The 225,910-nt window shown below is 62.0% G+C and carries 210 protein-coding genes, 4 tRNA genes and 1 other RNA gene (1 of these 215 cut by a window edge); 122 read left to right on the forward strand and 93 right to left on the reverse strand.

Annotated features, from left to right (window positions below; all coding sequences use genetic code 11):
* A partial coding sequence (locus V3C85_RS08345) for an IS3 family transposase (protein WP_331794632.1) occupies window positions 1-202 on the forward strand: 202 nt, incomplete at its 5' end.
* Between the two features lie 706 nt (window positions 203-908).
* Here V3C85_RS08345 and V3C85_RS08350 read toward each other — a convergent pair.
* Together V3C85_RS08350 and V3C85_RS08355 are read right to left on the reverse strand one after the other, a co-directional pair.
* The gene (locus V3C85_RS08350) at window positions 909-1,172 is read right to left on the reverse strand and encodes a DUF6552 family protein (protein WP_331794633.1); all 264 of its coding nucleotides are present in this window, start codon (window positions 1,170-1,172) and stop codon (window positions 909-911) included.
* Window positions 1,162-1,866, reverse strand: coding sequence for an SDR family oxidoreductase (locus V3C85_RS08355; RefSeq protein ID WP_331794634.1), 705 nt, complete (start codon window positions 1,864-1,866; stop codon window positions 1,162-1,164). The genes V3C85_RS08350 and V3C85_RS08355 overlap by 11 nt, the downstream gene beginning before the upstream one ends.
* Before the next feature lie 98 nt (window positions 1,867-1,964).
* On the opposite strand from V3C85_RS08355, the gene V3C85_RS08360 reads away from it, so the two are divergent.
* Window positions 1,965-2,837 carry a LysR substrate-binding domain-containing protein gene (locus tag V3C85_RS08360; RefSeq protein ID WP_331794635.1) on the forward strand — a complete coding sequence of 291 codons (873 nt, stop codon included), beginning with the start codon at window positions 1,965-1,967 and terminating at the stop codon, window positions 2,835-2,837.
* 237 nt (window positions 2,838-3,074) lie between these two features.
* On the opposite strand, the gene V3C85_RS08365 is transcribed toward V3C85_RS08360, so the two are convergent.
* Entirely contained in the window at window positions 3,075-5,510 is a 2,436-nt protein-coding gene (locus V3C85_RS08365; protein WP_331794636.1) for a GcvT family protein, read from the reverse strand.
* A gap of 49 nt (window positions 5,511-5,559) precedes the next feature.
* Here V3C85_RS08365 and V3C85_RS08370 point away from each other — a divergent pair, with 49 nt between their 5' ends.
* The gene (locus tag V3C85_RS08370; RefSeq protein ID WP_331794637.1) at window positions 5,560-6,537 is read left to right on the forward strand and encodes a LysR family transcriptional regulator; all 978 of its coding nucleotides are present in this window, start codon (window positions 5,560-5,562) and stop codon (window positions 6,535-6,537) included.
* Between the two features lie 7 nt (window positions 6,538-6,544).
* Here the strand turns inward: V3C85_RS08370 and V3C85_RS08375 are convergent, their stop codons facing one another.
* From V3C85_RS08375 to V3C85_RS08395, 5 genes are all read right to left on the reverse strand, one after another.
* Window positions 6,545-7,708, reverse strand: a complete 1,164-nt coding sequence (locus tag V3C85_RS08375) for an OpgC family protein (protein ID WP_331794638.1) — start codon at window positions 7,706-7,708, stop codon at window positions 6,545-6,547.
* Window positions 7,701-9,458, reverse strand: coding sequence for a glucans biosynthesis glucosyltransferase MdoH (mdoH, locus tag V3C85_RS08380; RefSeq protein WP_331794639.1), 1,758 nt, complete (start codon window positions 9,456-9,458; stop codon window positions 7,701-7,703). The genes V3C85_RS08375 and mdoH overlap by 8 nt, the downstream gene beginning before the upstream one ends.
* Window positions 9,459-9,482: 24 nt before the next feature.
* Window positions 9,483-9,680 carry a hypothetical protein gene (locus V3C85_RS08385; RefSeq protein ID WP_331794640.1) on the reverse strand — a complete coding sequence of 66 codons (198 nt, stop codon included), beginning with the start codon at window positions 9,678-9,680 and terminating at the stop codon, window positions 9,483-9,485.
* Window positions 9,677-11,305 carry a glucan biosynthesis protein gene (locus V3C85_RS08390; RefSeq protein WP_331794641.1) on the reverse strand — a complete coding sequence of 543 codons (1,629 nt, stop codon included), beginning with the start codon at window positions 11,303-11,305 and terminating at the stop codon, window positions 9,677-9,679. Before V3C85_RS08390 ends, V3C85_RS08385 begins: the two co-directional genes overlap by 4 nt.
* Window positions 11,306-11,675: 370 nt before the next feature.
* Window positions 11,676-11,750 (reverse strand) — tRNA-Thr (locus V3C85_RS08395).
* Window positions 11,751-11,868: 118 nt separating this feature from the next.
* On the opposite strand from V3C85_RS08395, the gene V3C85_RS08400 reads away from it, so the two are divergent.
* Genes V3C85_RS08400 through V3C85_RS08410 form a run of 3 tightly spaced genes read left to right on the forward strand, consistent with a single transcriptional unit; the run spans window position 11,869 to window position 13,817 of the window.
* The gene (locus tag V3C85_RS08400; protein WP_445942010.1) at window positions 11,869-12,063 is read left to right on the forward strand and encodes a hypothetical protein; all 195 of its coding nucleotides are present in this window, start codon (window positions 11,869-11,871) and stop codon (window positions 12,061-12,063) included.
* Between the two features lie 9 nt (window positions 12,064-12,072).
* On the forward strand, window positions 12,073-13,344 hold the full coding sequence (murA, locus tag V3C85_RS08405) for a UDP-N-acetylglucosamine 1-carboxyvinyltransferase (protein WP_331794643.1): 1,272 nt from the start codon (window positions 12,073-12,075) through the stop codon (window positions 13,342-13,344).
* Window positions 13,344-13,817 (forward strand): DUF2948 family protein, encoded by a 474-nt coding sequence (locus V3C85_RS08410; RefSeq protein WP_331794644.1) that lies wholly within the window; start codon window positions 13,344-13,346, stop codon window positions 13,815-13,817. Before murA ends, V3C85_RS08410 begins: the two co-directional genes overlap by 1 nt.
* 27 nt (window positions 13,818-13,844) lie before the next feature.
* On the opposite strand, the gene V3C85_RS08415 is transcribed toward V3C85_RS08410, so the two are convergent.
* Window positions 13,845-14,264 (reverse strand): hypothetical protein, encoded by a 420-nt coding sequence (locus tag V3C85_RS08415; RefSeq protein WP_331794645.1) that lies wholly within the window; start codon window positions 14,262-14,264, stop codon window positions 13,845-13,847.
* Window positions 14,265-14,274: 10 nt separating this feature from the next.
* A complete protein-coding gene (locus V3C85_RS08420; protein WP_331794646.1) occupies window positions 14,275-15,477 on the reverse strand; it encodes a pyridoxal phosphate-dependent aminotransferase in 1,203 nt (400 codons plus the stop codon).
* Between the two features lie 89 nt (window positions 15,478-15,566).
* On the opposite strand from V3C85_RS08420, the gene V3C85_RS08425 reads away from it, so the two are divergent.
* The 3 genes from V3C85_RS08425 (at window position 15,567) to V3C85_RS08435 (ending at window position 16,818) form a co-directional block, all read left to right on the forward strand.
* Entirely contained in the window at window positions 15,567-15,959 is a 393-nt protein-coding gene (locus tag V3C85_RS08425) for a helix-turn-helix domain-containing protein (protein WP_331794647.1), read from the forward strand.
* Complete coding sequence (locus tag V3C85_RS08430; protein ID WP_331795260.1) at window positions 15,959-16,231, forward strand: FAD assembly factor SdhE; 273 nt, start codon at window positions 15,959-15,961, stop codon at window positions 16,229-16,231. The genes V3C85_RS08425 and V3C85_RS08430 overlap by 1 nt, the downstream gene beginning before the upstream one ends.
* An 80-nt stretch (window positions 16,232-16,311) precedes the next feature.
* Window positions 16,312-16,818 carry a MarR family winged helix-turn-helix transcriptional regulator gene (locus V3C85_RS08435; RefSeq protein WP_331794648.1) on the forward strand — a complete coding sequence of 169 codons (507 nt, stop codon included), beginning with the start codon at window positions 16,312-16,314 and terminating at the stop codon, window positions 16,816-16,818.
* Here the strand turns inward: V3C85_RS08435 and V3C85_RS08440 are convergent.
* The 3 genes from V3C85_RS08440 to V3C85_RS08450 form a co-directional block, all read right to left on the reverse strand.
* Window positions 16,812-18,884, reverse strand: a complete 2,073-nt coding sequence (locus V3C85_RS08440; protein WP_445941998.1) for a capsular polysaccharide biosynthesis protein — start codon at window positions 18,882-18,884, stop codon at window positions 16,812-16,814. The two genes, V3C85_RS08435 and V3C85_RS08440, sit on opposite strands and share 7 nt — an antisense overlap.
* A 7-nt stretch (window positions 18,885-18,891) precedes the next feature.
* Complete coding sequence (locus V3C85_RS08445; RefSeq protein WP_331794650.1) at window positions 18,892-20,031, reverse strand: polysaccharide biosynthesis/export family protein; 1,140 nt, start codon at window positions 20,029-20,031, stop codon at window positions 18,892-18,894.
* 89 nt (window positions 20,032-20,120) lie between these two features.
* The gene (locus V3C85_RS08450) at window positions 20,121-21,410 is read right to left on the reverse strand and encodes a capsule biosynthesis protein (RefSeq protein ID WP_331794651.1); all 1,290 of its coding nucleotides are present in this window, start codon (window positions 21,408-21,410) and stop codon (window positions 20,121-20,123) included.
* A gap of 156 nt (window positions 21,411-21,566) precedes the next feature.
* Here V3C85_RS08450 and V3C85_RS08455 point away from each other — a divergent pair, with 156 nt between their 5' ends.
* From V3C85_RS08455 to V3C85_RS08490, 8 genes are all read left to right on the forward strand, one after another.
* Window positions 21,567-22,163: a riboflavin synthase gene (locus V3C85_RS08455; protein WP_331794652.1), complete on the forward strand. Its 597-nt coding sequence runs from the start codon at window positions 21,567-21,569 to the stop codon at window positions 22,161-22,163.
* Between the two features lie 155 nt (window positions 22,164-22,318).
* Window positions 22,319-23,422 carry a 3,4-dihydroxy-2-butanone-4-phosphate synthase gene (gene ribB, locus V3C85_RS08460; RefSeq protein WP_331794653.1) on the forward strand — a complete coding sequence of 368 codons (1,104 nt, stop codon included), beginning with the start codon at window positions 22,319-22,321 and terminating at the stop codon, window positions 23,420-23,422.
* A 3-nt stretch (window positions 23,423-23,425) separates the two neighbouring features.
* The gene (locus V3C85_RS08465; RefSeq protein ID WP_331794654.1) at window positions 23,426-23,926 is read left to right on the forward strand and encodes a 6,7-dimethyl-8-ribityllumazine synthase; all 501 of its coding nucleotides are present in this window, start codon (window positions 23,426-23,428) and stop codon (window positions 23,924-23,926) included.
* Window positions 23,923-24,414 (forward strand): transcription antitermination factor NusB, encoded by a 492-nt coding sequence (nusB, locus tag V3C85_RS08470; protein WP_331794655.1) that lies wholly within the window; start codon window positions 23,923-23,925, stop codon window positions 24,412-24,414. The genes V3C85_RS08465 and nusB overlap by 4 nt, the downstream gene beginning before the upstream one ends.
* Before the next feature lie 102 nt (window positions 24,415-24,516).
* Window positions 24,517-24,846 carry a hypothetical protein gene (locus V3C85_RS08475; RefSeq protein WP_331794656.1) on the forward strand — a complete coding sequence of 110 codons (330 nt, stop codon included), beginning with the start codon at window positions 24,517-24,519 and terminating at the stop codon, window positions 24,844-24,846.
* Window positions 24,847-24,906: 60 nt separating this feature from the next.
* Window positions 24,907-25,830: a LysR family transcriptional regulator gene (locus tag V3C85_RS08480; protein ID WP_331794657.1), complete on the forward strand. Its 924-nt coding sequence runs from the start codon at window positions 24,907-24,909 to the stop codon at window positions 25,828-25,830.
* A gap of 109 nt (window positions 25,831-25,939) precedes the next feature.
* Window positions 25,940-26,770, forward strand: coding sequence for a DUF481 domain-containing protein (locus V3C85_RS08485; protein WP_331794658.1), 831 nt, complete (start codon window positions 25,940-25,942; stop codon window positions 26,768-26,770).
* Between the two features lie 401 nt (window positions 26,771-27,171).
* Complete coding sequence (locus tag V3C85_RS08490) at window positions 27,172-27,651, forward strand: MmcB family DNA repair protein (RefSeq protein WP_331794659.1); 480 nt, start codon at window positions 27,172-27,174, stop codon at window positions 27,649-27,651.
* On the opposite strand, the gene V3C85_RS08495 is transcribed toward V3C85_RS08490, so the two are convergent.
* The gene (locus V3C85_RS08495) at window positions 27,635-27,847 is read right to left on the reverse strand and encodes a DUF6324 family protein (RefSeq protein ID WP_331794660.1); all 213 of its coding nucleotides are present in this window, start codon (window positions 27,845-27,847) and stop codon (window positions 27,635-27,637) included. The two genes, V3C85_RS08490 and V3C85_RS08495, sit on opposite strands and share 17 nt — an antisense overlap.
* Window positions 27,848-28,041: 194 nt before the next feature.
* Here V3C85_RS08495 and V3C85_RS08500 point away from each other — a divergent pair.
* The 4 genes from V3C85_RS08500 (at window position 28,042) to V3C85_RS08515 (ending at window position 32,257) form a co-directional block, all read left to right on the forward strand.
* Window positions 28,042-28,118, forward strand: a tRNA-His gene (locus tag V3C85_RS08500).
* A 145-nt stretch (window positions 28,119-28,263) separates the two neighbouring features.
* Window positions 28,264-29,001 (forward strand): SDR family oxidoreductase, encoded by a 738-nt coding sequence (locus V3C85_RS08505; RefSeq protein ID WP_331794661.1) that lies wholly within the window; start codon window positions 28,264-28,266, stop codon window positions 28,999-29,001.
* 10 nt (window positions 29,002-29,011) lie between these two features.
* Window positions 29,012-29,854: a fumarylacetoacetate hydrolase family protein gene (locus V3C85_RS08510; protein WP_331794662.1), complete on the forward strand. Its 843-nt coding sequence runs from the start codon at window positions 29,012-29,014 to the stop codon at window positions 29,852-29,854.
* Window positions 29,855-29,923: 69 nt separating this feature from the next.
* Window positions 29,924-32,257, forward strand: coding sequence for a Tex family protein (locus V3C85_RS08515; RefSeq protein ID WP_331794663.1), 2,334 nt, complete (start codon window positions 29,924-29,926; stop codon window positions 32,255-32,257).
* A 21-nt stretch (window positions 32,258-32,278) separates the two neighbouring features.
* Here V3C85_RS08515 and V3C85_RS08520 read toward each other — a convergent pair whose 3' ends face one another.
* Both V3C85_RS08520 and V3C85_RS08525 read right to left on the reverse strand, forming a co-directional pair.
* On the reverse strand, window positions 32,279-32,707 hold the full coding sequence (locus V3C85_RS08520; protein WP_331795261.1) for a DUF1178 family protein: 429 nt from the start codon (window positions 32,705-32,707) through the stop codon (window positions 32,279-32,281).
* A gap of 97 nt (window positions 32,708-32,804) precedes the next feature.
* Entirely contained in the window at window positions 32,805-33,284 is a 480-nt protein-coding gene (locus V3C85_RS08525; RefSeq protein WP_331794664.1) for an NUDIX hydrolase, read from the reverse strand.
* 199 nt (window positions 33,285-33,483) lie between these two features.
* On the opposite strand from V3C85_RS08525, the gene V3C85_RS08530 reads away from it, so the two are divergent.
* On the forward strand, window positions 33,484-34,017 hold the full coding sequence (locus V3C85_RS08530; RefSeq protein WP_331794665.1) for a glutathione peroxidase: 534 nt from the start codon (window positions 33,484-33,486) through the stop codon (window positions 34,015-34,017).
* Window positions 33,951-35,135, forward strand: coding sequence for an acetoin utilization protein AcuC (locus tag V3C85_RS08535; protein ID WP_331794666.1), 1,185 nt, complete (start codon window positions 33,951-33,953; stop codon window positions 35,133-35,135). The genes V3C85_RS08530 and V3C85_RS08535 overlap by 67 nt, the downstream gene beginning before the upstream one ends.
* A 13-nt stretch (window positions 35,136-35,148) precedes the next feature.
* On the opposite strand, the gene V3C85_RS08540 is transcribed toward V3C85_RS08535, so the two are convergent.
* Window positions 35,149-35,451: a DUF6476 family protein gene (locus V3C85_RS08540; RefSeq protein ID WP_331794667.1), complete on the reverse strand. Its 303-nt coding sequence runs from the start codon at window positions 35,449-35,451 to the stop codon at window positions 35,149-35,151.
* Between V3C85_RS08540 and V3C85_RS08545 the strand changes: the two genes are divergently transcribed.
* The 7 genes from V3C85_RS08545 (at window position 35,450) to V3C85_RS08575 (ending at window position 41,331) form a co-directional block, all read left to right on the forward strand.
* The gene (locus tag V3C85_RS08545) at window positions 35,450-36,508 is read left to right on the forward strand and encodes an RluA family pseudouridine synthase (RefSeq protein WP_331794668.1); all 1,059 of its coding nucleotides are present in this window, start codon (window positions 35,450-35,452) and stop codon (window positions 36,506-36,508) included. The genes V3C85_RS08540 and V3C85_RS08545 overlap by 2 nt on opposite strands.
* 191 nt (window positions 36,509-36,699) lie before the next feature.
* The gene (rpoH, locus tag V3C85_RS08550; protein WP_331794669.1) at window positions 36,700-37,593 is read left to right on the forward strand and encodes an RNA polymerase sigma factor RpoH; all 894 of its coding nucleotides are present in this window, start codon (window positions 36,700-36,702) and stop codon (window positions 37,591-37,593) included.
* 65 nt (window positions 37,594-37,658) lie between these two features.
* A complete protein-coding gene (locus V3C85_RS08555; protein WP_331794670.1) occupies window positions 37,659-38,459 on the forward strand; it encodes a phosphatidylserine decarboxylase in 801 nt (266 codons plus the stop codon).
* Window positions 38,456-39,214, forward strand: a complete 759-nt coding sequence (gene pssA / locus V3C85_RS08560) for a CDP-diacylglycerol--serine O-phosphatidyltransferase (RefSeq protein ID WP_331794671.1) — start codon at window positions 38,456-38,458, stop codon at window positions 39,212-39,214. Before V3C85_RS08555 ends, pssA begins: the two co-directional genes overlap by 4 nt.
* Complete coding sequence (locus V3C85_RS08565; RefSeq protein ID WP_331794672.1) at window positions 39,215-39,838, forward strand: class I SAM-dependent methyltransferase; 624 nt, start codon at window positions 39,215-39,217, stop codon at window positions 39,836-39,838. It begins immediately after the preceding gene.
* A 48-nt stretch (window positions 39,839-39,886) separates the two neighbouring features.
* The gene (locus V3C85_RS08570) at window positions 39,887-40,276 is read left to right on the forward strand and encodes a hypothetical protein (protein WP_331794673.1); all 390 of its coding nucleotides are present in this window, start codon (window positions 39,887-39,889) and stop codon (window positions 40,274-40,276) included.
* 62 nt (window positions 40,277-40,338) lie between these two features.
* Window positions 40,339-41,331 (forward strand): Gfo/Idh/MocA family protein, encoded by a 993-nt coding sequence (locus V3C85_RS08575; protein WP_331794674.1) that lies wholly within the window; start codon window positions 40,339-40,341, stop codon window positions 41,329-41,331.
* A gap of 60 nt (window positions 41,332-41,391) precedes the next feature.
* On the opposite strand, the gene V3C85_RS08580 is transcribed toward V3C85_RS08575, so the two are convergent.
* The 3 genes from V3C85_RS08580 to V3C85_RS08590 form a co-directional block, all read right to left on the reverse strand.
* Window positions 41,392-43,224 (reverse strand): M3 family oligoendopeptidase, encoded by a 1,833-nt coding sequence (locus V3C85_RS08580; protein ID WP_331794675.1) that lies wholly within the window; start codon window positions 43,222-43,224, stop codon window positions 41,392-41,394.
* A gap of 128 nt (window positions 43,225-43,352) precedes the next feature.
* Entirely contained in the window at window positions 43,353-44,936 is a 1,584-nt protein-coding gene (locus tag V3C85_RS08585) for an ATP-dependent DNA ligase (protein WP_331794676.1), read from the reverse strand.
* A complete protein-coding gene (locus V3C85_RS08590) occupies window positions 44,933-45,961 on the reverse strand; it encodes a ligase-associated DNA damage response exonuclease (protein ID WP_331794677.1) in 1,029 nt (342 codons plus the stop codon). The genes V3C85_RS08585 and V3C85_RS08590 overlap by 4 nt, the downstream gene beginning before the upstream one ends.
* 162 nt (window positions 45,962-46,123) lie before the next feature.
* On the opposite strand from V3C85_RS08590, the gene V3C85_RS08595 reads away from it, so the two are divergent.
* The 5 genes from V3C85_RS08595 (at window position 46,124) to V3C85_RS08615 (ending at window position 50,787) form a co-directional block, all read left to right on the forward strand.
* Window positions 46,124-47,536, forward strand: a complete 1,413-nt coding sequence (locus V3C85_RS08595; RefSeq protein WP_331794678.1) for a circularly permuted type 2 ATP-grasp protein — start codon at window positions 46,124-46,126, stop codon at window positions 47,534-47,536.
* A 7-nt stretch (window positions 47,537-47,543) separates the two neighbouring features.
* The gene (locus tag V3C85_RS08600; RefSeq protein ID WP_331794679.1) at window positions 47,544-48,494 is read left to right on the forward strand and encodes an alpha-E domain-containing protein; all 951 of its coding nucleotides are present in this window, start codon (window positions 47,544-47,546) and stop codon (window positions 48,492-48,494) included.
* The gene (locus V3C85_RS08605; RefSeq protein ID WP_331794680.1) at window positions 48,494-49,300 is read left to right on the forward strand and encodes a transglutaminase family protein; all 807 of its coding nucleotides are present in this window, start codon (window positions 48,494-48,496) and stop codon (window positions 49,298-49,300) included. The genes V3C85_RS08600 and V3C85_RS08605 overlap by 1 nt, the downstream gene beginning before the upstream one ends.
* Window positions 49,301-49,401: 101 nt before the next feature.
* Window positions 49,402-49,968 (forward strand): hypothetical protein, encoded by a 567-nt coding sequence (locus V3C85_RS08610; RefSeq protein WP_331794681.1) that lies wholly within the window; start codon window positions 49,402-49,404, stop codon window positions 49,966-49,968.
* Window positions 49,969-50,064: 96 nt separating this feature from the next.
* Window positions 50,065-50,787: a proteasome-type protease gene (locus tag V3C85_RS08615; RefSeq protein ID WP_331794682.1), complete on the forward strand. Its 723-nt coding sequence runs from the start codon at window positions 50,065-50,067 to the stop codon at window positions 50,785-50,787.
* A 3-nt stretch (window positions 50,788-50,790) separates the two neighbouring features.
* Here V3C85_RS08615 and V3C85_RS08620 read toward each other — a convergent pair whose 3' ends face one another.
* Both V3C85_RS08620 and V3C85_RS08625 read right to left on the reverse strand, forming a co-directional pair.
* Window positions 50,791-51,738: an alpha/beta hydrolase gene (locus V3C85_RS08620; RefSeq protein WP_331794683.1), complete on the reverse strand. Its 948-nt coding sequence runs from the start codon at window positions 51,736-51,738 to the stop codon at window positions 50,791-50,793.
* The gene (locus V3C85_RS08625; protein WP_331794684.1) at window positions 51,735-52,022 is read right to left on the reverse strand and encodes an SCP2 sterol-binding domain-containing protein; all 288 of its coding nucleotides are present in this window, start codon (window positions 52,020-52,022) and stop codon (window positions 51,735-51,737) included. The genes V3C85_RS08620 and V3C85_RS08625 overlap by 4 nt, the downstream gene beginning before the upstream one ends.
* Before the next feature lie 74 nt (window positions 52,023-52,096).
* Between V3C85_RS08625 and V3C85_RS08630 the strand changes: the two genes are divergently transcribed.
* From V3C85_RS08630 to V3C85_RS08650, 5 genes are all read left to right on the forward strand, one after another.
* A complete protein-coding gene (locus V3C85_RS08630) occupies window positions 52,097-52,657 on the forward strand; it encodes a tetratricopeptide repeat protein (RefSeq protein WP_331794685.1) in 561 nt (186 codons plus the stop codon).
* A 12-nt stretch (window positions 52,658-52,669) separates the two neighbouring features.
* On the forward strand, window positions 52,670-55,516 hold the full coding sequence (locus V3C85_RS08635; RefSeq protein ID WP_331794686.1) for a helicase-related protein: 2,847 nt from the start codon (window positions 52,670-52,672) through the stop codon (window positions 55,514-55,516).
* Window positions 55,517-55,519: 3 nt separating this feature from the next.
* Window positions 55,520-55,849: an RNA-binding S4 domain-containing protein gene (locus V3C85_RS08640; protein WP_331794687.1), complete on the forward strand. Its 330-nt coding sequence runs from the start codon at window positions 55,520-55,522 to the stop codon at window positions 55,847-55,849.
* A gap of 51 nt (window positions 55,850-55,900) precedes the next feature.
* A complete protein-coding gene (fdxA, locus tag V3C85_RS08645; protein ID WP_331794688.1) occupies window positions 55,901-56,239 on the forward strand; it encodes a ferredoxin FdxA in 339 nt (112 codons plus the stop codon).
* Window positions 56,240-56,531: 292 nt separating this feature from the next.
* Window positions 56,532-57,041, forward strand: a complete 510-nt coding sequence (locus V3C85_RS08650) for a CarD family transcriptional regulator (RefSeq protein ID WP_331794689.1) — start codon at window positions 56,532-56,534, stop codon at window positions 57,039-57,041.
* 48 nt (window positions 57,042-57,089) lie between these two features.
* On the opposite strand, the gene cobS is transcribed toward V3C85_RS08650, so the two are convergent.
* Window positions 57,090-57,842, reverse strand: a complete 753-nt coding sequence (gene cobS, locus V3C85_RS08655; protein ID WP_331794690.1) for an adenosylcobinamide-GDP ribazoletransferase — start codon at window positions 57,840-57,842, stop codon at window positions 57,090-57,092.
* A gap of 80 nt (window positions 57,843-57,922) precedes the next feature.
* Here cobS and cobT point away from each other — a divergent pair, with 80 nt between their 5' ends.
* Window positions 57,923-58,939, forward strand: a complete 1,017-nt coding sequence (cobT, locus tag V3C85_RS08660) for a nicotinate-nucleotide--dimethylbenzimidazole phosphoribosyltransferase (protein ID WP_331794691.1) — start codon at window positions 57,923-57,925, stop codon at window positions 58,937-58,939.
* Between the two features lie 6 nt (window positions 58,940-58,945).
* Here cobT and V3C85_RS08665 read toward each other — a convergent pair whose 3' ends face one another.
* Window positions 58,946-62,008: a translation initiation factor 2 gene (locus V3C85_RS08665; protein WP_331794692.1), complete on the reverse strand. Its 3,063-nt coding sequence runs from the start codon at window positions 62,006-62,008 to the stop codon at window positions 58,946-58,948.
* 172 nt (window positions 62,009-62,180) lie between these two features.
* Here V3C85_RS08665 and V3C85_RS08670 point away from each other — a divergent pair, with 172 nt between their 5' ends.
* Window positions 62,181-62,873, forward strand: coding sequence for an SIMPL domain-containing protein (locus tag V3C85_RS08670; protein ID WP_331794693.1), 693 nt, complete (start codon window positions 62,181-62,183; stop codon window positions 62,871-62,873).
* 41 nt (window positions 62,874-62,914) lie between these two features.
* Here V3C85_RS08670 and V3C85_RS08675 read toward each other — a convergent pair whose 3' ends face one another.
* A complete protein-coding gene (locus V3C85_RS08675) occupies window positions 62,915-64,207 on the reverse strand; it encodes an O-acetylhomoserine aminocarboxypropyltransferase/cysteine synthase family protein (RefSeq protein WP_331794694.1) in 1,293 nt (430 codons plus the stop codon).
* Between the two features lie 90 nt (window positions 64,208-64,297).
* Here V3C85_RS08675 and V3C85_RS08680 point away from each other — a divergent pair, with 90 nt between their 5' ends.
* A complete protein-coding gene (locus V3C85_RS08680) occupies window positions 64,298-64,711 on the forward strand; it encodes a VOC family protein (RefSeq protein ID WP_331794695.1) in 414 nt (137 codons plus the stop codon).
* On the opposite strand, the gene V3C85_RS08685 is transcribed toward V3C85_RS08680, so the two are convergent.
* The 12 genes from V3C85_RS08685 to V3C85_RS08740 form a co-directional block, all read right to left on the reverse strand.
* Window positions 64,708-65,910 (reverse strand): DegT/DnrJ/EryC1/StrS family aminotransferase, encoded by a 1,203-nt coding sequence (locus tag V3C85_RS08685; RefSeq protein ID WP_331794696.1) that lies wholly within the window; start codon window positions 65,908-65,910, stop codon window positions 64,708-64,710. The genes V3C85_RS08680 and V3C85_RS08685 overlap by 4 nt on opposite strands.
* Window positions 65,911-66,000: 90 nt before the next feature.
* A complete protein-coding gene (locus V3C85_RS08690; RefSeq protein WP_331794697.1) occupies window positions 66,001-67,302 on the reverse strand; it encodes an NAD(P)/FAD-dependent oxidoreductase in 1,302 nt (433 codons plus the stop codon).
* Window positions 67,299-68,654: a glutamine synthetase family protein gene (locus V3C85_RS08695; RefSeq protein ID WP_331794698.1), complete on the reverse strand. Its 1,356-nt coding sequence runs from the start codon at window positions 68,652-68,654 to the stop codon at window positions 67,299-67,301. The genes V3C85_RS08690 and V3C85_RS08695 overlap by 4 nt, the downstream gene beginning before the upstream one ends.
* A 30-nt stretch (window positions 68,655-68,684) precedes the next feature.
* Window positions 68,685-69,365 carry a type 1 glutamine amidotransferase gene (locus V3C85_RS08700; RefSeq protein WP_331794699.1) on the reverse strand — a complete coding sequence of 227 codons (681 nt, stop codon included), beginning with the start codon at window positions 69,363-69,365 and terminating at the stop codon, window positions 68,685-68,687.
* 81 nt (window positions 69,366-69,446) lie between these two features.
* Window positions 69,447-70,784 carry a glutamine synthetase family protein gene (locus V3C85_RS08705; RefSeq protein WP_331794700.1) on the reverse strand — a complete coding sequence of 446 codons (1,338 nt, stop codon included), beginning with the start codon at window positions 70,782-70,784 and terminating at the stop codon, window positions 69,447-69,449.
* 126 nt (window positions 70,785-70,910) lie between these two features.
* Window positions 70,911-71,738, reverse strand: coding sequence for an ABC transporter permease subunit (locus V3C85_RS08710; protein ID WP_331794701.1), 828 nt, complete (start codon window positions 71,736-71,738; stop codon window positions 70,911-70,913).
* On the reverse strand, window positions 71,735-72,616 hold the full coding sequence (locus V3C85_RS08715) for an ABC transporter permease (protein WP_331794702.1): 882 nt from the start codon (window positions 72,614-72,616) through the stop codon (window positions 71,735-71,737). The genes V3C85_RS08710 and V3C85_RS08715 overlap by 4 nt, the downstream gene beginning before the upstream one ends.
* A 43-nt stretch (window positions 72,617-72,659) precedes the next feature.
* Window positions 72,660-73,385, reverse strand: coding sequence for a transporter substrate-binding domain-containing protein (locus V3C85_RS08720; protein WP_331794703.1), 726 nt, complete (start codon window positions 73,383-73,385; stop codon window positions 72,660-72,662).
* 35 nt (window positions 73,386-73,420) lie between these two features.
* Window positions 73,421-74,206: an ABC transporter ATP-binding protein gene (locus tag V3C85_RS08725; RefSeq protein ID WP_331794704.1), complete on the reverse strand. Its 786-nt coding sequence runs from the start codon at window positions 74,204-74,206 to the stop codon at window positions 73,421-73,423.
* A gap of 115 nt (window positions 74,207-74,321) precedes the next feature.
* A complete protein-coding gene (locus V3C85_RS08730) occupies window positions 74,322-75,092 on the reverse strand; it encodes a phosphate/phosphite/phosphonate ABC transporter substrate-binding protein (RefSeq protein ID WP_331794705.1) in 771 nt (256 codons plus the stop codon).
* Window positions 75,089-75,526 carry a tellurite resistance TerB family protein gene (locus tag V3C85_RS08735; RefSeq protein WP_331794706.1) on the reverse strand — a complete coding sequence of 146 codons (438 nt, stop codon included), beginning with the start codon at window positions 75,524-75,526 and terminating at the stop codon, window positions 75,089-75,091. The genes V3C85_RS08730 and V3C85_RS08735 overlap by 4 nt, the downstream gene beginning before the upstream one ends.
* Before the next feature lie 81 nt (window positions 75,527-75,607).
* Entirely contained in the window at window positions 75,608-76,195 is a 588-nt protein-coding gene (locus tag V3C85_RS08740) for a transglycosylase SLT domain-containing protein (RefSeq protein ID WP_331794707.1), read from the reverse strand.
* A 186-nt stretch (window positions 76,196-76,381) separates the two neighbouring features.
* Here V3C85_RS08740 and gatB point away from each other — a divergent pair, with 186 nt between their 5' ends.
* Together gatB and V3C85_RS08750 are read left to right on the forward strand one after the other, a co-directional pair.
* A complete protein-coding gene (gatB, locus tag V3C85_RS08745; RefSeq protein ID WP_331794708.1) occupies window positions 76,382-77,893 on the forward strand; it encodes an Asp-tRNA(Asn)/Glu-tRNA(Gln) amidotransferase subunit GatB in 1,512 nt (503 codons plus the stop codon).
* A 234-nt stretch (window positions 77,894-78,127) separates the two neighbouring features.
* Window positions 78,128-78,499, forward strand: a complete 372-nt coding sequence (locus V3C85_RS08750) for a DUF4177 domain-containing protein (RefSeq protein WP_331794709.1) — start codon at window positions 78,128-78,130, stop codon at window positions 78,497-78,499.
* Here the strand turns inward: V3C85_RS08750 and V3C85_RS08755 are convergent, their stop codons facing one another.
* The 3 genes from V3C85_RS08755 to V3C85_RS08765 all read right to left on the reverse strand — a co-directional run bounded on the left by V3C85_RS08755 (window position 78,500) and on the right by V3C85_RS08765 (window position 83,450).
* Window positions 78,500-79,600, reverse strand: coding sequence for a pyridoxal phosphate-dependent aminotransferase (locus V3C85_RS08755; RefSeq protein ID WP_331794710.1), 1,101 nt, complete (start codon window positions 79,598-79,600; stop codon window positions 78,500-78,502).
* 208 nt (window positions 79,601-79,808) lie between these two features.
* Window positions 79,809-82,949 carry a valine--tRNA ligase gene (locus V3C85_RS08760; RefSeq protein ID WP_331794711.1) on the reverse strand — a complete coding sequence of 1,047 codons (3,141 nt, stop codon included), beginning with the start codon at window positions 82,947-82,949 and terminating at the stop codon, window positions 79,809-79,811.
* Window positions 82,950-83,018: 69 nt separating this feature from the next.
* Window positions 83,019-83,450 (reverse strand): Lrp/AsnC family transcriptional regulator, encoded by a 432-nt coding sequence (locus tag V3C85_RS08765; protein WP_331794712.1) that lies wholly within the window; start codon window positions 83,448-83,450, stop codon window positions 83,019-83,021.
* Between the two features lie 216 nt (window positions 83,451-83,666).
* Here V3C85_RS08765 and V3C85_RS08770 point away from each other — a divergent pair, with 216 nt between their 5' ends.
* The 4 genes from V3C85_RS08770 (at window position 83,667) to aguB (ending at window position 89,198) form a co-directional block, all read left to right on the forward strand.
* A complete protein-coding gene (locus tag V3C85_RS08770; RefSeq protein ID WP_331794713.1) occupies window positions 83,667-84,812 on the forward strand; it encodes a type III PLP-dependent enzyme in 1,146 nt (381 codons plus the stop codon).
* Window positions 84,813-84,913: 101 nt separating this feature from the next.
* Window positions 84,914-87,220, forward strand: a complete 2,307-nt coding sequence (locus tag V3C85_RS08775; RefSeq protein WP_331794714.1) for a xanthine dehydrogenase family protein molybdopterin-binding subunit — start codon at window positions 84,914-84,916, stop codon at window positions 87,218-87,220.
* Window positions 87,221-87,251: 31 nt separating this feature from the next.
* Window positions 87,252-88,298, forward strand: coding sequence for a DUF2235 domain-containing protein (locus tag V3C85_RS08780; RefSeq protein ID WP_445941999.1), 1,047 nt, complete (start codon window positions 87,252-87,254; stop codon window positions 88,296-88,298).
* Between the two features lie 24 nt (window positions 88,299-88,322).
* Window positions 88,323-89,198: an N-carbamoylputrescine amidase gene (gene aguB / locus V3C85_RS08785; protein WP_331794715.1), complete on the forward strand. Its 876-nt coding sequence runs from the start codon at window positions 88,323-88,325 to the stop codon at window positions 89,196-89,198.
* 68 nt (window positions 89,199-89,266) lie between these two features.
* On the opposite strand, the gene V3C85_RS08790 is transcribed toward aguB, so the two are convergent.
* Window positions 89,267-90,562 carry a citrate synthase gene (locus V3C85_RS08790; protein WP_331794716.1) on the reverse strand — a complete coding sequence of 432 codons (1,296 nt, stop codon included), beginning with the start codon at window positions 90,560-90,562 and terminating at the stop codon, window positions 89,267-89,269.
* A 99-nt stretch (window positions 90,563-90,661) separates the two neighbouring features.
* Window positions 90,662-92,062 carry a glutamate--tRNA ligase gene (gltX, locus tag V3C85_RS08795; RefSeq protein WP_445942000.1) on the reverse strand — a complete coding sequence of 467 codons (1,401 nt, stop codon included), beginning with the start codon at window positions 92,060-92,062 and terminating at the stop codon, window positions 90,662-90,664.
* Between the two features lie 77 nt (window positions 92,063-92,139).
* Here gltX and V3C85_RS08800 point away from each other — a divergent pair, with 77 nt between their 5' ends.
* Complete coding sequence (locus V3C85_RS08800; RefSeq protein ID WP_331794718.1) at window positions 92,140-94,257, forward strand: ComEC/Rec2 family competence protein; 2,118 nt, start codon at window positions 92,140-92,142, stop codon at window positions 94,255-94,257.
* Here the strand turns inward: V3C85_RS08800 and lexA are convergent.
* The 7 genes from lexA to V3C85_RS08835 form a co-directional block, all read right to left on the reverse strand.
* On the reverse strand, window positions 94,251-94,964 hold the full coding sequence (gene lexA / locus V3C85_RS08805; protein ID WP_331794719.1) for a transcriptional repressor LexA: 714 nt from the start codon (window positions 94,962-94,964) through the stop codon (window positions 94,251-94,253). The two genes, V3C85_RS08800 and lexA, sit on opposite strands and share 7 nt — an antisense overlap.
* Before the next feature lie 80 nt (window positions 94,965-95,044).
* Window positions 95,045-96,229 (reverse strand): molybdopterin molybdotransferase MoeA, encoded by a 1,185-nt coding sequence (locus V3C85_RS08810; RefSeq protein WP_331794720.1) that lies wholly within the window; start codon window positions 96,227-96,229, stop codon window positions 95,045-95,047.
* A complete protein-coding gene (moaC, locus tag V3C85_RS08815) occupies window positions 96,226-96,717 on the reverse strand; it encodes a cyclic pyranopterin monophosphate synthase MoaC (RefSeq protein ID WP_331794721.1) in 492 nt (163 codons plus the stop codon). Before moaC ends, V3C85_RS08810 begins: the two co-directional genes overlap by 4 nt.
* Window positions 96,718-96,731: 14 nt before the next feature.
* Entirely contained in the window at window positions 96,732-97,544 is an 813-nt protein-coding gene (trpC, locus tag V3C85_RS08820; RefSeq protein WP_331794722.1) for an indole-3-glycerol phosphate synthase TrpC, read from the reverse strand.
* A gap of 146 nt (window positions 97,545-97,690) precedes the next feature.
* Window positions 97,691-98,338, reverse strand: a complete 648-nt coding sequence (locus tag V3C85_RS08825) for a uracil-DNA glycosylase (RefSeq protein WP_331794723.1) — start codon at window positions 98,336-98,338, stop codon at window positions 97,691-97,693.
* Window positions 98,339-98,344: 6 nt separating this feature from the next.
* Window positions 98,345-99,358: an anthranilate phosphoribosyltransferase gene (gene trpD / locus V3C85_RS08830; protein WP_331794724.1), complete on the reverse strand. Its 1,014-nt coding sequence runs from the start codon at window positions 99,356-99,358 to the stop codon at window positions 98,345-98,347.
* A complete protein-coding gene (locus V3C85_RS08835) occupies window positions 99,355-99,942 on the reverse strand; it encodes an anthranilate synthase component II (protein WP_331794725.1) in 588 nt (195 codons plus the stop codon). The genes trpD and V3C85_RS08835 overlap by 4 nt, the downstream gene beginning before the upstream one ends.
* A gap of 120 nt (window positions 99,943-100,062) precedes the next feature.
* Here V3C85_RS08835 and V3C85_RS08840 point away from each other — a divergent pair, with 120 nt between their 5' ends.
* On the forward strand, window positions 100,063-101,583 hold the full coding sequence (locus V3C85_RS08840) for a divergent polysaccharide deacetylase family protein (protein WP_331794726.1): 1,521 nt from the start codon (window positions 100,063-100,065) through the stop codon (window positions 101,581-101,583).
* Window positions 101,584-101,627: 44 nt separating this feature from the next.
* Here the strand turns inward: V3C85_RS08840 and V3C85_RS08845 are convergent, their stop codons facing one another.
* Both V3C85_RS08845 and tldD read right to left on the reverse strand, forming a co-directional pair.
* Window positions 101,628-102,038 carry a hypothetical protein gene (locus V3C85_RS08845; RefSeq protein ID WP_331794727.1) on the reverse strand — a complete coding sequence of 137 codons (411 nt, stop codon included), beginning with the start codon at window positions 102,036-102,038 and terminating at the stop codon, window positions 101,628-101,630.
* The gene (gene tldD / locus V3C85_RS08850) at window positions 102,035-103,456 is read right to left on the reverse strand and encodes a metalloprotease TldD (RefSeq protein ID WP_331794728.1); all 1,422 of its coding nucleotides are present in this window, start codon (window positions 103,454-103,456) and stop codon (window positions 102,035-102,037) included. Before tldD ends, V3C85_RS08845 begins: the two co-directional genes overlap by 4 nt.
* A gap of 182 nt (window positions 103,457-103,638) precedes the next feature.
* On the opposite strand from tldD, the gene coxB reads away from it, so the two are divergent.
* From coxB to V3C85_RS08905, 11 genes are all read left to right on the forward strand, one after another.
* Window positions 103,639-104,580 carry a cytochrome c oxidase subunit II gene (gene coxB, locus V3C85_RS08855; protein WP_331794729.1) on the forward strand — a complete coding sequence of 314 codons (942 nt, stop codon included), beginning with the start codon at window positions 103,639-103,641 and terminating at the stop codon, window positions 104,578-104,580.
* 68 nt (window positions 104,581-104,648) lie between these two features.
* Window positions 104,649-105,581, forward strand: a complete 933-nt coding sequence (gene cyoE / locus V3C85_RS08860) for a heme o synthase (RefSeq protein ID WP_331794730.1) — start codon at window positions 104,649-104,651, stop codon at window positions 105,579-105,581.
* A 1-nt stretch (window position 105,582) separates the two neighbouring features.
* Window positions 105,583-105,783 carry a hypothetical protein gene (locus tag V3C85_RS08865; protein WP_331794731.1) on the forward strand — a complete coding sequence of 67 codons (201 nt, stop codon included), beginning with the start codon at window positions 105,583-105,585 and terminating at the stop codon, window positions 105,781-105,783.
* On the forward strand, window positions 105,780-106,349 hold the full coding sequence (locus V3C85_RS08870; protein ID WP_445942001.1) for a cytochrome c oxidase assembly protein: 570 nt from the start codon (window positions 105,780-105,782) through the stop codon (window positions 106,347-106,349). Before V3C85_RS08865 ends, V3C85_RS08870 begins: the two co-directional genes overlap by 4 nt.
* Window positions 106,350-106,374: 25 nt before the next feature.
* Window positions 106,375-107,175: a cytochrome c oxidase subunit 3 gene (locus V3C85_RS08875; protein ID WP_331794732.1), complete on the forward strand. Its 801-nt coding sequence runs from the start codon at window positions 106,375-106,377 to the stop codon at window positions 107,173-107,175.
* A 98-nt stretch (window positions 107,176-107,273) separates the two neighbouring features.
* Complete coding sequence (locus V3C85_RS08880) at window positions 107,274-107,942, forward strand: SURF1 family protein (protein ID WP_331794733.1); 669 nt, start codon at window positions 107,274-107,276, stop codon at window positions 107,940-107,942.
* A 13-nt stretch (window positions 107,943-107,955) separates the two neighbouring features.
* Window positions 107,956-109,341 (forward strand): threonine synthase, encoded by a 1,386-nt coding sequence (thrC, locus tag V3C85_RS08885; RefSeq protein ID WP_331794734.1) that lies wholly within the window; start codon window positions 107,956-107,958, stop codon window positions 109,339-109,341.
* A 5-nt stretch (window positions 109,342-109,346) separates the two neighbouring features.
* Window positions 109,347-110,597 (forward strand): M16 family metallopeptidase, encoded by a 1,251-nt coding sequence (locus tag V3C85_RS08890; RefSeq protein WP_445942011.1) that lies wholly within the window; start codon window positions 109,347-109,349, stop codon window positions 110,595-110,597.
* On the forward strand, window positions 110,597-111,181 hold the full coding sequence (locus V3C85_RS08895) for a GNAT family N-acetyltransferase (RefSeq protein ID WP_331794736.1): 585 nt from the start codon (window positions 110,597-110,599) through the stop codon (window positions 111,179-111,181). The genes V3C85_RS08890 and V3C85_RS08895 overlap by 1 nt, the downstream gene beginning before the upstream one ends.
* Before the next feature lie 78 nt (window positions 111,182-111,259).
* Window positions 111,260-112,060 (forward strand): MBL fold metallo-hydrolase, encoded by an 801-nt coding sequence (locus V3C85_RS08900; RefSeq protein WP_331794737.1) that lies wholly within the window; start codon window positions 111,260-111,262, stop codon window positions 112,058-112,060.
* A 48-nt stretch (window positions 112,061-112,108) separates the two neighbouring features.
* On the forward strand, window positions 112,109-113,518 hold the full coding sequence (locus V3C85_RS08905; protein WP_331794738.1) for an FAD-binding oxidoreductase: 1,410 nt from the start codon (window positions 112,109-112,111) through the stop codon (window positions 113,516-113,518).
* A gap of 10 nt (window positions 113,519-113,528) precedes the next feature.
* Here V3C85_RS08905 and ssrA read toward each other — a convergent pair.
* Both ssrA and V3C85_RS08915 read right to left on the reverse strand, forming a co-directional pair.
* Window positions 113,529-113,883: a transfer-messenger RNA gene (ssrA, locus tag V3C85_RS08910) on the reverse strand.
* 61 nt (window positions 113,884-113,944) lie between these two features.
* Window positions 113,945-114,997, reverse strand: coding sequence for an extracellular solute-binding protein (locus tag V3C85_RS08915; protein WP_331794739.1), 1,053 nt, complete (start codon window positions 114,995-114,997; stop codon window positions 113,945-113,947).
* Window positions 114,998-115,286: 289 nt separating this feature from the next.
* Between V3C85_RS08915 and V3C85_RS08920 the strand changes: the two genes are divergently transcribed.
* From V3C85_RS08920 to V3C85_RS08945, 6 genes are all read left to right on the forward strand, one after another.
* A complete protein-coding gene (locus tag V3C85_RS08920) occupies window positions 115,287-116,276 on the forward strand; it encodes an MDR family oxidoreductase (RefSeq protein WP_331794740.1) in 990 nt (329 codons plus the stop codon).
* Window positions 116,277-116,442: 166 nt separating this feature from the next.
* The gene (locus tag V3C85_RS08925; protein ID WP_331794741.1) at window positions 116,443-117,669 is read left to right on the forward strand and encodes an aminotransferase class V-fold PLP-dependent enzyme; all 1,227 of its coding nucleotides are present in this window, start codon (window positions 116,443-116,445) and stop codon (window positions 117,667-117,669) included.
* Window positions 117,670-117,795: 126 nt separating this feature from the next.
* Entirely contained in the window at window positions 117,796-119,208 is a 1,413-nt protein-coding gene (locus tag V3C85_RS08930) for a cryptochrome/photolyase family protein (RefSeq protein WP_331794742.1), read from the forward strand.
* Window positions 119,209-119,258: 50 nt separating this feature from the next.
* Window positions 119,259-120,473, forward strand: coding sequence for a cyclopropane-fatty-acyl-phospholipid synthase family protein (locus tag V3C85_RS08935; protein ID WP_331795264.1), 1,215 nt, complete (start codon window positions 119,259-119,261; stop codon window positions 120,471-120,473).
* Between the two features lie 33 nt (window positions 120,474-120,506).
* Window positions 120,507-120,953: a TrgA family protein gene (locus V3C85_RS08940; protein ID WP_331794743.1), complete on the forward strand. Its 447-nt coding sequence runs from the start codon at window positions 120,507-120,509 to the stop codon at window positions 120,951-120,953.
* A gap of 22 nt (window positions 120,954-120,975) precedes the next feature.
* The gene (locus V3C85_RS08945) at window positions 120,976-122,115 is read left to right on the forward strand and encodes an NUDIX domain-containing protein (RefSeq protein WP_331794744.1); all 1,140 of its coding nucleotides are present in this window, start codon (window positions 120,976-120,978) and stop codon (window positions 122,113-122,115) included.
* Here the strand turns inward: V3C85_RS08945 and V3C85_RS08950 are convergent.
* Window positions 122,110-123,279, reverse strand: a complete 1,170-nt coding sequence (locus V3C85_RS08950; protein WP_331794745.1) for a Gfo/Idh/MocA family protein — start codon at window positions 123,277-123,279, stop codon at window positions 122,110-122,112. The two genes, V3C85_RS08945 and V3C85_RS08950, sit on opposite strands and share 6 nt — an antisense overlap.
* 254 nt (window positions 123,280-123,533) lie before the next feature.
* Between V3C85_RS08950 and V3C85_RS08955 the strand changes: the two genes are divergently transcribed.
* Complete coding sequence (locus V3C85_RS08955) at window positions 123,534-124,193, forward strand: GntR family transcriptional regulator (protein WP_331794746.1); 660 nt, start codon at window positions 123,534-123,536, stop codon at window positions 124,191-124,193.
* Between the two features lie 114 nt (window positions 124,194-124,307).
* Window positions 124,308-125,711: an aspartate aminotransferase family protein gene (locus V3C85_RS08960; RefSeq protein ID WP_331794747.1), complete on the forward strand. Its 1,404-nt coding sequence runs from the start codon at window positions 124,308-124,310 to the stop codon at window positions 125,709-125,711.
* 120 nt (window positions 125,712-125,831) lie between these two features.
* Here the strand turns inward: V3C85_RS08960 and V3C85_RS08965 are convergent, their stop codons facing one another.
* Complete coding sequence (locus V3C85_RS08965) at window positions 125,832-126,329, reverse strand: lactoylglutathione lyase family protein (RefSeq protein ID WP_331794748.1); 498 nt, start codon at window positions 126,327-126,329, stop codon at window positions 125,832-125,834.
* Between the two features lie 100 nt (window positions 126,330-126,429).
* On the opposite strand from V3C85_RS08965, the gene V3C85_RS08970 reads away from it, so the two are divergent.
* From V3C85_RS08970 to V3C85_RS08990, 5 genes are all read left to right on the forward strand, one after another.
* Window positions 126,430-127,317, forward strand: coding sequence for a LysR family transcriptional regulator (locus tag V3C85_RS08970; RefSeq protein ID WP_331795265.1), 888 nt, complete (start codon window positions 126,430-126,432; stop codon window positions 127,315-127,317).
* Window positions 127,318-127,537: 220 nt separating this feature from the next.
* Window positions 127,538-129,376, forward strand: coding sequence for a BCCT family transporter (locus V3C85_RS08975; RefSeq protein ID WP_331794749.1), 1,839 nt, complete (start codon window positions 127,538-127,540; stop codon window positions 129,374-129,376).
* 230 nt (window positions 129,377-129,606) lie between these two features.
* Complete coding sequence (locus V3C85_RS08980; RefSeq protein ID WP_331794750.1) at window positions 129,607-130,641, forward strand: cysteine synthase A; 1,035 nt, start codon at window positions 129,607-129,609, stop codon at window positions 130,639-130,641.
* Entirely contained in the window at window positions 130,638-133,208 is a 2,571-nt protein-coding gene (locus V3C85_RS08985) for a DUF3772 domain-containing protein (RefSeq protein ID WP_331794751.1), read from the forward strand. Before V3C85_RS08980 ends, V3C85_RS08985 begins: the two co-directional genes overlap by 4 nt.
* Window positions 133,205-133,939 carry an alanyl-tRNA editing protein gene (locus V3C85_RS08990; protein ID WP_331794752.1) on the forward strand — a complete coding sequence of 245 codons (735 nt, stop codon included), beginning with the start codon at window positions 133,205-133,207 and terminating at the stop codon, window positions 133,937-133,939. The genes V3C85_RS08985 and V3C85_RS08990 overlap by 4 nt, the downstream gene beginning before the upstream one ends.
* Before the next feature lie 37 nt (window positions 133,940-133,976).
* Here V3C85_RS08990 and V3C85_RS08995 read toward each other — a convergent pair whose 3' ends face one another.
* On the reverse strand, window positions 133,977-134,906 hold the full coding sequence (locus V3C85_RS08995; RefSeq protein WP_331794753.1) for a helix-turn-helix domain-containing protein: 930 nt from the start codon (window positions 134,904-134,906) through the stop codon (window positions 133,977-133,979).
* Window positions 134,907-134,965: 59 nt separating this feature from the next.
* Between V3C85_RS08995 and V3C85_RS09000 the strand changes: the two genes are divergently transcribed.
* Together V3C85_RS09000 and V3C85_RS09005 are read left to right on the forward strand one after the other, a co-directional pair.
* Complete coding sequence (locus tag V3C85_RS09000) at window positions 134,966-135,328, forward strand: hypothetical protein (RefSeq protein WP_331794754.1); 363 nt, start codon at window positions 134,966-134,968, stop codon at window positions 135,326-135,328.
* Between the two features lie 11 nt (window positions 135,329-135,339).
* A tRNA-Ser gene (locus V3C85_RS09005) sits at window positions 135,340-135,429 on the forward strand.
* A gap of 317 nt (window positions 135,430-135,746) precedes the next feature.
* On the opposite strand, the gene V3C85_RS09010 is transcribed toward V3C85_RS09005, so the two are convergent.
* Window positions 135,747-136,514: an IclR family transcriptional regulator gene (locus tag V3C85_RS09010; protein WP_331794755.1), complete on the reverse strand. Its 768-nt coding sequence runs from the start codon at window positions 136,512-136,514 to the stop codon at window positions 135,747-135,749.
* Between the two features lie 211 nt (window positions 136,515-136,725).
* On the opposite strand from V3C85_RS09010, the gene V3C85_RS09015 reads away from it, so the two are divergent.
* The 10 genes from V3C85_RS09015 to V3C85_RS09060 all read left to right on the forward strand — a co-directional run bounded on the left by V3C85_RS09015 (window position 136,726) and on the right by V3C85_RS09060 (window position 145,336).
* Window positions 136,726-137,562 carry a cyclase family protein gene (locus tag V3C85_RS09015; protein ID WP_331794756.1) on the forward strand — a complete coding sequence of 279 codons (837 nt, stop codon included), beginning with the start codon at window positions 136,726-136,728 and terminating at the stop codon, window positions 137,560-137,562.
* Window positions 137,563-137,621: 59 nt separating this feature from the next.
* On the forward strand, window positions 137,622-137,972 hold the full coding sequence (locus V3C85_RS09020; RefSeq protein WP_331794757.1) for a cupin domain-containing protein: 351 nt from the start codon (window positions 137,622-137,624) through the stop codon (window positions 137,970-137,972).
* The gene (locus V3C85_RS09025) at window positions 137,969-138,778 is read left to right on the forward strand and encodes an SDR family NAD(P)-dependent oxidoreductase (protein WP_331794758.1); all 810 of its coding nucleotides are present in this window, start codon (window positions 137,969-137,971) and stop codon (window positions 138,776-138,778) included. The genes V3C85_RS09020 and V3C85_RS09025 overlap by 4 nt, the downstream gene beginning before the upstream one ends.
* A gap of 4 nt (window positions 138,779-138,782) precedes the next feature.
* The gene (locus V3C85_RS09030) at window positions 138,783-139,712 is read left to right on the forward strand and encodes a 3-hydroxyacyl-CoA dehydrogenase family protein (protein ID WP_331794759.1); all 930 of its coding nucleotides are present in this window, start codon (window positions 138,783-138,785) and stop codon (window positions 139,710-139,712) included.
* Between the two features lie 48 nt (window positions 139,713-139,760).
* Window positions 139,761-141,029, forward strand: a complete 1,269-nt coding sequence (locus V3C85_RS09035; RefSeq protein WP_331794760.1) for an ABC transporter substrate-binding protein — start codon at window positions 139,761-139,763, stop codon at window positions 141,027-141,029.
* A 61-nt stretch (window positions 141,030-141,090) separates the two neighbouring features.
* Window positions 141,091-141,819: an ABC transporter ATP-binding protein gene (locus tag V3C85_RS09040; protein WP_331794761.1), complete on the forward strand. Its 729-nt coding sequence runs from the start codon at window positions 141,091-141,093 to the stop codon at window positions 141,817-141,819.
* The gene (locus V3C85_RS09045; protein WP_331794762.1) at window positions 141,812-142,519 is read left to right on the forward strand and encodes an ABC transporter ATP-binding protein; all 708 of its coding nucleotides are present in this window, start codon (window positions 141,812-141,814) and stop codon (window positions 142,517-142,519) included. Before V3C85_RS09040 ends, V3C85_RS09045 begins: the two co-directional genes overlap by 8 nt.
* Before the next feature lie 2 nt (window positions 142,520-142,521).
* Window positions 142,522-143,385 carry a branched-chain amino acid ABC transporter permease gene (locus V3C85_RS09050; protein ID WP_331794763.1) on the forward strand — a complete coding sequence of 288 codons (864 nt, stop codon included), beginning with the start codon at window positions 142,522-142,524 and terminating at the stop codon, window positions 143,383-143,385.
* A complete protein-coding gene (locus V3C85_RS09055) occupies window positions 143,382-144,401 on the forward strand; it encodes a branched-chain amino acid ABC transporter permease (protein ID WP_331794764.1) in 1,020 nt (339 codons plus the stop codon). Before V3C85_RS09050 ends, V3C85_RS09055 begins: the two co-directional genes overlap by 4 nt.
* 2 nt (window positions 144,402-144,403) lie before the next feature.
* Window positions 144,404-145,336, forward strand: a complete 933-nt coding sequence (locus tag V3C85_RS09060) for a 3-keto-5-aminohexanoate cleavage protein (protein ID WP_331794765.1) — start codon at window positions 144,404-144,406, stop codon at window positions 145,334-145,336.
* A gap of 333 nt (window positions 145,337-145,669) precedes the next feature.
* On the opposite strand, the gene V3C85_RS09065 is transcribed toward V3C85_RS09060, so the two are convergent.
* Entirely contained in the window at window positions 145,670-146,314 is a 645-nt protein-coding gene (locus tag V3C85_RS09065) for a response regulator (RefSeq protein WP_331794766.1), read from the reverse strand.
* A gap of 21 nt (window positions 146,315-146,335) precedes the next feature.
* The gene (locus V3C85_RS09070) at window positions 146,336-146,665 is read right to left on the reverse strand and encodes a hypothetical protein (RefSeq protein ID WP_331794767.1); all 330 of its coding nucleotides are present in this window, start codon (window positions 146,663-146,665) and stop codon (window positions 146,336-146,338) included.
* A 128-nt stretch (window positions 146,666-146,793) separates the two neighbouring features.
* Between V3C85_RS09070 and V3C85_RS09075 the strand changes: the two genes are divergently transcribed.
* Window positions 146,794-147,189, forward strand: a complete 396-nt coding sequence (locus V3C85_RS09075; protein ID WP_331794768.1) for a response regulator — start codon at window positions 146,794-146,796, stop codon at window positions 147,187-147,189.
* Between the two features lie 44 nt (window positions 147,190-147,233).
* On the opposite strand, the gene V3C85_RS09080 is transcribed toward V3C85_RS09075, so the two are convergent.
* Window positions 147,234-147,947 (reverse strand): acyl-homoserine-lactone synthase, encoded by a 714-nt coding sequence (locus V3C85_RS09080; protein ID WP_331794769.1) that lies wholly within the window; start codon window positions 147,945-147,947, stop codon window positions 147,234-147,236.
* Between the two features lie 239 nt (window positions 147,948-148,186).
* Here V3C85_RS09080 and V3C85_RS09085 point away from each other — a divergent pair, with 239 nt between their 5' ends.
* On the forward strand, window positions 148,187-149,545 hold the full coding sequence (locus V3C85_RS09085) for a sensor histidine kinase (RefSeq protein ID WP_331794770.1): 1,359 nt from the start codon (window positions 148,187-148,189) through the stop codon (window positions 149,543-149,545).
* A gap of 14 nt (window positions 149,546-149,559) precedes the next feature.
* On the opposite strand, the gene V3C85_RS09090 is transcribed toward V3C85_RS09085, so the two are convergent.
* Both V3C85_RS09090 and V3C85_RS09095 read right to left on the reverse strand, forming a co-directional pair.
* Window positions 149,560-150,036 carry a disulfide bond formation protein B gene (locus tag V3C85_RS09090; RefSeq protein ID WP_331795266.1) on the reverse strand — a complete coding sequence of 159 codons (477 nt, stop codon included), beginning with the start codon at window positions 150,034-150,036 and terminating at the stop codon, window positions 149,560-149,562.
* 8 nt (window positions 150,037-150,044) lie between these two features.
* Complete coding sequence (locus tag V3C85_RS09095) at window positions 150,045-150,623, reverse strand: YqaA family protein (protein WP_331794771.1); 579 nt, start codon at window positions 150,621-150,623, stop codon at window positions 150,045-150,047.
* Between the two features lie 129 nt (window positions 150,624-150,752).
* Here V3C85_RS09095 and ypfJ point away from each other — a divergent pair, with 129 nt between their 5' ends.
* The 4 genes from ypfJ (at window position 150,753) to V3C85_RS09115 (ending at window position 160,105) form a co-directional block, all read left to right on the forward strand.
* The gene (gene ypfJ, locus V3C85_RS09100) at window positions 150,753-151,598 is read left to right on the forward strand and encodes a KPN_02809 family neutral zinc metallopeptidase (RefSeq protein WP_331794772.1); all 846 of its coding nucleotides are present in this window, start codon (window positions 150,753-150,755) and stop codon (window positions 151,596-151,598) included.
* A 57-nt stretch (window positions 151,599-151,655) separates the two neighbouring features.
* Window positions 151,656-151,739, forward strand: a tRNA-Leu gene (locus V3C85_RS09105).
* Window positions 151,740-152,502: 763 nt separating this feature from the next.
* Window positions 152,503-156,924 (forward strand): Hint domain-containing protein, encoded by a 4,422-nt coding sequence (locus V3C85_RS09110; protein ID WP_331794773.1) that lies wholly within the window; start codon window positions 152,503-152,505, stop codon window positions 156,922-156,924.
* 286 nt (window positions 156,925-157,210) lie between these two features.
* Window positions 157,211-160,105: a Hint domain-containing protein gene (locus V3C85_RS09115; RefSeq protein ID WP_331794774.1), complete on the forward strand. Its 2,895-nt coding sequence runs from the start codon at window positions 157,211-157,213 to the stop codon at window positions 160,103-160,105.
* A 31-nt stretch (window positions 160,106-160,136) separates the two neighbouring features.
* Here V3C85_RS09115 and V3C85_RS09120 read toward each other — a convergent pair whose 3' ends face one another.
* The gene (locus V3C85_RS09120; RefSeq protein ID WP_331794775.1) at window positions 160,137-160,751 is read right to left on the reverse strand and encodes a nucleotidyltransferase family protein; all 615 of its coding nucleotides are present in this window, start codon (window positions 160,749-160,751) and stop codon (window positions 160,137-160,139) included.
* A 126-nt stretch (window positions 160,752-160,877) separates the two neighbouring features.
* On the opposite strand from V3C85_RS09120, the gene V3C85_RS09125 reads away from it, so the two are divergent.
* Both V3C85_RS09125 and V3C85_RS09130 read left to right on the forward strand, forming a co-directional pair.
* Window positions 160,878-161,909 (forward strand): DUF2332 domain-containing protein, encoded by a 1,032-nt coding sequence (locus V3C85_RS09125; protein ID WP_331794776.1) that lies wholly within the window; start codon window positions 160,878-160,880, stop codon window positions 161,907-161,909.
* Window positions 161,910-162,073: 164 nt separating this feature from the next.
* Window positions 162,074-165,487, forward strand: coding sequence for an indolepyruvate ferredoxin oxidoreductase family protein (locus V3C85_RS09130; protein ID WP_331794777.1), 3,414 nt, complete (start codon window positions 162,074-162,076; stop codon window positions 165,485-165,487).
* Window positions 165,488-165,559: 72 nt separating this feature from the next.
* Here V3C85_RS09130 and V3C85_RS09135 read toward each other — a convergent pair whose 3' ends face one another.
* Window positions 165,560-167,974, reverse strand: coding sequence for a GcvT family protein (locus tag V3C85_RS09135; protein WP_331794778.1), 2,415 nt, complete (start codon window positions 167,972-167,974; stop codon window positions 165,560-165,562).
* A gap of 183 nt (window positions 167,975-168,157) precedes the next feature.
* On the opposite strand from V3C85_RS09135, the gene V3C85_RS09140 reads away from it, so the two are divergent.
* Window positions 168,158-170,257 (forward strand): sensor histidine kinase, encoded by a 2,100-nt coding sequence (locus tag V3C85_RS09140; RefSeq protein WP_331794779.1) that lies wholly within the window; start codon window positions 168,158-168,160, stop codon window positions 170,255-170,257.
* A gap of 95 nt (window positions 170,258-170,352) precedes the next feature.
* On the opposite strand, the gene V3C85_RS09145 is transcribed toward V3C85_RS09140, so the two are convergent.
* The 6 genes from V3C85_RS09145 to V3C85_RS09170 all read right to left on the reverse strand — a co-directional run bounded on the left by V3C85_RS09145 (window position 170,353) and on the right by V3C85_RS09170 (window position 175,974).
* Entirely contained in the window at window positions 170,353-171,693 is a 1,341-nt protein-coding gene (locus V3C85_RS09145) for a branched-chain amino acid ABC transporter permease (RefSeq protein ID WP_331794780.1), read from the reverse strand.
* Window positions 171,690-172,700 (reverse strand): branched-chain amino acid ABC transporter permease, encoded by a 1,011-nt coding sequence (locus tag V3C85_RS09150; protein WP_331794781.1) that lies wholly within the window; start codon window positions 172,698-172,700, stop codon window positions 171,690-171,692. The genes V3C85_RS09145 and V3C85_RS09150 overlap by 4 nt, the downstream gene beginning before the upstream one ends.
* A gap of 6 nt (window positions 172,701-172,706) precedes the next feature.
* Complete coding sequence (locus V3C85_RS09155; RefSeq protein ID WP_331794782.1) at window positions 172,707-173,171, reverse strand: hypothetical protein; 465 nt, start codon at window positions 173,169-173,171, stop codon at window positions 172,707-172,709.
* Window positions 173,168-173,878 (reverse strand): ABC transporter ATP-binding protein, encoded by a 711-nt coding sequence (locus V3C85_RS09160; RefSeq protein ID WP_331794783.1) that lies wholly within the window; start codon window positions 173,876-173,878, stop codon window positions 173,168-173,170. The genes V3C85_RS09155 and V3C85_RS09160 overlap by 4 nt, the downstream gene beginning before the upstream one ends.
* Window positions 173,871-174,662 carry an ABC transporter ATP-binding protein gene (locus V3C85_RS09165; RefSeq protein WP_331794784.1) on the reverse strand — a complete coding sequence of 264 codons (792 nt, stop codon included), beginning with the start codon at window positions 174,660-174,662 and terminating at the stop codon, window positions 173,871-173,873. The genes V3C85_RS09160 and V3C85_RS09165 overlap by 8 nt, the downstream gene beginning before the upstream one ends.
* A 130-nt stretch (window positions 174,663-174,792) precedes the next feature.
* Window positions 174,793-175,974, reverse strand: a complete 1,182-nt coding sequence (locus V3C85_RS09170; RefSeq protein ID WP_331794785.1) for an ABC transporter substrate-binding protein — start codon at window positions 175,972-175,974, stop codon at window positions 174,793-174,795.
* Between the two features lie 217 nt (window positions 175,975-176,191).
* On the opposite strand from V3C85_RS09170, the gene V3C85_RS09175 reads away from it, so the two are divergent.
* The gene (locus tag V3C85_RS09175) at window positions 176,192-177,301 is read left to right on the forward strand and encodes a PQQ-dependent sugar dehydrogenase (protein ID WP_331794786.1); all 1,110 of its coding nucleotides are present in this window, start codon (window positions 176,192-176,194) and stop codon (window positions 177,299-177,301) included.
* Window positions 177,302-177,304: 3 nt separating this feature from the next.
* Here the strand turns inward: V3C85_RS09175 and V3C85_RS09180 are convergent, their stop codons facing one another.
* The 3 genes from V3C85_RS09180 to V3C85_RS09190 all read right to left on the reverse strand — a co-directional run bounded on the left by V3C85_RS09180 (window position 177,305) and on the right by V3C85_RS09190 (window position 180,434).
* Window positions 177,305-178,048, reverse strand: coding sequence for a M15 family metallopeptidase (locus tag V3C85_RS09180; protein ID WP_331794787.1), 744 nt, complete (start codon window positions 178,046-178,048; stop codon window positions 177,305-177,307).
* Window positions 178,045-179,352 carry a caspase family protein gene (locus tag V3C85_RS09185; protein WP_331794788.1) on the reverse strand — a complete coding sequence of 436 codons (1,308 nt, stop codon included), beginning with the start codon at window positions 179,350-179,352 and terminating at the stop codon, window positions 178,045-178,047. Before V3C85_RS09185 ends, V3C85_RS09180 begins: the two co-directional genes overlap by 4 nt.
* Before the next feature lie 62 nt (window positions 179,353-179,414).
* Window positions 179,415-180,434: a GlxA family transcriptional regulator gene (locus tag V3C85_RS09190; protein WP_331794789.1), complete on the reverse strand. Its 1,020-nt coding sequence runs from the start codon at window positions 180,432-180,434 to the stop codon at window positions 179,415-179,417.
* 164 nt (window positions 180,435-180,598) lie between these two features.
* Between V3C85_RS09190 and V3C85_RS09195 the strand changes: the two genes are divergently transcribed.
* Window positions 180,599-181,969, forward strand: a complete 1,371-nt coding sequence (locus V3C85_RS09195) for a class II 3-deoxy-7-phosphoheptulonate synthase (RefSeq protein ID WP_331795267.1) — start codon at window positions 180,599-180,601, stop codon at window positions 181,967-181,969.
* Between the two features lie 46 nt (window positions 181,970-182,015).
* Here V3C85_RS09195 and V3C85_RS09200 read toward each other — a convergent pair whose 3' ends face one another.
* A complete protein-coding gene (locus V3C85_RS09200; protein ID WP_331794790.1) occupies window positions 182,016-182,849 on the reverse strand; it encodes a DUF6544 family protein in 834 nt (277 codons plus the stop codon).
* A 65-nt stretch (window positions 182,850-182,914) separates the two neighbouring features.
* On the reverse strand, window positions 182,915-183,586 hold the full coding sequence (locus V3C85_RS09205; protein WP_331794791.1) for a PAS domain-containing protein: 672 nt from the start codon (window positions 183,584-183,586) through the stop codon (window positions 182,915-182,917).
* Window positions 183,587-183,808: 222 nt separating this feature from the next.
* On the opposite strand from V3C85_RS09205, the gene V3C85_RS09210 reads away from it, so the two are divergent.
* The 3 genes from V3C85_RS09210 to V3C85_RS09220 are packed head-to-tail and all read left to right on the forward strand — an operon-like array spanning window position 183,809 to window position 185,865.
* Entirely contained in the window at window positions 183,809-184,702 is an 894-nt protein-coding gene (locus V3C85_RS09210) for a YicC/YloC family endoribonuclease (RefSeq protein ID WP_331794792.1), read from the forward strand.
* A gap of 6 nt (window positions 184,703-184,708) precedes the next feature.
* Window positions 184,709-185,347 carry a guanylate kinase gene (gene gmk / locus V3C85_RS09215; protein WP_331794793.1) on the forward strand — a complete coding sequence of 213 codons (639 nt, stop codon included), beginning with the start codon at window positions 184,709-184,711 and terminating at the stop codon, window positions 185,345-185,347.
* Entirely contained in the window at window positions 185,344-185,865 is a 522-nt protein-coding gene (locus tag V3C85_RS09220) for a gamma carbonic anhydrase family protein (protein ID WP_331794794.1), read from the forward strand. The genes gmk and V3C85_RS09220 overlap by 4 nt, the downstream gene beginning before the upstream one ends.
* Here the strand turns inward: V3C85_RS09220 and V3C85_RS09225 are convergent.
* Window positions 185,855-186,145, reverse strand: coding sequence for a hypothetical protein (locus V3C85_RS09225; protein ID WP_331794795.1), 291 nt, complete (start codon window positions 186,143-186,145; stop codon window positions 185,855-185,857). The two genes, V3C85_RS09220 and V3C85_RS09225, sit on opposite strands and share 11 nt — an antisense overlap.
* A 263-nt stretch (window positions 186,146-186,408) precedes the next feature.
* On the opposite strand from V3C85_RS09225, the gene V3C85_RS09230 reads away from it, so the two are divergent.
* Complete coding sequence (locus V3C85_RS09230; RefSeq protein WP_331794796.1) at window positions 186,409-187,431, forward strand: ATP-binding protein; 1,023 nt, start codon at window positions 186,409-186,411, stop codon at window positions 187,429-187,431.
* On the opposite strand, the gene V3C85_RS09235 is transcribed toward V3C85_RS09230, so the two are convergent.
* Window positions 187,428-188,375 (reverse strand): nucleoside hydrolase, encoded by a 948-nt coding sequence (locus V3C85_RS09235; protein ID WP_331794797.1) that lies wholly within the window; start codon window positions 188,373-188,375, stop codon window positions 187,428-187,430. The genes V3C85_RS09230 and V3C85_RS09235 overlap by 4 nt on opposite strands.
* A gap of 124 nt (window positions 188,376-188,499) precedes the next feature.
* On the opposite strand from V3C85_RS09235, the gene V3C85_RS09240 reads away from it, so the two are divergent.
* The gene (locus V3C85_RS09240; protein ID WP_331794798.1) at window positions 188,500-189,576 is read left to right on the forward strand and encodes a WD40/YVTN/BNR-like repeat-containing protein; all 1,077 of its coding nucleotides are present in this window, start codon (window positions 188,500-188,502) and stop codon (window positions 189,574-189,576) included.
* Between the two features lie 59 nt (window positions 189,577-189,635).
* Here V3C85_RS09240 and V3C85_RS09245 read toward each other — a convergent pair whose 3' ends face one another.
* Both V3C85_RS09245 and mazG read right to left on the reverse strand, forming a co-directional pair.
* Window positions 189,636-190,643, reverse strand: a complete 1,008-nt coding sequence (locus V3C85_RS09245) for a Fe(3+) ABC transporter substrate-binding protein (RefSeq protein WP_445942002.1) — start codon at window positions 190,641-190,643, stop codon at window positions 189,636-189,638.
* Window positions 190,644-190,724: 81 nt separating this feature from the next.
* Window positions 190,725-191,561 carry a nucleoside triphosphate pyrophosphohydrolase gene (gene mazG, locus V3C85_RS09250; RefSeq protein ID WP_331794799.1) on the reverse strand — a complete coding sequence of 279 codons (837 nt, stop codon included), beginning with the start codon at window positions 191,559-191,561 and terminating at the stop codon, window positions 190,725-190,727.
* Window positions 191,562-191,616: 55 nt separating this feature from the next.
* Between mazG and V3C85_RS09255 the strand changes: the two genes are divergently transcribed.
* The 7 genes from V3C85_RS09255 to V3C85_RS09285 all read left to right on the forward strand — a co-directional run bounded on the left by V3C85_RS09255 (window position 191,617) and on the right by V3C85_RS09285 (window position 199,158).
* The gene (locus V3C85_RS09255) at window positions 191,617-192,783 is read left to right on the forward strand and encodes a M20 aminoacylase family protein (protein ID WP_331794800.1); all 1,167 of its coding nucleotides are present in this window, start codon (window positions 191,617-191,619) and stop codon (window positions 192,781-192,783) included.
* Window positions 192,784-192,929: 146 nt separating this feature from the next.
* A complete protein-coding gene (locus V3C85_RS09260; protein ID WP_331794801.1) occupies window positions 192,930-194,336 on the forward strand; it encodes an aminotransferase in 1,407 nt (468 codons plus the stop codon).
* 285 nt (window positions 194,337-194,621) lie between these two features.
* Window positions 194,622-195,587 (forward strand): agmatinase, encoded by a 966-nt coding sequence (gene speB, locus V3C85_RS09265; protein WP_331794802.1) that lies wholly within the window; start codon window positions 194,622-194,624, stop codon window positions 195,585-195,587.
* A gap of 17 nt (window positions 195,588-195,604) precedes the next feature.
* Window positions 195,605-196,039: a DUF1499 domain-containing protein gene (locus V3C85_RS09270; protein WP_331794803.1), complete on the forward strand. Its 435-nt coding sequence runs from the start codon at window positions 195,605-195,607 to the stop codon at window positions 196,037-196,039.
* Window positions 196,040-196,144: 105 nt separating this feature from the next.
* Complete coding sequence (gene prfA / locus V3C85_RS09275) at window positions 196,145-197,200, forward strand: peptide chain release factor 1 (RefSeq protein ID WP_331794804.1); 1,056 nt, start codon at window positions 196,145-196,147, stop codon at window positions 197,198-197,200.
* The gene (gene prmC / locus V3C85_RS09280; RefSeq protein ID WP_331794805.1) at window positions 197,197-198,030 is read left to right on the forward strand and encodes a peptide chain release factor N(5)-glutamine methyltransferase; all 834 of its coding nucleotides are present in this window, start codon (window positions 197,197-197,199) and stop codon (window positions 198,028-198,030) included. The genes prfA and prmC overlap by 4 nt, the downstream gene beginning before the upstream one ends.
* A 255-nt stretch (window positions 198,031-198,285) precedes the next feature.
* On the forward strand, window positions 198,286-199,158 hold the full coding sequence (locus tag V3C85_RS09285) for a DUF4167 domain-containing protein (RefSeq protein ID WP_331794806.1): 873 nt from the start codon (window positions 198,286-198,288) through the stop codon (window positions 199,156-199,158).
* A gap of 54 nt (window positions 199,159-199,212) precedes the next feature.
* Here the strand turns inward: V3C85_RS09285 and rsmA are convergent, their stop codons facing one another.
* The 6 genes from rsmA to lptF all read right to left on the reverse strand — a co-directional run bounded on the left by rsmA (window position 199,213) and on the right by lptF (window position 206,839).
* Complete coding sequence (gene rsmA, locus V3C85_RS09290; RefSeq protein ID WP_331795269.1) at window positions 199,213-200,055, reverse strand: 16S rRNA (adenine(1518)-N(6)/adenine(1519)-N(6))-dimethyltransferase RsmA; 843 nt, start codon at window positions 200,053-200,055, stop codon at window positions 199,213-199,215.
* Between the two features lie 64 nt (window positions 200,056-200,119).
* Window positions 200,120-201,085: a 4-hydroxythreonine-4-phosphate dehydrogenase PdxA gene (pdxA, locus tag V3C85_RS09295; protein ID WP_331795270.1), complete on the reverse strand. Its 966-nt coding sequence runs from the start codon at window positions 201,083-201,085 to the stop codon at window positions 200,120-200,122.
* 32 nt (window positions 201,086-201,117) lie between these two features.
* Window positions 201,118-202,389, reverse strand: a complete 1,272-nt coding sequence (locus tag V3C85_RS09300) for a peptidylprolyl isomerase (protein ID WP_331794807.1) — start codon at window positions 202,387-202,389, stop codon at window positions 201,118-201,120.
* A gap of 66 nt (window positions 202,390-202,455) precedes the next feature.
* Window positions 202,456-204,609, reverse strand: coding sequence for an LPS-assembly protein LptD (locus V3C85_RS09305; RefSeq protein ID WP_331794808.1), 2,154 nt, complete (start codon window positions 204,607-204,609; stop codon window positions 202,456-202,458).
* Window positions 204,609-205,706 carry an LPS export ABC transporter permease LptG gene (gene lptG / locus V3C85_RS09310; protein WP_331794809.1) on the reverse strand — a complete coding sequence of 366 codons (1,098 nt, stop codon included), beginning with the start codon at window positions 205,704-205,706 and terminating at the stop codon, window positions 204,609-204,611. Before lptG ends, V3C85_RS09305 begins: the two co-directional genes overlap by 1 nt.
* On the reverse strand, window positions 205,703-206,839 hold the full coding sequence (lptF, locus tag V3C85_RS09315; RefSeq protein WP_331794810.1) for an LPS export ABC transporter permease LptF: 1,137 nt from the start codon (window positions 206,837-206,839) through the stop codon (window positions 205,703-205,705). The genes lptG and lptF overlap by 4 nt, the downstream gene beginning before the upstream one ends.
* A 128-nt stretch (window positions 206,840-206,967) precedes the next feature.
* Here lptF and V3C85_RS09320 point away from each other — a divergent pair, with 128 nt between their 5' ends.
* Window positions 206,968-208,440, forward strand: a complete 1,473-nt coding sequence (locus tag V3C85_RS09320) for a leucyl aminopeptidase (RefSeq protein WP_331794811.1) — start codon at window positions 206,968-206,970, stop codon at window positions 208,438-208,440.
* Between the two features lie 6 nt (window positions 208,441-208,446).
* On the forward strand, window positions 208,447-208,905 hold the full coding sequence (locus tag V3C85_RS09325; protein ID WP_331794812.1) for a DNA polymerase III subunit chi: 459 nt from the start codon (window positions 208,447-208,449) through the stop codon (window positions 208,903-208,905).
* On the opposite strand, the gene V3C85_RS09330 is transcribed toward V3C85_RS09325, so the two are convergent.
* From V3C85_RS09330 to serS, 5 genes are all read right to left on the reverse strand, one after another.
* A complete protein-coding gene (locus tag V3C85_RS09330; RefSeq protein WP_331794813.1) occupies window positions 208,902-209,477 on the reverse strand; it encodes a retropepsin-like aspartic protease family protein in 576 nt (191 codons plus the stop codon). The two genes, V3C85_RS09325 and V3C85_RS09330, sit on opposite strands and share 4 nt — an antisense overlap.
* Before the next feature lie 62 nt (window positions 209,478-209,539).
* Window positions 209,540-210,154: a MarC family protein gene (locus V3C85_RS09335; protein ID WP_331794814.1), complete on the reverse strand. Its 615-nt coding sequence runs from the start codon at window positions 210,152-210,154 to the stop codon at window positions 209,540-209,542.
* A 134-nt stretch (window positions 210,155-210,288) separates the two neighbouring features.
* Window positions 210,289-212,142, reverse strand: a complete 1,854-nt coding sequence (locus V3C85_RS09340) for an ABC-F family ATP-binding cassette domain-containing protein (protein ID WP_331794815.1) — start codon at window positions 212,140-212,142, stop codon at window positions 210,289-210,291.
* Between the two features lie 33 nt (window positions 212,143-212,175).
* On the reverse strand, window positions 212,176-212,898 hold the full coding sequence (locus V3C85_RS09345) for a hypothetical protein (RefSeq protein ID WP_331794816.1): 723 nt from the start codon (window positions 212,896-212,898) through the stop codon (window positions 212,176-212,178).
* 31 nt (window positions 212,899-212,929) lie between these two features.
* Complete coding sequence (serS, locus tag V3C85_RS09350) at window positions 212,930-214,219, reverse strand: serine--tRNA ligase (RefSeq protein ID WP_331794817.1); 1,290 nt, start codon at window positions 214,217-214,219, stop codon at window positions 212,930-212,932.
* Between the two features lie 236 nt (window positions 214,220-214,455).
* On the opposite strand from serS, the gene yajC reads away from it, so the two are divergent.
* From yajC to V3C85_RS09395, 9 genes are all read left to right on the forward strand, one after another.
* Window positions 214,456-214,782 (forward strand): preprotein translocase subunit YajC, encoded by a 327-nt coding sequence (gene yajC / locus V3C85_RS09355; RefSeq protein WP_331794818.1) that lies wholly within the window; start codon window positions 214,456-214,458, stop codon window positions 214,780-214,782.
* Between the two features lie 11 nt (window positions 214,783-214,793).
* Window positions 214,794-216,461: a protein translocase subunit SecD gene (gene secD / locus V3C85_RS09360; protein WP_331794819.1), complete on the forward strand. Its 1,668-nt coding sequence runs from the start codon at window positions 214,794-214,796 to the stop codon at window positions 216,459-216,461.
* Window positions 216,462-216,472: 11 nt separating this feature from the next.
* Window positions 216,473-217,444, forward strand: a complete 972-nt coding sequence (secF, locus tag V3C85_RS09365) for a protein translocase subunit SecF (RefSeq protein ID WP_331794820.1) — start codon at window positions 216,473-216,475, stop codon at window positions 217,442-217,444.
* A 5-nt stretch (window positions 217,445-217,449) separates the two neighbouring features.
* On the forward strand, window positions 217,450-217,803 hold the full coding sequence (locus V3C85_RS09370; RefSeq protein WP_331794821.1) for an Mth938-like domain-containing protein: 354 nt from the start codon (window positions 217,450-217,452) through the stop codon (window positions 217,801-217,803).
* Between the two features lie 107 nt (window positions 217,804-217,910).
* Entirely contained in the window at window positions 217,911-218,537 is a 627-nt protein-coding gene (gene ccmA / locus V3C85_RS09375) for a heme ABC exporter ATP-binding protein CcmA (RefSeq protein ID WP_331794822.1), read from the forward strand.
* Window positions 218,534-219,190, forward strand: coding sequence for a heme exporter protein CcmB (ccmB, locus tag V3C85_RS09380; RefSeq protein WP_331794823.1), 657 nt, complete (start codon window positions 218,534-218,536; stop codon window positions 219,188-219,190). The genes ccmA and ccmB overlap by 4 nt, the downstream gene beginning before the upstream one ends.
* A gap of 54 nt (window positions 219,191-219,244) precedes the next feature.
* The gene (locus tag V3C85_RS09385) at window positions 219,245-219,973 is read left to right on the forward strand and encodes a heme ABC transporter permease (protein WP_331794824.1); all 729 of its coding nucleotides are present in this window, start codon (window positions 219,245-219,247) and stop codon (window positions 219,971-219,973) included.
* Window positions 219,970-220,131, forward strand: a complete 162-nt coding sequence (ccmD, locus tag V3C85_RS09390) for a heme exporter protein CcmD (RefSeq protein ID WP_331794825.1) — start codon at window positions 219,970-219,972, stop codon at window positions 220,129-220,131. The genes V3C85_RS09385 and ccmD overlap by 4 nt, the downstream gene beginning before the upstream one ends.
* Complete coding sequence (locus tag V3C85_RS09395) at window positions 220,124-220,660, forward strand: DsbE family thiol:disulfide interchange protein (protein ID WP_331794826.1); 537 nt, start codon at window positions 220,124-220,126, stop codon at window positions 220,658-220,660. The genes ccmD and V3C85_RS09395 overlap by 8 nt, the downstream gene beginning before the upstream one ends.
* A 212-nt stretch (window positions 220,661-220,872) precedes the next feature.
* On the opposite strand, the gene acnA is transcribed toward V3C85_RS09395, so the two are convergent.
* Entirely contained in the window at window positions 220,873-223,560 is a 2,688-nt protein-coding gene (gene acnA, locus V3C85_RS09400) for an aconitate hydratase AcnA (RefSeq protein ID WP_331794827.1), read from the reverse strand.
* A gap of 274 nt (window positions 223,561-223,834) precedes the next feature.
* On the opposite strand from acnA, the gene V3C85_RS09405 reads away from it, so the two are divergent.
* Window positions 223,835-224,533, forward strand: coding sequence for a DUF1223 domain-containing protein (locus V3C85_RS09405; protein WP_331795271.1), 699 nt, complete (start codon window positions 223,835-223,837; stop codon window positions 224,531-224,533).
* A 3-nt stretch (window positions 224,534-224,536) separates the two neighbouring features.
* Here the strand turns inward: V3C85_RS09405 and V3C85_RS09410 are convergent, their stop codons facing one another.
* Together V3C85_RS09410 and V3C85_RS09415 are read right to left on the reverse strand one after the other, a co-directional pair.
* Window positions 224,537-225,412, reverse strand: coding sequence for a lysophospholipid acyltransferase family protein (locus V3C85_RS09410; protein ID WP_331794828.1), 876 nt, complete (start codon window positions 225,410-225,412; stop codon window positions 224,537-224,539).
* Window positions 225,409-225,910, reverse strand: the 3' portion of a protein-coding gene (locus V3C85_RS09415) for a DMT family transporter (RefSeq protein ID WP_331794829.1). Its footprint extends 386 nt past the window's final position; only the last 502 of its 888 coding nucleotides appear in the window; its start codon lies beyond the right edge, outside the window; it ends in the stop codon at window positions 225,409-225,411. The genes V3C85_RS09410 and V3C85_RS09415 overlap by 4 nt, the downstream gene beginning before the upstream one ends.

The raw sequence follows: 225,910 nt of genomic DNA on the forward strand, positions 1-225,910 counted from the left end.
TGCTGTCGTAGAGAGCTTCTTCAACCTGCTCAAACGCGAACGCATCCGTCGCAGGAAATACAAAACCCGCGAAGAAGCGCGCCAAGACGTGTTCGACTACATCGAGTTTTTCTACAACCCGCAGCGCAAACACGTTAGGAATGGGATGCTGTCACCGATCGACTTCGAACAGCAGCAGAAACTGAAACTGCAAGGCGTCTAGGAAACTAGGGGCTATTCAGCCATCATCCTTGGCGAACGCGCAGTCACTCGGCTGCAATAGTGCGGAAATTGTTGTGTTTCCAAAGGCCTTTGCGTAGCATATGCGAGCCTTTTACACTGCCGATCCTGTGCGGTCCGGGTTCGGAGCGGCGCTCGATCTCTGCTCGGGTGCACCTCGCCGAATTCGGTTTCGCCAGATTATTCCTCGTCTCTCCAGTGTGTTGTGTCTTAACCCCACCAAGCCTCCGTCCCATGTTGCGATCACTTTCAAAGGGAACAGAGCAGGGATGTGCGAAGGGGGCTGCGGCTGGGTGCGCTGGCCGCATGGTGTGTAGCGATGGCGGAGCTTTATGCTTGCTGAAGGAGAATTCGACGCTGGTTAGATAGCCAACCACTGCGTCGCACCTGTGGACGGAATCCACAAAGAGCCGTTTTCTCACCGAGAAGTGGTCAAGCCGATCGCCTGGTGGAAATCGACACGAGAGGTAGGGTGGGAAACTCTGACATGGCCTTAGGGCGATGCAAGCATCGCCTGCCGGCTTACAGGTTAAACGGTGAAACAACCGCGCTCTTCCTGGCCCATCGGATACATACCGCCAGCAAATGCTGAGGGTGCCCTCTCAGCAAACCTGAACATATTTGATGCGGTTGTTTGGTTGTTGGCTGAACCGCCCTGCGGTAAGCTGCGGGCGGTTCGTTCTGTTAATTCAAACGCTTGTCATGCCCGCGATCATTGCCCCCAACGCGACGATGTGGATCAGCATGAGTGCCCGATCGTTCCACATCACGCCGACTGCAAACCATCCCAGCACGCCGACCAAGAACAGGTACAGGTTCCATGGCGTCCAGCCAAAGCCGGTCGCCGTGTACCCGAGAATCTGGATGATCGACGCTGTCCATTTGATCACGAAGGCCAGGCGCGCGCGGTCTGGCGTCCTGTTGCTCTCTGGCAGAGCGGTATCAGACGGCACGGGTCAGCCCCCCATCGATACGCAGGTTCTGGCCGGTCATGTAACCGCCCTCATCAGACGCCAGCCAAGAAATCAGCGACGAAACCTCGGCGGCCTTGCCATAGCGGCCCATCGGAATGCGCGCGCGGCGGTCCTCGGTCTCGGGCAGGCTGTCGATGAAGCCGGGCAGTAGGTTGTTCATGCGGATGTTCTGCGCTGCGTATTTGTCAGCGAACAGCTTGGTAAACGACGCCAGCCCCGCGCGAAACACCCCCGAGGTGGGGAAGAGCGGATCGGGTTCGAAAGCGGCAAAGGTCGAGATATTGATGATCGACCCGCTGCCCTGGGCCTGCATGATCGGCGTCACCAACCGTGTGGGGCGGATGACGTTCATCAGATAGACCTCCATGCCCTTGTGCCAGTCGTCATCCGAGATATCCAGCACTGGGCCTTTGGGGCCGTGACCGGCGGAATTGACCAGCACGTCGACTCGGCCCCAGCGATCCATCGCCCCCGTGACCAGCGCCGAGAGGGCATCGCCCGAAAGATTGGATCCGGTCACGCCGAAACCGCCCAGTTCTGTCCCAAGCGCCTCACCCTTGCCCGATGAGGATAGGATGCCGACGCGAAACCCGTCTTGGGCCAGCCGACGCGCCGCATCGGCGCCCATGCCGCTGCCGCCAGCGGTGATCAGCGCAACTTTTTCTAGTGCCATGTCGGCCTCCTGCAATTCTTTGACAAAGCTATAACGCTGCTATGGCACGCAGGCGAACAAGAATTGACGCGACATGACGATAGAAATACTACTGGCATATGACCGACCTTCCTCCGCTCAACGCCCTGCGCGCTTTCGAAGCTGCCGGGCGACATCTGAATTTTCGTGGGGCCGCAGACGAGCTTGGCGTAACGCAGGGGGCGGTTGCCCAGCAGGTGCGTGGGCTGGAGGAGCATCTCGGCCTGCCTTTGTTCGAGCGGCTGCCTAAAGGGTTGGCCTTCACTGTGGTGGGCCGCGGTTATCACGCCCGGATTCTCGAGGCGTTCGCGATCCTGCGCGAGGCCTCGGCGGTGCTGCGGCCCGAGGCGGCTCAGGTGCTGATCAGTGTCACACCAACCTTTGCTGCAAAATGGCTTATTCCGCATTTGCCCGGATTCACCGACAGGTACCCGGAAATCGACCTCAGGATATTGGCGACAGAAAAGGTCTCAAGTTTTCATGCCGACGGGATCGACCTTGCCGTGCGCCTGGGCAACCCGCCCTTCGGTGCTGCGCTGGAGGCCCATCTGCTGTTTCATCAAGAGATTGTCGCTGTTGCGGCTCCGGGCCTGCTTTCTGGCTATGGCGATCAGCTCGACAACGCAGCACTTGCGTCGATGCCCAAGTTGCACGACTCGCACGATCTTTGGCCTGCCTTCCTGAAACAATGCGGCATCGCGCAAAGCCGCAGTCGTGACATCCGCCTAAGCCAGACGACGCTGGCCATCGATGCTGCACTCGCGGGACAAGGTGTCGCGTTGGCAAGCCGGTTCCTTGTCTCGGCAGACCTTGATGCCGGGCGGCTGATGCAGGCCGCTCCGCAGACCCTGAATGGACAAGGCGACTTTTTCCTTCTCGCGCGCCGTGGGACCAAACGCACGGAGGCCGCCGGTGTTACGTTCAGGTGGCTGGTCGAGACTGCCCACAAGTGAAGCGTGTATGCGATTTCGCAAGCGCACCGGCGCCCGAGAGCGCAAATCGGCAGGCCGCCCAGATCCCCGCCCTGCGAAACCATCCTTTCCGCGCTTTACGCACGGCAAGAATAGTCACTTAGGGCTAAGAAGATTGATCCCTATTGGGGCTGTAGAGCGGTTTGCGAGATTAGCTGCGCTTTGTGCAGATGAGTGGCTCTTGACGGGCCTCTCATCTGCGTAATTTAGCGGCCTTTGTCAGGCGCGCATGCGGGCAAAGCCGGGGTCATAGGGCGATGGGGCGATGACCTCGACCTCGATCAGATCGCCATACATATCCAGATGCAGCTTGGTGCCGATTTCTGCCAGGGCCGGGGTCATGAAGGCATAGGCCAGGTTCAGGCCGGTGCGATACCCCCAGTCGGCAGAGCTGATCGTGCCCACCACCTTGCCGTCCTGCATCACCGAGGCACCGCCGCGCGCAGGCGCATGGGTGGCGTTGATCTTCAGCGTGACAAGGCTTTTGCCCAGCCCCTGGGCCTGGCGCTGTACCAATGCGGCCTTGCCCACGAAATCGCCCTTGTCCAGCTTGACGAACTTGGCAAGCCCGGTTTCGAACGGGTCGAATTCGGTCAGCAGATCAGCCTTCCAGTGCAAAAAGCCCTTTTCCATCCGCATCGAGTCAACCGCGCGCGCCCCGAACAGCCGCAGGCCATGCGCCTGACCCGCCGCCCGCAGCGCCAGATAGGCCGCATAAAGCGAGGCGTTGGGAACGTGGATTTCATAGGCCAACTCGCCCGAGAAGCTGACACCCAGAACCGTGGCCGGGGCAAACCCGACAAAGCATTCGCGCACCGAAAGCCACGGAAAGGCGTCGCGTGACCAATCGCCGCGCGCACAGGCCGACAGCACATCGCGCGCCTTGGGTCCGGCCAGAACCAGAATGGTCTGGTCATTGGTCAGGCTGCGCAACTGCACATCCTCGTCCGGGCGCAGATGGGCCTTCAGCCAATCCATGTCGTGCAACTCGCTGGCCGCGGCCGAGCCATACCAAACCCGCGCCGGCCCCCGGTCAGAGGCGGGCAGATTGGCCACAGTCGCCTCGCCCTTGATGCAGCCGTGGTGGTTCAAGAGATAGCCAAGACCAACGCGTCCGTCGCGCTTGGTGACGGTGCCGCAGAACATGCGATCCAGAAAGGCGTGGCGGTCGGCCCCGGTGATCTCGATCCGGTTAAAGCCGTTGACTTCGGTCAGGCCGACATTTTCGGCCACATTGCGCACCTCGGCCCCGATGATGTCAAAGGCCTCGTCGAAGTTGAAGCTGAGGCTGGGGTGAAAATCGGGCGATGGCTTGATGTAATCCACCCGTTCCCAGCCATTGACCACGGTGAATTCGGCCCCTTCGGCGGCCAGAACCGGCGTCAGCGGTGTGGTCTTGGCAGGCCGACCGGCAGGCCGGTGTTCATGGGGAAAGTGAAAGCGGAATTCGTTCTGGTAATCCTCGATCGCCTTCAGCGCGGTCAGTTCCACATTGGTATGACCAGCAAACCGGCGGGGGTCGATCACCCAAGTGTCATAGCAGGCTTCGCCATGCACGATCTGCTGCGCCAGCAGCCAGCCATGGCCCCCGCCTTCGCCCAGACCGGCCCGCAGACCGATGATGCAGAACGCGTTGCGCTTGCCGGGGATGGGCCCCACCAAAGGCGCGCCGTCAATCGTATAGGTGATCGGGCCGTTGACGATGGTGTGAATCCCGATTTCGGCCAGCACCGGCATGCGCTTGAACACGTTTTCCAGCACCGGCATCACCCGTTCCACATCATCCGGGCACAAAGCATTCACGAAATTCGGGTCGATCCCATCCAAACCCCAGGTGCGGCAGTCTTGCTCATAAAAGCCGACCAGCAGGCCCTGCTTTTCCTGACGCGAGTAGAAATCATCGATCGGGCAGCGCAGCAGGGGCACGCGCTTGCCGAAATCGACGATCTGCTGAATCGGCTCGGTCAGGAAATACTGATGCTCCATCGAGGCGACCGGGTGGTGAACACCCATCATCGCCCCCACTTCGTTCACCCGGTAGCCGCAGGCGTTGACCACGATATCACAGTCGATATCGCCATGTTCGGTATGAACCGTCCAGGTGTCGTCCTTGTGCTGGGTCAGGCCGGTGACGGGGGTGTTGCGGTAAACCTCGGCCCCGGCATTGCGGGCGCGGCGGGCCAGGGCCTGGCACAGCTGTGCGGGGTCGATATCGCCATCCATCGGATCCCACAGGCCCCCCAACAGGCGCTCGGTCGAGATCAGCGGGTGGCGGCGCGCGCATTCTTCGGGGTCGATGATTTCAAAATCGACACCCATGCCCCGCGCCATCGAGGCAAAATGCCGATAGCCCTGCATCTGTTCGGGCGTATTGGCCAGACGAATGCCGCCATCGCCATGGTGGTAATTGATCGGATAGTCGGGATCATTCGCCAACTCGTTATACAGCTTGATCGAATGCGACTTCAGGCCCACCATCGTCTGGGTCATGCCGAAATTCGTCACCTGCGCCGCCGAATGCCAGGTGGTGCCCGAGGTCAGCTCGTTCCGTTCGACCAGAACAACATCGGTCCAGCCTTCTTGGGTCAGGTGATACAACGTGGAACAGCCGGCAATGCCACCGCCGATCACAACGACTTTGGTTCTGGATTTCATGGTTGGGCCCCTGTCTGTGGATGGCCGCAGCATGGCGTGAAATTCATGCTTGGAAAAACGGTATTATCCGCGATACTACCTCGGAAATTCCGAGGTTTTGTCGATGGATCTGTCCCTGCGTGCCCTGCGCTATGTGCAAGCTGTCTTGCAAAGGGGCAGCATCACGGGCGCGGCCGATGCCATGCATGTCGCACCCTCTGCCATCGCGGCGGCGCTGGATCAGGCCGAAGCGGCCTTTGGCATGGCTTTGGCCACCCGCGCGCGCGCCAAAGGGGTGTCGCCCACCACCGCCGGGCGTGATGTGCAGCGGCGGATTGATGATCTGCTTGATCGCTATGACCTGCTGTTCACCGATATGGCCGATCTGCAATCGGGCCTCTCGGGCAGTTTGTCGATTGGCTATAATGCCCCGATTGCACCGGCCTTTCTGCCCGCGATCACCGCGCCGCTGATGGCCGCGCATCCGGGCCTGTCGCTGACGCTGACCGAATGCGACAATACGGGCGCGCAAAAGGGGCTGGTCGAGGGCCAATTCGACGTGATCCTGTTCGTGGCCGAACTGCCGACCCCGCAGATCGAGGTGCAGCCCTTGATCTTTGCACCCACCTATTGCCTGTGCCCCGCCCATCACGCCTTGGCCGGGCAGGGGCGTGCCAGCATCGGCCAGATCGCGCAACAGCCGCTGATCCTGCTCGACCGTCCGGCGGCGCGGGCCTATTACCTTGATCTGCTCGAGGCCAGCGGCGAGGCTTATCGCATCGTCGCCACCGCCAACTCGACGGAAATGGTGCGCTCGCTGGTGGCGGCCGGGGTGGGGGTGGCATTGCTGAACATGCGCCCGCGGCTGGCCCCGCCCTATGCCGAAGGCGCGACCGCCTGCCTGTCGATCGCCGGGGCGACGGCTGGGGTCAGCCTGTCCTTGGGATTTGCGCCGGGGCCACGGCGGCGGATGGTGCAGATGTTTCTGGATGCCTGCACGGCCTATTTCGACGGGCCAGAGGGCAAGGCCTTGATCGTGGCACCCTAGGCCGGGTTCATTGCCCTTGCAGGGCGGGTTTGCCGGCGTGCTGACCCTTGGCCTGCGTGCGCTTTTGCCCCTCGCGCAGGCGGGCCACCAGATAAAGCAGCACAAGCCCGACCACCACCAGCGCCGTATCCAGCACGAATGACGGCGGCGTCATCGTCTTGATCACCTGACCGATGTAAGACAGCACGGTGCTGACCGCAAAAACCGGCAAGGAATTGCGCCCCAGCAGCACCAGCCACGCCACGCGCGGGCTTGCCGCCATGCCCTTCAGCGCGGGCAGGGCGCTTAGCATATAGGCAAGGGCCAGAATATGCAGCAGGCGCGGCGCAAAGAGATAACCCTTGTCGAAAGAGGTGAACACATGCGGCACGCCGACATATTCATGCAGCATCCACAGCCCATGCCCGCCCCAGGCCGCCACCACCGGCACTTGAACCCAGATCGCAGCCATCACGACAAAGCCCGTGGCCAACCACAGAGCCCACCGTCGGATCGGCAACCAGCGGCGGCCCTGCCGATAGGCCAGCCCGGTCAGAATGCCCGCAACAAACAGCACCTGCCACGACATCGGGTTGAAGAACCAGCCGTTGTCATAGGGCCATGTCGGGAACCTGATGCGAAACAGCCCGGCAAAGAACCACAAGGCCAGTGACCCCAGCATCAGTGCCCGCGGCCAGCGCACCGCAAGCGCCAAAAGGCCAGGGGCGGCCAGCATCAGCACCACATACAACGGCAGAATATCGGCATAGGCGAACTGATGGCCCAACAGGGCCAGAGGCCAGACCATGAAGACTGGGTCTTGCAGCACCAGAATGATATTGCGTTTTTCCGCCATGCTGGCGACCGCCGGATCATGCCATGTGGCCAGAAACAGCGCCAGAATGCACAGCACCACCACCACATGCACCCACCACAGCGTCAGGGCCCGCCGCCATGGCCGCAGCGCCTGTGCCCAGTCAGGCGCGCCACGCAGAAACACCGTGCCATAGGCCAGCCCGGTGGCAATGCCCGACATCAGCACAAATCCCTCGGCCCCATCGGAAAAGCCGAAATTGCGCGAGGTGAAATTTTCCCAGATCGTGCCGGGCATGTGGTTGATGAAGATCATCACCAGGGCAAGGCCCCGGAACAGGTCGATCCTCAGATCACGGACATGCGGTGTCTCAGCCAACTTTCACCTCCTTGGTGGGCTTGGCCCAATCCGCAAGAACAGCATGATGGCGCGACACAACCGGCGGCAGGCTGGCCTGTTCAGGTGTCAGAAACCGGCCCGTGGCCGCAGGGCGCGATGTCCACCAGATCAGGGCAGGGGCCAGCACCATCGGCAGTGCCACGGGCAACAGCCACAGCGTCAGATCGGGGGCCAGCACATTTGCCAGCGCGATCCCCCCCAAACCCCAGGCACTGATCCAGGCGCCAGCGGCCCAGGCTTCGGCAAAACGCAGGCCACCATCGCCGCGGTTGTTGGGGGGCCAGCCGCCATCGCGGCCAAACAGAACCTGCAACACCGACCGGCTTTGAAAGGCCAGCAGCACCGGCGCAATCAGCGACGACAGCGCCAGTTCCGACAGCATCGCCCGCAGGCTGCGGCCCGCGCCGCCAAAGCCCTTGGCGCGCCCGGTAACCACCGCTTCGGCCCAGACCAGCAGCTTTGGCATCACCAAAAGACCAAACACCCCCACAGCCAGACCGATCGCCTTTGGCGTCTCATCATTGGGAAAGACGGGGAAGGGCCAGTTGGCCACGGGAAAATAGTTCAATTCTCCGCCCCAATAGGCCGCCGCAACCGAAGCCGCGATGAATGCCAGCCAGATCAGCGGCGCGATATAGGCAAAGATACCAAGGATCAGGGAAAACCGGCTCCAGGGGAGCAGGCCGGGGGCACCCACGATCATCGCATGTTGCAGATTGCCCTGACACCAGCGCCGGTCGCGCTTGGCATGGTCGATGATGTTTTCCGGCCCCTCTTCATACGACCCGTCCAGATCGTCATCCAGACGCACCGTCCAGCCCGCGCGGGCCAAAAGGGCAGCCTCGACGTAATCATGGCTTAGGATATGGCCGCCAAAGGGGGGCGGTCCGGGCAGTTCGGGCAGGCCACAGCTTTCAGACCAGGCCCGAATACGCACAATCGCATTGTGCCCCCAGAACGGCCCCGCCTTGCCCTGCATCGCGGCCAACCCGCGCGCAAAGACCGGCGAGTGAAAGCCCGCTGCAAATTGCATGGCCCGGCCAAACACGGATTGGGCCCCAATCACGCGGGGCAGGGTCTGCAACAGACCAAGCGCAGGCTCGGCCTCGATCCGGCGGATCATCTCGAGAATGGTTTCACCTTCCATCAGGCTGTCGGCATCAAGGATCAGCGCATAATCCCACGCCGCCCCCGACGAGGTGATGAAGTCCTCGATATTGCCGGCCTTGCGCCCGGTGTTCTTGTCGCGGCGGCGATAGAACAGCCGACCCACACCATTCTGACGCGCCACAAGCTGGGCAAAGCACCTGCGCTCGGCCGATGCAATCGCCTCGTCCCTTGTGTCTGACAGCACCACGAAATCAACGCGCGCCTGCGTGCCCGTGGCGCGGATCGAGTCGTCCATTGCCGCAATGCGGGCAAAGGTGACCTGCGGATCTTCGTTATAGACAGGCACCAGCACCACGGTCTTGCCGGTGATCGGGCCATCCGTGCGGGCGGGGGCAGGCGCATCGTGGCGCGAGGGCAGGCCCAAAAGGGCCGTCGCAGCCCCCCAGGCCAGCCACCAGGTGGACAGCAAGATCAACCCGCTGCGCAGCATGTCGATGACCGAAAGGCCGTCGGTGGCCCCATAGATCAGGAAGACAAGGCTGGCGGCCGTGGCGGCCAGCAGGCTGGACGACAACGCCAAGCCGCGCGCAACACTGGCCCGCCGCATCACCGAAGACATGGGGGCCTTGGCCCGTTGCATGGCTTAGCCCGCGCGCCGTTGGCCCGGCCGCAGCAGCGCCATCAGGGCAAACACAGCGCCAAGCGCCAGACGCACCGGCCCCGCCTGCACCGTCAGAACCTGCTTTGGCATCGCCAAGGGGGCCAGTGGTGGTGCCATGACGTCAATCAGATCAGCGTCCTGCCGGCGCTCGGTGCCGACGTTCGATACATGCATGTTCATGCCGTGACCCATTGATACAACCAGTTCTCTGTCAGTTTGCGACCATAACCCGCGACATGGGCGACCAGTTCCACCGTCGCGCCCGGTTCTGGCTTTACGTCAATCACAAAGCGCCAGATGTTCGGGCCTTCGATCTTTTGCAAGGTCTGAACGGTGATCGCCCCCCCGGAAATCGTGACCACCGGCTTGACCTCGGCATCCGCAGGCAGCGAGGCCAGCATGCCGCCAGCAAAATCCACCACGAATTTGCGTGTGCCTTCGGTATTTTCAACGCCCGACACACCGCCTGTGCCCGCGCGGGTTTCCTTGACATAGGCCTTGTCGCCGGTCGGGTCGGCGGGCAGGGCGCCCCAGTGCAGCCGATACGCAAATTCCAGCATCTGGCCGGGCACAGGTTTGGCTTCGGGCACCCAGAACGCCACGATATTATCGTTCACTTCCAGATCGGTCGGAATCTCGACCAGCCGCACAGCCCCCTTGCCCCACGGGCTAAGTGGTTCGACCAGAACCGAGGGGCGACGCTCATAATGGGCGGCGGCATCCTGATAATTCTCAAAATCGCGGTCGCGCTGCATCAGGCCAAAGGCATGCGGGCTGTCTTCGACAAACCACGACTCGCTAAGCCGGACAGGGTTGTTCAGCGGCCGCCAGATCAGATCGCCATCACGGCGCTGGATGAACAGACCATCGCTGTCATGCACATTCGGCCGGAAATCGTCGAAATTGGCGCGGTTCTTTTCCGAGAACAGGAACATCGAGGTCAATGGCGCCACACCCATCTGATCTACCTCGCTGCGGAAGAACAGGCGCGCGGTCACATCCATTTCGGTGTTGGTGCCGGGGCGAATGACAAAGCGATAGGCCCCCGTGCAACTGGTGCTTTCCATCGCGGCATAAACCGTCACATCCCGCGCAAAGGGGGCAGGCTTTTCCAGCCAGAACCGTGAAAAGCGCGGAAATTCCTCGGGCTTGCCCAGACCGGTGTTGATCGCCAAGCCGCGCGCAGACAGGCCGTATGCATTGCCCCGGCCAAGGGCGCGGAAATAGCTGGCGCCAAGGAAGGCCACCACTTCGTCAAACAGATCCGCCCGGTTCAGCGGCGCATTCAGCCGGAAACCGGCAACACCGGGCAGCGGCACATGCGCAGGCACCCGGTCTTTCACACGGTCATAATAAAGGAAATCGTCGGTCGAAAAGACCATCGGCGTGGCAAGCCCTGCCTCTACCTCAAACATCCGCACGGGTTCGGCAAACAGCCAGCCCAAATGAAAGGCATGAACCTGAAAGCCCGCATCCGAGTCTGACCAGCGCGCCCGCTTGGGATCAAAATGCACCGACTGATAATCGTCATAGACGAAATCGGTGAAAAAGCCCTCGGCCCGTTCCGCTGCCACGGGGGGGGCTGCCGACAGGCCCTGCATTTCCGCCGTCAGACGATCAAAGTCAAAGGGCTGTGCGGTCGGTGTGGTTGGCGCGGCCACTGTCGGGTCGGCAGCGGGGGCGGCAGTCTGGGCACGGGCCTGACCTGCAAGGCTGGTGCTGCACAGCAGCATCGCCGCACCGCCCATTCCGGCAAGCAACGACCTGCGCGTCACACGGGCTTTATGATCCGACAAAACCGGCATAACGACTCCAACACCTTGATTCGGGGATGAGACTCCTGAATTGGCAGGTTCCAATCCCCCGCGCCAGATGTCTTGCTATGCTGTCGGCGCATTCCTGCTATGCTGCGCATGCAAATGGACGGATTCTCAGCCCAAGACCTACATTTTACCGCCATCAGGCGCCCCAGCTGTGGCGGTTTTCCGCGCAATTGCGGGGCCTGCTTGATCACGCCAAACCAATGCAGCCGCCCATGGCCCTTGCGCCGCGCCCCCCAACCTGGCCCCCCACGCGCCCACAACATCCGCCACGCCGCACCGCAAAAGCGCCAAACCAAGGCGCCCAAAACCAGCGGCCCGTCGTCGCGTCGCGTCATCATCGAGGGGGGGGAGATGGTGCTGCAAGAGAGGATTGAACTCTCGACCTCTCCCTTACCAAGGGAGTGCTCTACCACTGAGCTACTGCAGCGCCGTGCACCGTGTCAGGTGCGTTGGGCGGCTGATTAGAGGGAAATGAATCCCAGCGCAACCCCCTTTTCCGCACTCACTGGACCCAAAGTCGCGGCTGCGCTAGAAGGTCGGCCATGATGCACGACAATGTCCCCCCATTTGGCAAATCACCGCGGCCTTCCGGCAAAATGACCCGCGAAGACAGGTTGAAGGCTGCGCTTAAGGCGAATATGGCCCGCCGCAAGGCGCAAGCCAAGGCGCGCAGCGCCGGGCAGGCAGTGCCGGATGGCACAGATTCAGACACGGGCGCAGGCCCGCACAGCACAGAGTAAGGCAGGCGTATGGATTCGATTCTGGTCAAGGGGAATGGCGCACTTAATGGGGTGATCCCGATTGCGGGGGCCAAGAACGCCTGCCTGACACTGATGCCGGCCACGTTGCTGAGTGAAGAGCCGCTGACGCTGACCAATGCGCCGCGCCTGTCCGACATCCGCACCATGACGCAGCTTTTGCAATCGCTGGGGGCCGAGGTCGCCAGCCTGCAAGATGGGCTGGTGCTGGCCCTGTCCAGCCATGGCATCGACAACCACACGGCTGACTATGACATCGTGCGCAAGATGCGCGCGTCGATTCTGGTGCTGGGCCCGATGCTGGCGCGTGATGGCCATGCCATCGTATCGCTGCCCGGCGGCTGCGCCATTGGCGCGCGGCCCGTCGATCTGCACCTCAAGGCTCTTGAGGCGATGGGGGCCGAGCTTGATCTGCGCGACGGCTATGTGCATGCCAAAGCCCCCGGCGGGCGTCTGCGCGGGGCGACGTTCGAATTCCCCTTCGTGTCGGTTGGCGCCACCGAAAATGCGCTGATGGCCGCCACGCTGGCCAAGGGCACCACGGTGCTGAAAAACGCCGCGCGCGAACCCGAAATCGTCGATCTGGCCCGCTGCCTGCAAAAGATGGGGGCGCAGATTGACGGCGAGGGCACCAGCACCCTTACCATTCAAGGCGTTGATCGCCTGCACGGGGCCACCCATCCGGTTGTGACCGACCGGATCGAGTTGGGCACCTATATGCTGGTGCCCGCCATCTGCGGCGGCGAGGTGGAATGCCTGGGGGGCCGGATGGAACTGGTCGCAGCCTTTGCCGAAAAGCTGGACGAGGCCGGGGTGTCTGTCACCGAAACTGCCCGCGGCCTTAAGGTCAGCCGCAAGAACGGCCGGGTCAAGGCGGTGAATGTCACCACCGAGCCTTTCCCTGGCTTTCCCACCGATTTGCAGGCGCAGATGATGGCGCTGCTGTGCACGGCCGAGGGCACGTCAGTGCTGGAAGAGAAGATCTTTGAAAACCGTTTCATGCATGCGCCAGAACTGATGCGGATGGGCGCAAGGATCGATGTTCACGGCGGCACGGCCACCGTGACTGGCGTGGCAAAACTGCGCGGCGCCCCTGTCATGGCCACCGATCTGCGCGCCAGCGTCAGCCTGATTCTGGCGGGCCTCGCCGCCGAAGGTGAAACGCTGGTGAACCGGGTCTATCATCTTGATCGCGGCTATGAGAGGGTCGAAGAGAAACTCTCGGCCTGCGGGGCCAAGATCGAACGGGTCAAGGGCAACTGATGGCGGATGCACGGTTTCAGGATGGCGACGACGGCCCGCTTCGCCTGATCGCGCAGGCCCCGGCCGACATCCCGGTGCTGTCGGCGCTGGTGCAAGACGCGGTCTTTCCGGCCTCGGAGATTCGCTATGATCGCAAGGCGCATCGCTTTGCCATCCTGCTGAACCGCTTTCGCTGGGAAGATGAACCTGCCGCCCGCGCGGCGGGTCGCCCCTTTGAACGGGTGCGCAGCCTGCTGGTGATGGAAGGCGTGCTGCGGGCCCGCAGCCAGGGCATTGATCCGCGCGACAAGGACACGGTTCTGTCGCTGCTGTCGGTCAGCTTTGCCGAAGGGGCCGAGGGCAGCGGCACCCTGACCCTGACCCTGGCAGGCGACGGGGCCATTGCCTTGGAGGTCGAGGCGTTGGACCTGCATCTGGATGATGTAACCCGGCCCTATATCGCCCCGTCAGGTAAGGCCCCCCAGCACGATTGATCCGGTGGTTGATGCACAAGCCAACCGCTATTCGGCTGCCTTGTTCTCGTCCTTCATCAACCGGTCGGCCTTTTTGCGCACCAGAACCGTGCGCAAATCATGCATGGCCAGCAGCAGGCGGTCCGTCACTTGCTCTAGCTGGGCATCCGTCGCCTTGGATTGCGCCCATTGTGTCGTCAGGTTCATATGATCGACGGCACGCAAGATATCATCCAGATCCCGCGCCGCCAGAACAGCGATGCGCTCTTGCAGCCATGCCTCGATCTCGGCCCGTTCGTCGGCAGCAAGGGCGCGGTCGCCATGGGGTTTGATATTGCCGTTCTTCACATTGACGACGGCAATCTCCTCCATCTCGATGCGGCGCTGCCGGTTCTCGGTATCCACCTTGAACACGACAGCGCCATTTTCACGAATACGAAAATAATATGTCGGCAGGTCGCCCGCCATAATTTACCCTTTACGTCAACGAGGCACAAAACCGCTGAATACGGCCACAAGCTTCCTTTAGCAGATCATCTGACGTTGCGTAACTGACGCGAAAGTTCGGCGACAGGCCAAAGGCTGCCCCAAACACCACCGCAACCCCGGTTTCTTCCAGCAAGGCCGTGGCAAAGACCTCATCATTGGTGATGATCGTGCCGCCCTTGGTGGCCTTGCCGATACAGCCGGAAATATCGGGGTAAACGTAAAACGCACCCTCCGGGTTCGGGCAGGTCAGCCCTTCGGCGGCATTCAGCATCGACACAACCAGATCCCGGCGGCGTTCAAACAGCTTGCGGTTTTCCTCTAAAAACCCTTGCGGCCCGGTCAGCGCCTCAAGCGCGGCAAATTGGCTGATCGAGCAGGGGTTTGATGTCGATTGCGACTGGATCGTGCCCATGGCCTTAATCAGCGCCACCGGCCCCCCGGCATAGCCAATGCGCCAGCCCGTCATGGCATAGCTTTTCGACACGCCATTGCAGGTCAGCGTGCGGTCATACAAGGCAGGCTCCACCTGCGCCGGTGTGCTGAACTTGAAATCGCCAAACACCAGATGCTCATACATGTCATCTGTCATGATCCAGACCTGCGGATGGCGCAGCAGCACATCGCACAGCGCGCGCAACTCATCCCAGGTATAGCCGGCCCCGGTCGGGTTCGACGGGCTGTTGAAGATAAACCATTTGGTCTTGGGCGTGATCGCGGCCTCAAGCTGTTCGGGCGTCAGTTTGAAATTCGTCTCCAGCCCGGCCACCACCGCGACAGGCGTGCCGCCCGCCAGCTCGACCATATCGGGATAAGACACCCAATAGGGCGCCGGAATGATCACCTCATCCCCCGGATTGCAGGTGGCCATCAGCGCATTATACAAAATCTGCTTGCCCCCGGTGCCGACCGTGATCTGGTTCGGCGTATAGGTCAGCCCGTTTTCGCGCAGGAACTTGGCGCAGATCGCGGCCTTCAGCTCGGGGATGCCATCGACGGCCGTATATTTCGTCTTGCCGCTGGCAATGGCCCGCACGGCGGCATCCTTGATGTTCTGCGGCGTGTCGAAATCCGGCTCGCCCGCGCCAAGGCCGATCACATCCTTGCCCTCTGCCTTCAGTTGCGCGGCCTTGGTGGTCACGGCGATGGTGGGCGATGGCTTCACACGCGCCAGCGTATCCGACAGGAAAGGCATCTTCGGCTCCTGATTTGTCTTTTCCGGTCCAAGCTCTTATGGTCCGCCTGATCAGCGATCAAGCGTTATCACAGGCAAGGAGAGGCAAGATGGCAGAAACCGATGATTGGTATTCGGGCGATGTGGCCACCTTTGGCGACCGTCTGGCCGGCGCGCGCGAAGCGGCGGGCCTGACACAAGACCAATTGGCCAAGCGGCTTGGGGTCCGCGTCACCTCGATCCGCGCGTGGGAGGATGACAGTTCAGAACCCCGCGCCAATCGCTTGCAGATGATGGCGGGCATGCTCAATGTCTCGCTGCGCTGGCTGTTGACGGGCGAGGGCGATGGGCTGGATGCGCCCGCAACCGCGGGGCTGTTGTCGGATGATGCACAGACTGCGCTGAAAGACCTCGGGCGGATGCGCGCACAACTGCTGGCGCTGGCCACCGAAATGGGGCAGATGGAAAAAAGGTTGCGGCACCTTTTGCGCGACGAGGAATGATGATGGAAACGGACGAGGCCCGGTTGAAACGGATGGCCATGCGCTCTTGGCGGCGCGGCACCAAGGAAATGGATCTGGTGCTTGGCCCTTGGGCTGATGCGCATCTGGCCGGGCTGTCGCCCGAACGGCTTGATCTTTACGATCAGCTTCTGGCCGAAAATGATCAGGATCTGATGGCCTGGATTCTGGGCAATGACACGCCGCCCCCCCGGTTCGCGGGCTTTTTAGGCGAAATTGCGGAATTTGCGCGCCAACGCCTGCGCCAGAACTGAAACAAGTTCCCCTCAAGTTTACCAAATGTTTTCTGTTTGTGCTGATTCTGCCCCGATACCCGCAGGTAAAAGGATGGATCATGCTTCAATCGCCCGTACACTCGCCGGTGCTGGATGGCACCCCCCAGATGCTGCTGTCGGGCTATCTGGACAATCTGGCCATGGTCGAACGGCTGCACCGGCTGCTGCTGGATGTGATCAAGGATGAATTCGAACGGCTGTCGCTGCTGGACATAAATTCGGTGCAGGCGTTGCTGCTGTTCAACATCGGCGAGAATGAGGTGACGGCGGGCGAGTTGAAATCGCGCGGTTACTATCAGGGCTCGAATGTCAGCTATAACCTGAAAAAGCTGGTCGAACTGGGCTATATGCACCATCAGCGTTCGGAACTTGACCGCCGCTCGGTCCGGGTGCGGTTGACGGAAAAGGGCAGGGCGGTGCGCGGCGTTCTGAACGATCTGTTTGCCCGCCATGTCGATGTGCTGATCAAGAAATCGATCATCGACGCCGAAGGGATGGAAGATGTGAACCGCTCTCTCAAACGGCTTGAGCGGTTCTGGACCGATCAGATCCGCTATATCTACTGACGCCAGAACCGCGCATGGCTGGCGAACCGCCCCTGCAACTTGGCCAGCAGGCGGTTGCCCAGCCCCGGATGCGGGATGTCGCCCTGTGCCAAGCGCTCGATTGCAACTTCGGGCGGGCAGGGGCGGCGGCTGATGGGGTCGTAATAGCGCGGATAGGCGATCAGCGCGGCATGGATCAGCGCCTCCAGCGTCGGGCGCGGCTGCGGCTGGCCATCGGGGCGGCGCAATCGCCGTTCGGGCACGGGCCCCAGATCATGCGTCAGCCCCCAGCCCGCATAGAACGGTGCGCCAAGGCACGTCACCGGCTTGCCCCGGATCAGCGCCTCAAAGCCCAGCAGGCTGGTCATCGTCCACACCGCATCACAGGCCAGGATCAGCGCCACCGGGTCGGCGTGATGCGCCACCACATCTGCCAACCCCGCCAGTTCACCCGGCGCCACGGCCCCCGGTCGCAACCCCGCCTCTACATCCGGGTGCGGTTTATAGATGATCACCGCCTCGGGATGCGCCGCCCGCACCGCCTGCAACAGGGCCAGATTGCTGCGCACCGTGCCGCCGCCCGCCAAGACCGAGGCATCATCTTCCACCTGACCCGGCACCAGAATCCGCCACCCCTGTGGCACGTCGGGCAAAGCCCCCGTCAGGTTGTATTTGCTCAGGCCTAGGGCCACCAGCCGCTCGCGCAGCCGTGCCGCGCGCAGGCTGGCCCCCTCAGGCAGGGGGGACAGGATCAGCCGCTCTAACCGGCTTTCCTGGGCCGGATCGTAATAGATCCCCAGATCATCGGTCACCAACGACAGGGGCGGCACCAAAGCTGCCCCCAGCCCGCGTGAGCGCAGAAAGCCATCCTCGACCCGCCGCACCGGGCCCGAGGTCAGGCTCAGCCCCGCCGGGGCCTTTCCCGCCCAGACCAACAGGCCCCGTCCCGATTTTTGCGCCAGATCCACGGCCTTTTGCGGGCTGGTCACAAAGCGCAGCGGGGTTTCCCGGCCAAACACCGCTTGCAGCCGCCCGCGCTTCCACATCCGCATTCCCAGCGCCACATGGCCGTCGCGATCTTCACGAAAGCTGCGCACCTCGGCATCCAACTGGTCCAGCGCCTCTTCAAAGCTGCACAGCCGGTCACGGCAGGGGTCATACCAGGTGGGGGCCAAGATCATCGCGGCGGCAAACAGTTGCGCCCGTGTCAGGCGCCGATTGCGCCGGGGCAGCGGAAAGTGATCCACACTCAGCCCCCAACCGGCGTAAAAGGGCTGGCCAAAAACATGCGGCCTGTGCCCGGCCAAAATCGCCTCAAATCCCAGTTGCGACGAAACGGTGTAAACCGCAATCGCCCCTTCCAGCAGCGCCCAGGGCGACACCGCATCGGCGCAAAGCGTGACCCGCTCGGGCAGCGCCGGTGCGGTGAAATGGCCCTTGCGCAACCCCATCGCGGTTTCGGGGTGGGTCTTGATCACGATCCGCGCCTGGGGATGGTCTTCTTGCGCCGTGAGCAGCATCTCGGCAAATCGCGCCGCATCCGCCCCCGAGGCCGTGACCGAAGCATCGCCCAAAGTCTGATCCACCACCAGCACATAGCCCGGCTCGGGCGGCGCCAGTTCTGGCCGGTGAATATTGTATTTTGACAAGTCATTGGCCCGGATCCGCGCCATTCCGGCCTTGGCACGGGCCAAAAGGTTCGAATCATCCAGTGGGTTGGTCATCAGATGATGCTCGATCACCGACAGGCCCCGGCCATCGAAATGCACCCCGAACGGGTCGATCAGCAGGCCAAGTGGCGCATCCCCCGCCCGGCCGGGCCGCACCGATCGCAGCAGGGCGTCCTCGATCCGCACCACAGGCACCCCGCAGCGCGCCGCCACTGCCTCGCCCCGCGCGGCATAGGGGCTTTGGCCCCAGACCACAACGCCATCTTCGGCACGCGGCCAGCCCGGCACCAGATCATGTCCGGCCAGCGCCAGAATCCGGCGCAGGCGATGGTTCCACAAAAAGCCGCCGTTAAAAAAGCAAAGCCGCCGGGGGATGACCCCGGCGGCAGGTGGTTTTGCGTCGGGCAGGGGCGCCAAACCGGCCTCAGCCGCCCGAACCGGCCGTGGCGATCGAATCCGCCGCCCCCGCCGTGCCGGTGATGGCCGACAGCGTCTTTTGCCACTGCACAAACGGGGCTTCGGTCACATAAACCGTGTCGCCGTCGCGAATGACGAAATCACGCGCCTCGAACATCCCGGTCGGCTGGGTCAGGTCCAGCACATAGACCATGCGCTGATCGCCCTGCAAATCCTTGCGCCCCAGCACCGAATTGGCGATTTCCGCCGGTTCGTTGCGGAAAACAAAGACGCCCGTCGGGTCGGCAAGGCTGGTGTTCAGCCCGCCCACAATCGCAATCGCCTCGATCGCCGACAGGGTCTGTGTCTCGAACGGCACGCGGTTTTGCGCTCCCGTCGCCCCCAGCGCCACAAAGGCGCGGGTATCTTGCTCGACCACGATCTTGTCACCGGGCCGCAGCGCGATATCCAGCGCCGGGTTGGCATACAGATCTTGCAGCCAAACGCTGCCCGTCTGCTTGCCGCGCGTCACACGGATGATCGCGACCGAAGGTTCAATCGACACGCCCCCCGCCCGCGCAATCATCGCCGACAGCGTGCGCGTTGGCCGCTCGATCGCATAGACACCATTCGCCCCGACCGACCCCGCAACCGACACCGCCGAGCCATCGCCGGCAACCCGTTGCACCGTGACCTGCGGGTCAGGCGTTTGTGCATCCAGTTTGCGGGTGATCGCCTGGCGCAGACCGTCCGGCGTCTGACCGGCGGCCTTGATCCGGCCGGCATAGGGCACAAAGATATAGCCCTGCCCATCGACCTGCACTTCGCTCAGCGCCGAGACGCGCTGGCCGGTGTTGCCCAAAAGCGGGTCGTCGCGCACGTTTTCAAAAATCGTCAGCGCCAGCGTATCACCGGCCGAGATCGTATCCGACCCCACCACACCGGCATTCTGGAAGGCGGATGAGAAGCCAAGCGCCGGCGTTACCGCCGTGGCCCGCGTCACCCGCTGGTTCACCGTCACGATAAAGGCATCGCCTTCGCGCAGGACCGACCCTTTGAAGATCTCGGCCTTGTTTGGCCCCGACCGTGGCAAACCACAGGCGGCCGTGCTGGCCAACAGCACGGCAAGGGCTGCGGTTTTCACCGCCCTTGTCGTCAGAACTTTCACTGCTCGGGCTCCTTTGATTGGATTTGCCTCAAGTTTTGCCGCCAAACCTACAGAAAGGCGGAATAAAATGCCAGCGTTCGATTAGGGGGCTAGTTTACCAGCCGCAACTGTTGCCGTGGTGCCGCGCTTCCAGACTCCAGCGCCTGATAGGGGTCTTCGGCGGCCAGCATCATATCCACCACCTGTCGCAGCAATTCGCGCCGCCCGCGTGTGCTGTAAAACCCGCCCGTGATCTGGCTGGTTTCCAGCAGATAATGCCGGTAATCGCGATAGGCGCGGCTGTCGGGCCGGGTGGGGCGGGCAAAGAAGTCGGGCAGGCTTTGGGTCGAGACGAATTCAGGCTTGGCATAAACCGCCGCGCCAAAGCATTTCAGCGGCATGCCGCGCCACAAGACCTGCTGGGCGGCGGTGGAATTCACCGTCACCGCGCTGCGCGCATGGTTCAACAGATGCGCCAACTTGCCGCCGCGCACGAAATGCACACGCCCGGTCACCCCATGCGCCTTTGCCAGCCTGCGGATGTCGCGCGCAATCGGGGCGCGCCCGTCTTCCAGCGGATGGGCCTTGAACACCAGATGATGATGCGGGGCCGCCCCCTTGGCAAAACCGTCGATCACCACGGCCAGAAACTCGGCCATCGTCGAAAAGGGCGAGTGTTTCTGAAAACTGGCGTCATGTTCCAGTTGCAACAGCACCAGATGATAGGGAAAGCCGCCATGGCGGATGCGAAATTCGGCCAGCATCCGTTGCCAGCGATGAAACGGCAGCAGCAGCAGGCGCCGACAATACAACAAAAACTCTTGCCAGACGGTCAGTTTGCGATGGGGGCGGAAATTGCGGTAATCCCAGAACCCCATCAGCACAAAGAAATGATACAGCGCACCCCAGAAGATATGCTGGCGCATGTCGCCCCAATGGGCCGGGGCCTCGGGTTGATCCATCTCGGCGCGGTCCAGCGCCGCCTGCATCTGTGCCACACTCATCTGCATCAGCCGCGAATGGCCATTGGTGCCATCGCGTTCATAGGTCACCCAATGCGGGCGCAGATAGCCTTCCTCAAACACATGCACCGTCACGCCCGCGGCCTTGGCCGCCAGCACGGCTGCGGCGTGGATGGGCCGGGTATCGCCATACAGCACCAGATCGGTGATCGCCTTTTCGGCCAAAAGCGCGGTCACAAAGGCGGGCCAATCCTCGCCCCGGCCACGATAGGCGATGTAATTGGCCGTATTGGGCCACAAGGCCCGGTCGCCACGGTTGAACCCCACGCGCCACACCTCGGCCCGTGCCGATTGCAGCATCAGCCCCAAACGGTGGAAGAAGGGCCCATGCGGCCCCTGCAAAAACAAAAAGCGGCGGTCTTGCCCGGTAATCGTCATGCCGTCTTTCTCTGGTCATCCCGGTGCAAGGTCAACGCAAGATCTGAACCTTTCGTTACCATTAGCCTTTAAACCCGGCAAATCTGAGGCATTCTTGCCGCCCATCTTGCGCCCCCGCCCGCCCCAAGCTACCTCTGGGCCAAAGGGAGTGCGCGCATGTTCACAGGCATTGTCACCGATATCGGCGAAATTCTGGAAACCCGGCAAGAAGGCGACCTGCGCGCCCGCATCGGCACATCCTATGATGTGGCCGGCATCGACATCGGCGCCTCTATCGCCTCGGACGGGGTTTGCCTGACGGTCATCGCCACCGGCACCCAGCCCCGTAACTGGTATGATGTGCAGATTTCGGCGGAAACCGTGTCAAAAACCAACCTTTCGGGGTGGCAGCCGGGCACCCGCGTCAATCTGGAACGCGCGCTGAAAGTGGGCGATGAACTGGGCGGCCATATCGTTTCGGGCCATGTCGATGGCGTGGCGCAGGTGATCCGTGTGCTGCCCGAGGGCGACAGCCTGCGCGTCACCTTCCGCGCACCGCAGACACTGGCCAAATTCATCGCACCGAAAGGCTCGGTCGCGCTGAACGGCACCTCGCTGACGGTGAATGAGGTCGAGGGCACCGATTTCGGCATCAACTTCATCCCCCACACCCAAAACGCCACCACCTGGGGCGCGGTGCAAGAGGGCGATCTGGTGAATCTCGAAGTCGACACCATGGCCCGCTACGTCGCCCGCCTGCGCGATTGGGGATGATAGAGCGCGCGCCCGGGTGACGGGGGCTGATTCTGGCCCCCGCGGCGTCTGGTGACGCTGAGTTCGGATAATGTGCCGCCCTTGCATCTGGCTTTCCGGCCAGCAAGGCGTTAGACGACAGGCCAATATTGCAGAACGCCGTCCGGGGAACGCTCATGTCTGACGCCAAGACCGACTATTCCGCTGCCATTTCTTCGGTCGAAGAAATCATCGACGACGCCCGCAACGGGCGGATGTTCATTCTGGTCGATCACGAAGACCGCGAAAACGAAGGCGATCTGGTGATTCCCGCCCAGATGTGCACCCCGCAGGCGGTGAATTTCATGGCCATGCATGGCCGGGGCCTGATCTGCCTTGCGCTGCCCGCCGCCAGAATCGATGCCCTTGGCCTGCCGTTGATGAGCCCGAAGAACTCATCGCGCCACGAAACCGCCTTCACCCTGTCGATCGAGGCGCGCGAAGGTGTGTCCACCGGCATTTCCGCCGCTGACCGCGCCCGCACCATCAGCGTGGCCATCGACCCCACCAAGGGGGCCGCCGATATTGCCACGCCGGGCCATGTCTTCCCGCTGCGCGCCCGTGACGGTGGCGTTCTGGTGCGCGCCGGCCATACCGAGGCCGCGGTCGATGTCAGCCGCCTTGCCGGGCTTAATGCCTCGGGCGTGATTTGTGAGATCATGAACGAAGACGGCACCATGGCCCGTCTGCCCGACCTGATCAGCTTTGCGCAAAAGCATGGGCTCAAGATCGGCACGATTTCCGACCTGATCGCCTATCGCCGCCGCCATGACAATCTGGTCAAGCTTTCGGCCGAACGCACCATCACGTCGGAATTCGGCGGTGACTGGACGATGCGCATCTATACCGACGTGACCGAGGGCGCCGAACATGTGGTGCTGATCAAGGGCGATCTGTCGGCCCCCGGCCCGGTGCTGACGCGGATGCACACGCTCGATCCGCTGCTGGATGTGGTGGGCCTTGGCCCCGCCGGGCGCACTGGCGAATTCGGCGATGCGATGCGGCTGATTGCGTCCGAAGGGCGGGGGGTGCTGGTGCTGTTGCGCGATCTGCACATGAAGCTGACCTCTGACAGCGATGCCTCGCCGCAAACCCTGCGCCAATACGGGCTTGGGGCACAGATCCTTGTGTCGCTGGGCCTGCATGATCTGGTCTTGCTGACCAATTCGCCCCAACCCAAGGTTGTCGGACTCGAGGCCTATGGCCTGTCGATCACCGGAACCCGCCGGATTACGGAGTAAGCCATGGCCGCCGCGGAACAGCATTACACCCTGCCACTGCCCAGCTTTGACAAGCCGGTGCGCCTGTTGGTCGTTGTCGCCCCCTATTACAAAGACATCGCCGACAATCTGGTCGCTGGCGCCCGCGCCATTGCCGGGCAATGCGGGGCCAGTGTCGATCTGGTCGAAGTGCCCGGCGCGCTAGAGATCCCGACCGCCATCGCCATGGCCGAACGGCAGGCCCGCTATGATGGCTATGTGGCTTTGGGCTGCATCATCCGGGGGGAAACCACCCATTACGACACCGTCTGCAACGACAGCTCGCGCGCGATCTCTTTGTTGGGGCTGCAAGGGGCCTGTATCGGCAATGGCATCCTGACCGTTGAAAACCGGCCCCAGGCCGAGGTCCGCGCCGATCCGGCAGGCCAGAACAAAGGCGGCGGCGCTGCGGCTGCGGCCTTGCACCTGATCGCGCTTTCGCGCAAATGGGCCGGCCAAAGCAACGGGATCGGATTCAAGGCATGACGACGGGCAAGCCCACCACCAAAGCCGCGCGCGACGAACAAAAGCAGATGCGCTCTGCCGCCCGGCTTTATGCCGTGCAGGCGCTGTTTCAGATGGAAAGCTCGGGCCAGACCATCGCCGCCATCTGCCGCGAATTCGAAGTGCACCGCTTTGGCGCCACTTATGACGACATCGGCGAATTCGTCGAAGGCGATGTCGACCATTTCCGCACGGTGGTGGATCACGCCGTCAACCATCAGGCGCTGATCGACCAGATGACAGACCGCGCCTTGGTCGCCAAATGGCCGATCGACCGGATTGATCCGGTGCTGCGCGCGCTGTTCCGGGCGGCAGGGGCCGAACTGACGCAGTTGCCGACCCCGCCCAAGGTGACGATCACCGAATATGTCGATGTCGCCAAGGCCTTCTTTCCGGGCGGCAAGGAATCAAAATTCGTCAATGCCGTGCTTGACCACATGGCCCGAGAGGCCAAGCCCGACGCGTTTTGACCGCTCTGCCCGCGAAAACCGGCCTGTTTTCGCACCTGCGGCAGTTTGGGCCTTTCCTTATGCCGCATCTGCGTTACCTTGCTGTCATAGAGGAGAGTCGACATGCCCAAACTCATCCGCCTTTACATCGTCAACGTGGCCATCGGCTTTGGCCTGTCGGCGGCTTTTCTGGCCTTGCTGATCACCTTTGATGTGGCGGGGTTAGGGCGGTTGATCCTTGGCTCTGACATGGGCCTTGTCGCGGCCCTGATGATCTTCCTGTTTCAAGGCGTCGTCTTTGCCGGGGTGCAATTCGCCATCGCGGTGATGCGCATGGCGGAAGATGAGGATGACAGCGGCCCGCGTGGTGGCTTGCGCCAGCACAGCGATCTGGTGCCCGTGCGCGTGGCCCAAACCTCGACCCATGTGTCCAGGCGCCTGACTGGGCGCTGATCCCTGCACCTGCTGATCTTTCGCTTGCGCGCCGCCCCTTGCGGCGCGTAATGCCATGGGATGGACCTTGCCCTTATCCGCACCTTTCTTGAGGTTGCCGCCACCGGCAGTTTCGGTGCCGCCGCCGAACGCCTGTTCGTCACCCAATCCGCTGTCAGCCTGCGCGTTCAGCGCCTTGAGGATCAGCTGGGCCTGCCGCTGTTCACCCGGTCCAAGGCGGGGGCCGAGCTGACGCCCGCCGGGCGCGAATTCGAACCCTTCGCCCTCAGCCTGATTCAAACCTGGCAAAAGGCCCGCCAACAGGTCGCCATTCCCGAAGGTTTCAACCGCTCGCTGACCGTTGGGGCGCAATATTCCATCTGGCCGCGCCTTGGCTTTGCATGGGTCGATGCCCTGCGCGCCGAAATCCCCGATCTCTCACTGCGGGTCGAGGTGGGGATGCCCGACCGCCTGACGCGCATGCTGGTCGAAGGCTATGTGCAAACGGCGCTGATGTATTCCCCCACGCTGCGCCCCGGTCTGCGGATCGCGCGGGTGATGGATGACGAGCTGATCCTGTGCGCTTCCTGGCCGGGGGCCACCCTTGCAGATCTGCCGGGGCGCTATGCCTTTGTCGATTGGGGCCCGGAATTCGTTTCGCAACATGCGCTGGATTTTCCCGGCCTGACCAATCCGGGGCTGACACTGGCCTTGGGGTCGCTGACGGCCGATTTCCTGATCGGTCGCAAGATGGCGGCCTATCTGCCCGGTGCGGCGGCGCTGCGGGCCATCGAAGCGGGCCAGTTGCATCCCGTGGACAGTGCGCCGGTCTATCCCTATCCGGTCTGGTCGGTCTGGCGCGAAGATGTCGATCCGGCCCTGATTGATCAGGCCGCGGGCCTGTTGGCTTCGGTCGCCGTGACCATCGACAGGGCCACGCAGGGCGTGATGGAATCGTTTCATCTGCACCTGCGGCAGTTTTCCGCGCATAAGCATGAGTATTAGTCGTATGTAATACGAATATTATGAATTTTCCTTTTTCTGGTTGGGCGATTACGTCTTCGCCATGGTTCGGCGCAACGACCGCGCCGCATATCCCAGGAAAGGATCTGCCATGAATTCGAAATTGCTTTTTGCCGGCGTCAGCATGATTGCCCTCGCCGCCGCCCCGATGGCCTTTGCACAGGCCACCATCACCGGCGTCGATGCCGTGGATGACAGCATCGACGACATCACAGACTCCGTGGCCGATGATATGGCCCGCGCCGAGGACGCATCGCGCTTTGGCAACCCTGAATTCCGTCCGGGCCTCTCGGGCAGCGCCTCGGTGGGCTATTCGGGGAAAACCGGCAACAGCGAAAGCCAGGATCTGTCGATCGGCATGCGTCTGCGCTATGCCCAAGGCAACTTTGTGCAGTCGATCGGCGCCGCCCTAGATTTCCAGGAAAGTGCCAACGTCAAGACCAAGGAAGATGTTCTGGCCGTCTATGACGCCAACTACTACTTCGATCAGAACTTCTACGGCTTTGTGCTGGCCCGCGTCGAATCTGATGGCCTTGCCACTGCTGCCACCGATGTGCGCCGCGATGCCTTCCTTGGCTTTGGTCCGGGCTATCGTGTGATCAACAAGGCCGACATGACCTGGCGCCTTCAGGCGGGTATCGGCGTCAGCTATCTGGAAGACGGCCTGCGCAACTCGGTCACCGAAACCGGCTACCTTGCGGCGTCGCGCTTCTTTTACAAGATCAACGACAACATGTTCGTGACCAATGACACCGATATCCTGAATTCGGATACCGCGCTGCGCGTCAACAACGACCTTGGCCTGAACGTCAAGATGACCGAGGCGATTTCGACCCGTCTCAGCTATCTGACCGAATATAACGACAGCCGCGCGATTCAGACCGACAACAAACTGGGCGTCTCGCTGGTTTTCGGGTTCTGATCCGACTGTCTCGACCCTTTCTCAACACCACCTTGGGCGCAGAGCAATCTGCGCCCCTTTTTGTCGTTCGAAAGGGGGAAAGGGTGGCGGGCCCGCAGCAGCCGTGGGTGACATTGTTTTCCCGAGAGCCAGAGGTCTCAGGTGGGTGCCAGGTAGCAAGACCAGGATCTTGCCAGAGCCAGCCCCCGTTCGCTTGCTTATCGGCCACTGGAAAAGAGTCCCAACACGCGAAGAGCAGAACCCGCCACCCATCAAGATAGGGCGGGGCAGGGGGCTGTGCAAGGCCGATGCGCAGATGCCCTGCGGCTGGCTGGACATTTGTTCATGCTTCGTTCAGTGTTGGCTGTGACCACGGCTGTGACCACAGATGCACCACGCAAAAACCACGGATAGACCACGCGATGACCACACCCGATGCCCCCGTCCAGCCCGATGCCGTGCCCCCCCAACCCGGCCAGCGTCTGGCCCGCGGGGTGGCCCGCGCTTTGCTGGCAATGGATTTCGTCACGGTCGAGGAATTGGTGCCCACACCGGGCCTGCGCGTCGATCTGATGGCGCTTGGCCCCAAGGGGCAGGTCTGGATCATCGAGTGCAAATCCAGCCGCGCCGATTTCACCGCAGATCAAAAGTGGCAGGGCTATCTGGAATGGAGCGACCGTTTCTTCTGGGCGGTCGATGCCGATTTCCCGACCGAGATTTTGCCGCAAGATCATGGGCTTATCTTGGCCGATGCCTATGGGGCCGAAATTGTGCGCATGTGCCCCGACACGCCCTTGGCGCCTGCGCGGCGCAAGGCCATGGTGCAAAAATTCGCCCGCCACGCCGCGCAACGCCTGCAAGCCCTGCGCGACCCTGCGGCGCGGATCAGCGCTTGGGCTTAGATTTCGGCTTGCCCATGGCCCGCGCCGCTTCGGCTGCGGCGCGCAATTCTTCTGCGATTTCCTCGGCTTCCTCGGGGTCAAAGTCCAGGGGCAGCTCAATCCCGCCCTCGGCTTCAACGTAAATCCGAACCATCCCCGCATCCGTCGGCCCGATCTGCAGGTTGGCCGCGATGTCGCTTTCCTTGTCGATGCCCATTTTGCGACCCTTTCCTTGGCATTTTCTCTGCCCTAGCGCCCTTTGCGTCGCCACGCAAGCCACAGCCCATTGGGATCATGGCAGGGCAAAGCCCAAGATATGGCCGTGCTGGTGGGGTGATCGGCGCTTTGCCCGATTTCGCGTGAAAAGCCCGCTTGCAATCCGCGCACAGGGGGGCTAAACGGCCCCCGAGTGCCGACGTAGCTCAGTTGGTTAGAGCACTAGATTGTGGATCTAGGGGTCCCCCGTTCGAGCCGGGGCGTCGGTACCATTCCCTCCAAACGCGCACTCATCGGGCCAGAACGGGCCTAAGCCCTTGTTTTGGCGGCCTTGCCGCTGTGTGCACAAGGGCCTTTGCATTTTTGCCTGTCCGTGCTGTTGTGGCTTTGGTTCGGGTGCAGGGCAAAGGGGCGCGCATGGCACGGTTGGTTGGCAAGACAGCACTGGTCACGGCAGCAGGTCAGGGAATCGGCCGCGCCGCTGCCCTTGCGATGGCGCAACAGGGCGCGCGGGTGATTGCCACCGACATCAATGAACAGACCCTGGCCAGCCTTGCCGATCAGGGGCTGGAAACCCGCGTGTTGAATGTGCGCGATCCAAAGGCGGTTGCAGCAGCGGCCGCCGATATCGGCGCGGTGGATGTGCTGTTCAACTGTGCGGGTTTCGTGGCAAACGGCACGATTCTGGACTGTGACGAGGCTGAGTGGGATGCCTCGTTCGATCTGAACGTCAAGGCCATGTATCGGATGAACAAGGCTTTTCTGCCCGCGATGATCGCGGCGGGGGGTGGGTCGATCATCAATATGGCTTCGGTCGTCTCGGGCCTGATCGCGGCGCCGAACCGCTTTGTCTATGGGGCAACCAAAGCGGCGGTGATCGGGATGACCAAGGCCATCGCAGCCGATTTCATTACCAAGGGCATCCGCTGCAACGCCATCTGCCCCGGCACCGTCGATACCCCCAGCCTGCAAGATCGGATGCGCGCGACGGGCGATTACGACGCTGCCCGTGCCGCCTTTCTGGCCCGCCAACCCACGGGCAAGCTGGCAAGTGCCGAAGATATCGCTGGTCTGATCGTGTTTCTGGCATCAGACGAATCCGCCTTTGTCACCGGGGTTGCGCATGTGATCGACGGTGGCTGGAGCAACACCTGAAAGGACTGACATGAAACTTCTTCGCCATGGCCCCCGCGGGGCAGAACGCCCCGGCCTGCTGCATTCCGATGGCACGATCCGCGACCTGACGGGCATCGTGCCCGATATCGGCGGGGCCGTCTTGTCAGATGCGGGCCTGTCGGCCTTGCGGGGGATGAAGGTGGGCAAATTGCCCGTCGTGCCCGTCGACACCCGTCTGGGGGCCTGCGTCGCGGGCACGGGCAAGTTCATCTGCATCGGCCTGAACTATGCCGATCATGCCGCCGAATCCGGCATGGAGGTGCCGCCCGAGCCGGTGATCTTCATGAAGGCGACCAGTGCGATCTGTGGGCCGAATGACCCGATCATCCTGCCGCGCGGATCGCAGAAAACCGACTGGGAGGTGGAGCTGGCCGTCGTCATTGGCAGCACGGCGAAATATGTGTCGCAGGCCGATGCGATGGATCATGTGGCAGGCTATTGTGTGTGCAACGACGTGTCAGAACGCGCGTTTCAGACCGAACGGGCGGGCCAGTGGACCAAGGGCAAAAGCTGCGACAATTTCGGTCAGCTTGGCCCCTGGCTGGTGACACGGGATGAGGTGGAAGACCCGCAGAACCTGAAGATGTGGCTGACGGTGAATGGCCAGCCGATGCAGAATGGTTCAACCGAGACAATGGTTTACGGTGTGGCCCATGTGGTCAGCTATCTGTCGCACTTCATGACGCTGCATCCGGGTGATGTGATCTCGACCGGCACGCCGCCCGGTGTGGGCATGGGGATGAAGCCGCCGCGCTATCTGCGCGCAGGCGAAGTGGTGGAACTGGGGATCGAAGGCCTGGGCCAGCAGCGCCAAGAGGTGATCGCCGACTGAGCCTGCCCTTTTCCTTGGCGGCTGGCCCGGCTATGGTCTGCGCCTGACAGCCGCCAACGGAAAGACCCCATGACGCCAGATATCGCCCGCCGCATTGCCCAGACCATTGCCACTGAAATCGGCGCCGGGGCGCAGCAGGTGGCCTCGGCCGTTGGTCTGCTGGATGAAGGGGCCACCGTGCCCTTTATCGCGCGTTATCGCAAAGAGGTGACGGGCGGTCTGGATGACACCCAGTTGCGCACCTTGGCCGAGCGACTGGCCTATCTGCGCGAAATGGAGACGCGGCGGGCCGCGATTTCGTCATCGATCACCGAGCAAGGCAAGATGACCGAGGCGCTTGGCCAGTCGTTGGCGCGCGCCACCACCAAGGCCGAGTTGGAAGACATCTACCTGCCCTATAAACCCAAGCGCCGCACCAAGGCGATGATCGCGCGGGAAAACGGGTTGCAGCCCCTGGTCGATGCGATTCTGGCCGACCGGGGCGCCGACCCGGTTGCGTTGGCGGCAGGGTTTCTGGGCGAGAACGTGCCCGATACCAAGGCCGCGCTGGAAGGCGCGCGCGACATCGTGGCCGAAGGGCTTTCGGAAGATGCCACCCTCCTGGGGCGCCTGCGAGAGCATATGAAGCAGGTGGGCATTCTTGCGGCCAAGGTGGTCAGCGGCAAAGAGGCAGAGGGCGCGAAGTTCAGCGATTATTTCGAACACCGCGAAAACTGGTCAACGGCACCCAGCCACCGGGTTCTGGCAATGCTGCGGGGCCGGAATGAAGGGTTCCTGACCCTGGATCTGGAAATTGATGCCGATGCGCCCCGGGGCGAAAGCCCGGCCGAGCGCGCGGCCGCGGCGGCCTTGTCGGCGGGCACGGCGGGTGCGGGTGACAAATGGCTGCGCGAGGCGGCGGCTTGGGCTTGGCGGATCAAGCTGAAAACCTCGTTGACGCTGGATCTGATGGCTGAATTGCGCGATCGGGCCGAGGCCGAGGCGATCCATGTTTTTGCCCGCAATCTGAAAGACTTGCTGTTGGCGGCCCCGGCGGGTGGCAAGGCCACGATGGGCCTCGACCCCGGTATTCGCACCGGGGTGAAGGTGGCGGTGATCGATGCCACGGGCAAGGTGGTGGCCACGGATACGGTTTATCCGTTCCAGCCGAAAAATGATCTGCGTGGCGCGCAGGTGGCCTTGGCACGGCTGATCGGATCGCATGGTGTCAGGCTGATTGCCATCGGCAATGGCACCGCCAGCCGTGAGACGGAAAAGCTGGTGGCCGATCTGTTGGCGCATCTGCCCGCCAGTGCGAACAAACCGCTGAAGGTGGTGGTGTCCGAGGCCGGGGCCTCGGTCTATTCGGCGTCGGAACTGGCGGCCAAAGAATTTCCCGACCTTGATGTGTCGCTGCGTGGCGCTGTGTCGATCGCCCGCCGCCTGCAGGATCCGCTGGCCGAGCTGGTCAAGATCGAACCCAAGGCGATTGGTGTGGGGCAGTATCAGCATGATGTTGACCAAAGCCGTTTGGCGCGGCAGTTGGATGCCGTGGTCGAAGACGCCGTGAACGCGGTGGGGGTTGATCTGAACACAGCCTCCAGCCCCCTGCTGGCGCGGGTGTCGGGCCTTGGCAGCAGTCTGGCCGAAGCGATCGTGGCGCATCGCGATGCCAATGGCCCCTTTGCCACCCGGCGAGATCTGCTGAAAGTGGCCCGGCTTGGCCCCAAGGCCTTTGAGCAGGCCGCAGGCTTCTTGCGCATTGCCGAGGGCAAAGAGCCGCTGGACGCAAGTTCAGTTCACCCCGAGGCCTATGACGTGGCGCGCAAGATTGTGGCCGCCTGTGGGCGCGACATCCGCAGCCTGATGGGCGACAGCGCCGCGCTGCAAAAGCTGGACCCGCGGCAGTTCATTGATGACCGCTTTGGTCTGCCCACCGTCAAGGATATTCTGGCCGAACTGGAAAAGCCGGGCCGCGACCCCCGCCCCAGTTTCAAGACCGCCACCTTTGCCGATGGGGTCGAGGACATCACGGATCTGCGTCCCGGTATGATGCTGGAAGGCACTGTGACCAACGTGGCGGCCTTTGGGGCCTTTGTCGATATCGGGGTGCATCAGGATGGGCTGGTGCATGTCAGCCAGTTGTCTGACCGCTTTGTCAAAGACCCGCATGAGGTGGTCAAGGCCGGGGATGTGGTGCAGGTGCGGGTTGTCGAAGTGGATGTGCCGCGCAAGCGCATTGGCCTGTCGATGAAGAAAGACACCAGCGAGGCACGCGAAACCGCACGAGAGCGTCAGGCCGATCGCGGGCCGAAACCCGGCGCTGCCGAGCCGCGACCGGGGCAGATGTCATCTGCGCCGCAGGGCGGGGGCGCGGGCGGGAATGCCTTTGCCGAGGCATTGAAGGGCAAGTTCGGCAAATAGCCGGGCCCGGCCGGCCCCTGCTTAATTTGCCTTGCGTTTGGGCAAAAAGGGCAGGGGGGCCACCGGCACGCCGTCCTCGATCAGCTTTTTGGCCTCTTCGGGCTTGGCCTCGCCATAAATGGCGCGTTCGGGCGCGTCGCCTGCATGCATCTTGCGCGCCTCGGTCACGAAATTGACACCGACATATTCGGAATTGGCCTCGATCTGCGCGCGCAGGGCCGCCATGGCCTGTTCCACCTCACTCGCCGGGGCCTGCAACGACGCTTTTTCCGCCCCTGCCTTGCGCGCAGGCCGCACCGAAGGCGCCATCAGCAGCTTTTCAACCCCGCTGTCGCCGCAAACCGGGCAGGTCACATGACCGCCTACCTGCAACGCCTCATAGGCGGCGGCAGATTGGAACCAGCTTTCAAATTCATGCGCCTTGGCGCATTTCAGCGCGTATTTGATCATCGGGGTCACGGGGTAAAGGTGCCAAGAGCAGCACTGGGGCAGAGCTAACCACTTTGCACCGGAAATCAAGCGCGGTCCATCACCTTGGCCGGGAAGTTCAGGCGCTTTGGGCGTTGGTCAGCACGCTGGGGTCTTTGTCCAGATTGCTGAGAATCTGGCGCAATTCGGGTTCATCCACCTTGCGGGCCGCCTTGCGGGCGGCGAACCATTTGCGCTGACGCTCCTTCCGCTCGGGGAATTTTTCTGCCAGCCGTGCGACGCGCAACGGAAACACCGTAACGGCGCAGGGCAGCGGATCTTTGGGCAGGCGGCGCTTGAGATAGGTGTAAACGCCCAACGAGGTTTCGGTGATCTGGCCCTCGACCCCGGCCTCTTCCCAGGCCTCTTGCGCGGCGGAATGCGGGCCTGACAGTTTGCCACAGGGCCAGCCCTTTGGAATGACCCAACGGCCCGTATCCCGGCTGGTGACCAGCAAGACCTCTACCTTGCCACGATGCAGCCGCCAACAGACGGCGCCATATTGGCTGCGCAGATCCGCCTCTGCGGCGGTGATTTCGGTCTTGTCTTTTGCTTTCAACGTATTGCCTGCCCGATGTTCTTGCTTTGGTCACCCCAAAGGGCGCCCCCAACTGCACTTGGGGAAGGATATATGACAGATTTTTGCGCAAATGCCCAGACAAATGCCCAGACAATTGGCCGCAGAACCTGATTGGCCAGGTGATTGCCTTGCCCAAAACTTGATCTATTTCCTACCCAGACAACCATTGGGTGGCATCATGCTTGCTTTTCCGCGTCTGGCCGTTCTGGCTGCCTTTCTGGCCCTGCCCGTTGCCCCGGTGGCACAGGCGGGCACCGGTTTTACCTTTACTTCGATCGACGGGGGCAGCTTGCCGCTGGATGCCTGGCAGGGCAAACCCGTGCTTGTGGTGAATACGGCCTCGCTGTGCGGGTTTACGCCGCAATATGACGATCTGCAGGCGCTTTATGATCGGTATCGCGACCGGGGGCTGGTGGTTCTGGCCGTTCCCTCTGATGACTTCCGGCAGGAATTGTCCTCTGCCGAAGCGGTCAAGGAATTTTGCGCGGTGAATTTTGATCTGACCCTGCCGATGACCGAAATCACCCATGTCAAAGGCCCCGAGGCGCATGCCTTTTACCAATGGCTGGCGTCCGAGCATGGCTTTACGCCGGGGTGGAATTTCAACAAGGTGCTGATCGGGCCAGAGGGCGAGGTGGTGGGCACATGGGGATCGGTGGTCAAGCCGCAGTCGCAGCCGATCGTGTCGCAGATCGAGGCCCTGTTGAACTGACGGGGCCGCTGTTCATCGGGTCCGAGGTTTATCGCGGATCATCTTACGGTGTGAACCATCCCTTGCGGGTGCCGCGCGTGTCCACCGTGATGGATCTGTGCCGCGCGCTGGACTGGCTGGGGCCGGGGCGTTATCGCACCAGCCCGCGGGCCAAGGTGGCGGCCTTGGAACACTGGCACAGCCCGGCCTATCTGCAGGCCCTGCTGACCGCCGAAGCCACCGGCGAGGTCAGCGCCGAAACGCGGGCCCGACACCACCTTGGCACCTTGTCGAACCCGGTTTTCCCCGAGATGTTCTCGCGTCCGGCAACGGGGGCGGGTGGGGTGATGCTGGCGGCGGAATTGCTGGCGCAAAGCCCGGGTGCCGTGCATGTGCCGGGGGGCGGCACGCATCACGGCTTGCCCGACCGGGCGAACGGCTTTTGCTATCTGAACGACCCGGTTCTGGCGATGCTGGCCTTTCGGCGGGCTGGGGTTCGGCGTCTGGCCTATATTGATATTGATGCCCATCATTGTGATGGTGTGCAACATGGCTTTGCCGGAGATGCCGAGTCCTTGCTGATTTCCACGCATGAGGAAAACCGCTGGCCCATGATCGGCGGCCAAACCCTGGGCACACTTGCCGATGATGGCGGGGGCAACTGCTTTAACCTGCCCGTGCCGCGCGGGTTCAACGACAGTGAGATGCGCGCCGTTCTGCATGAGTTGATCTTGCCAAGGGTCGAGTCCTTTGGCCCCGAAGCGATCATCTTGCAGGCCGGTGCCGATGGTGTCGAAGAAGACCCGCTGGCGCGCCTGTCGCTGTCAAACAATGCGCATATCGAGGTGCTGCGCGCCTTGCGCCCGCTGGCGCCGCGGTTTTTGCTGCTGGGGGGCGGGGGCTATAACCCCTGGACGGTGGGGCGCTGTTGGTCGGCGCTTTGGGCCACGTTGTCGGGGCAGGAAATCCCCGACCGCCTGCCAAAAGACGCGCAGGCGGTGCTGGCAGCGTTGCATTGGGGTGGGGGCGGCCGCCCGCCACCCGCGCCACAACTGCTGACCACCTTGCTGGATGCCCCCCGCGAAGGCCCCGTGCGGCCCGAAATGCGCGCCCGTCTGGCACAGCTGGCCCTGCGGTAGCGGCAAGCGGGGCTTAGCGCGTCAGCGTCACCTCTTGGCGCAGGGTGCCATCGTGATTGAAGATCAGGATGCGGTCATCTGCGGTGACGACGGCGATCCAGTCGGCATGCATGGTGATGGCAACGGCAGTGGCCCCGTCCGGCAAAATTACCTCGGCGGGCAATACGGGCGTTGTATTGCCCCCCGGCATGCGGGTGACAAGCAGCCCGACCACGGTTATGACACCCACGATCATGGTGATCATCAAGGTGATCACCAGCCATTTCAGGAAAGCCAATGACGGCGGCAGGCTTTCGGGTGCAGGAGACTTGTCCATGGCGGACCCCTTTGACGATGACAGCGATGTCTTTGCGCGTGAGAGCCTGAGCGTTCTCTTGCCCGATGGCCCTGCCGACCGCCTTGATAAGGTGCTTGCCCGTGCAGTGCCAGAGGAAGCGGCCCTGTCTCGCACCCGGCTGTCGCGGATGATTGCCGATGGCGCGGTGCTGATCAACGGCGCAGCGGTGACGGATGGCAAGGCCAAGGTCGAGGGCGGTGTCGAAGTGGTGCTGATGCTGGACCCGCCCGAGGCGATCGAGACCTTGGCCGAGGACATTCCGCTGAACATCATCTATGAGGATGCCGATCTGATCGTGATCGACAAGCCCGCAGGCATGGTGGTGCATCCGGCCCCGGGCAGCCCGCATGGCACCCTGGTCAATGCCTTGCTGCACCATTGCGCTGACAGTCTGTCGGGCATTGGGGGGGCGCGGCGGCCCGGCATTGTGCACCGGATCGACAAGGATACGACGGGGCTTTTGGTTGTGGCGAAATCAGACCGTGCCCATCACGGCCTTGCGGCGCAATTTGAACGCCACTCTGTCACCCGCCATTATATGGCGATGGTGCACGGCCTGCCCGATGCCGCCGACCCGCGTTTGCGCGGGATCAAGGGCGTCACGTTTGAATCGGGGGGCATCATCCGCATTGCCACCCTGCTGGCGCGGCATAAGACCGACCGACAGCGGCAGGCCGTTGTCTGGCACGATGGCCGCCACGCCGTCACCCGTGTGCGCGTGCTTGAGGCCTTTGCCGATCAGGCGGCTTTGGTGGAATGCTGGCTGGAAACCGGGCGCACCCATCAGATCCGGGTGCATATGTCTTATGCGGGCCACGGGCTTTTGGGCGATGACACCTATGGCGGCAAACGCCGCCTGTCGCACAAGGCGGTGGGGCCGGTGGCGGCCGAAATGGGCAACCACTTCCCCCGTCAGGCCCTGCATGCGGCCAGTCTGGGCTTTGACCACCCGGTCACGGGCGAGCGCATGGAATTCGTCAGCCCCTTGCCGCCCGACATGGCGGACCTGCTGCTGACCTTGCAGGCGGGGAAATAGGGGCCTGCAGGGGCATTTGCCTGACATTCGCGTGATAGGGCCGTCACAATCCTTACCAAAACCGCCGGGAATGCATTGATCTGGCGTTAAGATCATTGTGATAGGCCCCGCACTTGCAACTTGGGGTCGCAAACCTTAGCGTTGCCAGTCCCCGGGGGCTGATGGCACTGGGGAGAAACAGGGGGCAAATGATGAGCACCTATACCAATCTACCCGCACCCAGCCCGGAACAGGGGCTGAACCGCTATATGCAGGAAATCCGCAAGTTTCCGCTGCTTGAGCCGGAAGAGGAATACATGCTGGCCAAAGCCTGGGTCGAACGGCAGGATTCCGAGTCGGCCCATCGTCTGGTGACCAGCCACCTGCGTCTGGCAGCCAAGATCGCCATGGGCTATCGCGGCTATGGCTTGCCGCAGGCCGAGGTGATTTCAGAGGCGAATGTGGGCCTGATGCAGGCCGTCAAACGGTTTGATCCTGAAAAGGGCTTTCGTCTGGCAACCTATGCCATGTGGTGGATCCGCGCTGCGATTCAGGAATACATCCTGCGGTCGTGGTCTTTGGTGAAACTTGGCACGACCTCGGCCCAGAAAAAGCTGTTTTTCAACCTGCGCAAGGCCAAAGCCAAGGTGGGTGCCTTGGAAGACGGCGACCTGCGGCCCGAAAATCTGGCCCAGATCGCCAAAGATCTGTCGGTGTCGGAACAGGAAGTCATCGACATGAACCGCCGCCTTTCGGGGTCTGACGCGTCGCTGAATGCAACGGTCGGGTCCGAGGATGGTGGCGCGCAGTGGCAGGACTGGCTGGAAGACGAAGACAGCGATCAGGCCGAAGCCTATGCCGAACAAGATGAGCTTGATGCCCGCCGCGCCTTGCTGGCCAAGGCCATGTCGGTGCTGAATGAGCGTGAGAAGGACATTCTGATGCAGCGCCGTCTGTCGGAAGAACCTGTCACGCTGGAAGATTTGTCGGCCAGCTATGGCGTCAGCCGCGAGCGTATTCGCCAGATCGAGGTCCGCGCTTTTGAAAAGTTGCAGGAAAAGATGCGCGAACTGGCCAAGGGCAAGGGCATGGTCATTCCCGCGTGATCGCATCAGCGGCCCTTGGCCTTTGGCCCAGACAGGTTTAGGACAAAGCGCACAGGCGGCGGGCATTGGCCCCGTCGCCTGCCGTTTTTAGGTGGCATTGCGTCGTTTTCGTTTGCCCGGTTGCAGGGCAGGCGCTAGGACCGAAGCCAAAGGTTGAAAGGACCGAACCTGCGATGAAGATGACCGATACATTCATCAAGCCGATGCACCCCGAGGGCATCAAATTCGTGGGCATTTTCGCCGCGATCACGCTGGTTCTGTTCCTGATCTGGGATCCGCTGGGCTGGATCGGCGTCGGGCTGACGGTCTGGTGCTATTACTTTTTCCGCGATCCGAAACGGGCGGTTCCGCAGGGGGCGGGCCTGATCGTTTCGCCTGCAGACGGGGTGATTTCGCTGATTGAAAAGGCGGTCCCGCCCGAGGAACTGGGCATGGGCCCTGCGGCGCTGACCCGGGTTTCGGTCTTTATGTCGGTGTTCAACTGCCATGTGAACCGCGCCCCGGTGGCGGGCACCTTGGGGGCCATGTCCTACCGGCCCGGCAAATTCTTCAATGCTTCGCTCGACAAGGCCTCGTCGGATAATGAACGCAATTCGCTGCGCATTGATCTGGCCGATGGCCGCCAGATTGCCGTGGTGCAAATCGCAGGCTTGGTGGCGCGGCGAATCATGTGGTGGGTGGCCCCCGGCGACAGCCTGCGCACCGGGGAACGCTTTGGCCTGATCCGCTTTGGGTCTCGGCTGGATGTCTATCTGCCCGACGGGGTCGAGCCGCAGGTGGCCTTGGGGCAGACCATGGTGGCCGGGGAAACGGTCATGGCCGTTCTGGGCCGCGACTTGCCCGCAGCGCAAGGCCGCATTGAATGAACGACGACAACCAGTCCGCCCCCCGCCGCCGGCGGATGCACCTGTTTCAACTGTTGCCCAATCTGATTTCCATGCTTGCCCTTTGTTCGGGGCTGACGGCGATCAGAATGGCGGTCGATGGCCAGTTTGGCCTGTCGGTTGGGCTGATCGGTCTGGCCGCTGCGCTGGATGGTATCGACGGCCGTCTGGCGCGGATGCTGAAATCGGAAAGTGCGATCGGTGCCGAACTGGACAGCCTGTGTGATCTGGTCAATTTTGGCGTCACCCCGGCCCTTGTGCTGTATTACTGGGGCATGCGGGCGGATACGTCGCTGGGTTGGATCGCTGTGTTGATCTATACCGTGTGCTGCATGTTGCGGCTGGCGCGCTTTAACGTCGGCCAAAAGGTGGCCGAGGGTGAAGAAAAGCCCAAAGGATTTGTCGGCGTGCCGTCACCTGCCGGGGCGATGCTGGCCTTGGGGCCGATTTATCTGACCTATGCCTTTGGCCCCGATCTGCGCCCCCCGGCCTTTGCGGTGGCGATCTGGATGGTTTTCGTCGGTGCGCTGATGATTTCGCGCATGCCCACCCCCAGCTTCAAGGGCGTGCGAATCTATGCGGAAAACGCGCGCTTCATTCTGGTCGGCTCGGTGGCGCTGACGGCCTCTTTGCTGACCTATCCTTGGGTCACGCTGCTGTTGCTGGATCTGGTTTATCTTATTGCCATTTTGGTTTTGTGGCGCAAAAGCGCCCGTTCTTTGCGGAGTGTTGTTTAAGTGGATATTCAGGCTGTCCGCAAATCCTATGCCCGGTGGGCGCCAATTTATGACAGGACTTTTGGGGCGATCACCCACCGGGGGCGGCGGCGTGCGGTTGATGCGCTGAACACGCTTGGCGGGCGGGTGCTGGAGGTGGGGGTGGGCACCGGCCTGTCGCTGCCCAGCTATCGCGGCGATGTGTCGGTCACTGGCATTGATGCCAGTGCCGAGATGCTGGCCAAAGCGCAGGAAAAGGTGGCCGAACAGGGCCTGAAGAACATCGAGGCGCTGCGCCTGATGGATGCCCGCGCCATGGAATTCGCCGACAACAGCTTTGATCATGTCTGTGCGATGCATATCATGTCTGTGGTGCCCGAGCCTGAGCGGGTGATGGCCGAAATGGCCCGCGTTCTGCGCTCCGGTGGCTCTGTGGTGATCGTCAATCATTTCGCCCGCGATGCCGCCGACAGAACTGCCCTGACATGGCTAGAGCGCCTCTTTGCGCCCTTTGCTGATCTTTTGGGGTGGCATTCGGATTTTGCAAAAATGCACGTTCTGCAAACCCCCGGCCTGACCTTGATCGAGGAGCAAAATCTGCCCCCGCTGGGGATGATGACCTTGATGCGGTTTCGCAAGGACTGATCACCCCGTCGGTTGACGCGATGTGGGTGGCTGGGGCACCCTGCCGCAATGCGGTGGATCCTGTTGCCCTTGATGCTGTTTGCCTGCGTCCCGGTATCGGGGGCTGACCCCATTGCCAGGCGGTTGATCGGGGCCAAGGTGATCTATGATCTGCCGCAGGGTCTTGAGGGCCCGCCCGACAGCCAGACATGGGCGGCTGATGGCACCACTGTGTTTGACGGCGGTCCGGGGCCATTCGGCGGTATCGACAGGGGCCGGTGGGAGATGCGCCTTGGCCGTTATTGCGCCGATTTCAGCACACCGCCGCGCCCAAAGGCAGAATGGGCCTGCTGGCGCGTCTCTTTGTCGGATGACGGGCAGCGTATTCATTTTGTTGAAATCAAAAAGGGCCTGATCGTTTTGTTTCAGCGTGAATACCACGGCCGATTTGTGGACTGATCTTTTCCTGCCCCGCCAGACTGGTTAGCCTGACGGCCAAATCGGTCTGGGAGGGCAAAGTGATGACACCAATCCGCTGGGGGGTGCTGGGGGCAGCCAAATTCGCGCGCGAGCATATGGCCCCTGCCATCCATGCTGCCGAAGGGGCACAGCTCGCCGCCCTTGCCACATCTGATCCGGCCAAGGCCAGCGGGTTTCAGGCCTTTTGCCCTGATCTGCGGCTGCACAGCAGCTATGCGTCGTTGCTGGCCGACCCCCAGATTGATGCGGTCTATATTCCGTTGCCAAATCATCTGCATGTCGAATGGACACTGCGGGCGCTGCAATCTGGCAAACATGTGCTGACCGAAAAGCCGATCGCGCTGCGGGCAGATGAGATTGATCAGATCATCGCCGCCCGCGATGCCAGCGGGTTGCTGGCAGCCGAAGCCTTCATGATCGTGCATCATCCCCAATGGCAACGCGCCAAAGACTGGATCGAGGCCGGCGAAATTGGCCAGTTGCGCCATGTTGATGCGGTATTCAGCTATAACAATGAAACCGATCCGACCAATATTCGCAACCGCCCGGAAACGGGGGGCGGGTCTTTGCGCGACATCGGAGTTTATACCTTTGGATCGTGCCGCTTTGTCACGGGGGCCGAGCCGGGCGAGGTCACGGCCCGGATCCGTCGCGACCAAGGGGTCGAGGTTTTTGCACAGGTGCAATCGGTGATGGCTGGCCCAATGGGGCGGTTTACCTTTGCCTCGATGACGTCGATGCGGCTGGTCAACCGGCAAGAGGTGACGTTTCAGGGCGACAAAGGCATGATCCGCCTCGCCTCGGCCCCTTTCAATGCCAATGTGCATGATGTGGCCGAAGTCGAATTGCACAAACCGGGCCAGCGGGTGATCACCGACCGCTTTCCCGCAGCCAACCAATACAAACTGCAGGTCGAGGCTTTTGGGCGCACCTTACGCGACGGTGTGGCCTATCCTTGCCCGCTTGAGTTTGTCAAAGGCACCCAAGCGATGATCGACATGGCCTATGACGCGGCCACCGAGGTCATGCTTTGACCGAAAAGGGCCGGGGCGCAAATCTGCCCCGGCCCCCCCCCCGCACTCTGGGCGTTTCGCTTAGTCTTCCATCGCTTCCAATTCGTCGATAAAGCCCGCAATCATCGACAGACCCTTGTCCCAGAACGCCGGATCAGACAGATCCAGCCCAAAGGGGGCCAGCAAATCCTTGTGGTGTTTTGACCCGCCGGCCTTCAGCATGTCGAAGTATTTTTCCTGAAAGTCAGGCAGGCCATCGGCATAGGCCGCATAAAGCGCGTTCACCAAACCGTCGCCAAAGGCATAGGCATAGACGTAGAAGGGCGAGTGGACGAAATGGGGGATATAGGCCCAGAACGTCTCATACCCGTCCATGAAATCAAAGGCATCGCCCAGACTCTCGGCCTGCACGCTCATCCACAGGGCATTGATGTCGTCGGGGGTCAACTCGCCTTCGGCCCGTGCGGCATGCAGCTTGCATTCGAAATCATAGAACGCGATCTGGCGCACGACGGTGTTGATCATATCCTCAACCTTGCCCGCCAGCAGCGTCTTTTTCTCGGCCTTGGTCTTGGCCCCATCCAAGAGCTTGCGGAAGGTCAACATCTCGCCAAAGACGCTGGCGGTTTCGGCCAGGGTCAGCGGCGTCGAAGACAGCAATTCGCCCTGACCGGCCGCAAGAACCTGATGCACACCATGGCCCAATTCATGCGCCAGCGTCATCACATCGCGCGGCTTGCCCAGATAGTTCAGCATCACATAGGGATGCACGGTGGTCACGGTCGGATGCGCAAAGGCCCCCGGTGCCTTGCCCGGCTTGACGCCCGCATCGATCCAGCCTTTTTCGAAAAAGGGCTTTGCCAGATCGGCCATCTTTGGGTCAAAGGCACCATAGGCCTCCATCACCGTTTTTGTTGCCGTTTCCCAATCCACGGTTTTGGGGGCGTCGATGGGCAAGGGGGCGTTGCGGTCCCAGATCTGCAACCGCTCCAGCCCCATCCATTTCGCCTTCAACCGGTAATAGCGATGCGACAGCTTGGGATAGGCCGCGACCACGGCATTGCGCAACGCCTCAACCACTTCCGGCTCGACATGGTTGGAAAGATGGCGCCCATGCTGCGGGCTGGGCATCTTGCGCCAGCGGTCGTGGATTTCCTTTTCCTTGGTCAGCGTGTTGTGCACACGGGCAAACAGCTTGATGTGGCGGTCAAACACCTCGGCCAAGGCCCTTGCGGCGGCCTCGCGCTTGCTGCGGTCTGTGTCGGTCAGCAGGTTCAGCGTGGCCTCAAGGTTCAATTCCTCGTCTTCGCCCGCCACCTGAAACATCAGCCCGGCCATGGTTTCGTCGAACAGCTTGTTCCAGGCACTGGCCCCGACCACGCTTTCGTCGTGCAAGAACCGCTCCAGCTCATCCGACAGTTGGTGCGGGCGCATGGCCCGCATCCGGTCGAACACAGGCTTATAGCGGGCCAGATCGGCATTGGCCGCCAGCAGCGCGTCCAGATGCGCGTCATCAAGGCGGTTGAATTCAAGGCTGAAGAACACCAGCGGCGTGGTAAAGGTGGTGATCTTGTCCTGCGCATCGGCCATGAACTTGGCGCGTTCGCTGTCCATCGTGTTCTGGTAATAGCGCAGGCCCGCATAAGACATGATCCGCCCGGCGATCACATCAATCTGTTCATAGGCCCGCACACATTCCAGCAGGCTGGCCGCATCAAGGCTGGCCAGCTTGCCCTGATATTTTGCAGCGAAATCGGCGCAGGCGCGATCAAGCCACGCCATGTCCTCCTTCAGCGCCTTGGCATCGGGGGCGGGGTAAAGGTCGCTCAGATCCCAGTCTGGCAGACGCCCCAAGCCGCCCGAACCCGAACTGGCATTGGCATCAAAGACAGGGCGGGGCAGGGGCAGGGTCATCGGCGTGGTCCTTTCAATCGCTTGCGTCACATCTAGGGTGCAGCAGGGGGCAAGCGCAACCTTGCCCCCTTCATCTGTTCACAAATATCCGGGGGAAAGCGCCCGCAGGGTGCGAGGGGCAGCGCCCCTCATGTCGTTTTCAGCAGGGCGCGCAGGCTCTCGATCGTGTCGATCTCATCCGGGCCTTTGTCGCGCCGCCACCGCACCATGCGCGGAAAGCGCAGGGCGATGCCCGACTTGTGGCGCGGGCTTTCCTGAATGCCCTCAAAGGCCAGTTCGAACACCAGTTCGGGCGGCACCCTGCGCACAGGGCCAAAGCGTTCCAGCGTATTCTTTTGCACCCAGCGGGTGATTTCGGTGAATTCCGCATCGGTCAGCCCGGAATAGGCCTTGGCAAAGGGCACCAGATCATTGCCATCGCGCACGGCAAAAGTGAAATCGGTGTAAAGATTGGCCCGCCGCCCGTGGCCGGCTTGGGCATAGATCATCACCGCATCAACGCCAAAGGGATCAACCTTCCACTTCCACCAATCGCCCCGCTTGCGCCCCCCCAGATAGGCCGAGGACAGGCGCTTCAACATCAAGCCTTCGGCCCTTTGGTCGCGCGATGTGTCCCGCAGCCGGGCCAAATCATCCCATCCCGTTGCGCACAGGCGGGGCGAGGTGGCCAGCGGCAGCCCCGCGGGCAGCGCCTGAACCAGCGCCTCTAGCCGCGCCCGTCGGTCGGCCAGGGGGGCATCGCGCAGGTCGGTGCCTGCGGCTTCCAGCAGATCATAGGCCAGAAACCGTGCAGGCGCCTCGGTCAGCAGCCGCTTGGGCACGGTTTTGCGCCCGATACGCTTTTGCAGATCGGCAAAGGGCAAGGGGGCCTGACCGTCCCAGGCCAGAATCTCACCATCCATCACCGTGCCAGGGGGCAGGAAATCGGCCAAAGGGGCGAATTCGGGAAAGCGGTCGGTGATCAGTTCTTCGCCCCGGCTCCACAGTGCAAAGGCCCCCGGCCGGGCGATCATCTGGCCCCGGATGCCATCCCATTTCCATTCGGCCAGCCAATCGTCCAGCGGCCCCAGATCTTGGGGCGGGGCATCAAGGGCAGAGGCAAGGGCAAAGGGGTAGGGGCGCGCTGCCGTTTGCCCGTCCCCGGCGATCAGCGCGTCAAAGCTGGTCTGGCTTGGGGTCCAGTTGCCCATCAGTCGATGGGCCAGATTGGCTTCATCTTCGCCCGTGGCCTGTGCCAGGGCGCGCACCATCAGCCCCTGACTGACCCCGATACGAAAGCCACCCGTCAGCAGTTTGTTGAACAAGAACCGTTCATCCCCGCCAAGGCCTTGCCAAGCGGCCTCGACAAAGGCGCGGCGCGCCTCGGCGGGCTGGCCTGTCAGGGCGACAAGCTGGCGCAGGGTTTGGTCAAGGCTGTCGCCCCGGTCCTGCTGGGGCGGCGGCAAAAGACGGGCGATGGTTTCAGCCAGATCGCCCGCAACCGCATAGCTTTCTTCGAACAACCACAGCGGAATTCCAGCGCGATCTGCGGCCCAAATGCGCAACTCTGTGCTGGTGACCACCCGTTTGGGCCGCCGCCCCGACAGCAAGGCGATGGTCCATACCCTGTCAGGTTTTGGTGCCTGGGCAAAATACCGGGCCAGGGCCGCCACCTTTTCGCTGGTTTTCTGGGTGGCATCCAATTCGGCGAACAGGGTGGCAAAGGCCTTCATGGGCTGGTTCCCTCTGCCTCGGGCAATGGGTCTTCGGCCTCGTGATCGGTGCCAAATTCGGTCTGCACCACCCCGGCCTGATAGCCTTGGTCTTCCAGCCAGCGGCGAAAGGGCGCGGTGTAGCCATGGGTGACAAACACCCGCGAAGCGCCGGTGGCGGCGATGGCGGTGTTCAGCCCCGGCCAATCGGCATGATCGGAAATGACAAACCCCGTGCCATAGCCGCGCCGGCGTCGGATGCCGCGCAAGGCCATCCAGCCACTGGCAAAGGCGGCCTCTTGCGGGCCAAAACGCCGCGCCCAGGATGTGCCAAGGGCCGAGGGCGGGGCAATGACCAAGGCGCCGGGATGGGTTTTTGCATCAACGTCGCGCGTCACTTGCAGGGTGGACGGCAGGGGGTAGCCTTGGGCGCGCAGAATGGCTGTTGTGGCCTCGACCGCGCCATGGGTCAGCACCGGCCCGATCTGGGGCAGCATCGTCATCAGCCGCTGTGCCTTGCCCAAGCCATAGGCGGCCAGGATCGAGGTCTTTCCGGCAGCCCGGTTGGCCTGCCACCAATCCGCGATCTGCCGCGCGATCTGCGCCTGAGGCTGCCAGCGAAAGATGGGCAGGCCAAAGGTGCATTCGCTGATGAAGGTATGGCAGGGCACGGGTTCAAAGGGTTCGGACAGGCCGTCAGGCTCGATCTTGTAATCGCCCGACACGACCCAGACCTGCCCGCGATATTCAACCCGAACCTGTGCCGATCCGGGCACATGGCCTGCCGGGTGAAAGCTGACGCTGACCCCATTGATCTGGCATGTGTCACCATAGGCCATGCCATCGGCCGAGATGTCACCCAGCCGATGCCGCATCACCGGCAACGCCTGATGCGTGGCCAGATAGTGGTCATGCCCCCAGCGGGCATGGTCGGAATGCCCATGGGTGATCACGGCGCGTGGCACCGGACGCCACGGGTCGATGAAAAAATCGCCCTGCGGGCAATAGATGCCCCTGTCTGTAAAGGTCAGAATATCCGCGTCCATGCCCCGAACTTAGCATTCCAGACCCAGGCGGGAAGGGCCAGATCCGGGTTGCCCAAAAAAGAGGCGACAGCTTTTGCAGTAAGCAGGGCTTTTTGCGATTAGCCCTTTCGCTCGGTCATTTCGGCTGGTTAACTGGCCCTATAGACGGCCAAAGGGGGCGCGATGACCACCTATTTCAACGAAATGTTTGATCAGGGAAAAGTGCGGCTTCCCTATGCACAGTTGCAAGACTGGATGTCGGGAATGCCCGCCGAATTGCGGCATCTGAAACAGGCCGAGGCTGAGGCGCTGTTTCGCAGAATTGGCATCACCTTTGCGGTCTATGGAGAAGGGGGCGACCCCGATCGCCTGATCCCGTTTGATATGTTTCCACGGGTGTTCAGCAGTGCCGAATGGGCGCGACTGGAACGTGGGATCAAGCAGCGCGCACGGGCGCTGAATGCCTTTCTGGTCGATGTCTATGGCCGCGGCGAGATCGTCCGCTCGGGCCGTATTCCGGGCCGTCTGGTCTATCAGAATGAGGCCTATGAAAAGGCTGTTGTCGGCTTTGTGCCGCCCAAGGGTGTTTATTCGCATATCGTGGGCATTGATCTGGTGCGCACCGGCCCGGATGATTTCTTCGTGCTGGAAGACAATTGCCGCACGCCCTCGGGTGTCAGCTATATGCTGGAAAACCGCGAGATCATGATGCGCATGTTCCCCGATCTGTTCCGGGGCAACCGGATCGAGCCTGTGGAGAACTACCCCCAGATCCTGCGCCGCACCCTGGCCAGCGTGGCCCCGGCGAAATGTGACCGAGAGCCAACGGTTGTCATCCTGACGCCGGGCCATTTCAACAGTGCCTATTACGAACATTCCTTCCTTGCCGATCTGATGGGGGTGGAACTGGTCGAAGGGCAGGATCTGTTTGTGGAAGGCGAATTCGTCTTCATGCGCACGACCGAAGGGCCCAAGCGGGTGGATGTGATTTACCGCCGCCTGGACGACGCCTTTATCGATCCCTTGTGCTTCCGCCCCGACTCGATGCTGGGGGTGCCGGGGTTGATGGATGTCTATCGGTCGGGTGGCGTGTCGATCTGTTCGGCGCCGGGGGCTGGCGTGGCCGATGACAAGGCGGTTTACACCTTTGTGCCCGAGATGATCCGCTTTTATCTGGGGGAGGAGCCGATCTTGCAAAACGTGCCCACCTGGCAATGTGCCAAACCGGATGATCTGAAATATGTGCTTGATAATCTGCCAGAGCTGGTGGTGAAAGAAGTCCATGGATCAGGGGGCTATGGCATGCTGGTCGGCCCCAAATCGACCAAAGAGCAGATTGCGGCCTTTCGCGCCAAGATCGAACATGATCCCGACAATTACATCGCCCAACCCACCCTTGCGCTGTCCACCACCCCAACCTTTGTCGCCGAAGGTGTCGCGCCACGGCATGTGGATCTGCGGCCCTATTGTCTGGTCGGAGAGCGGATCGAACTGGTGCCGGGGGGGCTGACCCGGGTGGCGCTGACCGAAGGCAGCCTTGTGGTGAACTCGTCGCAGGGCGGGGGCGTCAAAGACACTTGGGTTCTGGCGGAGTGACACAATCATGCTAAGCAGAACCGCAGAAAACCTTTTCTGGATTGCCCGTTACATCGAACGGGCAGAGACGGCAGCCCGCTTGCTGGAGGTGGGGGCGCGGATCGCGCTGTTGCCGTCAGTTGCCGGGTATCGCAACGAATGGGATTCCTTGCTGTCGGCCAGTGGCACGGCACATGCCTTTTCGCAAAAATACGGCGATGCGGTGCAGCGCAATCTGGAAAGCTGGTTCTTTTTCGACCGCGACAATCCATCTTCGGTGGCCAGTTGTTTCAGCGCCGCCCGCGAAAATGGCCGGATCGTGCGCACGGCGCTGACGACGCTGGTCTGGGATGCGCTGAACACCGCCTTTCAAGAGCTGAAAGAGCTGGAGCGCAAACCGCGCAGCGACCTTGAGCTGAGCCAGTTGACCGAATGGACGATCCGCCATGCCGCCCTGATGCGCGGCGCCATTGACGCAACGCTGTTGCGCAATGACGGCTGGGATTTCCTGAACCTTGGCTTTTATCTTGAGCGGGCCGACAACACCGCGCGGTTGATGGATGTGAAATATTATGTCCTGCTGCCAAAACTGGAATTTGTCGGCTCGGGCCTTGATAACTATCAGTGGACCACGCTGCTGCGGGCGATGTCGTCGCATCGGGCCTTTCATTGGGCCTATGGGGGCGAGGTGACCTCGGCCAAGATCGCGCATTTCCTGATCTTGAACAGCCAATGCCCGCGCAGCCTGATTACTTGTGTGGATGAGATGAACACCCATCTGGATCGGCTGTCGCGCGGCTATCAGCGCAAGACCGCGGCGCAGGAAAGGGTGCGGTCTTTGCTGGCGGGGCTGGCTGAACAGCGCGTGGAAGACATTTTTGACGAAGGGCTGCACGAATATCTGACCCGCTTTATCGGTGATGTCGGGGTTTTGGCGTCGGTCATTCGCGACTGCTATCTGAACGGGGATGTGCGCTGATGCGGCTGATTGTAGATCACCAGACCCGCTATGTTTACGATCAGGCTGTGCGTGCCGTGGTGCAAAGCCATCGGCTGACGCCATCTGCCTTTGACGGGCAAAGGACCATCCGCTGGAAGGTGACTGTCAGCGACGGACAGTTGGGCGGTGGGTTCCGTGACGGCGCGGGCGATTGGGTGCAGGGCTGGACGGTTCTTGGCCCGGTCAGTGAAATCATCGTCCGGGTTGAAGGCGAGGTCGAGACAAGCGATCTGGCCGGTGTTCTGCGCGGGCACCGGGAAACTGTGGCCCCCGAAGTCTATTTGCAGGTGACCGCCCCGACCGAGGTGGATGTGGGGTTGATCGCCCTGACCGATGGCCTTGACCCGCAGGAAAACCCGCTGGCCACGGCGCATGAATTGTCACGCCGCGTCTCTGAGGCGATTGCCTATGAACCCGGTCAGACCAGTGCCAAGACCACCGCGGCCGAGGCTTTGGCCATTGGCAAAGGGGTCTGTCAGGACCATGCCCATGCCATTATCGCCCTGGCGCGCCATCTTGGCATGCCGGCGCGCTATGTCTCGGGCTATTTGCAGGCCAGCGAAGATGGCACCCCGCATGAGGCAGCCCATGCCTGGGCCGAGGTGCATGTTCCCGGCCTGGGCTGGGTCGGGTTTGACGCCTCGAACGCGTGCTGCCCGGATGAGCGCTATATCCGCTTGGGGTCGGGCTTTGATGCGCAGGATGCAGCCCCCATCCGCGGCACGGCGCGCGGCAGCGGGCAAGAAGTGCTAAGTGTTTCGGTTTCTGTGCAGACCCAGCAATAGCCCCGAAAGCGCACCATTCTTGCCGTTTTCTTGCCCCGGCCCGAACACAGGGCTGGGTAAGCCTGACAGCTGTCGTCAAGCAGGTTGAGGGTGGCGGGAAGATGGCGTTTTCCTATGACTTTGACATTTTCGATGTGGTTCCGTCGAAAAATGACCATGACCCAGAGCTGGAAGCCTTTTTGCAGCGCATCGGCTTTGACCCGGATCATGGCCACAGCAAGATTGCCTTGTTTCGCAACGAGACAACGGCCGAGGCCCTGCGTGTTGCGCCACCTGCCGTGCGCGACTATTTTCTGGAAGCGGGCTTTGGCCTGAACACTTACCAGTCCGGGGCGCCGCCCGGGCGCTATCCGGCCAAGGATGAGGACGCGCGCCTGATCCTGATCGAGCGGCTGTCCGATCTGGCAGGGCAATTTCCCCTTCCGGCAGAGCCTACTGCGCCGGGCCAATTTTCCTTGCATGATTTCTTGCGCCACCTGGGCCAAGCCACGCCGATCGAGATGGAGGAGACGACCGCATTGCCGGTTGATGCAGTGTCAGCCCCCGTGCCCAAGTCGGCCCCGGCTGCATCTGCGGCGCAGGGGGGTGGCTTTGCCAACAAGGCCGCCCGGTTCTGGCGCGCTATGCCGATCTTGTCGCAACGGCTGCGTCACGCAGCGTCACCGTAAGATTTATTCCCCGTCGCCACCGGGTTTCGCGCAGATCGCCCTTTTCATGCGCCCCAAGCGTCGTTAGCACTTTGTGCGCAACACAAGGGTGGGATGATGACATATTGCGTGGGCTTGCTGCTGAATGACGGGATTGTGCTGTTGTCTGACACCCGCACCAATGCCGGGCTCGACAATATCGCGACCTATCGCAAGATGTTTCAGTTTGAAGACAAGGGCGAGCGTGTCGTCACCATCATGACTGCCGGCAGCCTGTCGGTGACGCAGACCACCATCGCCCGTCTGCGCGAGGCGATCGAAGACGACGACGCCACGGGCGAGACGTCTATCCTGTTGGCCCCGACCATGTTGAAAGTGGCCGAAATCGTCGGCAATACCCTGGCCGCTGTCCGGCGTGAGATTGACGAGAAGATGTCGATGGCCCAAGGCGCCAGTGCCACGATGATCGTGGCGGGGCAGCGCAAGGGCGGTGCCATGCGCATGTTCCTGATCTATTCCGAAGGCAACTTCATCGAAGCCACCGAAGACACGCCATTCTTGCAGATTGGCGAGCATAAATACGGCAAGCCGATTCTTGACCGGGTGGTGCGCCGTGACACCAGCCTTGCCGATGCCCAAAAGGCCGTGTTGCTCAGCATGGATTCCACCCTGCGCTCGAACCTCTCGGTCGGCATGCCGCTGGATCTGTGCATCATTCGCAACAATGAATGCCATGTCGGCATGACACGCCGGATCGAGGCGGGGGACGAATCCTTTCGCGCCATGAGCGAGGCCTGGTCTCAGGCCTTGCGCGATGGTTTTGCCCAGATCACCCTGTAACCGTCAGCGGTTTTCGGCAAACAGGGTCGCTGCGCTGTCGAAAAACCGGCCGCGATGGTCGGGCGTTTCCATGATGATTTCATGTTCGGCCCCCTGATACAGATCCAGCCTCCCATCTTGCCACCGCGCCATGCGCAGGTGGACCGGGCCGGGATCAACCACCTTTTCTGCCGAGCCAAGGCTGGTAACGGCAGCCACCGCAGGAGAGGGGGCCAGAGACAGGGCGTTGCATTCGTTCAGCGCCTGATGAAGCCAGGCAAGCGACGGACCGGCCAAAGCCAGTTCGGGGTGCGCGATGATCTGGCGATGCATATAGCGCCACATCTCTGGATCAGTGGTCAGCACATTTCCCGCAAACGCGGCATCCGCGACATAGGATTTGTCTGATGTGCCGGGCGCAAAGCGATGCGATTGCCCAACCCAGCCCGACACCTGACTGATCAGCGTGGCAAAGGGGCGCATCCAGGCCGCGATCGAGATGCCCCACATCGGCGCGGAAAACGCGGCGGCCTTGACCGGCATTCCCTTGATCAGGGCGCGCAGGCCGATGCAGCCGCCCATGGAATGGGCCAGCATGTAATAAGGCTCTGGCAGGCCAAGCTGGCCCGCCATGGCCAACATCGCCTGAACATCCAACTGATATTCTGCAAAATCATCAACATGGCCCACTATGCGGTCTGGCAAACCACGGTCTGCCAGACCTTGCCCGCGCCAGTCGATGGTGATCACGCCATAGCCGCGCGCGGCCAGATCGGTGGCGGCGCGGCCATATTTCTCGATATACTCGGTGCGCCCGGGCAACAGGAAAACGGTTCCCTTGGCCCCAACCGGCCAAACGCCGATCCGCAAACGCACCCCGTCAGAGGCATGCGCCCAAAAGGCCTCACCGCCTTCGGGGCCATCTGCGATATCGGTGAAAAACGGGGCGGGGTGGAACCTGTCCTGTTTCAACTCAGCACCGACCCAAGCTGCATGGCCAGACCCATGTTGCCGTCAACTGACAGTTTGCCCGACATAAAGGCCGTGGTCGGGTTCAGATCACCTTCCAGAATTTGCTGAAACACATCGGCCGAAGCTGTCAGCGTCACATCCGCCTCATCGTCACCGGCGCGCACACCGGCGCTGTCCAGCATGATCGCGCCTTCGCCCTCGATCACGAATTTTGCACAGCCGTCAAACCCACCCGACAGCTTGGCCGACAGTCGCTTGACGGCCTCGTTGATGACTTCACTCATCTCATCCCTTTCATCTCTGACTCGTGACGGGAAAGATATGGTCTTCCCCCGCCGATGCGCTAACATGTTTTTCTATGAAACCCTTACAACGCCTTCTCAACAATACCGTTGCGGCAATTCTGGCAGTTTTTCTGCTGAACACCGGCGCTTTTGCCGATGATGCCAAGCTGGCTGATCTTTTTGATCGGTTGAAATCGGCCGATGCCGGGGCTGCGGGCCGGATAGAGCGTGAGATCTGGACGGAATGGTCGAAAAGCGGGTCGCCCGCGATGGATCTTTTGCTGCAACGTGGCCGCGATGCCATGGCTGCGGGCAACACCGCCGAGGCGATTGAGCATCTGACCGCGCTTGTCGATCATGCGCCCGACTTTGCCGAAGGCTGGAACACCCGCGCCACGGCCTATTATTCGGCAGGTCTGTTCGGACCTTCGGTGGCCGATATCGCCGAGACGTTGAACCGCAATCCGCGCCATTTCGGGGCCCTTGCCGGCCTTGGTGCGATCATGGAAGAACTGGGACAGACAGAGCGTGCGCTGGACGTGTATCGCGCCGCCTTGGCTATACATCCCCATCTTCAGGGCGTAACAGAAGCCGTCAAGCGGCTTGAGGCACAGGTCGCGGGCACGGACCTTTAAGGCAGCGTTGAGATGGGCGAAAGCCGCAGGGTGACGGCGGTCCTTGGGCCGACGAACACGGGAAAAACACATTACGCGATAGAGCGTATGCTGGCGCACCGCACCGGGGTGATCGGCCTGCCGTTGCGTCTGCTGGCGCGAGAGGTCTATGACCGCATCGTGGCGCAGCGTGGCCCATCGGTTGTGGCGCTGGTGACGGGCGAGGAACGGATCGTGCCGGACCGCGCGCAATATTGGGTTTGCACGGTCGAGGCGATGCCACTGGAGATCGGCGCCGATTTCGTGGCGATTGATGAGATCCAGATGTGTGCCGACCCCGAGCGGGGGCATGTGTTCACCGACCGGTTGCTGCGCGCCCGCGGGCTGCATGAAACGCTGTTTCTGGGGGCCGAGACGATGCGGCAGGTGATCGCGCATCTGGTGCCGGGCGTGACCTTTCTGAAACGCGACCGATTCAGCGAGTTGACCTATACAGGTTCGAAAAAGATAAGCCGGATGCCCCCACGCAGTGCGATTGTGGGGTTTTCGGTTGATAATGTCTATGCGATTGCCGAACTGATCCGGCGACAAAAGGGCGGTTGTGCGGTTGTGATGGGGGCGCTGTCGCCCCGCACCCGCAATGCGCAGGTCGAGTTGTATCAAAATGGCGATGTCGATTTTCTGGTGGCGACCGATGCCATTGGCATGGGGCTGAACCTTGACATCAAGCATGTGGCCTTTTCGGCATCGGCCAAGTTCGATGGCCGGCGGATGCGGGCGCTTTACCCGCAAGAGCTGGCGCAGATCGCGGGTCGGGCGGGGCGGCATACCGAAAACGGCACCTTTGGGGTAACGGGCGAGGCCCGGCCCTTTGACGAAGAGATCGTCTCTGCCATTGAAGACCATAAGTTCACCCCGGTGCGCAAACTGATGTGGCGCAATGCCCAGATGGAGTTTGGCACGGCCGAAAAACTGATCCGCAGCCTTGAGGCCCCCACCGACAATGAATGGCTCAGCCGGGCGCGTGATGCCGATGATGTGCTGGCGCTGAAGGCGTTGGTGCAATTGCCCGAGGTGGCCGACAAGCTGACGGGCCCGAAACGGGTGCAGCTTTTGTGGGATGTGTGCCGCATTCCCGACTTTCGCGGGATTTCCAGCACGGAACATGTTACCCTGCTTGCGCGCATTTTCGAATTTCTGGTGGGCCGGGGTTTGGGCGGTGGCCGGGTGCCTGCGGATTGGTTGGGTAAGGCCGTCAAACGGATTGACCGCACTGATGGTGATATTGATGCAATCTCGAAACGCTTGGCGTTTATCCGCACATGGACCTATGTTGCGCAGCGCAAAGGCTGGGTTGATGACGAAAGTCATTGGCGCGGCGAGACTCGCGCTGTAGAAGACCGCCTGTCGGATGCCCTGCATGACCGATTGACGCAAAGATTTGTTGACCGGCGGACCAGTGTGTTGCTTCGCCGGTTGAAGCAGAAGGAGACCCTCGTGGCCGAGGTGAATGACAAAGGCGAAGTGACGGTCGAAGGCGAATTCGTGGGCCGTCTGGAGGGGTTCCGCTTTCGGCAGGATGCGTCCAGCTCTTCCGATGAAGCGCGCGTGATGCGGCAAGCGGCGGTTCAGGCCTTGCGGCCGGAATTCCATTTGCGGGCCGACAGGTTCTATAACGCCCCCGATACCGAGATGGACTTCACCGAACAGGGGGGCCTGATGTGGGGCACCACCGCTGTTGGCAAATTGGTCAAGGGGGGCGATATCATGCGCCCGGTGGTCGAAGCCTTTGTCGATGACGAAGCAGGCGAAGAGGCCGCCGAAAAGGTGCGCCGCCGGCTTCAGCATTTCATCGACCGCAAAGTGGCCGCCCTGTTCGAGCCGCTGACCGTGATGTCCAAGGATGAAAGCCTGCAAGGGCTGGCGCGCGGCTTTGCCTTCCGTCTGGTCGAAGGACTGGGCGTGTTGCCGCGCGAGGGTATCGCCAACGAAGTCAAGGAATTGGATCAAGAGTCGCGTGGTGCCCTGCGCAAGCATGGTGTGCGCTTTGGCCAGTTCACCATCTTTCTGCCCGTGCTGCTCAAGCCCGCGCCCACCCGTCTGCGGCTGGTGTTGTGGAGCCTGTGGAACGATCTTTCGGAATTCCCCGAAAGCCCGCCGCCCGGTCTTGTGACCATTCCGAACGTCGCCGAGGTGCCCAAGCAGCATTACACGCTGGCCGGCTATCATCCGGCCGGTGTTCGCGCGATCCGCATCGATATGCTGGAACGTCTGGCCGACATTCTGCGCCAGAAAGACAGCCGTGCCGGGTTTGAGGCGACGCCCGACATGCTGTCGATCACGGGCATGACGCTGGAACAGTTCTCTGATCTGATGGGCGGCCTGGGTTACAAGGGCGAAAAGGGCGAGCGTGAAAAGGTAAAGGCTGCGCCAACCCCGGCGCCGGTCGATCCTAACCTGCCGCAAAACCCTATTCCGGAAGAGATTTCTGTTCTGGCCCCGTCCTCTGACGATGCCGAACCTGCTGCCCCCGAGATGGAGGTGTTCTACACCTTTACCTGGGCACCAAAGCCGCGCTTTCAGCGCCCCGAGCGGGGCCCGCGCCCGCAGCAAGGGGAAAAGCGTGAGCGTCCGCAGGGTGACCGTCCCCAAGGGGATCGGGCCAAAGGCGATCGGCCCAAGGGCGACCGCCCGAAAGCCGAAGGCGCCCCGGCCGAGCGTCGCGAGGGCAAGGGGGGCAAACCGCACGGCAAGAAGGGCGGCAAGCCCGACCGCAACGACAAGCCGCGCAATTTTGAGGCACGCCCGCCGCGCCCCGAAAAACCCATCGACCCTGATAATCCTTTCGCAGCCCTGATGGCGCTGAAAGGCAAGGTTTGAGGCTTGGCCGGGCCGGGTGCAAGGCCGGTTGTCGGGGCGCCGCCAAAGCTGCGCCTTGACAAGTGGCTTTGGCAGGCCCGGTTCTTCAAGACCCGGCATCTTGCGGCAGATATGGTGGAAAGCGGGCATTGCCGCATCAACGGCAATCGCACGAAAAAGGCGGGGCATGCCGTTGCCGAGGGCGATGTGCTGACCTTCGCGCAAGGCGCGCGTGTCCGTCTGATCAAGGTTCTGGCCATTGGCCAAAGACGCGGCCCCGCAGCCGAGGCGCAGGCGCTGTATCTTGACCTTGATCCAAAACCCGAAGATGAGACGTCAAGTCCGCTTGAATGATGGGCCTGCTTGTTCTAGCTAGTGACCCGACGACGAAAGAGGCCTGATCCGATGACCTATGTTGTGATCGACAACTGCATTGCCTGCAAATACACCGACTGCGTCGAGGTATGCCCGGTGGATTGCTTTTACGAAGGCGAAAACATGCTGGTCATCCACCCGGATGAATGCATCGACTGCGGCGTGTGTGAACCTGAATGCCCCGCCGACGCAATCCGCCCCGATACCGAGCCGGATATGGATGCCTGGGTGGCGTTCAACCGCAAGTATTCGGAAATGTGGCCGGTGATCACGGTCAAGAAAGATCCGTTGCCAACCGCCGAAGAACGGGATGGCGAAACCGGCAAGCGCGAAAAGTATTTTTCAGAAGCGCCGGGCGAAGGCAGCTGAACCCATTTGTTCAGCACGATTCGGTGATGAAGGCCGCATGGCCCGCTGTCTGAACGAAAAATACAGCCTTTTCAGGGGGGCAATAGCCCCATGCCTGTTTTCGTGGCAGTTGGAATCAGCGCAAATTTGTGATACACGTTCGTTACAAACAAGCATGGATGCCTGACTCACGCTCAGAGCTGCTCGCCTGGGCTGGTTAATTTTGTGACAAATCATGACCATCGCCCGAAGCGAAAGCTTTGGGTCGGTGTTTTGTCGCCGGATCAGGCCCAGATGGTAGAAAGCGACCTGAATGACCAAATCGAAAAAGCCTGACTTTCGTCCGAACGAGTTTGTCGTTTACCCTGCGCATGGCGTGGGCCAGATCATGTCGATCGAAGAGCAGGAAGTGGCCGGCTTCAAGCTGGAGCTGTTCGTGATCACTTTCGAGAAAGACAAGATGACCCTGCGGGTTCCGACCCATAAGGCGACGGAAATCGGCATGCGGCCGCTGTCGGCCCCGGATGTTGTGTCCAAGGCGCTGGATACGTTGAAGGGCAAGGCCAAGGTCAAGCGCGCCATGTGGTCGCGTCGGGCGCAGGAATATGAACAAAAGATCAACTCGGGCGATCTGATGGCGATTGCCGAGGTTGTGCGTGACCTGCATCGTCAGGATGATCAGCGTGAGCAATCTTATTCCGAGCGTCAGCTGTATGAAGCCGCGTTGGAGCGTTTGACCCGCGAAGTCGCCGCTGTCTCTGGTGTTGATGCCGGGGCTGCCGCGAAAAAGGTGGATGACGTGCTGATCAGCCGCGCCGCCTGATTTACAGCGTGCCTGTGTCTGAAAGGGGCGGTCCGCAGGGGCCGCCCTTTACATTTGGGCCGCGATCAGGGCGGCCACCAGTGACAATTGCTGTGTTGCCCCCAAGATATCGCCGGTCTGGCCCCCGATCTTGCGCTGTGCTGTCACCGCCACCCACAGGCTGGCCACAGCGCAGGCCACCACCATGGCAAGGGTTTGCCGCAGGTCTTGTGTCAGCCCCGCGCAGATCAGCACGGCCAGCACCACCGCAATGGCCGCGGCCCCCCGACTTGGGCGCCCCACGTTGGACGACAGGCCAGCCTTGCGGGCATTGGGCAGCGCCGCCATCGTCACGGCCATGGGCGCGCGCGACAGGGCGGCGGCTGCACCGATTGCCACCCAATCCCCCGCGGCGATCAGGCCGCCCAAGGCCGACCACAGGGCCAAGGAAACGATGATCAGCGCCAGCGTGCCATAGCTGCCGATATGGCTGTCTTTCATGATGTCCAGCCGCCGCTCGGGCGTCCAGCCGCCGAAAAGCCCGTCGGCGGTATCGGCCAGACCATCCTGATGCAGCGCCCCCGTCACCATCACCCCCGCGCCCATGGTCAGCGCGGCGGCCGTGCCCGGCGCGACCCCGGCCTGCAGGCCCAGCCAGCCGATCCCAAGGGCGACAGCCCCAACACCCAGCCCGACCAGCGGCCAACACCAGGCCGCATTGGCCCGGTGCCGCGTTGTCTGGGGCAGGGGCAGGCGGGTCAACAGGCCGAAAGCCGACAGCAGATCATGCAGGGGCTGTGTCGCGGTGTCGCGTTCCGGCATGAAGCGGTCCCTTTCAGTCTGGCCTTCCCATCGCGCAATCTGTAGCCAAGGGGCAACTGTCTTGCAACGAGGGAAGCCCGATGACTGCGCCATTCACCAGCCTTGCCCAGTTTCGCAACCTGCTGGCGGATTTGCCCAAGCCCGATGCCACGGCCTTGGCGGCAGCACAGGCGCGCAACAGTCAGCTGACGAAACCACCGGGTGCCCTTGGGCGGCTGGAAGATGTGGCGCAATGGCTGGCGGGCTGGCAGGGGCGCGAAAAGCCCTCGGCGGCGCGGCCTCAGGTGGTGATCTTCGCGGGCAATCATGGGGTTGCAGCGCGTGGTGTCAGTGCCTTTCCGCCCGAGGTGACGGTGCAGATGGTGGCCAACTTTCAGCATGGCGGGGCAGCGATCAACCAACTGTCCAAGGCTTTTGGCGCACAGATGAGCGTTTATGCCCTGCATCTGGATCAGCCGACCGCAGATTTCACCCAAAACCCCGCCATGACCGAGGCCGAGGTGGTCGAGGCTTTGCTGGCCGGCTGGGAGTCGGTGGACCCATTGGCAGATCTGTTCGTGACGGGGGAAATGGGGATCGGCAACACCACATCGGCGGCGGCCATTGCGGCGGCTTTGCTGGGGGGCGGCAGTCAGGCCTGGGCCGGGCGCGGCACCGGGGTTGATGATTCCGGTCTGACCCGCAAACAGGCGGTGATCGAGGCCGGTTTGGCGCAGCATGCCGCCGTGTTGCATGATCCCTTGGCCGTGTTGCAGGCCCTTGGTGGGCGCGAGATTGCGGCGATGGCTGGTGCGATTGCGCGGGCGCGGATCGCGCGGGTGCCTGTTATCCTTGATGGATTCATCTGCTGTGCGGCGGCACTTGTGTTGCAGGCAACGGCAGCGGGCAGTCTTGATCACTGCCTGGCCGGCCATGTCAGCGCCGAAACGGCCCATCCGCGCTTGCTGTCGGCCCTTGGCAAAGAGCCGCTTTTGTCTTTGGGCCTGCGCCTTGGCGAAGGGTCGGGCGCGGCGCTTGCGATTGGCGTGGTGCAGGGGGCTGTGGCATGCCATTCGGGAATGGCAACCTTTGCCGAGGCGGGTGTCAGCACGGGCTAACGGCGATCAGCCCTTTGGCATGGCCAGCGAGATCAGCCGACCACCCTTCTGATAGCGCACTTCGCTGGCCGTGATTGCCTTAACGGTGCCACCGTCAAAGCGATCGCCCACGCGCACTTTCTTGTAGCGCCCGTTCGACTGGCGGATCAGCGCATAGCGTTGCGACTGGCTGCCATAGACCCCAATCAAGTTCACCTTAGACAAATTGATCGCATTCACAAAGGTGGCCTGCTTGGCAACGCTGGTCTTGGTGGGAATGCGTGGCGCCGCCGAGGCGACCTCTGGTTCGTCATCACCTTCTTCGGCGGCGGGCGGCTCGGGTGTCTTGCTGCGGCTGGCGGGTTGTGTGGCCGCGGCCACTGCGGCCTCGACCGCGCGGCTAAGGTTGCGCGGGCGCGGGGCCGGAACGCGCGAAACGGAAACAGCCAGCGGGCTGATCGAGCCATCGGCATTCGCCTCGGCCACGGCCTGGTCGGCAGCGGCTGCAAGGGCCGCTTGGCTGGCCAGCGAAGCAGCCTCGGTTGCGCGCCGCGATTCTTCGCCGGCAGCCAGAACGGCGGCGGGGCGCAGGCGGGGGCGCAAGCTGGCAAAACGGCTGTCCTCGGCGGGGGCAAGCGAGGCATCATCCTCGCCCGCGGCGGGGGCAGTCGGGGCCAGGTCGTCTGGGCGGCTTCTGGGGCGGCCATCGGCCAAGGCGGGGTCAGCCCCAAAGGTATCAGCCGGCGCCAGGGCCTGATCGGGTGCGGGCACGTCGGCCGCAGCGGCGGGCGTTTGCGGTGTGGGGGGCTGTGGGGCAAGGGCCGCGGCGGCAGCGGTCACGGCATCGGGCCGCGATGCTGGCTGCCGTGGCGGCGCGCCTGCCACCAGCATGACGCCTTCGGGGGTCATGATGCCTTCGGCGGTTGGGACGATGCGCCCGTCGGCATCAAACTGATAGACGGTGCCAAACGGCGGCGGCGGCATTGGGGCGTCTGGAGCCACGTCGCCCGCACTGGCTGGGGGGGGCAAGGTCAGCGGATCGGTCGCACTGGGCGGGCTGTCCATCCCGGCAAGAAAGATTTCATCCTGCTCGGCAGAACCGGGCGGTGCTGCATCGGCCGCATCGGTTTCGACCGCCGTCTGGGGCGAGGGTTCGATCATCGGATCAGCTTCGGCCGTGGGAGTGGGGATGTCCGCCTCGTCTTGCCCGTCGGCGGCGGCTTCGTCGTCGATGGTGGGAAGGGCCGGATCAATGGCATCGGGCGCGTCGATCGCCGCCAGATCATCCAGCGGCGGCTGCGACACTTCGGCTGTCTGTGTGTCGGTCGCATCATCCGCCCGCGTCAGATACAGCGATGACCACGCCGCAACCACGGCCAGAAACAGCAGCAGAATGCCGGTCAAGATCAGGCCAAGGTGGCGCGGTTTGCCCCGTTGGGGCAGCCGCCTTGCACCCAATCCCTGCCCCAAAGCATCAGGGTTGATCCCCGTTGTCGTGGTTTCAGCAGGGTTTACCGCCTTTGCCGGGGCGGGCTTGGCCGGGCTGGGGCGTTTGCCCTTGCTGCCCGCAATGCCGGGGGCGGTGACCAAAGCGCCCAGCTTGCCAAGGCTTTTGCCAGCCTTTTGAACGGTGCTTGCCGGTGCTGCGGGCGGATCACCCGGCAGGCGCGGCGGGGGGGGCACCGGATCATCATAGCTGAACTTCGGCGCGGGCTTTGCACCTGCCGGTCGTTCTACGCTGGGTGCCTTTGGGGCCGCGCCACGGGCGGGGGCATCCAGATTAGGATGCGCCACCGGCTTGGCGACGGCGGGTTGTCTTGGGTCGGCCACCGGGCCGGGCTTGCGCGGTGTGGCCGGTGCCAGTTCGGCCGAGCGGCGGCTGGCAAAGGCCGCTTGCGCCGCAGATGACGGGGCTGGCGGCAGGTCATCATCCGCCAGGGGCGCATCGGGGGCCGTGACGCGGTGGCGCAAATGCGCGGGCATTGGCGGCACGTCATCTTCCGGGGCCAGGTCTTCTTCTGGGGCCACGTCAATGGCCATCGGCGCCTCATCAACCTCGGCGGCTGTTGGGGCCGGTTGTTTGGGCGCTGCGGGCTGCGCGGGGGCAGGTGGTTTTGGCGGGGCCGGCTGCTCTGGGGCCGGGGCGGGCGTGGCCGGCGCAGGTGGAGGGGGCGCAAGCTGCGCAGGGGGGGGCGGGGGCTGAACCGGTTGGGGCGCAGGCTGCGGGGCGACCTGTGCTGGTGCGGCTTCCGGCTGTGGTTTCGGCGCCTCGGCCGTGGCCGCATCCGGCTTTTGCGCCGGTTCGGGCTTTTGTTCGGGTTGGGGCTGCGGCGCCGGTTTGGCGGCAGCAGGGGGCGGCCCAAGATCAAGCTGAGGTGCTGGATCGGCAGCCGCGGGCTTGGGTTTGGCGGGCGGCGGCGCCGGTGGCGTCGCAGGCTCCGGCTCGGCCTTGGGTGCCGGTGGCGCTTCGGCTTTCGGCGTAACCGCTGGCTCAGGCTTAGGCTCGGGCTCGGGCTGCTGGGGCTGGGGGTCAGCCTTTGGCAGATCGCGAGTGACAATCTTGATCGCCGTCTCGTCCCGCTCCACCTCTTGTGGTTTTGGCACAATGGTTTCGACCACGGAGGACAGGCCAAAGAACGGCTCGGCCCCCAGATCAGACTCGGGAATTGCGACAAAAGACACGGGGTTGAACCTGTGCTCGGTGGCAAAGGCCTCGGCCTCTTGCAGCGTTTCGCGCGCCACAACGGCCACCGTGACCTCTGGCCCTTCACCCGACCAATCAAAGACCAGATCCGACACGGCATAGGGCGTGCGCCCCTCAAGCGCCGCCGCAATCTGCGCGCGGCGCTCCTCCTCATCCGGGCCCGGGGCCGTGACCTGCGTATACAGGATCTGGCTGTTCGGGATCACGACTTTGGCCGCGATTCCCTTGGGCGAAAGACCCATGGCTGTGCTGCGCAGATACTCTAGCGCGGCAGGCAGATCAGGGTCGGAAAAGCTGGCATGGCCCACATCCATCCAGCCCCGCCCGGTGCGGTGCAGGAGTGTGACGCCATCTTCGGTCAGGTTCAGCGCAAAACTCGGTTTCATATCCGGCGTCTAGCATGTGCAGGGGCGCGCGGAAACGGCTCCGCGCTGGTGAAATCTTCCTACAGCAGCTTTTCGCCGAATGAAAGAAAAAGCCCGCCCCCCGCCAAGGATCGGCTTGCGACTGCCGTCTTATCCCTGAAATGTGCAAGACCATAGCCACGGAGGTTTCATCATGTCTGTTTTCAAGGCCATCGTTCTTTCCCTGCCCTTGCTGGCCCCGTTGTCAATGCCGACATGGGCCGAGACTGCGGCAACGATCACCGTTTCGGGTGAAGGCTCGGTCGAGGGGGCGCCAGACATGGCGGTGCTGTCACTGGGTGTGACCACCGAAGGGGCGACGGCAACCGAGGCGATGTCGGCCAATTCCGCAGCTTTGACCGCAGTGCTGGAGCGATTGAAGGCGGCAGGCATAGCCGACCGGGATTTGCAGACGTCAAATCTGTCACTGAACCCGAATTGGACAGGATATGACAGCGGCGCCACGCCCAAGATCGTGGGCTATACCGCCAGCAATCAGTTGATGGTGCGGATCCGCGATCTGCCGAAACTGGGCGAGGTGCTGGATGCCGCCATCACGGATGGGGCGAATACGTTGAACGGTATCAGCTTTGGCCTGTCCAACCCACGCCCCGCCATGGATGAGGCGCGGACCGAGGCGGTTGCCGATGCGCGGGCGCGGGCCGAACTGCTGGTGACAGCAGCTGGGGCGCGTTTGGGCAAGATCGTGTCGATCAACGAAAACGGCGGTTATGCACAGCCTGCGCCGATGTTCCGCGCCGCAGCCGAAGCGGCGCCTGTGCCGGTGCAGGGCGGTGAGGTGGCCACCACGGCCACCGTCACGATTGTGTTCGAGATCGTCCAGTAAAGACGGGCAGGCGCGCGCGAGGCGATCGCGCGCGCCCCTGATCAGGCATGGGCCGCCGCCAGCCCCTGATCCAGATCGGCGATGATATCGGCGGCATCTTCGATCCCGATCGACACACGCACAACATTCGGGGCAGCACCCGCTTTGATCTGCTGCTCTTCGGTCAGCTGGCGGTGTGTGGTCGAGGCCGAGTGAATGATCAGGCTGCGCGTGTCGCCCAGATTGGCCACATGGCTGAACAGTTTGAGATTGTTGATCAATTTCACGCAGGCATCATAGCCGCCCTTGACCCCAAAGGTGAACAGCGCGCCAGCCCCTTTGGGGCAGATCCGCGCCACGCGTTCATGATAGGCGCTACTTTCCAGCCCGGCATAGGTGACGAAATCCACCCGCGGATCGGCCTCTAGCCATTTGGCGACAGCCTTGGCGTTTTCGACATGGCGCTGCATGCGCAGGCCCAATGTCTCGATCCCCATCAGCGTGTAATGCGCGCCTTGCGGGTTCATCGTCATGCCAAGGTCACGTAAGCCGATGGCGATCGAGTGGAAGGTAAAGGCCATCGATCCAAGGGCGGGATGAAAGGCCAGACCATGATAGGCGGGCTCGGGCTCGGACAGCGAGGGGAACTTGCCGCTGGCCGACCAGTCGAATTTGCCCGAGTCGACCACAACGCCGCCGGTGACGGTGCCATTGCCCGTCAGATACTTGGTCGCCGAATGCACCACCAGCGTGGCCCCGTGCTTGATCGGGTTGCACAGATAGGGGCTGGCCGTGGTGTTATCGACGATCAGCGGCAAGCCGACCTTGTTCGCCACCGCGGCCACCGCATCCAGATCGGTGATATAGCCGCCGGGATTGGCGATGGATTCGCAGAAAATCGCGCGGGTGTTGTCGTCAATGGCGGCCTCGACGGCGGCCAGATCGTCGAAATCGACGAATTTGGCCGACCAGCCAAAGCGTTTGATGGTCTGGCTGAACTGGGTCAGCGTGCCGCCATAAAGCCGGGTGCTGGCCACGATGTTCAGGCCGGGCCCCATCAGCGGAAACAGCGCCATGATCTGCGCGGCATGACCGGATGAACAGCAAACCGCCCCTGCACCACCTTCCAGCGCGCAAACACGGTTGGCCAGGGCACTGACCGTGGGGTTGGTCAGGCGCGAATAGATAAAACCAACCTCTTGCAGATTGAACAACCGCGCCGCGTGGTCGGCGTCTTTGAACACATAGGCCGTGGTCTGATAGATCGGGATCTGGCGCGCGCCGGTGGCGGGGTCAGGCTCGGCCCCGGCATGGATAGCCAAGGTGTCAAAGCCATAGGTTGGGGCATCAGTCATGGAATCCTCCTTGCGGTTGGCGCGCAGACTAGGGCGTTGCCGCGGGCGGGTAAATCGCTACTTTGACCGAAACCACTCAGGAGCCTTGCGATGCTGACCCCTTTTCATCTGGCGATCCATGTGCGCGATCTTGACGAAGCGCGTGCGTTCTATGGCACGACCTTGGGCTGCGCCGAGGGCCGCTCAGCCCCGAGTTGGGTTGATTTTTCCTTTTTTGGCCATCAGCTTAGCCTGCATCTGGGCCAGCCGTTCCAGAATGAGGCCACCGGCAAGGTGGGCGACAAGATGGTGCCGATGCCGCATTTTGGCGTGGTTCTGGCGCTGGAAGACTGGCGCGCACTGGCCAAGCGCCTGACCGCGGCGGGAACGCAATTCATCTTGCCCCCGTCCGTGCGCTTTGAGGGTGAACCGGGCGAGCAATGGACGATGTTCCTGCGCGACCCCAGCGGAAACCCCCTGGAGTTCAAGGGGTTCCCGACAATGGACGGCGTTTTCGCGCATTAAGCCTGGTTGGGCTCTGTGCGGGCGGCATGGGCGGCCTCGATCAGGGCTGTGGCGATCACGTCCAACTCGGGCCGTGTCAGGCGGGCAGGCAGGCGCACATCGCAGGCCCGCATCAGCATGGCACGCGTTTGCGGCAAATCGGGCAGGTCGGGCAGGAATTGCCAGTTCCAATAGGCACGGGCATTGCCCTCGGACAGCCCGAAAACCTGCACCGAAACACCCCGCGCCTTGGCCTTTGCCTGAAAACTGCGGGCCTCTGCATCTGTCCAGTCGCCTGTCAGGTTGAACTGGATCGAATCCGGGGCGCGGCTTTCGGGGGGCAGGGCGGCAGGCACCTGCATCAGGCCCGATTGGTTCAGCCGCGCCGCGACATGGTCGTGATTGCGCCGGCCATCTTGCACGCGGCGGGCCATCTCGGGCAATTGCGCGCGGATCACCACGGCAGACAGGTTCTGCAGGCGCAGATTATACAGCGGCAGGCGGTTCTGCCAGTGCGCGACCGAGTTTTGCAGCCCCGGATGCTTTTTCCAGTTCTCTTCATAGGCCCCCGACATGATCACGGCCCGCGCCGCCAGTTCGGGATCGTCGGTCACCATGATGCCGCCTTCGCCCGCGTTGATCAGTTTGTAGGACTGAAAGCTGAAGCAGCCGATCTTGCCAAGGGTGCCAATATTGCGCCCGGCCCAGACTGTGCCCAAAGAATGCGCCGCATCTTCGATCACGGGGATGCCCGCAGCATCGGCCATGGCCAAGATCTGGTCCATGTCCGATGTGTGGCCCCGCATATGGCTGATCATCACCGCATCTGCCCCCGGCACCTTGCGCGCGAAATCTGCCAGATCAATACGGTAATCCGCGCCGACCTCGACCAGAACCGGGGTGCAATCGGCATGCACGATGGCCGAGGGCACCGCCGCAAAGGTAAAGGCGGGGATCAGCACCCTGGCCCCACGCGGCAGGTCCAGCGCCTTGAGCGACAGGAACAGCGCCGCCGAACAAGATGACACGGCCAAGGCATAGCGGCTGCCCAGCAGTTGGGCAAAGTCGCGCTCCAGCAGGGCCACGGGCGCATCCTGCGGGGCGGTATAGCGGAACAGATCGCCCGAGGTCAGCAGGCGGTCAATCTCGGCGCGGGCCGAGTCGGGGATCGGTTCGGCATCATAGGTGTTGGGGGGCAGAACATGTCCGTCAGGGGCCATCTTGCAATCCTTGCGTCGCATCTGCCGTGACATAGCCTGATTGCGGCCAGACGGGCCAGTGACAGGTTTATGAACGGGCAAAAGCCTGCGTCAGACGCCCAAGCGGTCGCGCAGGGAAAACCACGTCATCGCCAAGACCAAAAGCGGCCATCGCAGCGCCGCCCCGCCCGGAAAGCGTTGCTGTGGCAGGTTGGCCAGCACATCAAAGTCACGCGCCTGGCCATCAACGGCCATGGCCATCAGCTTGCCCGCCAGCGTTGCCATCGCCACCCCATGCCCCGAATAGCCCGAGGCCGACAGCACATTGGGCGCGGGCCGTGTCAGGCAGGGCATGCGGTTCATGGTGATCGCCAAAGTGCCGCCCCATGCGTAATCTATGCGGGCGCCGCGCAGCTGTGGGTAAACCTCAAGCATCGGTTTTGAAACGGTTTTCAAGATATCGGGAAAGCGATAGCCATAGCTTTCCCCGCCCCCGAACAGCAGTCGGTTGTCTTCGGACAGACGCCAGTAGTTGACCACGAATTTGGTATCGGCCACGGCCACAGGCTGGGCCAACACCTCGGGTGCGGCGTCACCCAAGGGTTCGGTTGCCACAATGAAATTGTTGATCGGCATCACCCGCGCCGCCACCTTGCGCTCTAACCCGCCCAGATAGCCGTTGCAGGCCAGGATCAGGTGATCGCAGGTGACCTTGCCCGACGCGGTGCTGACCACGGGTTTTGACCCATGGCGAATGTGATGCACCTCAGACCGTTCAAACAGATGGGCGCCCGCGGCCTTGGCCGCCGTAGCAAGGCCAATCGCAAAGTTCAGCGGATGCAGATGGCCCGCGCCAAGGTCAAGATCGCCGCCCTTGTAGGCCCGCGATCCGATCAGGCGGCGGATCGCCGTTTGATCCAGCGTTTCGATCTGGTCATAGCCATAGTCGCGGTGCAGTTTTTCGGCATAGGCCCGGCTGTGGCGCACCTCGGCCTCGGTCCAGCAGGCATGGGCGACACCGGGGTAAAAGGTGACGGGCATCTGATGCCGGTCGATCAGGCCGCGCACCAGTGCCTTGGCGTCCTCTCCCATATCCCACAGCTTGCGCGCCGTCTCGGTGCCATAGGCCTTTTCCAGCCAGTCCTGCTCTTGCCGTTGGCCCGAGCCGACCTGCCCCCCGTTGCGCCCCGAGGCCCCAAAGCCGATGCGATGTGCCTCAAGCAGAACCACATCATAGCCTGCCTGCGCCAGATGCAGCGCCGCCGAAAGCCCGGTATAACCGCCCCCGATGATGCAGACATCGGCCCGGCGTTCGCCTTTCAGCATGGGCAGACGATCAAAGGGCGCGGCGGTCGCCGCGTAATATGAGGCGGGGTATTCCCCCGCCGTGTCGTTCACATGCAAAAGGTTCATACGTTCAACAGCAGGTGTTCGCGTTCCCAGGGGCTGATCACCTGAAGAAACTCTTTGTATTCGTTGCGCTTTACACTGTCGTAAACGGTGCAGAACTCGACGCCCAGAACCTCTTTCAGCCCCTCATCCTCATCCAGCAGATCCAGCGCATCGCCCAGATTGACCGGGATTTCATCGCTGTCGATATAGGCCGAGCCGATGAATTCGGGCCGCGCTGCCTTTTTCTCCATCAGCCCCAGATAGCCGCAGGCCAGTGTCGCTGCGATGCCCAGATAGGGGTTGCAATCCATGCCCGGCAGTCGGTTTTCAACCCGGCGTCCGGCGGGCGAGGAAATGGGAATGCGCAGACCGGTGGTGCGGTTATCGCGCCCCCATTCCAGATTGATCGGCGCGGCAAAGTCGGGAACATAGCGGCGATAGCTGTTCACATAGGGGGCCATCAGCGCAATCGCGGCTGCCATGTGGTTTTGCATGCCGCCGATGAAATGGTTGAACGCCTCGGTTTCGCCGCCCTCGGGCCCCGAAAAGATGTTTTCGCCGGTTTTCGTATCGACGACCGAGGTGTGGATGTGCATCGCACTGCCCGGCTCGCCTGCAATGGGCTTGGCCATGAAAGTGGCAAAGCAATCATGGCGCAGGGCGGCCTCGCGGATCAGGCGCTTGAAGAAAAACACATCATCAGCCAGCCGGACCGGATCGCCATGGGCCAAGTTCAACTCGATCTGGCCTGCGCCACCCTCTTGCAAGATGCCGTCAATCTCCAGCCCCTGCGCCTCGGCAAAATCATAGATGTCGTCGATGACCTTGCCATATTCATCCACGGCCGACATCGAATAGGCCTGCTTGCCCGCCGCCCTGCGGCCTGAGCGGCCCATGGGCGGTTGCACCGGCATGTTCGGGTCGATGTTGCGCGCGGTCAGGAAAAACTCCATCTCTGGGGCGACGACCGGGCGCCAGCCTTGCGCTTCGTACAGTTGAACGATCCGGCGCAGCACGTTGCGCGGCGCAAAGGGCACCAGATTGCCTTTCTGGTCTTTTGCATCATGGATGACCTGCAAGGTCACATCCGCCGTCCAAGGGGCCGCGGTGGCGGTTGTCCAGTCAGGCTCGAGGATCATGTCGGGTTCGGTAAAGGCGTCGAACGGGTTGTCGGCCCATTCCCCGGTGATGGTCTGCAAGAAGATGGAATTTGGCAGGAAGTAGCTGGTTTGCTGGCCAAATTTCGCGGCGGGCATCGCCTTGCCACGCGCCACACCGGCGATATCGCCAATGATGCACTCCACCTCATCCACTCGCCGGTTGGCGATGAATTCCAACGCTGCCTCGGGCAGCTTATCCGTCCAGTTGGACATCGGTCACACTCTGCTTTTGCCCGTCAGGCGTCAGGCCCGCGGTGCCTTGAAAAAAGCCGCAATCTGCGCGGCAATGGTCTTGTCGTGCAAAGGTTGGTCCAGACGGGCAGTGGCCTCGGCCATCAGCGCATCGGGCACGATCCCTTTGCCCCGTGTTTTCATCAACCCGTCAACGAATTCCGGGCGAAACTCGGGGTGCGCCTGCACGGTCAGCGCGCGATCATCATAAAGCAGGGCCGCATTGGCGCAAAAGTCGTTGCTGGCAATGACCTTGGCCCCTTCGGGCCGTTTTGTCACCTGATCGCGGTGCCAGGCATTCAGAACCCGCTTTTCGCCCCCAAAATCATATTCCGTCGCCCCCACGGCCCAGCCCCCGGCATAGCGTTCCACCGTGCCGCCCATGGCTTGGGCGATGATCTGGTGGCCGAAACAGATGCCCACCATCGGCACGCGTGCGGCAAAGGCATCGCGGATGAACTGCTCTAGCGGTGGAATCCACGGATGATCTTCATAGGCGCCATGACGTGATCCGGTGATCAGCCAGCCGTCACAATCTTTTACCGAGGCCGGAAACTCACCTTCGACGACACGATAGGTCTTGAAGGTAAATCCATGTCCATCCAGCAGCCGGGCAAACATATCGGGGTAATCGCCCTGATCTTGGGCGAGGTTTTCAGGCGCAAGCCCGGTTTGCAAGATGCCGATCAGCATGGATACCTGTGTGCGTTCTATTCAGTTTAACCCAGCGTGCCCGGGGCTGGTCAAGCAAGACTTTGCCCCGGGCGGCTGTGTTCAGACGGTATCGAGATAAAGTTCGATCCGTTCGGATTCCGACAAATCCTCAATATAGTGCAGTTCCTGCCGTTTGGTCTGCACCAGATTGCGGATCAATTCGCGGTGAAGGAACCGGGGCAGGATGTCGGATTGTTCAAAAGCGTCAATCGCGGCTTCCCACGAGGACGGGATTTGCTGCAACCCGTCAACCGCATAGGCATTGCCCGTGACGGGTGAGGGCGGCTCCATCTCATGCTCGATGCCATCTAGTGCCGCGCCCAGAATCACGGCCAGCATCAGATAGGGGTTCACATCCCCACCCGCGACGCGATGTTCAATCCGACGCGCCGCGGGGCTGCCAGCAGGAATACGAACAGCAGCCGTGCGGTTTTCATAGCCCCAGCAAATCGCGGTGGGGGCGTGTTTGTCGGGCACCAGGCGTTCATAGCTGTTCTGATGCGGCGCAAACAGCAGCGTGGAATCGTGCATGGCATTCAGACAACCTGCAACCGCATGGCGCAGCATCGCCGTGCCCTTGGGGCCGCCTGAATCAAAGACGTTGTCGCCGTCCTTGTCGATCACGCTGAAATGGGTGTGCAGGCCCGAACCGGAATATTCGGCATAGGGTTTGGCCATAAAGCTGGCGGCAAAGCCGTGACGGCGCGCCAGACCTTTAACCAGCATCTTGAACAACCAGGCATCATCGGCGGCGCGCAAGGCATCGTCGCAATGCATCAGGTTCACTTCGAACTGGCCCAAGCCGGTTTCCGAGGTTGAGGTATCGGCCGGTATGTCCATCGCCTCGCAGGCGTCGTAAAGATCGGTAAAGAAGGTGTCGAAGGCATCCAGCGCCCGGATCGACAGCGTTTCGGCGGCCTTGCGGCGCTTGCCCGACCGGGGCGACAGCGGCACTTGCAGGTTCTTGCCGGAATCGTCGATCAGGAAGAATTCCAGCTCCATCGCGACAACCGGGGTCAGCCCGCGCGCCTTGTAACGCTGAACGACCGCATTCAGGGCATGGCGCGGGTCGCCTTCATAGGGCTGACCGTTTTCGCGGAACATCCAGATCGGCAGCAGGGCGGTCGGCGCCTCAAGCCACGGCATCGGCATAAAGCCGCGTTCGGTGGGTTTCAGCACCCCATCCTGATCGCCTTGTTCAAAGACCAGCGGGCTGTCGTCGATATCTTCGCCCCAGATATCCAGATTCAGTACCGAAAACGGAAACCGGGTGCCATCCTTGACGGCCTTGTCGGCAAATCGTGCCGGAATGCGCTTGCCGCGGGCCTGACCGTTCAAATCGGCTGCGGCAACGCGGATTGTTCTGACATGCGGGTTTTTCCGCAGATAGTCCTTCATCATGTTCGTTAAAGACCGGGCCTGTCATGGCGGCAGACCCGATGCATTTCCCTGTTTTGATCCTTGGTCCCCGGAAAAAAGCCGGGTTTGGGCGGGTGCCCGAAAAATTTGATCAAAAATAGGCTACTACCTGATCAGTTGCGGACGCAAGCGAATTTTGCTTCCCATGTTCGAAGGCAGGTGCCGGTTCAGGCGCTTGTTGATTGCCCCGAAAATCGTGATCAAGATCAGCGTCAGAATGATGAAATACAGGGCCACGATCGGGTAGGGCACGAACGGGTTGAACGTCTTGTCGGCGAAATAGCTGGCGTAATACAGCGCATCGCCACGCTGTTGAAAGGCGGGAAAGCCCGAGAAGAACACCAGCGCGGTCGAGTGGAACAGAAAGATCGCCTCGTTGGTATAGGCAGGCCAGGCAAGTCGCAGCATCGTGGGCCATTGGATACGCCGAAAACGTGCCCATCCGGTGATGCCATAGGCATCGGCAGCCTCAAGATCGCCCTTGGGGATCGACCGCAGCGCCCCGTAAAAGATCTCGGCTGAATAGGCGGCGGTGTTCAGGAACAGAACAAACAGCGCCCCGGCCCAGGCCTTGGTCGTCCAGGCGGTCTCAACCGTGATGCCCAACACGGTGATCCCGGCCCTGGGCAGCATCTGCAAGGCCTCATAGGCCAGAAAGAACTGGATAAAGAGGGGCGAGCCGCGAAAGAGAAAGATGAACCATTCCGCGGGTTTGCGTGCCAATGGGCTGGAGGATGCCTTGGCAAGGGCCAGCAGGTTGGCCAGAAAAAAGCCAAAGAACAGCGCCAACACGCCAAAATAGACATTCCAGATCATGCCCGAGCCGATCAGCGTGAATTGCTGGCACAGGGTAAAGTCGCTGCGCGGCAACAACCGTTCGCCGTATCCCAGTGATCGGAAGGCATAGGCGCCAATGGTTTCCCAGCAGGTCATAGCGCCGCCTTTCGCATGGCTTCCCCGGCGGCCGTGGCCTGCCCATGCGACAGCCGGGCCGAGATGCGGTTCAAGACCAACTCTGACACTTTGGTGAAGGCCAGATAAAACACCAGCAAGAACAGGAAATACCAAAGCCGCCAATCAGGGTGCGGGTATTCATAGGCACTGGTCTTGGCGCCGCCCAGTTCGCGCGCCCAATAGACAATATCCTGAATGCCCAGCAGGAACAAAAGGGGCGTGGCCTTGATCAGGATCATCCACAGGTTCGACAGGCCGGGCAGGGCATAGACCCACATCTGCGGCACCAGAACACGCCGAAAGACCTGCCGCTGCGACATGCCATAGGCCTCGGCCGTTTCCAGTTGCGCCCGCGGCACCGCCGTCATGGCGCCATACAGCACATTGGCCGCAAAAGCGCCAAAAACCAGCGCAAAGGTCACCACGGCAAGGCCAAAGCCATACAACTTGTGCACGGTTTGCGGCGCGCTGTTCAGCGGCACCTTGGCCTCGGGGCAGACGCGGAATTCAAGACCCTGCCGCACGGGTTCTGTCCAGTCGGGGCATTGGATCTGATGGTTTAGCCACTCGATCCCCTGATCAAGCGCAATCACGAAAAACAGGAAAAACACGATGTCGGGCACCCCGCGCACCATGGCGGTATAGCCCTTGCCCAGCATCCGCAGCGGCAAGATCTGGCTGCGCGCAGCCATCGCACCGCCAAAGCCAAAGGCCAGGGCCACGGGCGCGGTGACGGCAAGCAGGATCAGGACGGTGACGAAAGACCAATAGAAATCAAAATGCTTGCCTGTGGTCAGGTAGCAGGTCAGCCATTGCAGGCCTTCGATGGTCTTTGGATCGGCGCAAAATTCAAACATGGGAAATATGGGCGCGCCGATACGACGGCGCGCCCAATATCACTTAGAACACAGCGGCTTCGTCGCCGAACCACTTCTTGATCATCGCATTCAGCGATCCGTCATCCTTCAGCGTCTGGATGGCTGCGTTGAACTTTTCCTTCAGCTCGGTATCGCTTTCGCGCAGGCCCATGCCCACGCCGCCGCCAAGCTGCACATCGGCATCCAGCAACACCAGTGCGCCGCCCGATTCCGCGGCGATCGGGGCCAGATAATCCTTGTCGGCAAAGACGGCATCCGCTTCACCGTTTTTCACGGCGGCCACGGTTTCGTCGGGCGTTGCGAATTCCAGCAAGGTTGCGCCGGATTCGGCGACATAACCTGCCTGAATCGTGCCAACCTGGGCCGCCACCACGGCACCTTCGCCGATATTGGCATCAGCCGTCAGCGCAACATAGGAAGACGAGGCTGGGGGAATGTAGTTCTGGGTGAAGTCCAGCACCTGCTCACGCTCTTCGGTGATCGACATGCCGGCGATGATGGTGTCGTAGTTGCCCGACTGCAGGTTGGGGATGATCGAATCCCAATCGGTGGTCACCCATTCACAGGTCAGGCCCGCCAGTTCGCACAGCTTGTCGCCCAATTCGCGCTCAAACCCGTCAACCTCGCCCTTGTCATTGATGAAGTTGTAGGGAGGGTAAGCGCCCTCGGTGCCCATACGCACGGTCTGGGCCATCGAGGCCCCTGCGGTCAGCGCCAGAAGCGCGGTGGCCAGCATCAGCTTTTTCATGGAAGTCTCCCCTGTTGTTAGCTGTTGTTATGGTTTCAGTTCAACGATCCTGTCGAGGACAGGAAACCGCGCAGGCGTTCCGATTTGGGCGCGCCGAACAGCGCATCGGGTGGCCCTTGTTCTTCGATCTTGCCTTGATGCAGGAAGATCACATGATCTGACACATCGGCGGCCAGCTTCATGTCATGGGTCACCAGAATCATCGTGCGCCCTTCATCTGCCAGCGCCTTGATCACCTTGACGACCTCTTGTTCCAGTTCCGGGTCCAGCGCGCTGGTCGGTTCATCAAACAGCAGGGCGCGGGGTTCCATGCACAAAGCGCGCGCAATCGCGGCGCGTTGCTGTTGACCGCCTGACAATTGCGCGGGCCAGGCATCGCATTTATCGACGATGCCGACCTTGGCCAGATATTCGCGGGCCTTCGCCTCAATCTCTTTCGGATCGCGTTTCATCACGGTGACCGGCGCCTCCATGACATTTTGCAGAATCGTCATGTGGGACCACAGGTTGAATTGCTGAAACACCATCGACAGATTGGTGCGCATCCGCGTCACCTGATCGCGGTCGGCGGGGTGGCGGTTCAGGCCCTCGCCCTTCCAACGCACCGCCTCACCCTCAAAGCGAATCTCGCCTTGCTGGCTTTCCTCCAGCAGATTGCAGCAGCGCAGCAGCGTTGATTTGCCCGATCCCGATGATCCGATCAGGCTGACCACATGGCCGCGCGGGGCGGTCAGATCAACGCCTTTCAGCACCTCAAGGCTGCCATAGCTCTTGTGGAGGTCGTGGATCTCAATCACGGGCGTGTCGGCAGAAAGGGTCACTGTGGCGGTCGCTCGGGCTGTGGCTTGGGGTGAACAGTTGCACAAATAGGACGCAAGACTTGGCCGTTTGCAACGCCATTTGTGCGGAACGCAGGGTCATTTGCCCCAAAAATGATCAAATCGACGGTCTGGCTGCCTGGGGTGCCGCCGGGATGGGCACGGCAAGATAGGCCGCAGAGGGGATGCGCACCAGCCCCTTGAGCCGCAGGATCTGACGGTCGTCGGGGGCCAAATCGGCAATCGCCTGCGCCACTGCGTCGAAATGCGCGGCACCGGTGGCAGAGGCCGCAGAAATCAGCGGCAGGCCGGGGCTTGGATCGGTTTGGCCAACGACTTTCAGTGCCTTGGCCACAGGATCATAGCTCTGCAGCAACGACCAGGTCACCGCATCAATCGCGGCAAAATCAGCGCGCCCTTCGGCCACGGCCCGCGCCGACGCGGCATGGCCTTCGGTGCAAAGCGTGGGGGTCAGGGCCAGACCTTGGGCTGCAAACCATGCCTTGGGGGCCGCCCAACCCGATTGCGACAGCCCGTCGTTATAGGCGAAAGCCGCATCGGCAAAATCGGCCGCCCTTGGGCGTGGATCATCGGCCCGCGCCACAAAGATCGACCGATAGTATCCGGGCGGGCAGTCTTGCACCCCGTAATCGGGCGTGCCGATCAGCGAAACCTTGTCGTGCAGTTCGGCGCGATAGGGTAGGCCGCAGGTTTGCGACAGCACCAGATCCGGCGATGTCCAGGCGGGCCAATAGGCGCCGGCCCCCCGGGTCAGCAGGTCGGGTGCGGCCACCCCGCGCCGGCGCAGCCCGTCACGGATCAAGGCCCAAAGACGATCATTCGCGCCCGCAGTCTCGGCGCGGTCATACATCCCCAAAGATGCGATCATTCCTTGGCGGCCCTTTGCCGGGCCAAGGCCGAGTCGACATCACGCAGGCCCAAAAGATCGGCCACCAGCCGCAGCAACGTGTCTTCTTCGGCATCGCGCGTGTTGTCGGCCAAAGCCACAGACCAAAGCGCCTGCATCATCGCGGCCCGGTCTTCCAGATCGGTGGCGGCTTTCAGCGCGCGGGTAAAGCGCACGGTGTCGGGGGCGCTTGCCTCCAGCACTTCGGCCTCGGTGCGCAGGCCTGCAGCTTGAAACGGTGACAGGCCGTGATGCTGGGCCAGAACCCGGTCGATGCGGGCAATCTCGGCGGCGTCATACTGGCCATCGGCCCGCGCCACACGCACCAGCAGCGCCGCAAGGGCGACGCGGGCATCGGGTTCGGGCAGACGTTCGGGGGCAGGGGCCAGCAAGCGGCCAAGAATGTTCTGAATCATAGGTCAAGTGATACGCAGCCACCGGGGCCGGGGCAAGCGCCCGCATTACACAGCCGCGCGATCAGCCCCGTTCAGCCCCGTTCAGCCTTGGCAATAGGGTTGGCTTTTGGTCCATTCCGCCATATCGGCGCGCTTTGCCGCGTTGCGGAACGGCGCCCAATCGCGCCCGATGCCACGGTTGCCACCCCCGGCCACCATGCCATCCTTGGCCACTTGGGTGGACATGATGCGAATGGCGCAGGCCAGATTGGCCGAACCGTCTTTCAATTCCGATGCCGTGTCGGCCTTGCAGCCATAATTCTGGGCCGTGCGCGGGTCGATCTGCATCAGACCGATCCATTTGCCGCCCCCGCCCGATGCCTTTGGGTTCCAGGTGCTTTCGTATTTTGCCGTGGCCGACAGCAGCCCCACCCAAAAGGCCCGCCGATCCTGAACGCTGGCTGTCTTGTATCCGGGGCACCAGCCTTCGATATCGGCCGGGATGGTTTCGGCCAGACGGTCATCTTGCAGGGCCACCACGTTCATCGACGACTTTGTCCATTCCGTCGCCTCGGGCCGGTGATCCCACCGCATGACGGGCAAAATGCCATCATCCTTGGGGGGTGTCGCCGCGACGCAGGCCGTCAGGGTAAAGGAGCAAAGCAGAGTGGTGACTAGGGCGAGACGCATCTTTCAAGCACATCGGTAGCATCGCCCCCAATGCAGGCGACACCGGCGATTGACCCTGTTCCGGCCGTTTGGGCAAGTCTGCCGTGGTCTGATCGGCGGCATTCCGCGCGTGATGCCCTTGCCCCGCCCCTTGCTCTGCGCGGTCTTGCCGCCTAAACACCACCGAAGACCCAAGGGAGATGACCCATGCTGGACCTGACCTATGACACCCCAAAGCCCAAGGTGATTGCCGGGGCAAAGCACGATTGGGAACTTGTGATCGGGATGGAAATCCACGCGCAGGTCAGCTCGAATTCCAAGCTGTTTTCCGGTGCCTCGACCCAGTTCGGCAACGAGCCGAATTCCAACGTGTCTTTCGTCGATTGCGCCATGCCGGGCATGTTGCCGGTGATCAACGAATATTGCGTGGAACAGGCGGTGAAATCGGGCCTTGGCCTCAAGGCGCAGATCAATCTGTTCTCGGCCTTTGACCGCAAGAACTATTTCTATCCCGACCTGCCGCAGGGCTATCAGATCAGCCAGCTTTACCACCCCATCGTGGGCGAAGGCGAAGTGCTGGTCGAGATGGGCCCCGGTGTGGCGCGGCTGGTGCGGATCGAGCGGATTCACCTTGAGCAGGATGCCGGCAAATCGATTCATGACATGGACCCGAACATGTCTTTCGTCGATTTCAACCGCACGGGCGTGGCGCTGATGGAGATCGTCAGCCGCCCCGATATTCGCGGGCCCGAGGAAGCGGCGGCCTATGTGTCCAAGCTGCGCCAGATTCTGCGCTATCTGGGCACCTGTGATGGCAACATGCAGAACGGTAATCTGCGGGCCGATGTGAACGTGTCGGTCTGCCGCCCCGGCCAGTATGAGAAATATCAGCAAACGCAGGATTTTTCGCATCTGGGCACGCGCTGCGAGATCAAGAACATGAACTCGCTGCGGTTCATTCAGGCCGCCATCGACTATGAGGCCCGGCGCCAGATTGCGATTCTGGAAGATGGCGGGAAGGTTGATCAGGAAACCCGGCTTTACGACCCCGACAAGGGCGAAACCCGGTCGATGCGATCCAAGGAAGAAGCCTATGATTACCGCTACTTCCCATGCCCCGACCTGTTGCCGCTGGAGATCGAGCAGGCTTGGGTCGATGACATCGCCGCGCGGATGCCGGAACTGCCAGACGCCAAGAAGGCCCGCTTCATGGCCGATTTCGGCCTGACAGACTATGACGCCAATGTGCTGACGGCGGAACTGGATGCCGCCACGTTCTTTGACGAGGTCGCCAAGGGCCGCGATGGCAAGCTGGTGGCCAACTGGATCATCAACGAACTTTTTGGTCGGCTGAACAAAGAGGGCAAGTCGATTGCCGATACCCCGGTTTCTGCCGCGCAACTGGGCGGAATGATTGATCTTTTGTCCAAAGGTGAAATCACCGGCAAGATGGCCAAGGATCTGTTCGAGATCCTGTGGACCGAAGGAGGCGATCCGGCAGAGGTGGCGGCTGCGCGGGGGATGAAGGCGGTGACCGACACCGGGGCCATTGAAAAGGCGCTGGACGATCTGATCGCGGCCAACCCCGAGCAGGTGGAAAAGGCCAAAGTCAACGCCAAGCTGGCGGGGTGGTTCACGGGGCAGGTGCTGAAAGCCACGGGGGGCAAGGCCAATCCGGCGGTTGTGAACCAGATGGTTGCGCAGAAACTGGGGCTTTAACGCCCCGCCCCATCGGCGGTTTCTTGCAGATGGGGGGATGACGGCAAAGGCGGTCTGGGTGCAAAACTGGGCCGCCTTTCTAGGTTTTGGGGGCGGCTTTGCCCCACGCCACCAGATCGGGTGGTTGTGGCACGCCTGCCCCTGCGGATACGAAAAAGCCAACTATGGCTTGGTCTTGCGCACCGAAGCTTATATCTTGCGCCAAGCGGTGACCAAAACCAGCAAGGACAGGGCATGCAACGGTTTCAATACAAAGTTCTTCCCGCGCCAAAGCGCGGCGAGAAGGCCAAGGGCGCAAAGACGACGGAAGAACGCTTTGCTTTGGCCCTGACCCAGATGATGAATGAATTGGGGGCCGAAGGCTGGGACTATGTTCGCGCAGATACCTTGCCATGTGATGAACGGGTCGGGCTGACGGGCACCAAAACCACCTATCAGAACATGTTGGTGTTCCGCCGCCCGTTGCTGATCGAGGATGCGGCCCCGGCGACGACCCCTCCGGCCGCGCCTTTGCGCGTTGTGGCCGCAGCCGAAGCCCCGGCCCGCAGCATCGGTGCGGCCATTCCCGCCGAAGGCACAGCCCCCAAGATCGGCGCAGCCGAGTGATCAGCCCGCCGCCTTGATCGCCTGTGGCAAGACCTCGGCCAAGATATCAAGGGCGGCATCGTCGCCCAGGCTGATGCGGATGCAGCGGTCAAGCGGCGCCACCCCCGGCATGCGGATGAACACGCCGCGGGCCAGCGTTTCGCGCAAAACGGCACGGGCATAATCACCATCGCGACCGCAATCGACGGTCACGAAATTTGTCGCAGACTCCAGCGGTTGCAGGCCATTTTCGCGGGCGATGGCGGCCACGCGGCGGCGTGCATGCTGGATGCGCCCCCGGATTTGCGGCAGCCAATCGCTGTCGTGCAAAGCGGCCAAGGCGCCGATTTGCGACAGGCGGCCCATGCCGAAATGGTTGCGAACCTTGTCGAAGGCGCGGGCCAGATCGGGGTGGGTGATCGCATAGCCAACCCTTGCACCAGCCATGCCATGGCCCTTGGAAAAGGTCCGCAGCCGGATGACTTGCGGGTTGTTCGGGTCGATCTGCGGGATCGTGTCTTGGGGGGCGAGGTCGGCATAGGCCTCATCCAGCACCAGAAGGCTGTGGTCGGGCAGGGTGGCGACCAGATCTTGCACCACCTGCGCCGGGTGAACACTGCCCATCGGATTGTCAGGATTGGCGAAATAGATAAGCTTTGCCAAAGACTTGGCGGCGGTATCCCGCAGGGCCTGCGGGTCTTCGTGATCGCCACGATAAGGCACGCGGATCAGAGTGCCGCCAAAGCCCGTGACGTGAAAGTTGAAGGTGGGATAGGCCCCCAGCGACGTCACCACCGGGGTGCCCGGTTCCAGCACCAGACGGCAGATCAACCCCAGCAGCCCATCAATGCCCCCGCCGATGGCAATATGGTCGGGGCTGATGCCATGATGTGCGGCAAGGGCTTGTTTCAGATCATGATTTTCGGGATCTGCATATTTCCAGACCTCGGTCGCCGCCGCCTTCATCGCGGCGATGGCCTTGGGCGAGGGGCCAAAAAGCGACTCGTTCGCGCCAAGGCGGGCGCGGAAGGGGAAGCCTTGCAGGCGTTCTTGCGTTTCGGGCCCGACGAAGGGAACGCTTGCGGGCAGAGAGGCGGTGTGGGGGGTGAGAAAGCGGCTCATGATCGGGGCAGAGTGGCGGGAAAGCCGGGGCGGGGCAAGCCCCGAGGGGCGTGGTTTTGTCGTGGTGCATCCGTAGTGCATCCGTGGTGCATCTGTGACCACAGCCGTGGGGCATTGCCGCGCGCGGGGCAGGGGGGCTGTCTGCCCCCCCCAGATTTTGGCAGAGCCAAAATCCCCCCCCCCGAGGATATTTTCGAACAGATGAAGATCAGCCGATTTCTGCAAGACGATCGAGGGCGGCTTGCAACTGGGCGGCTTCCTCTTGGCGCGCGGCAAGGTTGCTGCGGGCTTCCTCGACCACATCTTCGGGCGCAGAGGCCGCGAAGTTGGGGTTGGTCAACCGGCCCTTGAGCCCGCCGATTTCCTTGCCCAGTTTGTCGAGGGTTTTTTGCAGGCGGGCCTTTTCTTCGGCGATGTCGATCACGCCTTCCAGCGGGATGGCAAAGCTGGCGCCTTCGGCCGGAACGGTGATCGCGCCCTTGGGGGCCTGATCGGCGCGCGTGAGCGAGTCGATCCGGGCAAGGCGTTTGATCAGCGATTCATTCCGGGACCAAGCGCCTTGGGCGGCGTCATCCATCTGGGTGGCCACGATATCGAGTTTCAGGCCGACCGGCACATGCACCTGCGCGCGGGCCGAGCGGATCGACTCGATCAGGCCGGTGACCCATGTCATTTCCGCCATGGCGGGGGCGTCGATCAGGGTTTCGGGCAGGCTGGGCCAGTTGGCATGGACGATCATGCCATCGCGGGTGCCGGTGGTGGCCCAGAGTTCCTCGGTGATGAAGGGCATGAAGGGGTGCAGCAGGATCATGCAGTGATCCAGCACCCAGGCCATGGTGGCCCGAGTTTCCTGCGCCTGATCGCCATCGAACAGCGGTTTGGCGAATTCGACATACCAGTCGCAGACCTTGCCCCAGACGAATTTATAAAGCGCGTCAGCGGCCGTATCAAAGCGGTAGTCGGCAAGGGCGGCATCCACCTCGGCCAGCGTGCGGGTGGTTTCGCCGATGATCCAGCGGTTGACCGTGGCGCTGGGCTGGGGGGGCATGGCTTGGGTGCGGTGCCCCTCCCACACGCCGTTCATTTCGGCAAAGCGGCAGGCATTCCACAGCTTGGTGCCAAAGTTGCGATAGCCTGCGATGCGGGCGGTGTCGAGTTTCAGCACCCCGCCAAGGCTGGCCATGGCGGCATTGGTAAAGCGCAGGGCATCGGCGCCGTATTCGTCGATGATGTCGAGCGGGTCGATGACATTGCCCAGGGATTTCGACATCTTCTTGCCCTTGGCATCACGGACAAGGCCATGCAGATAGACGGTGTGGAACGGGATTTCGTTCACCACGGCCAGTTGCATCATCATCATCCGGGCAACCCAGAAGAACAGGATGTCGGCCCCGGTGATCAGCACCGAGGTGGGGAAATACTTGTCCAGTTCCGGGGTTTCTTCGGGCCAGCCCAGCGTGCCGATGGGCCAGAGGCCCGAGGAGAACCATGTGTCGAGGACGTCGGGGTCGCGCCAGACCGGGAAGACCAGTTGGGTTGCATCTTGCGACACTTCATATTCGGCAAGGGCGGCGGCGAGCGTTTGCGCGGCTGCTGTGCGGTCGGCCACCTCGATGATGCGGGCGTGGTTCAAAGGTGCTGGCAGGCTGGCGAGGGTGTCGCGGAAGGCCTGCGTGACGCCCGCGAAATCGGCGGCGCAGTGGAACAGCGCATCGCGGTTGACCGGGCCGCCATCGCCCAAAACGGCCAGCATTTCGGGCAGATCAAGGGCGCCGTCCCCTTCGTCATCGACAAAGCCGGGGGCCGAGAGGTCAAAGCCATACCAGACCGGGATCTGGTGGCCCCACCAAAGCTGGCGGCTGATGCACCAGGGTTCGATGTTTTCCAGCCAGTGGTAATAGGTTTTTTCGCCCGACTCGGGGATGATCCTGGTTTTGCCGCTGCGGACGGCATCAAGGGCGGGTTGCACAATTCGAACAGTATCGACGAACCATTGGTCCGTCAGCATGGGTTCAATGACAACTTTCGAACGATCGCCAAAGGGCTGCATGATTTTCTTGGCCTCGACCAGCGGCACAAGTGCATCGGCGCCTTCGGCATCGGCTTTCACCGCCGCCTTGCCCAGGCGCGGGTCGGTGGCCGTGGTCATCACGGCCAGACCTTCGGCGGTGATTTCCTCGATTACGCGCTTGCGGGCCTCTAGCCGATCAAGCCCGCGCAGGTGGTCGGGGACAAGGTTCAGCGCGTCGGCCTCGGCCTCGGTCAGGGTTTGGTCGCCGCGTGACACGGCCCCCGCGATGGCGGCGGCCTGATCATAGGGGGCCCCATCGGCGCGCATCTGGGCGCGGGTGTCCATCAGGCGATAGCAGGGGATGCCCGCGCGCTTGGCCACGCCATAGTCGTTGAAATCATGCGCGCCGGTGATCTTGACCGCGCCCGAACCAAAGGTCGGATCGGGGTATTCGTCGGCGATGATCGGGATCAGGCGGCGGTGTTCCTTGGGCCCCACCGGAATTTCGCAAAGGGTGCCGATGATGGCGGCATAGCGTTCGTCGGACGGATGCACCGCCACCGCGCCATCGCCCAGCATGGTTTCAGGCCGGGTGGTGGCGATGGAAATATAGTCGCGGGTTTCGCGGAAGGTGATGTTGCCGTCGGCGTCTTTCTCGACATAGTCATAGGTGGCCCCGCCGGCGAGCGGGTATTTGAAGTGCCACATATGGCCGTCAACCTCGATATTCTCGACCTCGAGATCGGAAATCGCGGTTTCAAAATGGGGATCCCAGTTCACAAGGCGCTTGCCGCGATAGATCAGGCCCTTGTTGTAGAGATCGACGAAAACCTTGATCACGGCATCGTGGAAATTGCCATCTTCGCCCGCGGGCGCGCCGGGGGCGCCGGACATAGTGAACGCCTCACGGTCCCAGTCGCACGAGGCGCCAAGGCGCTGCAACTGGCCGATGATGGTGCTGCGCGAGGCGATTTTCTGTTGCCAGACGCGGGCCAGAAACGGCTCGCGCCCCATGTCGCGGCGGGAAGGTTCGCCGTTCTTGGCCATGTCACGCTCGGTCACCATCTGGGTGGCGATGCCGGCGTGGTCGGTGCCGGGTTGCCACAGCGTGTCATCGCCCTGCATCCGGTGCCAGCGGGTCAGGATGTCTTGCAGCGTGTTGTTGAACGCATGGCCCATATGCAGGCTGCCGGTGACATTGGGCGGCGGGATCATGACGGAAAAGGCAGGGCGGCCCGGTTTGGCATTGGCCCCGGCCGCGAAAGCCTTGGTGTCGAGCCATTGTTTCGAGATGCGGGCCTCGGCCTCGGCGGCGTTGAAGTTCTTTTCCATCGGCATGGGCATGTTCCTTCTGATCGCGGCGGTTTTAACCCGCGTCGGGCGCAAGGGAAAGCGGGCAGATGGCGGTTAAAGGGCGCGGTCGATCTTGGTTGAGAGGTGAATGAGGCTTTCGGACGAGTGAACCCCTGTCATCGCACCGATCTGATCCAGCACCTGATCCAGCACCTGGGTGTTGGGGCAGGCGATTTGCAGCAGCAGATCGACCCGGCCCGAGGTGGTGAAGACGCGCTCTACCTCGGCGATGGCTTTCAGGCGCTGGACGATGGCGGCCTGGGTGCGCGGCTCGATCGTCAGCAAAACGGTGGCGCGCAGCCGGTTGGGATCGGCGCCTTCGCCCAGCTTCAGGGTATAGCCGGTGATGGTGCCATTCACCTCAAGCCGTTCAAGCCGGGCCTGCACGGTTGACCGCGCGACCTTAAGCCGCCGTGCCAGCATGGCCAGCGACAGCCGCGCATCGGCCCGCAGCAGGGCAATTATGTTTCTGTCGAGTTCATCCATGCACTTTGACCGATCTTTTCGTCGATATAACGATGTTGCGCTGCATTTAGATAGTTTTATTCGGTGAATTTGTGGATCATATGCCCCATCCTACGTTGCAGGAAAAGGGCGGTTCATACGCACCTGGCCTGGTTTGATGAAACCACGCTGGTGCCCGACCCCGTTGATGGCAACGGTTACGGGTGAAGCGTCTTGTTGGCAGAAAAGGAAACGCCGATGGGACTTTCAAAAACGATCTGGAGCAATCCGAGCGAATATCTGCGCGTGCAGCACCCGGAAAATCCGGTGTTGTTCTTTGCGCCCACGGCGGTGCAGGCGGCGGCGCGTCGGTTCATCGATGGCTTTCCCGGCATGGTGACCTATGCGGTCAAGTCGAACCCGACCGAGGCGGTGATTGAAAATCTGTCGGCGGCCGGGGTGCGGGGCTATGATTGCGCCAGCGGTTTCGAGATTGATCTGATCCGCCGCCTGGCCCCGGATGCGGCCATTCACTACAACAACCCGGTGCGGTCGCGCCAGGAAATCGCCTATGCGGTTGCGCAAGGGGTGACCAGCTACAGCGTTGATTCGGCGTCTGAACTGGCCAAGCTGATCGAGATGGTGCCGTCTGAGGGCACCGAGATTTCGGTGCGCTTCAAGCTGCCGGTGGCCGGGGCGGCCTATAACTTTGGGGCGAAATTCGGGGCCACGTCCGAGCTGGCGACCGAGCTGTTGAAATCGGTGGCTGCGGCCGGCTTCATCCCCTCGATCACCTTTCACCCCGGCACGCAATGCACCGACCCCGCCGCATGGGAGGCCTATATTCGTGCGGCTGCCGAGATTGCAACGCGCGCGGGCGTTTCGATTGCGCGGCTGAATGTGGGGGGCGGGTTCCCCAGCCATCGTCTGACGGGCGTGGTGCCGCAACTGGAACAGACGTTTCAATTGATTGACCGCGTGGCGGGCGAGGCCTTTGGCGACAACCGGCCGCTGCTGATTTGTGAACCGGGACGGGCCATGTGTGGCGATGCCTTTACGCTGGCCGCGCAGGTCAAAGCGCTGCGCGATGGCGAGCATGTGTTCCTGAATGACGGTGTTTATGGCACGATGACGGAATTGCCCCTGATCGGGGTGATCGACCGGATGGAGGTTGTGTCGCCCGAGGGAGAGCCGCGCCGGGGCGATTTGGTGCCGCGCGTGGTTTTTGGCCCCACCTGCGATTCGGTGGATCGGCTGCCGGGCGAGATCCCGATGCCCAGCGATCTGGCCGAGGGCGATTATGTGATCGTGCATGGCATGGGGGCCTATTCGGTGGTCACCAACTCGCGCTTTAACGGTTTTGGCGATGTGTCGATTGCCACGGTTCTCAGCCAGCGGGTCTGACGCTGCCCGACTGACCGAAAAATCTGCTGTGTTTTGCGCCCCCGGCTGGACTTCGCCCGCCGGGGGCGTAGCTTTTTGGGCAGCAGGGCAAGGAGATACCAATGGCAGATGGCGCGAAATTCGGGCGGGCGCAGCCTGCGGGGCGGCGTGAGGATGCCCGGTTTCTGACCGGCACGGGCCGCTATGTGGATGACATTGCCCCGGCCGGGGCGCTGCATGCGGTTTTTCTGCGTTCGACCATGGCGCATGGCCGGATTGTGGCGCTGGATCTGGATGCGGCGCGGGCTGTGCCGGGGGTGCGTCTGGTGCTGGATGCCGAGGCGCTGGAGGCGCTGGGTGTGACGCTGGGGATGAAAGGCGCGCGGCTGAAGTTGCGCGATGGCACTTTGGGTGCGGGGCCCGAGCGCCCGGTTCTGGCGCGCGGGGCCGTGCGCCATGTGGGCGAGGCGGTGGCGGTGGTGGTGGCCGAAACGCTGGCGGCGGCCAAGGATGGCGCCGAGGCGATCTGGCTGGATATCGACGAAACCCCGGTGGCGCTGAATCTGGCCCCGGATCCGGCCCCGGCTGGTGCGGCGATTCACCCCGAGGCGCCGGGCAATCTGGCCTATGACTGGCAGATCGGCGATGCCGCCGCCACCGAGGCCGCCTTTGGCGCGGCAGCGCATCGGGTGGCCCTGGAGGTGGCGCATAACCGGATCATCGTGAACCCGATGGAGCCGCGCGGCTGTTTCGCCGAATGGGATGGCGCGCGCCTGCATCTGTGCGTGAACGGGCAGGGCGTGTGGAACCAGCGCAATGAAACGGCGCGGATGCTGGGCCTGCCGCGTGAGGCGGTGCGGGTGACCAACCCCGATGTCGGGGGCGGGTTCGGGATGAAGGCGATGACCTATCCCGAATATATCGTGGTGGCGGCCGCGGCGCGGGCCTTGGGCCGCCCGGTGCGCTGGATGGCCGAGCGCACGGAATCGATGCTGAGCGACAATGCCGGGCGCGATCTGGTGGCGCGGGCCGAACTGGCCTTTGACGCCGATCACCGGATCACGGGGTATCGCGTTAATCTTGTCTCCAATCTTGGGGCCTATAACTCGCAATTCGGGCAACCCATCCAGTCAGAGTTGTTTTCCAAGGTGTTGACGGGCATTTACGATATTCAGGCGGCGCATTTGCGGGCTGTGGGGGTTTATACCAACACGGCGCCCGTCGATGCCTATCGCGGGGCCGGGCGGCCCGAGGCGATCTTGACGATCGAGCGCGCGATGGATGAGGCCGCGCGGGTGCTGGGCGTTGACCCCTTTGTGCTGCGTGAGCGCAATGCCATCCGGCAGTTTCCCTATCGCACCGTGGTGGGCGAGGTGATTGACGTCGGCGATTTCCCAAGGGTGCTGGCGGCGGCGCGGGCGCGGGCCGATGTGGCGGGCTTTGCTGCGCGGCGGGCCGACAGTGCCGCGCGGGGGCGGCTGCGGGGCCTTGGGCTGGCGGCCTATATCGAATGCATTCTGGGCGATCAAAGCGAAACCGCGCGGCTGGTGCTGGAGCCAGGTGGCGGGGCCACGCTGTATGTGGGCACACAGTCGAACGGGCAGGGCCATGAAACGGTCTATGCCCGGATGGTGGCGGCGCGCACGGGGCTGGAGGAGGCGCAGGTGCGGATCGTGCAGGGCGATTCCGATGCCATTCCCAGTGGCGGTGGCACCGGCGGCTCTCGGTCGGTGACGGTGCAGGGCACGGCGATGACGGCCACGATGGATGCGATGTTGGCGGGATTTGCCCAATTTCTGTCAGAAGACTGGGGTATCGATGATGTGACGTTCGATGGCCTTGCCTTTGGCGCGGCAGGCACCAATCATCGTCTGACATTGGCCGAGGCGGCCGATTTGGCGCGGAACAAGGGGAAGGCAGAGTTGCTGGACACAAGCCGCAGGATCACCCTGGACGGGCGGAGTTTTCCGAACGGCGCCCATGTGGCCGAGGTGGAGATTGACCCCGAAACCGGGGCGCTGACGCTGGAACGCTATACGGTTGTGGATGATTTCGGCACGCTGATTGCGCCGGAACTGGCCATCGGTCAGGTGCATGGCGGGGTGATGCAGGGCTTTGGTCAGGCGGTGACCGAAGTGGCAGTGCATGATGCCAACGGGCAGCTGCTCACGGCGAGTTTCATGGACTATGCGATGCCACGCGCCGATGATCTGTGTCAGATCGACATTTCCTTTGAACCGGTGCCTTCGGTCATGAACCCCCTTGGAATGAAAGGCTGTGGTGAAGCAGGCACCGTGGGTGCGTTGGGCGCGGTCTCGAATGCTGTGCGCGATGCCTTGGCCCCTGCGGGGGTGAAAAAGGTGGACATGCCCTTCACCCCCGCGCGGGTGTGGCAATGGTTGCAGGAGGCCCAAAACGGCACTGATTGACCGCATAGGCCGGTGGTTCCGCCGCCATCCGGTGGTGGCCACCGAAGGCTCGGCCCCCGACGCGGTGCGCCGGGGGCCAGTTGATTTGGTTGTGATTCTGGATGGCACGATGTCCAGCCTGGAGCCGGGGCAGGAAACCAATGCCGGCCTGACCTTTCGGCTGCTGTCAGGAGAGGGGCCGGGGCCGGGGCGGCGCGTCTATTATGAACCGGGCCTGCAATGGGAAGGGTGGCGCAACTGGACGGATGTGGCGGTGGGGCGCGGGATCAACCGCCAGATCCGCCGCGCCTATGGCTGGCTGGCCAGCCGCTATCGCCCCGGCGACCGGATCTTTCTGCTGGGCTATTCGCGGGGGGCCTATGCGGTGCGGTCTTTGGCCGGGGTGATTGATCGGCTGGGCCTGCTGCGCGCCGATCAGGCGACAGAACGGAATATCACACAGGCCTATCGGCATTATCAGCAAGGCGGCGACAGCCATGGCGCGCGGGCCTTTTCCTATCGTCGCTGCCATCTGAACGTCGAGATCGAGATGGTGGGCGTTTGGGATACGGTCAAGGCGCTGGGCTGGCGGGTGCCGGGGCTGTGGATGCTGACCGAGAAATCGCATGCCTTTCACAATCACCATCTGGGGCGCGCGATCCGGCATGGCTTTCACGCGCTGGCCTATGACGAAACGCGGGTGATGTTTGAACCCGTGCTGTGGGATTGCCCCGAGGGATGGGAGGGCAATGTCGAACAGGTGTGGTTCCGGGGGGCCCATGCGGATGTGGGCGGCCATATCGGTGGGTTCGCCGCCGCCCGGCCGCTGGCCAATGTGCCCTTGGTGTGGATGCTGGAACGGGCCGAGGCCTGCGGGCTGGCGCTGCCGGTGGGCTGGCGGGGGCGCTTTCCGTGCGATGCAACCGCGCCGATGGTGGGCACATGGCGGTCCTGGGGGCGGTTGTTCCTGTTGCGCCGGCATCGCCGTGTCGGGCGTGATCGCAGCGAAAAGCTGCATCCTTCGGTGCAAGAACGCCAGAGCCGCCTGGCGCCCCTGGCTTCGGCCTTGCGCCGCGTGCGGGTTCGGGGTTCTGTCTAGCCACCCCGATGCGCAGGAGATGCCATGCCCCGCCCCGTCACACTTGCCGCCACGCAATTCGCCTGTTCGTGGGATTTGCCCGCCAACCTTGCCTCGGCCGAACGGGTGATCCGCGCGGCGGCCGCCCAAGGCGCGCAGATCGTTCTGGTGCAGGAATTGTTCGCAACGCCCTATTTCTGCATCACCCAGCGGCCCGAATTTTTCGCCCATGCCCTGCCGTTTGAAGGCAACCCGATCATCGCGCGCTTTGCCGATCTGGCGCGGGAATTGGGCGTGGTGCTGCCCTGTTCCTATTTTGAAAAGGCGGGGCAAGTGCATTTCAACTCGGTCGCGATGATTGATGCCGATGGCCGGGTGCTGGGCAATTACCGCAAAAGCCACATTCCGCAGGGCCCGGGATATGAGGAAAAGTTCTACTTTTCGCCCGGCGATACCGGCTTTCGCGTGTGGGAGACGGCCTATGGCACCGTTGGTTTGGCGATCTGCTGGGATCAGTGGTTTCCCGAAACGGCGCGGGTTCTGGCGCTGAAGGGGGCCGAGGTGTTGCTGTATCCGACGGCCATCGGGTCAGAGCCGCCAAGCCCCGGATATGACAGCCAAAAACACTGGGAGATGGTGATGCGTGGCCATGCGGCGGCCAATATCCTGCCGGTGGTCGCATCAAACCGCATCGGCCGCGAGGTGGCGCCCGAGGGGGTTGAGGTCAGCTTTTACGGGTCAAGCTTTATTGCTGATTGTCAGGGGCTGGTGCTGGCCCAGGCGGGGCGGGCGGCGGAAGAGGTGCTGGTGGCCACTGTCGATCTGGACGCCACGGCCGCATTGCGCCGCAGTTGGGGCGTGTTCCGGGATCGGCGGGTTGATCTTTATGGCGCGCTGACCCGACTGGAGGGCACGGTCTGATTGCCGATGTGAAAGGGGGCCGCACCGGAAGGTGCAGCCCCATGGTTTTTCACAGGCCTGCCCGCAGCTTAGCGGTGGCGCACATCGACATAGTCGCGCTTTGCCTCGCCCACATAAAGCTGACGCGGGCGACCGATTTTCTGGTTTTTCTCGCCGATCATTTCCTTCCACTGCGAGATCCAGCCGACGGTGCGCGACAGCGCGAAGATCGGCGTGAACATCGAGGTCGGGAAGCCCATGGCATCCAGAATGATGCCCGAGTAGAAATCGACATTGGGATAGAGCTTTTTCGAGACGAAATAGTCATCTTCCAGAGCGATCCGCTCCAGCTCTTTGGCGACTTGCAGGGTGGGGTTGTTGTCGATGCCCAAAAGGCCCAACACCTCATCCGCGGATTCCTTCATCACCTTGGCGCGCGGATCAAAGTTCTTGTACACGCGGTGGCCAAAGCCCATCAGGCGGAACGGATCGTCCTTGTCCTTGGCGCGGGCAATGTATTCGGGAATACGGTCAACGGTGCCAATTTCGCGCAGCATTTCAAGGCAGGCTTGATTGGCGCCGCCATGGGCCGGGCCCCAGAGGCAGGCAATGCCAGCGGCGATACAGGCAAAGGGGTTGGCCCCCGACGAGCCCGCCAGACGCACGGTCGAGGTTGAGGCGTTCTGTTCATGATCGGCATGCAGCATCATGATCCGGTCCATGGCTTTTTCCAGGATCGGGTTCACGACATATTCTTCGGCCGGAACCGAGAAGCACATGTGCAGGAAGTTGCCCGCATAGCTGTGCGCATTCTTGGGATAAACGAAGGGCTGGCCGATGGAATATTTATAGGCCATCGCGGCAATGGTCGGCAGTTTGGCGATCATGCGGATGGCCGAGACTTCGCGGTGCCACGGATCGTTGATATCCAGCGAGTCGTGATAGAAGGCCGACATTGCGCCAACCACGCCCACCATGGTTGCCATCGGGTGGCTGTCGCGGCGGAAGCCGCGGAAGAAGTTGTGCATCTGTTCGTGCACCATGGTGTGACGGGTCACACGGCTTTCGAAATCAGACATCTGGGTGGCGGTCGGCAGTTCGCCATACAGCAGCAGGAAGCACAGTTCCAGGAAGTGCGAATGCTCGGCCAGTTGGTCGATCGGATAACCGCGATGCAGCAATTCGCCCACATCGCCGTCGATATAGGTGATGGCGCTTTCGCAGGCGGCCGTCGAGGTAAAGCCCGGATCAAAGGTGAAGACATCCGCCTCGGCATAAAGTTTGCGGATATCAAGCACATCCGGGCCAAGGGTGGGGGAGTGGACGGGCAGGTCGTAGGTCTTGCCATCCAGCGTCAGGGTTGCAGTCTTTTTCGTCTCGGCCATCTCTCACTTCCCTCTCTCTGGCCCCTGCAGGGCCCTGTTGGTGGGCCGCGCCCGCGAAAGGCGGAAGCGGCAGAGCCAGCATGCGGCGGACGCGGGCCGTCAGGCCGCTGCGTCTGTCAACCGCGCAATCGTTTCGTCCTGACCGATGACCAGCATCATGTCATAGACGCTAGGGGTTGCCGTGCGCCCCGCAAGGGCCGTGCGCAGGGGCGCGGCCAGCTTACCAAATCCGATCCCGTGGGCCGCGGCAATTTCATTCAGGATGGACTCTAAATCAGCCTTCGTCCAGCTAGCACTTTGCAGGCGCGGCGTCAATTCTTTCAGTATACCACGGGATACCGGATCAAGCGCCTTGGCCGCGGCCTCATCCGCGACGACGGGCCGTGAAATCAGCGCAAAATGAGCCTTATCAATCAGTTCCGGGAAAGTCTTGGCCCGGTCCTTGACGCAATAGAGGCTGCGCGACAGGAGGTCGCGCTGCCCCTGCGTCAGGGCTGGGCGGCTGGCGGCCTTTAGATAGCCCTCAAGTTCATGCAGCAGTGCAGCATCGTCGCTGCGCGCGATATGCCAGCCGCAGGTCGCCTCAAGTTTCTTGAAATCGAGTCGCGCGGGGCTGCGGCCGATGCCCTCAAGGCTGAACATCGCCTTGGCCTCATCGCTGGTGAACAATTCGGCATCCCCACTGGCCCAGCCCAGGCGCGTCAGATAGTTGCGCATCCCCGCCGCCGGGTATCCCTGCGCCTGATAGTCGCCCACCGCCGTGGCGCCGTGGCGTTTCGACAGTTTCTTGCCGTCAGGCCCATGGATCAGCGGGATATGCGCCCAGACGGGAACGGCCCAGCCCATCGCCTGATAGACCATGGTCTGACGCGCGGCATTGTTCAGGTGATCATCACCGCGAATGACATGGGTCACGCCCATGTCATGGTCATCAACCACAACGGCCAGCATATAGGTGGGGGTGCCATCAGAGCGCAGGACAATCATGTCATCCAGTTGATCGTTGCCAAAGGTTACCGTTCCCTGAACGGAATCCTCGATCACGGTCTGGCCGCTGCGCGGGGCCTTCATGCGGATGGCATAGGGGGCATCGGGATGGGTGGCGGGATCTGCGTCGCGCCACGGGCTTTGGAACACCGCATAGCTTGCGCCCTTGGACTCTTGCTCGGCCCGGAAGGCGGCGATTTCTTCGGGTGTGGCAAAGCATTTGTAGGCCGTGCCGCGGGCCAGCATGTCATGCGCCACCTCGGCGTGGCGGTCTTTGCGGGCAAACTGGCTGACGGCCTCGCCATCCCAGTCAAGACCCAGCCAGGTCAGGCCCTGCAAAATGGCCGCCGTCGCCTCGGGGGTCGAGCGTTCGCGGTCGGTATCTTCGATGCGCAGCAGGAACTTGCCGCCGCGCCCGCGTGCAAACAGCCAGTTGAACAGCGCCGTCCGGGCCCCGCCGATATGCAGATAGCCAGTGGGCGAGGGAGCGAAGCGGGTGACGATGTCAGTCATGGGCGACATTAACCTTTCGGAAACCAGTGCAGCGGATGCTTGGGGCGGTTCTAGGGCTTGGAAGCACGGGAAACAAGGTGGCGGTCCAGTTGACCCCGATGGTTGCGGTGATGATGCGCCCGTTGCACTCCCTTGCAGCGGGGCGCAATGCGCTGTTTCCCTGGGTGCCGCTGACCATGGGCTGTGCCGTGGCGGTCTGGTTCTCCTTGGCGCAAGAGCCTGGGGCGATCAGCTATGCGGTCGCGGGGGGGATCTGTCTGCTGGCGGTGCTGGTTCTGTTGCGCGGGCCGGAACTGGCGCATCCTTTGGCCGCTGCGGCTTTGTGTCTGGCGCTGGCGTGGTTGGCCTGCGGGCTGCGGCTGTGGTCGGTTGCGGCCCCGATGCTGGAGTTTCGGTATTATGGCCCGGTCACGGGACGCGTGGTTGAGATTGACCGCAGCCAGACCGATGCCATCCGCATCACGCTGGATCAAGTCTGGCTTGACCGCGTCAGGCCCGAGCGAAGGCCGGACAGGGTGCGGGTGTCGTTGCGTGGCCCGCTGCCGGGCCATGTGCCGCGCCCCGGCGAGGTGGTGATGGTCACCGCCCATCTGGCCGCGCCCGACGGTGCGGTTGAACCGGGGGCCTTTGACTTTCGCCGCATGGCGTTTTTCGCCCGTCTGGGGGCCGTCGGGTACAGCACGACGCCGGTGATGCTGTGGGCCCCGCCTGAAACGGGCGCCCGGCCGATTGACCGGCTGCGCAGCCATCTGTCCGGGGCGATGATGGCCGCAATGCCCAGTCAGGCCGGGGCCTTTGCCGCAGGGGCCATGACAGGCGACCGGTCGGGCATCACGCAAGAGACCGTGCAGGCCTTGCGCGATTCGTCGCTGGCGCATCTTCTGGCGATTTCGGGGATGAACCTGGCCTTTCTGATCGGCTTTGTCTTCGCGCTGATCCGCTATGGCGTGGCCCTGATCCCGTGGCTGGCGCTGCGGGTGAACAGCAAAAAGGTGGCGGCGGTCGCCTCGCTGGGCGTGGCTGCGTTTTATCTGGCCCTGTCGGGGGCCAATGTGGCGACCGAGCGCGCCTTTATCATGGTCAGCGTGATGTTGGGGGCCGTGCTGTTGGACCGCAAGGCCCTGACGCTGCGGTCGGTGGCGATTGCCGGCGTGATCTTGCTGCTGTGGAAGCCCGAGACGATGCTTGAACCGGGGTTCCAGATGTCGTTCGCGGCCACGATTGCGCTGATTGCCGGCTTTCGCGAGATGGATAAGTTTGTGCTGGTCGGGAAATTGCCGGCTTGGGTGCGGCCTGTCTTTACGCTGATTTTGTCCAGTCTGATCGGGGGCTTGGCGACGGCACCCTATGCGGCGGCGCATTTCAACCGGTTTGCCGATTACGGCCTGATTGCCAATCTGCTGACGGTTCCGGTGATGGGGGCCGTGGTGATGCCTGCGGGGGCGGTTGCGGCGCTGCTGGCGCCCTTGGGGCTGGCGGCCTTGCCACTGTGGGTGATGGAGAAGGGCGCGGCCTGGATCTTGATGATCGCGCATTGGGTGGCGGGGTGGGAGGGATCGGTCACGGCCATTCCCTCACCCGTTCCGGGCGTTCTGACGCTGATCACCTTTGCGGGCGCGGGGCTGATCCTGTGGCGCGGTTGGTGGCGCGGACTTGCCGCTGGCCCGATGCTGGCGGCTTTGGTGCTGTGGGGCTGGGGCGGGCGCCCGGATGTTCTGATTTCGGCCGATGGGGCGCTGGTTGGGGTGTTGGGCCCCGAAGGGCGGGTGTTGTCGGCGCCCAAAGGCGCGGGCTTTGCCGCGCGCAACTGGCTGGAAAATGACGGCGATCTGGTGGCGCAGGCGCTGGCCGCGGCACGTCCGGGCATGGACGGAGAGGAGGGGGCACGCCTGTTTCGGGTGGGTGCGCTGACAGGGATGGCGCTGAAGGGGCGCGGCGCGGTGGATCGGGTGGCCGAGGCCTGCGCGCAGGTTGATCTGGTGGTCATCCCTGCCGAAGTGTCGGCCCGCCCGGATGGGTGTTTGCTGCTGGACAAAACCCGTTTGCAAGACACCGGGGCCTTGGCGCTGTATCTGCGCAAGGGTGGCATTACGATAAAGGCCACCAAAGATGAGGCCAGGCGCTGGTCAGCGCCCCAACAGCACAAGGCGCTGCCGCAGATTGCCGCGGTGATGGATCTGGCGGCCCGTCAGTAACTGCGGATCAACCCGACAAGGCGGCCTTGCACCTTGACCAGATGGTCGGGGAAGACGCGGGTTTCATAGGCTGGGTTGGCCGCCTCCAGCGCGATCATGCTGCCTTTGCGCCGAAAGCGTTTCAGCGTGGCTTCGCTTTCTTCCACCAGGGCCACGACAATATCGCCATTGTCGGCGGTGGTCTGTTCCCGGATCACCACAATGTCGCCATCGTTGATCCCGGCCTCGATCATCGAGTCGCCCTTGACCTCAAGCGCGTAGTGATTGCCCCGGCCCGACAGCATCGACCCCGGCACGGCGACATGGTGGCTGACCTCGGAAATTGCCTCGATCGGGACACCGGCGGCGATCCGGCCCATGACGGGCAGTTCCATGGCATGCACCGCCTCAACCACCATGGCGCCACGGGGCGGGCCTGGGGGCGTGGCGGGTTTGTCGCCCGCAATCACCTTGGGGGTAAAGCCGCCCGACGTATAACCGGGCTTTTCCATCGCATCTGGCAGTTTGATGATTTCCAGGGCCCGGGCGCGGTGGGCAAGGCGGCGGATAAAGCCCCGCTCCTCCAGCGCGGTGATCAGGCGGTGGATGCCGGATTTCGACCGCAGGTCGAGCGCATCTTTCATTTCGTCGAAAGAGGGGGGGACACCGTCACGATCCATCCGTTGCTTGATGAAATCCAGCAGTTCCAACTGTTTGCGCGTCAGCATTCCGGCCCCCATGTCCATCGTGTTGATATAATGTTCTGCCCGTGTTCCTGTTTTGTGTCAAGGCAAAAACGAATCATTCCCTAGATTGGCAAATAGGCCACTTCGGTTCCTGCGGGGCGGGCGGGATCATGGATCGGGCGGATCAAAAGGGCGTCGGCTGCGGCCAGCACGGTCAGCAGCGAGCTGTCCTGGCGGTCATCGGCCGTGATGCCCGGCAGGCCTGGGCCAGGGTGCAGGCGCGCGCGCATATAGTGGGTGCGGGGACCATTGGCCCCAACCGGCGCGGCCAGAACGGCGCGGCGGGGTTGGGCGGCCAGGGCCTGAGCGGGCAGGCCCAGCATCTTGCGGATCATGGGCAGCACGAAAAGATGGGCGCAGACGATGGACGAGACCGGGTTGCCGGGCAGGCCCAGCAGCGCAGCCCCCCCCATGCGGCCCGCCATCAGCGGCTTGCCGGGGCGCATCGCGATTTTCCAGAATTTGCGATCAAGACCAAGGCCTTGGGCCACCTTTGCCACCAGATCATGGTCACCGACCGAGGCCCCGCCCGTGGTGATGATCAGATCTGCGCCAGCGGCCAGCGCAAACACGGTGCGCAAAGACGCCTCGGTGTCACGCGCGATGGGAAGCAGACGCAGCTCGGCCCCTTCGGCCTCACACATTGATTTCAGGGCGAAAGAGTTGGAGGCAATGATCTGGTCGGGGCCGGGGCTTTCGCCGGGCATCACCAACTCGTCGCCCGTCGCAATCAGCGCCACCACGGGGCGGCGGGTCACGGGCACGGTGGGGTGGTTCATCGCGGCCAGCAGGGCCAGATCGGCGGGGCGCAGACGGCGGGGGCCAAGGGCATAGCCCGCGGCGAAATCCTGGCCTGCGGGGCGGATATGAGTGCTGTCATCGGCTGCGGGCTTGATGGTGATCTGATCGCCCGTGCGGATGACATCTTCCTGAATGATCACGCGCGTGGCGCCCGTGGGCAGGGGTGCGCCGGTAAAGATGCGCAGGGCCTGACCGGGCTGCAACTGGCCTGCCCATTGATGGCCCGCCCCCGCCTCGCCGACCACAAGAAAGCTGTCGCCCGCCGCAGGGGTGCCACTCACGGCATAGCCATCCATGGCCGAGGCATCGAAGGGCGGCTGCGCGCGGCTGGCCACTGCCGGGGCGGGCATGAACCGGCCTGCGCATTGGCCCAAGGGTATCGGTTCGACTGGCAGGCTTTCCACCAGCGCAAGGCAATGGGTCAGGGCCTCATCAACCGAGATCATGGCGTGGGGGCCTCGGGGGCCTCAAACCGGCCGGATTTGCCGCCCTCTTTCAGCACAAGGCGGATGCCCTCGATCCGCATCGATTTTTCGACAGCCTTGACCATGTCATAGATGGTCAGGCACGCCACGGAAACAGCCGTCAGCGCCTCCATCTCGACACCGGTCTGGCCGCCGGTCTTGACGGTGGCCTGCACCACAATGCCGGGCAGGCTTGGGTCGGGCGTCAGGTCAAGCGCGACCTTGGTGATCGGCAGGGGGTGGCACAGCGGGATCAGATCGGCGGTTTTCTTGGCGCCCATGATGCCCGCCAGACGGGCAATGCCCAGAACATCGCCCTTTTTCGCCTGGCCCGAGGTGATCAGCGCCAGCGTGGCTGCGGACATCACCACACTGCCACGGGCGACCGCTACGCGGGCGGTGACGGGCTTTTCGGAAACATCGACCATATGGGCATGGCCCTGGCCGTCGAAATGCGTCAGTCCGGTCATGCTTTGCCCTTTTGTCAGATGCCGCCCTGTGCGGTCAGTGGCCGCGACAGCAAGGCGCGGGTGGCGGCGGCGACGTCATCTTGCCGCATCAGGCTTTCGCCGATCAGGAAGCAACGCGCCCCGTATTGGGCCATATCGGCCAGATCATCGGGGGTGAACAGCCCCGATTCCGAGATGATCAGTCGGTCTTCGGGCACGCGGCGGGCCAGATCGCGGGTGGTGTCGAGGGTGACGTTGAAGTTGTGCAGATTGCGGTTGTTGATGCCGATCAGCGGCGATTTCAGCCGGGTTGCGCGGTCCAGTTCTTCGCGGTCATGGACCTCGATCAGCACATCCATGTCCCAGCCAAAGGCCGCGGCTTCCAGTTCGGCGGCCTGCGTGTCGGACAGCGAGGCCATGATGATCAGGATGCAATCGGCAGACAGCGCCCGCGCCTCGGCCACCTGATAGGGATCGTAAAGAAAATCCTTGCGCAGGCAGGGCAGTTTGGTGGCGTCATGCGCCTGGGTCAGAAATTCATCGGCCCCTTGAAAACTGGGCGTGTCGGTCAGGACCGACAGGCAGGTGGCGCCACCGTCTTCATAGGCGCGGGCAAGCGCCGGCGGATCGAAATCGGGCCGGATCAGGCCCTTGGAGGGGCTGGCTTTCTTGATTTCGGCAATCAGGCCATAGCCCGAGGCGGCCGCGGCGGACAGCGCCTTGGCAAAGCCACGCGGGGCAGGGGCGGCGCGGGCGGCATCTTCCACATCCGCCAGCGAGCGGGCGGCCTTGCGGGTGGCGACCTCTTCGAGTTTGTAGGTTTTGATGCGGTCGAGAATGGTCGGCATGGGCTGTTCCTGGCTGCGGCGGTGGGCCGGGGTGTCACATCCGGGCAAGGGGGTGGGCATATTGGCCCGGTCCGTGGGATATCTGGTCCAAGGTAAGGGCTTGGCTGGCTTTGGTCTAGCCCGAGCAGGGGGGGAAGGAAAGGGCGTCAGGTCGTCCAGTCTATGGGGCTTTGGTGGTGGGTTTGCAGCCATGTGTTGATCTGGCTGAACGGGCGAGATCCGAAAAAACCGCGATAGGCCGACAGGGGCGACGGATGCGGGGTTTCAAGAAAGAGGTGGCCATCACGCGGAAGGCGCGCGCAAAGTTTTTGTGCGGGCCCGCCCCAGAGCAGAAATGCCCGGGGGCCATCATGGGCGGTGGCGTGCAGGATCTGGCGGATCAGGGGCGCCCAGCCAAGGGTCTTGTGGCCATGCGCCTGGCCCACGGGCACGGTCAGAACGGTGTTGAGGAGTAACACCCCCTGCCGCGCCCAGCCCGACAAATCGCCGCACGATGTGGGCTGGCCGGTATCGGCGGCGACTTCGGTCAGGATGTTTTTCAGGGAATCGCGGGGGGGCGTGCCGGGTGGAAAGGAAAAGGCCAGCCCGGTGGCTCGGCCCCGGGTGGGATAGGGGTCTTGGCCCAGGATCACGACCCGCACGCGGTTGCGCGGCGTCAGGTGCAGGGCGCGGAAGATCTGGTCTGGGGCGGGTTGCCAGTCGGGCAGGGCGGCCAATCTGGCCCAAAGCGCGGGCCAGGTGTCATGGAAAAACGGCAGATCACCCCATGAGGCGGGCGGTTCGGGGCGCTGCATGGCCCCTTACGCGTTGGTCAGGCGGGCCAGTGCCGTGACCTTGGCCTTGGCAGCCCCGGAATCGATGCTGGCGCGCGCCATCTCTACGCCTTCGCGCAGATGGGCGGCCTTGTCCGCGACCACAAGTGCGGCGGCTGCATTCAGCAGCACGGCATCGCGATAGGCCCCGGTTTCGCCATCCAGCAGGGCGCGGAAGGCTTGGGCGTTTTCGGCCGGGCTGCCGCCCATGATCTTTTCGAACGGATGGTAGGGCAGCCCCGCATCTTCGGGATGCAGGGTGAATTCACGCACGGCCCCGTGTTCGACTGCGGCCACCTTGGTGGGGGCGGCGATCGAAATCTCATCGGTGCCGTCGCCGCCATGGACAAGCCAGGCCTTGATGGTGCCAAGGGCCAGCAGGGTTTCGGCCATGGGGCGGATCAGCGCGTCACTGAAGGCGCCGGTCAGCTGGCGGCGCACCCCGGCGGGGTTGGTCAGCGGGCCAAGGATGTTGAAAATGGTGCGGGTGCCCAGTTCCTGCCGCACCGGCATGACATGGCGGGTGGCCGGGTGGTGCATCGGGGCCATCATAAAGCCGATCCCGGCCTCGGCCAGGCATTTTTCCACCACGTCGGGGCCAACCATGACGTTCAGGCCCATTTCGGTCAGCGCATCGGCAGCCCCCGATTTGGACGACAGGTTGCGGTTGCCATGTTTGGCCACGACCACCCCCGCGCCGGCGACAACAAAGGCGGTCGCGGTCGAGATGTTCAGCGTGCCCTTGCCATCGCCCCCGGTGCCGACGATGTCCATCGCGCCTTCGGGCGCGCGCACGGGGTTGCATTTGGCGCGCATGGCGCTGGCGGCTGCGGCATATTCATCGACGGTTTCGCCGCGAGTGCGCAGCGCCATCAGAAAGCCCCCCATCTGCGCGGGCGTGCCTTGGCCTTCGAACAGCGCGGCAAAGGCGGTATCGGCCTCGGCGCGGGTCAGGGGGCGGGTGGCTGCGATCCCGATCAGGGGCTTTAGAATATCGCTCATGCGGTGACCTTTACCTCGGCTTCTTCTAGAAAATTGCGCAGCAACTGGTGGCCATGTTCGCTGGCGATGCTTTCGGGGTGGAACTGCACGCCCTCGATCAGGGCGGATTTGTGCCGCAGGCCCATGATGGTGCCATCTTCCAGCCAGGCCGTGACCTCAAGGCAATCGGGCAGGGTCGCGCGCTCGACGATCAGCGAATGGTAGCGGGTGGCAAGGAAGGGCGAGGGCAGGCCGCGGAACATGCCTTTGCCCGAATGATGCATCGTGCCCATCTTGCCGTGAACGATCTCGTGGCAGCGAATGACCTTGCCGCCGAACGCCTCGCCAATGGTCTGGTGGCCAAGGCACACCCCCATCAGGGGGATCTTGGCCTCATAGGCGGCGGTGGTCAGCGGCAGGCAGATACCGGCCTGGGCCGGATCACAGGGGCCTGGCGACAGGATGATGGCCTGTGGCTTCATGGCCAGCACATCCTGCACATTCAGCGCATCATTCCGGCGCACGACGACATCCGCGCCCAGTTCGCCAAAGTAATGAACAAGGTTGTAGGTAAAGCTGTCGTAGTTGTCGATCAGAAGCAGCATCTTGCTTGGACCCGCCTTATAGGGGATGAAGCCCTTGTCGGGCCGCGTTATACATGGTCAGACCGGAAAAGGGGCGTCAAGGCCGAAAGGCAATGACTGTCTGCGAGAAGGGGGTTGTCGTTGGCTGGGTTTATCAGGGGTATCCTTTGGGGCAGTGTCGTTGCCGTGGGTGGATTGGTTGTGGTGTCGCAGGTGTTGCCGCCATCGCCTTTGGGGCAAGACGATCAGCCGACTGCCGAGGTTGCAAACCTGCCGACCGCACCCGACAGCGGGGCAGAGCCTGCCGCGCCGCCTGCGCCAAACCCCGCACCCGCAGGTGAACCCACGGATGTGCCCGACCCGGTGGCCAGCCTTGATCCGCCGCAGGTGGACGATGCGGCCCCCGCCGCACAGGCGGTAGAGCCGCCTCAAGCCGTTGCACCCGAACCGCAGGTGGCCGAAGCCGTGGCGCCTGAAACCCCGGCCGCGGCGACGATGGCCGAGCCTGCCGGGGCGGATGCCGCGGCTGTGCCGCCCATGCCTGCGCAAGAGGCCCCGGTTCCGCCGCCCAGTTTGGCGCCCGAAACCGAACTGGCCGACAGCGTCCAGCCCGATGCGGATGCGGGTGGCGTGCCGGCATTGGTCAGCGATGTGCCGCAGGCGTCTCCTCCGGCCCCGCCCAGCGGGCCAGCCGCAGAATCGGCCCCGGCGATGGCTGAACTGCCGCCTCCGCCTCCGCCTCCGCCTCCGCTGACCCCGGTCGAAGAAGCCTTGCTGCAACCCTCGGCCGAGGCAAGCCCCGCCGCGACAAGCCCAACCCCGACCACGCCCGTTGCGCCCACAGAAAGCCGCGTGCCGCCCGCCCCCGGCCTGTCTGATACCGCCGAAGGGGTGATCACCGGCCGTCTGCCGCGCATCGGGGATGCGCCCCAGACCCAGCCCGAACCGGTGGCCGAGGCCGATCCGGCCTATGATCCGGCGCAGGATGAAAGCCTGCCGCCCTTGCAACGCTATGCCCGTGCCTTTGACAACCCCGACCAGAAGCCGCTGTTCGCGATCTTGCTGCAAGACACCGGGGCCGATGTGAATCGGGCCGAATTGGCGGCGATGGATCTGCCGTTGACGGTGGTGATTGATCCACTTGCCGAAGGCGCGGCCGATCGAGCCGCGATCTGGCGCGCGGCGGGGCAAGAGGTGGTCTTGTCGGCCGAGGGCCTGCCAGAAGGGGCGACGCCGGGCGATCTGGAGCAGATCTTTCAGGCGTTGGCCTCGCGTTTGCCGCAATCTGTGGCGGTGATTGATGGCACGGGCAGCGATTTTCAGAACAACCGGATTGTTGCCGCGCAGATCGTGCCGATTCTGGCCGAGCAAGGCCGGGGCCTGGTGACCTTTGATCAGGGCCTGAATGCCGCTGATCAGGTGGCCCGGCGAGAGGGGCTTGCCGCTGTCACGGTGTTCCGCCGCTTTGATCTGGACAATGCCAGCGGCCCGGCTGTGAAGCGGTATCTGGATCGCGCGGTGTTCAAGGCCGCGCAAGAAGGCAAAGTGGTGGTGATCGGCGAGTTGCGCCCCGAAACGGTGGCGGGCCTGTTGGAATGGTCGATCGAAGGCCGGGCCTCGACCGTGGCCATCGCCCCGATTTCGGCTTTGCTGACGCCCTGAGGGGCGGTTTCAGGGCGCGTTGGTGCTTTGGTTAGGCGGGCGCCCTAGACGGCCATGGGGCGCAACCGCCCCAGCACGGCGCGCAAGATCAGCAGGCTGCCCATGCCGAAAGGCGCGGCCAGTTCATAGCTGAGCATGCCGGCCATCACCGCACCGATGGACAGGCCGGTTACGGCGGCGGGGGCCCAGCCGAACCATCCTAACCGCAGCAACAGCGACGCCACCGGCACGGCCAGCACCATGCCTGCCGCAGCCAGCATGGGTGACAGCAGCAGCATCATCCCCCCGGCCCACAGCAGCAGGCCGCTGTCGCCCGGCAGTTTCGCCCCGATCAGGTAAAACACCCCCAGCATGACCGCCCCCAACAGCGCAGGCAGCACCAATGCCGCGAAGGCCGCAGTCAGCAGATCGCGCCACGGCGTCTTTTGCTGCGGCACAGAGTGGATCAGGCTCATGCCGCTGAACCACCGACCGTCAGCCCGCCGATCATCAGGGTGGGTTGGCCCACCCCCACCGGCACCCATTGCCCGGCCTTGCCGCAATTGCCGATGCCGGGATCCAGCTTCAGATCGTTGCCGATGGCACGGATCTGTTTCAGCGCGGTTGCGCCATCGCCGATCAGCGTGGCCCCCTTGACCGGCGCGCCGACCTGGCCGTTCCTGACGCGATACGCCTCGGTGCAGGAAAACACGAATTTGCCGTTGGTGATATCCACCTGCCCCCCGCCAAAGCCGACGGCATAGATGCCATCTTTCAGCCCGGCCAGAATATCGGCGGGGTTGTCCTGGCCCGCCAGCATATAGGTGTTGGTCATGCGTGGCATCGGGATATGGGCAAAACTTTCGCGCCGCCCATTGCCGGTGGCAGCCACCCCCATCAGGCGGGCATTCTGGCGGTCTTGCATATAGCCCACCAGCACACCGTCTTCGATCAGCACATTCTTGCCCGAGGGCGTGCCCTCGTCATCGACGCTGATGCTGCCGCGCCGGTCTGGGATGGTGCCGTCATCCAGCACTGTCACCCCACGGGCCGCGATCTGCTGGCCCATCAACCCGGCAAAGGCCGAGGTTTTCTTGCGGTTGAAATCGCCTTCCAGCCCGTGGCCGATGGCTTCGTGCAGCAAGATGCCAGGCCAGCCGGGGCCAAGCACCACATCCATGATCCCAGCCGGGGCTGCCTCGGCCCGCAGGTTCACGGTGGCGATGCGCAGGGCCTCGGCCACCATCGGCTTCCAGTGGTCGGGCTGCATCAACCCGGCAAGGCCAAAGCGCCCGCCGCCGCCCATGCCGCCCTGTTCGCGGCGGCCATTTTCCTCGACGATCACGCTGACATTCAGCCGCGCCATCGGGCGGATATCGGTCAGGCGCAGGCCTTCGGGGCGCAAGATCTCGACCTCTTGATACGAGGCCGAGATGGTGGCCGAAACCTGCACCACCCGTGGGTCAAGAGCGCGGGCATAGGCATCAATCTCGCGCAGCATGTCGATCTTGACGGCAAAGGTGGCATCGGCCATCGGATCGGCATCACCATACAACTTGACATTGGTGCCCTTGGGGGCGTCGGCCAGAATGCCACCGCCCGCCCCAACGGCAAGCCGCGCGGTTTCACTGGCGCGCAGCAGGGCCTTTTCGCTGATTTCGGTCGAATGGGCATAGCCTGCGACCTCGCCTTGCACGGCGCGCAGGCCAAAGCCTTCAGAGGCGTCATAAGAGGCCGTCTTGATGCGGCCATCATCCAGCACGATGGCCTCGGACCGGCGACGTTCCAGAAACAGCTCTCCATCCTCGGCCCCTGCAGTGGCCGCGCGCAGAATGCGCAGGGCCGCCGCTTCATCGAGATGAGACTCAAAGGGCCGGAAGGGCTGATCGGTCATGAATGCTGTCCTTGATCTGTGTCAAACGGCGCTGCTTTGTCGCAACGGTTTTGCTTGTAGCGTGACGCACAATATGGTTTCAGAGAGGGTGGAAACAACGGGATTCTGGCCTTTGCGCTGCAATCATGGTCGGGTCTGCCTGAAAAGCGGCGTAAAGCCGCAGAGCTGAACGGGAATTGAATATGCGTCTTCTGACTTCCTTGGGCGGTTATGCCGCTGGTGTTGTGGCCTTGGGTATGGGCAGCGCCGCCATGGCGCAGGGTCTGGAACTCGTGGGTCGTCCGCAAGACAAGATGACGGGCTTTCAGCCCGCGGCCACCGAGCTGGCCCGCGATCTGCAGGGCCTGGATCACATGATCCTGATCATCATCGCCGTGATCACCGTGTTTGTGACGTCGCTGTTGCTGTGGGTGGCCTTCCGCTTCCACGAAAAGCGCAATGCAAAGCCGGCCACCTTTACCCACAATTCGCCGCTTGAAGTTGCATGGACGATCGTGCCGATCCTGATCCTGGTGTTCATCGGGGCCTTCTCGCTGCCGGTTCTGTTCAAGCAGCAGGAAATTCCGCAGGGCGACATCACCATCAAGGTGACGGGCTACCAGTGGTATTGGGGCTATGAATATGTCGATGATGGCATCACCACCGACGAAACCGCCGAAACAGTGGCGTTTGACAGCTACATGATCGGCGCGCCGGCCACGGGGGGCGACAACCGCCTGACGCCAGAGGTTTCGGCGCAGCTGGCCGAAGCGGGCTACACGGATGACGAATTCCTTTTGGCGACAGATACGGCTGTGGTTGTGCCGGTTGGCAAGACCGTCGTGATGCAGGTCACGGGGGCGGATGTTATCCACTCGTGGACGATCCCGGCCTTCGGCGTCAAGCAAGACGCGGTTCCCGGTCGCCTGGCGCATCTGTGGTTCGCGGCCGAGCGGGAAGGCATCTATTTCGGCCAGTGCTCGGAGCTGTGTGGCATCGCGCATGCCTATATGCCGATCACCATCAAGGTCGTGTCGGAAGAAGTCTATGCCCAGTGGCTGGAAGCGGCCAAAGCGGGTGACGTGGTTCTGTCGGCTGCCGATGTCGAGGCCTATTCGGCCGTCAAGGTTGCTGCCAGCAACTGATCGCCGCGCATCATGCGCCAGGATGGCCCCGAGGGATCGGGGCCTTTTCCAAAGCCGGGAATGGATGAATGAGCGATATTCAAAGCTATGACACGACCCGTGAGGCACAGTTTGGCGATTACGTCCAACTGTTGAAACCGCGTGTCATGTCGTTGGTCGTTTTCACGGCTTTGGTGGGCCTTTTGGTGGCCCCCGTCGCGGTGCATCCGGTCGAAGGCTTTGCGATCATCTTGTTCATCGCCCTGGGGGGGGGTGCCTCGGGTGCGCTGAACATGTGGTGGGACGCCGATATTGACAGCGTGATGAAGCGGACCAAAGGCCGCCCCATTCCGGCTGGCAAGGTCGAGGCGGGCGAGGCCCTGGCCATTGGTCTGGCGCTGTCAGGGATTTCCGTTGTCATGCTGGGGCTTGCCTCAAACCTGATGGCTGCGGCGCTGCTGGCCTTTACGATCTTCTTCTATGTCGTGGTCTATTCGGTCTGGCTCAAGCGCTCGACCCCGCAGAACATCGTGATCGGCGGGGCCGCCGGGGCCTTTCCGCCGATGATCGGCTGGGTTGCGGCCACGGGCAGCATTTCGGTCGAGGCGGTGTTGATGTTTGCCCTGATCTTCATGTGGACTCCGCCGCATTTCTGGGCCTTGGCCCTGTTCATGAAAGACGACTATTCCAAGGCTGGCGTCCCGATGCTGACGGTGACGCATGGCCGCCGGGAAACGCGCCGCCATGTTTTGATCTATACGATTTTGCTGGTGCCCGTCGCGATCTGGGCGGCGCTGACCTCGATCGGCGGGCCGTTCACCCTGGCCACTGCGGTGGTGTTGAACGCGATCTTCCTGAAAGGGGCTTGGGATATCTTCCGCCGCGATGAGGAGATGGCCGAGGCTGATAAATACGCCGTCGAGAAAAAGGTGTTTACCTTCTCGCTGGCCTATCTGTTCCTGCATTTCGCGGCGTTTCTGGTAGAAGCCGCTTTGAAAACCTATGGCATCGGTGGGTGGTAAGATGAGCTTTCGGCCCGATCACGAACTGCACCGCCGCCGCTTTTCGCGCAACCTTGGTCTGGGGCTGACGCTGGTTGCCTTTGTGGGCTTGGTCTTTGCCCTGACGGTGGTCAAGGTGACCCGCGGCGATCCGATGCAAGCCTTTGACCACGTCGTGCGCCCCGAAATGGAATTGGTCAAACCGCAGGAGGCTGGAGAATGAACAACACCAACAAGACTGCGGCCAAACTTGCCGGCGTCGTTGTCGTGATGGCCGGGCTGTCGTTTGCTGCGGTGCCGTTTTACGACTGGTTCTGCCGCGTGACCGGATTTGGCGGCACGACGCTTGTCGCGACCGAGGCGCCGTCGGAAATTCTGGATCAGACGATCCAGATCCGCTTCGACGCCTCGACCGAGGTTGGCATGCCGTGGGAATTCAAGCCCATGCAGCGCACCATGACCGTGCGGATCGGCGAAAACGCCCTTGCCTTCTATGAGGCGTATAATCCGACCGACCGCGTTGTGGGCGGCACGGCCAGCTATAACGTGACACCGGATGCTGCGGGGGGCTTTTTCTCGAAAATCGCCTGTTTCTGCTTTACCGAACAGGTTCTGCAACCGGGTGAGCGGGTGGAAATGCCCGTCAGCTTTTTCGTCGATCCTGAAATCGTCAAGGATCGCGAAGGAAAATTCGTGAAGGAAATCACGCTTTCCTATACTTTCTACGAGACTGCCTTGCCCGAAGAACAAGCTGCGCTGAAAGCGGCCGACGACGGCATTGTAAACTGAACAAAGAAGAACCGAGGGAACCAAGATGGCCCACGCCAAGAACCACGATTATCATATTCTGCCGCCGTCGATCTGGCCGTTTTTGTCCGCCCTTGCGGCCTTTGTCATGCTGTTTGGGGCAGTGCTCTGGATGCATGGCTCGGGCCCCTGGTTGGGGCTGATCGGCTTTGTCGGCGTGCTTTATGTCATGGGCGCCTGGTGGGCCGATGTGATCAAGGAAAGCCAGGTTGGCGACCACACCCCTGTGGTGCGCATCGGCCTGCGCTATGGCTTTATCATGTTCATCATGTCCGAAGTCATGTTCTTTGCCGCATGGTTCTGGTCGTTCTTCAAGCATGCCTTGTATCCGATGGGGCCGATGTCGCCCGCCGTGGATGGCGTCTGGCCGCCTGCGGGGATTGAAACCTTTGACCCCTGGCACCTGCCGCTGATCAACACGCTGATCCTGTTGTGCTCGGGCGCTGCGGCCACTTGGGCCCACCATGCGCTGGTGCATGAAAACAACCGCAAGGATCTGGTCAATGGCCTGATCCTGTCGATCCTGCTGGGCGTGTTCTTCACCATTCTTCAGGTCTATGAATACAGCCACGCGGCCTTTGGCTTTGCTGGCAACATCTATGGCGCCAACTTCTTCATGGCGACGGGGTTCCACGGCTTTCACGTCGTTATCGGCACCATTTTTCTGGGCGTCTGCCTGATCCGCGCTTTGAAGGGGCATTTCACCCCGGAAAAGCACATCGGGTTTGAGGCGGCTGCCTGGTATTGGCACTTTGTCGATGTGGTCTGGCTGTTCCTGTTCGCCTCGATCTACGTCTGGGGCCAATAAGACGATCAGGCGCCTCGCGCCGGTTGACACAGCGCAGGGCGCGGGCCATTCGGTCCGCGCCTTTGCCATTCACGGATGATCGCCGTTCAAGGATGACTATGACGAAACGCATGATTTTCCCCCTGCTTCTTGGCCTTTTCGGCGCTGCTGTTCTGCTGTCGCTGGGTGTGTGGCAGTTGCAGCGCCTGGCCTGGAAAGAGGCGATCCTGGCCGAAATCGAGGCCCGGATACAATCGGCCCCGGTCACCGTGCCCGCCACCCCTGACCCCGTGGCTGACAAATACCTGCCGGTGATGGCCGAGGGCCGCTTTACGGGCGAGCATCTGGATGTGCTGGTCAGCCGCAAACAGATTGGCGCGGGGGTGCGGGTGATCGAGGTGTTTGAAACCGGGGGGCGGCGTCTGCTGGTGGATCGCGGGTTCATCCCTGATGCAAACCGATCTGATCCGCGCGATCAGGGCGGGGGCAGGGTGGTGGGCAATCTGCACTGGCCGATTGAGGTGGACAGTTTTACCCCGCCGCCAGATGCGCGGACCGGCCTTTGGTTCGCCCGCGACCTGCCAGCCATGGCGCAGGCCTTGGGGACTGAACCGGTGTTGATCGTGGCACGCGAAGACACCGGCCCCGGAATCGAGGCGATGCCTGTCGATGGTTCAGACCTTCCGAATGATCATTTGGGCTATGCAATCCAGTGGTTTGGGCTGGCCTTGGTGTGGTTGGGGATGACAGGCTATCTTCTGTGGCGTATCAGACGCCGAACGGTGTGAAGGCGAGACTCGGATGCAATACATTTCTACCCGTGGCACGGCCCCGATCTTGGGCTTTGGCGAGGCGATGATGACGGGCCTTGCCCGCGACGGCGGCCTGTATGTGCCAGACAGCATTCCGGTGCTGACGCCCGACCAGATCGCCGACTTTGCCGGGCTGAGCTATGAAGACATCGCCTTTCGGGTGATGAGGCCCTTCATGGGCGATACCTTCAGCGATGATGAATTCAAGGGGCTGATCACCAAGGCCTATGCGGGCTTTGGCCATGCCGCGCGCGCGCCTTTGGTGCAACTGGGCCCAAATCATTTCTTGCTGGAACTGTTTCATGGTCCGACGCTGGCCTTCAAAGACTTTGCCATGCAGTTGATTGGCCAGATGATGCAGGCCGCCCTTGCCAAGACCGGAGAGCGCATCACGATTGTCGGCGCCACCTCGGGCGATACCGGATCGGCCGCTATCGAGGCGTTCCGCGGGTTGTCGAATGTGGATGTGTTCATTCTGTTCCCGCATGGCCGAGTGTCGGAAGTGCAGCGCCGCCAGATGACGACGCCTGTCGAGACGAATGTGCATGCCTTGGCGATGGATGGTGATTTCGACGATTGCCAAGCCCGCGTGAAAGACATGTTCAACGATTTTGGCTTTCGCGATGGTGTGCGTCTGGCGGGGGTGAACAGCATCAACTGGGCGCGGGTTCTGGCGCAGGTTGTTTACTATTTCTCCAGCGCAGTGTCGCTGGGCGCGCCGCTTCGCCCTGTCAGCTTTACTGTGCCCACGGGCAATTTCGGTGACATCTTCGCCGGCTATATCGCCAAGAAGATGGGCCTGCCGATTGACCAGTTGGTGGTGGCAACGAACCAGAATGACATTCTGCACCGGGCGCTGTCGCAGGGCGATTACAAGACCGATGGCGTCAAGCCGTCGATCAGCCCGTCGATGGATATTCAGGTCTCATCGAATTTTGAACGCGCGCTGTTTGATGCGTATGGCCGCGATGGCGCTGCCGTTACGCAATTGATGGCCGAACTGAAAGAGGGCGGCTTTTCGATCAGTCAGGGCGCGTTGCAGATGCTGCGGGCGACTTTTGCCTCGGGCCGCTGCTCGGAAGACGAAACCCGTGCCACCATTCGCGCGCAATATGCGGCCACGGCCGAAGTCTTGTGCCCGCATTCCGCTGTTGGTGTCAAAGTGGCCGAGAAACATCTGGGCGCAACCCCGATGATCACGCTGGCCACGGCCCATCCGGCCAAGTTCCCCGATGCGGTTGAAAGCGCCATTGGCGATCGCCCCGCGCTGCCTGCGCGGATGGCCGATCTGTTTGACCGGGCCGAACGGGTTACCCGTGTGCCCAATGATCTTGGGGCGTTGCAAGCCCTTGTCCGCGAAAGGATCGCGCGTTGAGCCTGATGATTTCGACCCTGCCGAATGGCCTGCGGATCGTGACGGAAAACATGCCGGGGCTGCAATCGGCCTCGATCGGGTTGTGGGTGCAGGCCGGTGGCCGGCATGAGCGGCCCGAGCAGAACGGGATTGCCCATTTTCTGGAGCATATGGCCTTTAAGGGCACGACGCGGCGCACATCCTTGCAGATCGCCGAAGAGATCGAGGACGTGGGCGGCTATATCAACGCCTACACTTCTAAGGAAATGACGGCCTATTACGCCCGGTGCCTGACGGCGGATGTGCCGTTGGCGCTGGATGTGATTGCCGATATCGTGCTGAATCCGGTGTTCGACCCCAAAGAGATCGAAACCGAACGCCATGTGATCTTGCAGGAAATCGGGCAGGCGCTGGATACGCCGGATGACATCATCTTTGATTGGTTGCAGGAAGTCAGCTATCCCGACCAGCCCTTTGGCCGCACCATCCTTGGCCCGGCCGAGAGGGTCGGCAGCTTTACGCGGCAAGATTTTGTGGATTTCGTCGGGGCGCATTACGGGCCTGACCAGATCATCCTGTCAGCCTCGGGGGGGGTGAACCACGAAGCCATCGTGCATCAGGCGCGTGAGATTTTTGGCGCACTGAAACCGGTGGGGGCCAACACCATGCCCCGCGCGCATTTCGTGGGGGGGGAGCGTCATGTGGTGAAAAAGCTGGAGCAGGTGCATTTCGCCATGTCACTTGAAGCCCCCGGTTTTCGCGACCCTGATGTCTATGCCGCCCAGGTTTATGCGATGGCGATGGGGGGCGGCATGTCCAGCCGCCTGTTCCAGAAAATCCGCGAGGAGCGGGGTCTGTGCTATTCGATCTTTGCACAGGCCGGGGCCTATGAAGATACCGGCTCGATTACCCTTTATGCGGGCACCTCCAAAGAGGAAATCAGCGATCTGACGCAATTGACGGTCGATGAATTGAAACGCGCGGCCGATGATATGTCAGAGGCCGAGGTCGCGCGGGCGCGGGCGCAGTTGAAGGCTGGGTTGCTGATGGGGCTGGAAAGCCCGTCGAACCGGGCCGAGCGCAATGCGCGGATGCTGTCGGTATGGGGCAGGGTGCCTGATCCGGTGGAAGCCGTGTCCAGGATTGATGCTGTGTCGATGCAGGATGTGCGCGCCTTTGCGGCCAAACTGGTCGGCTCACGTTCGGCCCTGGCGCTGTATGGCCCCATCGGCAAGGCCAAGGGGCTGGAGGCCATTCGCGACCGGCTGGCGGCCTGATGCTGCCCTTTCGCCGCCGCCCCAAGCTGGAGACCGAGCGCATGACGCTGCGCCTGCCGCAGCACCATGACTGGCGGGTCTGGGCCGAGCTGCGAGAGGAAAGCGCGAAGTTCCTGACCCCGTGGGAACCGACATGGGCGGCTGATCATCTGACGCGCCGGGCCTTTACCAACCGGGTTTACTGGGCGCAGCGGGCCGAGGCGCAGGGCACCGCACTGCCGCTTTTGCTGATCCGTCGTGACGATCAGCAGGTTCTGGGGGCCATCACGCTGGACAACATCCGGCGCGGTCCGGCGCAATGCGGCACGATTGGCTATTGGATCGGCGAAAGGTTCAGCCGCCGTGGCTATATGCGAGAGGCGATTCAGGCGCTGGTGCATCACGCTTTTACCGGGCTTGATCTAAGCCGGGTCGAGGCCGCCTGCCTGCCGGAAAATGCGGCAAGCCGGGGGGTGCTGGAAAAATCCGGGTTCAAATACGAAGGCGTCGCGCAAAGTTATTTGCAGATCAATGGCCGTTGGCGGAACCATGTGCTGTATGCGGCCCTGCGTGGCGACCGGCGCGGCAAGACGGATATCGGCTGACGCATCCGTGATCGCTTGCCCCGGCTGACAGCTGCGAAAACCGTGCTACCCTTTCTTGCAGATCAATGGGGGTGCCAGATGCGACTGACCATTCTGCCTGCGATATTTTTTGCGCTGCCGGTCATGGCGCAAGAGCGGATTCCCAGCCATTGCCATGCCGTGGCACAGGGGCCCGAACGGATCATGAAGGCCAGTTTTGGCGCGCCGCTTGACCCCGATCATGTGCGCATCCGCTTTATCGACCATGCCAGTTTCGTCATTGAAACGCCGGGCGGGGTGACGGCGGTGACCGATTACAGCGGCTATACCGGCAGGGCCGATTGGGTGCCCGATGTGGTGACGATGAACAACGCCCATACCACGCATTGGTCGCCCTTTCCTGATCAGCGGATTCCCCATGTGCTGCAAGGCTGGGCCGAGGGGGACAAGCTGATGCAGCATGAACTGGATTTGGGCGAAATGCTGATCCGCAACACCCATACCGATGTGCGCTCTCGGTCGGGCGGGGTGCGGGCCAATGGCAATTCGGTGTTCGTGTTCGAAGCCGCAGGCCTGTGCATCGGGCATTTGGGCCATTTGCACCATCCGCCCGATGATGCCCAATATGCCAGTATCGGGCGATTGGATGTGGTCATGGTGCCGGTGGATGGCGGTTATACCATGGCCACGGCGGAAATGGCCGAGGTGGTGAAACGGTTCCGCTCATCCGTGGTGATTCCGATGCACTGGTTCTCGGGATCATCGCTAGAGGTGTTTCTGGATGACATGGACGGCGCCTTTGATGTGGTGCGGCCCGGTATTTCCGACATCGAACTTTCGCTGCAAGATCTGCCCCGCCAGCCCACGATCATGGTGCTGGAGCCTGAGGCCATCGACTGAGTTGTTTCGCCGTGGCGGCTGTCATAAGCAGGGCGAAAGGAGCCGCCGATGCTGAACTCTGTTTCCCCCGATTTTCTGGCCGATCTGGCCGCGCAGGTGCCCGGCTGTCTGCGCGACGCAGCCCCGCGTGATGTCGAAGACCCTCGGGGGCGGTGGACGGGCCAAAGCCGGGCCGTGGCCGCGCCGCGCACCACAGATGAGGTGGCGCAGGTCGTGCGGGCCTGTGCGGCGGCGCGGATTGGCATCGTGCCCCTTGGCGGTGGCACGGGCCTTGTAGGTGGGCAGGTTGCCCCCGATGGCCCCGAGCCGCTGTTGGTAAGTTTGGAACGGATGGCGGGCCTGCGCGCGGCCTTTCCCGACGAAAACGTGCTGGTGGTCGAGGCTGGCATGATCTTGCAACAGGTGCAGGATGAGGCCGCGCGGCTGAGCCGTCTGTTCCCCTTGTCACTGGCCTCGGAAGGGTCGGCGCGCATTGGCGGCAATTTGGCGGCCAATGCGGGCGGCGTGAACGTGCTGCGCTATGGCAACACGCGCGATCTGGTGCTGGGGGTCGAGGCAGTGATGCCGGACGGATCGGTGTTTCACGGGCTGAAACGGCTGCGCAAAGACAACACGGGCTATGATCTGCGCCATCTGCTGATCGGGTCCGAAGGCACGCTGGGCATCATCACCGCAGCCAGCCTGCGTCTGTTTCCGCGCCCGGCGGCACAGGTGACGGGGCTGTTGGCTGTGCCCTCGCCCGAAGCGGCGTTGCAGTTGCTGGCCTTGGCCGAAGGGCGCTTGTCGGGCATGATCTCGGCTTTCGAACTGATCCACCGCACGGGCTATGATTTCATCGCGCAAACCCTGCCCGAGGTAACGGTGCCGCTGTCGCCGCTGCCCGAATGGTCGGTTCTGATCGACCTTGGCCTGCCCCGCCAGATAGAGGCTGATGAGGCCTTTGCCACGCTTTATGCCGAGGCCGAAGACGCCGGTCTGGTCAGCGATGGGGTGATCGCCACCAGCGAGGCGCAGCGCGCCAGCCTGTGGCGGATCCGCGAAATGCTGCCGCAGGCCAACCGCAAGATCGGGGCGGTGTCCAGCCATGACATCAGCCTGCCGCTGTCACACATTGCGGCCTTTATTCCAACCGCGACGGCGGCCTTGGCCCAGATCGGCCAGTTCCGCATCAACTGCTTTGGGCATCTGGGAGATGGAAACCTGCATTTCAACGTCTTTCCCATGCCCGGAAAAACCCGCAAAGACCACGAACACCAGCGCGAGGCGATCAAGACCTGTGTGCATGATCTGGTTGATGCCATGGGCGGCTCGGTCAGTGCCGAACATGGTGTCGGGCGGCTGAAAGTGGCGGATCTGGAGAAATACGGCGATCCGGCCAAACTGGCGGCGATGCGCGCGATCAAGGCCGCACTCGACCCCTTGGGCATCATGAATCCGGGGGCCGTTTTGCGCAGCTAAAGGGGGGGGAAGTGCAGGTTTCTGTTGCCAGGTACCTGCGAACCCCGCCTTACGCGGCTAAGCGCAAGGGCTTAAGTTTCGATGTTCGAACTGCTTACGCAGCCAGAGCCATCGGAGCACGGTTGTCGTTTGCAACTGTACATTTGGACCGATAACGGTAGTACCTCACCGAGCGAAAGCTGGCCTCTTTGAACGTTCGTCGATCCTATTTCGGCCCCGAACCCCCGAAACGAACGGGTGGAATGGTGGAGCCGCCGGGTACCGCCCCCGGGTCCGAGCCGTCTATTACAGGTGCGTTTATCGCCATAGTCCGGGCGAACCCGAACACGACCAATATAGGTGGCACTGGCTGGCTTCACAAGCACCGCAATGCAAAACGCCCAAGGTTTCCCTTGGGCGGTTCACAGTGCAATCGGTAACGACGGATCAGAAGCCCGATTTGATCAGTTCAAATTCGTTGATCATCTTTTCGCGGAATTCTGCCGAAACCGGGGTCTGGGCCAGAACCGTGGTGCTGATCGGGTCAACAAAGGCGGCTTTCATTTCGTCTTCTGAAATGGTCGCCATCGCCGCGTTGTTGGCATGGGCATAGCCCAGTTCATCCAGAAGCGCCTTGGCAGAGCCATGGGCCAGCAGTGAATTGATGAAATCATAGGCTTTGTCTTCGCTGCCCGGCGCATCCTTGAAATTCACAAAGCCGCAGAACCAGGTGGACGATCCCTCGGCAGGGGCGCGCTCAAAGCCAATCGGGAAGCCTTCGGCCTGCAACAGCGCAACGCCATCGTTCCACGACCAGGCCACCAGCACTTCGCCCGTGGCCATCAGTTGCGACATTTCTGCCGGGTCCGACCAATAGGCGCGCACGTTTTTATGCGCCTCGCGCAGCCAGGTGGCGGCGGCGGTGAATTGCTCGTCGGTTACATCGCTCCAGTCGGTGACGCCGGTGGCAAGAAAGGCCAGCGACCAGATGTCATCCGACGAGTCGGGCAAGGAAATGCGGCCCGCATATTTCGGGTTGGTAAAGACGTTCAGCGTGGCCACATCCTCGGCCGGCACCTGATCCTTGTTATAGGCGGTGGCGGTATAGGCATAGTCGGTCGGAATGAACCAGACGCCCTGATCATCGGTGATCAGGCTGGATTTCAGCAGGTTCGGCGCGATATTGCCAAATTCCGGGATCTTGGCGGTGTCCCACGGCTCGATCAGGCCAGCGTCGCGATAGCGCGGCAGCGACGCCACGCAGGGGTGGCCGACATCGGCCTTAAAGCCGGACGAGACTTTCTGAAAGGCTTCGTCATCGTCGCCAAAGAAGGAATAGGTCGGGTGCTGCCCGTGTTTCGCGGTGTATTCGGTCAGGACACCTTCGATTTCCCATCCGGCCCAATCAAAGACCAACAGATCAGCATCTGCAGCCTGCGCGACCGAGGCCAGTGTCAGTGCCGAAACGGCACCGGCGAAAAGAGTGGTTTTGATCATCAAGATTACGCTCCTGTCTGTTGGACTTGCTGCCAATGGTTTCCCCATTTGCCTTGGCTTTGCCATCAAAAAGTTAGTGCAGGTTTTCGCCAGTAACAAGTTGAAGACCTGCAAAAACTGATCGCTTGCCGCTGGATAGTATAAAATTTGATCAAATTTTGCAAGGTCAGGGCCCTGTGCTTTCTTGCTTGACCTTGGTCGCAGGGACGGGCCTGTTGCAAAGTCAGGCAATGGGCCGCTGTTTTGGGCGGCCAGACCCGACGAACGGAAGACAGAAAGCCGGAGGAAAGACATGCGCGCATTGGTGATGGAAAAGGGCGAAGACGGGCAGGCCAAGGCCCGCATCGCCGAGCTGACCGAAGATCAGTTGCCGGCAGGCGATGTGCTTGTGCGGGTCGAATTCTCGAACCTGAACTATAAGGATGGCTTGTGCCTGTCGCCGTCGGGCGGGGGGCTGGTGCGGACCTATCCGCATGTGCCGGGCATTGATTTCGCCGGTGTGGTCGAGGCGTCAGAGGATGCGCGCTATCAACCCGGTGACCGGGTGGTGCTGACGGGCTGGCGCGTGGGCGAGGTGCATTGGGGCGGCTTTGCAGAAAAGGCGCGGGTCAAGGCAGACTGGCTGGTGCCGCTGCCCGATGGGCTGACGGCGCGGGCGGCGATGGCTGTAGGCACCGCGGGCTTTACCGCAATGCTGGCCGTGATGGCGCTGGAGGATCACGGCCTGACGCCCGACAAGGGCGAGGTGCTGGTGACAGGGGCCGCGGGTGGCGTGGGGTCGGTCGCTGTGGCGATTCTGGCCCGCCTTGGCTATCAGGTTGCGGCGGTGACGGGCCGGCCTGAAACGGCCGACTACCTGACCGGGCTTGGCGCCAGCCGGATCGTGGCGCGCGCTGATCTGGCCGAAACGGTCAAGCGCCCGCTGGAGACCGAGACCTGGGCAGGCTGTGTCGATGCCGTGGGCGGGGCCATGCTGGCGCGGGTGTTGGGGCAGATGAAATATGGCGCGTCAGTCGCGGCGGTTGGGCTGGCCGGTGGCTCGGGCCTGCCTGCCACGGTGATTCCGTTCCTGTTGCGGGGCGTCAATCTGCTGGGCATCGACTCGGTCATGCGCCCCTATGCGGATCGCGTCCGCGCCTGGGATCGGATCGCGACAGACCTGCCGATGGATAAGCTGGAGGCGATGATTCACCCCGCGGGACTGGCCGATCTGCCCGAATTGGGGGCGGCCATCCTGAAGGGCAATGTGCAGGGCCGTGTCGTTGTCGATGTGACGCGCTAAGGCTTGCGGCGGGCTGCAACGCCCGCTATCCCTTGGGCCTGATCCTGCGCGTGCGGGGTCTGGCCGGTGCCCCGCTTGCGCGCCGGTCTGGCTGGAAGACCTGCCGCAGTCCTGGGGTTCCCCGGCTGTGGGGGCACAGGGCGGCGGCGCAGATATGGTGCGCAAAATGGCCCTGAACCTTGATTTCGTCCGCTCTCAATTCCCGGCGTTTCAGTCGCCGGTGTTGTCGTCGCATGCCTTTTTCGAAAATGCAGGCGGCAGCTATCCGTGTCAGCAGGTGGTGGATCGCCTGCACCGCTTTTACCTTGACCGCAAGGTGCAGCCCTATGGCCCCTATCCGGGGGCGCAGGCGGGTGGGGCCGAGATGGATGAGGCCCGGACCGGGCTTGCCGGGCTGATGGGCGTCGCGCAAGAAGAAGTCAGCTTTGGCCCTTCGACCAGTGCGAACACCTATGTTCTGGCCCAAGCCGTGCGGCAATGGCTGCGGGGGCAAAATGCGGCCATCATCGTCACAGATCAGGACCATGAGGCGAATTCCGGCGTGTGGCGGCGTCTGGCCGATGAAGGCATAGAGGTGCGCGAATGGCGGGTTGACCCCGGCACCGGCAGCCTGAACCCCGAAGATCTGCCAGCCCTGATGGACGATGGCCGGGTGCGGATGATGGCCTTCCCGCATTGCTCGAACGTCATTGCCGAGATCAATGACGTGGCGCGCATTTGCGCCATCGCCAAGGCGCATGGGGTGCGCACGGTGGTGGATGGGGTGTCTTATGCCCCGCATGGCTTTCCCGATGTTCCGGCCCTGGGCTGCGATGTCTATCTGTTTTCGGCCTATAAAACCTATGGGCCGCATCAGGGCATCATGGTGCTGCGGTCTGACTGGGGGATGGAACTGCCGGGGCAGGCGCATTATTTCAATCAGGGCACTTTGTATAAGCGCCACACCCCCGCGGGCCCCGACCACGCCCAGGTTGCCGCCTGTGCAGGGATGGTCGATTACATCGGCGCCTTGGCGGCGGCGCATGGGATCGGGGGCGATGCCGCCGCACAGAACCGCGCGGTGCATGATCTGATGCGCGCGCAAGAAGTGGCCGTGATCACCCCCTTGCTTGACTATCTGGGCAACCGCAATGATCTGCGGCTGTTGGGGCCAACTGATCCCGCCCGGCGCGCGCCCACCGTGGCTGTTGAACTGAACGTCGCGGCCGAGCCAGTGTCAGAGGCGTTGGGGCGGCAGGGCATCGCCTGTTGGGCGGGTGATTTTTATGCCGTTCGCCCCCTGACAGCCTTGGGGATCAACCTTGAAAGGGGGGTCTTGCGGATGAGTGCCACGCATTACACCAGCCCCGCCGAGGTTGATCGCCTGATCGTGGCGCTGGACCGGGTGCTATAGCGCCAAAGGGCGGCGGGCAGGGGCCTGCCGCCCGTTTCAAAATGGAACGCGCTTAAGATTTCCTCACATAAGGGTGATCCGCCCCATGGTCTGGCGCGTAACCCCTCTAACAGCTTGTGAGAATATATGCCTGACGCCCCACTGATCCTTTGGTTTCGCCGCGATTTGCGTCTGGACGACAACCCGATGGTGGCCGAGGCGGCCCGATCAGGCCGCCCCATCCTTCCGCTGTTCATCCTTGACCCCGAGACCGAGGCGTTGGGTGCCGCGCCGAAATGGCGCTTGGGGCTGGGGCTGGCGGCCTTCGGCGACACACTGGCCAAAATGGGCCTGCGGCTGATCTTGCGGCGCGGCCCGGCGGCCAAGGTGATTGAGGCCGTGCTGGCCGAAACCGGGGCTGCTGGCGTCTGGTGGGGGCGTCAATATGACCCTGCGGCCGTGGCGCGCGATACCGCCGTCAAGGCGGGGCTTAAGGCCAAGGGTATCGAGGCCCGCAGCTTTGCAGGCCATTTGCTGTTCGAGCCGTGGAGCGTGGAGACAGGGCAGGGCGGCTTTTACCGTGTCTATACCCCGTTCTGGAAATCCGTGCGCGACCGCGATCTGCCCGCCCCCGAACCCGCCCCCGGCCAGATGCGCCCGCCCGAAACCTGGCCCGCCAGTGACAATCTGACGGATTGGGCGATGGGGGCGGCCATGCAGCGGGGCGCGGCAGTCGTGGCCCAGCATGTTCATGTGGGTGAGGCAAAGGCGCAGGCGCGCTTGGGGCGCTTTGTGGATGAAAAGATCGAGGCCTATGCCGATTACCGCGATTTTCCCGCCCGCGATGTGACATCGGGCCTGTCGGAAAACCTGGCTTGGGGGGAAATCGGGCCAAGGCGCATTTGGTTTGCGGGGTGGCGCGCACTGGAATCCGGCGCCAGAGGGGCCGAGACGTTTTTGAAAGAACTGGTCTGGCGCGAATTTGCCTATCATCTGATGCACAATTCGCCGCAGATCACCACAACCAACTGGAAGCCCGACTGGGATACCTTTCCGTGGCGCGGTGACAGCAAAGAGGCCGAATACTGGCGCCGCGGCCTGACCGGGCAGTCTTTTGTCGATGCCGGCATGCGCGAGCTTTATGTGACAGGCCGCATGCACAACCGGGTGCGGATGATCGTGGGCAGCTATCTGACCAAGCATCTGTTGACCCATTGGAAAATCGGGCTTGACTGGTTTGCCGATTGCCTGATCGACTGGGACCCGGCGGCAAATGCCATGGGCTGGCAATGGGTTGCGGGTTCAGGGCCAGATGCGGCCCCGTTCTTTCGCGTGTTCAACCCGGCCACTCAGGCCGAAAAGTTCGACCCAAAGGCGGTCTATCGCCAACGCTTTGTGGCCGAGTTGTCAGCAAAACCCGGCGCAGATGCCTTGGCCTTTTTTCAGGCGGCCCCCCGATCTTGGGCCCTAGACGCAAAGCGGCCCTATCCCGAACCCTTGATCGACTTGTCAGACGGAAGAAAACGCGCCCTAGAGGCCTATGGAGGACGAAACTCTTGAAAGATTGGCGCGTAACTGACGAGATGAACGGCACAATGACAGGACATGACGTGGACATCTTGACCAGCACCAAAGGCCAAAGCGGTCTGCCACGCTATTTCGCCCATGCTTTTGGCGTGGCGAACAATCTGGGCGAAGGGCGGCTTGATTTCGTGCTGCCGGATGGGCGTCGGTTCCGCCTGAACGGCGCGCGGCCGGGTGTGGTGGCCGAGATTGTCATTCACAATACCGATCTGTTCGCCCGCCTGATCCGCGAAGGCGATCTGGGCTTTTGCGACGCCTATCTGGAAGGCTGGTGGTCCACCCCCGATCTGCAAGCCTTTCTCGATCTGATCCAGATTCCGGCCAACAATGTGGTCAACGATGGTTTTCCGGGCATGGGCTTGTTGCGGGCCTATGAAAAACTGCGCTTCTGGATGCAGTCGAACTCCAAGCGCCAGGCGAAAAAGAACATCCGCCATCACTATGATCTGGGCAATGATTTCTACGCCCTGTGGCTGGATGACAGCATGACCTATTCCAGTGCGCTGTTTCGCACCGGGCAGGAAAGTCTTGAACAGGCGCAAGAGCAGAAATACGCCAACATGGTCGATCTGATCGGTGCCCAGCCCGGCGATCATGTGCTTGAAATCGGATGCGGCTGGGGTGGATTCGCCGAATATGCGGCCGCAAAACGCGGGCTTAAAGTCACGGCTCTGACCATTTCGCAGGCTCAGCATGACTATGCCGTTGCCCGAATTGCCCGCGCCGGCCTATCAGATCAGGTGCAGATCAAGTTGCAAGATTATCGCGATGAACGCGGCCAATATGACGGCATCGCCAGCATCGAGATGTTCGAAGCCGTCGGTGAAAAATACTGGCCGACCTATTTTGAAACACTGCGCGCCTGCCTGAAGCCGGGCAAGCAAGCCACGCTGCAAATCATCACCGTGCCCGATCATCGCTGGGAAACCTATCGTCGGGGCGTTGATTTCATTCAGAAATATATCTTTCCGGGCGGGATGCTGCCCGCGCCGTTCCGCCTGCACGAGGAGGCAGGGCGCGCGGGATTGAAAGTGCAGGGCTCGTTTGAATTTGGCGAAAGCTATAGCCAGACGCTGCGGCGGTGGCACGATGTGTTCAATGCGCGCTGGCCCGAAATTGCGGCCATGGGGTTTGATGATCGCTTTCGGCGGATGTGGAACTTTTACCTTACCTCTTGCGCAGGCGCGTTTCGCGGCGGAAACTGTGATGTAACGCAATTTACAGTCACACGCCCCTCATAGTCAGGGCACGATCTAAGCATGGGGTAAAAAACGATGCCAACCGCAGCCAAACTTGTTGCTGGACTTTGTTTTGCCCTCGTCGCGTTTCTTGCTGCAGATCAATATGCCAATGTCATTCCGGGGGGGCGACCCGCAGGTGTGATCCGTGAAATATCGGCAGTGGTCGGCGTGTTGTGCGGCTGGTTCATTCTTGGCGGCTTTTTCAGAAAACCGCGCAGTTTTGTCGAGGCTGCCGGGACGGGCATGCGCACCTCGGTGACTTTGGCGTTTGTCTTGGTGATGGCCTATGCCATCTGGGATGTTCTGGGGCGCGCTGTAGATGGCCGGTATCGCAGCCCGCTCGACTCCGTTCTTGATGTCTTCGCCCGCCTGTTGGTTCTGGGCCAACCGGTGTTCACCCCGGGCGTGTTGGGGGTCTTGTTGGTGGGTGGCATTCTGGGGGGGGCCTGCGCGCATTTTGCCTCGACCCGCTGGAAGTAATCGGCGCGGCGAAAAGGCGGTCATGACACAAGACATTTTTCTTTACGGCATTCTGTGCCACCCGCCCTTGTTGCAGTTGGTTCTGGGCCGGTCGGTTGCAGGCGAGATGGCGCATCTGCCGGGCTGGCGGGCCGTTTTAGGGCAGGGGCACCACAGCCCCGCCCTTGTCGTCGCCCCCTTGGCCCAGGTGCAGGGCACCGTTCTGCGGGGGCTGACGCCATCAGAACAAGACCGCCTTGACTTTTTTGCCGCCTGTCTGGGGCTTAAGCGCGTTGAAAGGGAAGTGGTCACGGATCGGGGGGCGATCCGCACACAGCTGTTCTGCCCGGTGGCCGAGGGGAAGGGGCCAGCCGCGCAATGGTCCTTGACAGACTGGGCAAAGCAGCACGGGGCCGAAATGACAGCCGCCGCTGCCGATATGCTGCGCCTGATCGGCGAAGTGCCCGCCACCGCGATAAACGCCCGCCTGAACCTGATGCTGGTGCGCGCAGGTGGCCGGGTGCGGGCCATGCACGATGCATGCCCTGCCACAGTGCGACGCCAAGTGGTGCCGGGCGACATTGTGATCGACCGCTTTCAGCAGCCCTATGCCCATTTCTTTGCGGTCGAGGAATATGACCTGCGCTTTCGCCGCTTTGATGGCTCCCTTAGCCCCCCGGTCAATCGCGCCACCTTTATTTCTGGCGATGCGGTAACGGTGCTGCCCTATGATGCCCGCCGCGATCATGTGTTGCTGGTCGAGCAGTTTCGCGCCGCACCCTTTGCGCGGGGCGATCAGAACCCATGGTCGCTTGAGGCGATTGCAGGCCGGATCGACGCCGGAGAAAGCGCCGAGGACTGCGCGCGGCGTGAGGCGCAAGAGGAGGCCGGGCTGACCCTGCAAACCCTGCTGCCGATTGCCAATTACTACCCCTCGCCGGGGGCCAAGACGGAATTTCTGTATTCTTTCCTGGCGCTGACCGATCTGCCCGAGGGTGTGCAGGGCGTGTTCGGGATGGGGGAGGAGGCCGAAGACATCCGGGGCCATTTGATCCCTTTTGCCCGAATGATGCAGCTTGTCAGCAGCGGCGAGATCGCCAATGGCCCGCTGGTGCTGACCGCGCTTTGGCTGCAACGCGAAAGGCCCCGGCTGCGGGCCGAGGCCGGGGCGCAGGGGCTATAGGTTCAGCGTGACCCAAGCTGCATTGCGCGCGCTTGACCGCACGCAGGCATCGACAAAGGCCACGCCCTCCAGCCCGTCGGCCAAGCCGGGGAACTGCACTGCCGGGTCGGGGGGGCTGCCTGTGCGCCGTGCCAGAATGGCCTGCGCCACTTCGGAATAGATGTTGGCAAACCCTTCCAGATAACCTTCGGGATGGCCCGGCGGCAGGCGCGTCATCCGTGCGGCTTCTGGCCCGGCACCGCCAACGCCCCGGCTGATCCGCCGCCGCTCTCCTGCCAAAGGGGTAAGGTAAAGATGGTTCGGTTCTTCTTGCGACCAGTCCAACCCGGCTTTGGTGCCAAAGATGCGCAGCCGCAAGCCGTTCTCGCTGCCCGCCGCCACCTGACTGCACCACAGCATGCCCCGCGCCCCGCCCTTGAACCGCATCAAGACATGGGCGTTGTCATCAACACGCCGCCCCGGCACAAAAGCTTGCACATCGGCGGCCAGACAGTCCAACTCCAGCCCCGAGGTGAAGCGCGCAAGATGATAGGCATGGGTGCCAATATCCCCCGTCGCGCCGCCCGCGCCTGACTGTGCCGGGTCGGTGCGCCACGCAGCCTGTTTGTGCCCGCTGCTTTCCACAGGTGCCGCCAGCCAGTCTTGCGCATATTCCACCTGCACCAGACGGATGTCGCCCAAGATGCCGTCCTCGACCATGGCCTTGGCTTGCCGCACCATCGGATAGCCGGTGTAGTTATGGGTGACGGCAAAGATCACCCCGCGCGCGGCAGCGGCCTTGGCCAGTCGCTTGGCCTCGGGCAGGCTGTGGGTCAGGGGCTTGTCGCAGATCACATGAATGCCACGGCGCAGGAATTGCATCGCCACGGGTGCATGCAGATGGTTCGGCGTGACGATCGCCACCACCTCGATCCCGTCTTTGCGCCGTGCTTCGCGCGCCGCCATATCGGCAAAACTGGTATAGGCCCGCGCCACCCCCAGGTCTGCCGCCGAGGCCAGTGCCCGATCGCTGTTGGCCGAAAAGCACCCTGCCACCAGATCATAGTGATCATCCAGCCGCGCGGCGATCCGGTGCACCGACCCGATAAAGGCCCCATGCCCGCCCCCGACCATGCCCAGCCGCAGTCGCGGGGGGCGTGCCGTGTAAGCTAAGGTGTTTGCCATGACCGACCGTCCCTTCTTCATCCGTTCACACTATCCACGGGCGGCGGCGCTGTGGAACCCCTGTTCCGTCGCAAGGGCCGCAAATGCGCCATGCCCAAGGTGGGGCCAAGATAATACCAGATCCGCCGTCAGCCTGCGTTCTGCGGGGCTTAACGTCCCCGGCCACTGGGTCGCCAGGGTGCGGCGGGATTTGATCAGATCTTGAATGATCGGCTTAACCCGCTAAGACTGTTGGGCCAGACAAGGGAAAAGTCATGCAGTCCGAGGCCCGCAAGATCCCGACCCACGAGGTCACCTATGCCCGCCTAAGGGATATGATCCTGTTCGGACATCTTGAACCGGGTGCCGCCGTCACCATTCAGGGTCTTATCCCGTTGCTGGATGCCGGAATGACCCCCGTGCGCGAAGCGATCCGTCGCCTGTCGGCCGAAGGCGCGCTGGAAGCCCAGGGCAATCGCCGGATCGTCGTGCCCAAGATGACGGCGGCCATTCTTGATCAGGTGGCCTTTGCCCGTGTGACCATCGAACCCAAGCTGGCCGAGCTTGCGGCGGGGCATTTGACCCCCGATCTGATTGATACGCTGCGGCGGATCGACAACCGCGTCGATCAGACCGTGCGGGCCGGGGATATTCCGGGCTATCTGGAATCGAACCACGCCTTTCACTTCTGCCTCTACGAGGCCTCTGAGGCGCCTGTTCTTGTTGATATGGCGCGCTCGATGTGGCTGCGCTTTGGGCCTGCGCTGCGGGTGGTCTGCGCCCGGTTTGGCCGCAACGCCTTGCCCGACCGGCATTCCGAGGCTTTGGCCGCCATGCAGGCCGGCGATGCGGCGGCCCTGCGGCTGGCAGTTGCAAGCGATATCGAGCAAGGGATCGAGCAGGTGCGCGCGGCCTTGGAGCAGGGTGAAATCTAGCCCTTGCCGCTGCCGTCAGGAATTTGATCAAATTCCTTGAATCCGCCGATCATTGTCACTATCCTCAGGCCAAAGACGGGGCGGCGCGCCCTGCCGATTCCGAAAGGGGATGCGATGAACAAGCCAATCACCAATCACATGCCGACCGCCGAGTTGCAGGCGCTGGATGCCGCGCATCACTTTCACCCCTTTACCGACAAGGCCGGCCTTGCCGCCAAGGGCGCTCGGGTGATCACGCGCGGCGAAGGCGTGTGGCTGACCGACAGCGAAGGTCAGCGGATCATCGACGGGATGGCTGGGCTGTGGTGTGTGAACATCGGCTATGGCCGCAAGGAAATGGGCCGTGTCGCGGCGCGTCAGATGGACGAGCTGGCCTATTACAACACGTTTTTCCAGACGACCCATGTGCCCGCCATTGCGCTGGCCGCCAAGATCGCCGAACTGGCCCCCGAGGGGCTGAACCATGTGTTCTTCGCTGGGTCTGGGTCCGAGGCGAATGACACCAACATCCGTCTGGTGCGGCGCTATTGGCAGGTCAAGGGCCAGCCCGAGCGGGATGTGATCATCTCGCGCTGGAACGGCTATCACGGTTCGACCATGGGCGGCGGCAGCCTGGGCGGGATGAAGCCGATCCACGCGCATGGCGGCAAGATCGCCGGGATCGAACATATCGACCAGCCCTATTGGTGGGGTGAGGGCAGCGACATGAGCGAGGACGACTTCGGCCTGGCCCGTGCGCAGCAGCTGGAGGCAAAGATCCTTGAGCTGGGGCCCGAAAAGGTGGCCGCCTTTATCGGCGAGCCGATCCAGGGGGCGGGTGGGGTGATCATTCCACCGGCAACCTATTGGCCCGAGATCCAGCGGATCTGCGACAAATATGGCATCCTGTTGATTGCCGACGAGGTCATCACCGGCTTTGGGCGCACCGGCAACTGGTTCGGTTCGACCACCTTCGGGATCAAGCCGCATATCATCACGATCGCCAAGGGGCTGTCCTCGGGCTATGCGCCGATTGGGGGCTCGATCATCTGTGACGAGGTGGCCGAGGTTGTCGGGTCGGCGGGAGAGTTCTTCCACGGCTACACCTATTCGGGCCATCCGGTGGCGGCGGCTGTGGCACTGGAGAACCTGCGTATCATGCAGGAGGAAGGGGTGGTCGAGCATGTGCGCGACGTGGCCCATCCGCATCTCAAGGCGCAGTGGGACAAGCTGGCAGAGCATCCCTTGGTCGGAGAGGCCAAGCTGGTGGGGCTGATGGGGTCGATCGTTCTGACGCCGAACAAGGCCAAGCGGGCCAAGTTTGCCAGCGAAGAGGGCACGGTTGGGCTGCGCTGCCGCGAGCGGTGCTTTGCGAACAATCTGATCATGCGGCATGTGGGGGATCGGATGATCATCGCGCCGCCGTTGGTGATCACCACCGATGAGATCGATATCCTGATGGATCGCGCCCGCAAAAGCCTGGATGAATGCTATCAGGGCCTGCTGGATGATGGGCTGATGGTGGAAAAGGCCGACTGAGGCCAACTGCCTCTGGCAAAGTCAGCTTGGGGCCGCAACAGTATCAGGGGCTTGGGCAGCCGAATTGACCAAGCTTTAACCTTTGGGCCACCCGATCGGGTGGCCCTTTTGCTTGGGGCGTCAGGCGTAGGCGCCTGCGGAATAGGTCAGCTCATAGCTGTGGCTATACAGCTCGAAGATATTGCCGAACGGGTCTTCGACATAGACCATACGATAGGGCTTTTCGCCCGGAAAATACGCGCGCACGGGCATGCGCTGCTTGCCGCCCGCCGCGACGATTTTTGCCAGAAGGCCCTCCAAATCGGGGTCTTGGATCGCGAAATGAAAGGTTCCATGCCGACGGAAGGCAAAGTTGTCGTCGGGGGTGTGGTTCCCGGCGAATTCAAAAAGCTCGATCCCGATGCCGTCACCGGTGGACAGATGGGCAATCCGCAGGTGTTCCCAACCGGGGCCGAAGACATCAGTGCACATCTGGCCGATGGCGCTGGTGTCTTCGACGATTTTGCTGGGGGGCATCAGAACGTAAAAGCCCATGACGGTTGAATAAAACTCTACCGCTGCCTCAAGGTCGGGGACCGAAAGGCCGATATGCGAAAAGGTGCGGGGGGTCGTGACCATGATGATCTCCTGTCTGGTGATGCCGGGCAGGCTAATCCGTCAGGAGATGAATAGAAAATTATCGTTTGACATCATTATGCAAACGAAACCTTATGGCATGATGTTGAATGCCACATGGATCGAAACCTTTACCGTGCTGGCCGAAGAAGGCCAGTTCACCCGTGCCGCGGCGCGGCTGAACATGACGCAACCCGGCGTGTCGCAGCATCTGCGCAAGCTGGAGCAGCAGCTTGGGCAAAAGCTGATCGCGCAGGATGGCAAAAGCTTCAGCCTGACGGCGGCGGGTGAGACGGTGCGGGCGCTGGGCCTGTCGCGCCGCGCGCAAGAGCGTGCGCTGCGCGATGGGATCGCGCGCGACGAGCCGGATGCCGGAGAGGTGCGGGTGGCCTGTTCGGGCAGTTTTGCCCTGCTGTTTTATCCGCGGGCCATCGCGCTGATGCAGCAATCGCCCCGTCTGGGCATTCAGGTAGAGGCCGCCCCGCAGGCGCGTGTTCTTGCCGGGGTGTTAGACGGGCAGTTCGATCTGGGCGTGGTGGCCGAAGACCCACGCCACCCCCGCATCACGGCGCGGCCCATCGGGCATGAGGAATTGTGTCTGGTGCTGCCTGCGGATTTTGACGGTCCGGTGACGTTTCAGGCGCTGGAGGCACTGGGGCTTGTCGCGCATCCGGATGTCTACAGCTATGCCGATGATCTGTTCGGGCTGAATTTTCCGGGCGAGTTCGCAGGCGCAGACAGGTTGAGAGTGCGGACCTATGTAAACCAGATCGGGCAGATCCCCGCGCCGGTGGCGCAAGGGGTGGGCTATACCTTGTTGCCGCGCAGTGGCCTAGCGGCCTTTGCCGGGGCAGATCGGTTGCGGATCGCGCCCTTGCCCGAACGGCGCTATCGCGACCTGTGGTCGATTTGCCATAAAGGGCAGGCCCCGCGCGCCAGGGTGCAGCGGATCATGGCAGTGATCCATGATCTGGCGGCGGATCTGCGCTGAACCGCCCCGCCACGGGGGGCGGGGCTGGTGCGCCTCGGGTGATGTGGGCTGGCCCGTTGGCACGGGCAGTCGTCGTGTCTGATGCCATGAAGGGTCGCATTTCGCCCGCACCATTTCACGAAGCTGTTACCTTTGGCCCAACGGGTGCGGCGGTTAGGCAGTCCGCGCCAGCGGCTGCCCTGGACGTCTTGCCCGCATAACAGGAAGAAAAGGAGCGCCAATGAGCATCAAGCCCCCCTTCACGGATATCGATATCCGTAAGTCACCATCGGGATTTTACGAAGGTTACAGCCTGCCAATCGCGCTGATTTCAAAAATGTCGATGGCGCTTTTGGTCATTTGGGCACTGGTCTGGCCTGCGAATGCGAATGGGGTTCTGGGAAGTCTGAACTGGCGGCTGCTGGAGGATTTCAACGCCTTTTACATCATCATAGTTGGTTTTTTCGCTTTTTTCCTGCTGGTCGTTGCGGCCTTGCCGCAGACGGGCAAGCGGGTGATGGGCAAGGTGGGCGAAGCGCCCGAGTTTTCCAACTTTTCCTGGTTCTCGATGATGTTCGGGGCTGGGCTGGGGGTTGGCTTGATGGTCTTTGCAACGGCAGAGCCGTTGGGACTTTGGGGGTCTAACCCGGAAATCCTGAAGGGCAATGTTGCGCCCAACACGGCCGATGCCCTGCAATCGGGCTACCGCTATACGTTCTTGCACTATGGGTTTCACGCTTGGGCGATCTATGTCGTCACGGGTTTGAGTCTGGCCTATTACGCTTACACGCGCGACATGCCGCTGACGATCCGTTCAGCATTGACGCCGCTGTTCGGAAAATATGTGAACGGCCCCCTTGGGCATGTCGTTGATATTTTGGGCATTGTCGCCACGATCCTTGGGGTGTCGGTCACAATCGGGTTCGGGGTCAGCCAGTTCATTGATGGGGTCTATGCCATTACCGGGATGGAATGGATGATGGATATGGCCGGGGATGCGCCTGCGCCGGGTTCGGTTGGGCTGATCGCGGGGCTGGTTGTCATCATGGGGATGTCGATCCTGTCGGCGGTGTCGGGCGTGGGGCGCGGGGTGAAATACCTGTCGAACCTGAACCTTGTGCTGTCGTTGATCCTGCTGTCGGTCTTTGTCGTTTTCGGATCGTTCAGTTTTGCGCTGACGACCTATGGATCGGCCTTTGTCGATTATATTCTGCACTTCACGCAGCTCAGCTTTGGGCCGCATCTGCCCTTGTCGGAAACGGCCTTTGCCGCGGCCCTGCCGCCTGAGGCTGTGCCTTTGGCAGGGGATCTTTATGCCGGTGCCACCAATGCCTGGGGATCGTTCGAGGCATTTCAAGGCGGTTTGAGCGCCGCCGCCGCCGCGTTGCCAGTGGATGTTCAGCAAGCCGTCTATGCCGCTGGGACAAAGGGTCGTCTGTTTGGATGGCAAGCGGGCTGGACGACGTTCTATTGGGCGTGGTGGATCGCGTTTTCACCCTTTGTGGGGCTGTTTCTGGCACGCATCTCGAAGGGGCGCACAGTGCGTGAATTCATCATCGGCTGCGTCTTTGCGCCTGCGATGGTGTGCTTTGCCTGGATGACCATTCTGGGGGCGACAGCCATTGATCTGGAACTGACCGGTGGGGCCAATGGGGCCATTCTGGGGGCGTCGAATACTGCCAAGCTGTTCGTGACACTGGGCGAGATGATCTCGGGCGGGTTTCTGACGGCGATGACGGTGATGAGTGTTGTCCTGATTCTGACCTTCCTTGTCACCTCGGCAGACTCGGGCATTCTGGTGATGAACACGATCATGTCGGGGGGCGCGGAAGACACCGACAACAAGCATCGCATTGTCTGGGGCTTGATCCTGACGCTGGTGATTGGCACGTTGCTGGTGGCGGGAAAGAACGGGTCGGGGTCTGATCCGATGGAGGCGCTGAAGAGCGCCATGATCATCGGGGCGCTGCCGTTCACCATGGTCATGGCGCTGATGTGTGCCTCTCTGATCAAGGCCCTATACCGCGACGGATTGCGCGACAAGCACGCGGCGACAGTTGCCGCGCAGCAGAACGCCTGAGAGGGGGATCGAAACGGCGCTTTCCGGAGCGCCGTTTCTGTTTCTGGCCCTTGGTTCCGTGGCGATTTTCGTGCGATCAGGGGACGGTTGTCGTGGCGTATCGCGGGGCCTTGGGCGGCTGTTTCGTGCGGGCCGGATGGGGCGGACCGACGTTCCTATCTGTGTGCATCGCCTTGAGTTTGGGCGGCAAGGCACATACACCTTGAGCCAAGGACAAGAAGGACATCGCCATGCGCATTCAAGACGATCTGGCCCATGCCATCGGGAACACACCGCTGATCAAGCTGAAAAAGGCGTCAGAGATCACCGGCTGCACCATTCTGGGCAAATGTGAGTTCCTGAACCCCGGCCAGTCGGTCAAGGACCGGGCCGCGCTGTATATCATCAAGGATGCGGTGGCGAAGGGCCTGCTGAAGCCGGGCGGCACGATTGTCGAGGGCACGGCGGGCAATACCGGCATCGGCCTTGCGCTGGTGGGGGCAAGCATGGGGTTCAAGACCGTGATCGTGATCCCCGAGACGCAGAGTCAGGAAAAGAAAGACATGCTGCGGCTGGCGGGGGCCGAATTGGTTCAGGTGCCGGCAGCGCCCTACAAGAACCCCAACAACTATGTGCGCTACTCGGGCCGTCTGGCCGAGGCTTTGGCGCGGACTGAACCGAATGGCGCGATCTGGGCCAATCAGTTCGACAATGTGGCGAACCGGCAGGCGCATATCGAGATGACGGGCCCCGAGATCTGGGCGCAGACCGATGGCAAGGTGGATGGGTTCATCTGCGCTGTCGGCTCGGGCGGCACGCTGGCCGGTGTTGGCATGGCCTTGCAGCCCAAGGGCGTGAAGATCGGTCTGGCCGATCCCGAGGGCGCTGCCCTGCATGCCTTTTACACGACGGGCGAATTTGCCTCGCCGGGCACATCGATCACCGAAGGCATCGGACAGGGCCGGATCACGGCCAATCTGGAAGGGTTCAAGCCCGATTTCAGCTATCGCATCCCCGATGCCGAGGCGCTGCCGCTGGTGTTTGACATGCTGTCAGAAGAAGGGCTGTGTCTGGGCGGATCGTCTGGCATCAATATCGCCGGGGCGATGCGGATGGCGCGCGAGATGGGGCCGGGGCATACCATCGTCACCATCCTGTGCGACTATGGCAACCGCTATCAATCCAAGCTGTTCAATCCGGTCTTCCTGAAGGAAAAGGGCCTGCCGGTTCCGGCATGGCTGGATCGGGCGCCACAGGCCTTGCCAGCGGTCTACGAAGACGCATGAGCCGCCTGAACGCCCTTCGCGCCGCCCTGTTGGGCGGGTTGGTTCTGGCACTGTCGGGGCTGGGGGTCATGGCGCAGGATGCGCCGACCACCGGCACCGCGCCGCCCATTGTTGCCGATGACACGGCCCCAACGGGCGAGATGGTCACGCTGGAAGCCGGGGCCCCGGCCTCGGCGGCGGTTCCGGCCAGTGAGCTGGACTATGCCGAATGGGCGACGGTGGCCGAACGGGCCGAAAGGGCGCTGGAAAACACCGAAAGCTCGTCTGTGGCGCTGGAACTGCTGCGCGCGCAACTGGTGGATTGGCGCGAGGCCTTTCTGGTGGCGCAGAATACCAATTCCTCGCGCATTACCACATTGCGCGAACAGATTGCCGCGCTGGGCCCGGCCCCTGCCGAAGGCGAGACCGAGGCCGATGAGATTGCCGCGCGGCGGGCCGAATTGAATGCGCAACTGGTGGCCTTTCAGGCCCCCGGCATTGCGGCCGAAGAAGCCTATCGCCGCGCCGACGGGTTGATCCGCGAGATTGACCGGGTGGTGCGCGAGCGGCAGGCCGATGAATTGCTGAAGCTGCTGCCGTCGCCCGTGAACCCCGCGAACTGGCCCGAAGCCTGGAAGGCGCTGGCGGGGGCCACGGGGGTTTTGCTGCGCGAGGCGACGATGCGCTGGGCCTTGCCGACATCGCGGCAACAACTGGTCGATAACCTGCCGCTGATCGTGACGCTGCTGGCGCTGGCCCTGGGGCTGATCTGGCGTGGGCGGGCCTTGGTTGAGGCGGGGGTTGGCCGTTTGGTGGCGCGATCAACGGCGCGGGGCCTGCGGATTTCGGCGCTGATCCTGTCGTTGGGCCAGATCATCATTCCGACCATTGGCACCGTGGCCCTGGCCGAGGCGCTTAAGCTGTCGGGCATGATTGGCATTGTCGGCACGGTTGTGGCCGATGTCTTGCCGGCGGCGGGCTTTATGGTGTTTGCGCTGCACTGGCTGGGGGGGCGGGTGTTCCCCAAGGCCGAACATTGGGTGCCTTTGGATCTGCCGGCCGATGCGCGGGCCGAAGGCCGGTTTCTGAGCACAGTCTTTGGCCTGATTCTGGGCATCAACATTCTGCTGCGGGCGGCGCTGGATCAGCAATCGCTGACCGATGCCGCGCGGTCGGTGCTGGATTTCCCGGTGCTGGTGATGGCGGCTGTGGTGTTGTGGCGGGCGGGGCGCTTGCTGCGGCGGGCATCAAAAGCGGTGACCGAAGGCACGGATGAGGTTGGCGCCAATTTCCGGGCGGGCACCCTGGGCCTGTTGGGCCGGTTGGCGGTGCTGGTGGGCTTTGTCGGCCCTTTGCTGGGGGCGGTGGGCTATATCGCGGCGGCCTCGGCCCTGATCTATCCGGCGGCCACGTCGCTGGGCGTGATCGGGATGCTGTATGTGTTTCAGGTTCTGATCACCGATGTTTATGTGCTGATCACCCGGCGAGAGGATGATGCCAAGACGGCTCTGGTGCCGGTGCTGTTGGGTTTTGGGCTGGTGCTGGCCTCGATCCCGCTGTTTGCGCTGATCTGGGGGGCGCGGCTGTCCGACATCACCGAGGTCTGGACGCGGCTGCGCGAGGGCTTTCAGATCGGCGAAACGCGGATTTCGCCGACCGATTTTCTGGTGTTTGCCGTGGTGTTTGCCATCGGCTTTACGCTGACCCGGCTGTTTCAGGGGGCGTTGAAGGGCACGATCCTGCCGCGCACCAAGATGGATCAGGGCGCGCGAAATGCGGTGATTTCGGGCATTGGCTATGTCGGGATCTTTCTGGCCGGGTTGATCGCCATCAACACCGCGGGGCTGGATCTGTCGGGGCTGGCCATCGTGGCAGGTGCCCTGTCGGTCGGCATCGGTTTTGGTTTGCAGAATATCGTGTCGAATTTCGTTTCGGGCATCATCCTGCTGATCGAGCGCCCGGTCAGCGAGGGGGACTGGATCGAGGTTGGCGGTGTGCAGGGGGTGGTCAAGTCGATCTCGGTGCGCTCGACCCGGATACAGACCTTTGACCGCACGGATGTGATCGTGCCGAACACCGATCTGGTGGCGGGGCAGGTGACGAACTGGACGCGGTTCAACCTGACGGGGCGGTTGATCGTGCCGGTGGGCGTGGCCTATGGCACCGACACCCGCAAGGTGGAACGGGTGCTGAGAGAGATCGCCGAGGCGCAGCCCCTGGCCCTGCTGAACCCGGCGCCGACGGTGGCCTTCATGAGTTTCGGGGCGGATTCGCTGAATTTCGAGATCAGGGTGATCTTGCGCGACGTGAACTTCTCGATTTCGGTGCGCAGCGAGATCAACCATCAGATCGCAAAGCGCTTTGCCGAGGAAGGCATCGAAGTGCCCTTTGCGCAGCGCGACATCAATCTGCGCAACGCGCGCGAAGTGGCCCGCGCCTTTCGGGGCGAGGATGATGACCCAAAGCCGGTGGCCGAGGCCCCGGACGGCCCGCGCATGATGGCGCGCGATTATGTGCCGGGCGAAGGTCTGACGCAGAAGGATACGGATGAGGATGACGGCGAAGGGCCGGAAGGGACGCTGAGGTGAGCACGGATCTTTTGTTTCGCGACGATGCCTATCTGTCGCAGGCCGATGCGGTGGTTGTGGGCCATACGCCCGAGGGTGGGCTGTTGCTGGACCGCACGATCTTTTACCCCACGGGGGGTGGTCAGCCCGGCGATTCCGGGGTGATCGAATGGGGCGGCAAGCGGCTGTCCATTGCCACCGCCGTCAAGGTGGAAGGCGCGCGTGTGGCGCTGGTTCCGGCCGAGCCGGTGGCGATGCCGGGGGTTGGCACGCCGGTGGTGCAAAAGCTGGATTGGACGCGCCGCCACCGCCACATGCGGGTGCATACGGCGCTGCATCTTCTGTCGGTGGTGATCCCGCTGCCGGTGACGGGCGGGCAGATCGGCACCGACCGGGGGCGGCTGGATTTCGACATGCCAGAGCCGCCCGAGGATGTGACGCTGTTAAGCGACAGGCTGAACCGCCTGATCGAGCAGGATTTGCAGGTGACAGACAGCTGGATCACCGATGCCGAGCTGATGGAGAACCCCGGGTTGGTCAAGACCATGTCGGTGATGCCGCCAATGGGGCAGGGCCGGGTGCGGCTGGTGCGGATCGGCACCGAGGGCCGGCAAGTGGATTTGCAGCCCTGTGGGGGCACGCATGTCGCACGCACCGGTGAAATCGGGCAGGTGGAAATCACCAAGATCGAAAAGAAGGGCCGTCAGAACCGGCGCGTGGTGCTGTCGCTGCTGGATGGGCTGCGCGGCTGAACTGTTGGCCCGAACTGTGGGCCCGCATCGGCGTGCGCTAGATGAAGTCGGGCACGCGGTTTAGCGCGTTCTGGATCACGGGCAGCAGATCTTTCATGTCATGGCTGCCGCAGCGCCGCGCACAGGCCAGCACTGCCTTGGTGCTGCGCGGCAGCTTTTGCAGCACAATTGCGGAAAAGCGGTTGCTGTCGGGCAGGCGGCGGCGGGTGATGAAGGAAATGCCGCTGAAATAATCCATCAACCCGTCCAATCCATATTCGAAATAGGTCAGGTTCATCACATCGGAATAGGGTGTTTTTGACACAAGGGTGACGCCATCGAACTGCTGGATCAACTGCCCGTCATAGCGAGAGCTGCGGGCAAAGCGCACCCCGCCGCTGCGCATCGGCTGATCGTGCAGATCATACCCTTTCCACAGCTTGGTATCGCCTTTGGTGGTGATCAGCGCCATGCCAAGATAGGCGCGTTGGGGCTGGCGAAAGGATTTGCGCCAATAGCGATACAGCCCATCGGGCATCAGATAGTGGTCAAAGGGGCGGGTTGACGGCGGCGCCCAAATCTCGGCCTGCGACTGCGGCCGTTCAGCAAGACGTTCTGCGGCCCGGGGGGGGGCCAGCGGGTCAAGCAGGATATTCGCATCAACTTTGAAATGGCGGCAAATGCGGTGCAGCACATCGGGCCGGGGAAAGGCCGTTCCGGCCAGATAGCGGTTGAACTGAGTGCGGTTTACGCCGATCTGGCGGCATAATTCCGAGACATTTCCGGTATCTGCCATCAGTTGTTGAAGGTTGCGCGCGAGAATCATGCGCAATTCGGCCGGGTTCGGAGCTGAGGCGGACATGACCGACCTTTGTGACTGTTTCAATGAAATCTGACGCTTAACCGCATCAGTTTCGAGACATATCTGACGCCATGTAGCTACAGAATGATACAGAACAAGGGCTATTGTCCATAGGTTGAGGCACATAAACTCTGTATATGGGGCGGATGGCTCTTGCCCGACTTGAGACAAGGAGTAGGCACATCATGATATGTGGGGTTGTGATCTGGTATTCTCGGGTGGATTTCAAAGCGCTTATTTGGTGCGAGGATTCGGGGGCCTTGGCCTTTGCAACCGGGCCGACCAGTTGGCGCAACCCGATGGTCGAGATTGCCGTCGGAGATTGCGTGGCCTTTGTGGCCGAGGAGGCCGGGCGTGAGCGCAAGTGTCGCGACATCCACCTGATTGCCGCCCAAATGGCCCCTGACTTGCCCCTCAGCATCCAGCAGGGCCGGGGCAATACGCCGACGCCACCCCCACAACTTTCGCTGTGTTCAACGGGGGGCGTAGCGCAACCTGCCGCAAACAAGGGAAATCCCCTCTTGCATCTTTGCGCCAGTCGCGATTAAGAGGCGGTCACGGACAGTTGGCCGAGTGGTCGAAGGCGCACGCCTGGAAAGTGTGTAGGCGGGGAACCGTCTCGAGGGTTCGAATCCCTCACTGTCCGCCAAGAAACCTTGGGTTCTTTTTAGCAGATCTCGCGTCTTATCCCTTGGGCTGATCATCTCGGTCCGCCGCCAGTAAGTGTTTGGGCGCAACAAGGTGTGCATTGAACCAAGGCTGGAAGGCACTTGGCCGATTTTCTTGTTCAGGTCCCTGTCGTGATGATCGGCGTATGTGGGCCCGTGGTGTCTGCGATTTGGCTTGGGCTTTCTTGTGTGCGGGCAAGGTGTCAGCGTCGAGTGGGGCACTGATCGCAGTTTGTCGCAAGGAATGAAAAGATCGGGGCGTTTTCATGGCGCCGCGGTCTGGTTGCAAGGCTCGCAATTATCTTTCGCCAACGCCGATCATTTTCTCTATGTTTCTTGCGGTTTTCAACAGGGCCGCTTCAACCACCGGTTTTGTTTGCTCGAACCGCGTAGAGGGCACAGGCACGGAAATGGCGTGCAGATCTCCGGCCCAATCACGAAACGCCAAACCGATTGCGCAAATGCCCGAGGTGTGTTCCGCAAGGTCGTAGGCCAGTCCGGTCTTGCGAATGGTCGCAAGCTCTTGCTGCAGCGCGACCATGTTGCCTTCTATGCCATTTCGGTCCCATTCGTTCTGAATAAGCTGTGAGGCTTTGTCTTCGGGCATCTGCGCAAGGCAGGCACGACCATTCGCGGTGGTCGTCAGGGGGAAGACCTCGCCGACGGAAGATACAGTGCGCAAGCGGTGCGTGCCGGGCACCTGATCCAGAAAGATCATCCCGGCGCCGCGCAAGACGGACAGGTCCGCGGTCTCTCCGGTTTTCTGGGTCAGTTCTGTCAGCAGCAACCGGCAATGTTCGACAATGTTATATTGCGCGGCTTCGGCCAGGGCATGCAACTCTGGGCCAAGTCGCAAGCCGCCGCCGTTTGCATCGCTGATCACCAGCCGTTCGGTTTGCAAAGCCGCGACGATTCGCTGCACCGTAGAGCGGGCCAGACCCACACGTTCGGCGATCTGGCCCAAGCTCATTCCGGTTGGATTGTCGCGCAAGGCCCGTAAAACAGCTGCGGCGCGAGCAATCACCTGAATGCCGCCCCGTTCAGATTTGTCTTCTTTTTCAGTCATTTGTGACTTCAACTTTATGAAAGGTCAATCCGGTTCAACTGATATTAGTGCGGCGAACAGAAACCGCAATGCGATACAGTAGTATTGAAACCCAAAGAAATCATTTGACCGCATAGTGATACATATGCATCTCTATGTAGGACAGGTGGAGGAAGCCCTGACAGTTCAAGCAACAACATCGGTGCGCCGATGATCGGAGGAGGTTTGTCAAATGGTGAAGGTTCGAGGTATCGAATTTCAAGGTAATCTTGATAACGATATGGGGTTGGAGTTTTACAACCTGAGCCACCGTTTCGGGTTCCAAAACCCCAATTGGCCGTATTTTCAAGACACCAAGATTGAGCGCATCCATTATATGGCGAAATCAGGTGTGCTGAGCCAGCGCATCACCACCACGATGCATGCCACGACCCATATCGATGCGCCCGCGCATGTGGTGCAAGGCACCCCATTTATTGACGAAGTGCCGCTGCCGCATTTCTTTGGAACGGGCATCGTGGTGTCGCTGCCCAAGAAGAAGTGGGAACCGATCACGGGTGAAGACCTGGAAAAAGCCTGCGGCCATGTGATCCGCAAGGGCGATGTGCTGATCATCAACACCGGTTGGCATCACGATTATGAGGACGGCGATTACTTTGCCTATTGCCCGGGCTTTGTTGCCTCGGCTGGGCATTGGATGGTGGAAAAGGGTGTCAAGGTCGTGGGCCACGACACCCAAGCGAACGACCACCCGCTGGCGACGGCCATCGGCCCACAGCGCAACGGGCCGTTGTTGCCGCATCTGGAACAGGAATACAAGGAATGGTCTGGCGGGCGCGATTGGAAGGATGACTTCCCCGATTGGGAACCCGTTCACCAGATCCTGTTCAAGAACGGTATTTTGGGCATCGAGAACGTCGGTGGTGATCTGGATGCGGTGACCGGCAAACGCTGCACCTTTGCCTTCTTCCCGTGGAATTGGGATCGCGGCGACGGATGTATCATCCGTCTGGTGGCAATGATCGACAAAAGTCAGAACTTCCGCATCGACGACGGCGCTGAATTCTGACCCGTTTTCGGCGCGCCGCAAAAGGCGCGCCGTCACCGCATATTCCTGGGGAGGAGTCTATGCATATCAAGCGTTTCGACGACGCGCAGCCCTATGTGGCCCCCAATCATTTTGGCTGTCACGGTTTGCGGTTGCAAGGGTTCGAGGCGGGTGGGCCGACCAATCAATGGATTGGGTTCAGCCAGTTCTTGCCACAAGGGGGCGCAGGGCCAGACGCAACACCCTTTGAGAAGGTCTATGTTGTTCTGGAGGGCGAGATGACAGTCATCATCGACGGCGTCGAGACTGTGCTGCACCGCTACGACAGCTGCACCATCCCCGCGCATGAAGTGCGCAAGCTTGAAAACCGATCCAATCACACCGCCAAGATGCTTGTCGTGATCCCCTATCCCCCAGAGGCAAAGCCATGACCCTTTCCCATCCCGCGAAGATGTTTGATGTCTCGGGCCAAATCGCGCTGATCACCGGGGCATCGGGCGCCTTTGGTATGGTTGCGGCACGGGTACTGGCGGGCGCTGGATGCAAGTTGGTATTGGCTGCTGGCAACCAGGACGCCCTCGACGCGATTGCTACCGAGTGCCGCGAGATGGGGGCGGAAGTTACGGCGATCAACACCCGGCCCAGCGACGAAACCGCGTGCGACAGCCTCGTGGCCGAGGCGGTTCGGGCCTATGGTGGTCTGGACATTCTTGTCGTTGCCTCGGGGATGAACAAGGTCGCCCTGATCAACGATATGGCACCAGAGACGTTTACAGCCGTGATGGATGCCAACGTCACACAAAGCTGGCTTATGGCGCGTGCTGCCGCGGGTCAGATGAAGGCCCAAGTCGCCGCGGGCACACATCTGGGCGGCAAGATCGTGCTTGTCTCCTCGGCTCGCGGGCTGTTGGGACATCCGGCTGGCTACACCGCTTATTGCGCGTCAAAGTCGGCAACTGACGGTATCGTCAAGGCGCTGGGTTGCGAGCTTGGCCCGACCGGTATCACAGTCAATGCCATTGCGCCGACGGTGTTCCGCTCGCCTCTGACGGCGTGGATGTTCGAAGATACCGAAAAGGCCAAAGCGGTGCGCGCTGGCTTTTTGTCCCGCGTGCCCAAGGGCCGCCTTGGTGAGCCGGAAGACCTTGCCGGGCCGCTTCTGTTCCTCGCCTCCAAAGCGTCTGATTTTTACACCGGGCATATCCTCTATGCCGATGGCGGCTATACCGCAGGGTGATGATATGACAGCCAAAAATCGCCAGATTGCTGTGATTGGTGCTGGGTTGATGGGTCACGGAATCGCCCTGACGCTGGCCCGTGCCGGCCAATATGTTGCTCTGACCGACCCCTTTCCAGAGGCGCGCACTTCTGCTCCGGCCCGCATTCGTTCCAGCATGTCGGCAATGGGCCTGAGTGAGGCTGAAATCGCCCGCGCACTGAAAAGAATAGAGATTTTTGATACGACTGCCGGGGCCGTTCGTGCGGCCGAGGTGGTGTTCGAGGCCGCCCCGGAGAAGCTGGATCTCAAGCGCAAGATCTTTGCCGAGATCGAAGCGCATGCGCCTGAAGCCTGCATTCTGGCGTCAAATACCTCGGTGATGCCGATCACTGAAATCATGGCGAACCTGCGGCTTAAGGCCCGCGCACTTGGGACGCATTGGTGGAACCCGCCGCACCTGATCCCGCTGGTCGAAGTGGTGAAGACCGAATGGACCGAAGCGAGTGTCGCGGCCGACATGATGGATCTGCTGTCCGACGCGGGAAAAACGCCGGTTCTGGTGGCCAAGGATGTGCCGGGATTTATCGGCAACCGTTTGCAACATGCGCTGTGGCGCGAGGCAATCAGTTTGGTCGAAAACGGCATCTGCGATGCCGAAGCGGTCGATACCGTGATCAAGGCCAGCTTCGGGCGCAGGCTTGCGGTGCTGGGGCCGCTGGAGAATGCGGATTTGGTTGGCACAGATCTGACACTGGATATCCACGAAAACGTGCTTTTCGATCTTGAAAGCCGCAAAGGCCCGTCACCGTATCTGAAGCAGCTGGTGTCCGACGGCAAGCTTGGCATGAAGACTGGGGAAGGCTTTCGCAAATGGACCGATGTCCAGGCGAATGACGTGCGATTGCGGGTTGCGCGTCACCTTAAACGACTCGACGGGATCTTGATGGACTAGAGCAATTGCTTGGCAGGGAGGCTGAGCGATAAACGGGAGGACTACGCTATGAAAACCATAACTTCGCGGCGCGGCTTTATGATGGCGGGGGCCGCGAGTTTGGCCGCTCCCGCTCTGTTGCGGGCCACGCGCGCCTATGCGGCGACACCGACCCTTAGGGTCGGTCTTGTCAGCCCACGCACTGGCCCGCTGGCCAGCTTTTCCGAGGCGGACGACCATGTTCTGGCCGCGATCAATCAGGCCTTTGCGGGAGGGATCGAGAACAACGGCAAGTCTTGGGCCATTGAAATCATTGCCAAAGACAGCCAGTCCAACCCCAACCGCGCGGCAGAAGTCGCCGCCGACCTGATCCTGAGCGACGAGGTGGACATCATCCTTGCTGCCTCGACCCCTGACACGGTGAACCCGGTAGCGGATCAGGCCGAAATCAACGAAATTCCATGTATCACCACGGATTGCCCATGGCAGCCCTATTTCTTCGGTCGCAACGGCGTTCCGGGGCAGGGGTTCCAATCCACCTATCATTTCTTCTGGGGGCTGGAAGATGTGATTGGCGCCTTTCTTGACATGTGGGGCGGTTCGGGCGTGACCAAGAACGTCGGGGGGCTGTTCCCCAACGACGCAGATGGCAACGCTTGGGGCGACGCGGAATTGGGGCTGCCCAAACCCTTGGCGGCGGCAGGCTATACGCTGACAGATCCGGGCCGTTATCAGCCGCTGTCGGATGACTTCTCCAACCAGATCGCGGCTTTCAAGGCGGCGGGCTGCGAAATTGTGACGGGCAATATGATCGCGCCCGATTTCGCGACCTTCTGGGCGCAGGCAGCACAACAGGGATTTGCGCCCAAGATCGTCACCATCGGCAAGGCGCTGCTGTTCCCTTCGGTGATCGAGTCGCTTGGGGAACGCGGCAATGGGCTAAGCTCAGAGGTCTGGTGGTCACCGAACCATCCGTTCTCGTCCTCGCTGACCGGAGCCAGCGCCAAAGATCTGGCTGAAGGCTATGTCGCTGCGACAGGGCGGCCCTGGACACAACCCATCGGCTTCAAACACGCGCTGTTCGAAGTCGTCTCGGATGTGGTCAAGCGTGCTGAAGACCTAGAGGATGCAAGCTCTATCGTGGCCGCGATCGCCTCGACCAAGCTGAATACCATCGTGGGGCCGGTCGATTGGTCTAATGGTCCGATCAATAACGTCACCAAAACGCCTTTGGTCGCGGGCCAGTGGCAACGTGAAGGCGACAAGTTCGATCTGAAGATCGTGGCCAATTCTGCAGCTCCCGACATCCCGAAGACGGGCGAGTTGATCTTGCTGTGATCCGTGAGGGCGGCGTGCAACCGCGCCGCCCATCCTCGCTCTTTTCTGAAGGGAAGCAGATGTGACTGCGTTCTTGCAGCTTGATAACCTGACCAAATCCTTTGGCTCGATCACGGTGGCCGATGGGCTAGGCTATAGCTTGCACCGGGGCGAAGCCCTTGGGGTGATCGGGCCGAACGGGGCCGGCAAGACCTCTATGTTCAATCTGGTTACGGGCACCTTGGCGCCGAACTCGGGACGGGTGGTCTTTGATGGCCGTGATGTAACCAAGCTTTCGGCGGCGGCCCGGTGCCGTGCGGGAATGGCACGCAGTTTTCAAGTGCCGCAACCGTTCTCGGGCATGAGCGTCTATGAAAACGCTATGGTTGCCGCGACGCAGGCGGCTGGGCTGACGGGACGCGCGGCAGAACGTCTGTGCCTTGAGGTGCTGGAGCAGACCCAGATGTTGCCCAAGGCCAATGTGCAGGCTGGGGGGCTGACCTTGCTGGAACGCAAGCGGCTGGAGTTGACCCGCGCGCTTTGTGCCAAGCCCAAGTTGTTGATGCTGGATGAAATCGCCGGTGGGCTGACCGAAGGCGAATGCCGGTCGCTGGTGCAGACGATCAAGGAAATTCATGCCACGGGCGTCTCGATCATCTGGATCGAGCATGTGGTGCATGCGCTTTTGGCGGTAGTGGATCGTCTGATCGTCATCGACTTTGGAAAAAAGATCGCCGAGGGCGAGCCTAAGGAGATCATGGCTAGCCCACAGGTGCAGGAAATCTATCTGGGGATCGAAGCCGATGCCTGAAACCATTCTGGAAATCAAAGGCTTGAATGCCCACTACCGCGACTTTCAGGCGCTTTACGGTGTGGATATGACCGTTGCGGCGGGCGAAGTTCTGGCCATTATCGGCGCGAACGGGGCAGGTAAAACCACTCTCATGCGCTCGATCTCTGGGCTGATGGCGAACGGCGCGGGGCAGATCCGCTATCGCGGCAACGACATCAGCGGATTGCGCGCGGATCAAGTGGCCGCGACGGGGATCGCCTTGGTGCCAGAAGGGCGGCAGCTGTTCCGCTCGTTGTCGGTCGAGGAAAACCTGATCATTGGAGGGCAAATCGGGCGCAAAGGCCCGTGGAATGTGCAAGCTGTGTTCAAGCTGTTCCCGATCTTGGCCGAGCGCCGCGCCGTGCCTGCAACATCGCTGTCGGGCGGGCAGCAGCAGATGGTGGCTATTGGCCGTGCGTTGATGGCAAATCCGGACCTGATCTTGTTTGACGAGATCAGCCTTGGCCTCGCGCCGATCATCATCAAAGACATATACGCGGCCCTTCCTGGCATCATCGGTGAGGGGATGAGCGCGCTGATTGTCGAGCAAGACATCACCAAGGCGCTTTCGGTCTCGAACCGGCTTTACTGCCTGCAAGAAGGCCGCGTGTCTTTGGAAGGTGTGTCGGGGGCCGTGTCGCGGGCCGAAATTTCCCGCGCCTATTTTGGAATGGAATAAGTATGGAATGGGCAAATGCTGTCGTGCAAGGCACCTTGCTGGGCGGGCTTTATGCGCTGTTTGCGGCCGGTCTGTCGCTGATCTTTGGTGTGATGCGATTGGTCAATATCGCGCATGGAGATCTGATCGTGCTGGCGGCCTATCTGGGGCTGACTGTGGTGTCGGTGCTTGGCCTGCATCCATTGCTGGCACTTCTGGTTGTTGTGCCTGTGATGGCGCTGTTTGGCTATGTGCTGCAACGGGTTGTGCTGAACCGCACGCTGGGCGACGACCTGCTGCCGCCGCTGCTGGTCACATTTGGGCTTTCAGTGATCCTGCAAAACGGCCTGCTTGCTATCTATACGGCCGACCCACAAAAGATCAATGCAGGCCCGCTAGAGACGGCAAGTGTGTCGGTGGCGGGCCTGTCGCTGGGGGTTTTGCCCTTGTTGACCTTTTGCGTGGCGATTGCTGTGATCTGGGGCCTGCAATGGGTGTTTTATCACACCGCCCTTGGTCGTGCTTTTCGCGCGGTGTCAGACAATCAGGACATTGCGCAGCTTATGGGCCTGAACCGTCGCCATATTTTCGGGTTGGCAATGGCGTTGGCCTTGGCAGTGACGGCTTTAGCGGGGATTTTGCTGGGTATCCGCACCAGCTTTGACCCTTCCATTGGCGGCGGGCGGCTGATTTTCGGCTTTGAGGCGGTGATCATTGGCGGGCTTGGCAATCTGTGGGGCACTCTCGCAGGCGGTGTTATCCTGGGGGTGGCGCAGACACTTGGCGCCAAGGTCGATCCCGGATGGCAGCTTTTGGCTGGTCATATCACCTTTCTGATCATTCTTGCCCTCCGCCCGAACGGCCTGTTTCCAAGGATTTCGGCATGACCCATACCGTCACACGCAGTTCCAACGCCGCGCGGATCGCAGGTGGGGGCGCCGCAGCCATCGTGCTTACGCTGATAGCGGCCCCTTGGTGGGCTGGCAGCGCCGATCTGCGGCTGATCGGTGAGATTTGCCTGTATCTCGCACTGGCCAGTTTGTGGAACCTGATGGCAGGCTATGCAGGCCTCGTTTCTGTCGGGCAACAAGCCTATGTCGGCTTTGGCGGCTATATGCTGTTTGCCTTGACCATCTCTGCGGGATTGTCACCGCTTGCAGCCATTGGGGCTGCGGGGGTCTTGGGCGCTTTGATCGCAGTGCCGACGGCCTTGCTGATCTTTCGCCTGCGCGGGGCCTATTTCGCCATTGGCACTTGGGTGATCGCCGAGGTGTTTAGGTTGTCATTTGCTCAGATTTCTTCATTGGGCGGTGGCTCTGGCTCGTCGCTGCCGGTGTCGGTGGTCAAATCGCTGGCGGCCAACAAGGACGGGCGCGAGGCGATCAGCTATTGGCTCGCTCTTGGTGCTGCGGTGCTGGTGGTTGCGGCGGTTTATCTGTTCTTGCGCTCTCGCAAAGGGTTGGCCCTGACCGCGATCCGCGACAATGAACTGGCGGCACGTTCGCTTGGCATCGACATTTGGCGTGCGAAGTTCGTGGTTTATGTGGTCACAGCGGCCCTGACCTCGGCCGTTGGTGCGTTGATTTTCCTGCAAAAGCTGCGAATTTCGCCAGATGCCGCCTTTAGCGTCAATGACTGGACGGCTTTTATGATCTTTATCGTGGTCATCGGTGGGATCGGCACGATCGAAGGCCCGATCATTGGCACGCTGGTGTTCTTTGCGCTGCGCGAGACACTGGCAGATCTGGGCACCGCTTATCTGATCATCCTTGGCTTTGTCGCGATCGTCATCATGCTCAAGGCGCCCAAGGGCATCTGGGGCCTGATCCGCGCACGTTTCGATCTTCAACTGTTTCCCTTGGGCTACCGCGTTGTCGCCCCCGACCCAAAGAAAGGCGTCTGAGCATGGCCAGACAACAAAGGACCATCATCACCTGTGCCATCACCGGTGCGATCCACACCCCCACCATGTCAGACGCGCTGCCCTACACGCCGGATGACATTGCACAACAAGCGGTGGATGCCGCCGAAGCGGGGGCTTCGATCCTGCATCTTCATGCGCGCCGCGCCCATGATGGCGGAGTGTCGGTCGATACTGACGATTTCGCGGCCTTTCTGCCGCGGATCAAGCAGGCGACGGATGCGGTGGTGAATATCTCGACCGGCGGAAGCCTGACGTTGTCTATCGCTGACCGCGTCAAACCTGCGACAATATTCTCACCCGAGATGTGCAGTTTGAATATGGGGTCGATGAATTTCTCGTTTCATCCCTTGGCCAAACGCTATGAGGATTGGAAGTTCGATTGGGAAAAGGCTTATGTCGAAGGGTCGGAAGGCAATATCTTTCGCAACACCTTTCGCGATATTCGTGAGGCGGCAGAAACCCTTGCCCCGCATGACATCAAGTTCGAGCATGAATGTTATGACGTTGGGCATCTTTACAACCTGAAGTTCTGCATGGACACAGGGCTGTTCAAGGCCCCTATCTTCATCCAGTTCATTTTTGGCATCCTTGGCGGCATCGGTCCCGAGATTGACAACCTTATCTTCATGAAGCGGACTGCGGACCGGCTTTTTGGAGATAACTACCGCTGGTCCGTCTTGGGGGCGGGCGGGGCGCAGATGTCATTGGCAACCAGCGCAAGCCAGATGGGCGGCAATATTCGCGTGGGCTTGGAAGACAGCTTGTTCATCAGTCGCGGCAAGCTTGCCGAAAGCAATGCGCAACAAGTTGCCAAGATCCGACGCATCGTCGAAGATCTGGGCTGCACTGTTGCGACCCCAGATGAGGCCCGCGATATTCTTGCGCTGAAAGGTGGAGATCGCGTGAATTTCTAGCGGCCACCGAGCATTGATCCGGCGCTGCTTGCGACCAGTGGCGTGGCGCCATCGTGTCGCCGGCCTGCGGGGAAATCTGTCTGCGCGGGGGGCATGACGAGGCAAGGAATGCTTTTCCCCGTTGCCACTCTGCTCTTGCAGTTCACCCGTCAACTTGGCCGTAAGGCATAGTATGATCGGGCTTGCGACCGGCTGTATTCATATGACAAAGGCCAAACTGCCGGTCCGGACAATGCCAAAGAGCGGTGGGGGCCATATCAGCGTCTGAACTTCGGTCAACTCAATCCGAGAGGTGGCGCCAACCTATGCTTGACCTTTGGTCTCTTTGGCTTGTCAGGACCGTTTGCGCACGCGGTGCAGATGATGTTCGGACAATTCGGAAAGATCTTGGGAAAACAGTTTGACCAGACCAGTTCGTGTCAAATGTGACACGGACTTGCCTTGGCTGTCTTTGGCCGATGTCTTGGGGGCCGCGTGATCCGGCGCAAGATGCACGCCGTTTGGGCGCAGGGCGATCGGGTTCAGCGTTCCGGTCTGCCAATCCGACAGTTTGCGGCGTTCAAACTTGGTCCGGTATTGCAGAGCGCGCAATTCGTTTCTTGAGGCATTCAGTTGGTTTGCGATGCGAATTCTTGCCATCAGCGCATTGATTTCAAATGGCTTTTGGATAAAGTCTGTTGCCCCCGCAGCAAAGGCCGCCTTGATGCTGGAGATGTCGGATTTTGCCGTCAACATGATGATCGGTGTGTCTTTGTAGCGTGGGTTCGACCGGATCTTTTCGCACAGGGATATCCCATCCATCTCGGGCATCGAGATGTCGAGGAGGATGCAGTCATATTTGGCAATCCGCCGATTCAGCACATTCAAGGCGTCCATTGGCGTGTCAAACAGGCACAAGTCGGCGCCGTTGGCCACTTCAAGGACCACCCGCAAGAGATCCAGCACTACATGATCGTCGTCAACGGCAAGGATGCGCATTGCAAATCCTCTCTTTGGTTTTCAATCGGCACCAGCACGCTGGCATTTAATGGCTAAACAATCGTCGCTGATCCGAAGATGCGCCTTGCCGCAACCTCTGGCCAAGACGGCGGCGCGTGGTAGTGGCGCGGCCAGAAAGGGCATGGCTGTCGGGATGTCGCTTGGCATTTCTTCCTCAAGTTGATCGCTGTCCATGTAACTCACCAGTGAACCGCGACGAAACTTGGCCGGACTCAAGGCGAAAAAAAGTCTTTCGATCTTTATGGATAGGGCCCTGGCGCAGAAGAGTTCTTCTTGCCAGTTGGCGCGTCGGACAGATACCGCGCCGGTCAGGTTGCCTGAAAAGATCATACTCTCGTGGCAGTCATGCCATGATATCGCCACAACAACCCTGGATGGTAAAATCTTAGTTGTGTGACCAGTGTGTCGGGCGGAGGTTACGTCCGCCCGGATCTCAGGAAAAAAGAAGGCGCACGGAAATGAAGCAACCAAGGATCATTCATGTCGATGATTGCCAAGACATTCGCATGCTTGTGCAGATTGCGCTTGAAACTGTCGCTGGGCTGGTTCTGGTGCAGTTTGAAAGTGGAGAAGACGCTGTCAAAGAAGCCGAATTCGCCGAAGCGGATGTGTTCTTGCTGGATGTGATGATGCCGGGCCTGACTGGCCCGCAAACCTTTGAGCGTCTGCGCGCGATTCCCAAGTTCGCCTCGACGCCGGCGATCTTTCTGACGGCAAAGGCCACCCAAAAAGAGCTGAAGGAACTGGATGGGCCGGGAGTGATCGGCACGATCACGAAACCGTTTGACGCAATGCTGCTGGGTGAACAGGTTGTTGCATTGTGGCAAGCCCATGCCATGAACGCCGCAGCCTGATTGTTGTGCCTTGCCGGGGAATCTCTTCGCCTGTCGTGGCGGGCCTAGTGAGCGAACTCTGCGACGGGGAACAGGGCTGCACAAACCTTATCACCGTCGATCACCTGCTCGGCCCCAACCGGCGAGGCCGTCATGCCGATGCGCGCCATCCAGCGCCGGAAAACAGATGGTACGATGCCGATGACATGGGTTGCGCCTGCTTCGCGGGCGACTCTGGCCATTTCAGTCATCAGCTTGATCTGGATCTGCGAACGCAGTTTTGCCGGCACGTCCGGGTTGATGAACAGCCGCGTTGCCTCCCAGATCAGTGGCGAAACCGGCGCGTCAAAAAACAGCATATCGCGCGGCAGGCTGTCGAGCAGACCAAGCTGGGCATCGCGCAGCATATAGCTGTGCAACCCGACCTTGGACGTTGTCGGCAGCAGGCGGATGCCGGCCAGCACTTCTCCATAGCCGTGAATGGCAATCCATTTTGCTTGGGCCGTGTCGTATTGGTCGAACTCCAGACCGTCGATCGTGGGCAGATCCCAGCCTTTGCCCTTGATGAAGACTTCATGCCGCATGCGCATGAAATCAACAAATAAATCACCATGCTTGTGCAGGTTCATGAAGGTCAGCGTTGTGGCCTTGAGCACCCGGTCAGCCGTGGCTTCGATGCTGCTTTCGCGGTCACGCTGGGTGAATCTGTCGGCGGACATGTCGGCCGCTCTGATTGACTGAGCAGGGGTACCTTCGGGCCGTATTGCAGGAAACACCATCTCTGCCCGGCTTGGGACCGGAGGCTTTACTTGTTGCATGGCTGCCTCGCTCGAATCTTAACTTTTTATTACTCATGCACGCATGTGGCGAGTTTTGCCACAATTTTTCCCTTTTTCGCGCGCACAATCATACGTTGTGACTAATAAGCCTAAGATTGGAGCAATCTGCCGTGACAGAGATCCAGGCGAACGGACCACAAGGCCAGTGCCAAGGCGCCTCAGTCGGGAGATGCGCTCGGTTGGCCTTTGCCAAGGGCAGGGTCTGGTTTGAGACGGATGACTGCATCGAGGGGCAGCTTGTAGATTATGCCGAAATCGGCCAACGCCTCTTTTGGCAGCGCCAGACCATCTTTGGCGTCGCATTGCTGCTGGCGGCTTTCTACTACAGTCTGCCCTTGGCCTTTCTGAACCTGCTGCTGGTCGTGATTACCGAGATGTATGACGGCTGGGTGTTTCGGAGCATCTTGACGCAAAAGCGTTCGGGTCAGCGCCTTGAGCTTGGCCATTTCTGGGCTGTTGTCATCGGAACAATTGCAAGTGCCGGAACCATCAGCTTCTTTGCGATCTGGATTTCCATTCTGCAGGGACAAAGCTCGCACTTCATGCCGCTGTTCTTTTTGTTCGCAGCGGGCGTGTTTGCAGCCATGAACAACCATTATATCGTCTCGGTGTTGGCCATTCGGTTGGGCATTTATGGCGTGACGTTCCTGTTCATCCCGATCCGGGACATCGTGCTGACGGGCGCTGATATTCAGTCGGAACTCTGGGTGCAGTTGTTTGCAAGTGTCTTTGTTGCCTATTTCATCGTGGATTGCGCGCGCATCTTCCTCAGCATGTATCGCAAGGGCGTGAACAGGCTGAAAGAGTTGGAAGAGCAAAACCGCAAGGTTGAGGCCGCCTTGGCCGCCAAGTCTGCGTTTCTGTCCACCATGAGCCACGAGTTGCGCACGCCTCTGACCTCGATCAGTGCATCGCTGGACCTTGCGCTGTCGGGCAAGCTGGGGGCTGTCGATACAGGCCCGAAAAAGGTGCTGGAGATCGCGCAGAGGAATTCGGGCACATTGAAGACGCTGATTGATCAGGTGCTTGATCTGCAAAAGGCGAGTGCAGGTCACCTGAGCCTTGAGTGCAGCGAGACGGATTTGACCAGTCTTGTGCAGGAAGCAGTCGAGGTGAACGAGCCCTATGTTGGCAAACTGGGGAGCGTCCTTCGTTTCGACAAACCCGATGGTGTTGTTATGGCCCCGGTTGACCGGACACGGATCAAGCAGGCCCTAAGCAATCTGGTATCCAACGCGGCCAAATTCTCGCCTTCTGGCACCGAAGTCGTCGTGCGGCTGGTATCTGACCAGGGCCAAGCCGTGATTGAGGTCAGCGACCAGGGCGAAGGGTTGGATGAGAAGTCAAAAGACAGGGTGTTTGCACCCTTTACCCAACTCGACTCCAGCGACAGCCGCAAGGTTGGGGGCACAGGCCTTGGACTGAGCATCACCAAGCAAATCGTCGAGGCGCACCGGGGCCGCATCGACTATCGCAGCAAGCCGGGGCAGGGGACCACGTTTTCGTTTACGCTGCCCTTGTTGGGCAGCGTGGCCTAGGGGCAGATCTACCGTCAGGCTTGGCGCGCTGGCGCGAAGGCGGCCATTGCCCAAAGGCCAGCAAAGCCAAGCGAGGCAAGAACATTCCAGCCCGCCATCGAAATCCCCAGCAATGACCAGGGAATTTCGTCGCAGCGCACGGGGGCCGCGACATTGGCATTGGGGTTCAGCAGATCCTCCACCGCAATTCCTGCGATCGAGCCGCCGCTGCAAGAAGCCAACCCCTCCCACAGGCCCTGTTCGACGCCGACGTGAAAGATGCCGATTCCCGCCGTGGCAAGGGCCGCCACCGCGCCAAGCAGGGCCAAGCCGCGGCTGGGGCGCGTGGCCAGCACGGCCAGCATGATCACGATGGCGGCGGCATGCGGCCAGCGTTGCCACAGGCACAGGGTGCAAGGGGCAAGGCCGCCGATATATTGAAAGCCGAAAGCCCCGGCCAGCACGGCGGCTGACCCAAGGCCAGCCAGCAACGACAGGTGGCGCGCGGTCAGGTTCAGCATCACAGATACCTCAGCAGGACAAAGCCGCCCAACAGCAGCACGATAAAGACGGTGAACACAAGCCCCAAGCGACGCTCGATAAAATCGCGGATCGGCGCGCCGAATTTCCACAGCAGGGCCGCGACGATAAAGAACCGCAGCCCCCGCGCCATAACCGAGGCCACTGTGAACACCCAGAAATCAAGCCCTGTGCTGCCCGACAGGATGGTGACGACCTTATACGGAAAGGGCGTGACCCCGGCGATCAGCACAGCCCAGGCCCCCCAGTCATTATAGGTCTGGCGGAAGGTATCAAAGCTGTCGGTCTTTCCGTAGAATTCCAGAACGGGCAGGCCAACCTGCTGGAACAACTCGGCCCCGATCCAATAGCCAAAGGCCCCCCCCAGCACAGAGGCCGCAGTGGCCACGGCCGCAATCAGAAAGGCCCGGTGGGGTGCCGCCAGGATCAATGGGATCATCAGGATGTCGGGCGGGATCGGAAAGAACGAGCTTTCGATAAAGGCGACCACGGCCAGGGCCCAAAGCGCCCGGGGATGTTCGGCCAGACGGATGGTCCAGTCATAGAGGGCGCGGATCATGCCTGTTTTCCTTAGCCTCGAATTTGGCCTCTTGCATCATGGGCACGGTGCAAGGTCAAGGATGCTGGCGGAACCAAACGCTTCACGATAGGTTTTATGGGGTGACGGTGCAGCGTGAGGGGTAAGCAGATGCAATGGCGTGGACGGCGGGGCAGCCGCAACATCGAGGATCGCCGCGGCCAACCTGCGCGCGGGGGCGCAGCCGTTGGGGGCTTGGGCGTTTTGGCGGTGGTGCTGATTGGCTATGTTCTGGGCATTGATGTCACGCCGCTGTTGCAAGATGTGTCCAGCCCCCAATCCAGCCAACCGCGCGAGCTGAGCGCCGAAGATCAGGCGGCTGCTGCGTTTGTCTCGGTAACGCTGGCCGACACCGAAGAGGTTTGGGCCGAGCTGTTTCAAAGCCAGTTGGGCCGGGCCTATCGTCCGGCGACGCTGGTTTTGTTCAGCGGGGCGACGCAAAGCCCTTGTGGGGGCGCCAATGGGGCGACGGGGCCGTTTTACTGCCCATCGGATCGCAAGGCCTATCTGGATACCGATTTCTTCGTGACGCTAGAGCGGCGTTTGGGCGCGCAGGGTGATTTTGCGGCAGCCTATGTGGTGGCCCATGAAATCGCCCATCATGTTCAGAACGAACTGGGCATTCTGGGCCGGGTCAATCAACTGCGCGCCAGTGCCAGCCCGCAAGACAGCAATGCGCTGTCGGTGCGGGTGGAATTGCAGGCTGATTGCCTGTCGGGTGTCTGGGCGCGTCACGCCTCGCAGATGTTTGGCACGATTGATCGCGGCGATATCGAAGAGGCGGTGACAGCCGCGCGCCAGATCGGGGACGACACCTTGCAGCGCGCCGCAGGCCAGCGTCCCATGCCCCACACCTTTACCCATGGCAGTGCCGAGCAGCGGTCACGCTGGTTTCTGACAGGGCTGGGGTCGGGCCAGATCGGGGATTGCGACACCTTTTCTGCAGACAATTTGTAAAGCGTGCAGCAGGGTAGTTGACGCGCCGCATCGCTGCGGATAAACCGCGCTTCGTGGGCCCAAGTGGCGGAATGGTAGACGCAGCGGATTCAAAATCCGCCGCCGCAAGGCTTGTCGGTTCGAGTCCGACCTTGGGTACCAAAGCCCCGAACCTTTTGAAGAATCAAGTTATTCTTGGCCCCCGGGCCGGGGGTTCGATTCGTTTGATTCTGGATGCCATCTTGTCAATTCTTGGACAAAGGCCCTTTTCATCGCTGATTGGTGCGGGATCGGGAACATGGCTTGCCCCAAAGAGGCAGAACTATGGCGATTTCGTGCTCATGGTTAACGTGCTGGTAGCCGTCTTGGATTGTTTCCGAATTAGGGCGTGTGGCTGTGGCAGCGTTGCCTTGTTGGCATTCCGAAAGTCGGCGGATTCAGCCTGTTTTCATTGAAGACAAGCCGTTTTTCAGGGTTTGTTCCGTGTTTCCAATCCGAGAACGAATGCCAAGGGATGGGTGAACACCTTGTCAGATTTTCTTGTGCAATCAGACACATCTGACGCTGCGGCGGCCACTTTTCTGCCGGATTTCACTTCCTATCAAGCTTAAGCGGGGGTAAAGCTAAGGCGTCTAACTGAGTAAGACATTTGGCCGTGGGGGCGGTCGTCTTGTGACAGTGTGCTGCCAAGCACCAGGACAGGGATTTTTGGCTGGCCGGGGGTTTCCCCGGGCGCTGACGTTTATTTGACTGGCGCCCTTGGGGCGGCGGGCAAGATCCTTTGTCTTTCAAGCGGCGGGCCGGGTAGCGCGAAGCTCCGGTCGCAGAGAATGCCGGAACGAGCGTGTGGCTCTGGTCCATGGGGGGCCGGGGCAGTGTTCCGGGGTGCGTTTTGGCGCGTCTCTGCTGCTGTAAGGAATTGAAGATGCCTGTGTTCGCGCTTTATAACTTGAATGACCCAACGACCGTAGCCGTTGACAGTGCATCAGCCGATGGCGCGCAGAATGGCGTTTATTACAACGGCGCAATTTCTGACGGCAATCAGGCTGTGCTGGATGGTTTGGACGATATTGTAAAATTCATCAACGACCCGGTGTTCCAGTTGGACCGTGGCACGCTGGAAATCCAGTTCACGCTGGACCCTGCTACTAACCTTGATGTGACGCGCACCGTTCTGTCGCGCGACAGCGCCGGGGCGACCCAAGGCGGTTATCGGATTGAAGTGTTGCCTGACGGGGTGATCCAGATCACGCATGAAACGGCGACAGGGTCAGAGGTTTTCTCAACTGATGTAGGTTTTTACACACCAGGCGACGAAATCAACGTCTCGTATTCATGGGATTTCGGCGGCGAGGGAGGGACGGTTCAGATTGAAAACCTGACGACCGGAACCAACTACACCGATGATGTGCCCAATACCCTGACGATGGATATGGGCGACAACAGTCGCAACTGGATTATCGGAGCCGATCAGGCGAATTCGCCTGCCGGAACGCTGGCAAATATCGATAGCCATTTCCAAGGGGCGGTCGAGTATTTCTCGATCTCTGACACGGTTGACAACACACCGACCGACCCTGTGGGCGATGGTCTGGTTGAAGGCACCTCGGGCGATGATCTGATTGATCTGGCCTATCTGGGCGACCCCGAGGGCGACCGCATCGACAATTCTGACGCGCTGCTGCCAGGCGAGGCCCCGCAGGACGACATCGTTCTGGCCGGTGCGGGCAATGACACCGTGGTTGCTTTGGCTGGCAATGACGACATCACCGGCGCTGCCGGGGATGATCTGGTCTATGGCGGTGATGGCAACGATGTGGCCACGGGCGACGGCGGGCGCGACATTCTGCATGGCGATGCTGGCGATGACACGCTGGCCGGTGGCGCCGACCAAGACACCCTGTTCGGGGGGGCGGGCAACGATCTGTTGAACGGCGGCCTTGGTGACGATGTGCTGGATGGCGGAACCGGCAACGACACGCTGGAAGGTCTTGATGGCAATGATGTGATCAATGCTGGCGCGGGCAATGACTCGGTCAACGCTGGCTTGGGCAATGACTATATCGACACCCGCGCGCCGGGTGACGACTCGTCGCCCGACCGTAGTTTTCCGGGCCTTTACACCGCCGATACCAACCCAACCGACGACCGCGATACTGTGGATGCCGGGGCAGGGGCCGACACGATCTTTACCGGTGACGATAATGACGTGATCGTTTCAGGCGGCGGCAATGACTTTGTGCATGCCGGCGATGATGACGACAGCGTGCAGGGCAATGATGGTGATGACACCATCCAAGCCGGCGAAGGCAATGACACAGTCACGGGCGATTTGGGCAATGACGTCATCTATGGCGGCACCCGCGAGGATGCCACCGATCCGACCCATCTGACCGACGATATCGACCCCGATGCCGACAACAACCGCGATCTGCTGGCGGGTGGCATGGGCAATGACACCGTTTATGGCGGTGACGATGCCGATACACTCTCGGGCGGGTTGGGCGATGATCTGCTGGATGGCGGCATTGATGATGACATCATCATGGGGGATGCCGGTAATGATGTGATCATCGGTGGCCATGGGGCCGATAGCCTGTATGGCGGTGGTGACCGCGACGTGTTCGTTGGCGGCAGCGCAGGTGATGTGATCGAGGGGGGCGAGACCGGCGACGATTTCGACACGCTTGATCTGCGCGGCGCAGGCCCGCTGCGTGTGACCTTTGATCCGCTGAACAATGAAAACGGAACGGTCGAGTTTCTGGACGATCTGGGGGCCGTGACCGGCACCATGACCTTTGTCGAAATCGAAAACGTGCTGGTCCCCGAGGGCGAAGGCCCGACGGCAAACCCCGACACGCTGGTGACTGATGAGGACACGGACCCGACCATTGACGTTCTGGCCAATGACACCGATCCGACCGATCAGCCGCTGACGGTCACTTCGGCCACGGCCGAGAATGGCGAAGTCACGATCAACTCGGACGGGACGATCACCTACTCGCCCTATATGCATTTCAACGGCCCCGATACCATCACCTACACCGTCACCGATCCAGACGGGAATACCTCGACCACCACGGTGGCCGTGACGGTGAACCCGGTCAACGATGCGCCCGAGGCTGTGGATGATGCCGCAGCAACGCCGCTGGATACGCCGGTGGTGATTGATGTGCTGGGCAATGACATGGATATCGATGGCGATACCCTGTCGATCGTCGGCACTCCGACGTCCCCCAACGGCACGGTTGCGGTCAACCCCGATGGGTCACTGACCTTTACCCCGACGGCAGGCTTCGTGGGCTCGGCCGTGATCACCTACACGATGACCGACGGCACCGTGACGGATGATGCCCAGGTCGTTGTCACCGTGGGTGGCCTTGGCCGCGACGGCGTTGTCAGCGGAACTGCCGGCGATGATCTGATCGACGAAAGCTATGTCGATCCGACGGATGGCGATCAGGTAGATGCCAGTGATGCCATTCTGCCGGGCAGTAGCCCCGATGCCGACAGCATCGTGGCAGGCGATGGCAATGACACCATCCTTGCCGGCCGCGACGATGACACGATCTTTGCCGGTTCAGGCGATGATGAGGTGTTTGGCGGCGACGGGTCTGAAAGCGTGCATGGCGGCGCGGGTGATGACACGATCCTGACGGGCGACGGCCAGGACATTGTCTTTGGCGAAGATGGCGATGATTATATCGACACCCGTGGGCCCAACCCGCTGCCCGACATTGATTATCCGGGGCTGTATGGCGCGGATACCGATCCGCTGAACGATCTGGATACCGTCTATGGCGGCGATGGCAACGACACGATCTTTACCGGCGACGATGCCGACCGGGTGTTTGGCCGCAACGGCAATGACTACATCGACGGTGGGTTCGACAATGACTCGCTGTATGGCAACTCGGGCTTTGACACGATCATCGGCTCGGAAGGCAATGATTATATCGACGGTGGGCGCGGTGATGACCTGATCTATGGCGGGTTGGATCTGACCTTCCCCGATGTGATCAACATTCCGAACGATGGGGGTGATCTGCGCCCTGCCAACAATGCCGACAGCATCGTGGGTGGTTTTGGCAATGACACCATCTATGGCATGGATGATGACGACACGATCAGCGGGGATCAGGGCGACGACCTGATCTTTGGCGGTGTGGACAATGACCAGTTGCTGGGGGCCGATGGCGATGACACGCTGCACGGCGACGATGGCAACGACATGCTGGAAGGCAACACCGGCGACGATCTGATGTTCGGTGGTGCTGGCAATGACAGCCTGGACGGTGGTCTGGGTGATGATACGCTGGATGGCGGCACCGGCGATGATGTGCTTGCAGGCGCCGATGGCGATGATCTGCTGACCGGTGGCTTGGGCAATGATACGCTGGACGGGGGCGTGAACAACGACACGCTGCTGGGCGGCGACGGTGCGGATTCCCTGGTTGGCGACTTTGGCCGCGACCTGCTCGATCTGGGCACCGACGGCACACCCGATGGGGTGGCCGATGTGGCCTATGGCGGGTTCGACGAAGATACGATCACCGGTGTGGGCATTGGCGATACCGTCTATGGCGGCGGCAATGGCGAAGGCTCTGACCAGGATGTGCTGGATCTGCGCAACTCGGGTCCGCATCGGATCGTTGATCGGGTGGCCGACAGTGATGGCAACGGCTTTGATGGCACGGTGCAATATCTGGATGGCGCAGGCAATGTCATTGGCACGGCAACCTTTACCAATATCGAAAACATCATCTGCTTTACGCCCGGCACCATGATTGCCACACCGCGTGGCGAAGTGCCGGTTGAAAACCTGCGCGTCGGCGACAAGGTGATCACCCGCGACAACGGCATTCAGGAAATCCGTTGGGCGGGGGCGCGGCAGATGGGCTGGCATGACTTTGCGGCCAACCCGCATCTGCGGCCTGTGATGGTCAAGGCGGGCAGCCTTGGCAATGGTCTGCCCGAGCGCGACATGATGCTGTCGCCGAACCACCGGGTTCTGGTCGCGAACGACCGCACGGCGCTGTATTTCGATGAACATGAGGTTCTGGTGGCCGCCAAGCACTTGATCGGCGGCAAAGGCGTGCATCAGGTGGAGTCGGTCGGCACGACCTATGTCCACTTCATGTTTGACCAGCACGAAGTGGTTCTGTCGAACGGGGCTTGGACGGAAAGTTTCCAGCCGGGGGATTATTCGCTCAAGGGCTTGGGCAATGCTCAAAGGACCGAGATCTTTGAATTGTTCCCCGAATTGAAGACCGAGGCTGGCTTGGGGTCGTATCAGGCTGCCCGCAAGACGCTGAAGAAACACGAAGCACGACTTCTGTTGCGCTGACAAAGAGTTATGCAGCACGGGTTGGTGCCAAAAGCGCCTGATCCGTTGGTAAAGGGGCCCGCAAGGGCCCCTTTGTCATTGGTTGGGGTGGCCAGGTCAACGGCTTGGCGACTGTGGCCTTTGCAGGGGCTTTTGCGGGTTTGCGGCAGTGGCCTGCCCGACGCGACTGATGCCCAAACAGAAACTTACCCTGTTCTGGCCACCTTCCGGCCATCATCTGCCAAAGATGTGCCGCCTTCGAACAGTACCCCGCTGATGCAAGGATTGTTTCGAGGGTGACGCCAGAATGGCGACGATTACAGGTAACAACAGCGCCAATACTCTGACGGGAACGTCGGCGGACGACGATATTTATGCCAACGGCGGCAATGATACGGTTCGTGCCGGCACCGGGAATGATACCGTTTTCGGCGGCAACGGAAATGACAGCCTGTTGGGCGAAGGCGGCAACGACCTGATCTACGGCGAGGCGGGCGCCGATCGTCTGTTCGGGGGCGATGGCAACGACAGCCTTTATGGCGGGGCCGACAACGACTCTCTCGAGGGCGGGGCGGGTAACGACCTGCTGAATGGCGGTGCTGGCAATGACACGATCATTGGGGGTGATGGGGTCGATACCGTCGATTATTCGGATTCGACCTCGGCCGTTACGGTAAACCTTGCCACGGGCTCGGCCACGGGCACAGCCACTGGCACAGATACCATCAGCCAGGTCGAGAACATCACCGGCAGCGCCTTTAACGACAATCTGACGGGCAACACCGGGGACAACCTGATCAACGGCGGTGCCGGCAATGACACGATCAGCGCCGGGGCGGGCAGTGATACCGTCTTGGGCGGTGCTGGCAATGACAGCATTGATGCAGGTGTGTCGTCGCAACCTGCGAACACCTCGCTTGATTTCAACTGGTCACTGGCCGGCGCAGACGAGGCCAATATCGCTGGCGGCGTCGTGCAGGATACCGGCGGCATTCAGGTCTCTGTCGGTTTCGTCAATGACGGGGCGGCGACCGAGTTTTCAGTTGAGTCCTCGTCCTCGATTTATGTTGCCTCGGGTGAGACGTTCAATCCGACCTCAAGCCTCTTCATCTATGGTCAAGGCGCGAATGACAACTCGACCACAACGATCGATTTTGCCTCGGTTCCCGGGTCTGGTTTCGCCAATACTGTAGAGAATGTTTCGTTCCGGCTTGCCGACATAGATAGGGTGAATGGGTCTTGGGAAGACCGTGTCACCGTGCGCGCCTATGACGCCAACGGCAACGAAATCACCGTCATTCTGACGCCCGCAGGGTCTGATACGGTCAGTGGCAATACCGTCATTGCCGCCGAGGGCAACAATTCATCCACCGATGCCGAAGGGTCGGTTCTTGTCACGATCCCCGGCCCGGTGGCACGGATCACCATCGAGTATGACAACGGCTTTACCAACGGCCAGCTTATCCAGGTATCGGACATCCGCTTTGAAGCGGTGGCGACGGATGAAGATGTCGTTGACGGCGGCGATGGTGACGACACGATCTCGACCGGGATCGGCAACGATGTCCTGTTCGGCGGTTCGGGCAATGACTCGCTGGATGGGGGCGCGGGCAACGACACGCTGGATGGGGGCATCGGCAACGACACGCTGCGCGGTGGGGATGGCAATGACAGCCTGTCGGGGGGCGATGGGGCCGACCTGCTGGATGGTGGCCTCGGCAATGACACGCTGGATGGCGGTCTGGGCAATGACACGCTGTTGGGCGGTGACGGGGCCGATAGCCTTTCGGGTGGCGATGGGGCCGACTCGCTGGATGGCGGCGCAGGCAATGACACGCTGGATGGCGGCACCGGGAATGACAGCCTTTTTGGTGGGGCGGGCAATGACAGCCTGACAGGCGGTGACGGCGCCGATCAAATCTATGGTGGCGACGGAAACGACACCATCGAGATGGGTCTTGGCAATGACACTGTCTATGGCGGCAATGGCGATGATTTCATCGACGATCAGATCGGCGGCACGCTGTCGGGCGAGAACCTGATCTTTGGCGATGCTGGCAACGACACGATCTTTTCCGGGGCCGACAATGACACCCTTTATGGTGGCACCGGGGCCGACCTGCTGTGGGGAGAAGGTGGAAACGACATCCTGTTCGGCGGCGCTGATGCCGACACGATGTATGGCGGGGCCGGGGCCGACTCTCTCTCGGGCGACGATGGCAATGACAGCCTGTTCGGCGATGCCGGGAATGACAGCCTGTATGGCGGTTTGGGCAATGACACGCTGGACGGCGGCGACAATGACGACCTGCTTTATGGCGGGGCGGGCAGCGATACCCTGCTGGGCGGCGCGGGCCGCGACATTCTGGACGGCGGCGACGGGCCAGACTTTCTGGATGGTGGCGCCGATCAGGACACGATCTTTGGCGGCATCGGTGACACCGTCACCGGTGGCAGTGGCGGCACTGACGAAGATGTGCTGGATCTGACGGCCTGGGGCAAGGCCAACACCAACATCATCTTTGATCCGAACAACCGTGAGAACGGCACGGTCGAGTTTCTGGACAGCTTTGGCAATGTCATCGGCACGATGACCTTTACCGACATCGAGACGGTTGTGCCCTGCTTTACCCCCGGCACGATGATCCTGACGCCTCTGGGCCCCTGCCGGGTTGAAGATTTGCAAGTTGGTGATCTGGTTCTGACCCGTGACAATGGGATGCAACCTGTGCGTTGGGTGGGCAGCCGCACCCTCAGCCTGGCGGAATTGGTGATCCGCCCGAACCTGCGCCCCGTCCGAATCGCGAAGGGCGCTTTGGGGCCGGGCATGCCAAATCGTGATATGCTGGTTTCCCCCCAGCACCGCCTGCTGATCGAAGGCGCGAAACCCGAGATGTTGTTTGGCGAGCGTGAGGTGCTGGTGGCCGCTGGCCATCTGGAAGCGATGCCGGGCGTTCAGCAACTGCTGACCAAGGGCATCACCTATGTGCATCTGATGTTTGATCAGCACGAAATCGTCCATTCCGACGGCTGCTGGACCGAAAGCTTTCAGCCGGGGGCCACGGTGCTGTCGGGCATGCAGGATGCGCAACGCGACGAAGTGCTGGAACTGTTCCCGGAACTGGGTGCCAATCCCCACAGCTATCCTGCGGCCCGCCCCAGTTTGCGCGCCTATGAGGCAAAGGTGATGTTGTCGGCCTGAGGGGTGTTTCCTGACGGGCCGGCTGCCCGCCCTAGCTTGCCCCGGCAGGGGGCCTGCGGGTCTGGCGCCATTGCGACCATGCCTCGGGGGTGTCCAGATCGGTAACGGCATGTTGCGCAGGCAGGGGCACAAGGATCAGCCTGTCCTGATGGGCAGAAATCAGATCGCGGGCGCCTTGATCGCCCGTGATCTGCATCAGGCTGTCGCGCAGGCTGGCCGGAAAGATCACCGGATGCCCCGGTTGGCCTTGGTCCGAGGTGGCGCGCAAAATGGCATCGGGGTTGGCCCGTGCGGCGTCTATCATGGTTTTCAGATCTTCGCTTGTCAGTTCGGGCATGTCAGCCAGCAGCAGCATCACGCCCCCCCCCGTGGGCATCTCGGCCAACCCGGCCTTCAGGCTTTCGGCCATGCCTTCAGCGGCGGTCTGTGCGATCACCTTTCTGACCGGCATGCGGCTCAGTGCCGCGCGGCGCAAGGGTCGGTCGGGCGGCAAGACGACTGTCACCAAAGCGCCGGTTTCAACGGCAAACCGGGTGATCCGTTCCAGCAGGGGCCGTCCGTCAACCGTTTCCAGCAATTTGTCGCGCGGCGCCATGCGCGATGAACTTCCGGCTGCAAGAACAAGGATTTGCAAGGCAGGGGGCATGGTCACTCCAACAGATCGGGGGCCAGCGTGGCGCAGCTTGTTCGTTGGGGCAAGCTGAAAGCACAAGGCATCTTGTCGATTGACCGATCTTCGGGCTGGCTGCACTCTGACGGGCAGAGGTGCAGCATGAACACAGCATTGCTTCAGGCATTTGGACGGCAAGCCCAGGCTTGCGCGGGGTTGGGGTCGGCCTTCATGGCCGATCTGATGCAGATCCTGCCCACCCATCTGGCGCAGGCCCCCCGGCTGGCGGCGCTGTATGACGCCTGGCAAGGCGCGGTCGGCCCCGAAGGCGCGTCGCTGCCCCTGCGCCTGGCCGGGGGCTTGCATGCGCTGGTGCGGTCCGGCCATGTGCCCGCACTTGCCGCCTGCTATCCGCCGCATGGGGGCGACGGTCTGGCGCGGCAGGTGGCCATCGTCTTGCGCGATTGGGATGACTGGCTGTGCGATTGGGTGCGCCTGCCACCCCAGACGAACGAGGTGGGGCGCAGTGCGGTGCTGATCGCCGCGGCCCGCGCGCTGACCGCAAAGACGGGCCTGCCGTTGCGGTTGTCGGAATTGGGGGCCAGTGCCGGGCTGAACCTGAATTTTGATCACTACCGCCTGCATCTGGGGCAGGCGCAGTCTGGCCCCGACCGGGGCGTTGATCTGGCGCCTGAATGGACAGGGCCGCTGCCGCCGCGTGCTGATGTGCGGGTTGTGGAACGCCGGGGCGTTGATCTGAACCCGCTGAACCCGGCGCAAGACGGGGCGCGGCTGATGGCCTATGTCTGGCCAGATCAACCGGCGCGGATGCAGCGTCTGGCCGGCGCGCTGGACATCGCCAGGGCAGCGCCCGCTGTCGTCGATTGCGGCGATGCGGCCCCGTGGCTGGAACAGCGCTTGGCCCAGCCGATGCCGGGGGTGTGCCATATGGTGTTTCATACGGTGGCGCATCAGTATTTCCCCGCGGCGACGCAGGCCCGGATCGCCACGGCGATGCAGCAAGCCGGGGCACTGGCCCGCCCTGACAGCCCCTTGGCTTGGGTCGGGATGGAGGCAGACGGGGCCGAGCCGGGGGCTGGCCTGACCCTGACCCTGTGGCCCGATGGTCAGTGCATGCCCTTGGGGCGGGCGGGCTTTCACGGGCAATGGGTGCAGTGGGCTGACGCCGGATAGGGGGGGCCAACACCATTGTGAACAGCGCAGGCCGCGCGGCGGCAGTATTTTTGCTAAACTTGAACTCTGCGCTTTATAGGTCAATCTTTATGACCTAACATGGCCGCGACAGACCCGGCAGCGCAGGGCGCCAAGGGCCTTATCCAGCGGGGGGAGGACGCGAGATGACAAAGCGAGAGGTGTCGCTGCACGACAAGTTCGATCTTGAGGTGTCGCCCGTTTTGCTGAACGGCACACAGGCGCTGGTGCGCTTGATGCTGATGCAAAAGGCGCGCGACCGCGCAGCGGGCCTGAACACGGCGGGCTATGTCACCGGCTATCGCGGCTCGCCCCTTGGGGCGGTGGATCAGCAGATGCACCGGGCGGAAAAGATTTTATCTGCCAACGACATCACCTTTCACGAAGGCCTGAACGAAGATCTTGCCGCCACGGCCCTGTGGGGCACCCAGCAGGCCGAATTGCGGGGCGAGGGGCGCTATGATGGCGTCTTTGGCCTGTGGTATGGCAAGGGGCCGGGGGTGGACCGTTCGGGCGATGTGATGCGCCATGCCAATATGGCCGGATCATCGCGCCATGGTGGGGTGATCATGGCCATGGGCGATGACCATACGGGCGAAAGCTCGACCGTGTGCCACCAGTCGGATTGGGCGATGGTGGATGCCTATATGCCGGTGCTGTCGCCGGCCGGGGTGCAAGAGATCTTGGACTTTGGCCTTTATGGCTTTGCGCTGTCGCGGTTTTCTGGCCTTTGGGTTGGGCTGAAAACGATGAAGGATACGGTCGAGGTGACCAGCATCGTCGATGGCCACCCCGACCGTATGCGCTTTGTCACGCCTGATTTCGCGATGCCTGAAGGTGGGCTGAACATCCGCCTGAATGACCATTGGGTGCCGCAAGAGGCGCGGATGATCGACCACAAACGCTTTGCGGCCGAGGCCTTTTCGCGAGCCAATGGCATGGATCGGCGGGTCTGGGGGCGGTCTGGGGCAAAGATCGGCTTTGTTGCCGCCGGAAAGAACTGGCTGGATCTGGAACATGCGCTGCGCCTGCTGCATATCGACGCCGCTGCCGCCGACAGGTTGGGGATCACCACCTACAAGATCGGCCAGACCTTTCCGATGGATATGCAGGGCTTTCACGACTGGGCCGAGGGGTTGGACCTGATCGTGGTGGTCGAGGAAAAGCGCAAGCTGATTGAGGTGCAGATCAAAGAGGCGCTGTTCGATGATCGCCGGGGCCGCCGTGTCTATGGCTGGTATAAGGGCGGGGCGGGGGGCATGCACCGCGAAGAATTGTTCCCCACGCGCGGCGCGCTGGACCCGGTGATGGTGGCCGAAAAGATCGGCGAAATCCTGATCGAAGAGGGCCGGGGCACTGACGCCATAAGGGCCGGCCTTGCCAGCCTGCAAGAGGCCCGCGCCGGCGACAACGCCAAGGAAATCGCCAGCCGCACGCCCTATTTCTGCTCGGGCTGCCCGCACAACAGCTCAACCCGCTTGCCCGAGGGCAGCCGCGCCTATGCCGGCATTGGCTGCCATATCATGGCGATGTGGATGGACCGGGGCACCAGCGGCTATACCCATATGGGGGGCGAAGGCGCCAACTGGATCGGCGAAGCCCCGTTTTCGACGCGCAGCCATGTGTTTCAGAACCTAGGCGACGGCACCTATAACCATTCCGGTCTTCAGGCGATCCGCGCGGCGCTCGCCTCGGATGTGAACATCACCTATAAGATCTTGTTCAACGACGCCGTGGCCATGACGGGCGGCCAGCCTAATGAAGGCGCGCTGACCGCATATCGCATTGCTGCCGAAGTGCGGGCCTTTGGGGTCAAGCATATCGTGGTGGTGCATGATGCCAAGGAAGAGGTCGATCTGACCCGCTTTCCCCCCGGCGCGGTTTTCTATGAACGCGCCGATCTGGCGCAGGCCCAGCAGAAATGCACCGAACTGCCGGGGGTATCGGTGCTGCTGTATATCCAGACCTGTGCCGCGGAAAAGCGTCGTCGCCGCAAGCGGGGCAGCTTTCCTGATCCCGATCAGCGGGTGTTCATCAATACCGATGTCTGCGAAGGCTGTGGCGATTGCGGGGTGCAGTCGAATTGCGTTTCGATCGTGCCGGTGGAAACCGACCTGGGGCGCAAACGGGCCATCGACCAATCCAGTTGCAACAAGGATTTCTCGTGCCTTAAGGGCTTTTGCCCGTCTTTCGTCACGCTTTCGGGCGCAAAGCTGCGCAAATCCCCTACGGCGACACTGGATCTGCCCGATCTGCCTTTGGCCGAACTGCCGCAGATCACGGGCACCTGGAATGTGGTGATCACCGGGGTCGGGGGCACCGGGGTTGTGACGCTGGGCGCGATCATGGCGCAGGCGGCCCAGCTTGATGGCAAGGGTGCTGGCATGATGGAAATGGCGGGGCTGGCCCAAAAGGGCGGGGCCGTGCATATCCACTGCCGTCTGGCAAACCGGCCCGAGGATATCACCGCCGTGCGCGTTGCCACCGGAGAGGCCGACGCCCTGATCGGCGGCGATCTGGTGGTCAGCGCCGGGGCCAAGACGCTGGGCCTGACCCGTGCGGGGCGCACCAAAGGGGTGGTGAACAGCCATGAGATCATCACCGGCGACTTTACCCGCAATACCGAATTCACTTTGCCGATGGATCGGCTGACCCTTGCGGTGCAGGCCCGGTTGCAAGGGGATGTGGCGCTGTTTGATGCGTCAGAACTGGCGCGGGTGGCGATGGGCGATGCGATCTATTCCAATATGATGGTGTTCGGCGCGGCATGGCAACGGGGGCTGGTGCCCTTGGGGCTGGGCTCGATCCGGCAGGCGATCAGATTGAACGGCGCGGCGGTCGAGCGTAACTTGCGGGCCTTTGATCTGGGGCGCTGGGCCATGGTGCACCCCGATCAGGCGCAAGACCTGGTGGCGGGCAAGGCGGCCACGGCCCCGGCGCCAGACCCGGTGGCGCTGCGGGTTGCGCATCTGGTTGCCTATCAGGGGCCGGGGCTGGCCCGGAAATATCAGGCGATGCTTGCCCCGATCCAGGACGGCGACCTGCGGCTGGCGGTGGCCAAGGGCTATCACAAGCTGTTGGCCTATAAGGATGAATATGAAGTGGCCCGGCTGTTGCTGACCACGCGCGACAAGGCGGCCGAGACCTTTGAAGACGGCTTTGCCATGACCTTCCATCTCGCCCCGCCGTTGTTGGCCAGGACCGGGTCTGACGGTCGGCCGATGAAACGCCGCTTTGGCGAGCGCAGTCTGCCGCTGCTGCGGCTTCTGGCGCGGCTCAGGCACTTGCGCGGGACGATCTTTGATCCCTTTGGCCGCACTGCCGAGCGGCGGATGGAACGGGCCCTGATCGCGGAATATGAAGCCGACATGGCCGAGGCACTGACAAGGCTGACCCCCGAGACGCGTGCCATCGTGATCGAACTGGCCGAACTGCCGCTGACGATCCGCGGGTTTGGCCCGGTGAAAGAGGCCAATCAGCGCAAGGCCGCAAAGCGGCGCGAGGCGTTGTTGGCGGCATTGCGGGCCGGTGGGGCCCCGGGTGCCTTGGCGGCGGAATAGGCGAACCGGAAAAAGGGGGGCCTTTGCCCCCCTTTCACCGCAGATGATCGTGATGCCTGTGCAAGGGGCCGATCAGGCCCGCATGCGCCCCTGATCATCCCACAGGGGGGCCAGATGCACCGTGGCCTTTCTGCGCTCGCCCAGAATTTCGATCTCACACGTCAGGCCATCTTGCACCTTGTCGGCGGGCAGAAAGCCCAAGGCGGCCGACTTGCCAGCCCAGTGGCTGAACCCGCCGCTGGTGCAATAGCCGACAACCGCACCGTCCAGCCAGATCGGCTCCCACGCCACGACATCGGCATCCGCGGCATCAACCACAAAGGAAACAAGGCGACGTTTCGGGCCAGTGGCCTTTTCCGCCTCGGCCGCGGATTTTCCGATGAAATCCTTGGTCCAGTTGATGAACTTATCAAGGCCGGTTTCGGCGGGGGTGTAATCGGGGCTGAATTCGCGGCCCCAGCTGCCAAACCATTTGTCCAGCCGCAAGCTCATCATGGCACGCATGCCAAAGGGGCGGATGCCAAGGTCGGCCCCGGCCGCCATCAGCATATCCCACAGGTGACGCACCGACATCTGGTCGCAAAAGATTTCATAGCCCAGATCGGCGGTGTAGCTGACGCGCTGCACAATGCAATTGGCCATGCCCACCGTCAGGCGTTTGACATCCATGAAGCGGAAGGCCTCTGCCGACACATCCGACCGGGTGACGCGGGCCAGCAACTCGCGCGCCTTTGGCCCGGCGATGGTAAAGCCCGACCGCGCGTCCGAGATGTTTTCAACCGTCACCCCCTCGGCGGCATTCTGTTCAAACCAGCGACCATGCCAGCCCTGCGCCCCATAGCTGGCGGTCAGCATGAATTCGGTTTCCGACAGGCAAGACACGGTGAAATCCCCGATGATCTTGCCGGAATGGGCCAGCATCGGCGTCAGTGACAGGCGGCCCGGTTTGGGGATGCGGCCCGCCATGATACGGTCCAGCCAGGCGCGGGCATTGGGGCCGGTGACGCGGTATTTTCCGAAATTCTGCAATTCGTTGATGCCCACGCCGGTGCGCAGGGCATGCACCTCTTGCCGGGTTGCCTCCCACGCGTTCGAGCGTTTGAAGCTGGGCTCTTCATAGCGCGGCTCGCCGGGCAGGGCGAAGTAGTTGACCACCTCCAGCCCATATTGCTGGCCCCAGACGGCGTTCATGCCATCAAACACCTGATACATCGGGGTGGTGCGGAAGGGGCGCGCGGCGGGGCGTTCCTCATTGGGATAGCTGACCGAAAAGCGCATCTGATAGTTTTCGATGACCTTGGGCACGGTATAGCCGGGGCTTGTCCAGTTGCCGAAGCGGGCGACGTCAAAGCCGCGCGGGTCACGCTCAACCTCGCCCTCGATCATCCATTGCGCCAAGGCAAGGCCCATGCCGCCCCCCTGGCTGAACCCGGCCATCACCGCGCAGGCCGACCAATAGTTTCGCAGGCCCGGCACCGGGCCGATCAGCGGGTTGCCGTCCGGGGCAAAGGTAAAGGGGCCATGGATCACACGCTTGACGCCCGAGCGTTCCAGCACCGGAAAGCGGCGATAGGCGAAATTGACGCTGTCTTCGATCTTGTCGAACTGTTCATTCAACAGCTCATGCCCGAAATCCCACGGCGTGCCATCGACCGACCACGGCTCGCAGGGCTTTTCATAAAAGCCGATGCACAGGCCGCGGCCTTCCTGGCGCAGATAGCTTTCGCCGCCGGGGTCCATCACATGCGGGAACTCGCGGCCCGATTTCAGGATGTCCATGATCTCGGGGATGTCGTCGGTAACCAGATATTGGTGCGCCATCGGCAGAAGTGGCAGGTAAACCCCGGCCATCGCCCCGATTTCACGCGCCCACAGGCCGCCGGCATTGACCAGATGTTCGCAGGTGACGGTGCCCTTTTCGGTCACCACTTCCCAGCCGTCTTTGGTAGGGTTGGTTTCTAGAACACGGTTGTGCAAAACGATTTCCGCGCCGCCCATCCGTGCCGCCTTGGCATAGGCATGGGTGGTGCCCGACGGGTCCAGATGGCCATCCAGCGGGTCATAAAGCGCGCCGATGATGCCTTCGAGATTGACCATGCCGTCGGTCAGCTTGTGAATTTCCTCCGGCCCCAGAATTTCGGTATCCAGCCCCATATAGCGATGCTTGGCGCGTTCGGCCTTTAGCATCTCGAACCGGGCCTGATTGTCGGCCAAGGTGATGCCGCCGACATGATGCAGACCGCAAGACATGCCGGTGATCGCCTCCAGCTCTTTATACAGGCGGATGGTATAGCCTTGCAGGGCGGCCATGTTGGTGTCGCCGTTCAGCGTGTGAAACCCACCCGCCGCGTGCCACGTTGAACCAGAGGTCAGCTCTGATCGTTCGATCAGCATCACATCCGACCAGCCCAGCTTGGTCAGGTGATACAGAACCGAACAGCCAACAACGCCGCCACCAATGACGACCACGCGGGTATGGGTTTTCACGGGGCTCTCCCTTGCATGATTTTGCCCCACAGTCGCGCCAGTGGCGGGGCAAGGCATGTCACCGCGCGACAGAATATGTCGGAAACGGGCTGTGGCACATCGCCCCTCATGGCCAAGCTATTCAATCGGATAAGTTTCTTTTGTCGGTATTCCTGTTAGTTACAGGAAGTAGTTCAGACGCGGGTGCCCCTTTTGCCTTATTTCGACAAATCCCTTGATGGCCATCGGCCACGCCCGCTGAAGCAGTGGCTGTGGAAATCCTATTTCAGCGCGGCGCTTGTGCCGCTGCTGCTGATCGAGGTGGGCTTTCTGGCGATTTATTGGGGCACCAGCGAATTGGTGTTCAAAAAGGGTGCCGAGGCGGTGACGGGCCTTGCGACCCAGGCGTTGACCGATGCCACCCAAAGAGAGGCCGAAACGATCTCGGCCCGGCTGCAAGCTGTTGCGTCGCTGACCGATGTTTTTGCCTCTGAAACGCAGCGGGCCTTGGCAAGCCCGGCCGATGTTGGCCCAGAGGTGATGGATCGCTATGCCATGTCTGCCGATGGGGTGTTTCACACGACGCGAGATGATGGCGGTGCTGCCCTGTATTACAGCGGCATTGTTCCGGTGGGCGAGGCCGAGATCGAAAAGGTTCGACGCACCGAACGTCTGGACCCGATCATGGCGGCCATCGTCAAGGCCGAGCCGTTGGTTCAGCAGGTGTATCTGAACACCTTTGACAGTATGAACCGGATCTATCCCTATTTCGACGTGATGCAGACCTATCCGCCGAAAATGGATATTCCGACGTATAATTTCTACTATGAGGCCGACCCAGAACACAACCCCGAGGGCAAGGTTGTCTGGACAGATGCCTATATCGATCCGGCCGGGGCAGGGTGGATGGTGTCTTCCATTGCGCCGGTGATGGGGCCTGAAAAGCTTGAAGCCGTGGTGGGCATTGATGTCACCATTGGCGCCATCGTCACCGAGGTTTTGAATATCGCACTAGAGGGCGATGGCTATGCGATGCTGGTTGGCCGCGATGGCACGCTGTTGGCGCTGCCACCGCAGGCCGAGGGGGATCTGGGCCTGACCGAGCTGATCGAACACAGCTATGAACATGCCATTCTGGAAGACACGTTCAAGCCAAGTGAATTCAACCTGTTCCGGCGCGCCGATCTAAGCGCGCTGGCCTTGGCGATGGAGGCCGAGGCGACGGGGGGGATCGGGGTGGATCTGGGGCGGCCCATGATTGCGTCATGGTCCACGGTTGCGGGCACCGATTGGCATCTGATCGCTTTGGCCAGCCAATCCAGCCTGCTGGCCGAAACCTACAGCCTGCGGACAACCTTGTGGAATATTAACCAGATCATGCTGGTGGGGCTGGTGATCTTTTACCTGGGTTTCTTTGCCGTGCTGCGGCGGCGGTCAAACGCCATGAGCGAGGTGATGGCCCGCCCGCTTGCCGATCTGGAAGAACGCATGATGCGCATTGCCGGCGGCGAGACGGCCTTGCCCTTGCAACGATCAGACGTGACAGAGGTGCAGCGCGCCAATGATCACCTGATGGAGATGGCGGCCCAACTGGATGCCGCCGCCCGCAGCAAGGCTGCATTTCTGTCGGCGGTCAGCCATGAGTTGCGCACCCCCCTGAATGCCATCTTTGGCCACAGCCAGTTGCTGCGCCTGTCGGCGGGCAAGCCGCTGGATGGCGACCGGATGCGCCATGTCGATGGCATGGCCAAGGCCGGTCGCGATCTGCTGGGCATTGTCGAGCAGGTGATGGATATGAGTGCGATCGAGCGGGGGCAGGTGTCCGACAAGATGCGCGACGTTCCACTGGCGCCGCTGCTGGCCGAAGCGGTTGAAGATCAGCGCCCCGAGGCGTTGAAAACCAATGTAACCATCAAGGCGGATCTGCCGGATCAGCCCCTGTCGGTCTGGACAGACCCCAGCCTGCTGTCACGCATCGTGGGCCATATTCTGGGCAATGCGGTGCGCTATAACCGCCCCGACGGCAGTGTCAGCATCTCGGTGCGGCAAGCCCATGCCGACTGGCTGGAACTGGTGATTGCGGATACGGGTTATGGCATTTCAGCCGATGTGCAGGACCGCCTGTTTGATCCGTTTGATCGGCTGGGGCGTGAAAACGGTGTGATTTCGGGCATAGGCTTGGGGCTGACCATCAGCCAACGCCTTGCCGCGGTTTTGGGATGCACCCTGACCTTTACGTCAGAGGAAGATCGCGGATCGGTCTTCGTGCTGCGCATTCCAAAGTCGAAAGCCAGCCTGGCGTAACCGCCCAGAGGGTTCGCGTCATACATAGGAAACGCGGCCTTGCAGGGAACTGCAAGGCCGCTTTTTTCCATCGGTCAGATCTGCCTGCGTGGGCCCTATTTTTCGGGCATCAGCCCCTTGGGGGAAAACCGCAGCACCAGCAGCAGAACCATACCCATCGTCAACAGCCGCATATGGGCCGCACTGTCCAACAGATGCGACTTCAGCCAGCCCTCGGCCATCGGCGCAGTGATCGTGTTCATCAGCCACAGGCCCATCGGCTCGACCATGACCCACAGCCACCAGATCAAAAAGCCCCCAAGGACCGAGCCCCAGTTGTTGCCAGACCCGCCCACGATCACCATCACCCAGATCAGAAAGGTAAAGCGCAGCGGGTTATAGGTGCCGGGTGTCAACTGGCTGTCCAGCGTTGTCATCATGGCCCCGGCCATGCCGATCACGGCCGACCCCAGAATGAAGATCTGCAAATGGCGCCGGGTCACGTCTTTCCCCATCGCCTCGGCCGCCACTTCATTGTCGCGAATGGCGCGCATCATGCGGCCCCAGGGGCTGTTCAGCGCCGCCTGCGACAGCCAGACCACGGCCAGCAGCACCACGGTGAACAGCGCGCAATAGATCAGCTTGACGATGATCGACGACGCCGTCGCCGGGTCAAAGCCCCAGTTGGCCGCCCATTGCACAAAGCCCGCCTGTTGCTGCAATTCCACCTCATAGGGCACGACCAACGGGCGCGGCAGCGAGATCACGTTCTTGACCCCGCGGCCCAGCCAGTCTTCGTTTTTCAGCACTGCGATGATGATTTCGGCAATGCCCAGCGTGGCAATGGCCAGATAATCCGACCGCAGGCCAAGGGCTGTCTTGCCAATGGCCCAGGCCACCGCCGCCGCCAGCACCCCGCCCGCAGGCCAGGCCAGCAACACCGGCAGGCCCAGGCCGCCCAGATTGCCCGCCGTGGCCGGATTGTTCGCCTCGACCGCCTGAACCGCCGGGTCAAACACGGCGCGGAACAGAAAGAACCCCACGATCAGCACCGCCGCAGTGCCCAGATTGCGGGCGCGGCCCTTGGGCAGACGGCGATAGGCAAAGATCGCGGCGGCAATGGTCATGGCCCCCAGGATCAGCCCCATCACGATGCCAACCCCGCCCAAGGCCCAGGCCCCAGGCACAGGAGACGAGGACACCAAGACCACCGCCAGCCCGCCAAGTGCGGTAAAGCCCATGGTGCCGGTCGAGAACAGACCGGCATAACCCCATTGCATGTTCACACCCAAAGCCATGATCGCCGAGATCAACGACATGTTCAGAATGGCCAGTGTCAGGTTCCAGCTTTGGAAGATGCCTGTCAGAACGAAAAGAGCCGCAACAGCCACGAACAGCATCACATTCTTGGTGGGGCTGTTGGCCGTGGTCTGGGCTGTCATCTGTGCGCTGCTCATACCGATTTCCCCTTGAACAGACCCGTCGGCATGAACAGAAGCACGATGATCAGAATCGCGAAGCTGACGGCGAATTTATAGTCGGTGGACATAAGTTGCAGCAGGCCTTCGGGTGCTGCATCGGCGGGCAACAGATAGGTCACCACCTTTTTCCAGGCATAGGTCACCATCACTTCGGAAAAGGCGATGACAAAGCCCCCGGCAATGGCCCCCAACGGGTTGCCAAGCCCGCCCACGATGGCGGCGGCAAAGATCGGCAACAGCAACTGAAAATAGGTGAAGGCCTTGAACGACTTGTCCAGCCCATACAGCGTGCCCGCCGTGGTGGCCAAGGCCGCCGCGATGATCCATGTCACGGCCACGACGCGGTCGGGGTTGATGCCCGACAGCAGCGCCAGATCTTCGTTATCGGCAAAGGCCCGCATGGATTTGCCCGTCCGCGTCTTTTGCAAGAACCAGAACAAGGCCGCCACAGCGATGATCGCCACGCCCACGGTCACCCCTTGGGTCGCCTTGATCGCCAGCCCCTCTTGCAGGCCGGTCATGGTTTTGAACTCGCCCGCCGTGATGATGAACCGGGCGCCATCGGCAAAGTTGATGTCCTGCACCCCGATGATAAAGCGCGTGACGCCATTCATGATGAACATCACGCCCAGCGAGACGATCACCAGAATGACCGGCGGCGCCTTGACCCTGCGGTAATAGCGATACACTGCCTTGTCTGTGCCCAACAACAGTGCCGCTGTCACCGCGATGCCAAAGGGCAGCGCCAACAGGGCGGTTGGCAAGGGGCCAAAGCTGATGCCCATCGACTGGAACCACCAGGTGAACAGGATCACCGCCATGGTGCCAAAGGCCATCGTATCGCCATGGGCAAAGTTGGAAAACCGCAGTATGCCGTAAATCAGGGTGGCCCCCAAGGCCCCCAACGCCAGTTGGGCCCCATAGGCAAGGCCGGGCACGAAGACAAAGTTCAGAAAGGCCACCAGGGCGTTCAGAATATCCATCTGGGATCAGCCTCCACAGCTTCCGGTATAGGTGATGTCACTGACGGGGCCAAAGGCATCGACCCCGGGGGCACGTTCGCGTTTCACATACTTGGCGCCATCGGTGCCAAAGATGCGCAACTGCCCCCCGGCGGCATCCACCCACAGATCTTGCGGTGTGGCGGCCCGGTGGGCAAAACACAGCGTCTCGGTCCCCGGTCGCGGCCGCAGCGCGGTGCCCCGCGTCAGTGTGGCGCAATGGGGAAAGGCGTCGGACCCGGCATGGTCGAACTGCAGCGTGATCCGGGCCTGCATGTCATCGGGCCCCGCACCCACGCGCGTCAGATCGCAGGCAAAGGGCAGGTCTTCGGGGCCATGGCCCGCAGGCCGGGCAGTTGGGCCAAAATCAAGGCTGTTGACCACCACCATCACCGCGGCCACCACCAGAAAGGCCGCCGCATGAAGAACGAAACGCCGTGCATCGTCCTTCATCCCCCAAGAAAGCTGCGGCGAACTTCGGGATCGGCCAACAGCGCCTTTCCGGTATCGGTAAAGCGGTTCGCCCCCTGCACCAGAACATAGCCGCGATCCGCGATTTCCAGCGCCTGGCGGGCGTTCTGCTCGACCATCAGAATGGAAATGCCGGTGCGCGCCACTTCGATGATGCGGTCGAACAATTCATCCATCACGATGGGTGACACACCTGCCGTGGGTTCATCCAGCATCAGCACCGAAGGCTTGGTCATCAGCGCCCGTCCGACAGCAACCTGCTGTCGCTGCCCGCCCGACAATTCGCCCGCTGCCTGATGCCGCTTGTCGCGCAGGATCGGGAACAGGTGATAGACCTGCTCCATCGTCTCGCGAATGTCGTCGCGGCGCAGAAAGGCCCCCATCTCAAGGTTTTCCTCGACGCTCATCGAAGTGAAAATGTTGTGGGTTTGCGGCACAAAGGCCATGCCCTTTGCCACGCGCGCTTGCGGCGACAGGGCGGTGATATCCTCGCCCTGCAACCGCACCGCCCCCTTGCGCACGTTCAGCATGCCGAACACAGCCTTCATCGCCGTTGATTTGCCGGCGCCATTCGGCCCGACGATCACGGCAATCTGGCCCTTGTCCACGGCGATGGTGCAATCGTGCAGAATGTCGGCGCCGCCATAGCCCCCGGTCATGGCATCCCCGATCAGAAACGGCTCAGCCATGGGCGTGCTCCTCTTTCATCTTGTTCTTCAACCCGGTGCCCAGATAGGCCTCGATCACCCGTTCGTCGTTCTTGACCTCGTCCACCGTGCCCTCGGCCAGAACCTTGCCCTCGGCCATGCAGATCACCGGGTTGCACAAGCGGGCGATGAAATCCATGTCATGCTCGATCACACAGAAGGTATAGCCGCGTTCTTCGTTCAGCCGCACGATGGCATCGCCGATGGTGTTCAGCAGCGTGCGGTTCACCCCGGCGCCCACCTCGTCCAGAAACACGATCTTGGCATCCACCATCATCGTCCGGCCCAGTTCCAGCAGCTTTTTCTGCCCACCCGAGATCTGGCTGGCCTTCTGGTCGGCCAGATGATCGACGGTCAGGAATTTCAGCACGTCATGCGCCTTGTCGCGCAGGCGTTCTTCTTCTGCCTTGATGGCCGAGCGGCTGAACCAGGCGTTCCACAGCGTTTCGCCCGACTGGTTGGCCGGAACCATCATCAGATTTTCAAGGCAGGTCATCGAGCCGAATTCATGCGCGATCTGAAACGTGCGCAGCAGGCCCTTGTGAAACAATTGATGCGGGGGCAGGCCGGTGATGTCTTCGCCATCCATCCGCACTGTGCCGCTGGTGGGCGGCAGGCGGCCTGCGATGACGTTGAACAATGTGGTCTTTCCAGCCCCATTCGGCCCGATCAACCCCGTGATCGATCCGGTGGCAATCCTCAATGAGGCGCCATCAACGGCATGAAATCCGCCGAAATGACGGTGGAGGTCAATCACCTCGATCATCCAAGCTTCCCCTGTTTGCGCGGGCCATATGGGTCGGATGGGTTTTCCCATCTCGGGCGGCGCGGCTTATGGTTAGAATTGCGGCCCGGGTCAATGGCCCGGGCCGCAAAATCAGCCGATCATCAGCATATCAGCGGAATTTGACGGTGACGACTTCGCCATCCTTGAATTGCACTTCACGGTAGTTGCCGGCGCTTTCGCCCGCGCCGATCAGTTCGACAGCCGTGGCGCCGACATAGTCGATGTCCTGGCCTGCGGCGATCAACTCCAGCGCCTTGCCCAGCTCACCCGGCAAAATCGGCTCGCCCGGTGCGTTGGCCAGATCCATCACCTTGGTGGACCAGTCTTTCGACTCGGTCGAACCCGCGGCTGCCATCGCAAGCGCGATCAGCGCGGCGGCGTCATAGCTTTCGGACGAGAAGGCCGAGGTGCCATCATAGCCCGCCGCTGTCGCCATGCCCTGATACATCTCGGCCCCAGCCGAGTCGGTGCCCGGATACTGGCCGAACGAGGTGTTCAGGCCCGCGCCCAAATCGGTCGCGATCTGCTGGCCTACCATGCCGTCGGGCAGCACAAAGGTTTCAAACGCGCCCGAGTCGAGCGAGGCCTGAATGATGCCCTTGCCGCCTTGGTCGGTATAGCCGGCCACAACAAGGATTTCACCGCCAGCCGAGGCCAGCGAGGCGACTTCGGCCGAATAATCGCCCTTGCCGTCTTCATGCGGGACGCTGATCGTGACGGTGCCACCGGCGGCTTCGAACGCTTGCTGGAAGCTGTCGGCCAGACCCTTGCCATAGTCATTGTTGGTGTAGGTCAGCGCAACGCTGGTAAAGCCGCGTTCCTTGATGATGTCGGTCATGACTACGCCCTGACGCGCATCCGACGGGGCGGTGCGGAAGAACAGGCCGTCATCATCGGCGGTCGACAGCGCAGGCGAGGTGGCCGAGGGCGAAATCATGCCCACGCCATTCGGACGCGCCACGTTTTGCAAGATCGCCCCGGTCACGCCCGAGCAATCGGCCCCCATGATCGCCTTGATGCCTTCGGCGGTCACCAGACGTTCGGCGGCGGCAGTTGCGGCGGCAGCGTCAACACAGGTCGAGTCCGCGCGCACCGACACCAGCGTGCCAAGGCTGAACTTGCCCGAAGCGTTCACTTCGCTCATCGCCATTTCAGCTCCGGCGGCCATGTTCGGCGTGATCGATTCCAGCGGGCCGGTAAAGCCAAGGATCACACCGATCTTGATATCTTCAGCCGAAGCAGCCCCGGCAAAAAGCGCGGTCGCAGCCGAGGCGAGCAGAAGTTTTTTCATTTTTGTCTCCCTTATTGGATCATTGTCCTGGTCAGACCGTAGTGGGCGGTTTTGAAAACGACAAGCACCTTCCTGCATTGCCTTAAGGGCACCGCGCGCTTGGCGCGGGCTTTGTGCGGCCTTGGGCCATGACACAGGATAAAACCGGTGTGAGCAGGCTGCCATTTGCCCTTGGGTGTCCTACATCAATCGCAATGATCAACCGAGAGAGGTGCAGATGACCCCCCGGATCCTTGTGCAAACCGCCGCGATGGCGATGCTTTCCCTGCCAGCCCAGGCCCAGACTCAGGTGGAAACCCAAGCCGGGCCAATGGTGATTTCCCCAGTCATCACCGGGCTGGACGAACCCTGGGCCCTTGGCTTTTTGCCCGATGGCGACGTTCTGGTCACCGAGCGCGATGGCCGTTTGCTGCTTTCGCGGGATGGGGCGATTGCCCCGATCTCTGGGGTGCCAGAGGTTTTCGCACAAGGCCAAGGCGGGTTGCTGGATGTGATGATCCCGCGCGATTTTTCCCAAAGCCGTGAGGTCTGGCTAAGTTTCGCAGCCCCTGTGCCGGGCGGTGCGGCAACGGCTGTGGGAAAGGGGCGGTTGTCTGAGGATGGCCGCAAGCTGGAAGGGTTCCAGACACTGTATGTCGGGGAAGGGCGCTCGGGCGGGCGGCACTTTGGATCGCGCCTTGTGGAACATGCAGATGGCACCGTTTTCCTGACAACGGGCGACCGCGGCACGGGGCCGGGCGGGATGCAGTCACAAGACCCGGCCTTGGTTGAGGGCAAGGTCATTCACCTGAACCGCGACGGCACCCCCGCCACGCAGGTTGATGGATGGCGGCCCGGTGTCTATTCGCTTGGCCACCGCAATGCCCAAGGGGCTGATCTGGGGGCGGATGGGGCGCTTTGGCTGGTTGAACATGGCGCGCAGGGCGGGGATGAACTGAACCGCGTGACCGAAGGGCGCAACTATGGGTGGCCGGTCATCAGCTACGGGGAAAACTATGGCGGCGGCAAGATCGGCGAGGGGACAAGCGGCCCCGGCATGGAACAGCCGATGCATTACTGGGATCCCTCGATCGCGCCATCGGGGATGGTCGTCTATTCGGGCAAACTGGTGCCAGATTGGCAAGGCGACATCTTTTTTGGCAGCCTGAACAGCGACTTTCTTGGCCGTCTTGACCCGGATCAACCCGGCCCCACCGGCTTTGCCGAAGAACGGATTTCGGCCCCCGAGACTGGGCGCGTGCGCGATGTGGTTGAGGCCCCCGATGGTGCGATCTGGTTTGCATCGGTCTATGATGGCACGATCTATCGGCTGGCCCCGGCGCAGTGATACCTAGTTCACCGGGAAATCCTGCCTGTCGCGGGCAGGATCGGCGCTGTTGCGAAAGTGCCACCACTCGGCTGCATAGCCCGTAAAGCCCTGTGCCTGCATGGCGCGCGTCAGGATGCGGCGGTTCTTGCGGGCCTCGGGCGTGACATCGGCCGCAACGGCAGACAGGGGGGAAAAGCAATCAAAGCCTGTGCCCAGATCAAGCCCGGTTTCCGCATAGCGCTGGTCAAAGGCGGCGGTGCAGGCAGTGGCATCGGCCCAATCCGGGCGGGCCGGGGGCTGATCGGCGCGGCGCAGCCCCACATCCACGGTATGACCTACCGAATGACCCGATTGGCGGGCGATATAGCCCAAGGGGATCAGATCACCGCGCGCCAGATCGGGGAAAAAGGTCTGCTGGCTGGGCGGCCCCCCCGGCGGCGCGGGCGATTGCGCCGCCCAATCGGCGAAGACCAGCACCGACCGGATCGGGCGATAGCAATCAAACACCACCAGCCCATAACCCTGCTGTGCCAACTGCGTCTCGACCCGGATCAACGCGCGGGCCGTTGTTTCGGTCAGAATACAGCTTTCGCGATCATAACCGGGCACGGGCGCGCCGGTGAAATTGAAGGCGCGGGCATAGCGGATGTCTTGGGCAATATGGGGCGCAAGATCTGCAAGCCGCACAAAGCCGGACGGCAAATCTGTTGCCAGGGCCGGGGCCGCCGCGACGCAAAGGGCCAGCAAAACCGCCGCGCGGATCATTCGCGTTCCAGCCCGCCGATCGAAACCCAGCCCTGCCGGTTGCCCCATGTGGTCAAGCAAACATCCTTGGTGCCGCCGCCGGCATCGGGTTTGCGGCAATCCTGCACCAGCAATCCGCCGGTGCCTTCGGGGATCTGGAACAAGATCGGATAGCCCGTTCCGGGGCCAGAGCGGGCGTTCATATGCCCTTCGGACACGCCGCGCTTGACCCGCCATGTCTGCACGGCTGGCGCGGGTTTGGCGGGCTGGGCCGGCGCTGCGATGCCCGCCCCACCCGGCGCGACCCCGATCCCGATGCCCGCACCGCCCCCGCCGCGGGCAATGTCGATGGCCTGTGCGCGTTCGCGCGCCGCGGTGGCAAAAACCGCGCAGTCCTGATGGGTTTGCGAAAAAGACCGCAGGACAGCCGGATCATCCAGCCCGGCCACAGCCTGCCAATCCCGCGCGGCGGCGTCACAGGGGTCGGGCGCGGCCATCACCGGGGCTGCTGGCGCACGGCCCTCTAGCGCGGTGGCCCCGCGTGTGGCATTGGCGTTCAGCACGAAATCCCCGGTCAATTCATCATAATAGGCCGAGCGCTGTTTGTGGTTCACGCTTTGCGCCGTCGCCTCGACCTCGGCCTTCAGCGCGCGGGCGATCTGCTGCAGGGGCAGGCCGGGCGCTGTCAACAGCGGCAGCAGCGCACGGGTAAAGACCGAATTGGGGTTGGCATCTGCCGCCCCCAGCCCATCAAGCGCCGATTGGCCCGTGCCCGCCGAAAACAGGATGAACGCCCCTTCGGGCGCGCTGATCGGGGCCAGCCCCCGCGCGCCCCCGGCGGACCGGGTGCCCTGCCGGGGAAAGGGGTTGTCGCGGCAGGCATCAAGGATCAGCACCGTCACCCGCGCCCCACGCGATTGCAAGGTGAACAGCACATCATCCACCGCCACGCTTTCCGCCGTGACAAAGGCCTCATCCCCCGGATGGGCGGCTGGCGCATCGGTGGGCAGCAGATAGTTGCGCCCCGACACCTCTACCCCATGCCCGGCGTAGTAGAACAAGACCTCATCGCCCGGCGTGATCGCATTGGCCAGATCTGACAGCGCCCGCGTCATGCCGCGGCGGTCTGCATCTTGCAAAAGGGTGGTGGCAAAGCCCAATTGTTCCAGAGTTGCGGCAATCGCGCGGGCATCGTTCCCTGCCTTTTGCAAAGAGGGCAGATTTTCATAGCGGTCATTGCCGACCACCAACCCCAGCCGGGTTTGCGCCTGTGCAGCACAGGCAAGGCTGACGCACAGCATGGCCCAAAGCAAAAGCCGTTTCACCGCAACACACCCCCGTTTTGCCCAAGGTTTGCACGGCAAAGCGGCTTTGGGCAAGCGCGGTGTCAGATCGACAGGCGCGTCGCAGGCCCAAGGGCCGGGCCTTGGGTGCCGCGTTCACGGTAGGGGGTGGTGTTGTAATGCGACCGATAGCATTTCGAGAAATGCGAGGGCGAGGCAAAGCCACAGGCAAGCGCCACGTTGATCACACTCATATCGGTTTGCATCAGCAGGTTGCGGGCCTTTTGCAGGCGCAGTTCCATGTAATACCGCTTGGGGCTGCGGTTCAGATAGCGGCGGAACAGCCGTTCCAGCTGGCGCGTGCTCATCCCCACCTGATCGGCCAGATCGGCAGGCGACAGCGGGTCTTCGATATTGGCCTCCATCATCTGGATCACCTGGCTTAGCTTGGGGTGGCGCACCCCGATGCGGGTAGGGATCGACAGGCGCTGTGTATCCTGATCGGTGCGGATCGTGGAATAGATCAGCAGATCGGCCACGTTATTGGCCAGATCGCTGCCGTGATCGGCGGCGATGATCTTCAGGATCAGGTCAATCGACGATGTGCCGCCCGCCGTGGTCAGGCGGTTGCCATCCATGACAAAGACCGATTTCGTCAGCTTGACATGCTCGAATTCCTCAAGGAACCCGTCCTGGTTTTCCCAGTGGATCGTCGCCTTCTTGCCATCCAGCAGGCCAGCACGGGCCAAGGCATAGGCCCCGGTGCACATCCCGCCGATGATATTGCCGCGCCGGGCTTCGCGCCGCAGCCAGTTCAGCACAGGTTTGGTCGTGGCTTTCTGAACCTCGATGCCACCGCAGACCAGGATCACGTCTTCGCGGTCCACTTCCTCTAGCCCCATGTCCAGCTTGAAGGTGGCCCCATTCGAGCAGGTGGCCTCGCGCCCGTTCTCGCCCGCTAGCTTCCATGTATAAAGCGGCTTTCCCGCCACATAATTGGCCAGCCGCAAAGGCTCGATCGCGCAGGAAAACGACAGCATGGTAAAGTTGTCGAGCAGCACAAAAATGAACTGCCTGCTGCCAGCAGTTGCTGTGGATCGGGCGCGGGTGGGCGAGGCTGACATCTTGCGACCTGTTCGTGTCGGTATTACGACAGTCAGACAGCATTCGGCGCTGAACCGCAAGAGCCCGTGACGCAAGAGTGACAGCATTCGCCCTTTGCATTCCGCTGCCCACGACAGTATATGCGCCGCTAACGCTAACGACACTGAAGACCCGGAGGATGGCCATGACCAAGGGCTGGACGAAATCGGACTGGCGCGCAAAGCCGCGGATCCAGATGCCCGATTACCCTGACGCTGCCGCGCTGCACGCTGTCGAGGCGCAGCTTGCGAAGTATCCGCCGCTGGTCTTCGCCGGTGAGGCCCGCAAGCTGAAAAAGCAACTCGCCGCTGCGGCCGAAGGCAAGGCCTTCTTGTTGCAGGGCGGCGATTGCGCCGAAAGTTTTGCCGAATTTTCCGCTGACAACATTCGCGACACCTTTCGCGTCATGCTGCAAATGGCGGTGGTGCTGACCTATGGGGCCAAGGTGCCGGTCATCAAGGTGGGTCGCATGGCTGGCCAGTTTGCCAAGCCGCGCAGCGCCCCGACCGAGGTGATCAACGGTGTCGAGCTGCCCAGCTACAAGGGCGACATCATCAATGGCTTTGATCCGACGCCGGAATCGCGCATCCCCGATCCGAACCGGATGCTGCAGGCCTATACGCAGGCGGCGGCCAGCCTGAACCTGCTGCGCGCCTTCTCGACCGGGGGGTTTGCCGATATTCACCGCGTGCACAGCTGGACCCTTGGCTTTGCCGAGCATGACAAGGCCGAGCGCTATCGTGAACTGTCAAACCGTATCGCCGATGCACTTGATTTCATGACGGCGGCCGGGGTGAATTCCGATACCGCCCATACCCTGCATGCGGTGGATTTCTACACCAGCCACGAAGCCTTGCTGCTGGAATATGAAGAAGCCCTGTGCCGCGTCGATTCCATCTCGGGCAAGCCGGTGGCGGGTTCTGGCCATATGATCTGGATCGGCGACCGCACCCGTCAGCCCGATGGCGCACATGTCGAATTCTGCCGGGGCGTGCTGAACCCGATTGGCCTGAAATGCGGCCCGTCAACCACTACCGAAGACCTCAAGGTGCTGATGGCCAAGCTGAACCCGGAAAACGAGCCGGGTCGCCTGACGCTGATCGCGCGGTTCGGTGCGGGCAAGGTGGGCGAGCATTTGCCGCGCCTGATCAAGACGGTGCAGGCCGAGGGCGCCAATGTTGTCTGGTCGTGCGATCCGATGCATGGCAACACGATCAAGGCGCAATCGGGCTATAAAACCCGACCGTTCGACAGCGTGTTGCGCGAAGTGCGCGAGTTCTTTGCCATCCACAAGGCCGAGGGCACCATTCCGGGCGGTGTTCATTTTGAAATGACGGGCCAGGACGTGACCGAATGCACCGGCGGTTTGCGCGCTGTGTCGGATGAAAATCTGGCCGATCGCTATCACACCGCCTGTGACCCGCGCCTGAACGCAAGCCAGTCGCTGGAACTGGCCTTCCTTGTGGCGGAAGAATTGCTAAGCCTGCGCGACGAAGGCAAGCGCATCGCCCTGTAAGGCGCTGTCAGTGACGATCGGGCGGGCCCTTCACGGCCCGCCCTTTTCATTTGGCGAAACGAATGGCGCTGACGCGGGCCTTGAAAAAGGCAAACCAGTCAGCGGTGCCAAAGAGATTGCCTGCCTGCACGTCAAAGGGCAGCCGAAAGCCGCCAACCGGGCGGTGATCGCCAAATACCGCGCCAAAGGACTGAATCTGCCAGCGTTTCTCGGGGTTGGCGTTCGACCATCGCGGCATCACCATCGACAGCGGCCTGCCATCTGCGGCAAGGGTCAGATCAACCGATTGGCAAAGCTTGCCTTGGGTCACTGTCAGCCGCGCGGTATCGGGGCCCGCGCTTTCCCAGTGAATGCCGGGGCCGGGCAGCACGGCGGCGGGTGTCCAGAACACCGCTTCGGCCACCAGACGGGCAAAGGCCGAGCGGAGATGATCCTCTGACCCGCCGCTGCGCGCGACAGGCAGCACGCCAAACAGGCGAAACCGTGTCCATGACCCTTTGGCCCCAAAGCCGTCAGACCCACCGATGGGGCCGGCCTGCATTGCCCAGATGAATCCGTAAGGCAGGGCAAGGATTTGCCGGGCTTTCATCGGTTGCTCTTTGGGGGTGGCTTGGTCGCCAAGGGCAAAGGTGCCGGTCATGTCAATTTCGGCCACCGTCCACAGCGGCGCGCCGGGAAGGATCGCATAACCCAGATAGCGTCGGGCAGGTTCGGGCAGGTCTGCGATCATGCCCGGATCAAAAGGCTGCGGTGTTTCAGCTTGCCGCCGCGCCAGCCATTGCCACGTCACACGGTCCACCCGTTGATCATAGAGGCGCAGCAAGACCAGCCCGACCACAGCGGCAAACCCAGCAGCCAGCAAAACAACGATCAGCGTCATCGCACCCCCCCGCCCGAACCTGTTGCCAGTTTATCGTGGCCGGGCGGGCACAGCCTTGCGCAAGATCAAGGGGCCGAATGCACCAGCCGCAAATAGGGATGTGGGGCTGGGTGCGTTGCGGGTTGTGCTGGCACAGGTGCCAAGGCCCCAGTCGGCACCACAAGATCATCTGGCTGATCATCTGGCACTGCAATCCGGGTGACATCGGTGGTGTCGATCATGAAACGGCGTGGTTGCCGGGCGATGGTGCCCGCCACCTCAAGACAACCCAAGGCCATGGTGCTGCCCCCGTTCTGCCCAAGGCCAAGGCCAGACGCCCCCCGCAGGGGCAAGGCAATCATACGCGCCTTCAAAGCCTCGCGCCCCATACTTGCGGGCGAGCGTAAAGTGAGGCTGAGGCAGGCGGGGCCGTGAAACATGCGCTCTAGCGCCATTTGCAATTGCAAGCGCGCCTCGGCCAGAAACATCGCTGACAGGGGCATGCCGCACAGATCCATCCCCATAAGATCGTGAAACACCATGCCCGCGATGCGCACCTGCGCAAGGCCCGTGCCGATGCGTTCGATCAGAAAGGTGTGGTCCAGCGCGCCTGCGATGCCACGCGGATCAATCTGTTGGCGGTGCGGCAATTGCCCGTCCTGACGCAACGCCTCCCAATAGGCGCGCACCTCGGCGATCTTGCCCTGATCGTGCCATGCGCGGTTCTGCCCCAAGCCGTTGAAATACCGAATGACCATCACCACACCTTTTCGCTGGCGCCAAGATCGGGCGCCGTCCCCTTTGGTTGCTTGCACCAGCCAAGCCATGGTATTCGCGCAGCAGCTTGCGCCAAGGCTGATCTGACTGGTTAACATCGCGTTCAGAATGATTACCGTTGGGTTAAGCTACATCATCTGCGCGGCGGTTTGGTGGAAAACTGAACAAATGGTAAATGCCGGTTCGGCAAGGGAGAGCAGCGCATGACGGTTTCGATGACAGGCTTTGCCGCGCGAAAAGGGCAGGGGGCGGGTTACAGCTGGGCGTGGGATGTGCGATCGGTCAATGGCAAAGGGCTGGATCTGCGGCTGCGGGTGCCCGACTGGATTGATGGGCTAGAGGCCCTTTTGCGGGCCGAGATGCAAAAGGCGCTTGGCCGGGGCAATGTATCGCTGTCGCTGAAGGTGGCCCGCGACGAAACCGGCGAGGGCGGCTTGCGCGTCAACATGGCGGTGCTGCCCACAGTTCTGACGGCGCTGCAAGAGATCGAGGCCGCAGCCATGGCTTCGGGTGTTACCTTGGGCCAGGCCACGGCGGCCGATTTGCTGTCTTTGCGCGGGGTGCTGGAAACCAGCAGCCAAAGCGACGACACCACCGCCTTGCGCGCTGCGTTGATGCAGGATTTTGCCCCGCTGATGGCCGACTTTGCCACCATGCGCGCCGCCGAAGGTGCGGCGCTGAAGGGGGTGATTGCGGGCCAGCTTGACCAGATCGCCAGCTTGACGGCCGATGCCAAGGCACAGGCCGGGGCACGGCGCGAGGAGGCGCGCGCCAGTCTGGCCGAGGCTTTGGCGCGTGTTATGGACAGCATTGACAGCGTTGATGAAACCCGGCTGACGCAGGAACTGGCGCTGATTGCGGTCAAAAATGACGTCACCGAAGAGCTGGATCGTTTGGGGGCCCATGTCGATGCCGCACGGCTGTTGCTGGGTGAGCCGGGGCCCGTGGGGCGCAAATTCGATTTTCTGATGCAAGAGTTCATGCGCGAGGCCAATACGCTGTGCTCCAAGGCGCAGTCGCTGGCCCTGACGCGGATCGGGCTTGACCTTAAGACCGTGATCGACCAATTGCGCGAACAAGTTCAAAACGTGGAATAACCTGATATGGCGGATCGGCGCGGGCTTCTTCTTATCTTGTCCTCTCCTTCGGGGGCGGGAAAATCGACGCTGGCCAAGCGGTTGATGGCATGGGATCCGACGGTGCGCTTTTCGGTCAGCGCCACCACCCGCGCGCCGCGCCCCGGTGAAGAGGACGGGCGCGAGTATTACTTCAAGTCGCGCGCCGAATTTGAAACCATGGTGGCGACGGGCGAGATGCTGGAACATGCCGAGGTCTTTGGCAATTTCTACGGCAGCCCGCGCGGCCCGGTGGAAACGGCGATGCGCGACGGGCGCGATACGCTGTTTGACATAGACTGGCAGGGCGGCCAGCAGATCCGCAATTCGGCCCTGGGGCGTGATGTGGTGTCGATCTTCATTCTGCCGCCGTCGATCGCCGCGCTGGAAAGCCGCCTGCGCAGCCGCGCGCAAGACAGTGACGAGGTGATCGCCGGGCGTATGGCGAAAAGCCGCGATGAGATCAGCCACTGGGCGGAATATGATTATGTGTTGATCAACGATGATCTGGACACGACCTTTGGCAATCTGCTGACCATTCTGCAAAGCGAACGGATGCGCCGCGACCGCCAGCCGCAGCTTAGCGATTTCGTGCGCGGCCTGAATAAGGAGTTCGAAACCAGATGATCTATGCGCTGGATGGAACAGAGCCACAGATCGACCCAAGCGCTTGGGTTGCCCCTGATGCCAATCTGATCGGCAAGGTGGTGCTGATGGCCGAAAGCTCGGTCTGGTTTGGCACCACGATCCGCGGGGATAACGAAGAAATTCGGGTAGGCCAAGGTTCAAATGTGCAGGAAAACTGCGTGTTTCACACCGATATCGGCTATCCGCTGACGATCGGGGCGAATTGCACCATCGGCCACAAGGTCATGCTGCATGGCTGCACCATTGGTGACGGCAGCCTGATCGGCATGGGGGCCATCATTCTGAACGGGGCGACAATCGGCAAGGGATGCCTGATCGGTGCCGGGGCGCTGATCACCGAGGGCAAGGATATTGCGGATGGCAGTCTGGTGATGGGCAGCCCGGGCAAGATCATCCGCAGCCTTGATGCCGAAGCGCAGGCCCGCCTTTTGAAATCGGCCGAAGGCTATCGCGCCAATGCCCGGCGGTTTCGGGCGGGGCTTGTCGTCAAGGCGTGATCAGGCTGATGGTCAGTGTCGAGGCCATGGCTTGCAGCTCACGCTCGACCATGGCGACATTGGGCAGCGCCGGGGCCACCACCAGCAAGCGGCCCGTGAACCCTGCTGCCACCAAGGATTCGGCGATCTGCATGGCGTCAAAGCTGGCGCTGAACAGGGGGCAGCCGATCAGCATGATAGACTGCGCAGAGAGCGTGGCCACGCTCAGCTCCTCTGCCAGCAATTCGACCACCGGATATTGGCCCGCCAATTCCCGTGCCAGTTGTGCGGGCAAGCCCACGGAAACAAAGACGGCCCCATCAGGCGCAGGGGCCAGTTCTGCGGCCGACGGGGCCGCGCTTAAAGGGAATTTTACAACCAAAGTCTGTCCTTAACGGCTGTATTTGGAATTCTTGGTGGTTAAACATTCACAGCGATGTACAAAAACCTTGGTACAGTTTTTCATTAGCTGGGATTGTGTCAAGTTCAACCCTGTCTATTTGGTGCGACGGAAAAAACTATGAAAACGCGGGGGCGGGCAACCCGGCGGGGTGGGGCAGGCGGATGCAGCAGACGTTCTTGAGTATTTTGTCGGGCATCCCCTTGCCCGCCCTGATCATTGGCATGGATGATCGCATGCTGGCGATGAATGCCGGGGCCGAAGCGTTGCTGGGTGGGGCGGCCAAAGGGCGCCATCACGCCCTTAGCCTGCGCCAGCCCGAAATTCAGGCCACGATCGCCGCCGCGATCAGCCAAGGCAAGCCGGGGGTGGCCCGGCATGTGATCACAGGCCCGGGGCCGGATGTCGTATACCGCGTGACGGTGACGCCCTTGGCGGAAGGCCTTGGTGTCTTGTGCGTTTTCGAGGATCTGACCGCAGAAGAGCAGATGGGGCAGATGCGGCGCGAATTCGTCGCCAATGTCAGTCACGAATTGCGTTCTCCGCTGACGGCGCTGCTGGGGTTTATCGAAACCCTTCGGGGTGCGGCCAAGGATGATCCCGTGGCGCGCGACCGCTTTCTGGCGGTGATGGAACGCGAGGCCGGACGCATGAACCGCCTGATCCATGATCTGCTGCATCTCAGCCGGGTCGAGGCCGAAGAGCGGGTGCGCCCGACGCAGCGTGTCAACCTGCTGGATCTGTTGCGCAGCACCGTCGTGACCCTGCGCCCGCTGAGTGAAGCGGCCAAGGTCGCGGTGACAATCGAGGGAGAGGACACACCGCATGTTCTGCCCGGCGATCCTGATCAGTTGGTGCAGGTGTTTCAGAACCTGATCGAGAATGCGATCAAATATGGTGGCGCAGGGGGGGCGGTGACGATCCGGCTGTCGCTTGCGCAACTGCCAAAGGCGGCTGCCCTGCGGGTTGATGTGATCGACCGGGGCGAAGGCATTGATCCGGTTCACATTCCCCGCCTGACCGAGCGGTTCTACCGCGTCGATGGTCATCGGTCGCGCGAAAAAGGGGGCACCGGCCTTGGGCTGGCCATCGTCAAGCATATCGTGCAGCGCCATCGCGGGCGGCTGGCGATTGCCAGCGCACCCGGCCAAGGCAGCAGCTTTTCGGTGATCTTGCCGCTGGATTAAAGTCGCCCGATCCGGTCGGTCAGCAGGGCAAAGAACCGGTCGGCATCCACGTCTTTGATAAACAGCGCATTGGCCGGGCGGTTCGTCACCCCCCACCAATCGGCCACGGTCATGCCCATGGTCAGTTCCGATTGCGTTTCGATCTCGACATTCACATGCCGGCCCTGAAACAGCGACGGATCAATCAGATAGGCGATCACGCAGGGGTCATGCAGGGGGGCGCCTTCGCTGCCATATTTCTGCATGTCAAAGCGTTCAAAGAAATCGGTCCATTCTGCAACCATCCGCCCCGGCTCGGTGCCAAGGGCGCGAAATGCTTCTATCCGCTGGCGGTTGGTCAGCACCTTATGGGTCACATCCAGCGGCATCACCACAATCGACACGCCAGATTTGAACACGATATCAGCAGCTTGTGGATCGACATAAATGTTGAATTCGGCCGCGGGCGTGACATTTCCCACCTCAAAATAGGCGCCGCCCATCAGCACGATCTGCTGAATGCGCGGGATGATATCGGGTGCCTGCTGCATGGCCCGGGCGATATTGGTCAGCGGCCCCAAGGGGCACAATGTCACGCTATGCGCAGGTTCGCGGCGCAGGGTTTCGATGATGAAGTCCACGCCATGCTGATCTTGCAGGGGCATGACGGGATCGGCCAGTTGCGGGCCATCAAGCCCGGTCTTGCCATGCACATATTCTGCCGTGACCAAGGGGCGTTGCAAGGGCGCGTCGCTGCCGGCAAAGACCCGCGTTTCGGGCTTGCCCGCCAATTCGCAGACGATGCGCGCATTGCGCTGAGTCAGCGGCAGCGGCACATTGCCCGCCACCGCGACAACCCCCAGAACGTCAATGTCTTCGGGGCTGGCCAGGGCCAGCAGAATGGCGACGGCATCATCTTGGCCGGGGTCGGTGTCGATGATGATCTTGCGGGGGTGTTTGGTCATGGCGATCTCCTGTTGCGGCAAAGGGAACCGTCAATGGAAAGATTTGTCCAGATGGCCGGAAAAGTTTCTGCATCAGATGACGGCACTGGTGGTAGACTGGCGGTGTAAGCGAGCGGGGGGCGCTATGCCGATGACTGTCGATTTGCTGGTGGGCTCGACCAAGGGGCTGTTCATCCGGAGGGACAAAGGCAACCGATCTGGCTGGGAGGTTGAGGGGCCGCTGTGCGATGGGATGCCCATCAATCATGCCTCTGCCGATCCAACCACCGGGCAGATCTGGGCCGCAGGTGGCGGCGGCTGGTATCCTGCGGGTGTCTGGCGATACGATGGTGACCATTGGGCCTTTTCGGCAGATGGTTTTGACCAGGGCGTGCAGTCGGTCTGGTCTGTGATCAGGGATGGGCAGCGTTTGCTGGCAGGCACCAAGCCTGCAGCCCTGTATGAAAGCAAGGATAACGGGGTGACATGGCAGCTGTTGCCAGCCTTGAACCAGATCCCCGGCGCGCAACACTGGATGCCCGGTGCCGCCGGGCTGACGCTGCACACCATTCTTTGCGATGGCAGCGGCGGTCTTTGGGTTGGCATCTCGGCGGCTGGCGTGTTTTTCAGCCCCGATGGCGGGGCAAGCTGGCAGGCGCGCAACCGGCGCGGCAATCGGCCAGGCCCTGCCGGGGCCTTGCCCCGCGATTTTGGGGACGGGGTAGAGGTGCGTGCCGAAGATGAAATCTTTTCCTGCGTGCACAACATGACTTTTGGGGCCGCACCCGGCCTGATCTACATGCAAAATCATCAGGGCGTCTATCGCAGCCGCGATGGGGGCCAGATCTGGGAAGAGATCACCGCTGGCCTTCCTTCGACCTTTGGCTTTCCCATTGGCGCGCATCCGCGCAACGCCGATGTGATCTGGACCTTTCCGCTGAACGGAGACAGCGAGGGGCGCTATCCCGAGGGCGCTGCGGCAGCGGTCTGGCGATCGCAGGACGGCGGTGAGGCCTGGGCCGCGATGCGCAGCGGCTTGCCGCAAAAGGCATGTTTCTTCACCGTCTTGCGCCAAGCCATGTCGGTGGATCGCGCAACACCCGCAGGCGTTTATTTCGGCACCAATTCGGGCAGTGTTTTTGCCAGCACCGATGAGGGGGCAACCTGGGACGAGGCGGCACGGCATCTTCCCACAATTCTCTGCGTCGAGGTGATGCAGTAAAAAAGCATCCCCCGGCGCATGCTCGGGGGATGCTGATATTTTCATTCCGTTACTGAAACTTAGCCGTCGAAGTTCACTTCTTCGATCAACTTCACGGCCGCCGGGCGCAGGTCGGCGATTTCGGTCAGCGGGATCGAGTCTGCGGTGAACTCACCCCAGCTTGCCACCAGCTCTGATTTTGCGACACCGGGCTTCACAGGGAATTCGTTGTTGGTTTCGGCATAGATGCGCTGTGCCTCGTCGCTGGACAGCCATTCCATGAAGGCCAAGGCGTTTTCCTTGTTCGGGGCGGCCTTGGTCATCGCCACGCCCGAGACGTTGACATGTGCGCCATCGCCTTCAAAGGTCGGGAAGATGATGCGGACAGACTCGGCGTCGGCGCGCTGCTCGGGGTCGGCCAGCATCTGGCCGATGTAATAGGTGTTGCCGATGCCGATATCGCACTGGCCCGCGGCGATTGCCTTGACCTGATCACGGTCGCCGCCTTCGGGCTTGCGCGCCAGATTGGCTTTCACGCCTTCCAGCCAGGTCTTGGTCGCCTCTTCGCCGTGATGGGCGATCATGGCCGACACAAGGGCCACGTTATAGTCATTCAGCCCCGAACGGATGCAAATGCGGCCTTTCCACTTGTCGCTGACCAGATCTTCATAGGTGGTCACTTCGCCGTCGGCCACGCGGTCCTTGCTGGCATAGACGATGCGGGCGCGGGTGGTCAGGCCGAACCATTGATCATTGGCATCGCGCATGGCTTCGGGAATATTCGCCTCGAGCACATCGGATTGAACGGGTTGAATGACGCCCGCATCGACGATCTGTTTCAGCCGGGCCACATCGACCGTCAGCACCAGATCAGCGGCCGAGCGGCTGCCTTCGGCGGTCAGGCGTTCGGCCATGCCCTTATCAACAAAGGCCACATTCACCTTGATGCCGGTTTCGGCGGTAAAGGCATCAACCAGAGGCTGGATCAGTTCGGGCTGGCGATGGGAATAGACATTCACCTCTTGCGCGACGGCAGGCAGGGCCACCGAGGTCAGGGCAAGGGCGAGAAGGCTGTGGCGCAGATGCATGACTGAGTCCTTTAGTCAGAATTCATGCCGCCGTTAAACCCGAGTCTTTTTGTCTGGTCAATACCTGACTGTGTTTGTCGGTTATTTTTTGCGCTTCTCTTCCGCCTTGGCCCGGTTCCACAACGCATCCATTTCGGCCAAATCCGATTGATCGGGCCGCTTGCCCGCCTCGGCCAGCCAGTCCTCGATCCGCTGAAAGCGGCGGGTGAATTTGCTGTTGGCTGCGCGCAGGGCAGCTTCGGGGTCAACCTTCAGATGCCGCGCCAGATTGGCCATGACGAACAGCAGGTCGCCGAACTCCTCGGCCACCTCGGCTTCGGTCAGGTGATCGCGGGCCTCGACCAGTTCGGCGGCTTCTTCAGCGATCTTGGCCACCACCTCATCAGTGGAGGGCCAGTCAAACCCCACCCGTGCCGCCCGCTTTTGCAACTTGACCGCACGGGTCAGGGCCGGCAGGCCAAGGGCCACCCCATCCAGCACCCGCGCCGGGCCACGCTCTCGCGCTTTTTGCGCCTCCCAGTCGGCGGTTTGCTGTTCGGGGCTTTTCTGATTGCTCTCGTCGCCAAAGACATGCGGGTGGCGGACCAGCATCTTGTCGGAAATGGTGCGGATCACATCATCCAGATCAAACAGCCCGGCTTCATCGGCCATTTGCGCATGATAGACAGACTGGAACAGCAGGTCGCCCAATTCGCCCTGCAAGTCATCCCAGGCCTGACGCTCGATGGCATCGGCCACCTCATGCGCCTCTTCGATCGTATAGGGGGCAATGGTCGCAAAGTCTTGCTGCACATCCCAGGGGCAGCCGTCTTGCGGATCGCGCAAACGCGCCATGATCTCGCGCAGGCGGGGCAGGCCGCCGTCGGGATCATTCACCAACCGGTCGCTCTGGGGGCGGGGCAGAGGGGCAGGGGCCATTGCGGTTCCTTCCGTTTTCAGATTTGATCAAAGACATCAGCCAAAGGAGAGACCTATGCCCGTCCTGAACCGTATCGCCTCTTATGCAGAGGAAATGAAGGGCTGGCGTCGGCATCTTCACGCAAACCCCGAGCTGGAGTTTGACTGCCACCAGACCGCGGCCTTTATCGTCGCGCGGTTGCAAGAAATGGGCGTGGATGAGATCCATCCGGGCATTGCCACATCAGGCGTGGTGGCCATCATCAACGGGCAGGGCACGGGGCCGACCATCGGCATCCGCGCCGATATGGATGCGCTGCCGATCGAGGAATTGACGGGGGCCGAGTATAAATCGACCGTGCCGGGCAAGATGCATGCCTGCGGCCATGACGGCCATGTGACAATGGCCCTGGGGGCGGCGAAATATCTGGCCGAGACGCGCAATTTCAGCGGCAAGGTGGCGTTCCTGTTCCAACCCGCCGAGGAAGAGGGCGGTGGCGGCAATGTGATGGTGCAAGAAGGCGTGATGGACCGGTTTGGCATCGCGCAGGTCTATGGCATCCACAATGCACCCAACATCCCCTTGGGCCATTTCCAGACAACGCCCGGCCCGCTGATGGCCAGTGTTGATACCGCTTGGGTCAAGATCACCGGCAAGGGCGGCCATGGGGCCACCCCGCATGATTGCATTGATCCGGTCGTGGCCGTGGTGGGTATGGTCGGGGCCATCCAGACGATCATCCCGCGCAATGTCTATGCCATGGACGAGGCGGTGATTTCCGTCACCCAGATTCATAGCGGCACGGCCAGCAACATCATCCCCGAAGAGGCCACCTTTTGCGCCACGATCCGGTCGTTCAAGCCCGAGGTGCGTGAACTGCTGAAGCGCCGCTTTCACGAAATCGTCGCAGGCCATGCCGCAGCCTATAATGTAACCGCCGAGATCGACTATGATTGGGGTTATCCGGCCACGGTGAACCACCCCGAGCAGGCCGATTTCGCCGCCGAGGTGGCGCGCGAAGTGTCGGGCGAGGCGGCGGTGAATGCGCGCGCGGGGCGCGAAATGGGGTCAGAAGATTTCTCTTACATGCTTGAGGCCCGGCCCGGCGCCTATCTGTTCATGGGCATCGGTCCGGGGGCGGGCCTGCACCATCCGGCCTATGATTTCAACGATGATGCAGCCCCCATCGGTGCCAGCTTTTTCGCCCGTTTGGTCGAACGCGCGCAGCCACTGGCGGGCTGATTCGGCTGGGCAAGGGTGGGCGGGGCCGGATGATGGGCCAAATCAACCTTTGCCCACCATATCTGGTTGGGTCGCAACCTATGGTGCTGGCCAGAATTTGATCAAAATGCTATCCTGCACCGGTGTGAAACCAACCGGAGCACGGCATGACCACTGCAACCGCCACCCCCCTGACCACTTCTGACGCCATCTGGGAAATGGATCGCAGGCACATTCTGCATCCATGGACGCAATTCGGCCCCTTTGAACGCGATGGGTCGCTGGTCTTTGATCGGGGGCAGGGGTGTTGGCTGTGGGATACGGCGGGCAAACGCTATTTCGATGCGGTTGGCGGTATGTGGTGCACCAATATCGGCCTTGGCCGGGCCGAGATGGCGCAGGCCATTGCCGATCAGGCGCAACGGTTGGCCTTTTCCAACACCTTTGTCGATGCCTCAAACGTGCCCTCTGCCCAGCTTGCGGCCAAGTTGGCCAGCCTTGCGCCGGGTGATCTGAACCGCGTGCATTTCACCACCTGCGGGTCCACGGCGGTCGATTCCGCCTTTCGCATGGTGCAGTTCTATCACCGCGCCAAGGGCAATCTTGACAAGGTGCAGATCATTGCCCGCGACATGAGTTATCACGGATCAACCTACATCGGCCAATCCCTTGGCCGCCGCCCCGGCGACCGTGTGCCCGAGTTCTTGTATAAGGAAGCCGGCATTCACCACCTGACGCCGCCCAACCCCTACCGTGCCCCGGATGGCATGGACGAGGCCGCCTTTACCGACTTTCTGGTGGCCGAGTTTCAGGCAAAGATCGATGATCTGGGCGCAGATCGGGTCGGGGCCTTTATTGCCGAACCGATTCAGGCCTCGGGCGGGGTGATCGTTCCGCCCAGGGAGTATCTGCGCCGGATCTGGCAGATCTGCCAGCAGCACGACATTCTGTTCATCGCCGATGAGGTGGTGACAGCTTTTGGCCGCCTTGGCCATTGGTTCGCCTCGGATGCCGAATATGGGGTGACGCCTGACATCATCACCTGCGCCAAGGGCCTGACATCGGGCTATCTGCCGCTTGGGGCGGTGATCTTTTCGGATCGGGTGTGGCAGGCCATGGCGTCGGAAGGCGATCGTTGGTTCACCTCGGGCTTTACCTATTCAGGCCATCCGGTATCTTGTGCTGCGGCGTTGAAAAACCTTGAAATCATTGAACGCGAGGCGCTGCTTGGCAATGCCGCCGAGGTGGGCGACTATTTCCTTGATCGGCTGATGGCGCTGCAAGATCTGCCGCTGATCGGGCAGGTGCGGGGGCGGCGTCTGATGGTTTGCGTGGAAAGCGTGGCGTCAAAAGACACCAAAGAGCCTTTGCCCGAAGCCGCGAACGAGGCCAAGCGCATCGCCGATGCCTGCGAGGCCATGGGGCTGATGGTGCGGCCGATGGGGCACCTGAATGTGATGTCGCCGCCCCTGATCATGACGCGCGATGACGCCGATTTCGTGGCAGAAACCCTGCACAAGGCGATCTGTCAGGTGACCGACCAGCTGACGAAAGAAGGCTGGCGCATCGGCTGACGCGCCCTGACTCACCCCGATCTTTCGCCAGTTTTTCGCCAGTCTCTCCGGGCCTTGACAGCCTGTGGTGGCAAGGGCAGGGTCCGCCCACCCGGATACGCGGCGTCTCCGGGTGGGCGAACGACGGCGCATTCCAGTTTCCGCAGGTGACCCCCTGGCCCATGAAGACGCCAAAAAAAAGATAGACACCGCCGTTACCCGGCAGGGGCTGGGCCCCCCCCCCCGTATCCGGGGCGTCGCGGGGGGGGCCCACGACGGCGCATTCCAGTTTCCGCAGGTGACCCCATGGCCCTTGAAGACGCCAAAAAACAGATCGACACCGCCTTTACCCGTCAGGGGCTGAAAGGCCTTGCTTTTGAAAATGCCTTTGCTGGCGCCACCAGCTTTTTGCGCCGAACTTATACCAAGGATCTGACCGGGGTTGATCTGGCGATCACAGGTGTGCCCTTTGACCAAGCGGTCACACATCGCACCGGCACACGCTTTGGCCCCCGCGCCATCCGCGAGGCGTCCAGCCTTCAGCCCTTTGATCCGCCCTATGGCTGGCCGACCAATCCGCTGGAAGACATGAACATCATCGACTACGGCGATCTGGCGTTTGACTACGCCCATACGCCCAGCTTTCCGGGGCTGCTGACCGATCACATCCGCACCATTCTGGCGGCGAATGTGGGCACAATCACGCTGGGGGGCGATCACTTCATCACCCTGCCCATCCTGCGGGCCTATGCCGAAAAATACGGGCCCATGTCGGTGATCCATTTCGATGCCCATTCCGACCTGTGGCAAGATGACGATATGGACCGGATCGACCACGGCACCTTCTTTTACAAAGCGGTGAAAACCGGGGTGATTGACCCGGCCCGTTCGGTGCAAATCGGCATCCGCACCCATTGCGATGATTACCTTGGGGTCGAATATATCGACGCCCGCACGGTGCATGAAAAAGGCGTGGCCCATGCCGTCGCCCGCGCCAAGGCCATTGTCGGCAACCACCCCACCTATGTGACCTTCGACATCGACTGCCTTGACCCGTCCTGTGCGCCGGGCACTGGCACCCCGGTCTGGGGGGGCTTGCACAGCTGGCAGGCCGCCGCCGCGTTGCGCGAACTGGCGGGCATCAACATGGTTGGTGGTGATATTGTCGAGGTGTCGCCCGCCTATGACACGACGGGCGCCACCGCCATTGCGGGCGCCCATGTCGCGCATGAGTTGATCTGCCTTTACCATTGGGCGCGCCAGCCATCATGAAAAGGACATTTCGCAGCATGGCAATGATCGTCGCCTTTGCCCTTATCGCCTTGCTTGGCCTGATGGCCCTGATCCGACTTGCGCCCTCTGATCCGGCCACCTGGCATGTCGATCCGTCGGAAGCCTTGCCCGCAGAGATCAGCGCGGGGCTTGTGCTGCGTCAGGAAGGCGGGGCGTTTCTTCTGGTGCCCGGTGATGCGGCGCAGTCGCAGGCCAGCTTGCAACGCCTTGATGCGATCGCATTGGCGTCGGATCGCACCACCCGGCTTGCAGGCTCGGTCCCCGAGGGGCGCATCACCTGGGTCACCCGCAGCGCGCTTTGGGGCTTTCCCGATTACACCACCGCCCAGATCACCCGGCAGGGCCTTGTGCTGCATGCCCGCTTGCGCTTTGGCAAAAGCGATCTTGGCGTGAACGCGGCCCGTCTGGCAGATTGGCAACAACGCCTCTGACCGATCCGCTTGCCGAAAAATGCCAGACCCTGGGGCGGCGCCTTGGGGCCTGGCCCTTGCGCAGTTTCTCTTGACCGCGCGCGCCAATCCAGCCACACCGCAGCCATGGTTCCACTCGACAAACTTGCCCAGATCACCGAACGCTTCGAATATCTCGAAGCGCGTCTGAACGCGGGCGCGCCACCGGCCGAAATTGCCAAACTCAGCCGCGAATATTCCGATCTGAAGCCCGTGTGCGACCAGATCACCGCCTATCGCACGGCGCTGCACGATCTGGACGAGGCCGAAGGCTGGCTTTCTGACCCCGAAATGAAGGCCTTGGCCGAAGAAGAGCTGCCCCGGCTCAGGGCGCGGATCCCCGAGATGGAACAGGCGCTGCGGGTTGCCCTGCTGCCCAAGGATGCGGCTGATGCCCGGCCTGCTATCCTGGAAATTCGCCCCGGCACGGGGGGGGACGAAGCCAGCCTTTTTGCCGCCGATCTGTTGCGCATGTATCAGCGCCATGCCGAAAAGATGGGGTGGCGCTTTGATATTCTGGAACAACAGTTTTCCGATTTGGGCGGCATCAAAGAGGTGACCGCCCATGTGCAAGGCGATGGCGTCTTTGCCCGGCTGAAATACGAATCCGGTGTGCACCGCGTGCAGCGCGTGCCCGAGACTGAGGCGGGGGGCCGCATCCATACATCAGCGGCCACTGTCGCCGTTCTGCCCGAGGCAGAAGAGGTGGATATCGACATTCCGGCCAGCGACATCCGCATTGATACGATGCGGTCTTCGGGCGCAGGCGGGCAGCATGTCAACACCACAGACTCGGCGGTGCGGATCACCCATATCCCGTCGGGTATTGTCGTCACCTCGTCAGAAAAGTCGCAGCACCAGAACCGCGCCATTGCCATGCAGGTCTTGCGCGCCCGTCTGTATGAGGCAGAGCGTGAGCGGATCGACAGCGCCCGTTCCGCCGACCGCAAGGCGCAGGTGGGCAGCGGTGACCGCAGCGAACGCATCCGCACCTATAACTTCCCACAGGGCCGGATGACCGATCACCGCATCAACCTGACCCTTTATGCGCTGCCACAGATCATGGCGGGCGAGTTGAGTGAGATCATCGACGCCCTGCAAGCCGATGATCAGGCCAGAAAACTGGCCGAGGCGGGGATGTGACACCGTGGGCGCAGCATCTGGTGCCCGCCGTTCAGGCCCTGCGCGCCGCAGGTGTGGCCGATCCGGCCCGCGATGCGCGCCTGCTGTTGGCCCATGCTGCGGGTGTCAGCCCTGATCGCCTGACGCTGCATCTGGCCGACCCCGCCCCGCAAGACGCCGTGCTGCGCTTTCAGGGCCTGATCGCCCGTCGGGCCGCGCGCGAACCTGTCTCGCACCTGATTGGCCAGCGCCTGTTCTGGGGGCGCAGCTTTGCCGTCACCCCCGCAGTGCTGGACCCACGGCCCGAAACCGAAGGGCTGATCGCCGCGGCACTGGACCGCCCCTTTGCGCGGGTGCTGGATCTTGGCCTTGGTTCTGGCTGTATCTTGCTGACCTTGCTGGCCGAATGCCCCGATGCAACGGGGGTGGGGGTCGATCTGTCGGCCAAGGCGCTTGCGGTGGCCACCGTCAACGCCGCGACGTTGGGGGTGCAAGCCCGCGCCGATCTGCGGCAGGGCAGTTGGTTTGATCCGGTGACCGGGCGCTTTGATCTGATCATTTCCAACCCGCCCTATATCGCGCAAGCCGAAATGGCTGGGCTTGCCCCCGAAGTGGCCCTGCACGAGCCGCGCATGGCCCTGACAGATGAGGCAGATGGCCTGACGGCCTATCGCATTCTTGCTGCGGGGGCGCTTGGGCATCTGGCACCAGGGGGGCGGCTGTTGGTGGAAATCGGCCCCAGTCAGGGCCAGGCTGTGGCGGGTTTCTTTGCCGCGGCGGGATTGTTGGGCGTTCAGATCTTGGCCGATATGGATGGGCGCGACCGCATTGTGGTCGGCCATGCCCGCTAGGGCAAAGGCGGGCTTGGGCCGGATTTTGGCGTCCGCCTTGGCAAAAAAGCACGAATTCCCGCCTTATTGTTCAGAATCGGCTTGTCACAGCGGGCACAGCATGTTTACTCAGCCTTGATTGCGCCTGTGGGTGGTGAAGCTTTGTTTTTCCCCCCTGCGCTGAAACCCGACCTTGCCTGACTTCTCCCGCTGTGGGTGGCGCGCCAAAACGCGCAGCATGAAAGGCAAGTCGGAACATCTGGATCAAAGGAAAAGATGCGTTCTTCCAAGTCCCGCTCGCGTTCCAAGCAGAACCGTCCCCGCTCTCTCGGCAACATCATCAACCGGGTCTTTGACAGCTCGGGCCCCGAGGGCAAGGTGCGTGGCACGCCGCAGCAGATTATTGAAAAATATCAGGTTCTCGCCCGCGATGCGCAGTTGTCGAATGACCGCGTGGCCGCCGAAAACTTTTTGCAGCATGCCGAGCATTACACCCGCATGCTGGCCGAAGCGCAGCGTGAAATGGCCGCCGAACAAGAGGCGCGCCAGCAGAATTATCAGCAATCTGGCAATGGCGGGTCTGGCAATCAGAACGCCCCCTCGTCTGACAACCGCGATCGTGACTATCGCGACAACCGTGGCCAGCGGGACAACCGCGATGGCCGGGATAATCGCTGGCGCGACGACCGCAACACCGATCCGGGCGCAGGCGACCAGCCCGATCTGCCCCCTGTGATCGACACGACAGACGACGTGTCTTCAACCTTGGTCGAGACGCCCGAGGCCCGCAGCCCCGACGCACAGGCCGAAGGTGGCCGCCGCGAAGACCGCCCGCGCCGCGATGATCGTAACACCGACCGCAATGCAGGCCGCCGGGATCGTCGCGACCGTGGCCCGCGCCCGGAAAGATCGGGCGATGATGGTCGCACCGAGGCCCCGGCTGAACCCGTGGTTGATGCCGTGTCACCCGGCCCCGAACATGCGGCCGAACGGCCAAAGGCAAAGCCCCGCGCCGAAGCGGTGGCCCCAGGCCCCGAAGGGCAGGGCGAGCAGAATGCCGAGGCCAAGCCGCGCCGCGCCCGCAGCCCCAAAAAGCCCAAGGCCGACGCTGCGCCGTCAGATGACAGCACACCCGAAGCCGCCGAATAAGTCAGGCAGGCGGATAGTTGAACAGGCGCGGTCCATCAGGCCGCGCCTTTTTCATCAGCGGGCGGCAACGGCGCGGGCAAGGGCGCAAAACGCCTCGATCCCGATTTCTTCGGCCCGCGCCGTTGGCACAATGCCCACAGAGTTCAACAGGGCCTCAACATCGCCGCCAAGGCCTTTAAGGCTGGACCGCAGCATCTTGCGGCGCTGGTTGAAGGCCATGGCCGTCACGCGCGACAGCACTGCCGGATCGGCAGGATAGCGTGGCTCGTCCAGACGCTTAAGATGCACCACAGCCGAATGCACCTTTGGGGCGGGGGTAAAGGCTTCGGGTGGCAGGTGCATCACGATCTTTGCATCGGTGCGCCATTGCGACAGAATGGCAAGCCGCCCGTAATGGTTGCCGCGCGGCTTTGCCACGATCCGCTCGGCCACCTCTTTTTGGAACATCAAGGTCAGGCTGTCCCAGACCGGGGGCCACATTGCGGGCGACAGCCAGCGGATCAACAATTCCGTGCCAACATTATAGGGCAGGTTGGCAACGATGCGGATGGGCGGCACCAGATGCGCCAGAACATCCACCTCCAGCGCATCGCCGTTCACGATCTCCAGCTTGCCGGGATAGGCGGCTGCAATCTCATCCAATGCGGGGATGCAGCGTGGGTCTTTCTCGACCGCCAGAACCCTGCGTGCGCCTTCGGCGAGCAGCCCGCGTGTCAGGCCGCCCGGGCCGGGGCCGACCTCCAGCACATCACAGGCCGACAGATCGCCCGCCAGACGTGCAATCTTGGCGGTCAGGTTCAGATCCAGCAGGAAATTCTGCCCCAACTGCTTTTTCGCCACCAGATCATGGTCGCGGATCACATCGCGCAGGGGCGGCAAACCATCAATCGTGCCCAAAATCCGCCCTTTCATCTGTTCATAAATATCCCGGGGGTCCGGGGGCTGGCCCCCGGTGCCGAACTTACGTCCCGCGCAGGGCCAGCCTTTGGCGTGCCATCTGCCACGCCATCCGCGCCGCTGCAACCGTGCTGTCGGGCAGGGCCATGCCCTTGCCGGCAATATCAAAGGCCGTGCCATGATCGGGCGAGGTGCGCACAAAAGGCAGGCCCAGGGTCACATTCACGCCGCCATCGAAATCAAGTGTCTTGATCGGGATCAGCGCCTGATCGTGATAGGCGCAAACCGCCGCATCATATTGGGCGCGGGCGCGGGCATGAAACATCGTATCGGCGGGCAGGGGGCCGCGCAGATCCATGCCTTCAGCCCGCAGGCGCGCGATCACTGGGGCCATCACGCGATGATCTTCCCAGCCCATGGCACCGCCTTCGCCCGCATGGGGGTTCAGGCCGGCCACGGCAATCCGGGGCCGTGCGATGGCAAACAGATCGCACAGGCCCGCATGGGTGATGCGGATGGCCTGCTCCAAGACTTCGGGCGTCAGAGCGGCGGGCACCTCTGAAAGGGCGATGTGAATGGTTGCAGGCACCACCCGCAACAGCGGAGAGGCCAGCATCATGGCAACGGGCACGTCACCGGCCAGATGCGCCAAAAACTCGGTATGGCCGGGAAAGGCAAAGCCTGCCCCATCTTTCAGCGCCTTCTTGTGGATTGGCGCAGTGACGATGCCGCCCGTTTGGCCCCGCAGCGCAAGATCAACGGCGCGCGAAATCACCTCTATCACGCCCGCCGCGTTGTCGGGATGGGGCACCCCGGGGGTGGCGGGCGCGGCAAAAGGGTGGGGCAGCACCGGCAACAGGTTCGGCGCCACATCGGCGGCCTGTGCGGGGGTATCAACCCGTTGCACCGGGGTGTCTGGGGGCAAATGCGCCGGATCACCCAACCACACAAAGGGCACCTCCGCGCCCAAAGCCTGCCGCGCGGGCCACGCCAGTTCCGGCCCGATACCCGCGGGTTCACCGCAGGTCATGATCAGGGGCAGGGGCCGGGCCAAGATCTGGGTCACGGTGTCGTGATGATGGCTTCCGAGCGCAACTCTTCCAGCCAGACCCCAGCTTGCGCTTCCAGCTCAAGCGATTGCAATTGCGCCCGTACCGCGTCACGATTGATCGCTTGCCCTTCGCTCTCAAGCTGGGGCTCTCGGGCGCACAGCATCAGGAACACACGGTATCCGCCGCGTGTCAGGGCTGCAGAGTATTCGCCTGGATCCAACTGCGCCAATTCCAGCGCAATATCCTGCGGCACGGCGGCCACGGGTTTCTTTTCTGTCACAAACCGGTCTTGCGGCAGACCCCGAGCTTCGGCGGCAAGGTCTTTGCAGCTATCGATCCGGTTTGCCAAAGTCTCCGCCTCGGCAAAGACCGATGGCGTGTTCGGCAACATTAATTGTGCGTATTCCACGCTTACGGCCGGAGGTTTCGCTGTTGTATCCTCGATCACATCGCGCAATTGGAAAACGGCAACGGCATTGGGCAGTTGCACAGGGGGCGAGACTTGGCCGGGGCCAAGTGCCAGCACCAATTGAACCAGTTGGGCAGGAATCTCGGACGTTGGCACCCAGTCCATACGCCCACCACGACCGGCTGAAGGTGAGGCTGAATAGCGGCGTGCTGCGCTGGCAAACCCGGCTTCGGTGGTGATGTCACGGCGCAACTGGTTGGCAAGTGCCAAGGCATTACTGGGATCGCCCTCAACCGGGATCACGATCTCTGACAGCAACAATTGCATGTCCAACCGGCGCGTTCCCGTGGCGATGGCTCGGTCAATTTCGGCTTCAGTGATCGAGATCGAAGACCCATATTTTGCGCGAACAAGTTCACGCCACAGCAGGCCATTGGCGACGAAATCGCGAAAACTCTCGGCGGCCACGCCACCTTCGCTGATGGCGGCGACGAACTGCTCGGCTGAAAGGTTGGCGCGGGCCGCAAATTCAGACATGCCTGCTTCGATTTGCTCGTTTGTCAGGCGCAGATTCACGCGTTTGGCCTCAATCGCGGCAAGTCTGTCGTTCGTCAGCCCTTTCATGGCGCTCTCGACCGGGTCGCCGGGAATGCGCAACAGCGTCAGGAACCGGATGCGCTGATCCAGTTCATACTGCGTGATCACGGCATCATTGATCTTGAGAACCGTAGAAAACGGCGACCCTTGCTGCGCCAGAACGCTTGTGCCGGCCGTCATCGCCGCCAAGCCGACAAAAGCGGCAACGCTGAGGGTTTTCAGACCTGCTCGGGCACGGCCCTTGCGGTTTGCGTTGGAAATGCTGCGCTGCGTCATGCCTTCTGCCGTCACTTGCCTCAAGCCTTTCTTCGACTGTCGTCCGATCTCATTCTCTGATGCCGTCTAGCGACGACATGCCCGCGACGGGCCTGCCGAAATGCCACTTCCCAGCCCAACGAGATCAACCGCAAGACCGAAATCTGTGGTCGGGGTTACACTAGTCGAGGATGTGAAGCGGCGCGAGAGAGAAAGATCAACGGAAACGCATTCATTGCGGAACTGAAGCCCAACCGATGCGCGGTTTGCACGGTCAGCTTCAAAATCATAGCGGGTTTGCCCGAAAGCCGTCCAGTTGTCGGTCAGCTTGTAACTGCCATCAAGCAGCAGCTCGGAAATCGGGTCTGGGCGGTCCTCATCCGTATCGGCAATGATCCAGACATACGACCCGGTCAGGCTATAGCGATCGCGTTGCAGCGAGATCTGCGATTCAGCCTTGTTCAGGCTGGAGGTGTCGTCGATCAGCATACGGTGACCAAAGCTGAGGCCCTGCGGCAAAGACAGTTGCAGCGTGGCCAGCCAGTCTGATTGTTGCCCATCCAGCCCTGAGGCTTGGCTGAACTGCCCCAGATCGGAATCACGGAAGACACGGCCCAAAGTGGTTGAAAGTGTCCAGCCAGCAGGATCATAGCGGGTATAGGTCACCCCGAGATTCAGGTGCCCGCCGCGTTCCACTGCATCGCTGCCCGGAAAACGGTTCAGGCTGAACAGGCTGCTTTCGTCGAATTCGACAAGACGCGAATCTTCGTTCGGCAGGCTTTCAACGCCTTTGGGGGCCCAGACAAACTGGGCGACGGGTTCGATCACATGCGACACACCGCTGGCCCCGGTTTTCTGCCAGGGCCAGCGCAACTCTGCGCCAAGCCCGCCGTGCAGGCGTGTCGTACCGCCGCCATAGGTGTCGTCTTGCGAAATGCGATAGGCATCGGCCCGCACCTCGCCCAGAACGGTGCCGACCATGCCCATGGGCAATTGCCAGTTCCGCCGCCAATCCAGCCGCAGCGAGGCCCGTGCCACATCGCGCCCGTCGCTGATGCCATCGCCATCGCTGTCGGTGCTGCCATCGTCCGAACTGCGGTAATGGCTGTGGGTTTGGAACTTCAGCCCGGCCTCGCCCCCCAAGGGGCCACCCGAGAAACGGCGGTGAAAGGTGAAGTCGCTGATGATGGTGGGCAGGGTCGAATTCGTCTCGCCCTCACGAATGGATCGAATGCCGACCAACCGGCCCGAGATATATTCGTTGCGGCTGGTGCGGCTGACGTCCATCCGGCTTTCCAGACGATCTTCGTCGCCCAGTCCGTAATCCAAAAGATAGCCCGCATCGCTGACAATCACCCCATCAAAGGTCAGGGTGAAATCACGCGGCAGGGCGAACTCACCCTCGGCTGTCAGGTAATAACGCGTCTCACCCGGCACGATTTCATCGCGCGACACGGCGCCGTTCAATTCGACCGTGCCACTGGCAAAGGCCTGGCGATAGCGCAGCTCGACCGTCCGGCCGGATTTCGTGGAAAAATATGGTGTCACGGTCAGGTCGCGATGCGGGCCAAGCGTGATGAAGTAAGGCAGTTTGATGCCTGTGCCCAAACTGGTTGTCGTGCGGAAACTGGGCATCAAAACGCCCGTCGCGCGCTTGAGTGTGGGGTCTGGCATCCGCAGGCGCGGGAACCATGCAACGGGCAGGCCAGCCACCCGGAACTGCGCCTGATCGAAATAGATCTGCCGCTCTTGCTGGTCATGCACCACTTTGCGGGCGCGAATTTCCCACAAAGGTGTCGGATCGCCCTCACACACCTTGCAGGATGACGCGACAACATTATCCAGTTGCATATAGCGCCCGCCGATCCGTTGGATCTGGGTGGCCGCCATCTGCAATTCGCGGTTCAGAACCAGCCGCGCACTGGTCAGGATGCCTTCGTTCAGATCGGCCGAAAGCTCGGCCTGACTGGCAATCAGAATGGTGTCGGTGCCGTCAACCAGCACGATCGGGCCTTCGATCAGCAGGCTGTCATCGGCGCGGTCATAGACGATGCGCGTGGCCCGCAAGCGGCGGCCTTGGTAAAACACCTCGACCCCGCCGCTGGCAACCAACCTGCCCGACGGGTCAACACTGACCGCATCCGCCACCAAGGCTGCACGGTCTTGTGACATGCCGGGCGATCCCAGGCTGACGCCAAGGACGACCGAGCAAAGAAGAAGGATCAGGACGCGACGCAACATCAGCCATCCTCTACATGCAAAAGCAGGCCGAGGGCCAGCAGAACGGCGGCGACCGGGGCGGCCCATGCGGCCAGAAGAATGGGCACTTGCCCGTTCTGCCCCAGAACCTGGGCAAAGTTGCGCAGGAAAAAGATGAAAAACCCGCCCAAGACCGCCAACAGAACCAGCATTCCCGTACCCCCGAATCGCGTGTGGCGCATGGTAAAGCCCGCAGCGATCAGCACCATGGCCGCCAGCAACAGCGGCTGCGCCAGTTCCATCTGATACCACAACCGATGCGCCGTGGCAGAAAAGCCGGCGGCCTCTAGCCCTTGAATATAGGTGGGCAGATCCCAGAATGGCACCGACGACGGATCGCCAAAGCTGTTGCGAATGCCTTCGCGTGTCAGGTTCGACACAAGTTTGGCCCCGTCTTGCAACGTGGTGGCCGAGCGTTCGGGATTGTCTGACGCCAGATCCCACCGCTTGGCCCCGGTCAAAGCCCAGGCCCCCGGCACAAGAACCGCCTTGTCTGCCACAATCCGTTCAACAGGCTGGGCATCGGTGCCAAAGACCACAAAGCTGACGTCAAACAGTTCGGTGGCATCGGTATTGGCGCGCAGGGCATGAATGACGGTCTGGCCGTCCTCTAGCCCCTGACGCAGCCACAACCCGCTGGACGAAATTGACAGCGTGCTGTCGGCCCCATTGGCCGTTACGGCCAAAAGGCGGGCATATTCCTTTTGCGTGGCCGCAACCAAGGGGTTGAAGACCGCAACCGACAAGGCGCCGATTGCCAGTGTCACAGTCACGGGCGCCAAGACAAAGCGCACCCCCGACCGGCCCGCCGCGCGCACAACCACCAGTTCCGAAGAACGCGCCAGGGCAAGAAACAGCGCAATCGCAGCAAGGATCATGATCAGCGGCAAAATCTGATAGATGCTGGCGGGGGTATTCATCAGCGCCAGATACAGCGCGCCGGTCAGGCTGATGCCCTGATCCGAAAACCGGCGTAGCTGTTCAATGGCGTCGATCATCAGCATGATCGCCCAGAATACACCCAGGACTTGCAGGAAAACCCACAGAAAACGCCGGGCGATGTAGCGCGACAAGATCATTGGGGCACCCCGCCAAGATCAATGGTGCCCGATCGAATGCGACGGGGGCGTTGCGCCAGCCACAAGATCAGCACGCTGGCCAGGATGCCAACGCCGGGCGCAAGATAAATCAACGGCCAAGCCGCCGCACTTTCAAGCGCAAGGGCCGAAGCCTGTGTGATCAACATCTGCAAGATTACCAGCAAGACAATCGCCCCGATGATCTGCCGCCACAGCCCAAACCGTGAAAACGCCCCAAGCAGCAGTGTCGAAAAGCCGATCAGGGCAGTTACCAGCCCCAGCAAGGGCTGTGCAATGCGCGAATGGCCCTCTTCCAGCAGCGCCGCGCGGGATTGCCTGACTTCGGCCGCCAACTCGGGCGAGGCGCGCAACAGTTCGGGCGTCGAGACTTCGTAGATCGAGCGGCCATCCGCCTCTTGCGGCGAGAGCATGTCGGCAAGATCATAGGTCACATCGGCAAAACGTGTCACCGACAGCCGCCCGGTCTTTTGGTCAAGGGTCTGGGTCATGCCATCAAACAGCAACAATTTTGGCCCGTCGTCACTGCGGGCCAGAAAGGCGCGGCGCGCGGTATAGGTGATGACGCTGCCTTGCCCGCGTTCGTCTGACAAGAACAGATCGCGCAATTCGCCGGTCTGCGTCAGTTCGCGAATATACAGCGTTACCCCGTCAGTCGGGTGGATGAACTGGCCGTCACGCAAAAAGCGGGCGGTCACATTCTGCGAAATCTCGACACTGCGTTCGGCCAGAATGGCGCGGCTGGCGGGCACAAGAACATGGGTCAGCACCGCCAGCATCAGCCCTACGACCAGCCCGAAATAGATCACCGGTCGCGCCAGCCGAAAGGCCGAAAATCCGGTGGCCTGCATCACGACCAACTCGCTTTCATTGGTCAGCCGATTGGTCACGAACAAAGCCGCCGCAAAGGCCGAGATCGGCAAGACAAGCCGGATCACATTGGGAAGGGTCAGCAGTGAAAATTCGACGAAAACCAGCGCCGATTGCCCATCACCGATCAATTGGTCGAACAGGCCGACGGCGCGGTTGACCCAATAGACAGACACAAGCAATAGCGAAAAGAATCCGAACAGCGCAAGAAATTGCGACAGCAGATATCTGTCGAATCTTGACACGGCCCCGCACACTCCTCACGCAACTGTGGTCCAACCTATCGCATATCGGCGGGGGAAGGAAACTCCTATCTGGTCAATTCCCGGGCCACGGGCTAGCCTTTGCCCAATTCAAAAACCCCGAGGGCCAGATGACCGATCCCGTTCAGATCCGCTTTGTTGAAACCGATACCGATGTTCTGGCCACCGCAAAGGGCCGTATTGTGCTGCTGGCCGATGCGGGGCAGGCGCTTTCTGCGGCGGGTCGGCGGTTGGACCGGATCATGCGCGGCGGTATCGGGCGCGCCCTTGCGTCCGAGGCGTTCTCGCGGATGAAACCGGGTGAGGCGCTGGATCTGTCCTTTCCGGCGGGGCTAGAGGCCGATGCCGTGCAACTGGTGCGCCTGCCCAAAAAGGCCAGCGTCGCCGAAGCGCGCAAGGCCGGGGCCGCAATCGGCAAGGCGCATGGTCCGGCGCCTGCTCTGGTTCTGGCCGAGGCGCATCCGCAAGCGCCGGAAATCGCCTTTGGTCTGGCGATGCGGGCCTATGAGTTTACCCCGCACAAGACCGCGGACCGCAAACCGGCGGGTGCCGTCACCATGATGGTGGCCAAGCCCGAAGCGGTGGCTGCCGCGGCGGCGCCGGGGGCGGCTGTGGTGGAAGGTGTGTTCTTCACCCGCGATCTGGTGAACGAGCCTGCCAATGTGCTGACCACCGATGACTTTGCAGCCCGCCTTGCCGCCATGCAGGAACTGGGGCTGGAGGTCGAGATCCTTGAAGAGGCCGAGCTGGCCAAACTGGGCATGGGGGCGCTGCTTGGCGTGGGCCAGGGGTCGGAAAGCCCGTCGAAAGTGGTGGTGATGCAGTGGAATGGCGGCCCCAAGGGCGAGGCACCCTTTGCCCTGATCGGCAAGGGCGTTGTCTTCGACACCGGCGGCATCTCGATCAAGCCTGCGGGCGGGATGGAAGAGATGACGATGGATATGGGCGGCGCGGGCACGGTGGCGGGCGTGATGCGCGCCCTGGCCCTGCGCAAGGCCAAGGCCAATGTCGTGGGTCTGGTCGGTCTGGTTGAAAACATGCCAGACGGTCGCGCACAGCGGCCCGGCGATGTGGTCCGCTCGATGAAGGGCGACACGATCGAGGTGATCAACACCGATGCCGAGGGCCGTCTGGTGCTGGCCGATGTGCTTTGGTATGCGCAAGATCGCTTTGCGCCGAAGGGCATGATCGACCTTGCCACCCTGACCGGGGCCATCATCATTGCCTTGGGCCATGAACATACGGGCGTCTTTTCCAATGACGATGCTTTGTGCAATGCCATGCTCAAGGCCGCTCAGGCCGAGGGTGAGGGCGCATGGCGGATGCCGATGGGCGATGCCTATGACGCCAAGCTGAAATCCCGGATCGCCGATATGATGAATGTCGGCGGGCGCGATGGTGGTGCGATCACGGCGGCACAGTTCCTGCAACGGTTCGTCAAGCCGGGGATGCCTTGGTGCCATCTGGATATCGCCGGAACGGCACTGCTCAAGGCGGACTCGACCCTTGCGCCCAAGGGGGCGACGGGCTGGGGTGTGATGGCGCTGAACCGGCTGATCCGCGACCTTTATGAGGCGAAGTAAGCCCCGATGGGCATTGTGATGTTTTACCACCTGACCCGGTCGGGATCTGAGCAGACCCTGCGCCTGCTCTTGGACCGCGCCTTGGGGCAGGGGTGGCGCATCATGATCCGCTCGGGTGAGGCTGCGCAGTTGAACCGGCTGGACGAAAGGCTGTGGCTGCACCCCGAAGACGGCTTTGTGCCGCATGGGATCGAGGGCGGGCCACATGATGCCGACCAGCCCGTCTTGTTGGGGCAGGGGCCGGTGCGCAATGGCGCGCGCGGCCTGATGCTGCTGGACGGGGCCGACACCACACTGGACGAAGCGCGCGATCTGGAACGGGTCTGGGTGATCTTTGACGGCGCCGATCCTGACCGCTTGGGCGCGGCCCGCGCCTTGTGGAAACGGGTGACAGATGCGGGATTGGCCGCGCAATACTGGTCAGAAGAAAGCGGGCGGTGGGAAAAGAAGGCGGAAAAGGGTTAGCGCCGCAAGATCATTTCATTGCGGTCGATTTCAATGCGGAAATTGCCCAGATAATCCATGCCCAAAAGCGAGATATCCATCTCTCCGCCATTCACCCACGCCGACAGGCGCTGATCGTGAAACGGGCCAAGCGCCATATCGTCCAGCTTGACATGGGCAATCGGCACCGTGCCATTGGCGGTGCGGGCCTTCCCCATATAGGTCAGCGCCTGCGGATCAAACCCCAGCTTTTGCGCATCATCTTTGGTCAGCACGATGTTCGTGGCCCCGGTATCGGCCATAAAGTCCACCGGCACCCCGTTGACCATCAGTTGCAGATAATAATGCCCGTCTTCGGCGCGCGGAATGCGAATATCGCCGCTTTCCATCACCTGAACCTGTGGTCGCAAATCCAGCGAGATGTCTTGCCACAGGCCATAGCCCGCCATCACACCGATAAAGATCATGCCCCAGGCAAAGCCCGTGCGCAGGGCAAGGCCCATGCGGCCCCGAAACTCTACCAGCAGCCAGCCGGCCAGGGCCGCCAGCAACAGGCCCAGATAGGCAAGGCGGGGAAGGGTTTCGGCATCCATGGTGGCATTCCTTTGCTGACCCAAAGGTAGGCACCCGAGCGCAGGGCATCAAGAGAGCGGGGCTAGATCAGCCCGGTCTGGCGCACACCATCAATCACGAATTGCACCGAAAGTGCGGCCAAAAGCATCCCCAACAGGCGGGTGATGACGATGGTGCCGGTGCGGCCCAGCAACCGCTCAAGCGGGGGCGAGGCGAGGAGGAACAGAAAGGTGACCAGCATCATCGCCCAGGTGAGGGCAAGGACCATGAAGGTGGCCGCCCAATCCCCGCCCCCCTGACCAATCAGCAGAATGATCGAGGCAATCGCACCGGGCCCCGCAATCAGCGGGGTGGCAAGCGGAAAGACCGAAGGATCATGGTCGGGGTCGGCATGCTGGCCTTCGCGCCGCTGCGTGCGCCGTTCAAACAGCATGTCCAGCGCGGTCAGAAACAGCAATATGCCGCCCGCAATGCGAAACGCGGGCATCGAGATCCCGACAAACCCAAGGATCGCCTCGCCCGCAAGGCCAAAGAGCGTCAGCAGAAACGCCGCAATCAGGCAGGCCCGCATCGCCATGGCCCGACGCCTCTCGGCGGACATGCCTTGGGTCAGCGCAATGAACAAGGGCACCAGACCGGGCGGGTCGATCACCACGAACAGCGTGGCAAAAGCGGTGATCAGAAAGGCGGTTTCCATGGGCCAAGCGTTACGCGGGGTGGCGGCCTCGTGCAAGAAGAAAGGGGGCGCTGCCCCCTTGCGCTTTCGCCTGAGCGAAAGCGCCAACCCCCGGGATATTTGGAAACAGATGAAGGGGCAGAGGGGTGCGTGTCCTAGCCTTCTGCGGTGTCGAGCTTTTCCTGTGCCTCCAGCCACAGGGCTTCGGCCTTGTGTTCGGCCTCTTCCAGCTCGGCAAATTTGCGCGTCCAGCTTTCCAATTCGTTGATCCGGGCGTCTTCATAAAGCGCCGGGTCGGCAAGGATGGCGGAAAGCTTGGCCCGCATCTCGGCCAGTTTTGCCAGCCGATCTTCGCATTTGCGCAGATCGGCGCGCAGGGCAAGCAGTTCATCCCGGCCCGCTTTCTTGGGCTTTTCGGCCAGTTTGACCGGCGCAGGCTTGGTGTCGTCGTCACTGCTAAGCAGCATGCGGCGATAGGCATCCAGATCGTCGGCAAAGGGGGTGACCGCGCCGCCCTTGACCAGCCACAGCCGGTCGGCCACCAGACCCAGAAGATGCATGTCATGGCTGACAAGGATCACCGCGCCGGTATAGTCATTCAGCGCCTCGACCAGCGCTTCGCGGCTTTCGATATCGAGGTGGTTGGTCGGTTCATCCAGAATCAGAAGATGCGGGGCGTCCAGCGTGGCCAACAGCAATGACAGCCGGGCCTTTTGCCCGCCCGACAAGCGGCCCACCACAGTTTCGGCCTGTTCCGCCAAAAGGCCAAAGCCCGCCAGCCGCGCCCGCAGTTTGACCTGGCCTTCGTCGGGGCGCAGCGCCAGCAGATGTTGCAGCGGGGTTTCGTTCAGGTTCAACTCATCAACCTGATGCTGGGCGAAATAGCCGATGCGCAACTTGGATGACCGTGACATCTTGCCGTCACAGGCGGGCAATTTGCCGGCCAGCAGTTTTGACAGGGTCGATTTGCCCTCTCCGTTGCGGCCCAACAGGGCGATGCGGTCATCCTGATCAATGCGCAGCGACAGCCGTTTCAGCACAGGCGGGCCGCCATAGCCCACTGCGGCCCCGTCCAGATTGATGATCGGGGGCGACAGTTCCTCGGGCTCGGGGAAGGTGAAGACAACCTTCTTTGCCTCTTCGGGCGCGGTGATCGGTTGCAGCTTTTCCAGCATCTTCACGCGGCTTTGGGCCTGCACGGCCTTGGATGCCTTGGCCTTGAAGCGATCGACAAAGCTTTGCAGATGGGCGCGGCGGGCCTCAACCTTCTTCGCCTCGGCAGCCTGCACGGCGCGGCGTTCGGCCATCTGGCGCGCGAACTGATCATAGGGGCCGGTCCACAGCGTCAGCTTGCGGTTATCAAGATGCAGGATCGATCCGACAGCGCGGTTCAAAAGGCCACGGTCGTGGCTGATGATGATGACCGTATGCGGATATTTGGCCAGGTAACTTTCCAGCCAAAGCGCGCCTTCCAGATCAAGATAGTTGGTCGGTTCGTCCAACAGCAAAAGATCGGGCGCAGAGAACAGCACACCCGCAAGGGCGACCCGCATGCGCCAGCCGCCCGAGAAATCGGAACAGGGGCGCAGTTGCGCCTCGGCGTCAAAGCCAAGGCCGCGCAGAATGGCACTGGCGCGGGCTTCGGCGCTCCACGCGCCGATATCGGCCAGACGGGCCTGAATTTCGGCGATCCGGGCCGGGTCGGTGGCCGTTTCTGCCTCGGCCAGCAGGGCGTTGCGTTCGGTATCGGCCTGCAACACCGTCTCGATCAGCGACGTGTCGGACGAGGGCACCTCTTGCGCCACGCCCCCGATCCGCGCGCGCGACGGCAGCGAAATATCGCCCCCCTCGAGCGCCAATTCGCCCCGGATGATGCGGAACAGGGTGGTCTTGCCCGCCCCATTGCGCCCGACAAGGCCAACCTTGTGGCCGGTGGGAATGGTGGCCGAAGCCCCTTCGAACAAGGGGCGGCCTTCGACGGCGTAGGTGATGTTTTCAATGCGCAACATGGGCCAAGGGCATGGCCGAAGCCGCGGGCGGCGTCAATGGGGGTGCAGCTTGCGCTGTGTGCGCCATTGCCACGCCAACAGCGACCCCAGAGCAAAGATTGCGCCGCCAGCGGCACAGGCCACAAAGAAATGGCTTTGCAGATTGGCCAAGGTGATCCCGATCAGGGCCCAGATCACGGTGATGCCATAGGCCGGCATTTCGGGGCGCAAATATTGCACAAGGCTTGCCACTCCAAGGATCACCACCAGCATCAGATAGGCCGCATCGGTATTGGACAAAATACCATGCCCGGCCAGAACGATTCCCACCGAAACCGAGGCCGCAGCCGACAGCCACCCCGCATAGACCGCCAGCGGGGCCGAGAGGATCCAGCGGTCATAAAATTCGTCGGCGGCGAAAAAGGCTGCAAGCGCCGCCACCAGCATCACAAAGATCACCACAGTGGCAATCAACGGATAATTCGGCGCGATCCACAGCCAAAGCGTGCCAAGGCCCAGCGAGGTGGCAAGGGGCAGGCGGGTGCCATCCCAATCAATACTTTTTGCGCGCCGCCAAAACCCCACAATCGCATGGGCCACCAGCCACAGGTAAATCACCCCCCAGATCGAAAACGCATAGCCCATCGGTTGAATCGCGGGCTGGTCGATCAGCACGGGAAAGGTGTCAGCGGGATAGCCGGTAAAGGGCGGCGTCACAAAGGGCGCCGCCGCAAAGGTCAGGGTCAAGAGCAAAACAAGCAGGGATCGCAGGGTCATGATTGTGCAACGCTCCAATCCCGGTTCGGGTTCATTCCAGACCACCTTGGGCCGAAATCCGGGTCTTGCCGCCCAGATATGGGTGCAGAACCGCCGGAAGGTCAACCGAGCCATCGGCCTGCTGGCCGTTTTCAAGCACCGCAATCAGGCAGCGCCCCACGGCAAGGCCCGACCCGTTCAGCGTGGCCACGAATTCAGGCTTACCCCCCGCAGGACGATAGCGGGCATTCATCCGGCGGGCCTGAAACTGCCCACAGGTCGAGACCGAAGAAATCTCGCGATAGCGGTTCTGGCCGGGCAACCAGACCTCCAGATCATAGGTGCGCTGTGCGCCAAAGCCCATGTCACCCGTGCACAGAACCACAGTGCGATAGGGCAGGCCCAGCTTTTCCAGAATGGCCTGCGCACAATTTACCATGCGCGCCTGTTCGTCCAGATGTGTCTCGGGCGTGCAGATCGTCACCATCTCGACTTTTTCGAATTGGTGCTGGCGCAACATGCCGGTGGTGTCCTTGCCTGCCGAACCCGCCTCGGACCGGAAACACTGGGTGTGGGCGGTCATGCGCAGCGGCAAGGTGGACTCGTCCAGCACATCGCCGGCCACGGTGTTGGTCAGCGTCACCTCTGATGTGGGAACCAACCACCAGCCATTGGTGGTCTGATAGCTGTCTTCGGCGAATTTCGGCAATTGGTTGGTGCCATACATCGCCTCATCCTTGACCAGCACCGGAGTCCACATCTCGGTCAGATCATGGTCGTTCACATGGATGTCCAGCATGAACTGGGCCAGCGCACGGTGCAGACGTACCACAGCGCCTTTCAGCACCACAAAGCGGCTGCCGGAAAGCTTGGCAGCGGTTTCAAAATCCATCCCCGGCTTCACACCGGCGATGTCAAAATGCTCGACCGGGGTGAAATCAAAGCTGCGTGGGGTGCCCCATTTGCGCACCTCGACATTGTCATTCTCATCGCGGCCCTCGGGCACTGCGTCGAGCGGCAGGTTTGGAATGCCCATCAACATATCACGCAAGGCAACGTCTTCGGCGGCGGCTTCGGCCTGCAACTTGGCAACTTCGGCCTTTTTCTCGGCCACCAGTGCGCGCAGGCGTTCGAACTCGGCGTCATCGCCCTTGGCCTTGGCGGCGCCCACTTCCTTGCTGGCGCGGTTCTGTTCGGCCTGTGCGGCTTCGGCTGCGGCGATCTTGGCCCGGCGATCGGCATCCAGCGCCAGAATTTCCGACGACAGGCCCGACAATCCCCGGCGGGCCAAGCCTTGGTCAAAGGCGGCTGGGTTTTCGCGGATGGCTTTGATGTCGTGCATTGGGAAAATCCTTGGCAATTGTCCTGCGGCTTATGCCCGATTTGATCGAAAGGGAAAAGGGTGGGCGAAAAGACAGGTCATAGCCCTACCATTCGCGGGTTGGCGGCCATATATGCGGCGCAAGCATGCCTTTGGCGGGTGGTGTGGGGCGGCTTGCCTCGCCATCGCCCCGCCTATAGGGTGCGCGCCGAAGAAAACCGGGGCGAAGCCCCCGCTGAGACAGTGAGAGGACGCCCATGTTCGTTACCCCCGCCTATGCACAGGCCGCCGCAGGTGGCGGTGCCGCCGCCTTTACCAGCTTTGTGCCGCTGATCCTGATCTTCGGGATCATGTACTTCCTTTTGATCCGCCCGCAGCAGAAAAAGCTGAAAGAACACAAAGCGATGGTCGAGGCGCTGCGGCGTGGCGATCAGGTGCTGACCCAAGGCGGCATCATCGGCAAGGTAACGCATGTCAACGAAGACAACACCGTTCTGGTGGAAATCGCTGATGGCGTTAAGGTCAAGATCGTGAAGCAGACCGTTGCTCAGGTCATGAACAAGACCGAACCGGCAGCCTCGTAAGGATTGGTGCGATGAACCCGATGCCGCTGTGGAAGCGTGTCCTCATTCTTCTCGTTTGTGCATGGGGAATCATCGCTGCTGTTCCCAATCTCAACTACACCAATGTTGAGAAACACAATGATGCCGCCACCGCGATTGACGCGGCTGGCGGCACGGCCACTGCTGAACAATCCGCTGATCTGGCGCTGTGGCCCAACTTCCTGCCGTCAAATCTTGTCAATCTTGGGCTTGACCTGCGGGGTGGGGCGCATCTTTTGGCCGAAGTCCGGGTTGAAGATGTCTACAAGGCCCGGATGGATGCGCTGTGGCCCGAAGTGCGCGATGCCCTGCGCGACCTGCGTGATCAGGTTGGCAATGTGCGCCGCCAGCCCAGCCCCGAAGGCACCCTGCGCGTCGCGATTTCCAATCCCGCTGGTCTGACGGCGGCGCTGGATGCGATCAACGACCTTGCCACCCCGGTGGTCAGCCTGACCGGCGTGGGCCAGAACGATCTGGCCGTGTCGGTGGAAGGCGAAGAAATTGTGATCCAGTTGTCTGATGCCGAAAAGACCGCAACCGACAACCGCACGATTCAGCAATCACTCGAAATCATCCGCCGCCGCGTTGATGAGGTGGGTACACGAGAGCCGACCATTCAGCGTCAGGGCGAAGACCGCGTGCTGATTCAGGTGCCGGGCATTGGCTCGGCTGCCGAACTCAAGGCGCTGATCGGCACCACGGCAAAACTGACCTTCAACCCGGTCGTCGGCCGCACCACGGATGCAGGCGCCAACCCCGGTGCCCGCAACCAGCTATTGCCCGCAATGGGCGAGCCGGGCGTGTATTACATCATCGAGGAAACCCCGGTTGTGACGGGGGAAGAGCTGACCGATGCGCAACCCGCCTTTGATCAGAACAACCGTCCGGCTGTGAACTTCCGCTTCAACCCATCGGGCGCGCGCAAATTTGGTGATTACACCGCGGCAAATATCGGAGCGCCCTTCGCCATCGTGCTGGATGATGAGGTGATCAGTGCCCCGGTCATTCAAAGCCATATCCCCGGCGGTTCGGGCATCATCACCGGGTCGTTCAGTGTCGAAGAATCGACCCAGCTTGCCGTGCTGCTGCGCGCCGGTGCCTTGCCTGCCGAGATGAACTTTCTGGAAGAGCGGACCATCGGACCCGAACTGGGACAGGATTCGATTGATGCAGGCAAGATTGCCGCCATCATCTCGATGTGCGCGGTCGTGTTCTTCATGTGGGCAAGCTATGGCCTGTTTGGCTTCTTTGCGAATATTGCGCTTGCGATCAACATGGCGCTGATCTTCGGAGCTTTGTCCACCGTTGGCGGCACGCTGACCCTGCCGGGTATCGCGGGTATCGTGCTGACCATCGGTATGGCTGTCGATGCCAATGTGCTGGTGTTCGAACGCATCCGTGAGGAGCTGCGATCGGCCCGGTCGGCCGGTCGTGCTATCGAGCTTGGCTATGAAAAGGCCAAATCGGCCATCGTCGATGCCAACATTACCACCTTTATCACCGCCGTCGTGCTGTTTGCTGTCGGCACCGGCCCGGTGCGCGGCTTTGCCATCACTCTGGGCATCGGTATTATCACTTCGGTCTTCACCGCGCTGTTTGTTACGCGCATCTTCGTCGAGCTGTGGTTCAACCGCGCCCGTCCGAAGACCATCACGGTATAGGGAAACCCATCATGGCTTGGCGTCTTCGGCTGGTTCCCGAAACAACCAATATCGACTTTTTCCGCTGGCAATGGCTGACCTTCGGCGGCTCGATGTTCCTGTCGGTCGTGGCGATCATCGCCTGGGTCTTCATGGGCCTGAATTTCGGCATCGACTTCAAGGGCGGCACCACGATCCGCACTGAATCCACCCAAGCGGTGGATGTCGGCGGCTATCGCGCGGCACTTGAAGGCCTGCCGTTGGGCGATGTGGTCATTACCGAAGTGTTCGACCCCACCTTTGGCGATGATCAGAATGTCGCCATGGTGCGCATTTCGGCCCAAGAGGGCAGCGAAGCGATCACACCCGAAACCATCACGGCGGTCGAGGCGGCGCTGAAGGCACATGATCCGGCCCTGACCATCGCATCCGTCGAATCGGTGGGGCCCAAAGTCTCGGGCGAGTTGATCTGGGCGGCGGTGCTGTCGATGGTGGCGGCGACGGGCTGTATCCTGATCTACATCTGGCTGCGGTTCGAATGGCAGTATTCGGTGGGCGCGGTCGCGGCACTGGTGCATGACGTGTTCATCACCATCGGCATCTTTGCGGTGTTTCAGATCAAGTTTGACCTGACAGTGATCGCTGCCTTGCTGACGATCTTGGGTTATTCGATCAACGATACGGTGGTGGTTTTCGACAGGCTTCGTGAAAACCTGATGAAATACAAGACCATGCCGCTGCGCGATGTGATGAACCTGACGGTCAACGAAACGCTCAGCCGCACGCTGATGACCTCGGGCACCACGCTGATCGCCCTGATCGCCATGTTGGTCTTTGGCGGCGATGTGATCCGTGGCTTTGTCTTTGCCATCACCGTGGGCATCGTTCTGGGCACCTATTCTTCGGTCTATGTGGCCAAGAACATGGTGCTGATGATCGGGCTGGACCGCAGCGAAAAGAAGAAATCCGGCACCCCGGATGAATTCGCCAATATCGACGCGTGACAGCGATGCGCCTGACCGAAATCAGCTATGGCACGGCTCAACCGATCGAATCCTACGGCCCCGGTTTCTTTCGGGTCGGCGGCCATGTGCTGCGCGGCCCCTGCCTGATCACCCCATGGGATGCAGGGCTGTGGGGCGGGCTGACTGATACGGAAACGCCCTTGTCGCTTGGCGGCAAGATCGACGTTCTGTTTCTGGGCATGGGCAAAGATATTGCCCATGCGCCCAAAGCCTTTCGGGCCACGCTTGAAGAGGCAGGGATCGGGCTGGAGGTGATGAATTCGCCCGCCGCCTGCCGCACCTATAACGTGTTGCTGTCCGAAGGGCGGCGCATCGCGGCGGCCCTGCTGCCCGTCTGATGGTGCAGGCCCCAAGGCAGGCTGCGCCGCGTGCGACGGGGCAGGGCATCGGGCGCCATGTGCCGCACCCTCTTTCCCCGCAGCGCCCGATCGGCTAGGCAAGACCCATGGAATTGCGTGTCACAGATCTGGCGGTGCAACGCGGCGGCCTGACCGTGCTCGAGGGCGTGGGCTTTGCCCTTGCCGCGGGGCAGGCATTGGTGCTGCGCGGCCCCAATGGCGTGGGTAAGACCACGTTGTTGCGCACCCTTGCCGGATTGCAGCCCGCCGTTCAGGGCCAGATCAGCGCGCCCCCCGAAAGCCTGACCTATGGTGCCCATGCCGATGGGCTAAAGGCCGTGCTGACCGTGCGCGAAAACCTGGATTTCTGGGCCGCGATCCATGGCGGGGGCGATGTGGCCGCTGCCATGGCCGCGATGAACCTGACCGAGTTGCAAGACCGCCGCGCCGCGAACCTCTCGGCCGGGCAAAAGCGCCGTCTTGGGCTGGCCCGCCTGCTGGTCACGGGCCGCCCGATCTGGGTGCTGGATGAACCCACAGTCTCGCTGGATATGGCCAGTGTGGCGCTGTTTGCGGGCGTTGTGCGCGCGCATCTGGCTGGCGGGGGGCTGGCCTTGCTGGCCACCCATATCGATCTGGGCCTGCCCGAGGCGCAGATGCTGGATCTGGCCCCCTTCAAGGCCAAGTCGCCCCTGATGGCGGGTGGCGGCGGCTTTGACGAGGCATTTGCATGATCGCGCTGCTGATCCGGGATTTGCGTCTGGCCTTTCGCGCCGGAGGGGGCTTTGGCCTTGGCCTTGCGTTCTTCCTGCTGGTGGCGGTTCTGGTGCCGCTTGGCGTCGGCCCCGAGGGGGCGACCCTGGCCAAGATCGCGCCGGGCATCTTGTGGGTTGGGGCGCTGCTGGCGTGCCTGCTGTCGCTGGACCGCATCTTTGCGCTGGATTTCGAAGATGGCTCGCTTGATCTGCTCGCCACCTCGCCGATCCCGCTTGAGGGCGTGGTGGCGATCAAGGCGCTGGCGCATTGGGTGGTGACGGGGCTTGCGCTGACATTGGTGGCGCCGGTTTTGGCGGTGCTGATGAACCTGCCGGTGGACGGGTATCTGTGGCTGGTTGTGTCGCTTGCGGCGGGCACTCCGGCGCTGTCGGTGATCGGTGCCTTTGGCGCGGCGCTGACTGTGGGGGTCAAGCGCGGCGGTCTGCTGCTGTCGCTGCTGGTGTTGCCGCTTTATGTGCCAACCCTGATTTTCGGGGCCGAGGTGGTCAAGCGGGGGGCCTTGGGCCTGCAAGTCGGCACGCCTTTGCTGTTGCTGGCGGGAATAACCGCCGGATCACTGGCGCTGTTGCCCTTTGCGGCGGCTGCGGCAATCCGCGTCAACCTGCGCTAGGCCATGACATGATAGTGACTTGAGCCAAGGAAAAAGAGAGGCTAGCGAACGCCCATGTCGATCTGGGAATATGCAAATCCAAAGAAGTTCATGCAGACTTCAGCCTGGGCTTTGCCGTGGCTGACCGGGCTGTCTGTCCTGTGTCTGATCGCCGGTCTGATCTGGGGCTTTTTCTTCACGCCCGATGATTACAAACAGGGATCGACCGTCAAGATCATCTATCTGCATGTGCCCAGTGCGATGATGGCCATCAACGCTTGGGTGATGATGCTGGTCGCCAGCCTGATCTGGCTGGTGAGGCGGCATCATGTCTCGGCGCTGGCGGCCCGCGCGGCGGCCCCCATCGGGCTGACCTTCACCGCGATTGCGCTGGTGACTGGCGCGCTGTGGGGCCAGCCGATGTGGGGCACCTGGTGGGCTTGGGATCCGCGCCTGACCTCGTTCCTGATCCTTGCGCTGTTCTATCTGGGCTATATCGCGCTGTGGCAGGCGATTGACGACCCCGACACGGCAGCCGATCTGACCAGCGTTCTGTGCATGGTCGGCTCGGTCTTTGCGCTGCTGTCGCGCTATGCGGTCAACTTCTGGAATCAGGGGCTGCATCAGGGGGCGTCGCTGTCGCTGGACAAGGAAGAGAATGTGTCTGACGTCTTCTGGTTCCCGCTGCTGGTCTGTATCGCCGGGTTTGTCTTGTTGTTCGTGACGCTGGTCTTGATGCGGACGCGGACGGAAATTCGGGCGCGGCGCTTGCAGGCGCTGCTGGCGCGGGAGCGGTTGGCATGATCCCCGATCTTGGAAAATACGCAACCGCAGTGCTGGGCTCTTATGCGGCCTCGATCCTGCTGATCCTGCTTTTGGTGGCGCTGTCGGTGCTGCGCGGGCGGCGGGTCAAGCGGCAGTTGGCCGAGGTTGAGGCACGTCAGGGGAAAACCAATGTCTAAATGGCTGATGATTTTGCCGCCGCTGTTGTTTGCGGGGCTAGCGGCGATGTTCATGTGGGGGATGCAGCGCGACAACCCCAGCGACATCCCTTCGGTTTTCATTGACCGGCCCGCGCCGGTGCTGCCGACGACGGCCTTGGGTGACCTGCCGCTGTTGACGGCGGCGGATCTGGTGACGGGCGAGGTGACGGTGGTCAACTTCTGGGCCAGCTGGTGCCCGCCGTGCCGGGCCGAGCATCCGGTGTTGAAGGCGATGGCAGAGCAGGGCATTCGCGTTGCGGGCATCAACATGATGGATGATGAGGCCAAGGCGCTGAACTATCTGAAAGAGGATGGCAACCCGTTCTTCGCGATTGCCGCCGATCCGCAGGGACGCAATCGGGTAGAGTGGGGGGTGACGGCGCCGCCGGAGACCTTCATCATCCGGGGGGATGGGACGGTGGCGTTCAAATTCATCGGGCCGCTGGTGGGCAGTGATTATGAAAACCGGTTCAAGCCGGCGCTAGAGGCAGCCTTGGCCGGGCAATAGCCATCGCTGCCAGAGACAGCCTGAGCTGCAAGAAAAATCAAGGGCTTGGCGGGCCATTTTAAGGAATTGCCAAGGTTTGCACGCCCCCGGAGACGGGGGCGTTTTGCATGGATTGGGGGCGGGCCGGGCTGTGGTGCCGGATGGGCCTGCCGGGGCAAAGAAAAACGGCCAGCCCCGCAAGGCTGGCCGTTCTTTCCGCGCGGCGCTGGTGATCAGGCCGAGGCGAGGTCGCGCAGCACATAGTGCAGCACGCCGCCGTTTTCGACATATTCGATTTCGATCGCCGTATCGATCCGGCACTTGATCTGGATCGTTTTCACCGTGCCATCGGCATAGGTGATGTGGCAGGGCACGGTCGAGAGCGGCTTGAGATCGCCTTCCAGACCTTCGATGGCCACCACTTCGTCACCGGTCAGGCCCAGCGATTTGCGGGTGTCACCGCCCGTGAATTCGAACGGGATCACGCCCATACCAACCAGGTTCGAGCGGTGGATACGTTCGAACGATTCGGCGATGACCGCCTTGACGCCCAGAAGGGCCGTGCCCTTGGCCGCCCAGTCACGGCTGGAGCCTGCGCCATATTCGATGCCGCCAAAGATGACCAGCGGGGTGCCCTGGTCCTGATAGGCCATCGAGGCGTCAAAGATCGAGGTCTGCTGGCCATCGGGGCCTTTGGTATAGCCGCCTTCGACCCCATCCAGCATTTCGTTCTTGATGCGGATATTGGCAAAGGTGCCGCGCATCATCACTTCGTGGTTGCCGCGCCGGGCGCCGTAAGAGTTGAACTCGGACACGGGCACCTGACGGTCGGTCAGGTATTTGCCGGCCGGGGTGGTGGCCTTGAAGCTGCCTGCGGGCGAGATGTGATCGGTGGTGATCATGTCGCCAAGCAGGGCCAGAACGCGGGCGCCTTCGATGTTCTTGATCGCGCCCTTGGTCTTGGCCATGCCTTTGAAATAGGGCGGGTTCTGGATGTAGGTCGAGGTGGCCGGCCAGTCGTAGGTTTCGGAATCGGTGACCTTGACGCCCTGCCACTTGGCATCGCCCTTGAACACGTCGGCGTATTTCTTCTGGAACGCCTCGCGGGTGACGACCTGATGCACCAGATCGGCGATTTCCTTGTTGCTGGGCCAGATGTCTTTCAGGAACACCGGCTTGCCATCCTTGGAAATGCCGAGCGGTTCGCTGGTCAGGTCGATGTTCATATCGCCTGCCAGCGCATAGGCCACAACCAGCGGCGGCGAGGCGAGGTAGTTGGCGCGCACATCGGGCGAAATCCGGCCCTCAAAATTGCGGTTGCCCGACAGCACGGCGGTGGCCACCAGATCACCTTCGTTGATGGCCTTGGAAATCTCGGGTTGCAGCGGGCCCGAGTTGCCGATGCAGGTGGTGCAGCCATAGCCGACAAGGTTGAAGCCGACGGCATCAAGGTCTTCTTGCAGGCCTGCGGCCTCAAGATATTCCGACACCACTTGCGACCCCGGTGCCAGCGAGGTCTTGACCCAAGGCTTGCGGTTCAGGCCAAGCGCGCGGGCCTTGCGGGCCACCAGGCCAGCCCCGATCAGAACATAAGGGTTCGAGGTATTGGTGCAGGAGGTGATCGAGGCGATCACGACCTTGCCCGAGGACATGGTGTAATCTTCGCCTTCGACCGGCACTTCCTTGCCCTGCGGACGCTTGAAGGTGGCGTCCATTTCGCGCGCGAACGAGGCCTTGGCATCGGTCAGCGGCAGGTAATCTTGCGGGCGCTTGGGGCCCGAGATGGCCGGAACGATGGTGCCCATGTCCAGATGCAGGGTGCTGGTATAGACCGGATCATAGTTTTCATCGCGCCACATGCCATTGGCCTTGGCATAGGCCTCGACCAGTGCGATGCGGCTTTCTTCGCGGCCGGTGCCGCGCAGGTAGCGGATGGTTTCGCCATCGATCGGGAAGAAGCCGCAGGTGGCGCCATATTCGGGGGCCATGTTGGCGATTGTTGCGCGGTCGGCCAGCGGCAGGCGGTCAAGGCCTTCACCATAGAATTCGACGAATTTGCCGACAACGCCGTGCTTGCGCAGCATTTGCACGACTTTCAGCACAAGGTCGGTGGCGGTGGTGCCTTCCATCATCTCGCCCGTCAGCTTGAAGCCGACGACTTCGGGGATCAGCATCGAGACGGGCTGGCCCAGCATCGCGGCCTCGGCCTCGATCCCGCCGACGCCCCAGCCCAGAACGGCAAGGCCGTTGACCATGGTGGTGTGGCTGTCGGTGCCGACGAGCGTGTCAGGATAGGCCACGACATTGCCGTGCTGGTCGGTATCTGTCCAGACGGTCTGGGCCAGGTATTCCAGGTTGACCTGGTGGCAGATGCCGGTGCCGGGCGGCACGACACGGAAGTTGTTGAACGCGTTCTGACCCCATTTCAGGAAGACATAGCGTTCCATGTTGCGTTCATATTCGCGATCGACATTGGCCTGAAAGGCGCGAGGCGTGCCGAATTCGTCGATCATCACCGAGTGGTCGATGACCAGATCAACCGGGCTGAGCGGGTTGATTTTCTGGGCGTCGCCGCCAAGGCCCTTGATGCCGTCGCGCATGGCGGCAAGATCGACCACGGCGGGCACGCCGGTGAAATCCTGCATCAGCACGCGGGCGGGGCGATAGGCGATTTCGCGCGGGTTCTGGCCGCCGAGTTTGGCCCATTCGGCAAAGGCCTTGATGTCTTCGACGCTGACGGTCTTGCCGTCTTCGAAGCGCAGCATGTTTTCAAGAACAACCTTGAGCGCGGCGGGAAGGCGCGAGAAATCGCCCAGACCGGCGGCCTGAGCGGCGGGGATCGAGTAATAGCTGACGGTCTGGCCGCCTGCGGTCAGGGTCTGCTTGGTTTTCTGGCTGTCATGTCCGACGGTGACGGTCATCTGGCGCTCCTGGGCTGGTGGCTGTCTATAGGGGTCGGGCGCTGGCCAAGGCGCCGGGACCGGAGAGTCGAGGGCGTTGTATGCAATTGTATGCCAAAAATCCAGCCCCCCTTTGGATCAAAATTGTCGCGCCGCGCTGGCGGCTGCTGGTGCCGACAGTGGCCGAGCGTGGTGCATTGTGCAACATGTCAGAACACTCTCAAAACCTTGATTGGCACAGGAGGGGGGGCTTTTGTAGAACCAAGGGAAGACGAAGGGGAACGGGAATACCATGATGCGACATTTGGTCAGCGCCGCCTGCGGCCTGGTATTGGGCTTGGCCGGGGCGGTTCAGGCGCAGACCCAACCCGTGGTGGTCGAGCTTTACACCTCGCAGGGGTGTTCGTCTTGCCCGCCTGCCGATGACTTCATGGCGCAACTGGCGCAAGACCCCAATGTGATCGCGCTGTCGCTGCATGTGGATTACTGGGATTACATCGGCTGGAAAGATACCTTTGCCGACCCCCAGTTCACCAAGCGGCAAAAGGCCTATGCGCGCGCGATCGGCAGCCGCACGATCTATACCCCCCAGATGATCGTGGGGGGCGCGGACCGGGTTGAGGGCAATGATCCGATGAAAGTGGCCGACAGCATCCGGCGGCAGATGATGGTGACCTCTCCGGTGACGTTGACGGTGCAGCGGCAGGGGGATCGGTTGGTGATCCGGGCGGTCGCTGATCCGCCGCTGAAGCGGGGCGCGCGGGTGCAGGTGGTGCGGTATCTGCCCGAGGCCACGGTCGAGATCAAACGGGGCGAGAATGCGGGCCAGGCGGTGACCTATCGCAACATCGTGACCGATTGGCAGGCGGTGGCGGACTGGCCGGGTGATGCGCCGTTTGAACTGACAACCGATGTGGTGGGCAGTGACCGGGCGGTGGTGATTGTGCAAAGCATCGGCCCGGCCGAGGTGCTGGCCGCGGCCCATGCCGAATAGGGCCTAGCGCCAGCGGCGATGCACCCAAAGCCATTGCGAGGGGTTGCGCCGGATCACCTGTTCCAGCGAGTCGTTCAGCGCCTGTGACATCGCCTCGGGCGTGGCGGGCGCAATGGGGGCATCGACCACAATCTGAAACGACAGGCCATCGGGCTGACGGATTGCATAGGTGGGAATCAGCACAGCGTCATATTTCAGCGCCATTTCAGCGGTCGAGAGGGCGGTTTTCGCCTCGACCCCAAAGAAATGCAGCATCACGCCTGAATTGATGCGCTGATCGGGCAGGATGCCCAGCATGCCCCCCGATTTCAGATGTTTCAGCATCTGCGCCATGCCGCGCCGCCCGCGTTCAAACAGTGGCTGGCCGATGGTGCCGATCGCGCGCACATAATGGCGGTTGAACCACGGGTTCGACATCGGCCGATACAGCGCGCCCAAGGGATAGCCGCGCGCGATCAAGGCCGCACGCACAGCATCGTAATTGCCGAAATGCCCGGTGGCGAGGATGGCGGGGCGCTTGTCGCGCAGCGCCGCTTCGAGTGCGGGAACGCCGGGGCCGGTCAGCGGCAGGCGGGTGGCGCGGTCGATGAATTCGGCCCCCGAATAGATCTCGATTACCGTGCGGCCGATGTTGTCGGGCACATCGCGGATCATTTGACGGATTTCGGCTTCGGTCAGGGCGGGCAGGGTTAACGCCAGATTGGCGCGGATGCGCCCCGGCCAGCGCGCCAGCGGCGAGACGACGCGCGACACCACCCAACCACACAGCGGCACGCGCCAGCGATAGGGCAGCGCCAAAAGCACGGCCAGCAGGCTATGGATGGCGGCATTTGACAGCCATTGGCGGGCCGTGCCGCGGGGGGGGGTGGCATCTGTCATTCTGTCGGCTGCGGCTGGCGCCCCTTGGTTTCGCGGTGCCAGACATAGACACCCGCCGCCACGATCACAAGCGCGCCGATCAGCGTGGGCAGATCGGGCCATTCGTCATAAAGCACGATGCCCCAGCCCGTCGCAAACAGGATGCCGACATAGGCAAAGGGGGCAACCGCGCCAGCCTCGGCCACGGTAAAGGCGCGGATCAGGCACAGTTGCGCGGCGGTGCCAAGAATGCCGATCAGCACGAAAATGGGCAGATCGGCCATGGCGACGGGCTGCCAGACAAAGGGTTGCAGCGTCGAGGTCGCCAACGTGCCGAACAGCGCGGCCAGCAGCATCGGGGTCCAATGGCTTTCACGCGGGCCAAGGTGGCGGGTGTAAAGCGCATTGGCGGTGTAGAACAGTGCCGCGCAAAGCGGCAGCAGGGCGGCGGGGGTAAAGACAGCGGCACCGGGGCGAATGACGATCATCGCGCCGATCATGGCGGCGATCACCCCGGCA

The organism is Pseudotabrizicola sp. L79, from assembly GCF_036553525.1.
Taxonomy (GTDB): Bacteria; Pseudomonadota; Alphaproteobacteria; order Rhodobacterales; family Rhodobacteraceae; genus Pseudotabrizicola.

What these genes read in the sequence shown, in the direction of transcription:
- V3C85_RS09115 (WP_331794774.1), top strand. Translation starts at nt 157,211, where the DNA reads ATGGCGACGATTACAGGTAACAACAGCGCCAATACTCTGACGGGAACG.
- V3C85_RS08590 (WP_331794677.1), bottom strand. Translation starts at nt 45,961, where the DNA reads ATGGACGCGGATATTCTGACCTTTACAGACAGGGGCATCTATTGCCCG.
- V3C85_RS09300 (WP_331794807.1), bottom strand. Translation starts at nt 202,389, where the DNA reads ATGACGCAGCGCAGCATTTCCAACGCAAACCGCAAGGGCCGTGCCCGA.
- V3C85_RS09270 (WP_331794803.1), top strand. Translation starts at nt 195,605, where the DNA reads ATGGCAATGATCGTCGCCTTTGCCCTTATCGCCTTGCTTGGCCTGATG.
- V3C85_RS09240 (WP_331794798.1), top strand. Translation starts at nt 188,500, where the DNA reads ATGCCGATGACTGTCGATTTGCTGGTGGGCTCGACCAAGGGGCTGTTC.
- murA (WP_331794643.1), top strand. Translation starts at nt 12,073, where the DNA reads ATGGATTCGATTCTGGTCAAGGGGAATGGCGCACTTAATGGGGTGATC.
- ypfJ (WP_331794772.1), top strand. Translation starts at nt 150,753, where the DNA reads ATGCAATGGCGTGGACGGCGGGGCAGCCGCAACATCGAGGATCGCCGC.
- V3C85_RS09410 (WP_331794828.1), bottom strand. Translation starts at nt 225,412, where the DNA reads ATGACAGATGCCACCCCCCCCCGCGGCACGGCCCGCCAATGGCTGTCA.
- V3C85_RS09395 (WP_331794826.1), top strand. Translation starts at nt 220,124, where the DNA reads ATGTCTAAATGGCTGATGATTTTGCCGCCGCTGTTGTTTGCGGGGCTA.
- gltX (WP_445942000.1), bottom strand. Translation starts at nt 92,062, where the DNA reads ATGACTGACATCGTCACCCGCTTCGCTCCCTCGCCCACTGGCTATCTG.
- V3C85_RS09065 (WP_331794766.1), bottom strand. Translation starts at nt 146,314, where the DNA reads ATGCGCATCCTTGCCGTTGACGACGATCATGTAGTGCTGGATCTCTTG.
- V3C85_RS09120 (WP_331794775.1), bottom strand. Translation starts at nt 160,751, where the DNA reads ATGCCCCCTGCCTTGCAAATCCTTGTTCTTGCAGCCGGAAGTTCATCG.
- V3C85_RS09035 (WP_331794760.1), top strand. Translation starts at nt 139,761, where the DNA reads ATGAAAACCATAACTTCGCGGCGCGGCTTTATGATGGCGGGGGCCGCG.
- V3C85_RS08755 (WP_331794710.1), bottom strand. Translation starts at nt 79,600, where the DNA reads ATGAGCCGCTTTCTCACCCCCCACACCGCCTCTCTGCCCGCAAGCGTT.
- V3C85_RS09165 (WP_331794784.1), bottom strand. Translation starts at nt 174,662, where the DNA reads ATGATCGAGGTGATTGACCTCCACCGTCATTTCGGCGGATTTCATGCC.
- V3C85_RS08905 (WP_331794738.1), top strand. Translation starts at nt 112,109, where the DNA reads ATGCTGAACTCTGTTTCCCCCGATTTTCTGGCCGATCTGGCCGCGCAG.
- V3C85_RS08950 (WP_331794745.1), bottom strand. Translation starts at nt 123,279, where the DNA reads ATGGCAAACACCTTAGCTTACACGGCACGCCCCCCGCGACTGCGGCTG.
- V3C85_RS08520 (WP_331795261.1), bottom strand. Translation starts at nt 32,707, where the DNA reads ATGATCAAATACGCGCTGAAATGCGCCAAGGCGCATGAATTTGAAAGC.
- V3C85_RS09075 (WP_331794768.1), top strand. Translation starts at nt 146,794, where the DNA reads ATGAAGCAACCAAGGATCATTCATGTCGATGATTGCCAAGACATTCGC.
- V3C85_RS08740 (WP_331794707.1), bottom strand. Translation starts at nt 76,195, where the DNA reads ATGCGTCTCGCCCTAGTCACCACTCTGCTTTGCTCCTTTACCCTGACG.
- V3C85_RS08400 (WP_445942010.1), top strand. Translation starts at nt 11,869, where the DNA reads ATGCACGACAATGTCCCCCCATTTGGCAAATCACCGCGGCCTTCCGGC.
- ccmA (WP_331794822.1), top strand. Translation starts at nt 217,911, where the DNA reads ATGGAATTGCGTGTCACAGATCTGGCGGTGCAACGCGGCGGCCTGACC.
- V3C85_RS08480 (WP_331794657.1), top strand. Translation starts at nt 24,907, where the DNA reads ATGGACCTTGCCCTTATCCGCACCTTTCTTGAGGTTGCCGCCACCGGC.
- V3C85_RS09000 (WP_331794754.1), top strand. Translation starts at nt 134,966, where the DNA reads ATGATATGTGGGGTTGTGATCTGGTATTCTCGGGTGGATTTCAAAGCG.
- V3C85_RS08970 (WP_331795265.1), top strand. Translation starts at nt 126,430, where the DNA reads ATGTTGAATGCCACATGGATCGAAACCTTTACCGTGCTGGCCGAAGAA.
- V3C85_RS08705 (WP_331794700.1), bottom strand. Translation starts at nt 70,784, where the DNA reads ATGAAGGACTATCTGCGGAAAAACCCGCATGTCAGAACAATCCGCGTT.
- V3C85_RS08765 (WP_331794712.1), bottom strand. Translation starts at nt 83,450, where the DNA reads ATGGATGAACTCGACAGAAACATAATTGCCCTGCTGCGGGCCGATGCG.
- cobS (WP_331794690.1), bottom strand. Translation starts at nt 57,842, where the DNA reads ATGCCGGAACGCGACACCGCGACACAGCCCCTGCATGATCTGCTGTCG.
- V3C85_RS08455 (WP_331794652.1), top strand. Translation starts at nt 21,567, where the DNA reads ATGTTCACAGGCATTGTCACCGATATCGGCGAAATTCTGGAAACCCGG.
- V3C85_RS08865 (WP_331794731.1), top strand. Translation starts at nt 105,583, where the DNA reads ATGAGCTTTCGGCCCGATCACGAACTGCACCGCCGCCGCTTTTCGCGC.
- V3C85_RS08760 (WP_331794711.1), bottom strand. Translation starts at nt 82,949, where the DNA reads ATGCCGATGGAAAAGAACTTCAACGCCGCCGAGGCCGAGGCCCGCATC.
- V3C85_RS09025 (WP_331794758.1), top strand. Translation starts at nt 137,969, where the DNA reads ATGACCCTTTCCCATCCCGCGAAGATGTTTGATGTCTCGGGCCAAATC.
- secF (WP_331794820.1), top strand. Translation starts at nt 216,473, where the DNA reads ATGGCTTGGCGTCTTCGGCTGGTTCCCGAAACAACCAATATCGACTTT.
- tldD (WP_331794728.1), bottom strand. Translation starts at nt 103,456, where the DNA reads ATGACCGATCAGCCCTTCCGGCCCTTTGAGTCTCATCTCGATGAAGCG.
- V3C85_RS08810 (WP_331794720.1), bottom strand. Translation starts at nt 96,229, where the DNA reads ATGATCTCGGTTGATGAGGCCCTGACCCATTGCCTTGCGCTGGTGGAA.
- V3C85_RS09385 (WP_331794824.1), top strand. Translation starts at nt 219,245, where the DNA reads ATGTCGATCTGGGAATATGCAAATCCAAAGAAGTTCATGCAGACTTCA.
- secD (WP_331794819.1), top strand. Translation starts at nt 214,794, where the DNA reads ATGAACCCGATGCCGCTGTGGAAGCGTGTCCTCATTCTTCTCGTTTGT.
- V3C85_RS08980 (WP_331794750.1), top strand. Translation starts at nt 129,607, where the DNA reads ATGCGCATTCAAGACGATCTGGCCCATGCCATCGGGAACACACCGCTG.
- V3C85_RS09070 (WP_331794767.1), bottom strand. Translation starts at nt 146,665, where the DNA reads ATGATCTTTTCAGGCAACCTGACCGGCGCGGTATCTGTCCGACGCGCC.
- V3C85_RS08720 (WP_331794703.1), bottom strand. Translation starts at nt 73,385, where the DNA reads ATGAAAAAGCTGATGCTGGCCACCGCGCTTCTGGCGCTGACCGCAGGG.
- V3C85_RS08700 (WP_331794699.1), bottom strand. Translation starts at nt 69,365, where the DNA reads ATGCTGATCGGCATCTTGCAAACCGGGCTTGCGCCTGAAAACCTCGCC.
- V3C85_RS08695 (WP_331794698.1), bottom strand. Translation starts at nt 68,654, where the DNA reads ATGTCCAACTGGACGGATAAGCTGCCCGAGGCAGCGTTGGAATTCATC.
- gatB (WP_331794708.1), top strand. Translation starts at nt 76,382, where the DNA reads ATGCTGGACCTGACCTATGACACCCCAAAGCCCAAGGTGATTGCCGGG.
- V3C85_RS08845 (WP_331794727.1), bottom strand. Translation starts at nt 102,038, where the DNA reads ATGAGCCTGATCCACTCTGTGCCGCAGCAAAAGACGCCGTGGCGCGAT.
- V3C85_RS08415 (WP_331794645.1), bottom strand. Translation starts at nt 14,264, where the DNA reads ATGGCGGGCGACCTGCCGACATATTATTTTCGTATTCGTGAAAATGGC.
- V3C85_RS09205 (WP_331794791.1), bottom strand. Translation starts at nt 183,586, where the DNA reads ATGGTCATTCGGTATTTCAACGGCTTGGGGCAGAACCGCGCATGGCAC.
- prfA (WP_331794804.1), top strand. Translation starts at nt 196,145, where the DNA reads ATGGTTCCACTCGACAAACTTGCCCAGATCACCGAACGCTTCGAATAT.
- V3C85_RS09220 (WP_331794794.1), top strand. Translation starts at nt 185,344, where the DNA reads ATGATCTATGCGCTGGATGGAACAGAGCCACAGATCGACCCAAGCGCT.
- moaC (WP_331794721.1), bottom strand. Translation starts at nt 96,717, where the DNA reads ATGACCGGACTGACGCATTTCGACGGCCAGGGCCATGCCCATATGGTC.
- V3C85_RS08365 (WP_331794636.1), bottom strand. Translation starts at nt 5,510, where the DNA reads ATGAAATCCAGAACCAAAGTCGTTGTGATCGGCGGTGGCATTGCCGGC.
- V3C85_RS08770 (WP_331794713.1), top strand. Translation starts at nt 83,667, where the DNA reads ATGGGACTTTCAAAAACGATCTGGAGCAATCCGAGCGAATATCTGCGC.
- V3C85_RS09255 (WP_331794800.1), top strand. Translation starts at nt 191,617, where the DNA reads ATGCCCGTCCTGAACCGTATCGCCTCTTATGCAGAGGAAATGAAGGGC.
- V3C85_RS09045 (WP_331794762.1), top strand. Translation starts at nt 141,812, where the DNA reads ATGCCTGAAACCATTCTGGAAATCAAAGGCTTGAATGCCCACTACCGC.
- V3C85_RS09190 (WP_331794789.1), bottom strand. Translation starts at nt 180,434, where the DNA reads ATGTCAGCCTCGCCCACCCGCGCCCGATCCACAGCAACTGCTGGCAGC.
- V3C85_RS08625 (WP_331794684.1), bottom strand. Translation starts at nt 52,022, where the DNA reads ATGAGTGAAGTCATCAACGAGGCCGTCAAGCGACTGTCGGCCAAGCTG.
- V3C85_RS08430 (WP_331795260.1), top strand. Translation starts at nt 15,959, where the DNA reads ATGATGGAAACGGACGAGGCCCGGTTGAAACGGATGGCCATGCGCTCT.
- V3C85_RS09130 (WP_331794777.1), top strand. Translation starts at nt 162,074, where the DNA reads ATGACAAAGCGAGAGGTGTCGCTGCACGACAAGTTCGATCTTGAGGTG.
- V3C85_RS09060 (WP_331794765.1), top strand. Translation starts at nt 144,404, where the DNA reads ATGGCCAGACAACAAAGGACCATCATCACCTGTGCCATCACCGGTGCG.
- V3C85_RS08495 (WP_331794660.1), bottom strand. Translation starts at nt 27,847, where the DNA reads ATGGGCATCGACAAGGAAAGCGACATCGCGGCCAACCTGCAGATCGGG.
- V3C85_RS09055 (WP_331794764.1), top strand. Translation starts at nt 143,382, where the DNA reads ATGACCCATACCGTCACACGCAGTTCCAACGCCGCGCGGATCGCAGGT.
- V3C85_RS08965 (WP_331794748.1), bottom strand. Translation starts at nt 126,329, where the DNA reads ATGGTCACGACCCCCCGCACCTTTTCGCATATCGGCCTTTCGGTCCCC.
- V3C85_RS08490 (WP_331794659.1), top strand. Translation starts at nt 27,172, where the DNA reads ATGACCACACCCGATGCCCCCGTCCAGCCCGATGCCGTGCCCCCCCAA.
- V3C85_RS08930 (WP_331794742.1), top strand. Translation starts at nt 117,796, where the DNA reads ATGCCTGACGCCCCACTGATCCTTTGGTTTCGCCGCGATTTGCGTCTG.
- V3C85_RS08465 (WP_331794654.1), top strand. Translation starts at nt 23,426, where the DNA reads ATGGCCGCCGCGGAACAGCATTACACCCTGCCACTGCCCAGCTTTGAC.
- V3C85_RS09335 (WP_331794814.1), bottom strand. Translation starts at nt 210,154, where the DNA reads ATGGAAACCGCCTTTCTGATCACCGCTTTTGCCACGCTGTTCGTGGTG.
- V3C85_RS08995 (WP_331794753.1), bottom strand. Translation starts at nt 134,906, where the DNA reads ATGTGCCTCAACCTATGGACAATAGCCCTTGTTCTGTATCATTCTGTA.
- V3C85_RS09015 (WP_331794756.1), top strand. Translation starts at nt 136,726, where the DNA reads ATGGTGAAGGTTCGAGGTATCGAATTTCAAGGTAATCTTGATAACGAT.
- V3C85_RS08630 (WP_331794685.1), top strand. Translation starts at nt 52,097, where the DNA reads ATGAAACCCTTACAACGCCTTCTCAACAATACCGTTGCGGCAATTCTG.
- V3C85_RS08435 (WP_331794648.1), top strand. Translation starts at nt 16,312, where the DNA reads ATGCTTCAATCGCCCGTACACTCGCCGGTGCTGGATGGCACCCCCCAG.
- lexA (WP_331794719.1), bottom strand. Translation starts at nt 94,964, where the DNA reads ATGCTGACGCGCAAACAGTTGGAACTGCTGGATTTCATCAAGCAACGG.
- mazG (WP_331794799.1), bottom strand. Translation starts at nt 191,561, where the DNA reads ATGGCCCCTGCCCCTCTGCCCCGCCCCCAGAGCGACCGGTTGGTGAAT.
- V3C85_RS08545 (WP_331794668.1), top strand. Translation starts at nt 35,450, where the DNA reads ATGGCGGACCCCTTTGACGATGACAGCGATGTCTTTGCGCGTGAGAGC.
- V3C85_RS08510 (WP_331794662.1), top strand. Translation starts at nt 29,012, where the DNA reads ATGAAACTTCTTCGCCATGGCCCCCGCGGGGCAGAACGCCCCGGCCTG.
- V3C85_RS09010 (WP_331794755.1), bottom strand. Translation starts at nt 136,514, where the DNA reads ATGACTGAAAAAGAAGACAAATCTGAACGGGGCGGCATTCAGGTGATT.
- cobT (WP_331794691.1), top strand. Translation starts at nt 57,923, where the DNA reads ATGACTGCGCCATTCACCAGCCTTGCCCAGTTTCGCAACCTGCTGGCG.
- V3C85_RS08955 (WP_331794746.1), top strand. Translation starts at nt 123,534, where the DNA reads ATGCAGTCCGAGGCCCGCAAGATCCCGACCCACGAGGTCACCTATGCC.
- V3C85_RS08735 (WP_331794706.1), bottom strand. Translation starts at nt 75,526, where the DNA reads ATGATTCAGAACATTCTTGGCCGCTTGCTGGCCCCTGCCCCCGAACGT.
- lptG (WP_331794809.1), bottom strand. Translation starts at nt 205,706, where the DNA reads ATGATCTTGTCGCGCTACATCGCCCGGCGTTTTCTGTGGGTTTTCCTG.
- trpC (WP_331794722.1), bottom strand. Translation starts at nt 97,544, where the DNA reads ATGCCGACCATTCTCGACCGCATCAAAACCTACAAACTCGAAGAGGTC.
- V3C85_RS08960 (WP_331794747.1), top strand. Translation starts at nt 124,308, where the DNA reads ATGAACAAGCCAATCACCAATCACATGCCGACCGCCGAGTTGCAGGCG.
- V3C85_RS08750 (WP_331794709.1), top strand. Translation starts at nt 78,128, where the DNA reads ATGCAACGGTTTCAATACAAAGTTCTTCCCGCGCCAAAGCGCGGCGAG.
- V3C85_RS09405 (WP_331795271.1), top strand. Translation starts at nt 223,835, where the DNA reads ATGCGACATTTGGTCAGCGCCGCCTGCGGCCTGGTATTGGGCTTGGCC.
- V3C85_RS08425 (WP_331794647.1), top strand. Translation starts at nt 15,567, where the DNA reads ATGGCAGAAACCGATGATTGGTATTCGGGCGATGTGGCCACCTTTGGC.
- V3C85_RS08940 (WP_331794743.1), top strand. Translation starts at nt 120,507, where the DNA reads ATGCCAACCGCAGCCAAACTTGTTGCTGGACTTTGTTTTGCCCTCGTC.
- V3C85_RS08390 (WP_331794641.1), bottom strand. Translation starts at nt 11,305, where the DNA reads ATGCCGGTTTTGTCGGATCATAAAGCCCGTGTGACGCGCAGGTCGTTG.
- V3C85_RS08925 (WP_331794741.1), top strand. Translation starts at nt 116,443, where the DNA reads ATGGCCCTGAACCTTGATTTCGTCCGCTCTCAATTCCCGGCGTTTCAG.
- aguB (WP_331794715.1), top strand. Translation starts at nt 88,323, where the DNA reads ATGCCCCGCCCCGTCACACTTGCCGCCACGCAATTCGCCTGTTCGTGG.
- pssA (WP_331794671.1), top strand. Translation starts at nt 38,456, where the DNA reads ATGAACGACGACAACCAGTCCGCCCCCCGCCGCCGGCGGATGCACCTG.
- V3C85_RS08635 (WP_331794686.1), top strand. Translation starts at nt 52,670, where the DNA reads ATGGGCGAAAGCCGCAGGGTGACGGCGGTCCTTGGGCCGACGAACACG.
- V3C85_RS08530 (WP_331794665.1), top strand. Translation starts at nt 33,484, where the DNA reads ATGCTTGCTTTTCCGCGTCTGGCCGTTCTGGCTGCCTTTCTGGCCCTG.
- V3C85_RS09145 (WP_331794780.1), bottom strand. Translation starts at nt 171,693, where the DNA reads ATGAGCAGCGCACAGATGACAGCCCAGACCACGGCCAACAGCCCCACC.
- mdoH (WP_331794639.1), bottom strand. Translation starts at nt 9,458, where the DNA reads ATGTCTTCGGTGATGCGGCGGGCCAGTGTTGCGCGCGGCTTGGCGTTG.
- V3C85_RS09230 (WP_331794796.1), top strand. Translation starts at nt 186,409, where the DNA reads ATGCAGCAGACGTTCTTGAGTATTTTGTCGGGCATCCCCTTGCCCGCC.
- V3C85_RS08880 (WP_331794733.1), top strand. Translation starts at nt 107,274, where the DNA reads ATGACGAAACGCATGATTTTCCCCCTGCTTCTTGGCCTTTTCGGCGCT.
- V3C85_RS09345 (WP_331794816.1), bottom strand. Translation starts at nt 212,898, where the DNA reads ATGACCCTGCGATCCCTGCTTGTTTTGCTCTTGACCCTGACCTTTGCG.
- V3C85_RS09155 (WP_331794782.1), bottom strand. Translation starts at nt 173,171, where the DNA reads ATGAAGGACGATGCACGGCGTTTCGTTCTTCATGCGGCGGCCTTTCTG.
- V3C85_RS08475 (WP_331794656.1), top strand. Translation starts at nt 24,517, where the DNA reads ATGCCCAAACTCATCCGCCTTTACATCGTCAACGTGGCCATCGGCTTT.
- V3C85_RS09160 (WP_331794783.1), bottom strand. Translation starts at nt 173,878, where the DNA reads ATGGCTGAGCCGTTTCTGATCGGGGATGCCATGACCGGGGGCTATGGC.
- V3C85_RS08665 (WP_331794692.1), bottom strand. Translation starts at nt 62,008, where the DNA reads ATGAAACCGAGTTTTGCGCTGAACCTGACCGAAGATGGCGTCACACTC.
- V3C85_RS08890 (WP_445942011.1), top strand. Translation starts at nt 109,347, where the DNA reads ATGATTTCGACCCTGCCGAATGGCCTGCGGATCGTGACGGAAAACATG.
- V3C85_RS08615 (WP_331794682.1), top strand. Translation starts at nt 50,065, where the DNA reads ATGACATATTGCGTGGGCTTGCTGCTGAATGACGGGATTGTGCTGTTG.
- V3C85_RS09320 (WP_331794811.1), top strand. Translation starts at nt 206,968, where the DNA reads ATGACCGATCCCGTTCAGATCCGCTTTGTTGAAACCGATACCGATGTT.
- V3C85_RS08900 (WP_331794737.1), top strand. Translation starts at nt 111,260, where the DNA reads ATGCGACTGACCATTCTGCCTGCGATATTTTTTGCGCTGCCGGTCATG.
- V3C85_RS08710 (WP_331794701.1), bottom strand. Translation starts at nt 71,738, where the DNA reads ATGACCTGCTGGGAAACCATTGGCGCCTATGCCTTCCGATCACTGGGA.
- ribB (WP_331794653.1), top strand. Translation starts at nt 22,319, where the DNA reads ATGTCTGACGCCAAGACCGACTATTCCGCTGCCATTTCTTCGGTCGAA.
- V3C85_RS08985 (WP_331794751.1), top strand. Translation starts at nt 130,638, where the DNA reads ATGAGCCGCCTGAACGCCCTTCGCGCCGCCCTGTTGGGCGGGTTGGTT.
- coxB (WP_331794729.1), top strand. Translation starts at nt 103,639, where the DNA reads ATGCGTCTTCTGACTTCCTTGGGCGGTTATGCCGCTGGTGTTGTGGCC.
- V3C85_RS08675 (WP_331794694.1), bottom strand. Translation starts at nt 64,207, where the DNA reads ATGACTGATGCCCCAACCTATGGCTTTGACACCTTGGCTATCCATGCC.
- V3C85_RS08875 (WP_331794732.1), top strand. Translation starts at nt 106,375, where the DNA reads ATGGCCCACGCCAAGAACCACGATTATCATATTCTGCCGCCGTCGATC.
- V3C85_RS08595 (WP_331794678.1), top strand. Translation starts at nt 46,124, where the DNA reads ATGACCACCTATTTCAACGAAATGTTTGATCAGGGAAAAGTGCGGCTT.
- V3C85_RS08485 (WP_331794658.1), top strand. Translation starts at nt 25,940, where the DNA reads ATGAATTCGAAATTGCTTTTTGCCGGCGTCAGCATGATTGCCCTCGCC.
- V3C85_RS09210 (WP_331794792.1), top strand. Translation starts at nt 183,809, where the DNA reads ATGACGGTTTCGATGACAGGCTTTGCCGCGCGAAAAGGGCAGGGGGCG.
- gmk (WP_331794793.1), top strand. Translation starts at nt 184,709, where the DNA reads ATGGCGGATCGGCGCGGGCTTCTTCTTATCTTGTCCTCTCCTTCGGGG.
- V3C85_RS08685 (WP_331794696.1), bottom strand. Translation starts at nt 65,910, where the DNA reads ATGGCCCCTGACGGACATGTTCTGCCCCCCAACACCTATGATGCCGAA.
- V3C85_RS08570 (WP_331794673.1), top strand. Translation starts at nt 39,887, where the DNA reads ATGCGGTGGATCCTGTTGCCCTTGATGCTGTTTGCCTGCGTCCCGGTA.
- V3C85_RS09150 (WP_331794781.1), bottom strand. Translation starts at nt 172,700, where the DNA reads ATGGATATTCTGAACGCCCTGGTGGCCTTTCTGAACTTTGTCTTCGTG.
- V3C85_RS08355 (WP_331794634.1), bottom strand. Translation starts at nt 1,866, where the DNA reads ATGGCACTAGAAAAAGTTGCGCTGATCACCGCTGGCGGCAGCGGCATG.
- V3C85_RS09095 (WP_331794771.1), bottom strand. Translation starts at nt 150,623, where the DNA reads ATGATCCGCGCCCTCTATGACTGGACCATCCGTCTGGCCGAACATCCC.
- V3C85_RS09195 (WP_331795267.1), top strand. Translation starts at nt 180,599, where the DNA reads ATGACCAAGGGCTGGACGAAATCGGACTGGCGCGCAAAGCCGCGGATC.
- V3C85_RS08895 (WP_331794736.1), top strand. Translation starts at nt 110,597, where the DNA reads ATGCTGCCCTTTCGCCGCCGCCCCAAGCTGGAGACCGAGCGCATGACG.
- yajC (WP_331794818.1), top strand. Translation starts at nt 214,456, where the DNA reads ATGTTCGTTACCCCCGCCTATGCACAGGCCGCCGCAGGTGGCGGTGCC.
- V3C85_RS08835 (WP_331794725.1), bottom strand. Translation starts at nt 99,942, where the DNA reads ATGCTGCTTCTGATCGACAACTACGACAGCTTTACCTACAACCTTGTT.
- V3C85_RS09200 (WP_331794790.1), bottom strand. Translation starts at nt 182,849, where the DNA reads ATGACGCTGATCGTTGTTTTGCTGGCTGCTGGGTTTGCCGCTGTGGTC.
- V3C85_RS08680 (WP_331794695.1), top strand. Translation starts at nt 64,298, where the DNA reads ATGCTGACCCCTTTTCATCTGGCGATCCATGTGCGCGATCTTGACGAA.
- V3C85_RS08650 (WP_331794689.1), top strand. Translation starts at nt 56,532, where the DNA reads ATGACCAAATCGAAAAAGCCTGACTTTCGTCCGAACGAGTTTGTCGTT.
- V3C85_RS09030 (WP_331794759.1), top strand. Translation starts at nt 138,783, where the DNA reads ATGACAGCCAAAAATCGCCAGATTGCTGTGATTGGTGCTGGGTTGATG.
- V3C85_RS09370 (WP_331794821.1), top strand. Translation starts at nt 217,450, where the DNA reads ATGCGCCTGACCGAAATCAGCTATGGCACGGCTCAACCGATCGAATCC.
- V3C85_RS09260 (WP_331794801.1), top strand. Translation starts at nt 192,930, where the DNA reads ATGACCACTGCAACCGCCACCCCCCTGACCACTTCTGACGCCATCTGG.
- V3C85_RS08945 (WP_331794744.1), top strand. Translation starts at nt 120,976, where the DNA reads ATGACACAAGACATTTTTCTTTACGGCATTCTGTGCCACCCGCCCTTG.
- V3C85_RS09175 (WP_331794786.1), top strand. Translation starts at nt 176,192, where the DNA reads ATGACCCCCCGGATCCTTGTGCAAACCGCCGCGATGGCGATGCTTTCC.
- V3C85_RS09330 (WP_331794813.1), bottom strand. Translation starts at nt 209,477, where the DNA reads ATGGATGCCGAAACCCTTCCCCGCCTTGCCTATCTGGGCCTGTTGCTG.
- V3C85_RS08610 (WP_331794681.1), top strand. Translation starts at nt 49,402, where the DNA reads ATGGCGTTTTCCTATGACTTTGACATTTTCGATGTGGTTCCGTCGAAA.
- V3C85_RS08505 (WP_331794661.1), top strand. Translation starts at nt 28,264, where the DNA reads ATGGCACGGTTGGTTGGCAAGACAGCACTGGTCACGGCAGCAGGTCAG.
- V3C85_RS09170 (WP_331794785.1), bottom strand. Translation starts at nt 175,974, where the DNA reads ATGAAAAAACTTCTGCTCGCCTCGGCTGCGACCGCGCTTTTTGCCGGG.
- ccmB (WP_331794823.1), top strand. Translation starts at nt 218,534, where the DNA reads ATGATCGCGCTGCTGATCCGGGATTTGCGTCTGGCCTTTCGCGCCGGA.
- thrC (WP_331794734.1), top strand. Translation starts at nt 107,956, where the DNA reads ATGCAATACATTTCTACCCGTGGCACGGCCCCGATCTTGGGCTTTGGC.
- V3C85_RS09285 (WP_331794806.1), top strand. Translation starts at nt 198,286, where the DNA reads ATGCGTTCTTCCAAGTCCCGCTCGCGTTCCAAGCAGAACCGTCCCCGC.
- cyoE (WP_331794730.1), top strand. Translation starts at nt 104,649, where the DNA reads ATGAGCGATATTCAAAGCTATGACACGACCCGTGAGGCACAGTTTGGC.
- V3C85_RS08775 (WP_331794714.1), top strand. Translation starts at nt 84,914, where the DNA reads ATGGCAGATGGCGCGAAATTCGGGCGGGCGCAGCCTGCGGGGCGGCGT.
- V3C85_RS08790 (WP_331794716.1), bottom strand. Translation starts at nt 90,562, where the DNA reads ATGGCCGAGACGAAAAAGACTGCAACCCTGACGCTGGATGGCAAGACC.
- V3C85_RS08515 (WP_331794663.1), top strand. Translation starts at nt 29,924, where the DNA reads ATGACGCCAGATATCGCCCGCCGCATTGCCCAGACCATTGCCACTGAA.
- V3C85_RS09245 (WP_445942002.1), bottom strand. Translation starts at nt 190,643, where the DNA reads ATGCATCTGCGCCACAGCCTTCTCGCCCTTGCCCTGACCTCGGTGGCC.
- pdxA (WP_331795270.1), bottom strand. Translation starts at nt 201,085, where the DNA reads ATGACCTGCGGTGAACCCGCGGGTATCGGGCCGGAACTGGCGTGGCCC.
- V3C85_RS08870 (WP_445942001.1), top strand. Translation starts at nt 105,780, where the DNA reads ATGAACAACACCAACAAGACTGCGGCCAAACTTGCCGGCGTCGTTGTC.
- V3C85_RS09020 (WP_331794757.1), top strand. Translation starts at nt 137,622, where the DNA reads ATGCATATCAAGCGTTTCGACGACGCGCAGCCCTATGTGGCCCCCAAT.
- V3C85_RS08975 (WP_331794749.1), top strand. Translation starts at nt 127,538, where the DNA reads ATGAGCATCAAGCCCCCCTTCACGGATATCGATATCCGTAAGTCACCA.
- serS (WP_331794817.1), bottom strand. Translation starts at nt 214,219, where the DNA reads ATGCACGACATCAAAGCCATCCGCGAAAACCCAGCCGCCTTTGACCAA.
- V3C85_RS09180 (WP_331794787.1), bottom strand. Translation starts at nt 178,048, where the DNA reads ATGATCCGCGCGGCGGTTTTGCTGGCCCTTTGCGTCGCGGCGGCCCCG.
- V3C85_RS08605 (WP_331794680.1), top strand. Translation starts at nt 48,494, where the DNA reads ATGCGGCTGATTGTAGATCACCAGACCCGCTATGTTTACGATCAGGCT.
- V3C85_RS09305 (WP_331794808.1), bottom strand. Translation starts at nt 204,609, where the DNA reads ATGTTGCGTCGCGTCCTGATCCTTCTTCTTTGCTCGGTCGTCCTTGGC.
- V3C85_RS08420 (WP_331794646.1), bottom strand. Translation starts at nt 15,477, where the DNA reads ATGCCTTTCCTGTCGGATACGCTGGCGCGTGTGAAGCCATCGCCCACC.
- V3C85_RS09080 (WP_331794769.1), bottom strand. Translation starts at nt 147,947, where the DNA reads ATGGTGTTTCCTGCAATACGGCCCGAAGGTACCCCTGCTCAGTCAATC.
- V3C85_RS08540 (WP_331794667.1), bottom strand. Translation starts at nt 35,451, where the DNA reads ATGGACAAGTCTCCTGCACCCGAAAGCCTGCCGCCGTCATTGGCTTTC.
- V3C85_RS09340 (WP_331794815.1), bottom strand. Translation starts at nt 212,142, where the DNA reads ATGTTGCGCATTGAAAACATCACCTACGCCGTCGAAGGCCGCCCCTTG.
- V3C85_RS09050 (WP_331794763.1), top strand. Translation starts at nt 142,522, where the DNA reads ATGGAATGGGCAAATGCTGTCGTGCAAGGCACCTTGCTGGGCGGGCTT.
- V3C85_RS08535 (WP_331794666.1), top strand. Translation starts at nt 33,951, where the DNA reads ATGGGGATCGGTGGTCAAGCCGCAGTCGCAGCCGATCGTGTCGCAGAT.
- V3C85_RS08385 (WP_331794640.1), bottom strand. Translation starts at nt 9,680, where the DNA reads ATGAACATGCATGTATCGAACGTCGGCACCGAGCGCCGGCAGGACGCT.
- acnA (WP_331794827.1), bottom strand. Translation starts at nt 223,560, where the DNA reads ATGACCGTCACCGTCGGACATGACAGCCAGAAAACCAAGCAGACCCTG.
- rpoH (WP_331794669.1), top strand. Translation starts at nt 36,700, where the DNA reads ATGAGCACCTATACCAATCTACCCGCACCCAGCCCGGAACAGGGGCTG.
- V3C85_RS08580 (WP_331794675.1), bottom strand. Translation starts at nt 43,224, where the DNA reads ATGACCCTGCCCCTGCCCCGCCCTGTCTTTGATGCCAATGCCAGTTCG.
- ccmD (WP_331794825.1), top strand. Translation starts at nt 219,970, where the DNA reads ATGATCCCCGATCTTGGAAAATACGCAACCGCAGTGCTGGGCTCTTAT.
- V3C85_RS09325 (WP_331794812.1), top strand. Translation starts at nt 208,447, where the DNA reads ATGGGCATTGTGATGTTTTACCACCTGACCCGGTCGGGATCTGAGCAG.
- V3C85_RS08600 (WP_331794679.1), top strand. Translation starts at nt 47,544, where the DNA reads ATGCTAAGCAGAACCGCAGAAAACCTTTTCTGGATTGCCCGTTACATC.
- V3C85_RS09235 (WP_331794797.1), bottom strand. Translation starts at nt 188,375, where the DNA reads ATGACCAAACACCCCCGCAAGATCATCATCGACACCGACCCCGGCCAA.
- V3C85_RS08410 (WP_331794644.1), top strand. Translation starts at nt 13,344, where the DNA reads ATGGCGGATGCACGGTTTCAGGATGGCGACGACGGCCCGCTTCGCCTG.
- V3C85_RS08585 (WP_331794676.1), bottom strand. Translation starts at nt 44,936, where the DNA reads ATGAAGGCCTTTGCCACCCTGTTCGCCGAATTGGATGCCACCCAGAAA.
- speB (WP_331794802.1), top strand. Translation starts at nt 194,622, where the DNA reads ATGGCCCTTGAAGACGCCAAAAAACAGATCGACACCGCCTTTACCCGT.
- V3C85_RS08450 (WP_331794651.1), bottom strand. Translation starts at nt 21,410, where the DNA reads ATGACGATTACCGGGCAAGACCGCCGCTTTTTGTTTTTGCAGGGGCCG.
- fdxA (WP_331794688.1), top strand. Translation starts at nt 55,901, where the DNA reads ATGACCTATGTTGTGATCGACAACTGCATTGCCTGCAAATACACCGAC.
- V3C85_RS09110 (WP_331794773.1), top strand. Translation starts at nt 152,503, where the DNA reads ATGCCTGTGTTCGCGCTTTATAACTTGAATGACCCAACGACCGTAGCC.
- V3C85_RS08575 (WP_331794674.1), top strand. Translation starts at nt 40,339, where the DNA reads ATGACACCAATCCGCTGGGGGGTGCTGGGGGCAGCCAAATTCGCGCGC.
- trpD (WP_331794724.1), bottom strand. Translation starts at nt 99,358, where the DNA reads ATGAGCGATATTCTAAAGCCCCTGATCGGGATCGCAGCCACCCGCCCC.
- V3C85_RS08825 (WP_331794723.1), bottom strand. Translation starts at nt 98,338, where the DNA reads ATGCAGCGCCCCGAACCGCCCGCCTCATGGGGTGATCTGCCGTTTTTC.
- V3C85_RS08730 (WP_331794705.1), bottom strand. Translation starts at nt 75,092, where the DNA reads ATGATCGCATCTTTGGGGATGTATGACCGCGCCGAGACTGCGGGCGCG.
- V3C85_RS08360 (WP_331794635.1), top strand. Translation starts at nt 1,965, where the DNA reads ATGACCGACCTTCCTCCGCTCAACGCCCTGCGCGCTTTCGAAGCTGCC.
- V3C85_RS08715 (WP_331794702.1), bottom strand. Translation starts at nt 72,616, where the DNA reads ATGTTTGAATTTTGCGCCGATCCAAAGACCATCGAAGGCCTGCAATGG.
- V3C85_RS09125 (WP_331794776.1), top strand. Translation starts at nt 160,878, where the DNA reads ATGAACACAGCATTGCTTCAGGCATTTGGACGGCAAGCCCAGGCTTGC.
- nusB (WP_331794655.1), top strand. Translation starts at nt 23,923, where the DNA reads ATGACGACGGGCAAGCCCACCACCAAAGCCGCGCGCGACGAACAAAAG.
- V3C85_RS08920 (WP_331794740.1), top strand. Translation starts at nt 115,287, where the DNA reads ATGCGCGCATTGGTGATGGAAAAGGGCGAAGACGGGCAGGCCAAGGCC.
- V3C85_RS08670 (WP_331794693.1), top strand. Translation starts at nt 62,181, where the DNA reads ATGTCTGTTTTCAAGGCCATCGTTCTTTCCCTGCCCTTGCTGGCCCCG.
- V3C85_RS08690 (WP_331794697.1), bottom strand. Translation starts at nt 67,302, where the DNA reads ATGAACCTTTTGCATGTGAACGACACGGCGGGGGAATACCCCGCCTCA.